We start from the raw sequence: 230686 nt of genomic DNA, 5'->3' as shown, positions 1-230686 counted from the left end.
GCCGATGGTAACGGTTGGGATTTCGAACTCGACCCGGTCTCATCCCCAGCCGGTAGCCGGTGGTGGGCATACACAGCCGATTCCTTCGGTGGTGTTCAAGAGATGTTTGGCTCTCATGAAGGCTCGAGCCGAATTAATCGTTCGCAGCAAAAAGTCCATGTGCATAATAACTGGATTTTTACCCACAGCGGCACCTATGTCATCAATATGCGCGCAATCCGTTACGACGGACACACCACCGACTGGGCACCGGTTACCTTCCGGGTATGTGAAGCGGTATCTGATGCCGGAGTCAGTGGTGTTGCTAATACCAATGTTCTAGGAGCCGCGACGAGTACTAGGCCAAGTGCTCCTAGTTCTGCTGCGCTACCAACACTAAATGCTCTGGGTGTTTCTGCATCAGGTGGTAGTGCTGGTGGTACCGGTGGGGTTCCTCCACTTGCGGCTTTTGGTAATGGGGATGCTTTAGCAGCTGCACCTACTTTACCGGTGATGCCGGCAGATTCTGGTGGTGCGGCATATGGAAATAATCAAGCTACCCCAGTACATTATGATGCCACTGCGGTACAAAGCGATCGTCGTCACTGGTTAATGCTTATTGCTGCTAATCTCTTTTTCCTTCTGGGATTAAGCTTTATGGTTTATTCAAAAGTTAGTTAGTTTTTCTTAGTAAATAAAAGACCATCCGTTAAGAACGTACTTGTTCAAACGGATGGTCTTTTAATCATTAGTATCCTACTTCTGGGGTAAGGATAGAAAAATACCGCATCTGCATCCTAAATGAGTGCAGATGCGGTTTTAGCCTTGCGGTTATGTACTTAACGTCCTAAGAGGGAGCGAAGCAGTGGCTGCGGAATAAATTTAGCCAGGATTGCCCCGATGGTAGTAAGTGCGCCAACACTAGCTACAATGCCAAAGAGTGCGCGAGCAAAGGTATCAAGATTAAACATAGAGCTACCGCCTGGCTTTGGTTTTTCCGTAGTTGGGGGAGCTGGGTTCGGCGGAGTTGGTTTATTATCCGGTATATAGTTTCCGGTAGCACACTTTTTTAGTGTTTCATCGCCGATAGCGAAAGTAAGCGTGCTGGGTGCAGAAGTAATGCGCTTACCCGCTTTTGTTTTAGCTGAATAAGATACTTTAAATGTGTATAAACCAGCAGAACTAAAAGCCCAGTTAGTATGTGCGTGCGAGGCAAGACCTACTTCAATGAGATGATCGTTGGTAGTGGAATCAAGCAGAATTTGGTTATCGCCACTTAATGATGCATCAAGGAACGCACCCCAGGAAGCACCACTAGGTATAGAGGCAGGTGTTATTGTTAGATACACTGACCCATCTAGCTGTGAATAGTCGATAGCCTGGGTGCTATACCCTGGCCAAATAATATCGTTGTGTTGGGTTTGTGGGAGTAGATAGTAGTTATCGTCAAGAAACTTTAACTTATCTTTGCGCTGCGTTTTTATCGCATTATCATGCACACCAAGCACAACTTGATCAAGTCTGCGATCAACTGATTTATTGTCCACAATCGCGGTGTCATCGTGGAGCGTGGTTTGTAGGGAATGCCTGGCCATGGATGCTGCAATATCGACATGCCCGCGATCTAATACAGGTTTATTATTACAGGTAGTGATATCTGTTTTTGGGTTGGGGGAAGGATTTGGTTGGGTATTATCTATAGTAAGCATGCCATCATAACGCGGGGTTTTATTATTCCCATAACGTCCACCGATAGGGGTGTCAAGGGAACCACCAGACATAAGTGGATGTGGGATAATTTTAAGCTGGATGCTGTCGTCATCATAGATGCCGTCATCGTCATTAAAGGTAAACTGACCACGGCCATTTCTGATTAAACCTTCAAAATTCATGGTGGCGTATTGCGAATTGTGTTTGCTATAGAACCCACCGTGGATAAAACCAATATAGGACGGGTCATCGGCTTCCACGATTAACCGGTTTACTGTCTCGTTGACGCGTTCAAAACGAGCATGGATGCCTGGGTTGCTGAGTTGAATGTCTTCTGTGGGCTGTACCTGGCGCTGCATGTTGGAGCTATCTGTCCATGTTGTTTTATTCGTTGCCGAGGTGGTCCCACTTGTTTGCTTGTACTTATAGGAAAGTTCTTCGGAAATCCACCGGCCATGCTGTTGATCGTTAGGTGTGAAAACGGCTTGGATCTTAGAATCAAATTCACCTAGCATCTCATCCCAGCTAGCTTGACCGTTGGTAACTGGTAGATCCGTCAGGAAGTAGCCGTCTATAAAAAGGGTAAGGGTTCCGCTTAGGCTGGTGTCTTTTGCGCTAAAGGAAAGCGTGCTGAGGTGCTCATCACCGCTTTTTTCTTGTTTCTCCTTTGGCGCGACCTTAAAAGTGTAATCATCAGCGGCAAGTTCCATGCTGGCGGCAGCATCGAAACGCTCTTGAGTGGATAGGGTCTTTTCTGCCTTTGGCTCTTGTCCGCCTACTTGAATACTCATTGTTGATGGTGGCGAGGCAATTAACGTGCCGTTTTTGTGGCGTGCGGTCGTGCGATAGGTAACCTGGTAGCGGCCTGGTTTGGTAAAAAGTGTGGAATTATGGGTGTGGGCACCTGCGGTTAATATTGATGAGTGGGGTGAGTTTTCACTCGTGCCCAAAAAGTGGCGTAATAGGTGCGGGTTTGTGTCATCGTAGACAAAGACTTCCATTTCCCCTGGTCCGGTAACAGAAATAATATCGAGTGAGGCTGCTTCATTGCGAAAGTCCTGAACCGGAAGAGCGCTATCGGCTCCGAAACCCCACCAAATAGGTTCATGGTTACCATTCATAAGATCCGGTGCGGTGTAAAAAGTTTGCCCAGGTTGGCCAATGAAATCCATGGTGTGGTCGGTGGGGAGGGAAAATTGATATTTGCTTTTTCCGTTTTCCTCCCATCCTTTTCCAATCCAGATCACGCTGTCGTCGATAAGCTCGCTGCCTTTGCTGCCGCGTTCGCTGCGAAGCACAAAATTATTATTTTCCCAGAAGGTTTTTGGTGCATCGACATGTCCCTTAGTGGCAACCGTTTTACCATCGTCGGGGCCAGCAAAAGCGGGGGGTGAATACATAACAGTGGCGCTACATAAGGCAATAATTGCTACTGACCTGCGAAATGAAGGATGCATAAGGAGCCTCTCTAGAAAATGAATGTGAATATCATTATATCTATTGATATAACTTTGCAATAAGAGAAGGGGGTATTTTTGAACTCTTTTTCTACATCACAAAAAGCGCAGTCATAACATAAAAGAAATGACTGCGCTTAACTTCGCTTTTCGACGGCGTGAAGCTATAAAAACTTAATCGGTTTGCAATTCTTCTTCAGCTCTTTGTGGCTTCTGCTGTGTCTGCGCACTCTTAGGAGGTGACGCTGATCCTGGAGCAGGAAGAACACCACCCGGTGCTGGCGGTATCGGTGGGGTAAGTGGTGGCGAAGCAATTGGTGTAGCTGCACCTGGCGCTGGAGGAACCGAAGGACCTGGGGTAGGAATACGTGGTACTGGAATGGAAGTACCCGGTGGGGTGGGCAGAGTAGCACCTGGTGGTGAAATTTTTGGTGCGGCAGCCCCTGGTGGTACCGGGATAGCCGCACCTGGAGCAGCCACAGGTGATCCTGAACCTTCTGGTGTTACTGGTGTCACTGGTGCAGCAGGAAGCGGGTTTATACCAGGCACTGCGGCACCTGGTGCTGGTACTGCAGGCTTAGCATGTGGGGTAACAGTACCCGGTGTTGGTACCCCCGGAGGCATTGGCGAGCCGGATTTAACTGATGCACTATCTTGAGCAGTTTTGTTATCTGGTGCCGGTTTTGGTTTGGATACTGTCGATACGCCGGTGGTGTCTGGTGTGCGTACCTTGGGATCAAGAAATAGTGGGTTGTTGCGGGTAGGCAGTTTGCCGTCAACCAAGACGGCATCGCGTAGCATCTGGGCAACATCTTTGACTTGAGGGGCATCTTTTTCTGCGACGGTTTTTAAACCACTACTCATCATCGTGTTACAAAACGGACAGCCCACGGCAACTTCTGCTGCACCAGTGGCAGCGGCTTCTGCAGCACGATTTTCATTAATTCGGGTGCCGATTTTTTCTTCCATAAACATTCGGGCACCACCGGCACCGCAACAAAAACCTTCATTACGGTTGCGATCCATCTCTACTAGCGTGGCACCGGTTGCCCCGATAAGCTCTCGTGGTGGATCAAAAATCTTATTGTGCCGGCCAAGGAAGCAGGGATCATGATAGGTTACTGGTTTTCTATTTTCTGGCCCACGTGGAATTGGAGTGAGTAGTTTTTCCCGCACCAAGCGGTTAAGCAATTGGGTGTGGTGGAAAACATCGTAGTGTCCATCAAAGTCGGGATACTCGTTGCGGATGGTATTAAAACAGTGCGGGCAGGTAGTGATAATTTTGCGCTGACCGCGCGGCACATTGGTAAATACCCCATCTAAAGTGGTGATATTTTCTTGAGCGAGCTGCTGGAATAAGAACTCATTACCTGCGCGCCGGGCAGGATCACCGGTGCAGGTTTCGCCTCGAGAAAGCACCGCAAATTTCACACCGGCAGTGTGTAGTAGTTCGACAACGGCGCGAGTGGTTTTTTTACCATCTTCATCGAAAGTTCCGGCGCAACCAACCCAGAAAAGGTATTCGGTGTCCTCGAAATCGGTGATATCTTCACCAAAGACCGGGACTTCAATGCCATCGCGGCGAGCTTGTTCAATCCAGCTGCTGCGCTCACTAGCATTGCGCCCCCAAGGGTTGCCCTTAGTTTCAAGGTTTTTAAACATTCCGGTGAGCTCGGAAGGGAAGTCTGATTCTGCTAGTACTTGGAACCGGCGTAGGTTAGCTATGTGGTCGATATGCTCAATATCAACCGGGCATTGTTCTACGCACGCACCGCAGTTAGTGCAGCTCCACAGAACATTGGGGTGGATAATATTGGATGTGCCGACCAGTTTAAGTACATCGACCCCTTCATGGGAAGTATCTGCTTGGAAGGTTTCTGGATTTAGAAGATATTCGGCGTTGGCAACGGCAGCGTCTCGAATATCGGTGACAAAAAGTTTAGGGCTGAGTGGTTTTTCGGTATGCCATGCGGGACACTGCTCCTGGCACCGTCCGCATTCGGTACAAGTGGTGGCGTCGAGAAGCATTTTCCAAGACGCATCAGTGAGCCTACCAGTACCAAAAGTATCGGTATCTTCGACATTGTCGATGGTGAGTACTTTATTGCCATCGGTCATTGATGCAAGTTGGCCTAGAGCTTTTGCCCCGGTGGGATTGCGACGGAAGAAGATATTAAAGAAGGCTAAGAAGCGGTGCCAGCCCACACCCCAGGTAATGTGATAGGCCATAACATAGAGCCAGATCATGCCCACCATGAGTTTGGTGAGGGCAAGTGCGCTGACCACGTTGGGCGATGCCGGTAGGAAAGTGGCGATATGGATGCTTAAAAAATCTGCCCATGGCGAACCATGCCCATATGTGGCAATCTTTGCGGCTTTAACCAACAGCATACTGATGCCCTCAGTGAGGATGATGGTTTCGACAAAGAATGCGGCGAGTGCATTAGAACCATAGAACCGTGAGAGCCGATCGCGGTGACCTTTGTTAAGCCGGAGCGTGGAGAGGAAAATAATGCCGGCGATTGTGCCAATAGCGAGGACTTCTTCAGCGAAGTGATACAGAGAAAGATTTTTTAGTAGTGGCCAACCGGAATCCGGTGCAAAAGTTTGGATATACGCCTCGAACCACACTACCGCGCCGATAAGAAAGCCCAGCATAACAAACCAGTGCGCAAGTGCTACCACGGGTTTTCGGATCATCTCAGTATGGAAGAATACTTCCTTGAGCATGGTAAATAGACGAGTGATGGGCTGATTAATTCGGTTTGGGCTGGGTTTTCCGGAAGCAATCAGCCGGTATATTTTTGCTGCTGCTCGGATAAAGAAAAACCATGCAGGTAGCGATAAAATGATGCCAAGAACACCCATAATGAGTGTTGCTGGGGCTTCGGACATAAGGAAATCCTTGGGCTGGAAGAGAGGTAAGTCTGTAGGCTCCCAGCTTAATCAACACCGGGTGCACCCCCAAATGTTCAAAACGCTATGTCAACAACACCATGTTAGCTAGTAAAAGCTAGCTAAACCTATCGCGAAGCCACTTCCAGCTACTAAAAGCAGACTGGTATTCCGCGTGCTTGGATAATTGTTTGTTGCCACTGGGCAAGCGTTCGTCCAGTGGGAAGATGCACTAGGTTATGCCACACAGTAACTGGAATACCCATGCTTTTTAGCTTTTCGACGCTCTCTGCATTGGTGTTTTGTGTTGTGCTGGTATTAAGCGCAGAGTTGTTGAATGCACTCTGTAGTGCTTGATGAGCAGCTAGTTCGGTGGTGTAGTCCGCGATAATTACTGCGTCATAGTGTTTTTCAAGCCAGGTGGCTAAGTTGATACTGGCAGTAGTGCTGCTATCAATGAATTCAAAGGGCACATTGCCAATAACGCGCAGACGCGTCGGGGTGTTTTTTAGCGGATGAATAGCGGTGCGACTATAGGTGGCAATGCTTGCTGGAGCAGGGGATTCGTCGAAAAGATCCAGTAGGTCGAACATGCCACAACGAGTAATCAAGTCTGCGGTATAAAGGCCGGCAGCGCCAGCACCAATAATGGCAATGCGACGAGATTGCGACATTGTTCTCCCTTTCTTAACTTATATATAGACCGAATTGTCTAATATTTTAGCACTAGTTTGTCTAAAAGTGATTTTTATTGTGACATGTTAGTTAAAAGCCCAGGTAGAACGTGAACGTATTATTAGACAGATTGGTGTATGAGACGGTGAGTCGATGCCATTGGTTATTGGCAGGTAATAAGACGTTGCACATATTCATATGTGGTTACTCAATTGTGAAAAAACCTTGACGCGTTGTGCTTTCTGTGGGATCTAGTTGAACCGTCGATAAGCTAAAAATAGGGTATTTATGCCGATTTAAAAGTGATGCAGGTAAAAATTTTCAATGAATTTTCTTTGGATCACAAGTCTGTGACCTGCGAAAAAAATTCCGTTTTTTCTCCATCATTGGATCTTCCCACCTTAATTAACCTTATGTTTACTTTGATGGTGCACTATAGAAACGCTTGATGCTCTAGATAATCTTTTAGGCAATTCCTAATACAGAAAGACGCACAGTTATGTCGGATACAGTGGCAGTAGCCCCACTTGCGAATGATTCGAAAACTGATAAGTGGTGGCACCTGACATTTGGTGGCTTATTGGCTGTTACTTTGATCTCTTTTACCCTCTGGTCTTTTGACTACGTTGGCGAGGGAGCAAACAAGGCAATTCTGATAACCAATATTTTCTTTGGCATTTTTATGGCCTTCAATATTGGTGGCAATGACGTGGCCAATTCTTTTGGCACCTCAGTGGGAGCAAAAACGCTCACTATCAAACAAGCACTGATCATTGCCGCTATTTTCGAAGTTTCCGGTGCAGTGCTCGCTGGTGGTGAGGTCACTGAAACCGTAAAATCTGGCATCGTCGATTTAGCTGCGATTGATCTCGTTCCACTGCAATTCGCCTTTATTATGATGGCTTCTTTGCTCGGAGCTGCGGTATGGCTGCTTTTTGCCACCCGGGCAGGCATGCCAGTATCTACTACGCATTCTATTGTGGGCGGTATCGTCGGTGCCGCGCTGACCCTTGGTTTTACCGAGGATCTGGGCGGCTGGGAAATGGTGCAGTGGTCAGAAATCGGACAAATTGCTAGTAGCTGGGTGCTTTCTCCAGTACTAGGCGGAGTCACCGCGTGGGTGCTTTACTCTGCAATTAAGCGGTATATTTTAGACTTCAACGATAAAGCTGCTCACGAGCTTAGCGAGATCAAAGAAGCGCGTACCCAATTACACCGTGATTTCAAGAGCTCTTTTGAACGGATGAGTCCTGAGCAACAAGTGGCCTATACCAATGCGATGACTCGCGATGCGGCTCTTATCGCAGAACGCGATTTCGATCCAGCAGATTTAGAATCCGATTATTACCGCAGCTTGCACGAAATTAATTCACGACGAGATAACCTGAATACTCACCGTGCTTTAGAAAGCTGGGTGCCACTTTTAGCGGCCATTGGCGCTGCCATTATTGGCGCAATGATGCTGTTTAAAGGACTAAAGAATCTCAATCTGCATCTGACCACATTAGGCAATTACCTCATTCTAGGCATGATTGCCGCACTAGTGTGGATGGCGGTATTTATTTTCTCACGCACACTCAAGCAACAAGAACTTTCCCGAGCAACATTTGTTATTTTCTCCTGGATGCAGGTGTTTACTGCTTCTGCTTTTGCCTTCTCACATGGCTCTAATGATATTGCCAACGCTATCGGTCCATTTTCTGCCGTGATTGATGTGCTACGCACCGACAGCATTGATGGTAAGGCCAGTGTTCCGACCTTTGCCATGGTAACTTGCGGTGTAGCACTCATTTCTGGCTTGTGGTTTATTGGTCGCTATGTGATCCAAACCGTAGGTTCTGGACTAACAAAAATGCACCCTGCCTCGGGTTTTGCTGCGGAATTAGCAGCTGCAACCGTGGTCATGGCAGCTTCCTTACTTGGCTTGCCGGTATCTTCTACCCACATTCTTATTGGTGCAGTTCTTGGTGTTGGCATGGTTAATAAGGCTGCAAATTGGTCATTGATGAAGCCGATTGGATTAGCGTGGGTGATTACGCTACCTGCTGCTGCTACTGTTTCTTCGATTGCCGTGTACGTACTGAATGCGCTGTGGGGCTAATCGGCATTGTTAAATAGTTATTGCTAGTTAGATAGAGGTTAAGTTTTAAACTGACTTAAAAGTTTCTCAACTTTTCTGCCCAAAAAATACGGGCAGCTTCACCGCCGGGATGTGGCTACTGACATCCCGGCGGTGAAGTATAAGTAGGGTGGTTAACTAGTGGGGGCAATAGTGATATTAAACAAAGTTTAACCTGGTATATGCAGGAAATATAGCGAATAGTCTACCGGTTGGGTCAGGGTTGTAGTGTAGGGTAAATGGGGTCGCAAAGCTGCATTATGGATGAAATTTTTTGGTGTAAGTAATGGATTTCGCCCATAGAGAAACTGCAAAAAGGGGACACATGAATGTAACGTCAGTCGCACGCGGCGATTGCCACCAGATGCCCGCCCACGGCCAGCCTAATAAGCGTATTCGCCGGGTCGCAGAAATTGATGGCATGCGTGGACTGGCAGTGCTTAGTGTTGTGATATATCACTTCTGGCCACAGATTGCACCAGGTGGTTTCCTCGGCGTAGACGTATTCTTTGTTCTTTCTGGTTTTCTGATTACGAGCTTATTAATTCGTGAACGTGTGGCTACCGGCGGTATCGGTTTAAAAAACTTCTGGGTTAGACGCGCGCGCCGCATCCTGCCAGTGGCAGTAACCGTATTACTAGTAGGAACCTGTCTTACCGCAGCTATTGGTGGCGATATGGCAGTTGGGCTTAAATTACAATTCTTTTCAACACTGTTATTCGTTAATAACTGGGCACAAATTGCTAGTTCGCATAGTTATTTTGCAGATACAGATGTGCAGATTTTTGCCCACTATTGGTCATTATCAGTTGAAGAACAGTTCTACGTGTTCTGGCCACTGATCGTAGTGGCTATTTGTTTATTCGCCCATCGACTCTGGCCACAAACATTATTAATTTTCGCGGTCGTCGCTGCGGTACTTTCTGCTGTGGCGATGGCAGTGCTTTATGTCCCAGAAACTGACCCCACTCGCGTTTATTATGGTACCGATACCCATGCATTTGGTTTGCTTATTGGTGCGGCGTTAGCACTGACTATTACCAGCCGTGATCCCTATGCACGCGATAGCTTTCCTATAACCACGAGCTTGCGTTATCTCAGTATTCCTTTTGGCATTGTTGTACTTACCGGTCTACTTGCAGCCTTTTTCTTGATTGAGGATACCAGTGCAGTTGCCTACCGTGGGGGTATTGTTGTCTCCTCACTGTTAACAGCAGTAACCCTTTATTGTGTTCTTTGTGAAGTCGGCCCATTGAATTGGTTATTCCGAATGCCGGTGATGCGTTGGCTAGGTGATCATTCCTTTAGTTTGTATCTATGGCACTGGCCAGTCATTGTTTTTATTCGCAGCCTGCTTAGTGGTGTTCACCCATTGGTACAAGGGATACTTGCCACAATTATTTCTTTAGCGCTCTCAATGTTGAGCTATCGATATATTGAGAATCCTTTCCGTCGGCAGGGCTATCAAAAAATGGCACAGAAACCCGTGGTGTGGCTGATTTTTCTTGCCTTGTTAAGTGGTTCTTTAATAGGGCTGCGCCATGTTCCTGCTCAGACACAATTAGAAGCAGACTTAACTGCACTACGCGAACGCTTCAACATGGGTATGCCTGAGTTGATTAAGTCCCATGGGCAAGAAACATCTGCAGAGTCTTCTCTTAGCGTTGAACCAACTCCTACCGTAGAACCACGGGTATTCCCAGTGGGTGAAGAGATCACTGCCTTGGGTGATTCTGTAATGCTAGCTAGTATTGCCGCTTTACATGAGCGTTTTCCTGGTATTTATGTCAATGCAGAAGTCTCTCGCCAGTACGCCACTGCGGTTGAGCTCCTTCAAGAATTGTCGGCGCAGAATGCCCTACGGCAATTCGTTGTGCTGGGATTCGGTACCAATGGGCATGCCAGCGCAGAGCAGATCGAAGAAATTTTCCGCATTATTGGCCCCGATAGAACAGTCATCCTGGTGCTTCCTTATGGTGATCGTCCCTGGATACCACAAGCACGTCAGGAGCTTATCGACGCTGCAACCCAGCACCCGAATGTTTATCTCGCACCATGGTGTGCGGCTGCCGGTATGCAGCCATTTTTGCTGCGAGAGGATGCCATTCACCCTTCGGATGAGGGAACAGTAGCTTATGCGGAATCAGTAGCGATGGCTATCCAACAGTGGGTGGAAAATGAAAAAGCCATGGTTCCTATCTGTATCTGAGGTGTGAGAAAGCACGTCCATAGTTGTCCGTTATGGGAGTGCAATAATGATGTAAATACATCAGAGATGAATATAATTCACATAAATTTATTGAAGTAGAAATAAGTGAATTTCAACCGATTTACCAGTGTTAATAAATCCCACTTATACTATTTTCAGCTATTATTAACATTTGCAATGAGATATATATCAAAATGTTTAGCCTTTTTATTCTTATTTGATTAGCATTCATGATGAAACCCTGCGCTAGGGCTGTGCTTGGTGTTTTTAGTTTTTGGTTAGCAGGTAGAGGCCAAAAATGACGTTTTACGTTAAATAATGTGTTTGATTGGGTAGTGGACTCATAGCGGTCTTTATGAAGATATTGAGTTCATGCTCAATTTTTTGCTGTGTGTCTTGCAAACGATAGCACTTATTTAAGGATAGCCTCAGCGAATTTCAGTGTATGGTAAGGAGACTATTTCCGTGGATAATGTAGGTTCCGCTACTGTGTTGGCGGCGAGGGAACAGAGATGGCGATCAAGCTTCATCGCTGTGTTGGTAGTCATTGGCATGATTTTTGCCTTGATTCCTTTTGCACCACCAACTCAGGCAGCAGAGCGCGCTGCTGATTACATTACTGAGGCACAGATTAGCCGGGAGCAGTCAAAAGAAAGCCCTCTTTATGCCGGATCGGCAGTTTATTTTGCTTTCAAATGGGATGCTTCTGAATATTATAGTACTGAAAAGGCGCCGCAAGCAGGCGATACTATGACGGTATCTCTTCCTAGCTGGGCGAAATTTGCAGATGCAATAGTAGATATGAAGGATGATGAGGGAAACATCCTTGCTACATGCGTGCAAACTCCAACCATTATCGTCTGTACTTTCACTGATTTTGTTGAAGGTAAGATTGATCTTCACGGTGACTATAAAACAGCAGTTTATTTGCAGGAAACACAAACTATTACGCCTACGCAGTTTCCAGTAGGGTCGGCAGATGTGATCGTCGATATTACTTCGATTGCTACTCCGGATGTTATTGATAAAGGCATTATTAAGCACGTAACCCCACAACCTAAATTTGAGATTCTTAGCGGTAAAGCTTCGAAGCATGGCCATTTTTTTGGTGTTCGTTCCAAATCTGATGGACAAAATGTTCTTCGTTGGAGCATTGTGGTTCCTGGTACCGGTGGAAATATGGTTGTTACCGATACTTTTACCAATAACCAGCAGCGCGCTAAGCATTTTGATCGCGAAAATATTCGCGAAAGTGTTGAGGTGCGATACCGTGATAGAGAAGCAGAAGGCAACCAAGGCGGTTATTGGAACTTAGATACTGATATACCAGCAGGTACCGCTAAGCTTCTTGATCATAGTTTATACACGACCACCTGGACCGAAGTTGATGGTCAGGCACGGCTAGAAGTAAGCATTCCAGATACAAATAAGGATTATGTTTACGATGTTATCGTTTTTACCACCATTGCTGCTGATGGAGTCAAGAATGGCGATAAAGTATCAAATACTGCCTATATCGATGGCAAATTGGTAAATTCGGTTGTTACTGCGCGCAACACAGTCAATGCATATGGTGAAGGTCGTGAGGGTTTTGGCAATATCTATATTTATAAGACTGTGGTCGGTATGGATAAGGCACCAGCTGATTATGTAGCTAAGATTAAGGCTGAGCTTACTTATCTGGATAGTAAGACTGAAACCAGAATTATTGAAGTCAAACCGGGCACAACCATTGAACAAGCCGGAAAAATTTTGGATCTGCCTGCAGGAACTGAAGTAACTCTATCGGAAGCAGATGCAACTGACATTCCAGGTTACACAAAAGTAGGTGTGGAGTTTGGCGAAGGCAAAGACGGAACCACCACTGGTAGTGCGGATGTAAAAATTTCTGAGGATAAAACTTCTATCAGCGTCATTGTGCGTGATGCGGGGAATACCGATGTTGGTGTTTCGAACATTTACCTTCCAGTCAAAGCTCAAATTGGTTTGACAAAGGTCATTCAAGGTGAAGCAAAAACTTTGGTAGCAGACGATCATGAATTTGATGTTCAAGCTTCATGGACTGACGAAGCTGGAGTGCCACAAGAACGCACATTAAAAATTGTTCAGGATGAAGTCACCTTATTAGAGGAGCTTCCATTGGGTACCGTTGTGACCTTGAAAGAACTTCTACCAACTGGTACTACTCCGCTTGTCTGGGCAACACCACGTTACTCAACTGATAGAGCTGGGGTTAACCTTAAAGACAATGGTGATGGCACGGCGACAGTCGTGGTATCAGAAACACCAGACAATAAAGTTGCTCTGGTTTCGGTAGAAAATAGTGCCAGTAGGCAAGAAGGCCAGATAGGTCTGACCAAAGTTGTAGGCGGCCTTGCTGCAGGGAGTTCTCAAGGGTCATCACAAAACCCACGTGAGTTTGATATTCAGGCCTCTTGGGTAGATACAGCCGGGGCGAAACAAGAACGCACGCTAAAGATTACTGAAGGTAAAACCACCCTATTAGAGAAGCTGCCAGTTGGCACAGTTGTTACCTTGAAGGAAATTATGCCTGAGAATACGGCAATTACTTCGTGGTCTACACCTGGTTATTCTTCCGATAACACTACTTTGAAGCTAACCGATAACGGCGATGGAACAGCGACTGTGGTTATCCCTGCAACTGATGATAAACCAGTCGTCGTTACCGTGAATAACACTGCCAATATTCCATGGTGGTGGTTGCTGCTACCACTAGCGCCGCTGTTTATCCCACCGATTCTTTCGGGATCTTCCGATGGTTCCAGTGGATCTTCACAGGGTTCTTCGGCTACAACTACGGTGGTTCCACCTACTAGCTCTACGCCAATAACTTCAGTACCACCGAAGACAACAGTTCCATCAGAGAAGCCAACCACACAGCAGTCGTTGCAGAAACGATTGGCAGAAACTGGTGCCAGTGTGCTGGGTATGTTGGGTTTCGCAGTAGCATTATTGCTAGCTGGTTTGGGCTTTGTTGTCTTAAGCCGCAAGCGTAATAAATAATCGACGCTACGGGACATAATTACGAAAAGGGCTGAGGTGAAGCGTGATGCTTTACCTCAGCCCTTTTTAGTTAAGTGTTAGGTGGCAGATATTAGCGCCAAGGAAGCGCAATATGTCCCAGCATGGGGGAAACAAAATGCCATATAGTAGCCAGTAGGCCTGCTAGGCCTAGAGCGCCAAAAAGATAGACCAACCAGGAATTACTTGGTTCGCTAGGCTCTGGTGTTTCTGAGTTGTCTGGGTTCTTTGGATCAGGTGCTTGCGAAGAGCTAGAGCTTGTCGACGGTGAGGTGGTAGTTGTGTGAGGGTTCTTTTCCTCAGGTTTTGCTATTTCACCGAAACGGGTGGTGAGCATGGTTAGATTTTTCTCGCCAGCTTCCTCAACCTTGTTTTTGTCGAAAGAATCCTTGGCGGCTGCGATACGCTCTAGTTTTTTATCCTCATCGCTTGTCTTATGATGGGTCAAGCTATCGGTGAGATATTTTTCAGTAACCACCCAGTTGACGATGCTATAGGCATTAACCTCATGGTTAGTTGGTGGGTTAGCTCCACTTTGCTCGTCGATAAAGTCTTTGAGGCGACTATAGCCTTCGCTAGCAATTTTCGAGGTGACATTGAGAGCCTCATGGGAAGTACTAGGCCCCGGTGCCTCGAGTGCTTCTTTGTATAGCTGTGTTTTCCTTTCTAAGAGCACCGGTAAAGCTTTTTTCGACTCTTCCAGATCAATGCCCACCTTAGCTAGATCGAGTGCTCGGGCATCATCATTGCCTTCCATTTTTAAGATGGACAGCGAAACTCGTGCTTTTGCCATGAAACACGCTTTTTCAGCCTCCGCATGGGCAAAACGTTGCTGTTCAGTTGCGGTGTAGTACTTATCGAATTTTTCTTTGCCACTGGCACTGTGGATAACATGACGCACCCGAGCAACCGAGACTAAAGCATTAAGTTCTGGCTCGTACTTAGCGGAATCAGCTGCTTTATTGATGCGGTAGCCATGTACCATCGAATCGCTTGTTTGTGCTTGAGCAATTGCTGGATAAGCAGTACCTACCGCAGTGGTAGCAATGGCGGTGCCGCTGAGAATAAGGGAAGCACTAAGGGGCAGTGCTAGCAGATGAGAGATTTTCTTCATGAGGGGAATTCCTTGTTGAACGTTAGGATTTAACGGAAGAAGTGACGAAGATGATTATTAACGGCTACGGCGATAAAACTTAAGCCGCCGAGAACCGCAAAGAGGACAGGTAAGACGGTGCGCAGATTGAACCATCCTTTTTCCGAAGAGCCAGTGTTGGAAGAACTAGAGTTGGTGGAACCTTCAGAACTTGGTTTGTTGTGCTGGCGTTCTCGCTCTAGTCGCTCTCTTTCCAACCGCTCTTGTTCTCTGCGAGCTAGATCTTTAAGTTTTTCTAGTTCCTCATCGGATTCTGGTTGCGGTATGGGATTGTGCAACCGAATATAGCTGAGATGCTCGAGATGGTCTTTGCGGGATTCATCGAGGGTTTGTACATAGATGGTGCCGTTTTTAGCAATGAGGAAATCATCATGTGCTCGGTTGGAGGTTTCTCGACCATTAGGTAGCACGATCGAGCGATGAACCTTAAAGGTTGCTGGATCCATCCAATTGAGGGTGCCGGTTTTACCATTAAGCTGTATCATTTCGCCATCGAGAAAAGCGGCACCTGCCCAGTCTTTTGTTGCCTCAGTATCGGTAATGGAGTTAACTGCGGTGACATTACGGTTGGCGTATGTGAGTGTTTGAGCACCACCATGAGGAATACTGCGCACAATAGTGGTTCCATCAGTGTTAATGGTGGTGAGCTTTTTAGTATACGAGTAGGTAGAACCTGGCATCAGCTTGAAAAGCTCGCTATCAGCAGTGGCGTTAAGGTCGATGGAAAACATAAAGCCCTTGGTGGAACGGCTATTTTCACCAGTACTTATTTCTGTGCCTGGGGCATAAAGGAAGGTGCCGTCGTTCATTTGTGCCATCTCGACGAGTTCATTGTAAAAATCGTAGAGTCGTACATAAGGGTTACCACTTGTTGCTGCGCTTAGTCCGGGCAGGGTATTTACCGCAGGAAGTTTTACTTCGCGGGTGTTATTGCCGTCGTAAACAGTGAAGTAGGTATCGTCGTTTTCGCTACTTCCGGCAAGAGAAACGCTAAAAACTTTCTGGGTAGTTGGTTCTACCCCAAGGGCATAGATGGTTTTGGAAGTTTTTTTAAAAATCTCTGGGGTGCCAAAACCGGTATCATTAACTGATACTCGCCAAATAGCGGTGCGGTTTTCCACGGTGCTAGTACCGTCTTCTGCTGCGGCGTAGTAGAGGTAGCCGTTTTCTGGGTCGAGAGCAACAATATTGAGTTTGCTTACTGGTGCTTCTTGTTGCGCAATGTGGTTAAGTTTTTTATCTAGGAGGGTAAAACCAAATTCGGCGGTGCTCATAAGGATGCGGTTGCCGATAAAGAAGGGGCGATTGAGATGGTCATAGTCTCTAGGAGAATCCCAGGTTTTCTCAGCAACGCGTAGTGCCGAGGCATCATTGCTGGGACGCTCACCTTCGCCGGTGTAGGTGAGCGCAACCGGATCAAGCCCTTCGTTAAGGTTATAGAAATTGGAGAACATTTTTAGCCCCTCTTCGGTAAGTGAGGTGGCAATGTTTGACCAATTAATGGTGCCGTCTTTTTTGCTAAACCGAGCACTAGCAGTATGTAGCTGTACAATTTTTACTGGGTTTTTAGGTGCGTAGGTTTCACCAGAAAGATACTGTCTCGAGCTGACCATTGCTTCGATATATGACCCGTCATCATCAATAACAACTTTAGGGTTACTGAATTTGAGGTCGAGGTGGCAAAAACCTTCTAAAGGCTTTGTTGGGTCGGTGCAATATTTCCGATAGTGCACTCCACCACTAAATTGTGCTTCCATGCGTTCTTGGGAAGCATCGTAGCTTTGCGATTCTAGCGGAAATTTAAATCCGTTCGCAGTTGCGGTGGCACCGTCGAGAAATGCAGAGGGGCCGCCGGTGTAGTTATTGAAACTAGCGCGGATTCCCCAGAATAAGTTGCCTTCGGCTGGGTTGGCATGAACAGGAGCAATAGGTAATAGGGCAAGGCTAATGAGAGGGATAAGAATACGGCGGGCAACCGTAGACATAAGCCTGATCCTTTCTTGAGGGATAAAATTTATCGCCATATAAAGCTATCTGCTTAGGTTTGCCTTTGTTTAGTTTCTTTTTCTTTGGGGGTGGCCTGGCTATGGTTGTGGTGTGGAGTGAATTGTGCAAAATTGCATGTCATTAGTGCGGGTTATCTGATTGTTTGTTAAATGTGATCTGTTCGATAGCTGAAAGTATGACCCCAGAAATGACGTCTAATGCCTGATTCTTTAAGAGTTTCTTACTTAACGACGCTTGCCTGCAGTGTTTAATGGGTGTTGCCCACGCAAGGAAATGATGTGCCTTAATTGTCCTTGTAGCTATAAAAATAGTTTTCATTACCGCTGTTTGCGCTAACACCCATATATTTTCTAGGTAAAAGTAATTTCGACGGTCGTGTGCTATTTGCCAAGGTAATACCGTTGATTAAGTGAAAAAATCGGTGAAAGAAATAGGAAAGCAGGTTTTTGATTAGTTTTTCTTCTTAGCTTTGGTTAAGAATTATAGCTATGACTTTTCGAGCATGGGCACGCAGTATGGTGAGTATTCTTGGTACAACCGCGATGGTAATGGCATCGGCAGCCTACTTGCCAGCAGGAGCTATTCCAGCTGTTGATGAGGCGTATGAGACTTTTGTCGGCGTCGATGAGCCCAGTGCTATGGTAGTGCAGCAGCTTTCAACAACGCTATCGGCAGAAGGAATAACGCTGGGAGCGCCTTCTTTGTTTGGTAGTTCTGATCGTACTCAACCAGCAGTAACCCCTGAGCTAGCTGGGGCACCATCGCAACGTTGGGTAGAGATGCCGCATGCTGAGTTGGATATGAACCCACAGGTTCTTGATCGATTAGTTGAATTTGCACAGGTAGATGGCAAACGGGTACGTCAGATTAATGCCTATTCGCCGAGTATGGATCGTACTATTCCATTGGTGTGGATTCGTCCCGAAGATACTTCTAAACCACATCCGGTAGCTTATTTTCTTAATGGTATTGACGGTGGTACCGGGGATGGGCATTGGCTGGGTAAAACCGACATTGTCAATTTCTATGCCAATAAAAATGTACATGTGATTGTGCCCATGCAGGGTGCGGTGAGCTACTACGCTGACTGGTTAGAGCCGAATCCATTTTATGGCGGCAAAAAAGAAATGTGGGAAACCTTCCTAGTCCATGAGCTGGTGGAGCCTTTAGAAAAAGCCATTGGTGGTAATGGAATGCGCAGCCTGGCTGGCAATTCAATGGGAGCAGCAGCAGTTTATAATATTGCCGCACATCATCCAGGGTTTTATAACTCCATTGGTGCTTTTTCTGGTTGTGCTGAAAGCAATTCTTTGTGGGGGCGTATGGTTATGTCAGCTACTTTGTCTGCACATGGTATTGCGCCGCAAACGGTTTTTGGCCCGGTAGATAGCGCCTACGCGCGGTACAATGACGCCTTGTTGAATGCAGAAAAATACCGTCAACAGCCCAACATATGGATTGGAACTGCTAGTGGTTTACCAAGCCAGAATGATCTAGAGTGGATGCGCACTGGGGAAATTTCTAGTAATCCAGTAGAAGTTCTTTCCGGAGGAAGTATTGAGATGGCCACGAATTATTGCACTCATCGGATGAAAGCGAAGTTGGAGGCGCTGAATATTCCGGCCACCTATGATGTGCACAATACCGGTATTCATGAGTGGTCCTTATGGGCGCAGCAACTTGATTCATATTGGCAAGTGCAGCGAAAAGGATTTGGTCTTTAAATAACTCCATCGCTTGTGCTGTTTTCTATATAAAAAGTCTCGGCCACTGAATAATGGTGGCCGAGACTTTGCGGTATGTGGACGTTTTATGTGTAGCTATTTTTCGTCGCTAGGCTCTTGAGTATTTTTGCGACGTCCGGCCAATTTGGCTAGGTGGCTATACACGGCACTAAAGGCTTCTGCGCCTGATGTGGTGTTTTTGGTTTCTTTGGCGGTGGCGATCTCAATATCGTCGATAGTGATTTCTCCAGCACGCAGACTTACCAACTCGGAATGATAACGCAACACGACGGCGATAGTTGCTGCAATAGGTACTGCTAAGAAAGCTCCGATGATGCCGAAAAGAGTGCTACCTAAGGTTACAGAAAGCAAGATAACTGCGGCGTGCAGGTTCATAGCTTTGGATTGCAGAACTGGTTGCAATAAGTTGCCTTCGATCTGCTGGACAATAAGAACTAGTAGTAAAACAAGAATGGCGTTGGTAAGACCATTGGATACTAGGGCAATAATTACTGCGAGTGCACCGGCGGTAAAAGCACCGATAATTGGGATGAAACCACCGAAGAAAGTGATAACTGCTAGGGCAAGAGCTAGAGGCACCTTTAAAATAATTAGGCCAATACCAATCAGTACTGCATCGACGGCAGACACGATTGCTTGGGTGCGTAGGAAGCCGCCCAAAGTATTCCAAATGCGAATACATAGTTCAGAGATGTGCCAACCAGCATTATTGCCAGCGTAGCGACGTACCATTGGCAGGAAGCGGTCGCCATCTTTGAGGAAGAAGAAGGTGAGCACCAAAACGAGTATGAGGGTGACCAGAATCGAGCTGGCGGTGGATACACCGGTAAATACGCCGGAAGCAATATTGGAAGATTGCTGTTGGATATAGGAAACAATGCGGTCGCTTACTTCATTGATTTGTTCGGAATCAATATTTAGCGGTGGACCTTGAATCCACTTCTGAATTTGGGTAATTCCATCGGTGGCTTGGGTAGCGAGAGCACGTGATTGGCTAGAAATTGAGGGAGCAATAGCAACAAAGACCGTGCCAACAATAGCAAAAGCGCCAATAATTGTCGTAAGCGCAGCTAGTGCTGGTGGGAATTTATAAGAACGTAGCCGTTGTACTGGTGGATAGAGCACGGTAGCGACCATGAGTGCAAGCAGCAGTGGTAGTACGCCTGCCCAAATAGTTCCCAGTGCCCGCCAGAGCAAGTAGCCGGCGCCAGAGAGAATGATCAGACGTAGTGCCCAGCTTGATAGCCAACGTCCGTCGGCACCAAGAATGATTGAACGGTCAATGGTCGGGTTGTTGGTATTGACGGTAGTAGGGTCGAGATTAGCTTCAAGTGCAATCGGATCGGAGAGTCCGAGGCTCTCGTCGATACGGTCGCTGAGATCATCGTGTGGCAAAGAGTTTGGGTTATTCGTATCCATTGAGCACCATTTTTGCATAAAGCCAAAGAAAAAATAAACAATTTTGTGCTCTGAAGTGAAAAATAAAATAATGATAACCAGCTATTTATGGGTTTAGATGGGTCTTGATCCGGGGATGCTTTTGTTTTTGTTGCATTGGGATAAATAGATCTGGGTGTGGGTAGTTACTCTATAATTTTTAATGGCTGATGCCGATATTTACTAGTGCTGCAACGGTTAAGCGTAGACATTATTTAAAAACTTGAGTCTTACTGACTTAACTTTTTGTCGACATTGGGCCATTGGTATGAAATGAATAAATAGCCTTTTAACTGCAAATATGAAAAAAGTTGAGTGGGTTGGGAACAACTTTTGATATTTATGCGTTGGAGAAAGTGTCAGGTTGAGTGACATTGACGCAAGGAAGTGTTAGAGTATCTCTTAAAGTTGAGTCAGATACAATCAACTTGATAAAAATTGCATTATTTAAACGATAAAACATTATTAATTATGGAGGAATTTTCATGTCTCGTGCAGTAGGTATCGATCTTGGTACAACCAACTCTGTTGTCGCTGTCCTAGAAGGCGGCGAGCCAGTTGTTATCGCTAACTCTGAGGGCTCTCGTACCACGCCATCGGTGGTCGCTTTCGCTAAAAACGGTGAGGTGCTTGTTGGCCAGTCTGCTAAGAACCAGGCAGTAACCAACATTGACCGCACTATTCGTTCCGTAAAGCGCCACGTTGGTACCGATTGGAACATCGGCATTGATGAGAAGAACTACACCCCACAGGAAATCTCGGCACGTACCTTGATGAAACTTAAGCGTGATGCTGAGTCCTACTTAGGTGAGGACGTTACCGACGCTGTTATTACTGTTCCGGCTTACTTCTCTGACGCACAGCGCCAGGCAACCAAAGAAGCAGGTCAGATTGCTGGCCTGAACGTGCTACGTATTGTTAATGAGCCAACTGCTGCTGCTTTGGCTTATGGCCTAGAAAAGGGCGAGAAAGAGCAGACCATTTTGGTCTTTGACCTTGGTGGCGGTACTTTCGATGTTTCTCTTCTTGAGATCGGCGATGGTGTTGTTGAGGTTCGTGCAACCGCTGGTGACAATGAGCTAGGTGGCGATGACTGGGATCAGCGCATTGTTGATTGGCTCGTCGAAAAGTTTAAGAGCGCTCAAGGTGTTGATCTTTCCAAAGATAAGATGGCTATGCAGCGTCTGCGCGAAGCTGCGGAGAAGGCAAAGATTGAATTGTCTTCTTCTCAGTCCGCTTCGATCAACTTGCCATACATCACCGTAGACGCAGACAAGAACCCATTGTTCTTGGATGAAACTCTATCGCGTACCGAGTTCCAGCGTATCACCCAGGATCTTCTCGATCGCACCAAGGCTCCATTTAATCAGGTAGTCAAGGACGCTGGTATTCCAATTTCCGATATTGACCACGTGGTTCTTGTTGGTGGCTCCACCCGTATGCCTGCGGTATCCGATCTTGTGAAGGAACTGACCGGTGGCCGTGAGCCAAACAAGGGTGTTAACCCAGATGAGGTTGTTGCTGTTGGCGCTGCTTTGCAAGCTGGTGTGCTACGCGGTGAAGTAAAGGACGTTTTGCTTCTCGACGTAACCCCACTTTCGCTAGGTATTGAGACCAAGGGTGGTGTGATGACCAAGCTCATCGAGCGCAACACTACTATTCCAACCAAGCGTTCCGAGACCTTCACCACCGCTGAGGACAATCAGCCTTCGGTACAGATTCAGGTATTCCAGGGCGAGCGTGAAATTGCTTCGGCTAATAAGCTACTTGGCTCTTTCGAGCTTGGCGGTATTGCTCCTGCTCCACGCGGTGTGCCACAGATCGAGGTAACCTTCGATATCGATGCTAACGGTATTGTGAGCGTATCGGCTAAAGACAAGGGCACCGGTAAAGAAAACACCATTAAGATCCAAGATGGTTCCGGTTTGTCTCAGGAAGAAATTGATCGCATGGTCAAGGATGCTGAGGCACATGCTGAAGAGGACAAGAAGCGCCGCGAAGAGCAAGAGACCCGTAACTCTGCTGAGAATATGGCCTACCAGACCCGTAAGTTCTTAGAGGATAACGGCGAGAAGATTTCTGAATCCACCAAGACTCAGGTGACCGAGGCTGCCGATGCAGTTGATGAAGCACTCAAGGGCGAGGATCTCGAGGCTATTAAGCAGGCCGTCGAAAAGCTTTCCACCGTAAGCCAAGAAATGGGCAAGGAGATCTACGAGGCAGAAGCTGCTAACGCCGCCGCTGGCGAAGCCGGTGAAGCTGATCCTAACGTTGTCGATGCTGAAATCGTCGACGAGGACGAGGAGAAGAAGTAAATTGTCTACCGACGATTTTGCTCATGATCCAGAGGATATAAGCCCTCAAGCTGATCAAACCGATGGTGAAGATCTTGCTGCTGAGCTTGATCCTGAGCTCGTTGCCGAGATGAAGGAAGCGCTCGGTGAACTTGGTGAAACTGAGCTTATTGAGGAAGTAACTGATACTGAGGAAACCGAAAGCTCTGTTGAAGTTCAACTTGCTGAGCGCACCGAGGATTTGCAGCGGCTTAGTGCGGAATACGCTAACTACCGACGCCGTACCGAGCGTGAGCGCTTAAATGCAATCGAAACGGCAAAAGCACAAGTGTTAAGCCAGTTGCTGCCGATTCTTGACGATCTCGATCTTGCTGACCAGCATGGCGATCTTGAAGAAGGACCGTTGAAGGCTTTTCGGGATAAGTTTGTCTCTACTTTAGAAACCCAAGGAGTTCATTCCTTTGGTGAGGTAGGCGATAGCTTTGATCCGGAGCGCTATGAGGCTGTGCAAGATTTATCCGAGGGTGAAGAAAAACTAGTGGGCACTGTGTTACGTAAAGGCTACGTCTTTGGTGAACGACTTATCCGTAACGCTATGGTGATTATTTCCGATCCCAGCTAAGTTATTTTGCTAAACCAAAATTAAAAGACCGCTTTCTTAAACTTTAAGAAAGCGGTCTTTATTGTGTATAAGGCAAGCGTTAAAAAACCTAGTGAAGGTTGCCAATAATGGACTCAATTAAAGTTAGTGCTGTAGACTCAACTTTAGTGTGAAAACCGCGCTCACGGGGAATATTGCTCCGAAAATGCTGGTTGCACAAAGTAGTGAAATAAACAATAAAATTTTAGAAATTTACTAGTTAAAAGGACAAATATTATTATGGCACCAAAAAATGAATGGGCAGATAAAGATTATTATGCTGACCTAGGAGTTTCCAAAACTGCTTCGGAAGCAGAGATTAAAAAGGCTTATCGTAAATTAGCGCGGGAAAATCATCCTGATTCTAACCCAAATAATAAGGTTGCTGAAGAAAAGTTTAAGCAAGTCGCTGAGGCTTATGATGTTATCGGTGATGAAATAAAGCGTAAAGAGTACGACGATTTTCGCACCATGATAAGCCGTGGCGGGTTTGGCGGCTTTAGCCAGAATGGAGGTTCAGGTTTTCCTGGTGGGTTTCGTAGCGCCCAAGACTTCGACCTCTCAGATATTTTCGGAAATCGATCTGGATCGCCTGGAGGCTTTGCTGAAGAAGGCGGTCTTGGGGATATCTTCGGTAGCTTGTTCAACCGTGGTTCTTCTTCTAGCAACACAGCGCGGAAAACGCGCGGGGCGGACGTCGAAACGCAAATAACGCTTTCCTTTGTTGAAGCAGCCAAAGGAATAACCATTCCGGTTCAATTAACTGGTGATGCACCCTGCCAGGTATGTCATGGTTCTGGCAGTAAGAGTGGCGCAACGAGCACATGCCAGGTATGTCATGGTTCTGGTTTTACTTCAGAAAATCGTGGTGCTTTTGGCTTTAGTGCTCCGTGTACCAATTGTGATGGCACAGGGAAAGAAGTCACCGATCCATGTGATAACTGCCATGGAATGGGTACGACCAAACGCACTCGCTCTATTATGGTACGTATTCCAGTCGGTGTGATTGACGGACAAAAAGTTCGGTTAGCTGGCCAAGGTGAAGCCGGACCTCATGGAATGCCAGCAGGTGATCTTTTTGTTACCGTCAATGTGAGAAAACATGAGGTTTTCACCCGCTCTGGCGACGATCTCGAAGTGAGTGTGCCGGTTAGTTATGCCGAGCTTGCTTTAGGCGACACTATCGAGGTACCCACCTTGGATAAACCGGTGCGGCTTAAAATTCCCGCTGGTACGCCTCATGGACGAGTACTACGTGTTCGTGGTCGTGGGATTGAAAAGCGCGGTGGTAGTGCCGGAGATCTTTTGGTTAAAGTTGAACTAGTTGTGCCAAAGGATCTCGACGCGGCTGCAATAAGTGCGCTACGCAACTATACCCAGCTGGAAAAAGAATCCGGGTTTGATCCACGTTCTGGATGGGCTGGTTTGATTTAAAAAATTACTGAACAGTTACCTGGGTAAGGAAGGAGGAACTGATGGCTGAGAAAAAAGAGAGCGAAAGCCGGGAAGTATTTGTTATTTCGGTTGCCGCTGAACTAGCCGGAATGCATGCACAGACTTTGCGTACCTATGATCGCATGGGTTTGGTAACGCCTGAGCGTACTCGTGGTGGGGGACGTCGTTATTCGCGTACCGACGTGGAGCTTTTGCGTGCCGTGCAAAAATTAAGCCAAGAAGATGGAGTTAATCTTGCTGGTATTAAGGCAATTATTGAGTTAAAAAAAGAAAACGAACGTTTGTGTGAGGAAAATAAAAAACTTCGTGAAGAAAACTATTCTTTATCCCGAAGGCGTTCGCGTGGCGAGGTTGTCCATGTTCCCCGTTCTACTGCGGTAGTGATGTGGGATCCACGGCGGGGAAGAAAAAATCGCGGATAAAAACCACTAGCGTTAAGCGTCTATGCGGGCACTGTTTTACAGTGTCCGCATTAGCTTTTTTATTTTCTTTTAGCGAAAGAATGTGTAGTAAAGTCGATACTTTTGTTAATGATAGCTATTGTCAATTTCATTTAAAGGATCCGGTTAAAGTGGTGTGGTAGCACTAATGCTGGGCATGAAAGGATTTTTAAATATCTAATTAAACTGGCCTTATGAGGTTTTTGTGAGGTATTTTCCTGCCTAGGTTTTTAGGTTTACCTAGGCTTATTAAATTGCATTTTATTTTCTTTATTGGAAATAGAGGGTAGCTTGCGGGGGTGATGTACGGGTGAGTCGAAGGTGACAAATTTTTGTTTTAAATGACTTACATATCAATTAATGGTTATTCTGGTTGCATGTAAAAAATTGTGGTATGTTCCACTTTTTTTAAAAAATGTGAACAATTCTTTGTTCCCTTCCAGAAAGGAACCATTATGACTGTTTACGCACCTCCCGGAACCGAAGGCTCGATTGTTCAGTTCCGTGCTCGCTATGAGAACTACATTGGTGGCCAGTGGGTAGCACCAATTGATGGCCGGTATATGGATAACATCACGCCTATTACTGGTGAAGTTTTCTGCCAGGTACCGCAATCTTCAGCGGCAGATATTGAATTAGCTCTCGATGCAGCACACAAGGCAAAAGATGCGTGGGGCAAAACTTCTCCGGCAGAACGTGCTCGTATTTTGCACCATATCGGTGATCGCATTGAAGAAAACTTGGAAAAGATTGCCGTTGCGGAGACCTGGGAAAATGGTAAGGCAGTACGTGAAACGCTCGCAGCCGATATTCCACTAGCTGCTGATCATTTCCGTTATTTTTCTGGTGCTATCCGTGCTCAAGAGTCACGTACTTCGCAGATTGACGAAAACACCGTGGCTTACCATTTCTATGAGCCAATTGGTGTTGTTGGCCAAATCATTCCATGGAACTTCCCATTGCTTATGGCAGCGTGGAAGCTTGCCCCAGCTCTTGCTGCTGGTAACTGCGTGGTACTCAAGCCTGCCGAGCAAACCCCAGCTTCGATCTTGTTATTGATGGATCTTATTGGGGATCTACTTCCACCAGGTGTAGTAAATGTGGTCAACGGTTTAGGTCATGAAGTCGGTAGTGCACTGAGTACCTCACACCGTATTGGCAAGATTGCTTTCACTGGTTCTACCGAGGTAGGTAAGATTATCAATCGGGCTGCTGCGGATACAATCATTCCAGTTACTCTAGAGCTTGGCGGTAAGTCCCCCTCGATCTTCTTTGCTGACATCATGGATTATGATGATGCTTTCCAAGAAAAATGTGTTGAGGGCATGGCTATGTTTGCGCTTAACCAGGGTGAAGTATGTACGTGTCCATCGCGAGCTTTGGTTCATGAGTCTATCGCTGACGAATTCCTGGCTATGGGCGTGGAGCGGGTTAAAAAGATTAAGCTTGGTAATCCATTAGACACCTCAGTCATGATGGGTGCTCAGGCTTCTCAGGAGCAGATGGACAAGATTAGTTCTTATCTCAAACTTGGTCCAGAAGAAGGCGCTGAAGTTCTTACCGGTGGCAAGATTAATAAGATTGAGGGTTTCGATAACGGCTTCTATATTGAACCAACAATCTTTAAAGGCACCAACGACATGCGCATTTTCCAAGAGGAAATCTTTGGCCCAGTGATGTCGGTAGCCACCTTCAAAGATTTTGATGAGGCCATTAAGATCGCCAACGATACCAACTATGGTCTTGGCGCGGGTGTCTGGACACGTCACCAGAACACTGCCTATAAGGCAGGTCGTGCTATCCAAGCTGGACGTGTGTGGGTCAACCAATGGCACAGCTATCCAGCTCATGCAGCTTTCGGTGGGTATAAAGAATCCGGTATTGGCCGTGAAACTCACTTGATGATGCTTGATCACTATCAGCAAACCAAGAACTTGCTTGTCTCCTATGATGAGCACCCAACAGGTCTTTTCTAAGCAGTACTGAAAGATCAAGACACCTAATAAAAGACGTATCGACGTGTTACGAGATTTCACGACATAGGGAAATAAAAATGTGTGATTACCTACAGGTCACAGAAACTGTAGGTATTGGCAAAAAACAATAGTTGACTATGCCGAAATCCATTGATGAGTCAATAAAAGGTGTCATATCCTTGTTATTTTTTCACTAAGAATTAGAAGGGAAGAACCCATGTCAGATTTTCCAGAGCGTTTTAGCGGTGCTGTTGTCGAGAAGTTCGGTGAAAAACTAGTTATCAACGAAGTTGAGCTGCCAGTACCCGGACCAAACGAGGCACTAGTGAAAGTTATTGCTTCTGGTGTATGCCACACCGACCTTCACGCAGCAGAAGGCGATTGGCCAGTACAGCCAAAGCCACCTTTTATTCCTGGTCATGAAGGTGTTGGTGAAGTTGTTCAACTCGGCCCAGGCGAGCACAGTGTTGCACTTGGCGATATGGTCGGCAATGTATGGCTTTGGTCAGCATGTGGTGAGTGCGAGCATTGTCGTACCGGTTGGGAGACATTCTGCGATAAGGCCGAGTACGGCGGATACACCGTAGATGGCTCCTTCGGCCAGTATATGTTGGTAGACACTCGCTATTGTGCTCGCATCCCAGCAGGTGCAGATCCAGTTGAGGTTGCCCCAGTTCTGTGCGCTGGCGTAACTGTTTATAAAGGACTCAAAGTAACTGATTGTCGTCTAGGACAGTTCATGGTTATTTCTGGTGTTGGCGGGTTAGGCCATATTGCAGTGCAGTATGCAGTAGCTATGGGTATGCGAGTTATCGCAGTAGATATTGCTGATGACAAGCTCGAATTGGCTAAGAAGCATGGTGCTGAGTTCACCATTAATGCTAAGAAAGTTGACCCAGCACAGGCTGTTATGGAGTTCACTGGTACCGGAGCCCATGGCGTATTGGTTACTGCTGTGCACCCACAGGCATTTGGCCAAGCTATTAATATGGCACGCAAGGGTGGCACAATTGTATTCAATGGTCTTCCTCCAGGAGAATTCCCAGCATCAATTTTCGATATCGTTTTCAAGGGCTTGACTATTCGTGGCTCGCTGGTAGGAACACGTCAAGATCTCGAAGAAGCCCTTGATTTCTATGCTCGTGGTTTGATTAAGCCAACAGTTAAGGAGTGCGAACTAGACGATATTAACCAGGTCTTTGATGATATGCGTCATGGACTTATTGACGGACGTATGGCTATCCGCTACTAAAAATAGCGCTTTAAGAAGCTAGTTATCTGTTTTCGTTAATACACATAAGCGTATGAGGTAGTGCTTAACAGCAACTACCTCATACGTTTTTATAGTGCATTATTGTGTATCGCTACTGCGAACCCGTTTAATAAGATCTAAGAATTTTTGATTATCAAAATAAGAGCTATGTCCACCATCGAAGCGTAATTTCTCAGAATCAAAGGTTGATGCATGAGGATCAACACCATGGATAGCAACAGAATTAGCCCCAGTAAGTCCGATATAGTCTTGATTTGCTAACACGGAGTACACCTCGGAGGCATTTGGACGTGCGGGAACACCAGGGCTACCAGCTAAAATTACTGCATCGGCAATTGAATTTTGCGTATTGGTTAGACCAGCGTAACCGACTACTGTGCTGCCATAACTATGCCCGATAAGTACTCGACGAGCCGTTGGATTACGTTGGGTAAGTATGTGCTGAAATTCTTGGAGATCTTTAGCTGCTGCTTGAGCTGGTGCCCCAGAAAACGCTTTCGATATATTTTTAGGTGCGCGATAACCCAACCATAAAACAGTTGCACTAGAGGATGAAGCAGTGTGATTATGAATAAGATCGGTGCGTTGAAGATAGCTAGCTACATTATTATGTGAATTAACTCCGGCAACCAGAGTGACAATGTTGGTTGCAGTATCAATATCACCAAAACTCACTACGGTATGCCCATCGCCGGTTTCTAATAAGCGAGCATTTGGGTATTTGTGTAGTAGCTCGCGGATTTCATTTTCGGCCACAATCATATTGAGATCGTGAATAGAGTCGCTATCTAAAAGGTCAAGGTCTTTGAGCCGAAAAGCTACCGGATCGATATCTGTTGGCAGGTCATTTTCTTTTAGTAACGTGTGCGCACTTGTTTTATCCAATAAAAGACTAGCCTGGCGCAGAAACTGCAACACAGCATTTGCTGGGGTAGCAATATCCCATTGGTCTTGTACATTGTGAAAAGAATTGTTTTCGTAGACTGCACCATATTGGGTGGCAGTATTAATTAACCAGCGTGCCTGAACTTCTAATTCTTTCTGCGCACCAGCAGCCAAGTGAAGAATAGTAGCTGTACGCTGATAACTACTCGCAGTGGTATCCCAGGTGCGATGAAGTGTGTACAGACGGCCTTTTAGTGCGTTAATAGCTTGCCCATGATGTGGATTAAGATTGTAGGCATATAGTGTTTGGTGCGCAGTGATTTGTTCGTAAATATAGCGACTAGCTTGGGCAAAATGTGTACTTTGCTGATAAAGCTCATCGGAATAAAGCGGAAAAAGTGTTGAGATGCTCATTAGTTAGGCCTCTTTAGGGTTTTAAACTACTAAGGCTGTGGGCTAAGCGAGTATCACTGTCGCACACACTGCGAGCAAAATGGTGCACATCGTTAAGGGTTGCTTTTTCTTCGGTTAAACAATCAGAAAAGATGTGATGCCATCGCTGAGCAATCTGTTGACTTGCAGTAGAAAGCATAGAGGGGCTTAATACTGTGCTTACCGTAGGTGCCTCTGCAGTAACTTGTAGTGCTTGTAGTGCGGTGGGATAAAGAATCATATTCATTCTTCTAGCCTGGCTCAGTTCCAAGAAAAGGGGAAGGTTCTGTGAAAAATGGTTGTAATCTGTGGAAAATGTGGTGAGAAAAATGGTGGAAATAGAGCAGTTTTCCACATACCCTAGACTCTATGAAAGTATGTTTAGCGCAGGTCAGAACAACCGCAGATAAAAATAAGAACTATGAAATTTTAAAAAATAAAATATGGACTGCCGTAAAGCAGCAAGCACGCTTGATTGTTTTTCCTGAGGCAAGTATGCAAGCTTTTGGTACTGGGCGGTTAGATATTCAGGCTGAACCTAGCGATGGCAACTTCGTCCAACAATTGCACGCATGTGCTCGTGAGCATAATATCGGGGTTATTTTTGGCATGTTTAGCCCGGCAGATTCGGTTAACCGGGACGGAAAAACAGTGAATCGAGTAACGAACACCCTAGCGGTTTTACTTCCCGATGGTAGACAGTTTTTTTATGACAAAATCCATACCTACGATTCTTTTAATTATCGGGAATCCGATACGGTAAAACCGGGCAAAGAGCTAGTGACCTTTGAATATGAAGATATTAATTTTGGTCTAGCTACCTGTTATGATGTGCGCTTTCCGGGACAATTTCGTAGCTTAGCGCACAAGGGAGCCGAGGTTATTGTGCTGCCAGCATCCTGGGCCGGAGGCGCCGGAAAATATCAGCAATGGCAAACGCTGACTAGTGCCAGGGCATTAGACTCCACATGTTTTATTATTGCCGTAGATCAGGCGGCAAGTGGTGAAGAAGACACTAGTGCTCCCACAGGTATTGGCTATTCTGCGCTTATTGATCCAACTGGGGTTCGATTAAGAGAAGCCGGTGCGGGAGAAGAAAACTTATTTGTTGAGATTGATCCGACAGTAGTGGAGAAGACACGTAAAACTTTAACGGTGTTGTTAGCTAGTGATCATTATGCCAGCTAGTAGGTTCAGTTAGTAGAACCAGCTAGTAGACAATAATCGTACCCACCGTAGGCGCAGTTGAGGTTAATCTGTCATCCATGCGGGGATATGGTTAAAGTGCAGTGAGGAAATATTTTTGATTGGGGTACCAGCACGGATTAAAGTGCGGCTGCTGTAGTCAACACGTTGTTTGGATCCAGAAATTAAAATATCGCGGTCTTCCCAAGTACCATAGCTAGCCACTACATCCGCAGGATCGCCAAGTTGGGTAAGGTGTAAACCCCGTGGCGCAACACATGCCTGGGTGGGTCGCACCCACCAAGGATCGAGAATAGTTCCTACAACTGGGGTAACTGAAAGCCACGGGGCGCTAGCAGCAATTCCCCAGAGACTTTGTAGTTCGTACAGTTCTCCTGGAGAATCTGCGCCAACAAAAAGATGTACCCGGGGAGCATTAGTGCGCATAAGATAATCGATAATAATGCAGCGCAGTGGAGCCAACCCGGTGTTATGGCTAATCATAACTAGATCATTGCCACTGAGTGAGAGTTTCCCATAGCCGTTGGCTAGCAGCCATTTTTCGCCAATCCGTGCAGAGGCAAGCAAACCAATAGGCGTGGTTAAGTTGGTATGGAAAAGATGAAATTCTACTTGACCGTGTTCGTTGGCCGGTACTGATGGATATAAGCAACGCCATATCCCGGTAAAGTAATCGGTAGTGACTTGGAGATATTCACCAGGTTTATAGGATAGTGGAGCTTCGGCAATAAGACGTACCACAGTAATCCGGGAACTGCGCCGTTCTATTTCTACAACTTCAGCTGGTATTGGTGCAGAAAGCGTATCGACGTTCACCGCAAGCAACTGTTTCATAATTTGATCAATGCGATGCTCTACAGCAAGTACGTCGACAAGAGGAAGCGCAGAACAAATATGACAGACAGCATGTTGTAGGGCAGCTGAAAGCGGCACATAAAAAGATCTATCCACTCCGCGGTGGGCAAGATCATGTGCCCATGCCGTGATATTAAGTGGATGGCTTAGCCCTGCGATAAGAGTATCGACGAGCGATGGCTGGAGTCGAAAACTGAGCCGGGCAAGCGGAACATCAGCATAAAAATGGCTAGCAACCATCGCAAAGAACTCCTCCCGGCGGGAGGAGATTTCTGCGATGACTCTAGCGTGATTAAACACAAATTTATTATGCCAGTTTTATCCGATGGGGTACCCACTGGCGAGGCCGTTTTGAGCAGGTTCCCATCCTAATGCTGGTGCGACATGTTCGGCGAAGTTACGCAAAATATCGACATTGATTTTTACCCCAACTTGGTTAGGGATAGTTAGTAGCAAAGTGTCGGCTGCTTGCACGGCTTCGTCGGCAAGCAGTTGTTCCACAAGCTTATCGGGAGTATCAACATAAACACGGCCAAAGGTTGCCTCGTTATTGTCGATGATGCCTACTTCATCATGGGTTTGTCCGCCGCTAAAAAGTTCGCGTTCTCGCTCATTGGTTACTGGGAAAATAGAACGCGATACGCTCACTCGTGGGTTCCACTTATGTCCAGCTTCTTTCCATGCATCGCGATAGGCATGAATATGTTCAGCTTGTAATACGTTTAATGGTTTCCCAGAGCCGAATACCAAGGTTGAACTCATAAGGTTGACCCCATCATAAGCTGCTTGGATAGCACTTTTCTCGCTGGCTGCACCCCACCATATACGACGATCCAGACCTGGAGAATGCGGCATAATTGGCAGAGTAGAACCTGGCTGATAAATCTGTGGATATTGTTCTTCCAAGGGGGCTGCAGTACCTAGCCCTTCGCCACGAATAGCTGAGATAAGCTGGAGGAATTTCTCACGTGCCATACTCGCACCTTGTTCGTCGCCAGGCTGGGGAATGTAACCGAAGGTTTCATAGCTGCGTAGCGACGGTTCTGGTGAACCCCGCGAGACCCCAATTGCAAGACGCTGATCGGCAAGTAGATCGAGTGCGGCAAGTTCTTCGGCTAAGTAGAGTGGGTTTTCGTAGCGTATGTCTGAGTTATGGCGTTGGACGGAACACCTATTGCTTGCGGGCACGCGCAGCCCGCAGTCCGTTGGCGATGACGACGACTTCGGCGACCTCGTGCACGAGGACGACCGCTGCCAGGCCGAGCACGCCGGTGATCGCCAGCGGCAGCAGCACAGTGATGATCGCCAAGGACAGCACGATGTTCTGGTTGATGATCCTGCCGCCGCGGCGGGCGTGGCGCAGAGCCTGCGGGATGAGGCCAAGGTCGTGGCCGGTGAAGGCGACGTCGGCGGACTCGATCGCGGCGTCGGAGCCGGTCGCGCCCATCGCGATGCCCACGGTCGCCCCGGCCAGGGCGGGCGCGTCGTTGATGCCGTCGCCGATCATCGCGGTCGGCGACGTCTCCGAGAACCCGGCGACGATGCGAGCCTTGTCCTCGGGACGCAGCTCGGCGTGCACGTCGCCGATCCCGGCCAGCTTCGCCAGCGCAGCAGCGGTGCGGGAGTTGTCGCCAGTGAGCATGCTCACCTCGACGCCCTGGTCGCGCAGGGTCCGCACGACCTCGGGGATCTCGGGGCGCAGCTCGTCGCGGACGCCGATCGCCCCGGCCAGGAAGCCGTCGACGGTGACGAGCACGCAGGTCTGCCCCTCGGCCTCCAGGTCCTCGACCCGGGCCTTGAGCGGACCGGCGTCGATCCAGCGCGGACTGCCCACCGCCACCCTGCGGCCGTCGACCAGGCCACCGATGCCGTGCCCGGCCTCCTCGGCCACGTCCTGCGCGGCGGGGGTTCCCCGGCCCGCGGCGGCGATGGCGGCGGCGAGTGGGTGCGTCGAGTGCTGCTCCACGGCGGCAGCCCAAGCAAGCACCTGCGCATCGTCGAACCCATGGGCGGCGACGATGGCGGTTACCTCGGGCCGGTTGCGGGTCAGAGTGCCGGTCTTGTCCACGGCCAGGTGCCGGATGCCGCCGAGGCGCTCGAAGGCGGCCCCGCTCTTGATGACGACGCCGAACTTGGTCGCCGCGCCGATCGCGGAGACCACGGTGACGGGCACCGCGATCGCCAGCGCGCAGGGGCTGGCCGCGACGAGGACGACCAGGGCGCGGGTGATCCAGGTCTCCGGGTCGCCGAGCAGGGACCCGAGCACGCCGACGAGGACGGCGAGGACCATCACGCCGGGCACCAGCGGGCGGGCGATCCGGTCAGCGATCCGGGCTCGGTCGCCCTTCTCGGCCTGGGCCTGCTCTACCAGCTCCACGATCGTGGTCAGCGAGTTGTCGGTGCCCGTGGCGGTCGCCTCGACCTCCAGCACGCCGGCGCTGTTGATCGCGCCCGCCGACACCGCTTCTCCGGGCGCGACCTCGACCGGGATCGATTCACCGGTGATCGCCGAAGTGTCCAGGCTCGACCGGCCCGAGCGGACCAGCCCATCGGTCGCGACCCGCTCGCCAGGGCGGACCAGCAGCACGTCGCCGACGGCGATCTCCCTGGCCGGGACCGAGGCGGAGATCCCGTCGCGCAGCACGGTCGCGGTCTCCGGCACGAGCTTCAGCAGCGCGCGCAGCCCGCCGCGGGCGCGGTCCATCGCCTTGTCCTCCAGGGCCTCGGCGATCGAGTAGAGGAACGCCAGCGCGGCCGCCTCCTCGATGTAGCCGAGGATCACCGCGCCCACGGCGCTGATCGTCATCAGCAGCGCGATCCCGAGCTTGCGCTTCACAACGAGATTCCGGATCGCACCGGGCACGAACGTGTACGCGCCCAGCAGCAGGCCCGCCCAGAACGCGACCAGCGCCGCGATGTGCAGCCCCGACCACTCCAGCGCCAGGCCGGTGCCGAACGCGACGCCGGAGAGGATCGGCACGACCAGGCCGGGATCACGCCACCACGGGCGCTCTGCCTCCTCTGCCTCGTCCGCGGGGCTGGTCGTCGGCTCGTCGCAGCCGCAGGCGGCGCTCACGAGGCGTCCCCCGAACTGCTCGCGGCGCAGCAGCCCGGCACCGAGCAAGCCGGGTCGATGCACGGCGCGCTCTCGTCCACGGCGAGGGTCACATCGACCAGTGCCGTCAGCGCCGCGGCCAGGTGCGGGTCGGCGATCTCGTAGCGAGTCTGGCGGCCCTCGGGCTCGGCGACCACGATCCCGCAGTCGCGCAGGCAGGTCAGGTGGTTGGACACGTTCGAGCGGGTCAGCCCCAGCTCGCGCGAGAGCACCGCGGGGTGGCTCGGGCTGTCGAGCAGGGACATCAGGATGCGGGAGCGCGTCGGGTCGGCCATGGCCCGGCCGAGCCGGTTCATGATGTCAAGACGCGAAGCAATGGTCAGCATGCACTGAACTATACAGTAGCCGCTGACCTAATGTCCAGTTGTCGCGGCTGCCGCACGCGCTGCGCGCGCTTGCCCTCGTGAGGCGTGATCACCTCTTGCGCCAGCGGGGCCACTTCGGCATCCCGCGGCCCTTCCAGGTCTCCACGAGACCCGCAACCCAGCTGACGGACGCGAAGAGCCCGTAGCCGGCCCCGGCGAGGCCAGCGCCGACCACGAGCCACCGGCCGATGCCGAGCCACACGCTCCCGTCCACGTCCAGCGCCATAACTCAGACATGCGCTAGCGTAAATCAATAACTCCGGTACCTACTTCAATGTGTTGCGTACGCGCAGCGATTGCCGAAAGTAGTGGAATAGGTGCGGCACCTTGTGGAGCGAAGTGGTGGATACGAAAATATGCGCCATTGACACCAATCTCATCGGCGGCTACGGAAATTTCTACGGCTTGTTGGAGCACATCTTTTGCGGATAACCCAGGCTGACCTGGAAGCGAATAATGGCCAAAACTGAGGAAACCAAAATATTTCATACACCTACCCTAGCGAAAAATGCCCAGGTAGTAGATGTAATATCGGATGATGAGTGAATAAAAAAGAATTATCTAGGCTTTATTATTAACTTGACCGATGTGAGACAAAAAGTGTGCAGTATGAATATTGTTGCTGCTTTGTTGACGGTATGGGCTAATGGATGGGTTTGAGTAGGTAAAAACCCGCGCACATATCCGAACGTAGAAGTTTTATGCACGGGTTTACTGCCTTTCGGTATGTACCGGCAGTTGTAGAAGTCTGTTATTTCTTGCTAATTACACCGCAGGCGATACGTGCGCCGGCATCACCAGTTTTGAGAGTTTCTTCATCTGGACCATCAGGGGCGTAACGCTTTGGGATATTGGCGTAGTTGTCGCGTCCTTCATGAACGATCAGGGCTGTGCCTTCGGTACCAAAAAGTAGTTGCTCATCAACGGCATCGGTGATTACCTCAAGATGTCCGGTTCCATCTGCATTAATGAGTAGGGAAGGAAGATCGCCTGCGTGTGGATGATAGCCATCACCATGCGGCTGGTTCATGCCATGGAGGTGTCCGCCAGCAGATTTAAAATCGCCTTCGCAGACTGCCTTGCTATGGATATGGAATCCGTGGAAACCCGGAGTAAGCCCTTTTGCTGCTACAGTAATTTTGGTGCCTGCATCGGTTTCGGTGAACTCAACTGTTCCTACGCCTTCACCGGATTGGTTTTTTAGTTCGGCGGTGGCAAAAGCGTGCGAGTTGGTTGCCGTGGGGGTCATTGCTTTGTCCTCGGCAACCTCTGTTGTGGTTGAGTTTGAGCAAGCACTGAGTACTGCAATGCTTGAAACTCCTACTAGTGCCACTGCAGTGCGGAGCGTCAATGTGAGGGACATGTGTTCCTTTCGTGGAAATTACCTAGTAAAGGCCTAACCATGATTGTGGTTGGCGAGACAGTATGCGCGTGTGCGGTAACTGCGGGATATATTGTAGCGAAAACTGAGAATTGTATGTATTTTTCATTATTCACTGTTTTAATATTGAAAAATATCTTCCCCTGAACTGCATGTTTATTGTTGGCAATTTTTATCTACTGAGAAAAAGGTTAAAAATATAGGCAAAAACGTTATAACAGGGGGATATTGATTGGTGTTTCATTGTCTTGGTTGAACAAGTTTCGTTTCGCTGTTTGAACGGGCTGTAGTGTGCTGGCGGCGATACTTGTTGGGTGGTTGAATATTTATGTTTGTAGAAGGAAGCCCATTTTTTATTTTGTAAATGGTGGGTAACTTGTGCCCGTTATCTACTTAAGGTCCGGTCTGTAGAGGTAAAAGTAAAATGTAAAGAGTAAATGGAAAGAGGGTAGGATTGCTAAGTCTTTTAGTTAATATCCCTGAACTGTAGCTTTGCTATTTTAGGCTAGGGTGAAACTTTCAGCCGTGGTTAATAACCTGTGGGGGAAATGTCTGAAAGTGGTGGGTTATTGAGGTTTGTACAAATGTATTATTGATGCCCCTTAAGTGTTTGTAGATAACAGTGGACTAAATAGGGGTGGAAAGCAAAAAGTTCTATCATGATATCCTGATTTCATATACCTTAAGTCTTATATTGGCGGGTCAGTAGCTATATGAAGTAGCACATTTACGATTTTATGCACTGCGATACCGAAGACAATATAAGCAAAAGAGGTGTATTCCATGACGCCGACACCAATGTCGCGCATCGTCATTGTAAAGCGGGATATGTGGGAAAACGATGCCTACACCGGTGAACAAAGCCTATATAGTTATGAAGAACTTTTTAGTGGGCTAGGCCATGAGTGTGTCGATAGATGGGCATGGATTATCCATGATGGTTTTGGGGTGGAATCGCATGTCCATATCGCAGTTAAGGCTAAAGATAAACCACGCAGTGTAAGCGAATGGGAAGAGATTTTTCACGGGGCACAGGTTCAGTTAGATAATACGGGTTCTTTTGCGCGAGTTATTGAGCATATGCTGCACGAGGATGCAGTCTCGATATTGGCGAAACGACGAATTTATCCACGGACACGCATTCATACCAATGAAGGATGGGATTGGCAGCAGGAGTACGATGAGTTTCTACTTCATCGTGGTACTGATGATCCACAGACTATGTTGGCGCGATGGGAAGCGGAATTACGAGAAGACACCGAGCCGGTTGGGGAGTTTCATCAGGTATGGGATGATTTTTTTGATTCAGATGAAGCACCGGCGGCTATCCGGATGAATTACTTCATCCAGGCGGATATGCGGTGTGTTCATCAGCTGGCATTTTTAATTAGTGTTATTGAATCCCTTTACGGAAATAAAGGCGTTTTTTGGGTTGGTGGGCGCATTGATAGCCGTAAGCAGCGTCCATTTATTTCGGAGCCAGTATCGGATTTTCGTCGTCGCTTGAATCAATATCGGGGTGAGGCAACGGTGGTCTGGTTGAATATGAAATCTGAGCATGCTGGTACCTGTGGTAAGGAAAATTGCTGTAGTGATAACCATGACTACCAATCGGTTGAATATGCCCATGAGTATTCGCCGGCAGATATTGCGCGGCAATTGGGTGAAGAATCGGTTGTTTCTCTTTTTTCTATGCAACCTTGTCTGGGGCATCCGATCGTAGAACGTTTATCACAGCGGATGAATATTGTGGTTTCGTGTAATCCGATTGAGCGTTTTATTGAAGATTTGGCACAGGTATATACCCGAGCTGGTATTGACCCAGAACTTGCCTATGAGCAATTTCAGATTGCTATGCGTTCGGATCAAGATGAATTTGTGCTAGAAACTGTCCAGCCGGCTATTGATGATCCGGTAGATAACACTGGTATGAATGTTAAGCGTCATTATGAAGTGGTAGCGAGATTACCCTTGGTGCAACGTCCGTTTGAGGAGACTGGAAATTTTCATGCGCACAGTTCTAAGAGCCTAGAGATTATTAACCTTAAACTTTTGTTGCCGCTTTTTAAGCTAGCGAATGCTTTGCGCTCTAAATATTTTGGTGATGATGGAGATCTGCGCAAGATTGATTAAGAGTATTAGGTTCGCCAAGGACACCCTAATGAAGGGGTGCCTTGGCAAGTAATGCCTACCCTTTTTCCGTATCGGTTTACTCTGGGGGTATGGGAAAGAAAAAGCGCGCAAAGTATGCACAGCAATTGGTGGGAAAAAATTCTGCCCGAGCTGGCAAAGTGCGACTTGATTCTTGGGAAGGCGGCAAACCTTATATTGTTTTCGAAGGTCGACGTGCCAGTGAGGAGCGTCCGATTAATCCCTTAGGTATGAAGATTAAAAAGAAGTGCTGCCGTAGGAATCCACGGTGTATTAATTGTCCGGTGGTGTATTCTCGCATGTCCAAGCAGGGTGCGTGGGCTGCAGATAAAATTATCGGCGCCGCACACATTGAAGATATGCGACACCGATAGGCTTATGGCTAGTTAGCTAGCAGTAACAGGTGGTTGATCAGACCATGGGAAAACAATCCACTCATCGGTGTGTTTCCATACATAGTCGGGCGATACTACTGAACGGCTCTTGGCATAGATCACCGCGGAGCGAACCTCGGAGCTGTGCTTGCTGAGAAGTTTAAGAACCAAATCAAGGGTGCGGCCAGAATCGGCGACATCATCGACGACAAGTACTTTACGATTAGTGAGCGAATTAATATCTAATAGTGGCTCAAGCAGAACTGGATCTGGCAGAGTCTCATTAACGTCGGTGTAGAACTCGACATTGATAGCGTCAGAAAGCTTTATGCCCATGGAATAGGACAGGGCGCCAGCTGGCACGAGACCGCCGCGTGCGACGGCGACAATAATGTCTGGAATAAAGCCAGAATCAACAACAGCCTGGGCTAACTCGCGGTTTGCTTTGCCAAAACCATCCCAGGTGAGAATTTCCTTATTTTCAAGATCAAGTGAATCTGCGTGATAAGCCATGTTCCTACTCTAGTCCTTTGCAGTACCCTCTAAGCAACCTCTTGAACTATGGATGCTTGTCGACGGAAAAACTATGCTAAAAAACTTTTTTAAAGTTGAGTGGAACAAACTCAACTTGCTGTGCGTTATAACTGATAGCTGAACAACAAAAGTACAGCATATGAAAGGAAAAATTATGAACTCTTTTAACCCCACAACAAAGACCCAAGAAGTAGTGCAGCAGGCTTTACAGAGTGCTTCTGCAAAAGGGAATCCGGATATTCGTCCGGAACATTTATTAGTAGCCTTGCTTAGTCAAGAAGATGGCATTGCTATCCCAGTTTTACGTGCTACTGGTGTTGATCCAGATGTAGTGCGTGGGGAGGCAGTAGCACTCGTCGATAAGTTACCTAAAGCACAGGGAGCTAATTTAACAAACCCTACATTTAACCGTGATGCATTAAACGCCTTAACCGCAGCGCAAGAATTAGCGGGCGAATTAGGCGATGAATATGTTTCTACTGAGGTACTGCTTGCCGCCATTGCGCGTGGTACCAATGAAGCTGCTGAGCTTTTGACCAAGCGCGGTGCTACCTATGATGCGATTAAGGCAGTTTTTCCATCGGTGCGTGGGAATAAGAAGGTAACTAGCCAAGATCCAGAAGCGCAGTTTCAAGCATTAGAGAAATATTCCACTGATCTCACCGCGCGAGCACGCGAAGGAAAGATTGATCCGGTAATTGGGCGTGATCAAGAAATTCGGCGTGTGGTACAAGTGCTGAGCCGTCGTACCAAGAACAACCCAGTTCTTATTGGCGAGCCGGGTGTGGGTAAAACCGCCATTGTAGAAGGCCTTGCGCGGCGTATTGTGGCAGGAGATGTGCCAGAATCCTTGCAGGGAAAAACACTTATTTCTCTCGATTTAGGCTCGATGGTTGCCGGTGCGAAATATCGTGGTGAGTTTGAGGAGCGACTTAAAGCTGTTTTAGATGAGATTAAACAAGCCGATGGCGAAGTGATTACGTTTATCGACGAGCTGCACACCATTGTTGGTGCCGGTGCTACCGGTGAGTCAGCCATGGATGCGGGCAATATGATTAAACCTTTGCTTGCTAGGGGTGAATTGCGCTTAGTCGGTGCTACTACCTTGGATGAGTACCGTAAATACATCGAAAAAGATGCTGCGTTGGAGCGTCGTTTTCAGCAAGTATTTGTCGGGGAACCTTCGTTAGAAGATGCGATTGGTATTTTGCGTGGTCTCAAAGAACGCTATGAGGTACACCATGGTGTGCGCATTCAAGATTCCGCCCTGGTAGCTGCTGCTACCTTGTCGGATCGTTATATCACCTCTCGGTTCTTACCAGATAAAGCTATTGACTTAGTTGATGAAGCAGCTTCCCGTTTGCGCATGGAGATTGATTCTTCACCGCAGGAAATTGACGAACTAGAACGCATTGTGCGGCGTTTAGAAATTGAGGAGATGGCATTAGAAAAAGAAACTGATGCTGCTTCTCAAGATCGGTTGGTGAAGCTTCGCCAAGAGCTTGCTGATGAACGGGAAACCCTTGGCGAATTGATTGCTAGGTGGAATAACGAGAAATCGGCCATCGAAAAGGTTCGAGAGATCAAAGAAGAATTAGAGAATCTACGCTCTGAATCTGAGATCGCCGAACGTGAGGGCGATTATGGTCGTGTGGCTGAGCTTCGTTATGGACGTATCCCAGAGCTGGAAAAACAGGTGGCAGAAGCAGAAGAACATTCTGTAGAAACCACCATGCTCAGTGAGGAAGTCACCCCAGATACTATTGCTGAGGTTGTTTCCGCATGGACAGGTATTCCAGCGGGAAAGATGCTCCAAGGCGAAACCGAGAAGCTGCTGAATATGGAGCAGGTTTTAGGTCATCGCGTGGTTGGTCAGCATCAGGCTGTGCAAGCAGTATCGGATGCGGTCCGTCGAGCACGCGCAGGTGTTGCCGATCCACATCGTCCTACCGGTTCCTTCCTCTTTTTAGGGCCAACCGGAGTAGGTAAAACAGAGCTGGCTAAATCTTTGGCTGAGTTTATGTTTGATGATGAACGCGCCATGGTTCGCATTGATATGTCTGAGTTTGGCGAAAAGCACTCTGTGGCACGCCTAGTTGGTGCCCCTCCAGGATATGTGGGTTACGACCAAGGCGGTCAGCTTACCGAGGCCGTTCGCCGTCGCCCATATACGGTAGTGCTTTTTGACGAAGTAGAAAAAGCGCATCCGGATGTTTTTGATATTCTCTTGCAGGTTTTGGACGAGGGTCGGCTTACCGATGGGCAGGGCAGGACAGTAGATTTCCGAAATACGGTGCTGATCTTGACCTCGAATCTCGGTGCTGGTGGTACTGAAGAACAGATGATGGAAGCAGTACGCCACGCCTTTAAACCAGAGTTTATTAACCGACTCGACGATGTTGTTATCTTTGATCCGCTTTCTGCAGAACAACTAACAAGCATTGTAGATATTCAGGTGCGTGATCTTGCTCGGCGTCTAGAATCACGACGACTTGGATTACGGGTCTCTGATGCAGCGAAACTATGGTTAGGTGAGCGCGGTTATGAACCTGCCTATGGGGCTCGTCCATTGCGTCGTTTGATTCAAAAAGAAATTGGCGACCAACTAGCTAAGCAACTACTGGGCGGGCAGATCCATGATGGCGATACCGTTCATGTTGATGTAGCTGATGGTGGGCACAAGCTTGATATCAGTGCACAGCGTTAATCATAAATAACGTATTAGTTTGTCAAAGGCACTGTGACCAATTGGGCACAGTGCCTTTTTGCTGCTTATAAAACCAGGATTAACTGAGAAAATTAAGAAAATGAGTTCTTTCGCGGCAACCTCATCGGATTAAAACGATAGAATCGATACTATGACTAACCACACCATTACGGCTCAGGAACTATCCGAACGCATTAAAGCAGGTAAGAAGCAGGTTATTCTGGCCTGCTTATGGTCTGGGGAAGAACATGGCGGCTATGACCAATACAATTCGGGGCATATTCCAACCGCTTTGTTCTGTGACCCAGCAAATGCACTAGCGGGAACTCCAAGTTCAACTACAGGGCGTAATCCACTACCAGATAGGGATTACCTAAATAGGTGGATTAATCGTTGGGGGCTTAGCGGAGATCGTCAGATTGTGGTGTATGACAATCATCGTGGATATTTCGCCGCACGAGCATGGTGGATTTTAAAATGGGCCGGCATTGAAGACGTTGTTATTCTCGACGGCGGGCAGCGCGCCTGGCAGAAACTCGATGAGGAAATCGTCGGCGGACCAGGAAATATCACCGGTAACTCCACCATTCGCGCTAATCTAGGGATGCTGCCTACCGCAACTATCGAAGATGTTAAGCAACATAAGGGCATTTTGCTTGACACCCGCGAATCCAATCGTTTCTCCGGGCGTAAAGAAAACCTAGATTTAAAAGCCGGACATATCCCAGGCGCAATTAACGTTCCTACCCGCGAACTTGTCGACGAAGAAGGACTATTTAAAACTGCCGAAGAACTGCGTGAAATTTTTGCGCAGAAGGGCATTACCGCTGACACTATCGACGATGTGATTATTTATTCTGGCTCCGGAAACCACTCGGCATTATCCATTATCGCAATGAACATTGCCGGTATCGGTACTCCGCGCCATTATATTGGTGGCTGGTCGCAGTGGTGCGCCAATCCAAAGAACCCAGTAGAAACTGGTTTCTAAGAAAATCAGGAAGATAAGTAACTAAAAGCCAGCTATTTTTGCGTATGCGAGTAGCTGGTTTTGCGTTTTTATCGCCGTAGCAAGCGATGGCTAAACAGCTACACTAGAGAGCATGCTTTTTGTTCTTGCAGCTTTCATTGGCATTTTTGGCATGGCACTGTGGCTTGTCGATGCTGCCCAGCGCCGTCGCCAGCGTGAACATATCCAAGTGGAAGAAACGGGATCTTTCAAACAACACCCAATAGATTCTACGATCCCAGAAAAACCACTGGGTGGATACCACAATGATGAGTCAATTGATGCAGAATTAGAAGAACAACGTGACCAGCTACCAGAAACCACCCTCGATAAAGCAGGGGAAGGCTCGGTAATCCCGCTCAACAATCGTGATCTTAGCGATAGCGCAGAACGAGAAGATACAGTTATTACTGCTGATCCCACAGTAAATAACACCGAATCTGAGCCAGTGCTAATCGATCACCCGCGGGCAGGAACTGCTCGGCTAAGCATTCCTGGAGTTGCCAGACGATCGCGCAAACACTGGGCACAAACACACGGTTTCGAATACGTAAAAAACGATCCCTACCTCACTGATGAATGGTCGCGTGGTGCAGCAGCACATGGCGCCATTGCGCGAGATGTAGTCAGTGGTATTGCAGCCGGTCATGAAATGTATGTCTGTGATCTTAACGGGGTCACTGTTATGGCAATGCGACGCAGTACCGCTAGCGAAATAGTTATTGATGCGCGTCGGGAAACAATTGTCGATGCAACCGCTGAAGAATCTGAGGATCTTATCGCAGTGGCTACCCAGGCCGGATTTAAAATCTTTGGCAGTGAGCATGGACCAGCGCAACGCATGGTAGATATCCGCACCGGGATTGCCCTAGGGCAGTTTCCAATATCAACTAGTGCAATCTGGTTGGAATCCGAATGGGCATTAGCACAGTTTGTTAAGGGGACTGATCCTACGGATTGGGATACTGCCATGGTGCCACTTGCAGCAATAGCAGAAATTGCGCGGGTTCTTCCGCCGAACGATAAACAAGATCAGGCAGTGGATTTTGGTGAAAACGATCCCACTCGTCCACTTCCGATAGCCCCAGTAGCAGAAGAAGAAATAACTGAAGAACCGCTGCCGGTAATGCCCAAGATTGAACGAAAAGAACAAACACTTGAATTTCCTTCTCGGGCAGCTGGAATCAGTAAAGGGGTTGTAGAACCGCGTAGTATTGGCGGCGATGATGTGGCAGCTATTGCCGAGGGAACAGCGTCGATAAGCGATAGTTTTTATGGCACCCGTATGGTACGCAACTTAAGTGGAAATTCGTCAATTTTTGAGGACCTTTCCGAGGAATTGGGTACAGATCCACTGATCGAATCACGAGCTGGGAAAGGTAATGCGGCAGAGACACCTACTTTAAAAATCGTCTCTGATAATGCCGATGATCAATCTTAGTGCTCGTACCGGGTAACTTTTAGCGCAATAGGTAGCAGCAGATAATATGTGAGCAGACATAAGCAAGAAATCGGGAAAGGGCAGCAATGAGCGCTATTAATGAAGCCAAGAAAGTAGAGCTAGCTAAGTTGGTTAAAGAGCTAGCCGTGGTACATGGTGCGGTAACGCTTAGTTCTGGAAAACACGCCGATTATTATGTCGATCTTCGCCGCGCTACCTTACATGCGCAGGCATCACGACTTATTGGTGAGCTTTTGCGTGAGCTTACTAGTGATTGGGATTATGTTGCTGTGGGTGGGCTAACCTTAGGTGCTGATCCAGTAGCAACGGCCATTATGCATGCAGATGGTCCAGAAATTAATAGTTTTGTGGTACGCAAAGAAGCTAAGAAGCACGGTATGCAGCGCCGTATTGAAGGCCCTGATGTAGTGGGTAAAAAAGTTTTGGTAGTAGAAGACACTACGACGACCGGTAATTCGCCACTGACCGCCGTTGCTGCTTTAAGGGAAGCCGGGGCAGAAGTAGTAGGTGTGGCTACTGTAGTTGATCGGGCAACCGGAGCAGATACAGTTATTGCAGAAGCTGGCCTGGAATACCGCTTTGTGCTTGGTTTAAAGGATCTAGGTCTTGAGTGAAAACATAGTAAATGAACCTGTCGGCCCTACCGAATGGGGCGAAGGTCTTCATGGGGTAAAACCCTGGGCAGAAGAATACCCGACTACCCCATTGCCTACCGATGAGCGTTTCGACGCTGAACTTCTCGCTGCCGGGGATCGTCGTAACGTAGTTGATGCTTACCGCTATTGGACTCGTGCGGCGATTGTCAAGGACATTGATAGTCGCCGGCATGCGCTTCATATAGCGATTGAGAATTTTGAAAATGATGCCAATATTGGCACCGTTGTGCGCACGGCGAATGCCTTTGCGGTCAATACTGTGCATATTGTTGGCCGACGGCGTTGGAATCGCCGGGGAGCAATGGTCACTGATCGTTATCAGCATTTGCAACACCATGAGACCACCGAAGAACTGGTTACTTGGGCATTGGCGCAGGGGCTAACCGTGGTTGCTATTGATAACACGCCGGGTTCGGTGCCGTTAGAAACTGCTGAATTACCACGGGAATGCCTATTGCTTTTTGGTCAAGAAGGCCCTGGGGTAACTTTAGCTGCACGAGAAAATGCGCTTATGACTTGTTCCATTGCACAATTTGGTTCAACCCGTTCCATTAATGCGGGAGTTGCTGCTGGTATTGCCATGCATACCTGGATTCGTCAGCATGCGGATCTCGACGCAGCTTGGTAATGAGACTAGTTGCTGGAGTGTTCAGTACGGCTTAGTATCCGAGAACTTGGTACGGAAAGCCGGGCATTACCGGCTACTATGGAAGATTAAGTTCCGTGCGTGAGGGTGCGGAGAAAATACGAAGGAAACTTGGTTTTCGTGTCAGAAATTTGGATGCATCGCGCTGATCTGTCTGAACAAGCGATTAATGAACGCCATAGCTCGCGGTTATGGGGAATTCCTAAAACTAATCTTGCCGTGGTGGCCTGGCCGCCGAGTACGAAGGAAAAGCTTTTCTATCGTTGGCATTATTGGTGGCAGGCACATTATTTGGACTGTCTAGTCGATGCCACCTTGCGTCGTTCATCTAAGACTCGCAAGGCAATGATTCGCCACACCATTGCTGGTATTCGTCTGCGTAATCTAGGCAAGCTGACCAGTAATAATTATTATGACGATAAAACGTGGTTAGCCTTAGCTTTAGAACGTGCCCGTGAGGTGCAAAAAGGCCCACGGAAGTTTATTCGCACCTTAGAAGCTAATATTGGCGAAGGCGTGGATGAGTTTGCTGGTGTGTTGCCGTGGCGAACAGGAGAAAACTTTTTCAATGTTCCCACCAATGGCCCAGCGGCGATAATGTTGGCTCGTCGTGGGTTAGTCGATGAAGCCCGGCAGTTAATTGATTGGGTTTTTGAAACGCTTATCGATGAACGCGGTCTGGTCATGGATGGCGTACGTATGTCTATGCATGGCCCACAAACAGTGAAATATATTTTTCCCTATAACCAGGGAACTGTTATAGGAGCATGTGTTGAGATCGCGCTAGCGTTGCAGCAACGTGGTCAAGCAGATGAAGCGGTAGAGTACCTTTCTCACGCGAGAGCGCTTATCCATGTGGTGGCCAAGGAAATGGCTAACGATAAAGGAGTTATTGATTGGGATACCGGTGATGGTGATGGCGGGTTATTCAAAGGAATTTTGGTGCGCTATCTTGCCGATGCCGCAGTACGGTTACCCAGTGATAATGAGGCCGGTCGGGCAGCGAAAAAAATTGCGCAACGCTTGGTGATGGCTTCTGCCGAAAGCGTATGGAATCACCGCCTGGAGGTAGACGGTCTGCCGGTTTTTGCTACCGCATGGATAGAGGATGCACGTTTGCCACACAATTATGGGGTAGGAGCTTCGACAATTAGTGATCTCGTTCGGGTTGTACGTATCGACGAACGAGATTTATCTGTGCAGCTTTCCGGGTGGATGCTTATGGAAGCCGCCGCACGGTTATCGCAAGTCGAAGATGAAGCTCATAACACTAGCGAATAGTCTAGTTGGTTGTGGTGGGGTGAGTAGGTCAAGCGTCGAAAAGCGTAGCGGAGATACCAACAATTTGTTGGCTTAAGCTGACCAGTTATGCCGTTTTAGTTTCGATTATGTCTGAATCTGTGGGAAGTGTCTCTAATTTTTCGCACTTTCGACCTGTCATTTGGTCGGTGATACTGGCATAATAGAAAAGTGGGTCACATGGAAGACCATGTGCATAAAGTACACACAGTGATCTAAATCGGAGGATTAACTACATGCCTATCGCAACCCCTGAGGTCTATAACGAGATGCTTGATCGCGCTAAGGAAGGCGGTTTTGCTTTCCCTGCTATCAACTGCACCTCCTCTGAAACCATTAACGCTGCACTGAAGGGTTTTGCTGAGGCTGAGTCCGATGGCATCATTCAGTTCTCTACCGGTGGCGCAGAGTTTGGCTCCGGCTTGGCAGTAAAGAACAAGGTTAAGGGCGCGTTGGCTTTGGCTGCTTTTGCTCATGAGGCAGCAAAGAGCTACGGCATTAACGTTGCCTTGCATACCGATCACTGCCAGAAGGAAGTTCTAGACGAGTACGTTCGTCCCCTGATTGCTATTTCTCAGGAGCGCGTTGACCGCGGTGAGCTGCCTTTGTTCCAGTCTCACATGTGGGATGGTTCTGCAGTACCTATCGACGAAAACCTGGTTATCGCTCAGGAGCTACTAGAAAAGGCTCGCAAGGCTAATATCATCCTTGAGGTTGAGATTGGTGTTGTCGGCGGCGAAGAAGACGGCGTTGAGGCTAAGCACGATGCTAACCTTTACACCTCCCCAGAGGATTTCGAGAAGACTATCGACGCAATCGGCACCGGTGAAAAAGGTCGCTACCTGCTCGCTGCTACCTTCGGTAACGTACACGGCGTGTATAAGCCAGGTAACGTCCAGCTTCGTCCTGAGGTGCTACTTGAAGGCCAGAAGGTTGCTCGCAAGAAGCTTGGTCTTGATGATGCAGCTCTACCGTTCGACTTCGTTTTCCACGGTGGCTCCGGTTCCGAGAAGGAGAAGATCGAAGAAGCATTACGCTACGGTGTTATCAAGATGAATGTTGATACCGATACCCAGTACGCATTCTCTCGCCCAATCGTTGGCCACATGTTCACCAACTATGACGGTGTGCTGAAGGTTGACGGTGAAGTTGGCAACAAGAAGGCATATGATCCTCGTTCTTATATGAAGAAGGCTGAGCAGGGCATGTCTGAGCGCATTATTGAGGCTTGCCAGGATCTGCACTCTGTAGGAACCACGGTTTCTAAGTAACACAGTAACTTTTATCCAAACTAAACTCCGCCGCTTATTCATAGCGGCGGAGTTTTTTCTACCTTTTGCTTAAACGGAGCGCAGAGTCTGGTTCCTAAGAAAACTAGTTGGGAGAAGATTGTGCCACCGTGATAGTGGTAGTTAATAGCTCTTCAGTAAAAGATAGATCTTCACCATCAAGAATATCCTGAGCGGCTGCTACAGCGTTCCAGAATACTGTGCCGGTGACAACACCGACGCCGAATTTGAGATATAGCGGCGATTGTGGGGTGGTCATGGGAATATAATTCCACCACCGTGAGAACAATCTAAAAACCACACCCCGATAAGACAGGTAATTGCCATCAAGCATTCGTCGATAGGCAAAGATGAATCCCGCAGGCGGATCAATGATTCTTTGGGAAAACTAGTATTACTGAGGTCATTGACAGGAATATCTGGGTCAATAAAAGCACTGTTTCCTGTTTGATAGCGTTGAATAGTAGCGCGGGCATGCTGGTCAAACTCAACTAGTTTATCCTCGTAGCCGGTAATACTGCTTGATACGTGTTTCATGAAAACCTATTTTCAGTAGATGTACCACATTCCCTGTGGGCCAAGTTCAGGATGCCAGTTGCATCGTGCCTGCTGTGCCCAGCTGACTAATCCAGGATATCGGACATTTGAATGAAATTCTTTTTTGATAACCATTCCTACACGGACTGAAGCTGGTTAGTTCTGTAGCAATTTCTCGTTGCAGAGTACCGTTAGCTGTCCCAATTCCAATAGCTTCGTCAATGTCCAAATAGGTAGTTGTCCTTACCTGTTCTTTTAGAGGGAGCCAATGCTTATATGCTGAATGTGAGCGAGCTATTTTAAGGTTGGCAGAGGTATTTCAATTAGTTTTTTGCCCTCTGTGAGAAAACCATGGCTTTTCAATAAGCATTAATTAGAGCACTTGTTGTTTTATAAGGTTAAACTCCGTCGCTATGATAAGCGGCGGAGTTTTTGTTTGCTCACTAGCTTAGGATGCTAAAAAAGGGGGATATATGGCATTGTCATGGGAAGAAATAAAAAAGATGAACCGCTTCCGGGCGGGTTTGATGAGGCTGCGGGCAAATGCAATGTATATCGTGCAGGTTGGTATTGCAGCTGGTTTAAGCTACTGGGTGGGGTTACATATTTTTGGCCACGCTCAGCCATTTTTTGCTCCCATGTCTACTGTCATTGTTTTAAGCACGACCGGTGGTGAACGCATTCGTCGTTCCATTGAGCTGGTTCTTGGGGTAAGCATTGGTGTTGGCCTTGGCGATCTTATTATTGCCGGGGTAGGCAGTGGTGTGTGGCAGATTGCGGTAGCAGTATCTGTCTCAATCGCTTTGGCAACTGTAGTAGACAAAGGAGTATTAGTAGCTAACCAGGCGGCGTTTGCTTCAGTGCTTATTGCCACGATCTTGCCACCGGGTACTTCAGGTGGCACTGATCGAATGCTTGATGCCTTTATTGGTGGCGTGGTGGGGCTTATTGTTATTGCTATTGTTCCGGAATCGCCGTTGCGTTCTGGTCGGAGAGAAATAGCAAAAATTCTTGGTATTTCTGCTGGCGTACAGCGATCGGTAGCGAAGGCCTTGGCCAGTCAAAACGCCGATGCGATTGCTGATGCACTTACCGAGGCACGTGGAACCCAAGGACAGATTAATGCCATGATCTCGGCGGCAAATATGGGCAAAGAAAGCATTAGCACTTCACCATTATTATGGACGCAACGTCGTAGTCTGCGGTCACTGATTCGTATTTTAAATCCGGTGGATAATGTCATGCGTAATACCCGCGTATTGGCCAGACATGCCCTGATTTTAAGCGAAGATCGCGATGAAGTTAGTCCTCAACAAATTGAGTTAATTAGCCGTACCGCTGAGGCCACCGAAGCCTTAAGTCGGATGTTTTATGGAACAACGGATGTATCAGCTGCAGTTGAAACGCCGAGAATTATGCGTTTGCTGAGTGAAACTGGCAGAAATGCTTCTATAGAGCTTGTCGACGGCCGGGTGCTCAGCGCTTACGCACTTCTTGCTCAAACGCGAGCACTGATTGTTGATCTCCAACAAATCTGTGGCATGTCACGCGCATCGGCAGTATCAGGTTTGGCACCGTGCTCGGCGCACCCAGCCTCGCCGGATAAGCTATGGCGCGGAGAAAATGGTGCTTTTTAAGATTGCGATAACTCCAGGATAACAGCGTCTGATTGTCATATTATGCTCGGGTGTTGTTGTGCTTTTTACTGCATCTTTTGGTGGATATGGCTACACTATGAACGCATATGTTTTACTGCAAGGATAAAAGCATAGGGGTTACATAGGCTGAGGTTATGTATGGAGCATAAGGATAAAAATACCGAGCGTACCTTCGAGTATTTCAAAGAAGTAGAAAACTCATTAACTCAGCGGTTACAGCGGGTGCGCAATAACCTTTTATCCATTGTGCAAGGTGCTATTGCTGCTGGAATCGCCCTATGGATTGCTGCTGAAGTAGTAGGGCACCCGCGCCCTTTTTTTGCTCCTATGGCCGCACTGATTATTTTAGGGCTTTCTAGTGGTACCCGGTTAAATCGTGCCTTAGAGCTTAGTTTGGGATGTGCGCTTGGAGTAGCCTTAGGCGATTTGTTGATTATGGTTATCGGAACTGGATATTGGCAGTTATCGGTAGCGGTTTTTCTTTCTGTTCTATTGGCTAACTTTTTATCACCGAGTCAATTGTTGGTTAATCAGGTAGCAATTGGTTCGATCCTTATTTCAACAATTATTCCGCCAGGATCTGAAGATGGCTTAAACCGAGTAATTGATGCGATTGTTGGCTGCTCGGTGGGAATAGTCGTAATGGCATTACTACCGCATTCACCGCTTGCTGGAGGTCGTAGGGAAGTAGCCAAGGTACTCAGTATTGCCTCTAGTGTGCTAGCCGATGTTGCTGCGTCGTTAAGCACTGGTGATTCTGATGCAATTAATGAGGCTTTAGTTACTGTGCGCGGATCTCAATCAACTATTAATTCCATGTTGGAAGCGGCAAAATCAGGGGAAGAAGACACCCGTATTTCGCCGTTTTTGTGGGCATCACGGCGCAGAGTGCGCTCATTAGTGCGAATCTTAGCACCAGTGGACAATTCGATTCGCAATACCCGGGTGCTTGCCCGACGCGCCCAGGTGCTTATTGATGACTCTGATGTTGTTAGCGAAGACCAAATCGACATCATTGTGGAGCTATCGGATGTATCTGCAAAACTTACTAAGATTTATTTACGTCCCTGGGAAAACTCCGAGGCAGTAGAAATCCCGGAGCTAGTGCGCCGACTACGCTATTTAGGAGCACGGGCAAACCAAGATATCGCCGAAGGCGGGGTACTAAGCGCACAGGTTATTTTGGCACAGTCACGTTCCCTGATTGTGGATTTCTTACAAATTTGTGGGCTTTCTAGAGAATCAGCTTTAGCTGTGCTTGCTCCTACTTCACGTTCGCCAAAGTACCCGCCAGAAATTTGGGAAGAATAGTTTTTTAGTGTTGTTAGCGCACAATTTGTAGATCGCGCAGATGGCGGTAAAAAGTGACCCGTTCTACCGGGCGTTTTCTAGGAACTCCGTCGATGGTTATTTTTAATTCCTCGCCACCTGCTTGTAGTGCTCGTCCAGTGGCGATAGTCTGCGGATCGCTTAGCAGTGCTGGGGTGGTGTGGAAAAGTCTTTTTTTAGGGTTTTCCCCGGTTATTAAGGTGGCAGCCACGAGCCCTGGAGCATCCAGCATAGGCACGAGTCGGGCACCGAAAATACCGGTGGTTGGGGTTCGTTTACGAGATTGGTGGCGCAACAAAATATAGTCGTCGACAATTATCTCCGCGGTGATTTCACGATCCTGCCAATCACTAATATAGGCGCTACCGGCAATAGCAACCCCAGTATCATCGCGGATAAGTGGTACCGGATCAACATCGGCCTGCCGAGCGCGGGTAGCTGCACTACTTAAATCAATACCCCAATTGGTTGCAGCCACACTTTTTTTAGTAGGGATATAGCCGATATGCACCCACATCTGATCGGAGCGCATAAGTCGGGTTATCACTGCAGAAAGTGCTGCGTCGGTACCAATGACTATACAACGTAGCGTGGTATCTGGCTGTTGGGGTGCGCGCTGAGGTGTGCCAAGGTGGTCAACATGGGTAGAAGCTGCAATCTCTGCCAAACTCGGGGTGGGATCAACTGGTAATATTTCAGTTGCGATACGGTCAAGAACTTTTAATTCCCCCCGGCGAGGGATAGCGGAAAGATCATAGACCTCTTCATCAGAAAAACAAGAGAAATCGGGTTGTCCGCAGCGAAGAAAAACAGTGCGCATGAGAAGAAACTTTAGCAATTTCTCTGTTGAAGATGCGTGAGCTTTTTCATCTGGCGTGGGTGTTTTTGCGGTACCAGTTGTAAGATAGGTACTCGGCTTTTATTGGGTTGTGACTTTGGCTAATAGTGACCATGATTATGAACTAGCTAAAGTTAGAACACAGAAGAAAATGTAAGGAACGTGTTTCTGTTATGGCGGCAATCGTCATTGTTGGTGCCCAGTGGGGCGACGAAGGAAAAGGTAAGGCTACAGATATTCTTGGTGGCCTGGTCGATTATGTAGTCAAACCCAATGGCGGCAACAACGCCGGACATACTGTTGTCGTTGGCGGAGAGAAATACGAACTCAAATTATTACCCGCTGGTGTGCTGAGCGAAAATGCTGTCCCGATTCTAGGTAATGGCGTTGTTATTAACCTGGAAGCACTTTTTGAGGAAATAGATGGCCTAGAAGCGCGCGGTGCGGATGCATCGCGGTTGCGTATTTCAGCAAATGCCCATTTCGTTGCTCCCTATCATCAGGTGCTTGACCGGGTTCAGGAACGTTTTCTAGGCAAGCGTGCTATTGGTACTACTGGTCGTGGAATTGGCCCAACCTATGCCGATAAAGTATCTCGCGTTGGTATTCGGGTACAAGATATTTTCGATGAATCTATTTTGCGTCAAAAAATCTCCAGCGCACTGGATGTGAAAAATCAGATTCTGGTGAAGATGTACAACCGCCAGGCCATTGAGGTCGAAGAAATGGTGCAGTACTTCCTTTCCTATGCGGATCGTCTTCGCCCTATGGTTGTTGATGCCGAGCTCATGTTAAATAAAGCTCTCGACGAGGGAAAACATGTGCTGATGGAAGGTGGCCAGGCCACCATGCTCGATGTCGATCACGGCACCTATCCTTTTGTTACCTCCTCAAATCCCACTGCTGGTGGCGCATGCGTAGGTTCTGGTATTGGACCAACAAAAATCACTAGTTCTTTGGGTATTATCAAGGCCTACACTACCCGGGTGGGAGCAGGACCATTCCCAACCGAACTTTTCGATAAATGGGGCGAGTACCTCCAGGTTACTGGTGGCGAAATTGGTGTAAATACTGGCCGCAAGCGCCGCTGCGGTTGGTACGATTCCGTGATTGCTCGCTATGCTTCCCGAGTTAATGGTTTTACCGATCTTTTCTTAACCAAACTTGATGTGCTTACTGGTATTGGTGAGATTCCTATTTGCGTGGCCTATGACGTTGATGGCGTACGCCATGAGGAAATGCCACTAACCCAGTCTGAGTTCCACCACGCGGTACCGATCTATGAGACCATGCCAGCGTGGGAGGAAGATATTACCGAGTGCACAACTTTTGCCGAACTGCCAGAAAAAGCACAAGCCTATGTGCGTCGTTTAGAAGAGCTTTCTGGTTGCCGAATCTCTTATATCGGCGTAGGACCAGGACGGGATCAAACCATTGTTATGCACGATGTCATGGATAGCTAATGCAACTTGAGGTTTTACGTACGGCAAGCAGTAACCGACCTACTCGAGTACTTATTTTAGGCGCTGGGGAACTAGCTAAAGAAGTCGCTATTGCCTTTCATAATTTGGGAGTAGAAGTTCATATCGCAGATGAATCGGCTGCGGGGTTAGCTGCTCATGTGGCAAAACATAGCTACGCTATTGATTTGTTAGCTCCGCAGGAAGTAGTAGCTGTGGTCAAACAGGTGCAACCTGATGTGGTGGTGCCGATGACAGAACGGATTAGCAGTGCTGCTTTAACCGAGATCGGTACCTATATTTCTGTGGTACCGCATTCTGCAACCGCTGCGGCAGCACTCAATCGGGAAGTTGTACGCGCCATGGCTAGCGATCTAGGCCTGCCTATGAGCAAATGGCGAGTGGTTGGCAGCCGGGAAGAATACCTGAGTGCGGTAGAAGAGATGGGCTATCCTTGTGTGACCAAGCCGGTTAATTCTACTACTGGGCGAGGCAATGCGATTATTTCTTCTGCTGCTGATAGGGAGCTAGGTTGGGCGTATGCCGGTGATGATCGTGTAATCGTAGAGCGCTTTGTGGATTTCGATGTAGAGATTACTTTGCTGGTTGCGCGTTCAATTAACCCAGAAACTGGCGAGCTAGCTACCTGGTTCTGTGAGCCAATTGGGCATCGCAATGTTGCCGGACAGCTTGTTGAGGCCTGGCAGCCGCTCGATATTTCTTCGACAGCGCTAGACAACGCTCGCTCGGTGGCCGCCCGGATTAGCAATGCTATTGGCGGTCAAGGCCTTTTTGGGGTGGAGATCTTTGTCTCCGGAGATGATGTTTATTTCTCTGGGATTTCTTCGCGTCCACACCACACGGGACTAGTTACCTTGGCTACCCAGAGGTTTAACCAATTTGAATTGCATGCGCGCGCCATTTTAGGCCTACCTTTGGATGTTACTGTTACCTCTCCTGGGGCATGCGCGGTAGTAACCTCCCAGATTGATACCGATAATGCAGGTATTGCTGGACTTGGTTTTGCCCTTGCCGTACCAGAATCAGATGTGCGCATTTTTGCTAAAGATTCTGCCTTTATCGGCCGCCGCATGGCTATTGCCTTAACCACTGCGGAGACCGTCTCCCAGGCGCGTCACCGTGCCTCGGAAGCAGCTTCGTATCTCAAAGTCGTTGAAGCTTAAAATTTGAGGTTTCACTTATTGCTTAACGACGATTACCTTGCTAGGAACCAGCGCAGTAGCTTCGGCTAGCTGCGCTGTTCAATAATGCTGGCGAGCTTAGTACTAGCAAGCGCCATGGGCAGGTGGCTAATGCCTTCGTCGTCGAAAGGCTCTCCGGCTGGTACAAAACCGTAGGCTTCATAATATTCCTGAAGTGGTAGTTGCGCGTTGAGCATGATGTCGCTTTCTGGGTGTTGCTCATGTGCCCAGCGTAGAGCTTGGAACATGAGCTCAGCGGCCAAGCCAGTGCCGCGATGAGCGGGGCTAACTACTAGTCGACCCAGTTGTAGGCCATGTTCAGTGGGATACATGCGTGCGTAACCAATAAGTTCGCTTGGTTCAGTAGTAGAGCATGCCTGGAAATGCACGGTGGTGTTGGCCGCATCAATATCATCGATTTCTGCATAGGCGCAGTGCTGTTCCTGGACAAAGACATCAACGCGCAGTTTATAAATTCGGTGTAGCTCCAATGAGCTTAAGTCGGCAAGACGCGCGACAGAAAAGATTGCGTTCATCCGGACGAGTGTAATACGCAAAGAAAAAATCTCCGCCTTGACAAGCGGAGATTTTGCTTAAAACACCGGTATTAGGTTTGCTAGATCACAGTATGTGTGGTGTTTGAGCAAACCACCGATAGGTTTTCTCAAGTCTAGCGTTCATCTTTAGACTCGGCTGCCGCATGGGAAACCATTTCATCCCATTCAACAATCTTCTTTCGCTCGCGGCCTTCGGCTTCACCTAAAGCACGCTCGGCAGCATCGAGCTGGTACCAACCATCCCAGGTGGTAATGGCAACACCTTTGCTCTTGAGCAAATCTACAATCTGCTGAGGGTCGCGATGTATTGCTGGGGTAAGACGACCTTCTTGCCAGTCTTTAATGAGCATCTCGGTGGTTTCTTTAGCATCGGACTTAGTATTGCCAATAAGACCCACCGGGCCACGCTTAATCCAACCGGTAGCATAAAGGCCTTCGATGATCTGGCCATCGTTGAGTACATGCCCGCCGTCATTAGGAATCACAGCGCGTTCGTCGTCGAAAGGCACCCCATTGACCTCATCAGAGCGGTAACCAACTGCTCGGTACACAGCTTGAACTGGCCAATCGGTGTATGTGCCGGTGCCACGTACATTGCCATTGCCAGTAAGCTCAGTACGTTCGGTGCGTAGACCAACTACCTTGCCGTCTTCGCCTAAGATTTCTACCGGTGATTCAAACAGGTGAATAAATAGTTTATGTGGTGCACCTTTGGGCTCCCGAATGGCGTAGCCTTCCAGAGTTTGGCACACCAAATCTTGAGACTTCGACTCGCGGCGTGCTTGCTCAGAAGCTTCGTCGTAGTCAATATCTTCGGGGTTAACAATGACCTCGATAGTAGGAGAGTGGTCAAGCTCTTTTAGCTCAAGTGGAGTGAATTTAGCTTGAGCAGGGCCACGGCGGCCAAAAACATGGACTTCCTCGGCCTGATTATTTTTTAAAGCTTCATAGACATTGTCTGGAATTTCGGTGACATGGAGCTCATCGCCGGTTTTGGCTAGAATACGTGCCACATCGAGACCAACATTGCCGACACCGATGACCGCAACTTGCTTAGCAGAAAGATCCCAGGTGCGCTCGAAATCCGGGTTACCATCGTAAAAACCAACAAATTCGCCTGCGCCGAAGGAACCATCAAGATCATGGCCTGGAATTGTTAGATCACGGTCCCCGGTGGCACCAGTAGAGAAGATAATAGCGTCGTAATAGTCGCGTAGTTCGTCAACGCTAATATCAGTACCAATATTGATATTGCCTAGTAGGCGCAGTTCTGGTTTATCGAGCACTGCATGTAAAGATTTAATGATGCCTTTAATACGTGGATGATCCGGGGCAACGCCATAGCGGATTAAGCCAAAGGGTGCGGGCATGCGCTCGAAGAGGTCCACGCTGACCTCAAGATCAGATTTAATCAAGAGATCAGAGGCATAAATTCCAGCAGGTCCAGCGCCAATGACGGCGACTCGCACGGGGGTAGTCATTAAAGACACAGTTCCTTTTCACGTTAAAGAGTTGGTAGTTCAGGTCTGGTTTACAAATACCACATTGGATACCTGTACCAGGTTTCTTGCACACTACAGCTTATAAGGTATCGACGGTATGGATGATACCGGGTACATGATAATAAGCACTGGTGCACTACATTACTTGGTGTAACTTTACGCGACATCTCAGGAGTAAGTGTAGTGCTGTATCTGCCCCCTGAGGATATGCCTTAAGCTTTGTAAACCGGTAATAGGGGTGTAATTCATAGTTGCCCGAATCGGCGTATTTCCTAGGTAACCTGTATGGTTATGGGGTGTATCACAATTATGTTGCTGCATGGAACTAAGTGTGAAAAAGCGCTTATTGTGCTGGTAGCTGATACTTCCTCCTCGCGGCTGTGCAGCCGCATATTTAACGAAAGGACTTTATACTCGTGACTGCACCCGTAGCTCGCAGTGTCCTCCTTGCCCGTGCTGGCCGCAATTTCGATGGGTTTGACCTTGATGGCCTGGCGCAACGCCTCGGGCTTCAGGCCCGAAATCTAGTCACCGATACCTGTGACTTGGCCGGGATTTTGGAGCAAAAACCTACTGCCGATGGCTCAATTCTGCTCATTGGCAGCGGCAATGTTAATTTCGATGCGAAGGCAGCTTCAGCATTGGGTATTCCGGTGCTATTGCTTATCGACGCGGAAGGCCTGCACATTGAGCTAGCCAAGCAAGAGTTCGAAGAGCTAGAAGTTGCTTTGGCGGCTACTTTTACCGCAGAGGAAGCTGATACCGAGGAAGGTATTCAGCGGCTGAAAAAAACGATCGACATTGATGTTGATGTGACTATGAGTGAGCCAGTCTTTGAAACCTGGCTTATCGAAAAAGCACGCGAGAATCGGGTACATATCGTTCTTCCTGAGGGTGAGGATGACCGTATTCTGGAGGCAGCGAGCCAGCTTTTGGCACGTAATGTTTGCGATTTAACCATTTTGGGTAATCCAGAAGAGGTAAGCGCACGTGCCCAAGAACTCGGCTTTGATATTTCTCAGGCTACGTTAAAAGACCCAGCTACTGATCCACAGTTGGAAGAATTTGCGTTGCAGTTTGCAGAGTTGCGTAAATCTAAAGGCGTGACCTTGGATCAGGCGCGCGAAACCATGAAGGATATTTCCTATTACGCAACCATGATGATCCACAATGGGCTTGCCGACGGCATGGTTTCCGGCGCGGCTCATACTACGGCTCATACGATTAAGCCAAGCTTCCAGATCATTAAGACAAAGCCTGGTACCTCTGTTGTGTCTTCGATCTTCTTAATGGTGCTGCGTGGCAAGTTGTGGGCATTTGGCGACTGTGCGGTAAATCCGAATCCTACCGCTGAACAACTTGCTGAGATTGCCGTGGTATCTGCTGAAACTGCTTCCCAGTTCGGTATTGATCCATGTGTGGCATTGTTAAGCTATTCCACCGGAACCTCTGGTAGTGGCCCAGATGTGGATCGTTGTATGCAAGCTGTAGCACATGCCAAAGCATTGGCACCAGAGCTGAAACTTGATGGTCCATTGCAATTCGATGCCGCTGTTGATCCAGTAGTCGCTGCTAAGAAGATGCCTGACTCTGAGGTCGCAGGTGTAGCCAATGTATTAATTTTCCCAGATTTGGAAGCTGGCAACATTGGTTATAAGACTGCTCAGCGTACCGGTCACGCACTAGCTGTTGGTCCGATTTTGCAGGGCTTAAATAAGCCGGTCAATGACCTTTCTCGTGGCGCTACTGTCGCCGATATTGTTAATACTGTCGCTATTACCGCTATCCAAGCTGGAGGAAGCAAGTGAGCCTCGTACTGGTTTTAAATTCCGGTTCTTCGTCTATTAAATTCCAATTGGTTGATCCTAAACAGTCGGCTACCGATGATCCTTTCGTCTCGGGTTTGGTTGAACAAATCGGAGAGCCGTTAGGGCATATCACGCTAAAATATGCTGGACAAAAGCATGTTCTGGAAGTCGCTATTCCAGATCATTCTGCTGGGCTCGAGCTAGCCTTTAACTTTATGGGCGAGCACGGTCGCGGTCCGAAAGATGTTGATATTCTTGCCGTGGGCCACCGCGTTGTCCACGGTGGTGTGCTCTTTAGTAAGCCACAGATCATTAACGATGAGATCATGGCTATGGTGCGTCAGCTTGTGCCATTGGCGCCACTGCACAACCCAGCGAATATCGACGGCATTGAGGTAGCACGAGAACTTCTTCCTGAGGTACCACACGTGGCTGTCTTTGATACCGGTTTCTTTAGCAGCATCCCACAAGAAGCTGCTTTGTATGCCATTGATTCGGCAACTGCGTCAGAACACGGTGTTCGTCGTTACGGATTCCATGGCACCAGCCATGAATATGTATCGTCTAAAGTTGCTGAACTTTTGGATAAACCAGCTGAATCGGTGAACCAGATCACCTTGCACTTAGGCAATGGTGCATCCTGTGCCGCTATTCGCGGTGGCAAGCCTATTGATACTTCTATGGGTATGACCCCATTGGCTGGTTTAGTAATGGGTACCCGTAGTGGTGATATTGATCCTGGCATTATTTTCCATTTGCATCGTAGCGCCGGCATGAGCGTGGATGAGATCGACAATCTTCTGAACAAGCGTTCAGGTGTGAAGGGAATTTCCGGTGTCAATGATTTCCGTGAGCTCCATGAACTGCGTGAAGCCGGCAATGAAGAGGCAGAACTTGCCTACCGAATCTATATTCATCAGCTACGGCGTTATATCGGTAGTTATATGATTGCTCTCGGTCATGTCGATGCTATTACCTTTACCGCTGGTGTCGGTGAGAATGATAACTTCGTGCGTGCTGATGCGTTAGCTAATCTGGAAGGTTTTGGCATCAAGATTGATCCTGAGGTCAATGATGTACGCAGTGGCGAGCCTCGTCTTATCTCTACCCCAGACTCCAAGGTTAAGGTATTTGTGGTACCGACTAATGAAGAGCTAGCTATTGCTCGCTATGCTCAGGCATTAGCCCTGGCGTAATTAGCCCGCTTTAAGTAGCGCGCAATCGCTTAAAACCAGGTGGTAGGTCGAACCTCATTGGCCATATCTACCAGCTGGTAGCGGTGGCGCGCATTTGTTGTTGAACGAGCAAGTATTCTCAGCGATGCAGAAAGATCTTCTCGTAACCCAGTTTGGGTAAATGGGGTATCAAAAAGTTCCGCTTCGCTGGCTGCAGCATCAAGATCAAAAGTACGCAGCCACGTCAATGCAGCATTGAGCACTGCGATTTTGATCTGAAGTACGCGTGGTTCGGTGGTAGGTATTTTGGCTAAGCGTTGCGCAGCGCGTCGAATCCGTGATTCAGTTAGATCATCGCCAATAAGATGTAAAATCGCGGTTAATTGTGCCATCTGGTAATAACGCGAGTTTTGTGGCACTTGATCGAGTGCTTGTACTGCTAAATCAACTTGTTTTTCTGCCATAAGTTGTCGGGCAAGACCAAAAGCAGAACTAACAGTGGTGGGGTTTGCTACCCACACTAGCGCGTACATATAGAGCACTTTAAAACGTACTGTGGCAGGATCCTCGCTTAAGGTGTTCCACACATGTGACATTTCTTCGACTTGTTTTCCCTGCAAGCTAGCTGCGGCGATAGTAGTTTCAGGATCAAGTAACTGGGTGTTGTGGAGCCCACGTTGCTGTAGGAGCATTTCTCCCACTGCAGCACGTGCTAATTTAGGTGCGGATTCTCCGGCAAACTGGGTAAAAACATCATTAAAGTCAGCCTGAGAACTGATAAAGTCATCCAATAAAAGATGCGTGATTCCAGAGTACCAACGGTGACGCCAATCATTTCCGAGTCGATTGTGTAAACTAGCCAGCCATGATTGCGCTTCTTTGGTAAAACCCAAATCCAGCAGACTGCGTACCACACCAAAAGGAATTTCTTTGGAGTTAGCAAACTCTTCTTGGCTCATTGCCTGACGCATAGTTTCTAGTGCTTCTGAAGGTTCAGAATAAGAGGAACCAGAAATTAACACTGCGCCGGGATCATTACGATCAAGCAGCGGCACTGGTAGTGCAGCCACAATTTCTGGTGCAGTGATTTCTACATTGCGTTCAATGCCGTCGAGAAGCTGATCGGTGCGAAACACCATATGTTTAGTGCCAAAGGTGGAACGCTGCGGGGAAAAAAGTGAGTTTTGGGCAGGGAATTGTCGGTGGTCATGAACCGCTAAATATTCTCGTAATACCCCATAGAGCTGGGTTTCTAGCTCATGCATGGTGCTAAATCGCTGTGCGGGGTCACTGGCAGTCGCGTGTTTAAGCAGCCGATAAAAACTTAAATAACGTGCAAAAAGTGGTTCCTGATCCGGATTAGGAAGCGTGGGAGCATAGGCACCGTCTATGATGGGAAGCTTTACTGTTAGGGCAGCTAAGGTGCGACCAATAGTGTAAATGTCACTAGCAATCGATGGGCCAACACTAGCTACTTCCGGAGCTTGAAAACCTTTGGTGCCATAAATATAACCAAAAGCACCGATACCAGATACAGCACCCAAATCAATTAATTTAACTTGATCTTCGGTGGCAATAATATTATCTGGTTTGAGGTCGTTATAGACTACCCCGCGTGCATGCAAATAATTTAGCGCCGGGAGTACTTCTAGGATATAACCGATAGCAATATCAATAGGAAAAACGCCTTGTGGTTGCTGTTTTTTTAAGCTGCGTAACGACGGTCCCGGAACATATTCCATGACAATAAACCCGCCAGGCACTCGGGGATCATCAATAAAGTTATAAGGTTTAACAATACCTGGGTGGGTAATATCAGCGAGGAATTCTCGTTCAGCGACAGCCGCACCATAATCATGGGGGTTGTCTTTGTTTATAATTCCTTTGAGTACTACCATGCGTCCGGAAACATTATGATCTTCAGCGAGATAAATCCACCCCATACCACCATGGGCGATAACGCCTTGGATTTGGTATTGATCGCCAACCATATCACCAGCGGTTAATGCTGGCGCTGCTAAATGAGGGTCAGGTTTTTTCAACGCTGAGTTTTCGACAATGATGGGGATAAAAGGCAGGTGAACCATGCCATTAGCCACAGTGCGCCCTAGGCGTTTGGTGCCGCGTTTAGATCGGAAAGTAGAAAGAGCTTCCTGTCTAGAGCGAGTATCTACTACTTCTTGTTCACTATGTGCTGTGGTGTGTTGGTCGTCGTCAGCAAAAGGATCAAAAGCTACTGCAGCAGTATGAATATCGGATTCTTGTGGTAAATCGACTGCCGAGTGCACATTGAGTTTATCGAGATTTCGGATCAAGTTGTGGATTTCTTGGTCCGCAAGGGATGCTTCTTCGTTTTCGTCAGCAAAAGGGTCAAAGGCTACTGCCGCAGTATCTATAGTTACGCTATGTTCTTTGGCTAGGTTATCTTGAGTAGTGTGATCAGGAAGCTCATGAAAGGCAATTGCTTCCGTGGTATTACGGGGCTGTTGTGTGGTCATGGCATTCCTGTTTAGTGGTAATAGATTATGCGGTTATGCGTTCGGGTGAGACGTTATCGCCGGCGCTGTTTCGAGACGGTAGCGAAGTGGTGGTGGATCAGTAAGAGGTAAGTAATCGCCAAACCAGGTGTAGTAATAGGATACCCATTGATGGTTAGCAAAAATACGCTCAAAAGTAGCATTGACCTGGCGAATTAATCCAGTAGCGGTGGGATTGTTTATTGGTTTAGCAAAGGCAATACCATAGTCTTCTTGGCCTAAGCTATCACCGACAATTCGCGTTGTGGGATCTTGAGCAATCATGCCGGAAAGAATAGTGGCATCGGAAACCACCACGTCTGTGTGGTTTTGTTGTAAAGCAACCAAACAATCGGCACTGGCTCTGGTAATTAACAAATTAGTATCAGGTGCACTCTCACGTAACCGCTGTAAACCGGTAGATTCACTAGTTACACAGGCAGTTTTCCCACTCAGATCAGCTAGAGAAGAAATATCAGAATTTTTCTTTGCCAGCATTCGTGTTTCTACTGTCATGTAAGGGGTGGAAAAAAAGACGGCATCTTGGCGCTCTCTAGTAATAGAAATACCTCGAATAACGAAATCAACGGTATTTTTATTTAAGGCTTGGATCCAGGTAGAAGCATCGGTATAGCGAAATTCAACCTTGGTGGGATCGCCAAAAATATCGCGGGCAATTTCGCGAGCAATATCGATTTCAAACCCGGAAATAGTACCGGTTGCAGGATCACGGAAAGATAAGAGATTTTGGGCTTGATCTACCCCAACAATAAGCCGGCCTCGAGCAAGGATTTCTGGAACATGTTGTTCTACGCTGAGATCATCTGGGGCATAAGAACCAAGCAGACCTGTGGTGACAAGATGAGTAGCCTGGTTAGTGCCGGCTTCTTCGAGAATAGCTCCTTCAGGCAACGGCATAATTGCATGATGAACGTCGGTATCAATAGGTGAATAAATACTTGCCTGGGCAGTACATGCGCTCAGAGTGAGTACACCGAGACAGCCAATAAGTTTAAGCAGACTGTGCATTAGAGATACTCCTGGAGTCGCGGTCGGATTCCCAACCAGATACTTAAGACGGCAATAATACCGAAAACTAGTGAGATAATGTTGAGAAACCGGCTGGCGCGAATACTGAGGTAAATATGCTCGCGCATGGTAGCTCGGGTTTCGTCGATAAGCGTGCCTAAGGCCTGATCTAAAGTGCCATAGGCAGTGGTGGTGTGCTCATTGATGGGGGTTAGCGTGGTTGCTAAAGCATCCTCAAAATTCCCCTCAGATAATTGAGCAGTGAGTTGTTCGTGGGTATGTTGCCACTCAACTAGTGCACGTCGGGCAGTTGCGATAGTCGGAGAAGTGGATTGATAGGCATTTTCCTGTTGATCAAGAGCATTGGTTACTTGTTTTGTGGCAGCGGTAAAAGTAATTCCTGAACTATCTAAAGCTTGTCGACGAATTAACGCAAGGGTTTCATTTGCTCGTGCTTGCTGGGCAATAATACGAGCATCGGTTAGCTGCCCTAAGGGAAGCGCTGCGCGGTTATATGCAACCGTGCCATGCGACCAGGTTAATCCAGCCGCAATGCCGATCCATAAATGCAGCACAATAAGAATTATAGTTGCCGCAACAAAGCCACGATTAAGTCGTCGATGAGTAAGTCGTGCCAGCCAAAATTGGGTGATAATAAGGAGTACCAAAGCGAAAAAGAGTCCACCGATAGGCAACCATATTGGATAAGTAAGCTCGCGTTGTTCAGCAGCAACCTTATGAGCGATAAGCGAGTGGAGCTCACGTGCAGCTGGCAATATCTCAGAGCGCATTAATGAAGAGGCCTCAGACATATAGGCCACACCTACGGGGTTACCTTGTTGAGAATTAACCCATGCTGATTCTACTAGTCCGGTGTAAGTAGGAAGTAGCTGGTTAATGGTACTTAATAGGGTAATTTCTTCGGTGTCATCGGTTGCTAATCCAGCGGAGGCTAAAGCTGCCGCGCGAGAAGCCTGCTGATAAGAGATGATGTAGTGCTGGCGTTGATCTTCATCAACACGCACTAGTGCAATAGTGGCCGCTGTATCGGCTTGGGATAAAGACTGATAAAGGTTCTGGGTGAGATGGCTAACTGGTTCATCAGAATAAACGAGGGTTTTTAATTGGGCACGTCGATCTGCTGAGTCCTGTGACATCATGACACTACTTACCGCAATAACTAGTGATAGTACTGCCACGACGGAGCTCATTTTCCCTGGAGTAGTGAGTAAAAAATTTCGTATCCTTCGTGACCACAATGTTGGAATGGTAATGAACTCATGCCATAGATCATGAAGGAAATTTTTGCGTTGGGAACGAATTTCTGTGACCCGATCAAGCCAAGAATCTTCGTCGTTAGTGTTTATTTTGAGAAGATCTGGATCTATTGCGCTGGTGTGGGCACTACCTTCAGGGGGGATGTTTTTTAAAGTAGTTGGTGTGGTACTTTTCGATTTCCGTTCGCCATGGAAAGAGGGCTGTTCTGCTCCGAATGATGGTGGCATAAGCACTCCTTGGGGTTAACAGGTAATAGTTTATGGTGTGAGGTTGGTAGAGCAACAGAAAATCGAAAACTTAAGTAACTCTAGTAACACATTAACCGTAGTTTGCCACTTTTTGAACCGAATTTGAATGAAGCTTTTATGCTAAAGACTATGTCTGCGAATTATCGAGCTGAAGAAAATCACTCCACGCCGGCATCAGGTTTTGCTGCTGGACCTCATGGGTTGGCCTTGTGGGGGCGTTTTGGTGCAGCGGGTCTTGCACTTGTCGCCGAGACAGAGGGCACTATTTTGATGCAACATCGTGCCGCGTGGACAGCCCAAGGAAATACCTGGGCGCTTCCAGGAGGAGCACGCGAGCTAGGCGAAACAGCTGTTGAGACTGCAGTACGAGAAACCTATGAGGAAGCTGGTATTGACCCAGGGGTCTATCAGGTTATGGATACTTATATAACTGCAGGACCTTATCCTGCTGATCCCCATCGCCCAGAATTAGCTGGTAACTGGACATATTCTACGGTGATTGCTATCGCACATCATCAGGTGCCTACTATTGCAAATGAGGAATCCTTAGAATTGAAATGGGTGGAACTTGCCGAGGTAGAAAAGCTTCCTTTACTGGGAGCTTTCGCCCAGAGTTGGCCGGTGGTATACGAGAAAATTTTAGCCACTAGGCAGAGTTTTTAAGAATATGACAGACTGGTAGCCATGATTGAAGTGCAGAGTCTGAGCAAACAGTATGGCAATGTCCGTGCTGTGGATGACTTAACCTTTACGGTTAAACCTGGTTTGGTTACCGGTTTTCTCGGTCCTAATGGATCCGGAAAATCAACAACTATGCGTATGATTTTAGGTCTTGATAATCCTACCTCAGGTACGGCAACAATCGACGGTCGAGAGTACCGATCGATAAAAAAACCACTCCATGAGGTCGGTTCGCTTATCGACGCTAAGGCTGTGCACCCTAACCGCAGTGCCTACAACCACCTGAAGTGGATGGCACAAGCAAATAGCATCCCAGTGTCTCGAGTGAAAGAAGTTCTTGAACTCGTTGGCCTTGATTCGGTGGCCAAGAAAAAAGCCGGTGGTTTTTCTTTAGGCATGGGGCAACGTCTCGGTTTGGCTGGGGCAATCTTAGGGGATCCGAAAGTGGTCATTCTTGATGAACCAGTCAACGGCCTTGACCCAGAAGGTATTCGCTGGGTACGTGACTTTATGCGTCGATTGGCAGATCAAGGACGCACTGTTTTAGTCAGCTCGCACTTGCTTTCCGAAATGTCTAATACTGCTGATGAACTGATCGTGATTGGGCGCGGCAAACTCATTACTGCATCCAGTACCTATGACTTCATTAAAAACTATGCTGCCACTTCAGTTGTGGTGCGTACAGAGCATATCGATGCTTTTGAGCAAGCATTACTAGATAACAACCTAAAGGTTCGCCGCGAATATGATGAAGAAAACCGAGATCAGCTGATTATCCCAGACAAGGACACCGACGAAATCGGTGCTTTGGCCTTTACCTACAATATTCCGCTGTCACTATTAAGCCAGCGACGTGCCTCACTAGAAGATGCCTTTATGGAAATTACCGGCGATACTGTGCAGTATCACGCGAAGGGAGAATAATTGATGTTTCTAGGTACTATTCTCTCGGAATGGACAAAACTTATCAGTACTAAAGCGGTGTATTGGACCACCGGTGTCATGCTGGCGTTGTGTCTTGGATATGCGGCGCTAGTCGGTGCTAATACCGTTGATTATGCCGATATTGGTATTGCGATTTTATATCCGCAAGAAGTCGCCTCCGGTATCGCGGCATTCGGTTTTATGATTATTGCTATTCAAGCAATAATGATTGTTACCAGCGAATACCGCCATAATTATCAATCGGCTACTTTTACTGCTACCCCTAATCGTACTTTGGTAGTACTAGCGAAATGGCTCATCTATGCGCTTTTTGCTGCTGTGCTTGTTTTTCTTATTGTGGTGGCTAGTTTTTATCTTGCAAAGATAGTCGCCCCAGGCGAAGCTGGAGCAACGCTACGTCCATTTCATGATGAGAATGCGCTTAAAATTATGTGGCAGTACCCATTGGTCTGCGTGCTATTGGTAACTTTTAGCCAAGGTTTGGGCTATATCATTCGCCAAACGGCCGGCACAGTAACCATTGTGGTGGCTCTTCTAGTGGGCTTAGAAGCCATTATTGGTTTTATCCCCCGAGTTGGAAAATATGTCACCGAGTGGGGACCATTTAGCCACTTAAATAACTGGTTGGGCACCAGTGCTATATTTGGTGAGGAACAAAAATTCACCGAAACGCAATCTGCCTTTTATTTTGCCGCCTGGTGTGTGGCGATATTTATTATTGGATTGGTTTTAGTTAATCGTCGAGACGCATAAAATTTTGCAGCATTTTAGCTGTGCATAGCTAAACCGATATCTGTGCTTTATTGCCAGTATTCTTACTCAATTGTGTGAGTTAAGACTACCGGCAGTTTTTATAGTGTCTTATTTATCGTGCCACAAGAGTATAGTGTTGCCAGACTTAGTAGCACACTATGTGGCTGCATAAGCAAAAATATGCTTGAGGGTGAAAGTAGGCACAAGAAGTGAGCACACATTCGGTACAAAAATTAACCGTGCCCGTACTAATGGGGTTGGCACTTTTAGCCGCATCTGGGCCATTTGCCATTGATATGTATCTGCCTACCCTGCCAGAGCTTGCTACTGACCTACATTCGACTACGAGTACTGCACAGCTGACTTTAAGTGGTTTTATGGTTGGTATGGCACTTGGCCAGCTGGTTATCGGTTCGCTTTCTGATGGCTGGGGTAGGAAGAAATTTCTAGTCGGTGGTGCAGTGATGACACTTGGTGCTGTGATTATTTGCGCCCTTGCCCCCACTATGACTGTGTTAATTATTGCTCGTATTTTTCAAGGCTTAGGCAGTGGTGCTTGTGCAGTTATCGCGCGTTCAGTAATTCCAGATTTAGCTACCGGAAAAGAAGCTGCTCGGTCTTTTACCCTCATGATGATTATCCAAGGTATTGCTCCGGTTATTGCCCCGGTAATTGGCGGGTTACTCGCTGAACCTATTGGTTGGCGCGGCATATTTTGGGTTTTAGCTGTCATTGCTAGTACACAAACAGTGGTAGCAATTTTTGTTATTCACGAATCTCGTCCGCCGGCGGCTCGCACTGCAACCAGTGTGAAAGCCATTATGGCGAACTATTCTTATGTAGTAAAAAACCGCACTTTTCTCGGCTATGCAATAACCTTCGCCTTTGGGTTTGCCGCTATGTTTTGTTATATTTCAGCCTCGCCCTTTGTAATCCAAAATCAGTTAGGCTATTCCACCACGGCGTATTCACTCTTTTTTGCACTGAACGCACTAGGCATGATGGTAGGCGGAGTGATAAATAATCGCTTAATTAGTCGAGTTGAATCTACTATTCTTCTGCGCAATGCTTTGGTAATTATGCTGGTTGCCACCTGTTTATTGGTTGTAGCCGCCTATCTTGGGCTGCCGCAGTGGCTCTTTTTCCCGGCACTGTTTTTCGCTATTGCTCCTACCTCTATTTTGATGGGTAATGCTACTGCTTTGGCTACCGGGGCAGTGCGTACGCGTGCCGGGAGTGCCGCAGCAGTTATGGGTTGTGCACAATTTAGTTTGGCTGGGGTGCTCTCGCCATTGGTTGGTAACGCGATGTCTATGTCAATAGGCATGGTACTAGCAATTGGCTGCGCACTTGGCGGGTTATTCTTGGCACGTCGATAAGCGGTGATGAGTGCTTTTCGACGCACTTTTTGCCTGCGAGAAACCTCTTAGAGGTGTTCTTATTGCAGAGCAGAGGTTAACCGCATGACATTATCAATATAACGGCGAGTTTTACTGCGTTTATTCCATGCCGTGAGGGTTAGTTCGATAGCTTCGCTTTGATATTGCTCGGTAAGATCATTGAGATCATCAATAATATCGCCACTAGTGCACATAAGTGATACTTCGTAGTTCAACCCAAAACTGCGCATATCCATATTGGCACTGCCAACAATTGCGACCGCCTCATTACCGAGGGCATCGGGATCGGCAAGCATGTACTTGGTGTGTAGCACATAAGGTGCTTTGTATTGGTAAATGCGTACTCCGGCTTCAAGTAAAGCTTGGTAATAGGAAGATTGAGCGTGCTCAACCATAAACTGATCGCCTTGTTCACTGACATAGAGTTCAACTGTAACCCCACGGTAGCAGGCAGTGGTTACCGCTTCGATCATGGATTCATCGGGGATGAAATACGGTGAACACATAATCAGGCGATTTTTGGCATGATGAATGACCGAGTTAAAAATACGCAAGCTTGGCTCGGTAGAATAGCCTGGCCCCGAGGGAACAAGCTGGGTGATATTGGTATTAGGCTGGTCTTGGTTAAATACCCAGTCAGCGAGATCAAGTTCGATATTTTCATCGGATTCGAGATACCAGTCCACTGCAAACACTTTATTCATTGAGTTTACAATTGGTCCGGTTAGCTCAAACATAGTATCTACCCAGTGCCGGCCTGCTTTAATGTTTTTCTTAGATAGGTAACTAGAGTCGATCATATTTTGGCTACCCATAAAACCAATTTCGCCGTCAATAATCACCATTTTTCGATGATTACGGAGATCAGGACGACGGAACCGCCATCTTAGGGGTTGGATAGGTAGCATAAGGTACCAGTCGATACCAATAGCATCGAGTCGTTTACCGAGCTTGGAATAGCCGGGGTATTTCCAGGAACCCACGTGATCGAATAGGAGACGTACTTTGACTCCACGGTCAACAGCACGTTTTAAAGCTTGGAAAAATACATCGGTGGTTTTATCCCAGGCAACAATATAGATCTCGACATTGATATATTCTTTTGCCTGATCCACCGCATCGGTCATGCGTTGAATGGTTTCCCTATAGTCTGTGTGCATGCCCAGATTGACACTTTGTACCGCAGGGAAACCAGTAAGCTTGCGATTGAGACGTACTAATGATTGTAGTTCTTTATCCGTGAGCAGATCGCTGGGAAAATCTGGCACATCTTTTTGAATATCGCCAATATATTTATTGGCTTCTTCTTGTACCCGGTGGCGTCGTCGATTGATCTGTGGACTACCCATCAGGAAAAACAGAGGTAAGCCAACAACCGGGATAAGTAGAATAACTAGCAGCCAAGCCGTAGAAGAGCTAGGCCGGCGTCCTTCGGGAATAGTGCCGACAGCGATAATACGGATGCCATAGTCGATAATTAAACCGATGGTTTGCCAACCAGATACATCAACAAAGCTCCAATTAAGCATTGTAATCTACCACTACTGGTGCATGATCGGAAGCACCTTTACCGCGACGCTCATCAACGTCGATAAACGTATGTGTGGAACTTAAACCACGAGCAAGCTGGAAATCAATGAGCATTCCTTGGCCGCGTTCAAAACGATTTTGAAAATAGTCCCAATAACTAAAACCTGTTTGGAGACTATGAATTTCTAATCCGGCTTCTAGCAGACTATCGAAGGCTTGTCGTTCTGGTTCCGTAACATGTGTTTTTCCCTCAAACGCACGCAGTGACCACACATGTTCATCTTTAGGGGCGATGTTATAATCGCCAAGCAACACCATTTTTTCTTCTGGGCTGCTCAGCACATAGGCCTGCAAGCTATATAACCACCGCAGCTTATAATCGTAGTGAGCATCGGCTATTTCGCGACCATTAGGAACATAAAGGCTCCACACCCGAACACCAGCACACAATGCACCAATAGCGCGCGCTTCAATAGTTTGTTCTTTGGTGGCATCTTTGTTAAAACCTGGTTGGCCAGGGAAATGATTCTGTACATCGTCGATACCAACCCGAGAAATGATTGCTACACCATTCCACTGGTTAAATCCACAGTGAGCAACCTGATATCCCATCTGTTCAAAAGGAGCATAGGGGAATTGCTCATCTTTACATTTGGTCTCTTGGACAGCTAAGACATCAATATTGTGGCGGTGGAGAAACTCAGTCATCCGATCTACCCTGGTGCGAGCAGAATTGACATTCCAATTGGCAATGCGCATGACCTCCAGCGTAGCTTATTGCACGACGGCATACCTACGTCTATGGTGCTCGATGAAACCTAAGCGTTGATAAAAAGCAATACTTTCTTTGTTATTGGCAATGACATGCAAATATGCATCGGTGGCTCCCTTAGCTACACCCCAATGCAACAGATACTGGTTAAAGGCAGTAAGCATTTTTTCTTGCTCGCGTACTAGCACCGGAGAAACAATCTGATAACCGAGTAAACCGCGGGTAATAGTAACCCTGGCTAACGCAATACGTCGATGATCACTGACTAGTTCGGCAAAGCCTAGCTCACCGTCAATGGGAGCCGATAATAAGTGCAGAGTGGTTTCTGGCAGCAGGTCGGTAGAGTTATTACTGTGCAAATTACGAAGTGCTAACCCTTGGTGATAATCATGCAGCCACGTAGTATCTGGGTGCTCACTTATTTGAAAAGTCCACTGAGTATCAGGTGGCGCAAGGGGATAAAGATCAGTCGCCATAGATAAACCAGGTTGGAGCGGCATACTCGGTGCATCAGGGATATGCGTGCGCGGTGAGGCAGCAGCGGTGTGTACTGTAGTAAGTCGTCGCGTTAAGACAAGCATTTCCGAGCCAATACGCCATCCTTGTTCGCGCACTAATGTTTCAGCTTGTTTACCAATCCGCTCTGGGATAAGAATACGCGGGGTAAGCTGGCGTTGTTGGTAAAAATCGACGATTTCGTCGATAGGAATTGGTTGGAAAAGTGCACTAGCACCTAATGGTGCGCCGTAGTGCGATTGTGTACCAGAACCAAAACCGGTACTTAACAGCCATTGATCTTGCCATTGTTGTTCTTGACCAGGGAAAGCAAGTGCGTGTGCTAGTTCTAGATGACGAATATCGGAGTTACGTACTGTTCGCGGGGAGAGCTTTTTAATAATGTGGATTTCTTCCCGCGCAATGGTGATTTCTTCTTCCGCAGAAGGCATACCACCTTGTGCTTGGGGGCGTATGCGTAGCTCATCTGCACCAAGGTAGGTGATATGGCCAATAACATCGTGAAATTCACCAAATATTTTACTGCGTACTACTACGCGCTCGCCTACTTTTACCTTATCGGAACGAAAAATATACGACATGATTGCCTTGGCCTTTCGATTCTGCGCACATAGATAAGCTATCAAGCGGGTATAGAGATAAATAGGCGAGACGTAAAAATAGCGGTGCTAGCTATGATATGAAGCGCTAGTCTTTATCATGGCCAAAAGGATCGGGATCTACTCCAGGTAGCCAGGTTAACCCACCTTCAGTCCATCCATTGCGCTTAATATTCTTTTTGGCAATGCGCTTCCATCGACCAATGAGCGTATCGGTATACAAGAAACCATCAAGGTGGCCAACCTCATGCTGTAAGCAACGGGCAAAAAAACCATAGCCTTCAATGCTGATTTCAGTGCCATTTTCATCTAAGCCAGTTACTCGCGCCCAATCGGCACGCCCAGTGGGAAAACCAAGACCTGGTACTGAAAGACAGCCTTCTTCATCACTGCCGTCGGTACGCGGCATGGTCTCTGGAATTTCTGAGGTTTCAAGTATTGGATTAATTACACAGCCACGACGCATTTTTTGTTCTGCTTCTGGTTTGAGTTGGCCATCAGCATCGTGAACGTCAGGGCAGTTATAAACGAAGAGCCTTTTATTCACACCAATTTGGTTGGCAGCTAGCCCAACACCATGGGCAATATCCATGGTTTCATACATATCAGCGATTAACTCGGCTAGGTCTTCAACCGGTTCGGTGACATTAACAGTAGGGTTATGCAGTACGGGATCGCCATGGATTACGATAGGTCGAACAGTCATGCATTACAGTGTAAGCATGAGCGAGGAAAAACAACGAAGCACAGAGCTTTTCGACGCTGTGACCACCGAAAACTCGCATCGTGCACAAATGTTAGCCGTGCTCGATTTTGAAGCAACAGCAGATAAAAATCTGGTGCGAAAAGAAGAAGCGATCCGTGAAGAATTAGCAATCAGTCCCATACGTTATTACCAATTGCTCAACTACGCCCTTGAACTTCCGGAAGCGAATGAAAAATATCCGATGCTGGTTGCTCAGTTGAGAAGACGGCGAGATATTCGAGATAATCAGCGTCGAGAATCACATAAGTATTAAGATAGCTGGGGTGACTGAACAAATGCCTCAAACGCAGGAAACGCAACAGCGGATGCCCTTGCGCGGTATCGCGATGATTCTTATCGCAGTAGCCATACTGATTGCAGCATGGGGAGTATTTTCGCTTAATAAAAACACGGATACTACGACACCTGCTGCAAAAACAACGAGTGCTCAACCAGTGGTAGAAACACCAACGAGCACAACAGCTCAAGAAGCGGTAGGACATAGCGAAGAGGCTGCACCAGTAGCACCACAGGCGATGGCAGTATCAGCTGTGCATGTGCTTAATAATTCCACTATTTCTGGGTTAGCAGCACAAGTAGCAGATCAACTTCGTGCCCAAGGAACCCAGATCGGCGAGGTCGGTAACTACCCAGATTCGGTAGTACCAGAAAATACGGTGTACTACTCACCGCAGCTTCCTGGTGCTGAGCGTGCTGCACAAGAACTCGCTGCGCGAGTAAACGCAGTTGCATTACCTCGTGATCCAGCACTTCCGAGCGAAACTGCTGATCCTGCCACCTTGGTACTTGTGCTTGCTGGCCAGACGACGGTTGGTTAGCCTATGACACAAGATTTTCATGCCTCCCCGGAAGCCACTTTAGGTGTCGAGTGGGAAATAGCACTCATTGACCCGCACACCCGCGACCTTGTCCCCAAAGCAGAAGAGGTCGTTAAACTCGTTGCTGCTGCACATCCAGAAGTACATTTAGAGCGAGAATTCCTTGCTAATACTGTCGAGCTGGTAACTGGTGTATGCGAAAATACTGCGGAGGCAGTTGCAGAATTAGGCATTGGGCTTGATGCAGTACTCGCTGCAGCCGAGCAGCTGGGGGTAAAAGTATGGGCCTCTGGATCGCACCCATTTTCTGATTTTCGTACCCAGCCGGTAAGCCCTAAAGGGCATTACAACGAGATTATTGCGCGTACGCAATATTGGGGTAATCAGATGCTTATTTGGGGTGTACATGTGCATGTGGGTATTAGTCACAAAGAACGAGTGTGGCCAATCATTCATGCGCTTTTAACTATGTACCCACATTTGCTTTCGCTGACTGCTTCCTCACCAGGATGGGATGGCATTGATACTGGCTATGCCTCAAATCGCACTATGTTATATCAGCAGTTGCCGACTGCTGGTTTGCCCTATCAGTTTCAGAGTTGGACTGAGTGGGAAGAATACATGCGTGATCAAGATATTGCCGGAGTAATTAACCACACGGGTTCGATGCATTTTGATATTCGCCCGGCAGGTAAGTGGGGCACGATTGAAGTACGCGTTGCCGATGCCACGAGTAATTTACGTGAGCTTGCCGCGGTCGTGGCATTGACACATTGCTTGGTGGTGTACTTTGACCGCATGATTGATCGGGGTGAGGAATTGCCGATCTTGCAGCCCTGGCATGTGGCAGAGAATAAGTGGCGAGCAGCTCGTTATGGTCTGGATGCACTCATTATTATTAACCGAGATACTGAGGAAGCTCTGGTTACCGATGAGCTGCGACGCTGGCTAGATATTTTGGCTCCCATTGCTCAAGAATTCGAATGTGCGGCGGAATTGCAGCTAGTAGAAGAGATCATTGAGCGTGGGGCTGGTTATCAGCGCCAGCGCGAAGTATTTGCCCAGACTGGTACGTGGAATGCTGCTGTGGATCAAGCGTGCACGGAACTTTATACGTTGCGTCCTTAACTAAAAATAAAACTGGCCAGTAGGTTTTCCTGCTGGCCAGTTTTATATGCTTATCGACGCTTAACCCCGCGCGAAGCCGGTGCCTCATTCCGACTCATTGTCTCTGGGCTACCATAAAGTCCCTCACGACGAGCGATTCTTCCTAGGCGTTGGCCGGTAACTGGCGAGGTAATAAGGGCAAAAACTACCAGCAGGATAAGAATTCCTAGATCGCCACGCTCTGCAACGGAGAAACTCTCGGAACCAGTAACTCGAATAATTGCGCCGAGCACCGTCAAAATAAGTCCTACGGTTTGTGGCTTAGTAATAGAGTGGATGCGGCTCATGGTGTCGTTAAACCGTACCAGTCCTACTGCAGCGCTAAAGACGAAGAAGGAGCCGATGAAGATCAGCACGAGCGAAATAATATCGGTTATCATGATCGGCTTGCGTCCTTCTTCCGGTAGCGAGCAATAGCAATGGTGGAGATAAACCCAAGTAGGGCAACCACGATCATGGCATTAGTAACGGTGGTATCTAATGTCCAACAAATATAAATAGCAAGTGCGCATTGCACCATGGCAGCTACCGCATCCATACTTACCACTCGATCAACAGAGTTCGGTCCTACTAAAATCCGGTAGCAGGTCAGAATGAAAGAAGTAGCAAAGATAATGGCAATAACTAGCAGGAAGCCATTATAGAGATCGGGGTTCATACGATGCTCCTTTCAAAGCTACGGATCATGCGGCGTTCGAGGTCAGCAACGGCAGCAATTTCTCGGGCGATGGCCTGGTCGCTGCCACCATTAATAATGTGAATAGTCCAGGTGCGATTAGCTACATCAATATCAGTGACCGTACCACCAGGTTGTAGGTTATACATGCCGGTGGCAAGGGCTAAAATAAGCTCGTTTTCAACTCGCATAGGCATTTTAAGGATTGCTGTTTTCGGTAAGTCTTGTGGGGAAAGGGTGAGCCAGGCTACTCGAACAGCGCCAGTGAAAAGTGAAATAAACCAGGTGCTAAACAAGGTGATAGTGGGCCAGATCCGGATGGTAATTCCCTCGGTAGGAATAGCTGGAAGCGGCAGTACTGCAACGATAATTAGACTTACCGCCATACCGGCAAGCGCATTGGCAAGAGAAAATTCACCCATGAGCACACTCCACAAAAGTATGACCCAGAGAATAAAACCCGGTCGGAAGCGACGACGAAAACCTTGGATCATTGTGAAATCTCCTCGCTAGGGATAACAGAGTGTTCTAGGTGAAGCTCTTCAGGTTCTTGCGTAGCAGAAGGATGCGGTGAAGACGGCTGTATGGCTGCTCTGGTGGTGGAATAGTGGGTGGGGGTAATAGAAGTGAGTTCGGAAATTCGGTTGTCGAGGGAGTCCTGGCCGTCATCAAGCCGTGATTGTTCCAGGCTACGGCCAGGGTTTGAGTAGTCTTCGCCGAGCACAGCACGTCGATAACCAGAAGGATCCTGTGCTGATTCTGCAGCGCGCGTGGTTACATTAGATAATGGGCCAGCAATGAAGGTAACTCCGACAGAAAGGATGACTAACATTGCAGTAGCGGCAACCATGCCCACTGGCATGCGGCCAACATCATCACGATCATCGAGTTCGACTTCTTCGGTAACGTCACCAAATAGAGCCGGGCGGGCAATAGCGGTACTGCCTTCGGGGGCATCTTTACGATCACGCCAAAACGCCTTTGCCCACACCAAGACCATTGTGTACAAGGTTAATAAGCTAGTGATAATTGCACCAGCAATAAGCAGCCAGCTCAGCACGCCACCTTTTTCGGCACCGGCTTCAAGCAGCATAATCTTTCCCAAAAAGCCACTAAATGGTGGGATACCGCCGAGGTTGAGTGCCGGAATGAGATAAAGCAGAGCAATAAGGGGGTAGCCCTTGGCTAGCGAACCGAGCCGTCGCAAAGAAGAAGAACCCGCTTGGCGTTCAATTAACCCAACGACGAGAAAGAGTGCGGTCTGAACCAAAATATGGTGCACAGCATAGAAGATTGCTCCGGAAAGCCCTTGGGCAGTACCTAAAGCAACACCGAAAATCATATAGCCGATATGGCTGACCAAGGTAAAAGAAAGCAGACGCTTGATATCGCTTTGCGCCATTGCGCCTAAAATACCTACCAGCATTGTTGCTATTGCGACGAACATAAGCAAGGTATCTAGGGCGCCGTCGGTAAATACCGTCGAACGCATTCGAATAATGGAATACACACCTACTTTGGTAAGCAAACCAGCAAACACTGCGGTAACTAGTGCGGGGGCAGTGGGGTAGGAGTCAGGCAACCAACTATCAAGTGGGAAGACCGCGGCCTTAATACCAAAGGCAACTAATAAAACCGCAAAGATTGCACTTTGAGTACCAGAAGGAATGTCTGCGATTCGCTCGGAAATATGTGCCATATTCACTGTTCCAACCGCGGCATAGACTAAGGCAATACCGATAAGAAACACTACGGAGCTGGCCATAGACACCATGACATAGCCAACGCCGGCACGCACACGAGCCGGTGAGGCACTTAAGGTGAGCAGGACATAGCTAGCCACCAGGAATATTTCGAAGCCAACGTACAGGTTAAAAAGATCCCCGGCAAGGAAAGACACATTAATTCCCATGGTCAGCAGCAAATAAGAAGATAAGAATACCGTAATGGGTTCATTATCTAAACCATCGCGTAAGCCTTGGCCAATGGCATAAAGCATCACTGCAAAAAGCACGAGTGAGCTAACCGTAAGCATCAAAGTAGATAAGCGATCAGCTACCAGCGTGATGCCTACTGGAGCATCCCAACCACCAATTTGAATAGTTTGAATACCTTCTAGATCAACGAGGAACACCATGGTGAGGTTAAGCACAATGAGTGCAAAGAACACACTAATAGCGATAACACGTTGAATAGAAGGTCGTCGTCCGACAAGTAGGGCAGCGGCAGCGCCGAGTGCCGGCAGAATAACCGGTAGTGGGATCATATAGGGGAGCCAGGAGATAAGGGTGGCGTGAAGATCAGTCATTCTTGGTCTCCTTAGCGCTTGCATCATAATTAACCGGTGCTTCGAAAGACTGCGGGCCAAAATTATCGCCGTCTTTAGTTACCTTTCCGGTAGCCGGGTCGGCAGACGCATCGTGATCTGGGGCAGCTGAGGCGGTACTGGGGCGAGCCGCAATAGCGGTGTCTTCGGTGTCGTCTTCCACAACGTCTTGGGTGCGGTAGCGATATTGACGATAAGCAAGCGTTAAAATAAACGCGGTCATGGCCATGGAAATGACAATTGCGGTCAAGATCATGGCTTGAGCAAGAGGATCGGAGATTTTATCGCCGTATAGCAAAGAATTACGTCCCACAATAGGTGGCGATCCGGTACTTCCGCCCGAGAGCAAAATCAGTAAATTAACGCCATTGCCCATAAGCAATAACCCCAGCATCATTTTGGTCATGGCTCGGTCAAGCACCAAGTACACTCCGGCAGCAATAAGTGCGCCAGCGGCAAGAAGCAAAGAAAGATTAGCGATCATTGTTTCTTCTAGACCTGCTTTCCGCTCATGAGTGACTCCCGTTCGGCTTTGCGACGTAGCCTGCGTGCCCTATCTCTAGCGCGTTGCTTACGCATTTCTTCGTCTTTATCTAATTGCCCACCTAAAGAATCAAGAATGTGGATGGTGAGTCCAATCACGATCAGGTAGACACCCGCATCAAAGACAAGGGCAGAAGGTAGTGAAACATACCCGATAACTGGTAAGTGGAATGCCTCGTAGAAGGAGGTTAGGGGTGGGTAGCCAAAAAACATGGGGACGATAACTGCCAGTCCCGAAAGGAAAAAACCAGTACCCATTAATCGGGAAGGATCAATCGGTAAGGCCTCTTCAAGTTCATCCCGACCACCAGCAAGATAGCGCAAGGTCAGTGCGAGTGCCGCAACGAGGCCACCGGCAAAGCCACCACCTGGTGCATTATGCCCAACAAAGAAGAAATAGAAACTTAACACAATCATCGTTGGGAAAAGCAAGCGGGTAACAACGTCGACAAGCAAACTACGGTTGCGGCGACGCTCAGAGTTTTCGGCTGAGGCTAACCACCTGCGACCGGCGACGCGCAGTACTGGGCGTCGTGAAGCACGACGGAAACTACGGGTGCGATAAATCAGGGAGCTTACACCAATGGCGGCAATAATGAGCATACTGATTTCGCCAAAGGTGTCCCAGGCACGAATATCGACTAATAAAACATTGACCGTATTGCGGCCATGGCCAATATCTTCAGCCAGATCAGTCATATATTCCGAGATAGATTCGCTCGTGCGGGCATTCATAGCAAAGACTGCTAGTACCACCACGCCTAAACCAACCAAGATGGATAACCAAGCCCGGATGCGATTTGCTTGTGCAGTGGCACGCCATTCGGCATCAACAGGCAAACGACGAAGCACAAGCATGAAAATCACTACGGTGATGGTTTCTACCAGTAACTGGGTAAGGGCAAGATCAGGTGCCCCGTGGATAGCAAATAACATGGCCATTGCATAGCCAGTTACCCCAACCATAAGTAGTGCTGATAATCGATTATGAGTGATAGTCGCCGCAATAGCCATGACGATTATGATTACGGCAATAACGCCTTGAATTGGGGTATCCCAGAGTTCCATGCGCACATCGTTTTTCTCCCCCATAAGTAAAACGGTGATCGGCAAAATAACCAATACTGCAAAAATGATGCCGAGGTTAATCGCGAGTGAACCACGCTGGGTTGAGGCAGTTAAACGCAATGACCAAGTGCGTAGTAGTTCAATGATTTTGTCATAAGCATGGTTGGCATCGCCAAGAGCTGGGGTATCGGTATATAAGCGGGCAATGTTTCCCCGCTGCCAAAATATGAGTGCACCGCAGACAATAATAGTGACCGATAATGCCAAAGGCAGCGTAAAACCATGCCATAAAGCAAGGTGTTCGGCATGTTCACTATGGCCAAAAATAGAATCCAGATGGATAGTAATAAGCGAATCCAAGAACTTTGGAGCCACACCAAAAATCACACTGAGCGTGGTTAAAATAAGTGGCGGAATTAAAAGTGGCACGCTAAGAGAATGCATTTTTTCTACCGCCGGGGAAGTTCCCTGACCTGGTTTGGTAGCAAAGGTTCCATAGACGAAAAAGCACGAATAAGCCATGGTCATAATAGAGCCTAAGATAATACCAACTAGCGTTACTTGCCCTGGTAATCCAGTCAGTAGTTCTTCACCTAGTACTGCAGTCAGTGCTGCTTCTTTTGCCACAAAGCCCACCATGACCGGAATGCCAGCCATAGATGCCGCTGAGATAATTGCCAAGCTCATAAGCAATGGTTGTTTAGCACCTAAGCCAGATAATTCACGGTGGTCACGAGTACCGGTGGCATGATCGACTGCGCCCACAATCATAAATAGGGTGGCTTTAAAAAGTGAGTGAGCAAAGGTTAATGCTAATCCTGCCTGCATGGCTTCTCTAGAACCGATACCGACAATAGTCATAATGAACCCTAATTGGCTGACGGTGCCATAGGCTAATACCAATTTCAGGTCTTTTTGTTTTAGCGACATCCAACCCGCCATGATCATAGTCAGTAGACCAAGCGGGATAATTACTAAATACCATGCGTCGGCAAAGTTAAAACTTGGCGATAAGCGCGCTGCTAAATAAATGCCGGCTTTCACCATGGCTGCCGAGTGCAAATATGCCGATACTGGTGTAGGGGCAGCCATAGCTCCGGGAAGCCAGAAGTGCATGGGAGCAATAGCAGATTTACTGAGCACACCAGCCAAAATGAGCACCATCGCATAAGAGATATGCTGGATGCCTTCCAGTTCTAGACCAATAAGCCCGCTAAAAGTCCATACCTGAGTACGTGTGCCTAATAGGATGAGCCCAACTAGCATGGATAAACCACCCAGCGTGGTCACCATCAGTGCTTGGGTAGCTGCGCGTCGGGAGGTAGCGCGTTCACCGTAGTAGCCAACCAGGAGGAAACTTAAGATGCTGGTAATTTCCCAGAACACATACATGATGAGGAAATTGTCTGAGATTACTAGGCCAAACATTGCCATAGCGAAAGCCATCATTTGTCCGGCAAAGGTGCGTAGTCGCTTAGGAGTGGAATCGAAATAGCCCCAACAATAGATCATTACCAGCGAGCCGATACCAAGGATAATCAGGCTAAAGAGTGCGGATAAAGAATCAAGTTGGAATGTGAGATCCAAATGGGCGCTACTCATCCAGCCATAGTGGGTGACGAGGGCTCCGCCACCAGAGAACGTTCCTTGATTAAAGAGTTTGAGTATCCAGATGAAACCAGCGGCAGGTACAAGTGCGAGTATGCCGAAAGCTGGACGGTGGAGAACTTTAATGAGGAACGGGGCAAGGACCGAAGCGCCGGCGAGTGCGAAAAGAAGCAGGAGCACGGTGTCGGTGTTTTCCTTCTAATTGTTATCGGATAATGCATTGTGGCCAGCACAACGCAGAGCTGAAGAATAAGCCAGAAAACCGTACAAATTTGTTGTACAGGTGGTGTCGCACAGTTATAAAAGATGATCTTTTGAGCTCGTACAAGAATCACGATGTACAGCGAGTCAAATGCCAGCAAGTGGAGGAACTGAGCAAATGCCCTATCGTATGGTGTGACTTACTTCAAATCACTATACCTGAGATAGGGGAGTAAGGTTGGGCTAAATTGGCTATATCTTATTCATATTCACTGCTGGCAAAATGAATGCCATTTTTGTTGACGTTTATTACCTAGCGTATGGGGAGTCGCTGAATGCACTTATTCACAGTTAGGTTTAGGGTGCAACGCTTCGATAGGGATTAAACGTAAAAGCGACTATCATACGATAGTTGTAAAAAATATCAATCTATTGATCTATGGGAGTGTTGGGTATGTCTGAAGCAGTATCGTCGAGCAAGCAACGTTTGGATTCTTCTGCGGCGAACCGTTCACCGCGCCCAAGTACCCGTGCAGGCGCTAAAAAAGTGCGGAAACGCCGCTTGCCGGGTTGGCTGCCTAACCAACATGGTGCCTGGTTTATGCTGTTTGTTCCATCTCTTATTGGGTTACTTATTGCGCCTTCGTGGGCAGCGGTATTACTGTTGTTGACCTGGTGGTTTGGCTACTTTACCTATTTTGCAATCACGATATGGGTCAAGGGGAGGCTACGCTCTAAGCACCTTCCACCGGTGTTTACCTATGGGGTGATTACTGCACTTGTTGGCATTGCAACACTAGTGGTGAGGTGGCAATTACTTGCTTGGCTGCCAATTTTTGCCCCTATTATTTCGATTGCTATTTATGAAACTATCCAGCGTCGAGAGCGTTCCATACTATCTGGGTGGTCAACAGTATTGGCTGCGTCACTTATGTTGCCGACTGCGGTATCTGCGGCCACGACTGGAACACCTACTGTAGTAAGTGGTGATATCTGGTTGTTGGCAATCTGGTTTGCAACTTATTTTGGTGGCTCTATTTACTATGTAAAGACACTGATTCGTGATTTTGGTAAGCCTGCACGTTTTTACCAATCGCTTCTTGTTCACGCGGTGGTATTTATTGGTGCCGGAGTGCTTACGATTATGCGCCCGGGTACGTGGCCAGTAACAGTAGTTAGTGCCTGCTTGCTTATCCGTAGTTATGTTATGCCTCGTTATGCGGTAAAGCGCGGTAAACGGATTGCTCCTAAGTATATTGGCATGATTGATACCATTATCTCCCTATTTGTAGTGTTAGCGGGGTTGATTGCCTTTGGCGGTTAACGAATAGTTGCGCTGCTTTTGCTGGGAGTGGAATGTATTAGGTGGCAAGATAATGCTACGGATGGATAAAAAATCTCCATGTATTCCTTAACTGTAAATACATGGAGAAAACTATTGTGGGGCCAGTGGGGCTCGAACCCACGACCAGCGGATTATGAGTCCGCGGCTCTAACCGACTGAGCTATAGCCCCAGCGTGTTTTATTAACAAGATATAAAAAGCACCCTGTCTGTAAAAACAACATTTTAAGAATACATGTGTGCTTCCAAGTTGAAAAGTGCGCTTGTAAAAGTGGTGAAAGTAGTGGATTTGTTAGGTCGGGAAGGGGTTATTGTGTTAGTAAGAACTACCTTAAGTATGTATCAATATTTACTCTTTACCGGCTAGTTTGTGTTCATTGGGGAAGGGATATATAGTTAGTTCACGTTGCACGGAGCAACTAATCCGCCATAGCTCAGTTGGCAGAGCATTCGACTGTTAATCGAAGGGTCACTGGTTCGAGCCCAGTTGGCGGAGCGCAAGGATTTTATTTATCGCCGCTAGTTTTACTTAAAGCTAGCGGCGATATTTTTTATTGCCGATAAGGTCTGTGTGGGAGTTTACTTGGAACTCTTATCAAACAGCTAATAGTAATTGTTTGTTACTGTTTCTTTGCTTATGTGGTCTCTTGTGGTCTCTGCCTTGGGTGCGGCTATTTTTTATAGCGTCAGCAGTTGGTTTGTGCGCGCACTCCTGGAGGGGAAAAATCTACTAATCTATAGCCATGGCTAAGGGACGTATTCCAGAATCAGATATCCAGGCGATCCGTGAACGCACCCCTATTGAGGATATCGTTGGCGAATATGTACAGCTTAAACCAGCCGGTGTGGATTCTTTAAAAGGATTGAGCCCGTTTAAAGATGAGAAGACTCCGAGTTTCCATGTGCGGCCTAACCATGGTTATTTCCATTGCTTTTCTACCGGGAAAGGTGGTGATGTGTTCACTTTCCTGATGGAAATGGAGCATGTTAGCTTTCCGGAAGCAGTAGAAATATGTGCGGAAAAAATTAATTATCACATTAACTATCAAGGAGTGAGTACTCAGCGCGAGATTACTCCACCAGGCACACGTAAGCGTCTTATTGAGGCCAACCGAGCTGCTCACAAGTATTATCGGGAGCAGTTGGAAACTCCACAGGCACAGGTTGCTCGTGATTTTTTATTGCAGCGTGGGTTTAGCCGCGAGGTCATTTATCATTTTGAGTGCGGTTATGCTCCCGATGGGTGGGATTCAATGACGAAACACTTGCTGCGCCTGGGTTTTGAATACAAAGAACTCGAAGCAGCAGGCTTATCGACGATGGGTCGACGTGGGCCAGTCGATCGGTTTCGTCGTCGATTGCTATGGCCAATTAAAAATCTTTCTGGTGATGTTATTGGCTTCGGTGCTCGTAAGTTATTTGATGACGATAACCTGGGTAAATACATGAATACTCCAGAGACCTTGTTATATAAAAAGTCCAAGGTACTTTTTGGTTTGGATATGGCTAAGCGTGATATTGCTGATCGCCATCAAGCGGTAATAGTAGAAGGTTATACCGATGTGATGGCGATGCATGCTGCTGGGGTTACTACTGCTGTTGCGTCGTGTGGTACGGCTTTTGGTGAGGAACATTTGCAGATGATTCGTCGGCTTATGCTTGATGATAGCCGCTTTAGAGGCGAGATTATTTATACCTTTGATGGTGACGAAGCGGGACAAAAAGCTGCTTTGCGAGCTTTTGAAGGGGATCAAAAATTTGCTGGCCAATCTTATGTTTCGGTAGCACCGGATGGGATGGATCCATGTGATCTACGCTTATATAAAGGTGATGTGGCAGTTCGTGATCTGGTGGCAAGCCGGGTGCCAATGTTTGAGTTTGTGATTCGCTCGGTTATTGCTAAGTATCCGCAGACTTCTCCAGAAGAGCGTTTGCAGGCGATTAATCATGCAGTACCTATTGTAGCCGGTATTTATGATGCACCAACCAGGGATGCTTATGCTCGTCGGCTAGCAGGTTGGGTTGGTTGGTTACAGGCTGATGAAGTAGTTGATTTAGTACGCAAAGAAGCACGTCGACCACGTCGTCAACAACAGCCGCGTAGGGCAAAAACTGCTGAGGAATTTGCTGCCGCACAGACTCCCCAGATGAGCGTATTGGAGTTGTCGAAGGATCGTAAATCACCATTGTGGGCTGAACGTGAGACATTAAAGATTGCGTTGCAATACCCACTAGAAATCGCACCTATTTTTGATTCGTTGACTGCGGAAACCTTCAGCAATGAGGTTTATCGCGCGGTATTTAATGCGATTATGCAAGCCGGTGGGTGCGCGGCCGGAAGTAATTTACGTGAGTTTCTTAATACAGTTGTACATGCCTTGCCAATAGGTGTGGGTGGTAGTTTTGTTTCGGAACTAGCTACCGAACATCTTGATATTGATACCCGGAATTTGGCTTCATATGTGGTGCAAACCCCAGCGAAGTTGAAGCTGGTGCAGGTAGATAATCAGATTGCTATCTTGCGCTCTACACTAGAGCGCCAGCGTCCGGATCAAGATTTGCGTAGTTATCAAGATGCTTTTGGTGATCTGATTGCTTTAGAGCGGGAACGTAAAAAGTTACTCGAAGTGGCTTTTACTAATAAATAATGAAAAGATCCACACTAAATAAAATTCTGGTGTGGATCTTTTAGTTGAGTAAGCTAGCTACTTCAGCTTAGGAAAAAGAAACCGGCAATTCGGTTACGTCTTGGAAGCCATTGCGGTGATCACCGAAAATCTTCAGCACACAGGATTCGGTGGTGCAGTCGATACCTTCGCCGGTAGCAGTGGCTACGAGATCAACGCTGGCGGTGCCGTTTTGACTAATGGCAACAGTGCCGCCGTTATTAGATAGCCAAGCTTGGGCTTGGGTATCACCTTGCAAACCGGTACATAGCGGTACCTGGCCGGTATAGTCAGCAGAGCAAATAGCTGCGTAGTAACCAGCGGTGGGGTCAAGGCCGGCAACATTGAAGGAAAGAACTTGTCCGTCGCTTAAGTTTTCAGTGGTGCTTAGGGCGATGGTGACTTCATCTCCCGTTGAGGTGGTAGTGGTTGCTGTACTAGAAGCAGTAGTCGAGCTGTGCGCGCTGTTAGTTGGTGCAGCTGCGGAAGCAGCAGTATCGACTTTTTGGGTGGAATCAACTTCATGCGGTGGGCTACATGCTGCGATAACCAGGCTGATTGAAGCTGTAGCTGCGAGAGCAAGAACACGAGAAGAAGTCATGGAAAGTAGTACCTTTCATGGCGGGCGATCAGTGCGCCCAAAAGTCTAGTTGATCCAATTATGTAGGTCACCCATTAGGGTGGTAAGTGTCACGTGGTACTAGAGCTTAAGGTTAATCGTTATCTGGTTCGAGGATTTCTATATTTTTATTCTGCTTATTGCGTGCGAGGTTTTTCACTTCTTTCATACGCGGTTGCGGGTCTAATTTATTAGCAATAGCTGTGCGGGTACTAGCAACTATTTGCTTTGCGACGGGAGAGTTAACTGCAGCCTGGTAGCCTTTTTTGATTTGCTCATAGCGCTTGCGGCCTGCTTTAGTGCCAAAAACATAGCCTGCGGCTGCGCCGACAACGAATTGAATCATGAAAGTGTCGTGCTCCCTTAAGTATGTGTTGATATGTGGCAGTGGTGGATTTTTAAGAAAATTCACCACCAAGATTTGACGTGTTCCACAGTAGCGCAATGTATGTGTTCATGCGCTAGCCGAGAGTTGATTTTTATGTGGATAAGGTTAACCGTGGTCTTTTTACGTCGATAGATGCATGATCTGCTGGCCGAGTTTTAAGATATGTTTTCGTGTCCGAAGTAGATCCGTTTATCTTGACCTTATATCGTTGTTTCGATCTCATTGGGGTAGTGCTTAATGGGGTGATCGGCGGTACCATTGCGCGTCAACGTAATTTTGATTTCGTAGGCTTTATGTTTTTAGCATTGTTTTCAGCCTTAGGCGGTGGCATGCTTCGAGATGTTCTTATCCAAGCTGGACCAGCTGCGGCAATTGCAGTGCCTTGGTATCTGCCTCTGGCGGTCGGTGGGGCTTTTATTGCACTTATAACCCACTTAAGTGGCAGGACATGGGAATATTTTCGGGTGCATGCCGATGCGATTATTTTGGGAGTGTGGTCGGTAACTGGTTGTGTTAAAGCTCTAGCTAATGATCTTCCTATTGCGTCGGCCATTCTTATGGGGGTACTTACCGCTGTTGGCGGTGGCATGATAAGGGATGTGGTTATCGGACAAATCCCGATGATTTTTGGTGGTAGTCCGTTATATACGGTGCCAGCATTAGTTAGTTCTATCGCAATGGTTTCTTTTCATGCTGTTGGCTACGATGCACTGGGCATGATAGTTTCGCCAATTTTAGGAGCGGGGCTAGTAATTATTAGTTATTGGCGTAATTGGCAGTTATTCCGCAATAGTGAGTGGGCGCCGGTGAATATGACCGCTGCGCAATTAAAAATCTTGGCTAAAAAATCCGAGACTGTAAGTAGGGGCATGGTACGCGGTAGAGGAATAAAAATCTGGAAATCGAAAGATCCCGAGTAATTCTTCGTACTATATCAGTAGCGCATGAGGTGACTCTGCGGTGTTTGCATCACAATTATAAGGAGCTTGATTTAATGACCACGCTGCCTGATTTTGCTACCTGGCCAGTTGATAATGTTTCTGCTGCCATTATTAATGGTGAGACGATTAATTACTCTGGTGATGCACAGCGCATCTTTGAACTAGCAAGTGTTACCAAACTATTAGCTGGTTATGTTTTCTTGATCGCTATTGAAGAAGGCGTTTTTGAGTTAGATACACCTGTTCACGGTGCAAGTGTTCGCCAATTATTAAGTCATGCTGGAGGAGTAGGGTTTAAAAAGGGCGACGAGGTTAAAGCACCTGGTAAGCGTCGTATTTATTCTTCCTATGGGTTTGAGCTTCTTGCTGAGGCATTAGAAGTAGAAACTGGTATGAGCTACACCGAGTATTTCAATGAGGCGTTGTGTGTGCCTTTGGGCATGACTGCGACAACTTTGTGGGGTTCACCAGGACATGAGGCACGCTCAAATGTGCAGGATTTAACGAAGTTTGCGGTTGAGGTATTACGACCAACGCTTATCGACGAGACTACGCTGAGCGAAGCTTTGACTGTGCAATATCCTGAGCTTGCTGGGATTGTTCCTGGTTATGGGATGCAGAAGCCGTGTTCGTGGGGGCTTGCTTTTGAGATAAAGGGGGGGAAAGCGCCGCATTGGACAGGAACTCAGATGCCTGTAGATGTTGTTGGTCATTTTGGGCAGTCGGGTACTTATTTGTGGGTGCATCGTATGACACAACGTGCCATGGTGGTGCTTACTGATCGTGCATTTGGTCAGTGGGCTAAACCATTATGGCAGGAGTTAAACGATGCGGTGTGGGGCAGGAGGCCATAATGTTTCCCCTAGCCACTATCACATAACTTAAACTTAAGTGATAGTATATTAAGAATAATGTAAGATTGTGTCGAGTGTAATGACATTCAATTTTCTTTGAATGGTTGTCAGGTATTTATTTTTTAATTATTTACAGTGACTAATATTACTTTTATTCTTTAAAACCGGAATTTATGCAGGTTATTCAAGGTGAAATTTATCAAGCACTCTTGCTAGGGTGAATATTAGGCAACGCTTTGATAACGCGCTTGTCTTTGAGATGTGTTATCGTGATCTTTGCATTTACTCAGAAAAAAGTAAGTTTTTATTTATTAGAAGCTCAGTTCTGCATAATGCAAACGATATAAACCTTTATATCGTTGATGGGTTTGTAGTGTTCTATGAACCCAGGCGGGCATTGCATAACAAGATCGTTCCTTTTATTAAGCATAGTTTTTCTATGTGGTCTTTGAAGTGCATGCATGCTTAGTCTCATGAAGGCCGGAAAAAATAAGGAAAACTATGAATCAAGTAGAATTTTCTGCTGCTCAAAAGCGAGTAGGCAAAAGGCTCGTTGTATTAACCTCTGCGGTAAGCCTTTCAGCATCTCTTCTTACTGTTGCTGGCGCTCAGCAGGCAGCGTATGCAGATGAGTCCGCTTCAATTTCTCAAGGTGGAATTACTTCTATTACTGAGAAAACTACTGTTGATCCAGTAGGAAAAGTAAAGGATTCTCTTCCCAACGGAACCACCCCACTTCCTGAGGTACCACTGAATACCCCAGGGAAGTCTATGGATAATTCACTTGATAACGGTGGCCACACGGAAATCATTAGTCGTTTCGATGCTATGAAGGATAGTGGAAAAAAGACTCCAGAAAAGGATGCAGAGGAATTTACCACTTCTTTCAAGCTGAAGAATGCTGTCTATGGTGGTGGCGATGAAGCTTGGAATAAGGAACATACTTTTAAGTGGCAGTGTGGTGAGAACGGGGCCAAAAAAGAAGGCACTGTGAAGCTTAAAGGTGATGAAGAAAAAGAGATCACCGGTCTTAGCGAAGGTGTTTCTTGTCTTGTTAAACATGAAACCGCAGATACTAAGCAAAAAGACTTTGAATATAACTTGAACTGGGATTTGATTGCGGTAGATGGTGATCACTCTTCTGGTGAGAATCGTGCCGATGAGTTCCGTCCTGGTGATGGAGTTGTTCTTACTGCACAGCATCTTTATGTAAAGCCTGGTCAAAAAGAGAAGCTTTCTGGTTTCCGGGTAAAGAAGCTTGTTTCCACTGATCATGATGCAGCAAACAAGTTGCATGGAAAAATGTATAGCTTTGATTGGCAGTGCCAAGATGGTGATAATAAGTACAAAGGATCATTTAAACTTCTTGACCAAAAGGAAATAGAAATTCCTCATATTTCTCCTACAGCGGTGTGCTCTGTTGTAGAAAAAGATGCTCCTAAGATCGACGGATATGTTTCCAGTGTTAACTGGTCTGTGTCCACAATTAAGGGCGAGGAAGAAAAAGAAGAGAAGAAGGAAGGCCCGAAGGTTGCCGACGAGTTCCTGATTGGTGAAAAAGATAAGCCACTGACCACAGTGATTGCTACTAACACCTACACCAAGGGCAGCAAGCCAGTTCCACCAACTAAGGATCCAAAGCCGAATCCAGGTAACGGTTCTTCATTTGGTTCTTCTGCCCTGGGAATTTTAGGTATTATCCTGGCAGCAATTACTGCTGGCGGTCTTGGTTATCTGTTTACTATGTTTAAGCACCACTTCCGTTGGTAATCGGTAAAAATTGGTGGTCATATGTGATTGCTTAGCTGATTCTTTAATGAAAATAGGCCACAGATAAAAGTGGTGTGACTTCAAAAATGAAGTCACACCACTTTTTGTGTTAGAATATAGTATTGTTTCGCGGTAGAGCGTTTTGGTATTTTTCAGCATGCTTTTTAAACCATGCTGGGGCGTTAAAAAGATGATGAGGTTAAATTATCTGATAAACGTCGTATTTATTCTTCCTAGGGGTTTGAGCTGTTTGCTGGGGCGGCAGAAGTAAAAGATTGTTACAACTTACTTACTAAGCCATGGTGGAGCTTATTGATTGTGTATTTGTTTAGTGCGTTGAGCCTTTATGGCCGGGTTTATTAGTCTTCAGAATCAATCGGGTGCACCAAATCTGAAATTCAATTAAGAAAAGTTAAGATTTGTAAGAATTTATCTATTTTATGTAATAGATTCTTGTCTTTATTTTAATAATCAATTGATATTTTTGGGTAAGCCTATCCAAGGAAGTGATGCATAATTAGTGTAATTAGTATCACTTTCATTTTTTTATTATCGAATTTTTAACGTTTATGCAGGGGAAATCCGATTGAGCAATATTGCTATCGTGGAAGTTGAATGATTTTCCGGTAGAGGTCTTACCTCTAGTGTATGTTACTGTAATTTTTGCATTTACTTAGAAAAATTTAAGTTTTATTTATTGAAAGCTTATTTTTTCCGAAAATAGATGCGCATATACAAACCTTTATATCGTCGATGGGTTTGTGGTGTCATATGAACTCAGGCGGGCATTGCATAATAAAATCATCCCTTTATTAAGCATAGTTTTTATATGGATTGTGGGGTGTGTGCAGGCTTAGTCTCATAAGAACCGGAAGAAGAAGGAAAACTATGAATCAAGTAGGATTTTCCGCTGCTCAGAAGCGAGTAGGGAAAAGGCTCGTTGTATTAACCTCTGCGGTAAGTCTCTCAGCATCTCTTCTTACCGCTGTTGGCACGCAGCAGGCAGCATACGCTGAAGAGACGGCTTTGATTTCTCAAGGTGGAGTTACTGAGATTCTTGAAGCGGATGATATCGCACAATATCAGGCAAATAGTGCCGATGGTGTTATCTCTACGAATGAGTCTTTCACTCTGAAGAAGGTTGTTGTTGGTGCTCCAAGGCAAGACTTAGAGTTTAGGTTTGATATTGAGTGTGGAGCTGATAATCAAGCTCGTAAGACACAGTCTGTAGCTATTAAGAATGGAGAAGAAAAGAAGGTTGATAACCTGCCTGCGGGACTTGCGTGCAGTCTTACTGAGCGATCGGATAGCGCAAAGGTTGCAGATTATAACCGTAAGCTAGAGTGGGAAATTACCTACCAGGATGCTAAGACTCCGTCTCGCAAAGGTGATAGCTCTGTTGTTGCTGAGTTCCGTCCCGACATGATTACCTCTATTACTGCTACCAGTACCTACACCAAGATAGGTGAAAAAGCCCCTGCACCTCAACCGGATAAGAATAATTCTGGTTTCCGGGTAAAGAAAGTACTTGCTGGCGATAAAGAAGCCACAGTTAAACTGAAAGATGAGAAATTTAAGTTCGACTGGACATGCGCCCCTAAGGCTGATGCTTCAGGAAAGAAGCTCAGCGGTTCAGTGGAACTGAAGGGTAATGAAGTAAAAGAGGTTATGAATATCCCTGAGGGTTCTACCTGCACTATTGAAGAGAAGAACCCCAAGAAACTTGATGGTTATACCCATACTCTTGACTGGGAAGTCAGGACGCTTAATGCAAAGGGACATATTGACGTTAAGAGCGGTCCAAAGATTGCTGACGAGTTCGTCGTCGGTGCTGCTGATAAGACACGTGCAGAAATTACTGCTACCAATAGATACACCAAGGACAATAATAAAGGTTCTTCTGGCTTCGGAATTCTAGGCATTATCTTGGCCATAATTGCTGCCGGTGGTCTTGGATACCTCTTTACTATGATTAAGCAGTACTTCCGCTGGTAATGCACACATTAATTGTTTACATATAGATGTAATCGATGATCTTAGCCTGTAGGGATATACACTATAGGAAGATAAAAGTGGTGTACCTTCGCAAGGAAACGAAGGTACACCACTTTTTACTATTTACATATTAATCTCGTTCGCAAGCAACTCCATCGCCATCGCGGTCAAGACCGGGTCGATAACCTGGTTGTCCCCGATACAGTGGAGCTTTTCCGGCTGAACGTACCGCAGCGCAATCACGATAGTACGAATTGGTATTTGTGGTGTGGTTTTGCACTGGTGCTGGACGTGGCGCTGGCTGAGGAGCTGGGGTAGGCGCTGGATGTGGCGCTGGCTGGGGAGCTGGGGCTGGTTTGGCCTCGGGTACTGGAATTGGTGCTGGTGGGGTAGGTGGGTGGCAGGGAATGAGCTGTGGAAGTGGGTTGGGCAGTAGGCTATTTTGCATCGCTGAGCATACTTGGTTGCCAACAAAGTGAGCAGTAGCGCCAATGAATCCGACGCTAGAACCTGCGATGAGAATATTTCCCACAATCTCCGTAGGATCGGCTTCGGTACTGGTTTCCGTGGTGTTATAGCTATTGGTGTCTAGGGATATGTTGCCAGGTTGAGTGATTTCTTGATTCTTATCAGAGCTGTCAATTTCAATTGAATGGGCAGCTGGCGTTAAAAGGCTACAGCTAAGGGTAGCGGCAAGTATTACATTGAGGGGCTTTATATGCATGAAGGAGATAATGGCATAGAGACCCAATAAGTGCAATCTAAATCACTTTAACTGGGTAAAAGAGTGATAAGTCATAGCTGCTTTATAGTGGGATAACGTCGATAAGCAAATCCTGAGTATTGACACAAGTGGGGGGTTAAGTAGTTATTGAGGGTTGCTAGGAATTGATTCGGTACAGAAGAATTTCTGGTGGAACATTCCTGACTGAGTTTTAAGTAACCAAGAGATGCGTAGGGGAAGACGAATCTCGTCTTAAAACACATGACAAGGAATGAGGGTTTGACGTGTTCAATGCTGATGTGTGGTCGCGCGATAGTAAAGCGCAGCGCATTGCGGTGATGCGGGTTATTGGCCTGCCCAAAAAACTTCGTCACGTGGTCGAGAAAATCATGGTCGAAGAATTATTATCGCCACCGTTATGGGCGCTACCTGGCAGTGATGAATTTGATATTGCCCCATGCACACCCTGGCGGCGTATGGCCGATGGCACCTTAGAAACGCACCAACTTGTCAATGGCACAGCTGAGGAACTAAATCGTTTTTACCAGCGGCTTAATGCTTTGGTGGATTCCTCTCATACTTGCGAGCTTACTCAGCCAATTCAGGTGGAACTAGAACACGTAGAGGTGCGGTTAGCCAGCGTCGATAAGCTGGATAAGTTGCTCGATTGTGTCGATGTTTAGGTAATTTTCTGGCTCGGCAGGAACCTGGAAAATTTGCTCGATGCGTATTGCTAGTTCGATTTTTTCTAAAGATTCTATCCCGGCATCGCTTAACGACATTTCTGGGATGATTTTTTCGGCATCGGTGTGGGTGATTTCGGCAAGCAAGCGGATAACACGCTGAGCGGTTGATTCTTCCTTATCGGTTGTATCGGTTTGTAGCGCGGCTAGCTGGTCGGAAAGAGAACGCATATATTGTCCTTTTGTTTGCATACGGTAGAAACACCTAAAATTATATGCATGGCTAAGCCGCAGATAATCGAGACTATCCAACGTAAGCGTCGTCATCGGGCATTAGATAAAATACAAGATAAGCGTACCGTTTATTTTAGTTCTACTGCTCAAGTTGGTGGGATTCGTTATTATCTTGCCGGTGATGAGGACGCCCCGGTTACGGTGGTTTTTGTGCATGGGTTTGGCTTAGCCGCTAAATCCTGGCATTTTCAAACTGCGGAAATTGGGTTGCATGCGCGCTGTTTACTCATGGATCTTAGTGGCCATGGGCGAAGCCAAGAACGCGTATCGACGGATAATTTTATCGACGCTGCCGCTGATGATGTGTTTCATGTTCTCGATGATTCTGAAATAACTGGCTCGCTTATCTTAGTTGGCCATTGCCTAGGTGGTATGACCATCTTGAATCTGATGCGCCGCTACCCGCAACTACGAGCGCGAGTAAAAGGAATGGTTTTGGTAGCTACCGCCGCAGAAGCTTTTTCTGGAGAAAACTTCACCCAACTTATGGCTCAGCCTATTTTCGTAAATAATGAAGAAACTGTGCCAGAAACCAATAATTTATCTAAACTTATTGCTAGTGTTTTCCTTCCCGAACACGCTTCTCAAGAGGTAGTCACCTTTTACACTGAAGCTTTAAACCGGCTTCCGCGAGCAACAGTGCTTGGTTTTAGCCAAGCGTTACATACTCATGATGAGAATATAGCTGAAACGTCAATCAGTGGAATTCCCGGAACAATTTTTGTAGGCGATCAGGATATGGTTACCCCACCTGCGCAAGCACAGCATTTACAACAGTTATGGCCTGAAGCTACATTAAACATTATCCCCGGTGTAGGCCATATTCTGCCACTAGAAAAACCGCGGACATTAAGTATGGCAATTACCGAACTTATTACTGCAACAGGTGAGTAGTTTTAGCTAAGCCGTCGAAAAGCACTTGGAGTGGTGGTTTAGTTTTGCTGAGCAACAACTTCGAGTAATAAATTTGTGCTTTGCCCAGTTGGTCCGGTTAACGAAACTTGAGTAGTGCCAGGTGAAACTGGTACAAAACCCAGATTAAATTCAGCACTGCCAATGGTGCCGCCAGGAAAAACCGTAGCCACTGACTCATCAGCAACTGTTCCTGTCCATTGGGTGGGTGATTCGCCTTCGCCTAATAAAACAACTAACGAAGAATTCATCGGAATAGTGATTTCTTCGGCAGTAATAAGTTCTTCTAAGGTGGCAAAAACAGGTGGTAGGGCCTGGGAATGATGATTCATAGTGGTATCTGTAAGAGATGGGTATGCCGATGGATTAACTGATGGTAATGGATCTGGGGTATCAATGCCACAAGCACTCAGCGCGATGCAAGATAGCATGAGGGTAACGAGCTGTTTCATAAAAACCTTTCTGATTAGGTTTTATTTTACTGATATTGTTCGTTATCTTTCCAGTTGCACGGTGAAATGGAAGAATTTATTCTCAGGACCGGCGTGAGAAAGTTTTTCCGAAGGAGTAAGCAGTTTTTGGCTGTACCTGATCCTGTGGAGAGTGCCTTATCGACGACGAACTATGGGCATTATATGCGATTAAGTGAAAGTATTGTGTTCACTGGTTATTAAGTGAGAGCTATTCTGCATAAAGCAGATGGCGATCAGAGTAAATGTGGTCGACAACTGTGCTAGAGAGTGAACTTTTTCTAGTGGCTTCTTATTGTTTGAGTTGGCGGCAGCAGAAATGATGAGGAAGCATTTTGAATGAAAACGTACGAGCAGTGTATGTTTCATCTCACTAGAAAAATTTTGCGAAATTCAACACGCTACTGTTGTCTGCGTGTAGCCTCCTGCTGTGAGAGGTAGAGTTGGGCACTTTTGTTTTTGCCCTAGGTTCTTTTATCTTTCGACGAATATCCCATTTTATAAGGAGCCTCTTTGGGTATTGATACAGTTTTTTATAGTGCAATGATGCAGTGTGGTGGTAGTGCTGAGCTTTGCAGTAAATAAACTAACGAGAAAGGCAGGCACGTTTAACTGGTTTTCCCAATTCGTAGCTGTGAATCCTATCCACGGCATGCGTGCCATTAGGTTTGCATTTAAAAGTGCTCCGATTATGCTTATCTGTGCCCTGGTGAGCACAATTTTTGCTTATGCAGTGCAGTTTTATTTGATGTACCAAGTAGCTCACGTTGCCCAAGCAGTAGACCAAGAAAAAGATCTTTTCCTTAGTTCTTTAAAAACCCTTATTCCACTATTGATTCTTACTCCGTTGCTTGGCGCAGTTGCAGATCACTGTATCTATTTAGTGGAATCATCCGTGCAGCGAGTTGTGCAACCAGAAGCATTAGCCTACGAGCTTGATAATCCTGGGGAAACATTAACCGAACAAACACAGTCGTGGGTAGGGCAAGAAGGCATTTCTTTAGTCTTTTATGTGATTCAACAACGGCTCTCCGGGTTGGTTGCATTGTGTCTTTTAGCGACGTGGAATCTTTTTCTTGCGCTCCTATTAGGAATGGCTATGTGGTACTCGGGGGTTGTTGTTGCTCGGTATCACTTGGTTATGCAGCAAGAACTTTCCGGAACCTCGGATGAAGCCGCTCTAAGATCAAAATTTTATTGGCGAACTCTGATCGATCCAGAGTTTGCAGAAGAAACCAGATTATATGGGCTAGGAGAGGTACTCGTTGGTCGGTTTATAAAAACCTCTGAGCTGAAATTTTCTTCAGCAAAACTTCGTGCTCGTCAATTTTGGAAGCTGAATATTCGGGCACAGACACCTTTTATCGCATGTCTAGTTCTTTATATTGCTTGGCATCTTTTTCACTCAGAGATAAACTATGCCGGTTTTTTCAGTGCACTAGTTATTGCACTTCCCGGATTAGCTGGTTTGGGAAGTTTAGGCTCAATACAAGTTAGGGCACATGAATTTGAAGAAATGTTGCGCGTTATTGAAACTAAAAAACCTAGTGCCTTAGATGACCGTGACACAGAAACCAATGCGGTTACTCCTACTGAGCCCATTGGGTTAGAACCCGAACCGTTGAGTGCTTCATCAATTATTGAGTTACGTAATGTCTCTTTTAGCTATGGGACCCGGCACATACTAGCTGGCATTGATCTTAACGTAGGTCGCGGAGAGAAAATTGCGATTGTGGGCGAAAATGGCGCCGGAAAATCAACGTTAATGAAACTCCTGGTTGGACAATTAACTCCAGATACCGGAACTATTTCTATTGCTGGTCAAACACCAACTACTCGTAGTACACAAGGTTTAGGAATCGGTCTAGTCCCACAAGACTATATGCAACCGCCACTATTGGTATCGGAGTGCGTTCACCTGGGACGAGAACAGTTACATCCTCATGCTGCAAAAGTACAAGAACAACTAGGTATTGCACATATCGCTCAAGCACAGCGGAAGGGAAGCAACAATTTTTCCCAGGGGCAATGGCAAAAATTAGCTATCGCGCGTTGTTTGGTTACCCCACAAGCAGACTGGGGACGCTTACTTATCCTTGACGAACCTACTGCTTCTCTTGATATCCAATCGGAAAAAGCTCTTTATACGGAAGTGATAAACAATTCTACTGCTCAGGATAGTTTGATAATCGTTACTCATCGTCTTTCTTCTATTGCCACTGTGGATCGGATTGTGGTTCTTGGACAGGGGAAAATTCTTGAGCAGGGAACCCACGCGGAACTCATAGCTAGTGATGGTCTTTATGCACGCATGTTTAGTGCACAAGAAAAAAGCTATGCAGTATCTAATGAGCGGAGTTGTGTTGACCACGAAAATAAGTGAAGCAGTAGCTTTTGATAGTGGACTTAAAAAGTACTATTCGATGCTGCGTTTAAGAATGGATATGGTTTCCTTTTTCTTCCGGTATTTGCCTAAACGAGAAGGATTCATTTTAACCATAGCTAATCTGATGAATCTTTCCACAGCATTTTTCCCGAGCATGGTTGCTATTGCGGTAACTGGAAAAATAGGAAATAGTGACGTTCCCAGGTGGAGCGGATTACTTTTCTTTTTCCTGGTTACAACCATCAATCAGTTTTTAAGACCAACAGCAGGAAGCGCTCAGCTAAGCGTTGCTACTCACTTAGCTTTTATCGCGAATAAGAAAATTGCTCGAGCATTAAGCAACATTGAGACTTTAGAGGGCTTAGAAGACTCCGAATTTAAAGAAAACCTGTCGGTACTACGCTCCCGAGACACTGTTTTGGGAGAAAGTTTGCTAAGAACCTATCAAGCTATTTTTAACCTTTGCCTTCCTCTATTTTTAATGATTGTGGCTATCCTAACTGCTCCGGTCATTTTATGGATGTTTCCGGTTTGTATTCTTGTTATTTGGGTAGGTGTACTAGCTGAAAAAATCCGTGCCGGCGCAGATAAAATTACTGCTGCCCACCAGTTGGAAATGCATAATTTTTGCAGTGCTGCACGAGGAAACTCGATGAGCACTGAGTTGCAGATATATGGTGCTAGCCGGTGGTATATCAATAAATTCTCTAACGTAGAACGTCAAAGAACCCAGCCAGCTATACAAGCAAATCTTCACGTAACCTGGCTCTATGCTGCCTCAAGTGCAGTATATTTTACTGTCGGCGCGCTGGTGGTGTGGAAGTGTAGCTATGAAGGCGACGTGCACGTTGTGCTCGTGGCACTTTTAACCATCATGCAGCTGAGCACATTATTATCTGGAATCAGGTTTGCCTTCTCGGATCTAGCTAAAGCACAGCGAGAATATAGTAGATTCCGTAAAATTTTAGCGATAAAGGATTACAGAAACCAGACAACCAATTACCTACCGCGCGCAGACACTCATAAGCATTGGGCAGTGCTAACGAATGTGTCATATAAATACCCAGGTGCTGATACCTTTGCGCTACAAGATGTTTCAATAGTTTTGCCACAAAATTCTTTAATTAGTATTGTCGGCGGAAATGGATCTGGAAAAACAACTCTTGCCATGCTGTTGCGCGGAGTTCGTTCACCAACAACTGGGGAAATACAAAGAAAAGATAGCTCTGTGCGAACAAATGCGGCAGGTAAGACAACTATAAATGTTACGGGTGTTCCACAACGACCCGCACACTGGGAATTAATAGCTATCGAAGCTGCTACTTTTCCTCAAAAAGGTAGCTATGGTCGCTTTAACAATGAAGCTTTTTCCTTATCCGCTAGTGGAGCAGAAGAAGTTTTCGATAATCTGGATCACGGTGAGCACACACCACTTGGTCAGAGTTGGCAGCACCCTACTCAATTATCGGGTGGACAGTGGCAGCGGATAGGAAATGCCCGAGGACTATTAGGGGCAGATCAATCAACACTGATTATTATTGATGAACCAACTTCCTCCTTAGACGCACTAGCAGAAGCAAAAATGGTGGCAACCTGTCGTCGTATGGTCGAGGAATCAAGCATTGGTGCCTCGGTAGTTTTGGTTACCCATCGTATTTCATCTGCGCTGGCCTCAGATTTTGTCATAATGCTGGATAAAGCTCAGGTGGTAGCGCAAGGCTCACCAGAAACCTTATTGAAAGAATCCAATGCATTGAGTGCATTGGTTAATGAGCATAAGAAAGCAAGATAAAAATCCCCTTGTTGCCACCTGGAGAGGATAAGAAAACCTCAACTGCCAACAAGGGGATACCTTTATCTAGTAGTTAATTCACCTGTTTAACCTTGTGGATACACTCCATCTTCACCGAGACGAACATCGTCGTTAAGCACAAGATTAACCTCAGCTAAATGAGCATCCTTGACCGGTAAACGACGATCCTTCGGTGCAACGTATAGCTCACCGCGGGCAATCATGCCCCGCTCTAATGCCTGGACACCTGCACGCAAGCGCTTGGAGGCACGTTCGCGCCACTGCTCACCAGCAAGAGTGGCAAAAATACCAGGATGAGCAAGAACTACTACCGCAGCCACATGGCCAAAGCCAAGAGAGGTAAGTACCCCGGCTTTGACTTCACCGATGTCAAGCGGCGAGCGCAACCATACCAGTGGGTCTGCTTTGTCTTTTATCTCCTTATCCACACAATCCAAGGAAGCATTTTGAGGCAGACGACCATGAGTGAAAACGTCGATAAGACCACCGATTTGGAAAAGTGCTGCACCACCTTTGGCATGACCGGTCAAGCTCTTCTGGGAAATCACAAACAGTGGATTATGCTTATCGCGACCAATCGCCGGCCATAACCGGGTATGCAACTCAGATTCATTAGGATCATTGGCATTAGTAGAAGTGTCATGCTTAGATACCACGCGCACATCATCCGGGGTTAAGCCCAGGCGACGCAGACTAGCAGCCAAACGGGAATCCTTACCGCCACGGGCAGCACCCAAAGCACCAATACCTGGTGCCGGGATCGAGGTGTGTGCACCATCGGCGTAGCTTTGTGCATGAGCTATGACCGCATAGACGGGCAGACCCAATTCTTTAGCCACCGTGCCCCGGGCGAGAATAACGGTACCGCCACCCTCAGCCTCCAAGAAACCAGCTCGACGACGATCATTTGCTCGCGAAATAAACCGAGGATCAATGCCTTTAGCCAACATAGCGGCAGTTTCCGCGGTGGCATTCATATCACCGAAACCAGTTAATGATTCCACCTGCACATCATCAATACCGCCGGCGATAACCACATCCGCCTTACCCAAAGCGATCTTATCGACGCCTTCTTCTACTGAGACCGCAGCAGTTGCGCAGGCTCCTACCGGATGAATCATTTGCCCATAGCCACCGATATAACTTTGCATTACATGTGCAGCCACCACATTAGGCAGTGCCTCTTGCAAAATATCAGAAGGACGTTCCTCACCGAGGAAGCGGGAAACAAACATCTTATGTAGTGATTCCATACCACCCACGCCGGTGCCTTGGGTAGAGGAAATATTACCAGGATGTACCGCTTGTAGCAGCTCAGCAGGGCTAAAACCGGCGGTAAGGAAAGCATCAACAGCAGTCACTAAATTCCATACAGCGATTCGATCCAAGCCTTCGATCATATGCGCTGGAATACCCCATTTAGCTGGGTCGAAATTATCCGGCATCTGCCCTGCGACGCTACGAGTTAGGGTAGCGCGCTTGGGAATACGTGCAATAGAGCCTTGTGCCTTGCGTACCAGCCATTCGCCGTCGTCAGTAGCAGCAATGGTGGTTCCCTCTGGATCAGCAGCAAGAAAATCACGTGCTTCGGCTTCGCTGGTAACTGTGAACTCAATATCTTGATTGAGATACACACTTGCTACGTCGATAGAACCAGCATCGGTGAGGAAGTATTTATCGCTCAAGCGACGTACGCCACAACGGGCAACAACTTCATCGCGGTAACGATCAAAGATATCTTCTTCGGCAATCGCAACCCCATCAGCGTCATACCAACCTGGCGTAGGATCTTCGAGCCAATTAATAAGTCCAGTCATCCAAGCCAGCTCTAGTACTCCGGCAGCAGTGAGATCGACGCTGCCATCGCGCTGAATTCCGTACTCGGCTTCAAAACGAGTACGCCCCGAACCCCATGAGCTTACTTCACCAATACCTACGATAACCACTAAATCATCCAAGGTAGCGCTTATCGGATCAGTAGCAATAGCTGGTGCCTGAGTAGGCCAGGAAGGAGTTGGCAAGGCCTTAATACTGATAGGTTCTGCAACCGGGCTCGTAGCTGTTGGAGCTGCTGCGGCAGCTTGCGCGGCAAGATCGCTGAGTGAGACCGTAGTGGTGGCAAGACCTCCGGTAAAATCAGCCAAAAGTGGTGCCTGGGCAGCCTGGGCACGTGCGGTTGGACTAATAAGTCCCAGTAATTCTTCAGTAATTTCCGCAGGAGTATAAATCTGAATCCCCGCCTCTTTGGCAAGCGGTACTAATGCATCATTAGCTCCCATGAGGTTTGTCCCGGCAACCCACCCAATATGAGCATGAGCAAAACTGACTTTTTCTGGCCAGCCAGACTCAGCACTCCACTTATTAACCAAAGCATCAAGGCCAGCTTTGACCTCACCATAGGCACCGTCGCCACCAAAGCGACCCCGGTTTGGCGAACCTGGCAACACCACATGCACTCGATCCATATCTTGTAGCGCAGCAGCCTTGCCCACCATGCGCTCTACACTCCACAACAGCAAACGCGCCTGGTTTTCTGCCTCCGGGCCAGCATCAGTAGCTAAACCATGCACCGGTGGGGCAGCAAAGGGGAACAATAAAGTAGGAATGAGTGCTGGCTTGGTCACTGTGGTGGTGCCACCGACGGAAACTTTTTGCTCAGCACCAATCCAGTCCATGAGTGCATCGACATCACGGAAGCTATTGAGATTTGCTGACACGATCCACAAGGCGGCATCACCAGCAGCATTTTCACTAAAGAGCTGGCGGGCAAACTCTTTGCGCTTTTGATCCACCCGGGAGGCGGTCATAATAACGGTTGCGCCACCGGCTAATAGCTTTTCGACGATTGCAGTAGCAATTGATCCTGGTGCTGCGCCAGTAACTACTGCAATATCTTCTGCATAAGGTAGTTCTGCTTGTGTCTTAGCGGCGTGGGCAATCTCTGTGAGTACCGGCTTATTGGTGGTGGCATACCACCACTGCGCCTGACCTGCGATAACCTCACCAAGACCAATAAAGCGTTGCGGATCCATGTCGATTTCCCCTAGGGCAATTCGAGCAAGATCTTCTTTAGCGCTAGCCCAGCGATCATCAAATAAGATGGCGCGCTCAGCATCAAATGCCGGGGTAACTAGCTGGAGCCAGCCAGTTCCTAGTTCGGCATCCATGGCGGCGAACAGGGCTGAATAGTCTTCCTTATCGGATGTATCTACCACCGTGGTATGGCCAAGTTCGTGCAAAATAGTTCGGGCAGTTTTTGCTAACACACCATCAGCACCGGTGATCTTATCGGCAAATTCACCGAGTGCTGCGGAATCAACAACTGCGCCACTGCTTCCTGCACCACTGCTACCGCGGCTCACACTGACCCCAACTCGATCGGCAACCAATTGGATGGCAGCGTCGATAAGCTCGTTGAATTGGGCTTTATTGCTTATTGATTGCGGCAGGCTACCAAGTGCTCCGCCACGCACAGAATCACCTTCGCGGGTAGCGAGTAGGATTTCGGCTTCTACATGAGGTACCCATGATTGTGGTAAACACCAAATGTTGGTGACGTATTCGCCAACGGCATTGGGCTTGAGCCCAGCAGCTCCGGCAAGTTGACGCAGGCGGGCATTAATTGCTTCGCCAAGTACCGGACCAAAAGCCTGGTAGGTTGGTGCGGCGGTATTAACGCGTCCACGCAGAACCTGTACCTCGGCATCGGCAGCACCATCAATAGCTGCGACCCCAATTTCTGCGGACATATCCATAAGCAGCTGGTTGCGTCTAGAACTTACTCCGCCGGTAAGAATTTCGGTGGTATCAACTGGGGTGATTTGCTCGATACGGATCTTATTTTGGAAAGCAAAGAGCACGTCAATAGCCGCTGCTGCATCGAAGCTCAGCTCAGTGGTATTGCCACTACCAGCATGAGCCTGTGGCTTTTCGGCTGCTGCAGGTAGAGGCTCTGCTGGTGCAGCGCTGACTTCGGCGACGTCACTATCTGGTGGAGTAACCTCAGCGCTTTCTGAGTCAGGTTCGTCATCGTCTACTACTGGTGCGGTGGTTACATCTTCTAGCACCACACGCTGCATATCGCGCTCAACATTAAGCACAGGTATTTCAGTGCCTAGAACATCCATGCTGCGTAGAGCCAAGTTGGTCAAAGTTGGCGAGGACGCCAAACCAACCTCAACAATTTGATCCACCTGAGTGATAATGAGTTCCTGGGTTTCAATCCAGCGCACTGGGGAAGCAAACTGCCAGCTTAAAAGCTCAATAAGTAAAATACGAGCTAATTCTTTTTCGCTGAAGTCAGCAATATTTAGCTGTTCTAGGTTTGTAGCTGGAACAACCTGACAGATTGCTTGAATAAAGGCGTCACTGAGCTCGAAGGGGCGTGCCACTAGGTTAGGAATATAGCGACCAACGAGAGCAGAAGTGTCGATGTCATGAGGCAGCAGCTCATCAAGTTTGGCAGCAAAAGCAGGAACACCAGGGCGCAGCACACTGGAATGGAACGGCACATCAATGCCGGGGATCATAACAAATGCTTTGGGATGGTTTGTTGCTGCTTGTAGTGCAGCAAGACCAGCTAGTGTACCGGCAACGGAATACTGTTGGCCAGCGATATTGTAATTAACAATTTCGAGGTATTCATTACTATCGTGGGCAACTTTGGCTACGTATTCTTCTACTTGATCTGCTGGGATGCCAATCATATTTGGTCGCAGTGCGCCTAGACCATAATTAGAGCGGCCTTGTTCATCACGTGGAACTAGGGTGTGCATGGCTGAGCCGCGGCTAAACACAATGTCGATAACAGCCTCTAAGCCAAAGATATTGCCTAATGAAGCCAATGCGGTGTACTCGCCTAGGGAGTGGCCAGCATACATAGAGTTTTCAGTTAATGCATCAGCTGCGCGCAGACGCTCAGTTTGCCCGTACGCAACTACTGCTAGTGCTACCTGAGTGAATTGGGTGAGGTTGAGCACGCCTGCTGGATGCCGGAAGGTTGTGGCAGTGTAATCGTTGCCTGCTGCTGCACGAACCTGCAATGTGGTGGGGTTGAGATCTACTACGTCGATAATGCTAAAGCCCAAATGTGTGCGGGTATGGTTATCGGCACGCTGCCACACAGCTCGTGCTCTTGGGCAAGATTGGCGATCGCCTTGTCCCATGCCTGCGGTTTGAATGCCCTGACCAGGATAAACATAGGCAGTATATGGTGTGGCAATAAGTGCCTGACCTCGAGAAACCACCTCGCCACCAATACGACAGGTCACCTCAAGAGCAGCATTGAGACCAGCACGCCCAACACGTTCGACAGTAATTTCTACTTCGTCGTTAAGCTGAACCATGCCGTACATGGAATATGTCCAACTTTCGACGTTGCCATACCGGCCAGCGACTTGCTGGCTGGTTGCAGAGAGCCACATACCATGGACAAGCGGTGCCGGAAGATCAACTAACTGAGCGGCGTTATAGGAAGTGTGAATAGGGTTATAGTCGCCAGTAACGGTGGCAAAGGGGGTCATATCAGCAGGAGCATGAACAACGACCCGGTCAATAAAACTACGTGGGGTAGCGGTTATTTTTGCAGTGCTACCGCCATATTCTGGTGCGAGTTCGGGTAGGTCAGCAGTAGTTGCGCGACCACGAATAGCAAAGCGTTCCGTTAGGGTAGCTACCTGTTGACCATCGCGGGTTAATTTCAGCACTACGGTAACAATGCGACCGGAAACAGATTCTTTAATTGACTCGCACTGACTCGTTACCTCGATACGTTCACCGGTGGCAAGATCGGCCAGTGGTATCTCAAGAGAGACTAAATGATCCAGGTGTACGGCATTTAATAGACCCTCGATGACCGGGTAACCGTCGTGAAGTCGGCCAGTGCCTAAGGCAGTGTAGATAGCTGGCCAGCATGGTCCGACCAAAACATCTGGGGTGATCTCGCAGGTATTACCACTGGATACACCGGCATGAGTATGAAGAAGTTGTTGTGGTAAATGGAAACTATCGTGAACCAGACCTGTGTCATCAACGTGAGGCAGGGCATTAATAACATCGCCTGCTGCCGAGGTTGAACCAACTCCGGCCACGCCAGCAAGTAGTGCAAAAACAGCATCGGATAGTTTGGTTTCACTGACTACTGGGCTAGCACCTGTGGCAACTGATGGTGGTAGTTCCAGTGGGATATCTACGTGCTTAACATAATAGGGACGTTGTTGTTCGGGGAGATTTTCCCAGAAGGTATCGGCAAGAATACGCAGAATGTAAGTATTATCTTCATCGCTAGGAAGAAGTTCATAGGCTTCTGGGGCGAGATCATGTGCTGGGTTCGCAATAAGATGCCCATGCCAGGAAATCGTGCGTGCATTACGGATAGTTTCTTCAGCGCTAGCACCAATGCGAGAATAAACTGCTACTGATTGAGTAGTTTCATCATTGGAAAGTGCAGCGACACAGGCAGCTTCAAAACGTCCTAGTAATTCAGCGATCGGCTCATTGATTTTGGTAATACCGCCGACTGATACTGGTCCGGGAATAATTCGCACGGCATTGGCTGGATAGCGTTCATCGTGGGCTTGCCACAGAGAGTCTAAACCAAACCACCGTTTGAGATCTCCGTCGATAATAGGAACCCAAGGCATTGGTTTATGGTGCTTGCGATTGAGCTGGATAAACCAGGCGGCATCGCGTGGGCTTACCGTGATCTCAGTGGCTAAAGGATATGCAGCAAGCAGCTTTTCGACGGCCTGTGGGGCATTTGCAACTGCATCAACATCGGCAAAAAGGGTGGGGATGTGCCCATGATCGTGTTTATGCAAGCGGGCTTCTACTCGGCGTAGCAGATCAAGGAAACGATCGTCCCAGGTAGGATCGGTAAAAGGATAGGCCAATTCCACAAAGCGCTGTACCCACTCGGCGTAGGTCATGGTGTCTACATCACCAAAATATGGTTTGGCAGTAGTACTGAGTGCTTCGATAATTTCCTCGCGGTGCTCGATGTAGGTATCGGGGTCAAGAGAGGTAATTAAGCGGGAAGCCTTGGCGAAATCAGTGTCGATTTCATAAAGGTCAGCAAGGAGATGTGACTGGCCAGAGGTCATTCCGCCTTTGGTTTTTAGTCGACCCACCCAGCCGCCTTCATCATCAGCTGCTACGCCGGGGGTGTTCACAAGTATTTGTTTTACCGCTGGGGTGGTTTTGGCTTCTTTACATGCCATGGCTGCAGTACCTACGAGAATGCCGTCGACAGGCATATTTTTGTGCCCATAGGAACGTGCCCAAGAACCAGTGATATATGCGGCGGCTTTCTCTGGGGTACCGATACCACCACCTACCACCAGTACTACATTGCGGTGGTGGCGAATATCTTTATAGGTGCTAAGAAGTAGTTGATCAAGATCAACCCAGGAGTGATGTCCACCGGCGTGGCCATCTTCAACTTGCATAATTATTTCTTGTTCTGGATTAGCCTGCGCAATATCAAGCACCGAGTAAATTTGTGCCACCGTGCCAGGCTTAAAGGCAATAAACGGATAACCATCACGACGTAAATCTTTGATGAGCTGGGAGGCTTCCTCTAATTCCGGGATACCAGCAGAAATAGTGACACCATTGATTGCCGATCCGGCGGCGCGGGCCTTAGACACAATACGCTGCTGGCCAAATTGGAGATTCCACATGTAGCGGTCGAAGAACATGGAGTTAAATTGAGCACTTCGGCCAGGTTCGAGCTGTTTTTGCAGATTAGTATTGTTGAAATTGAATACTTCTTCTGAGTATTGGCCACCGCCAGCCATTTCAGCCCAATAACCGGCATTTGCAGCGGCCGCAACAATATCAGCATCAACGGTGGTTGGGGTCATTCCGGCTAGCAAAATCGGTGAATTACCGGTTAGCTTGGAAAATGCAGTCTGAACCTTGGTTTCACCATCAGGCAAGGTAATCAATTGGGGTGCAAAAGCGGAATAATCTACCGGGGAGCCAATTTCATGGCCTGGGGTACCCAAATCATCGCGTAGCGCAGGAGTATAAGCAGGCACAATAACTGCATCGGTGATTTTCTCAGTGATTCGAGCAAGAGATGGATCAAGCGCAAGAAGATAATCATGATTGCCGACTTCCCAAAGGAAAGAATTAAGCAAAATATTTTCTGCTAAAGTACGTGCAGCGACGGCCAAACCTAGTTGCTCAGACCAGTAAATTGCCTGTTCAGCAGCCTCTTTTTGGGCCTTGTGGTGAAAGGCTGCATTAACGCCTAAATCCTCAAAATGTGCTTCGAGCTCAACACCGCCAATATCGTGGTTAGTAATGCGCGCATTATGCGTAGCGACGATTTCTTCAATACGTCGTCGGTACTGGTTTAGTTCATCGGTGCTTCCGGAAAGAACGACTCGATCGGGACCATTGATCACTGCGAGGGGAACGTCGATAAGCGAGGTGGGAACCCCACGTACTGCAAGCATTCGACCAAAACCGTGCTGACTGGTGGCCGCACCGAGTAAAAAGGCGAAGGCTAGATGATCGACTAAAACGGTGTCATTAGCCCACGTTCCGGTAAGTTCGCGCCGGGACGAACCATAAGGAAGTGCGTCAAGAGTGATTGCTGCTTGCGAGTGTCCATAGAAGTCGGTGTTGACGGTGTCTAGGCCTAGTTGAGCAAGTTGGGCGATGCTAGCGATATGGCTGAGCAGAATGCCTGGCACGCTGATTGCTGGCTCATTGTCAATGCCATCAGTGATTGTTTCGCTACCGGCGATAAGTGCGCGCAGTCGAGGTAGAGCACCAGGAACGATCTGACTTAGTTCACGTGCAAAGGGTGCAGTGCGGGTGTAGGCGGCGTCGATAAGCTTGGTCAGTTCGGTGGTGATATAGGTGTCGTGGGTGTAATCGGCAAGATTTTTTTGCCAAGCGGAGGCTTGTCCGCCGAGCACGAGTCCGATATTTTTCATGTGGCTGATGGGGGTGAGGTTCATGATCACCTTCCGTGAAATCAAGGAATCCTTATGGACACCAAAATATTTTCTTTACAAAAACGTAGGTTACGCGAGCGTAGGTTGACTGACAAAGATAGTGTTGTAAATCACTTTTTTGGTGTACTGGTTGAATGTCGCGCATCATGGTAGATGCGAGACTCATTATTAAAAACAAGGACACCTATGACCCCTAATCTGTATGAGATCTATTATCTCGATCCTTCCGCTGATAGTGAGACCTTAAAAGCGGAGATGCTGATCCAATCGGCGCGCTTTAGCTATGGAAGTAAAGAAGCGCGTCGGGCTGCTTGGGCCTCTGATATTTTTTCTGATGAAAAAAAGCGCGTTGTCTACGATTCCCTCATTGGCGCCCAGGCGACGTGGGCAGATATTGAGCACCTTGCTATTTTTGGTACTTTGGCCATCGGTAGACAAGAACAAGTCCGACAGCGCCCGCCGGAGGCGAACGTCTTCAATGATCCCGGTATGCACAGCAATTCGGGTATGCACTGGACAAAAACCCAAACCTCTGCCGGAGCTAACCCGATGAACCCATTCGCGGCTCAGCCGGTAGGTGGAGCTATTCAAAACCAGCCGCCGTTACATATGGCTAGCCAGCCTGTGTTTTCGCCGGGGGTGGAAAAGAATGGGGGAAAGCGTATCAGTGCTTCGATAATTGATTTGTTTATTTTTAGTGCTGCTGCCGGATTATTAGGTTTTTCCTTCGAGATCGAGGGAGTTATTAGTGCCCTTGTGGCAACTATTCTTGCCACACTTTATATTGTGGGCTTCGAGGTCTATGCCGGAGCGACGCCAGGAAAAATGCTGCTAGGTTTGCGGGTTACCGGCGATGGCGAAAAGCCAACTGCCAAGGAGTCGGTCATGCGCAATTGGTGGAAGTTGTTTTTTTATACGCTGCCACCAGTTACGGTTATTGCCGGGTTGATCTATGCAAGAAAGCTTGATGATCCTCAAGGAGCTTGGCAAGACAATTTTGCGGGTACTCAGGTCATTCGCAAATAATAAGGTATAAAAAATCAGCTCGCACAGTATGTGTGCGAGCCGATATTTTTTTAGTTAAGCGTTTGGACGACGGCCGTGATTAGCCTTCTTCTTGCGACGATCCTTGCGCTTACGGCCACGCTGGCTCATAAGGCCTCCTTATATACTAGGGATAATGTTCATACCTACTCTAATGCCAGAGTGTAATGGCAGAGAAATCGCAACCTTATATCTGTATATGGCCTACTGGTTCTAGGGGTCAGTGATGCGCGCTGTATTTAGTTAGCGCTGTTTTAAGATTGTGGCAGCTTTCCCGTGTAGTAGGAGACTAGACGGTTGCGCGAGCGCGGCCACGGCCACGATTCTTGCGACGTTTTAATGCCCGACGCTCGTCTTCACTCATGCCTCCCCATACGCCAGCGTCCTGGCCGGTTTCTAGCGCCCAGGCTAGGCACTGAGAGGTTACTGGGCAGCGGTTGCAGACAACTTTAGCGGCAGCAATTTGGGCAAGCGCGGGCCCGGAATTCCCGACTGGGAAGAAAAGTTCGGGATCTTCATCGCGACAAACTGCTTCGTGGCGCCAATCCATAATGAAAACTCCTCAAATAAAAACGGTGAACTCGCAGGCATAGGCAACACGGATAAGTACTAAGGGTTTCTTAGTTATGCGGTCAGCTTCCAGTGGGCCTGGATCATAAGCCCAGGGCTGAGTGGTGTGCGCAGTGTGCTAACAGTATGCCATTGAAAGAATTAGTGGACACACAGCGAACTACAGTTGGTGTTCGCTTGGTTGCTTAGAAATAATGACATGTCTTCTTACGCTTGGCTAGAGGTATAGCCAAAAATGTATCCAAGCTCACAGTAATTTATTGTTGTGGAGTAATGATTTTTCCAAAAATATGCTCGAGTGTGACAATGTTTTGCCATTAGTTTCGGATGTGAACAGGCATTTTGCGGGAAAAGGTCTAGGCAGGTTAAGGCTATATTAGTCAAATCGGAATGGGGGTAGAGATAAGGTAAACCTTAGAATACTCTGAGTGTAACAAAGAGTCAGTAAACTGCTGAGAGTGAGCACGCTACAACAAACTCCAGCGGCAGTAAAAATAGCCGGATTAATTGCAATTGTTCAGTCTGTTATTGGCCTTGGGTATGCGGCACTTTTGCTTATCCGCGGTATCCGCGGCGTTGCTGACGAGTCCATCGTCTACGAAACTACTGACGCGCATACTAATGTCGCCTATGGCACCGCGATTTTCTTCCTTATTGTTTTCGGCTTTGTCATCTTTGGCGCACTATGGATGATGCGCGGACATCGTTTTGGACGTGGGCCAGTTATCATGCTGGAAATTCTCTTGTTGCTGATTAGCTGGTACATGTTCCAAGGCGGCCAAATTTTCTTGGCCGCCGCAACCACGTTATCCAGTGCCTTTGGACTAGTGATGCTTTTTAGCCCGACATCGCTTGCTTGGGTGCAACGGATCTACCGTCGATAAGTTTTAGAGCTGCCAGGTAGGTTTATTGGCGAAGGCATATTCGTAATACTCTCGGTTTTTTAGTAGCTCAGCTGCTTGCCTATCGACGACCACCGTCGCCTTTTCATGCCATTGCAGTATAGATGCTGGGCAATGTGCGCTTAAGGGGCCTTCGACTAAGTCTCGAACTGCCTGTGCTTTTGCAGAGCCCGTCGCAAGTAAAAGGAGGTGGCCGGCACGCATAATTGTGCCTAATCCTTGGGTGAGGACATGGCGCGGAACCTCATTGGCGCTGTCAAAAAATCGCGCATTATCGGCGACTGTTTGCGGATGCAGGGTTTTGACCCGCGTGCGTGAAGACAATGAACTCGACGGCTCATTAAAGCCAATATGTCCATTTGTGCCGATGCCAAGTATCTGGATATCCACCCCGGTATGCAAAGCTTTTTCATAGCGCTGTGCGGCTTCTTCTGGGTTGGGATCATAGCCTTCGGGACTGTGCACATGGTCGTCGGCAATATCGACATGATTGGTTAATTCGCGTCGGATCGTCGCATAGTAACTCTGCTCGTGATCCTTCGGCAGGCCGACATACTCATCCAGCAAAAATGCCTGGCAATCCGCAAAACTTAAATCCTGCTCCCGATGCCGGCGAATGAGCTCCTGATAGGTAGCAACCGGGGTAGAACCCGTCGCCAAGCCTAAGGTTGCTCCACGGCGAATATAATGCTCCAAAATATCCGCAGCTTGCTTTGCGACGTCTGCCAGCGTGTCGCGAATAATAATTTCCATAATGCTCTTTTTACTTCTTCTACTAGTTGGTGCTGGGCGGGCAAATAGTGCGCACCAGCTGATTGTGGGAATCAAGTTCTACAATGTGGCCAAGCTTGCCGACGGCAATATCGCCCGCGGGAATACCTAGAACACGGGCGGCATTTGTCGAGGTCAGCCGTACTGCCTCATTCATGCCTAGCCGGCTAGCTGCCCGACGAAATTGGTCGTAAAGGGTGCTTGTACCACCAGCAATCGCCCCGTTTTCTATCCGAGCAATTTTGTCTTTAACCTCTACTTTTAATGATCCTAGGAGATAATTGCCATCGGGCATACCGGCTGCTTCCATAGCATCGGTGACTGCTACTGCTGCATGATTTGTATTGCGTGCAATCATATCTACGGTGCCGTCATGAAGATGAACCCCATCGGCGACCAATTCAACAAAAGCTTTGTTCGCGCCAGCAGCGGCAATGAATGCGCCAGCAGCCCCTGGCTTGCGGTGATGAATCGGTGGCATAGCATTAAACAGATGCGTTGCAGTAACAGTTGCGCCGGCATCGACTGCACAATCGATTAGTTGCATGGTTTCTTCGTAGCTGGCATCGGTATGACCTAAACTAACAATCACATTATTAGTTGCGCACAATGAAACTAATTCTTGTGCATAGGGGGTTTCGGGGGCGAAAGTCATTGATTTAATCGCGCCCCCACCGCAAGCAAGCAACCGAGAAAACATATCTGGATCACCAGGTACGATCCGGCTGGGATCTTGGGCACCACACCGACAGGCGTTAACAAACGGACCTTCCAAGTGAATGCCAAAAATATGCCCCTGTGATACTAAGGGCACTAGGGTCGCTAATTGCTTGGTGATCTCAGCCTCAGAGGCAGAAACCAAACTAGCCAATAAAGTGGTTGTGCCATGATCGCGGTGGAACTGTGCGGCCGCAATACATTCGGCAGCATTTCCCGTGGGAAAAGCACCCCCCATCCCACCATGATTATGAATATCAATGAACCCTGGGATAAAAGTTGAACCGTTTTTGGGGGAGTCAGCTAGTGGAGTGATTTCAGTTATAATCCCGTCTTCAATTCGGAATTCTGCATGGTCAATGGTGGTGTCAGCAGTAACGACACGGCCGCGAAAAACCTCACTCATATGCATAACTCTAACGCAAAATGAATGCAGGACATAAGATGTCTGATGTGAGTATTTTCAAAGGAGCCCCCTATGCATAATTTTTTGTCTGGAGTTGTCCCACCCGTCGTAACGCCTATGACTGCGCAAGGCGTTATTGATGGGCCAAGTTTGTGTCGCCTTGTTGACCACATTATTACTGGTGGCGCGCATGGTTTATTTGCGCTTGGATCCTCATCTGAGACTGTGTTTCTTACTCGAGAGCAGCGCAAAGAAGTGTTGAGTATCATTATGGACCACAATGCTGGACGCGTACCGGTGATTGCTGGTGTTATTGACACCACCTTCCCAAAGGTGCGCGAGCTGGTTGAAGATGCTGTGGCGCTCGGTGTCGATGGGTTAGTTGCAACCGCGCCATTTTATGTGCGCACCCATCGTAAAGAAATCGAGGAGCATTTCCGTCGCATTCATGAGCTTGCCCCACACATCCCACTTTATGCATACAACATTCCTATCTGCGTTAACGGTGTAGTACTGGATGTCGATATGCTCATTGAGTTGGCTGGCGAAGGCGTGCTTGCTGGGGTGAAAGATTCCGGTGGTGTTGATTCCTATACTCGCAGCCTTGTTGAGGCGCGTAACGACGCCGGCATTACCGCCTTTAGCGTGCTTACCGGTAGTGAAACCACCGTGGATATGGCGTATCTTGCCGGGGTGGACGGGGTGGTTCCAGGTTTGGGAAACGTTGATCCCGCTGCCTATGCAAAACTTCATGAGCTACTTGTGGCCAAAAACTTTGCATTGGCTGCAGAGTTGCAGACTCGAATTAACCACCTTTTCCGCATCGTGTTTGTTGGTGACGGTACCCGCATGGGTGGTTCTTCGGCTGGTCTTGGCGCGTTTAAAGCCGCGCTTAAACATTTAGGGATCATTGATTCTGCTGCGATGGCACCGACTCATCAACCCCTTAATGCAGAAGAAATTGCCGCGATTGCTCAGCTCGTCGATAAGTATGGAACCCCTCGATGAGTACTACCCTTGCTTTGGACATTGGTGGTACCAAAATCGCCTATGGGCTTGTCGACGATGATCGTCCAGCACACGTCTACGACGCTGGTTGTATCCCCAGTCAGCCGCCAGGGGGTAGCATAGCTGAACAAATCAAGTCCGCCCTCCTATGTAAAACTTTGCCGACGCGCGTGGCAATTGCCGCCCCCGGCATCATTGATCCTATCCAAGGAAAAGTTATGCATAGTGGGCCGACTGTTCCTGGTTGGCAGGGCACCGATCTCATTTCCCTGGTGCGCAGCGTGATCGATGTGCCTGTTTATTGTCACAACGACGTGCGCGTCTGGGCTTTCGGTGAGCACATGCTTGGCTCCGGCCGTGATTACTCTGGTCGCGTTCTTTATCTTGCATTGGGCACCGGGGTCGGAGGAGCAATCGTCGATAAGCATATGCTTATCGACGGACCTACCGGCAGTGCTGGCGAAATCTCGGAGCTGATCACGGCGGATTTCCGAGGGCTTGCTGATCGCGCCGAAAATATTGCATCGGGGCCATCATTAGCTAGATATTACGAATACCTATGCAAAGAAATGGGATCACCGACCGACAAGATCGAGTGGTCAGATCCGCAAGGGGTAACAATTAGCCTTAAAGATGTGCTAGAGAAAATGGCCGATGGTGATGAGTTAGCCGCTCGGATTATTAATGGCAATCTGGAAGGCTTTGGGCGTACGATCGGCGCGCTTGCCACCGCCTTCGATCTCTCATGCATAGTTTTAGGCGGCGGCGTGGTCGGCATCGGTGAGATGATTACCGATCCGCTTCGCCGTGGAATTATGCATGGGGCGTTAGCACCTAATCGTGAAATACCCGTATTAGTCAGTAAATTCGGCGGGGATGCAGCACTAGTTGCTGCCGCTGCTTATGCAAGGGAAAAAGAGAAAGTTTCGCATAATTATGGATAAGAATACGCTTTTTAATGCCCTGCGTGGTCGGGTTATTGTTTCGGTGCAGGCTCCTGATGGTCATGCTATGCGTGATACACATACTTTGGTTCATGTTGCCCAAGCATGTGTTTTTGCTGGTACACCTGCTATTCGTTGTGGTGGCTATGGTGGTCTTGCCGACATTGAAGCAATTGCGCAGGCTGTGGATGTACCTGTATTTGGTCTGACTAAGGAGGGTACGGAGGGGGTTTATATTACGCCGTCGGTAAAGTCTGTGGAAGCGGTTTTGGATGCTGGAGCTACGGTTGTATGTGCCGATGCTACGCATAGGTCGCGTCCGGATGGTTCGGAGTTTCGTGATTTGGTTGTTGCTGCCCATGCAAAGAATGGGCTTATCATGGCAGATTGTGCTACACCAGAGGAAATGCTTTCTGCATATGAGGCTGGAGCTGATATCGTTTCGACGACTTTAGCCGGGTATACAGAGCATCGTGTAAAAACTGCAGGTCCGGATTTCGAGTGTTTGCGGTTAGGACGCGAGCTTGTAGGCCCTGACGCCTTTGTTGTTGGCGAGGGCCGATTTTCTTCACGAGAAGAAGTTATGCATGGGGTTGGTGGCGGTGCCGACGCAATCATTGTCGGTACCGCTATTACTGATCCTAGTTGGATCTATCAGCAACTTGATCCTACATTGTAGTTATTCTCGTTGGGGTGGGCTGTTTCTAATGAGTGCGCCTGCTGCGTAGGCTCTACCTGGCATAATGTTTGTGCGGCGAGTATCGAGGTCGATATCATGGTACTCATATTCGCCGTCTTTACGGATTAGTATTTCGGCATGTCCGTGTTCGACGTCTCGGTGGTGCTGTCTGCATAGCATTACTGCGTTGTCGAGAGTTGTTGGTCCACCTTTTGCATAGGCGGTGATGTGGTGGCCGTCGGCATAGTGCGCCAGTTTGGTGCAATCGGGATGCGCGCAATAGATTTGGTGTGCGATAAGCATGGCGCGTTGGTCGTCGTTAAAGTAGCGGATGCGTTCTGTCCAAATGGGGCGGGTGCCGGTGCTGTTGTAGACGGTGAACCAACCGGTGCCATCGAGTAGTTCTCGGATGGCTCCGCTGAGTACATTGCCGTCGGTGAGCGTGATATTGGTGCGATTGATAATGCCGATGCCGGGTAATTCATCGGCACGGATGACGGCGTGTACACCGAGACCGCGATTTACTCGTGGGGTGGCAATGATAGTGGATGTGTTTTGCGTGTGGGTGTCGATTTCACCGCTAAGCATTTTTTCCAACGCTTCGGCACGAGCATGACCGCGTGCGTAGTCTTCACGCATAAGTGTGTCGGTGAGTTCTTCTAGTCGTCGTAAAGCAGGACCAAAGGTGTCGCGGTTAAGAAATGCTGATAGATACATCATGTTGTGCGCGGTAGGTTTGGTCGAGATTTCGACGCGACTGCGCGGCTGGTCAGGGCAGGTGGCATTAAGTGCACGGACTCGATCTTTCGCCTCTATGCAGAACTCTTCATGCGTGCGTGCGTGTGCCTGGGTGAGTAACTCCAATTCGACCGTGCGTTTGTCAGACTTGTCGACATGAGCATTTAACTGCGCGGACTGCTTGTGAGCCATGACTACGTCGGCCATCGATAATCCCTTGGCGCTGGCTAACAATTCCGGATCATCGAGGTAGCGCTTGGCGATGCGCCGCCAGAGTTTAATCTCTCGCATTTCCATGCGTAACTTTTCGGCAAGTTGATCATGGGTTTCATGCGTTTCGACGAGCTCCGCCATAAGTGCAGTGGCGCCGTGGGCGAGTTGTTGGAGTGCGTCGAGCATGGAAGTCATGCCCTAAGGCTAAAAGTTTTGTATAGGGGAGGGGAAGACCTTTTGGCTGAAAACGCCAAATCTGTGGAAAACTCATTTTTTCCGGTGATTGGGCGCACGTTTTGTGTGGGGGTTATCCACAGTTAAAAATTTTTCCCTCTATGCATAGTTTTTCATGCTAGACTGTCTTGCCTTTGTCGTCATTTTTATAGATGCGCAGATTGCGCGTTCAGCTGATTTTTATGCAGTATCGTTCGGATTATTCTGCTCAAGTTTTGCATACCGGGCGATGCTGTTTCTTAGCGGCGCATAGTGCTTATCGACAAGTTTGTTGAATTTCTTTGCATTGCCGGCGTGTAGTGCTTCGACCATGGCTTGGTGGGCGTCGATGGTGTGTTTGACGTCTTCGGGTAGTTCGATGTTGAGCGGTGGTAGTACGGTCATGTGGACTTGCCAGAAGGCGTCGGAAAGTTCTTTTGTGAGAGGATTTTTGATGGGGGCGAGCAGGGTTTTGTGGAAGGCGCGGTCGTCGAGTGCGAAGCTTTCTTCGCGTTTGTGGTGTTCGCGCATGTTGTTGACCAGGTTAAGGAGGGGGGTGATGTCGCGTGATTTCCAGGCTTCGGCGAGTTCTTCGGCAAGGGAGTGGTCGATTGCGGCGCGTAGGTCGACAATGTCGAGTAGTGCTGTTAGTGAGGAGTCGGTGCTGAGTAGGACGCGCAGGATTAGTCCTTGGATTAGTGGATCAAGTGACATTTTGGAGACGTAGGTGCCGTGCCCGTGGCGGACTTCAACGATGTCGAGGGAGGCGAGTGTGCGCATGGCTTCGCGGATGGAGGAGCGGGAGCAGCCGATGATTTCGCATAGTTCTTGTTCGGCGGGTAGTAGATCGCCGGGGTTGAGGCGTTTGACTCGGATGTAGTCGACGATTCCGTCAAATGCTTTGGCGGCGGCGGTGGCTTTGCGGGGTGCCATCTGGCCTCCTTTGGGGAAAGAGATGTGGGTATCGGGGGTAGTTGTGATAAATGGGGGTAAGGCTGTTTATAGCCTATTACATGCAATAATCTTTGTTTAGGTTTAGTGTGACATTTCTTTTTCTAAAACTCTAGTTAAGGTCAGATGTCTGATGTACCCTTAAGGACAAGCTGATACATAATATGTCTCACAAGTTTTTAGAAATGTGATGCATCCTGAATCGGCGAGTTAAAAACAGACATGATCTAGACAAAGCAATACCCATTTTGCGTGGTTTCGGTCAATACACAAGCTAAGCATGGTTCGCCTATGCTTTACGACGAACGCCCACATCAGTGTTTGCCTTAGAAATATATTAGGGCAACATGTGGGCACTCGTTGCAATGCATAAGTCAATCGTGACTGTCGAAAGCCTGACGGAAAGCACGCGCAGTAAAAAGAAAGAAAAGGAAACACTGCTATGGCTAACGTTAGTCGTCGAAATTTTCTGCGTATGACTGGTGTCATTGGTGCAGCAGCAGGTTTATCCGCCACTGTTGCAGCGTGTGCCCCGGATAATCAATCTGGTTCTTCAGCTGGTAGCACCGGTGGTTCTGCGGGGACAGTCAATGAGGATGGCACAATTACTGCTGCTATTTCTTATGAGTTGGGCACTAATGGCTACGATCCGATGACCACCACTGCGGCGTTAACTGTTGCTGTTAACTGGCACATTTTTGAAGGACTGACCGAGATCGATCCAGTTACCGGTAAGGCTTATGCCGGGTTGGCTAAAACTTTGCCGCAGCCAGAAGGCACCACCTTTGATGTTAGCCTGCGTGATGGTGCGAAATTCCATGACGGCAGTGAGGTTACCGCCGAAGATGTTGTTTACTCTTTTGAGCGGGTGCTTGATCCAGAGAATAAGTCGCTTTATGCTTCCTTTATTCCATTTATCGAGAAGGTCGAAGCTAAAGATGACACCACGGTTACTTTCACCCTTGCATATCCGGTAGGCGTAGTAGCTGATCGCTTGAGTGTGGTAAAGATTGTGCCTAAGGCGATCGTCGAAAAGGATCTGGATGCTTTTGATGCCCTGCCAACCGGTACCGGCCCATATCGCTTGACCGATAATGGTGGTACGTCTAAGACCATCGCTTTTGAGCGTTTCGACGATTATTCCGGTGAGCGCCCGGCACGTGCAAAGAAGATGCAGTGGCAGATTATTCCGGATGCTTCTACTCGTATTAATTCTTTGCAATCGGGGCTTAGCCAGGCTGTTGATTCGGTGCCATATTTAAGCATTGACCAGTTAAAGACCACTTCTATGGTGGAGTCGGTACAAGGTTTTGGTTTGCTATTTGCAATGTTTAATAACCGTACGAGTAACCCGATGGGCAATGTACTTGCGCGCCAGGCATTCTTGTATGCAGTAGATATTGATACCGTCGTTAAGACTGCAATGAGCGATCAAGCCACCCCGGCTACTAGCTTCTTGCCCGAATCACACCCGAATTACTCGCGCGCAACCACGGTATATAGCTTTGATGTTGATAAAGCACGTGAGATGTTCAGCGAAGCGGGCGTTACCAAGATTCGCATGATGTGCACGGATCACGATTGGGTGAAAGCATGTACGCCATTAATCCATGAGTCGGTGCAAAAAGCGGGTGTCGAAGTGGAGTTCACTGAGCGTAAGAGTGCAGACCTTTATAATTTTGTTGATTCCAACCCTGGAGAATGGGATGTTGCTATCGCGCCGGGTGATCCAAGTGTCTTTGGTCAGGATCCAAACCTACTTATGAGCTGGTGGTATGCCGGTGATACCTGGACTGATACCCGGATGGGCTGGAAGGGACAGGAGTCCTATCAAAAGATGCAAGAGTTGTTATCGAAGGGACTTGAATCAACTGACACCAGTGCACAGCAGGATGCTTGGGATGAAGCATTTGACCTGATTAGTGAGACTGTCCCACTGTACCCGCTGTTCCATCGTAAGACCCCTACCGGTTGGAATGCGGATACACTTGTTGACTTCAAACCAATTTCGGTCACTGGTTTAAGTTTCGTGGGTGTAGGTACTACCGAAGGCTAAAAATATGCTTATCGACGTGCGGTTTTCCCGCGCGTCGAAATGCTTTCAGGAGTAAAAATGTCCAATCTTTTACGCTTGATCGGTCGTCGTTTGGTGGCTTTGCCGATCATGATTCTCGGCGTGACCTTCCTGGTTTTCTTTGTCATGTCTTTCTCCCCGGCAGATCCCGCTCGGCTTGCTCTGGGTGAGACCGCTTCACCGGAAGCGCTTGAAGCCTATCGGCAGTCGCATGGGCTTAATGATCCCTTGCTGGTGCGTTATGTTGATTTTCTCATGGGTATGTTGCGTGGTGATCTAGGTACAACCTCAGGTAATGCATCGGTGACTGATGTTATTGCGCGTGCTTTTCCGATTACCTTACAGCTGACTTTTTGGGGGCTGCTGATTGCCGTAATTTTGGCTTTGATTTTTGGTGTTGTCGCCGCATTATATCGAGATACTTGGGTGGATCAGCTTATCCGCGTGCTTTCTATTGCTGCACTAGCGACCCCAAGTTTTTGGTTGGCCATTCTATTAATTCAGTGGCTCGGGACGATCCCTGGTGGTTGGGGTATTTTTCCCGCTTTGGTTGCGCAATGGGTTAAGTTCAGCGAAAATCCGCAGGTTTATTTCAATAATATTTTCTTACCCGCACTTGCTTTATCTGTGCCGGTAGCTGGTTCGCTATCGCGGGTGGTTCGTACCGCAATGGTGGAAGAACTGGATAAGGATTATGTACGAACAGCCATTGGCGCAGGTATTCCTAAAACTGAGGTTGTGGCTAGAAATGTCCTGCGAAATGCATTGATTACTCCGATCACCGTGTTGGGCTTGCGCGTGGGTTATCTCATGGGTGGCGCGGTGATTATCGAGATTATCTTTAATATTCAGGCCATGGGACAGTTAATTTTGGATGGGGTGCAACGTAACGACGTTTTCCTCGTCCAAGGTGTCACCCTCACTGTGGCGATCGCGTTCATTATCGTCAATATTGCAGTCGACATGTTGTATGTACTGGTTAATCCGCGAATTAGGAGTATCTGATGCGCCGGAAGATAACAGAAAAACTTGAATCCCGTGCTGGTGGGCGCTTTGGTGGTATCGCGCAGTTGCCAGTGGCCTCAAAAATCGCTCTTGGCGTGCTCATTATTGTGGTCTTCGCTGCGGTTTTTGCCCCGTTGATTACCAGTTATCCACCGCAACAATCTGGTGTTCCAGTACAACCCCCAAGTGCGGATCATTGGTTTGGTACTGATGCTATCGGGCGAGATATTTTTTCTCGGGTGGTCTACGGTGCACGTAGCTCACTTATTATTGGTCTTTGTGCCACCGCGGCTGCCTTAGCCGTAGCAGCGGTACTTGGTTCAATTGCTGCCACTAGCGGCAAGGTTGTTTCGGAAGTCCTCATGCGTATCTTGGATATTATTATGAGCTTTCCTGGCATTGCCTTGGCCGCAGTGTTTGTTGCAGTGTTTGGAAATTCACTTGGTGTCTTGGTTTTTGCTATTGGTTTCCTCTATGTTCCGCAGTTATCGCGTATTGTGCGAGCTAATGTCCTGGGGCAATTTGGTGAGGATTACGTTTCTGCCTCAAAGGTAATGGGTGCAAGTATCCCACATATCTTGATCAAACAAGTAGCACGCAACTGCATTGCCCCGATTGCAGTTTTTGCTACCGTATTGGTTGCCGATGCAATTGTTTTTGAGGCATCGCTGAGCTTTATTTCCGCAGGTGTGAAACCGCCAGAGCCAAGTTGGGGCAATATTCTAGCCGATGGAAAACAGCTTCTGTTGTCGGGAATCTGGTGGCCAACCTTCTTTCCTGGTCTGATGATCCTTATTACGGTGCTCTGTTTAAATATTCTTTCCGAAGGCCTTACTGATGCTCTGGCGGCTCCGTCGCAACGCGGGGTCTCGGTAGAAGACAAGCCAGAACGTGCTGAGGAAGACACTGTAGCACTTGGCCAGACTACCTCTGCTGAAGCGGCTTTGAGTTTGCAAGAATCGTTAACTGCCTTACGTGATCATGAACGTGAAACGCATGGCCGTCAGGTTTTCACTGGTGATCCAACACCGCTTTTAGAGGTAAAGAATCTTTCTATTTCTTTCCCGGAAGCCCATGGTGATGTTCGTATCGTCGATGATGTCAGTTTTAGTGTGGCACCGGGAGAAACCCTGGGGCTAGTTGGTGAGTCAGGTTGTGGTAAGTCCATTTCTGCGATGAGCATTATGGGATTGCTACCTAAAACCGCCAAAATTGAAGGTGAGATTCTTTACGACGGAAAAAATCTTCTCGATCTTACCCCCGAACAACATAATGCGCTGCGCGGGCATGATATTGCGATGATTTATCAGGATGCATTAAGTGCGTTGAACCCGTCGATGCTTATTCGTACTCAGATGAAGCAGTTGACTCGCCGCGGTGGAAAGCGTAGCGCGGAGGAACTTCTTGAGTTGGTTGGTCTTGATCCCGAGCGAACCTTGAAGTCTTATCCACATGAGCTTTCTGGTGGCCAGCGCCAACGTGTGCTTATTGCTATGGCTTTAACGCGTAACCCGAGGTTGCTTATCGCTGATGAGCCAACCACAGCTTTAGATGTCACAGTACAAGCACAGGTTATTGATCTATTGACTGAGCTGCGCGATAAATTAGGTTTTGCCATGATTTTTGTATCGCATGATCTTGCTCTAGTAGCTCGGCTAGTACACAAGATTTCGGTTATGTATGCCGGGCAAATGGTTGAACAAGGTCTTACCAGTGAAATATTAGAAGACCCACGGCATGAATATACCTGTGGTCTACTTGGTTCGGTGCTATCTATCGAAGCTGGTGTGGATCGTCTTTATCAGGTACCGGGTACAGTTCCTAGCCCCCGGGAGTTTGTTGCCGGTGATCGTTTTGCACCGCGTAGTTCTCGTCCGACAGTGGGGTTGCATACTAAGCCAAAGATGCAGTTAATACCGGGCACGACGCACTCATATGCTGTCGCTGTTGAAGGAGAAAAGCCATGACAATTCCGGTGGTGGAGTTAAAAGATATCAATGTTATCCATAAAACTCGTACTGGAAAGCTGTTTCGTCCGGATACGGTGCATGCGAATAAGAATGTGAATTTCACAGCTTTCCGCGATGACGTTCATGGCATTGTTGGTGAATCTGGTTGTGGCAAATCAACACTGGCTAAAGTCATGGTGGGTTTGCAAAAACCCACCAGTGGACAGGTACTTTTTAAAGGCGAACCGCTGAAGGTACATGGTCGAGGCCGCAAGATAGTGGGGCAATCGGTATCGGTGGTGTTCCAAGATCCAGCCACTTCCTTGAATCCGCGCATGAGCGTGCGCGAACAACTACTTGATCCACTGCGTGTGCATCAGGTAGGAGATGATGCATCACGAGAAAAACGGGTAAAAGAACTATTGAGTTTGGTAGGGCTACCGCAGTCGGCTTTGGAGGTTTTACCTCGGCAAATTTCTGGTGGGCAGCGCCAGCGCGTAGCCATTGCTCGTGCCCTTGCTCTTGATCCAGATTTAATTATTGCCGATGAACCAACTAGTGCTTTGGATGTGTCGGTACGCGCACAAGTGCTTAATTTGTTGCTGGATCTCAAGCGGGAATTTGGGCTGGGTCTGGTGTTTATTTCACATGATATTAATACAGTGCGTTATGTTTCAGATCGTATTTCGGTCATGCTACGCGGTGAGATTATTGAATCGCAGGAAACTGAAGCACTGTTTAACCAACCAGAAACGGAATATACCCGTGAATTGCTCAGTGCAACCCCAAGTTTATTAGACACCTAAAGGTGTGTGGTAGATCACTTCGTCTGCGAAATATCTTAGTGATAGGTAAAAGGATTGGCTTGCTTAATTAAGCTTGCCCAATCCTTTTTTATTTAGTGAAAGGTTGCTTCATGTTTCTCGCGAACTTTCTCATCGCTCTTCGAGAAGGGGTGGAAGCCAGCCTTATTGTCGGCATATTAGTGGCCTATGTAGTTAACGTGGGCCGTCGTGAAGTACTGCCTAAACTGTGGCTCGGGGTAGTAATTGCTGCTTTAATTCCACTAGTTGCTGGTGCAGCAATGACCTTTGGTCCTTATACCTTGACCTCCAGGCACAAGAAATTGTTGGTGGGGTGCTTTCGCTTATCGCAGCTGCCATGCTGACGTGGATGATCGTGTGGATGAGTAGCCATGCTCGCCAGTTAGCTGTTAATTTACGTACCCAATCGGAAAAAGCCTTGGCACAGTCACGTAGCGGATGGCCAATTATTTGGATTGCAATTATCTCTGTTGGGCGAGAAGGGCTTGAAACCGCTATTTTTGTTTGGGCAACTGTTAAAGCGACCTCATCATCGGGTCTTTGGTTGCCTACACTAGGAGTCATCAGTGGTCTTCTGGTCGCCATTATTATTGGCTGGTTAGTTTATCGTGGTGGGGCGGGTATCAACCTGCGGATATTTTTTAATGTCACGGGTTTCTTGCTTATCTTTGTTGCCGCCGGCATTGTTTCTTATGGTATTGGCGATCTTCAAGAAGCAGCAGTTCTTCCCGGCTGGGGGATAACCGCATATGATTATTCCGCATTTTTTGACGGCACTATTGCCGGACTGCACCCTGATGCCTGGTGGTTCGTTTTATTAGAGGCAATGTTCAATTTCAATCTCAGCCCAACTTATTTACAGGTTCTCGGCTGGGTGCTTTATATCGGCATTATGGTGCCGGTATTTCTTTATCAGTTGCGAAAGAAAGAATCTTAAATGAACAAGTATGCTGTTATTTCTCTTGTTAGCATTACCGGTCTTGCATTAAGCGCTTGTGTGGCTAATGAACCAACAACGAGTACTGACTCAACTACTCATGAAGCTATTGCAGTAGAAATCAAAGATGATTCCTGTGATGTTGAGCTAAGTGAAGTAGCTTCCGGACAGCTTAAATTCCGCCTTAGTAATGCCGGCACTGTGCGCAACGAGTTTGAGATACTCGCTGAAGACCAGTTACGCATTGTCGGTGAGCGCGAAAATCTAGGACCAGGAACCACCACGGACTACACCTTGGTGCTTCAACCTGGAACCTATTACACCGCATGCAAAAAGAATATGGTTGGTCAATTGGTAGATGTCCGTGAATTTACTGTTACCCAAGGAGAAGAAATCCAGGTTAGCTCAGACACCCAAGAACTTATCGACGCTGCCATTACCAATTACACTGCCTATGTTCGGGATCAAGCTGGCCAACTTTTAGCGGCTACACAGGATTTTGCTGCGGTATACAAAGCCGGTGATGCCACAGCTGCTCGGCAAAGCTATGCTCCGGCACGGATGTTCTATGAGCGTATTGAACCAACTGCTGAAGCCTTTGGTGATATTGACCCGGCTTTGGATGAACGTGAGGCAGATTTCCAGGATTCAGCGGAAACCGATCAACGTGAGTGGACAGGGTGGCATGTCATTGAAAAAGATCTATGGGAAGGTGAAAAGTTTACCGAGCAAGAGCGAACCCATTATGCCGATCTCTTGGTGAAAGATACCCAGCAACTTTATGATCTGGTCTATTCCACGGACTTCGAGATCACCATTGCCGATATTTCTAATGGTGCTATTGGGTTATTAGAAGAGGTAGCTACCTCGAAGATCACTGGCGAGGAAGAAGTTTTTAGCCATACTGATCTTTATGATTTCCAGGCAAATGTCGAAGGTGCACAGGTTGCCTATGGCAATGTTGCTGAGCTGGCTCGGCTTACCGACGCGTAACTAGCTGATACGATCGAAGCTCGGTTTAAGTCTTTGGAAAACGAGCTAGATAAGTATCGTGAAGGTGACGGCTTTGTTAGCTATGAGACGCTCAACGATACCCAGCGTCGGCAGTTATCTGATCATGTTGATGCCTTGCGGGTACCGCTAGCAAAACTCACCGAGGCAGTGCTGACGGTATGAGAAACGTTTCGCGACGACACTTTCTCCTTGGTGGAGCAGGTGCACTAAGTACTGGCATGTCGGGTGCCTGCACTCAGGGCACTGAGGATGGCCCAACCGGTGAGGTAATTGCTTTTCGTGGTGAGCACCAGTCGGGGATTCTTAGTCCAGCTCAGCAACAAATTATTATGGTGGCCTTTGATATGGTTGCCGATCGTCGAAAAGATCTTATTGATTTGTTGAGCAAATGGACGATCGCTGCCGAAAGAATGCAAGCCGGGCAACCGGTGAATGATCCCAAGGTAAATGATAATGTTCCCCCAGATGATACCGGGGAGGCAATGGGGTTAACTGCCTCGAATTTAACTATTACTTTTGGTTTCGGACGCACTCTTTTCCAACACGATACCTATGGCGATCGTTTTGGTATTGCCCAGCGTATGCCTACGGTATTGGCGAACGGAATTCCGCGCATGGCGGCCGAATATTTAGATAAGGATAAAAGCGACGGGGATTTGGTTATTCAGATTTGCGCCGAAGATCCTATGGTAGTGCTGCATGCCATGCACCAGTTCAAACGCATTGCTTTTGGCACAGTAAGCGTGAAATGGATGCAACTTGGTTATGGGCGCACCTCTTCTACCTCAACAGAACAAGAAACTCCGCGTAATCTCTTTGGTTTTAAAGACGGCACCGCCAATATTAAAGCAGAAGATAATACGCAGGAATTAGCCAAACATTTGTGGATTCAACCTACTGATGATGCTCACTGGGCAGCAGGGGCACCTATTTATGCGTGCGTAAAATCCGCATGATGATGGAGGTGTGGGATGAGCTTATTTTGCGCGAACAAGAAGATATTATTGGCCGCGATAAACTCAACGGAGCACCGCTTTTTGGTGGCGATGAATTTAGTGCTTCCGATTTCCATATTCAGGCCGCTAGTGGTGAGTTAAAAATCCCGCTTGATTCTCATGTAGCTATTGTGCATCCGGATAATAACAATGGGGCGCGGATGCTGCGTCGTGGTTATAACTGCACTGAGGGACTTACTGAGTTGGGTCGGCTAGAAGCAGGACTGTTTTTTATTGCTTTTGTGCGAAACCCAGAAACAAATTTCATTCCGGTGTTAGCAAAAATGAGCGGTGATGCGCTGACCGAGTATCTTCAGCACATTGCCACCGGGTTATATATTGTTCCCGGTGGCATAGGTGAGCAGGATAGTTTCGTTGGCGAACGGCTTTTTAGTTAGCTAAGGTTTGCTGGGATCGTTGGTTTTAGGTTTTTAAAACCACGATCTCACTGCCTCGCTTTTCGACGATATACCCATTGTTCACACTTAATGAGATCGGACCGGTATAGCCGTGGCGATCAACAGCAATAGTGGATTCAATTTCTCCGGTCGTCCAATTCGCTACCGCAATACCCTGTGAAATTGGGATAAGTAGACGATCATTAGTAGCAGCACCTGCCCCCAAAACATTCTCAAAAATTTGACTGAGATTCAGCTTTGAGGGAGCAAAAAGATACAGACGCTGACCGTCAAACCAGGTCATATGATGAGGTAGATCGCCAGTTTGGGGAGTAAATAACCCACTAGTGGTATCAGCAAGTGGAGCCGGGGAAACTAGGCTACGCGCAGTTTGCTCATTGAGTTCGTTATAAGCAATGATCTCTGGGGTAGCACCGGATATATAAACTGCGGCCCCAGTTTGATTCACCGCAACTACTCGCGCTGGGTTGGTGCCAAGATCAAAATCTTGAATTATTGATGGTTCACGGGAGTCATGTGGGGTAGTTTTTTGCAGCCGTAACCAATAATGGTCGTCACACTGTTCAACTACGGCCAAGATTTCCGTGCGGGTAAGCGCAGAAGAAATAGTGCATTCTTCATGTGGTTGTTGCTCTGCTTCTTGTTTTATTGGTACATCGCCATATTCGACGGTACGTACGAGATCTGAGCGCCATAGTTCTACCCGTTCGGGGCTGACAATTCCTACTCGATCATTAGAGCTAATTGGCGCAACTTCATTGCTTGCACTTGCTGAACGTGTCGTAACATATTCGCCGGTAGCGCCGTGCACACTGACTACATCGCCGCAGCCGCGTCCACTGTGGAAATCCATAATGACGTTATCCCAGGCTTGTGAAAGGGAACAAAGTTGCCGATCCCTAGAGTAGTGCCATACTTCTTCACCATTTTCTGGGTTAATAGCGCGTATAGTCGAGGAATCCTCGGTGATCTCGGTTGAGATAATTAATCCATTAGAAATAATGGCACGCTGATTAAAAGGATCACCAGCAACCTGGAACACTTCGGTAGCAGCAGGTGCTGCAAAATTTACCTCGGTAGCATTAACCGTGATTGCCTCACCAGGTAGATGATCAACATTTCTACTAGGCGCGGTTGCCCACACTCCGGCAATACCGATCAGCGTGAGCGCACTTAAACCAGCAGTAATAGCTAGGTCGATTTTTGTTCGACGTAAAATGGGGGCTTTCATGATCGGCGTGGTCTTCTTCCTTTACGGCTATTGTGAGGGCTATTTTCCCGGCTGTCTTGGCTGCGTCGCGGTGCATTATCTTTTTTAGCACCAAAGCCACGTGCACCACCAAGAGCTGGTTTTTCTGCGCCGATACTTTCACCGGCGTCGTGTGGAATATCAAGAGCCTCAAAAAGCTCTGGTGACGTGGAAAACCATTGGGGTGGAACCGGAATCTCTAAGTTGTGCTCATCATTAATGAGCCCCCATTTATTCAGCTCATCGTAGCCCACCAAAGTTACCGCAACGCCTTTATTACCAGCGCGCCCAGTACGACCAATGCGGTGGACATAGGTTAGTGGATCATCTGGGGTCTGATAGTTAATAACATGAGTAACATCGTCGATGTCGATACCCCGAGCAGCAACATCGGTGGCAACCACAATATCTACTGCGGATTTCTTAAAAGCGGTAAGAGATCGCTCCCGTGCTTTTTGATCCATATCACCATGCAAAGCAGCAACAGAGAAGCCACGGGTGCCAAGATCAGTGGCTAATTCTGCTGCGCTGCGCTTAGTTCGGGTAAAGATAATAGTTTTTCCGCGCCCATGAGCTTGTAATATGCGAGCAGTTACCGCGGTTTTATCCATTCTGTGGGCTTGGAACACAATTTGTTCAATATCGGCATTGGTTTGTGAATCACCTATATTTTCGGCGCGAATATGCACTGGATGCTGCATAAATGCGCGCGCTAGAGTCAAAATTGGACCAGGCATGGTTGCAGAAAAGAGCATGGTTTGATGCTCATGGGTAAGTGCTTCCAATAGGCGTTCAATATCAGGTAAGAAGCCTAGATCAAGCATTTCATCGGCTTCATCGAGCACTAAAATAGCAACCTGATCGAGTAGCAGTGCCTTACGTTTATACAGATCTAGTAGTCGGCCAGGAGTTCCTACTACTACGTCAGTGCCTTTTTCTAAGGCTGTAAGTTGGTCGTCGAAACGCGTGCCACCATAAATTGTGGTGACCTTAACCGGGGTGTGTTTGGCTGCGGTAGTAAGGTCTTCGCCAACTTGTTGGGCAAGTTCTCGGGTAGGAACCACAATGAGTGCGCGGGGAGTGCCATCTAACTCGGCAATAGCAGCATCGTCGAAAACGCGATCAAGCAAGGGCACCCCAAAGCCGAAAGTTTTGCCCATGCCAGTGCGTGCTTGACCGATAAGATCGCGACCAGCAAGCGCAATAGGCAAAGTTAGCTCTTGGATTGCGAAGGTACGGTGGATGCCCTGCTCGGCTAACGCCTGGCAAATCTCGATGGCAACACCTAATTCGCGGAAGGTAGGTAATGCTTTTTTAGCGTCTTTTGTAGGCACAGCTACATACATTACCTTTCGGGAAAGGGAACACGATTTAGCGTTGGTTCGTTGTGTGTACAGCCCGTGTTTTCCACACGGGGAAAAGAAATTAAGATAAGTAAAGCTTTTAAAAAAGCTGCCATATTTTCAAGGAGCACCCATGGACATCAAAATTGGTTTCACCGACAACCCTCGTGAGTTGGTTATTTCTACCTCAGCAGCACAAGACGAGGTTGTTGCTCAGGTTAGTAAGGCGTTAAAAAATGATTTCGAGCTCTTTGATTTCACTGATGATCAGGGACGTCGTTATCTTATTCGCAATACTCAGATTGCCTATGTCGAGGTTGGTACCACTAATGCTCGTACAGTTGGTTTCTCGGGAGTATAAACAGTGAGATCAGCACCCAACGACAGTTTTTTTGTGCGCTTTGCACGTGATTATGGCTGGCGTGCCTACGCTATTCCAGTTTTAGCAGTGATTACTGTGTGGGTGCTTTTCGACGTTTTTTCCACCCCCACGGGTTCTCGCCAGGAATCTTCGGCAGCTCAGGCCTCGGTAGCACTGTCTGAATCAGCGGATTCATTGTTACGTGGACCAGATCCCGCGAATGGCCAGCCGCGGGTGATTCCGGCAACTGAGTTGCCAGCCGGTGGAGACTATACCGAAGCCGGTGAGGGCACCTACCGGGTGGTGGGAACACCTGGGGCACAAGGTGGTGATGGTAGCGAGCGTACTTTTACCTATGTGGTGGAAGTAGAAAATGGCATTGATACTGCAGGCTATGGTGGTGATGATGCCTTTGCCACCATGGTTGATGCCACCTTATTAAATCCAAAAGGGTGGACTGCTGATCGTCGGTATCGTTTTGAACATGTGGCTGCTGATCAAAACCCAGATCTACGTATTCAATTAAGCAGCGTGGAAACCACTCACAAGGCTTGTGGTAATGATATCGATATGGAAACCAGTTGTTTTTATCCCACCGAGGGGCGCGTAGTAGTCAATGAGTCGCGGTGGGTGCGCGGTGCTGCTCCATTCCAGGGCGATATTGGCTCCTATCGTCAATACTTGCTCAACCACGAGGTTGGTCATGGGATTGGCTATGCTGCGCATGTTCCTTGCGGCGGTAATGGGGAATTAGCACCAATTATGATGCAGCAAACACTGAGTCTTTCCAATGCAGAACTTTATGCGATTGACCCTGAAGAAGTATATGACGATGATGGTGCGGTGTGCGTAGCAAATCCATGGCCATATCCTTTTGCTTAGGATTTCTCGTGGTATTAAAAAGAGATAAGCGGTTAAGCTAAGTGTTATGAAACATTCGGAGTTGCCTCATCACGTGCGTGATAGTTTTCATGCACCCGATACTCCGGCACAACAATTAGGCGCAGCCTGGGATTATGGCTGGCGAGTTGGCGATATTGTTTTTTCGCAGGTGCCTTATCCTGATCGAGCCGGCTGGTCAGCTCGAATTAGAGAAAATCTGCAACCACATGGGTTGCGTATTGTTCGGCCAATACGCAGTACTGATGGTCGATTTGTTAATGACGGTTGGCGCGCTAATACCTATGTAGTAGGGGTATTAACTAAACGAGTAGATGAGACAGTTGTTGCCGCGCTTCGTCTTGATGAAGCTTTAGCCAAGGTTGAGGTTCCAGAATCTTTTGCACAGGTAGACCGTAACAATGTTTTCTCCATTGCTGATGCTTTAGCCTGGTCTAGTGATCCACTAGCGCAAATAGATAATTTGGATCCTATGGTGCCGGCTCATGAAACAGCGATTGCTTTAGTACCCAAGATTGTCAGTCATGTGCATCCTATTTCTGCATCACGTCAGGTAACTCATGCTGATATGTTTGCCACTACCATTTATGCGGGAAATAATGCTCCTACGGTAACCGATATTATTGGTGTGGCTCATCCACAGGGTTATACTGCTGCCCAAACAATTGTTGATGGGCTTTTATTTGAAGCCGTCGATCAGCAGATTATTCACCGTTTTGAGCACATACCGCATATCCGCCAGCTTTTATTGCGTAGCGTGCTTTATCGAATTTTTGTTCATGCTCTGCATCCGGAGGCTAAGTCGAACTCAGGAACGAATCTAGAATGGGTGGCAAATATCATCATGTCCACCTGACATGACACACTAGGAATATGACTTCACCCATTCCTACTGTTCGGCTAGTAACAAAAAACGCACAAGTACCACTGCGTGAGTGGGATAGTCAGTTATTTCTTAACCCTAAGGGCATCTGGCGGTTGCGCGGAGTAGCTGGTAGTGGGGTATCTACCCTGCTAATGGATACCGTAGCTCATCAGCTGCGTCAGGGGCGAAGCCCAGATGAAATACTTGTGATTGCTGCTAGTAAAGAAGCCGCTTCCCGCTTGCGCGAGGGGATTATTCACCGAGTTATTGGCCTGGATTATTCTGCGGCAGCGACCATGGTGCGCTCAATTCACTCTTTAGCTTTTGCATTGGTGCGCAGTAGTTGTGAAGAACAATTACGCCTTATTACTGGTGCCGAACAAGATGCGGTGATTCGTGAATTATTAGCGGGTCATGCTGATAGTGGAGCTAGTATGTGGCCACAAGAGGTACGCGAAGCAGTCAATTTATTAGGTTTTGCTCGCGGGATTCGCGACTTTTTATTGCGTGCTACCGAACGTGGACTAAGCCCGGAAACCTTAGAGCAATTAGGTAAGAAATATAACCGCGATATGTGGTACTCGGCAGGTGCATTTATGCGCGAGTATGAGCAGGTTATTTCACTTCGTGGCCAAAATTCGTTGAGCGCGGCAGAGCTAGTAACCAAAGCATTAGAAAAGCCAATCGAGGATCAAGGCTGGAAAATGGTGCTTATCGACGATGCCCAGCACCTTGACCCCCAGTCGGCACGATTAATCACCGAGTTATTAGCTTTTGCTGAATTCGGTGTGATTGCTGGCGATAGTCATCAGCTAATTCATCGTTTCCGGGGCGCTAGCGCAGAATTTTTAGACACCTATCCCGTCGATCACACTGTAGAACTTACCTCTTCGTGGCGCACCCCTATTAGCGAGGTAGAGATTTTTCCTACTGCTGCTGCCGAGTCGACGTTTGTTGCTGATACCGTGCGTCGGGCGCATTTATTAAATGAGGTGCCGTGGTCTCAGATTGCTGTGGTGGTGCGCTCGACGAGTCAGATTGGCCAGGTGCGACGTCATTTATTATCAGCCGGGGTGCCGGTGCATGTTGATCCCACGGCGATTGTGCTCAGCGAGCAAAGAATCGTCGCAAATTTATTAATTGCCGCGCGGGCATTAACCCAAAGGATTACCAATGCTGAGCTAGAGGAGTTAATTACGGGCCCAATTGGTGGCGCTGATCCAGTAACCATGCGTCGGCTTTTCCGTAGTTTCAGACAAGTTGAGCTACGGCGAGTGCTGGCCGATCCTGATGCCGATTCTTCTTCGTATGGGCGTCGAGCAATTGATCTGATGCGTTTGCTGGTACTTCCTGGTCAAGATGAATTACAGCGTACTGAATTTCTGTTGGATGCAGCGACAATATTAACCCCTATAGAAACAGAAGTATTAGAGCGGATTCGTGCTGTTTTTTCTGCTGGAGAACAAGCCCTGCATCAGCAGGCTTCGGTAGAGGAGATTCTTTGGGAATTATGGAATGCTACCGGACTTGATCAGCATTTACTTGCTATGAGCTTGCGCGGTGGTGCTATTGGTTCCCAAGCTGATCGTGATCTGGATTCCGTTATGGCGCTTTTCGACGCTGCTGGTGACTGGGTAGAACGCTACCCGCAGGCAAAAATAGCGTCGTTTGTCACCCATATTGAAGAACAAATATTGCCTACTGGTGTGCGTGATCGTCGCTTAGCTACCCCAGATGCAGTACATATTATGACTGCACACGCTACCACTGGATTACAATGGCATACTGTTATTGTTACCGGTGTACAGGAGGGAACCTGGCCGGCTTTGGGGGAAACTGGAACGCTTTTTGCCCAAGAAGAGTTAGTCGATCTTATTGATGCTGATATAGATCCAGATTTACCTATTAGTCGCAGTAGCGACCGGCTTAATGACGAACGAAACCTCTTTTATGTCGCCACTACTCGTGCTACTAAGCAGTTGGTGATTACCGCTGTTGATGCCCCAGATGCAGACGAGGTATTGGAAGTATCACGGTTTATCACTGAGCTGTCCACAATGAAAGAACACCCCGAGGCATCTAGTGAAGCAGAGCCACTAACGCTTTTTGATGTTTCAACAACTGTTCAGGCACCTACTGAAGATAATGCCTTAGGCTACCAACGTCTGCTTTCAATTCCAGCAATGGTTGCTGAGTTACGTCGGGCACTGATCGATCCAGCGGCAACAACCCGACAGCGAGAGCAAGCAGCGAGGCAACTTGCTCGTCTAGCCCAGGCAAAGATACCTGGTGCACATCCGGATCAATGGTGGGGATCTGGGGGCGTAAGTGATATGAGTAATCGAGTAGTTATGGCATTATCACCGTCTAAAATTGATAGTGGCTTGCATTGCCCATTGCGTGCGGCATTGTCTTCAGTGGTGAATGAAAATGAAGAGAAATCGGTCCACAGATTAAAAGGCACTCTGGTACATGCGTTTGCCGAAGCTTTAGGTAATGGGGTGGATGCAGAAGAAGCAGAGGCTATGGTTAGTGCTGCTTATCGACGTCTTCTCCAGGAACCTTCCTGGAAAATTGAATCCACCATGGAAGAATTCCAACAATTGTTGGTTAAGCTAAAAGCATGGATTGAGGCAGCTGCAGGTGGTTTTGACTTGGTAGGTACTGAAGTCAAGGTCAATGTTGATGTGTTACCAGCAGTAGCAGAATCTGATCGGCAGGGCTTAGACAAGCTTATTATCCGAGGACGTATTGACCGCCTGGATAAGGTTAAGGATTCAGACAGCTACCGCATTGTTGATTTTAAAACGGGTACCCCAAAAACCAAGGAGCAAGCCCAAGAAGACGCACAGCTTATGAGCTATCAATTAGCGCTGCGCAATGGGCAGATACATAACGCTGAGGTATTAAGTAACACTGATATATCCGGTGGGCTAGCTATTGATTCTGCGCAATTGGTTTACCCGGCAAGTGGTTCACAGAAAATTGCTATCAGAGATCAAGCGTCGAAAGATAAAGAACAGTTAAGCGAGTTTGCCCGGTTATTGCCATCATTATTAATCCAGCTACGTAGTCCACAAATTATTGCACGTTTGAATAACACATGTAGCCATTGTCCCTTAACTACTTTGTGCCCAGTCCATGAGGACGGAAAGGTAGTCATTTCATGAAGATAAATAACCAGGAACTTATTGGGGCAGTTGAATTATCCCAGTTAGTAGGCATGAAATTTCCGCCTACCCAACAACAAAGCCAGATTATTGAACATGGACTAGCACCACTATTGGTTGTTGCCGGTGCCGGGGCTGGAAAAACTGAAACCATGGCTTCGCGGGTGGTGTGGTTGGTTGCTAACCGCCTGGTTGATCCAGAACAAGTTTTGGGCTTGACCTTTACCAATAAAGCTGCGCGGCAATTGGATCAACGTATTCGTTCACGATTACACCAGCTTGCATTAAGCCCAGATATTGCGCGCATTGATCCGGATCATAGTTTGCGGGATAAAATTGCGACTACATCACCGACGGTGAAAACCTACGACTCTTATGCCGGTAGTTTGGTTAGTGAATACGGTTTATTATTGCCAGTAGAGCCAAGTTCTCGGTTGATTACCCAGACTGAACTATTTCAAATCGCCTACCACGTGGTTGAGTCTTATCAAGGGCAGCTACCAACTTCTAATAGTGTGGCTACAGTTACTCGCCGGCTACTTCATCTTGTCTCGGAGATGGATAATCATATGGTTGATGCCGCAGAGATTATTGAAGAAACCAAACCAGTATTATCCCTGGTAGAAGAACTTAGCGAAGAGGCTAAACGACCACCAAAGTATTTAGCTGATTTAGCCGCCGTACAAAAGTTACGCTTAGCGCTCTTGCCTTTGGTAGAAAAACTTAAAGCTACGTTGGCCGAAAAAAGGCTTATTACCTTTGGCGAACAAATGAGTTTAGCTGCTCGATTAGCTAGCCAACGAGAAGCAGTAGCGACAAGCCAGCGTCAGCGCTTCAAAGTCATTATGTTGGATGAGTATCAAGATACCGGCCATGCGCAACGCATATTATTAAAATCCTTATTTGCTGGTCAAGCAGTTACTGCTGTGGGAGATCCCATGCAGTCGATTTATGGTTGGCGCGGTGCAACAGCTGCTAATCTGGAACGATTTGTAGTTGATTTTGCCGATGGTAAAACTTTGGCTGATAAAAAAGAACTCACTACTAGCTGGCGTAATCCAGATATTGTGTTAGAACTAGCTAATAGTGTTAGCGCTAGTTTATTAGAACGTGGGAATGCCCCACGTACAGTATCGCCGTTATCTTCGCGTGCTGGTGCACCAGTTGGTGAAGTACAGCTAGGGTTTTTTGATACTCGGTTTACTGAGCGGGCATTTGTTGCTGATTATTTACAAAAACAATACGAAAATCGCCAACAGCGGTTTTATGATCGAGGCGAACAATTTACTGCCGCAGTGTTGGTGCGTAAAAATGAGCATACTGCGTTAATTGCTCAAGAACTTGCTGATCGAGGGGTACCTTTCGAGGTGGTCGGTCTTTCGGGGTTGCTCAATATTGCCGAAGTCGCAGACCTCATTGCACTAGCGACGATATTGCTTCGCCCACAAGATAATACGGCAGCAATGCGAATTATTTCTGGGCCACTAGTTGGTCTTGGGATAGGTGATATTGAGGCATTAGCTGCTCGAGCACGTAATCTTGCTGCTCATGCACAGGTAAATAAAAGTAGTGATTATTCTGAGGATCCAAAAGAAAAACTTCAGCAGATTATCGACGAAATTTCTCCTACCATCCCAGAAGCTGTAGTCGGTTTAGGCGATGCTATTGCTGATCTTGGGGAAGCAGATCGCTTTAGCGTTGAGGGGTATCGACGACTAACTCAGTTATCGGCACAATTGCGTATGCTGCGTAATCGTAGTTTGCGTCACTCTTTGCCGGATCTTTTTGCTGATATTGAAAAAACTTTTAATATTCGCACAGAGGTACTAGTTCGCCAAGATCCACATGCAGATGGGGCAGCAGGTACCGCGCATTTGGATCGTTTTGCCCAAGAGGTTGCTAATTTTGCCAAACTTCCTGGTGCTCACCTAGGTGCATTCTTGGATTATTGTGCATTGGCTAAGGATGAAGAAAGTGGTTTAGAGCCAGGCGAAGTACATGTTAGTGCCGATCGAGTACAGATTTTAACTGCCCATAAAGCTAAAGGTTTGGAATGGAAAATAGTTGCATTATTGCATACCGATACGCAAACCTATAAGGCAAAAGCAGAAACCTGGCTTACTAAAGAACAGCATGTTCCTTCCACCTTGCGCGGTGATGTGGCAGAACAAGACAATGTTACTGGTGCTCCTATTCTAGATCTCAGTGATATAGAAAAACCGGTTGATCTTAAAAAGGCGATGGATGCGCATAAGGCAGAGTTTCGTCAGGGGCAAGAAGAAGAAAATGCGCGTCTATTTTATGTGGCCATGACCAGATCAGAGCATGATTTGCTTATTACTGGTGCTTTAGCAAGCGGTACGGGTAAGGCGAGTTTGGATAACCCTTATCCGTATTTTCAGCAGTTAGTCGATATTCGAGGTGACTTGGTTGTTCAGTGGTGTAAACAACCAGAGCTCACCGGTGATACTGAGTTTGAACTACCACAACCACCGGCAGAGTATTTTCCCCGGCACTTTGAGGTGCTAGGCCAAGAAGCAGTTTATCAAGCATTGGATTCTTTGCCGGAGTTAAATACCGATGGTGATTTATTTGAATTGTGGGAACAAGAAACCACAGCTCTTATTGAAGAATACAAAGCATTAGCAGCACCGGTGGTAGAGGTAACACTAACTACTGAGCTTACGGCTACGGATATTGTGGCGTTAAGCCGCGATCCGGAACAATTTGCCCGTCGGTTGCGTAGACCTATTCCTTTTAAACCTAATTCCTATGCTAAACGTGGTACCGAGTTCCACCAGTGGCTTGAAGATCGCTTTGGCCGAGCCAGCCTGCTTGATGAATCAGAGCTACCAGGTAGCGGCGAAGAAAAAGTAGCAAATGTAGAAGCTCTAAAAGAAGCCTTTTTATCCTCAGAATGGGCGCACCGGACACCTATGTATGTGGAACAGCCGTTTGAAGTTTCCGTTGGCAGCCATATTATTCGTGGTCGGATGGATGCTATTTTCCAGCAACCCGATGGGTCGTGGTTCATTGTGGATTGGAAGACAGGGCATCGACCAACAGCACAAGAGTTGCGATCAAATCGCGTTCAATTAGCGGTATATCGGGTGGCTTGGGCTAAGTTGCAAGGAATAGACCCAGACTTGGTAGGGGCGGCTTTTTATTATGTTGGTGATAAGTACCTGCTAGCACCGCAGGATCTTCCTGATGAAAAGGAACTAGCTAGGCTAGTAGAAAGTGCCTCAGAAAATGTCGATAGTTAAGCAGTTTTTAACTGGTGAGTAAATATGTTTGACGAGGTTTGCTAAAATCATACGGTTATCATCGTGGGTTGTTTGCGCTGAATATTGGATAAAAACAACGGAAATAGTCTTAGTTAAGGGTGTAGGTTATGCCGAATAGGTATCGCGATCGTTTTCATGATGATGAAGACGTACAAAATCTACCCGAATTTACTTTATTAGGTACGATTCGCATTCCTGATGGGCATGCGATTCATCCGCTACGGCTTATCGCTCGGCGGTTGCTCTATGCCTTGATATTGACACTGTTTTTGTCGATGTCGGTATATTTCGATCGTGGCGGATATTCGGAACCACTTACTTTTATCGATGCCTTATATTATTCAGCGGTATCGCTTTCTACCACAGGTTATGGCGATATTACTCCGGTAACGCAACAGGCACGATTATTTAACATTATTGTTGTTACTCCGTTGCGGGTGGCATTCCTGATCCTTTTGGTCGGCACTACCTTGTCCGTACTTACAGAACGCTCGCGTAAAGCGTGGCAAATTCAGCGTTGGAGGAAGAAAATGCGCAATCACACGGTGGTCATTGGTTTTGGTACCAAGGGTCGTTCTGCTGTGACCGCGATGCTAGCCGACGGGGTGTCGCCTAAAGATATTGTTGTTGTTGACACCGAAGTTGAAGCACTCGATCATGCTGAGCATCTAGGTATTGTTACGGTGAAAGGTAACGCTACTAAAGGCGATATCCTTAAACTTGCTGGTGTTCCCCGGGCTAAGGCAGTAGTTGTGGCACCAAGCAGTGACGATACCGCAGTATTAGTTACTTTGAATGTTCGTGAGCTTGCCCCTAGCGCCTGGGTGGTTGCTAGTGTTCGTGAGTCTGAAAATCATCATTTATTGGAACAATCCGGTGCTGACTCAGTGGTTATTTCTTCGGAAACCGCTGGCCGAATGCTTGGTCTTGCCACCGTGACCCCATCCGTGGTGGAAATGATGGAAGACCTTTTATCCCCGGATGAAGGCTTCTCTGTTGCCGAGCGGTTGGTTATGGAAGACGAGGTGGGTGCAAACCCACGGCATTTGGCCGATATCGTATTGGGTGTGGTGCGCTCGGGTGAGCTCTACCGTATTGATTCACCGGAAGCCGAAACCGTTGAACCAGGTGATCGCCTTTTGTATGTGCGCCGTGTGTTTGGCACCGGAGCATAATATCGCCATGCAGCTATGCATGCTTTTCGACGAGCACGGAAATACGCTGTATACCCCGGGTGGTCACAGTATCCAATATCTGCCTCCGATTCCGGGATATACAGTTATTGAGGTTGCTCCTGGGTGTTATGCGCAGCGCATTACTGCAGAGCATAAGCCCGCTGGATTATGGCAACGACCTCATACCCCTAAAGCTTTGCGCGCATTAGCTATTGTGCATAATCAGGAGCGGCAACAATTTAGTGCTACCAGCGGCTTGGCACTTCAGTATCACGACCCGGTGGTGGCTACTACCGATACCGGTGAGATTATTTTTCCACGTATTGATCCAGCCGTTATTGGTCTTATCCGCGATCCGGATAATCAGCGCATTATGTTAGCGAAGAATCGACTGCGCAATTCTTACTATTCTTTGATCGCTGGTTATGTGGAGCTAGGCGAGACTTTTGAAGAAGCAATGGCACGAGAAGCCTGGGAAGAAACCGGGCGTAGGTTAGACAATATTACTTATATTGCTAGCCAACCCTGGCCATTTTCTGGTTCAGTTATGGTGGGCATGGCTGCAACGACTACTGACGAATACGCTCAAACTGAAACCGATGATGAACTCGAAGAAATAATCTGGGTTGATCGGGGACAGCTGGCGAATATTGCTTTGCCACCTCGGTTTTCTATTGCGTATCGGTTGATAAAAAGCTGGGTGAAAGGAGAGATTATATGAGTGTCAACCTTGACCACCTCGACTCCGATCAGCGCATTGCTGCCACTGCACCGCGCGGTCCAGTAGCTATTTTGGCTGGTGCCGGAACGGGTAAAACCCGCACCATTACTTATCGTATTGGCCATCTTATTGATCGTGGACAAGCCAGTCCGAATCGAATTATGGCGGTTACTTTTACTACGCGTGCGGCAGTAGAAATGCGTCATCGCCTACAGATAATGGGCATTGGTGGTGTGCAGGCACGTACTTTTCACTCGGCGGCGTTGCGGCAAGTGCGTTATTTCTGGCCACAGATTGCAGGCAATCTACAATGGCAGGTTTTAGATCAAAAATTCCCTTTGGTTGCTCGGGCAACACGGAGTGTAGGGGTAGAATCCACTACGGAAAACGTACGCGATATTTTAAGTGAGATTGAGTGGGCAAAAGCACGTTTGATTAGTCCAGAGGGGTATGAAGCTTCGATAGGAAGTCGGATAACCCCACAATCACCGTCGAAAATTGCTGAGATTTATCGGCGATATGAGCAGTCTAAAACCACTTCTAACGGTATGTTATTGGATTTCGATGATTTATTACTGCATACAGCTGGTGCGATAGAAAATTCACCGGCGATTGCAGAGGAATTTCGGGAACAGTATCGTAGCTTTGTTGTTGATGAGTACCAGGACGTTACCCCATTACAGCAGCGGGTGTTAAATGCGTGGTTAGGCCAGCGAGATGATCTCACCGTAGTTGGTGATGCAAATCAGACAATCTATTCTTTTACCGGGGCAACACCTGATTATCTATTGGGTTTTTCGCGTACGTATCCACATGCCACTGTGGTGAAACTGCAACGCGATTACCGCTCAACACCACAAATTGCACAACTAGCCAATACCGTTATTGATAAGGCAAAAGGTCGTGCTGCTGGCACCCGGTTAGAATTACAAGGCATGCGCCCAGCTGGTCATACCCCAGAGTTTCGAGTCTATGATGACGAACCAGCAGAAGCGCGTGGAGTAGCTGAAAAGATCCAACAATTGGTTGCCGAGGGGCATCAGCTCCATGATATAGCGGTGCTTTTCCGGATTAATGCCCAATCTGCATTGTTCGAACAAGCACTTGCCGATAAAGGCATTACCTACCAGGTGCGCGGTGGAGAAGAGTTTTTTAATCGCCCAGAGATCAAACAAGCGATAAGCGAGCTTATCCGGGTAGCACAACGCGATGATCTCCCGGAAGACGCTGTGGGTAAAAATTTACCTCGGCTAGTGCGTGCCGCATTGGCTAGCTTGGGACTGAGTAATCAAGAACCTGAAGGTGAGCAAGCTAGAGCTCGGTGGCAGTCATTGAATGCTCTTGCTGAGCTGAGCGAGGAACTAGGTTTAGCCATTCCTGATCTAGATATAAAAGGCCTGATAACTCAGCTTAATGAGCGGGCTCAAAGTAAACACCCGCCTAGATCATATGGAGTTACTTTAGCCTCTTTGCATGCTGCCAAAGGCTTGGAATGGAAAATTGTATTTTTGGTGGGACTAGTTGATGGTACTCTGCCTATTTCTCATGCTATCCGTTCTGGGGATGAAAGTATTGAAGAGGAACGCCGTCTGTATTATGTCGGTATCACCCGGGCGAAAGAATATCTTTTCCAATCGTATGCGCTATCTAGACAAGAAGGCGGGCGTAGCGGACGCAAACGCACTCGTTTTCTTGATGGCGTACTAGCAGATGCGCCAAGCAAACCAGTAGCAAAAACAAAGCACTATAAAACGTGTCGGGTATGCGGCAGTGTATTGCTAAGTTCTAGCGAAAAGGTCATGGGGCGCTGCGTGGATTGCGCAAGTGAACACGATAGTGATCTTTTTGATGCCTTACGTGCCTGGCGGTTGGCACAAGCTCGAGAACACAATGCTGCGGCCTTTACAATTTTTTCCGATGCTACCTTGCATGCCATCGCTGAAGCACGGCCAACCAATACTGGCGAATTATTAGCTCTGAGCGGGATTGGACAGGTCAAGGCCGAGAAATACGGCGCGCAGGTATTAGCGATTGTGGCTGAGTTTGTTGCTGGCGAAAATTAAAGCATTCCACGCATAGCGGATGGGTAGACATTATCCGCCAGGAGCTACCATGCCCATAAGCACCAAAGTGGATTAACCGATGCGGTTTAATTGTCCGCGTCGGTAGTCCAGGAGCTGGGGTAGGCAAATAAAGATTGGCTACTAGCGCGCAAACTTGGCTGGCAAGTGCGATATGAGTAAGCGGATCGGCATTAATATGGCTAGTCTTTTGGGACATAATTTCGTGCCAATAAGGGTCTTGGTCATGCAACCGGAGCACTAAACAGTACGGACACGGCCCGGTTCCATGAATCCGGGTTGGACCGATAAGGATCCGGCCGTCAATAATATTGGCCGGAATAATCGTCGTAAATTTTCCAACAATATTAGCTAACTCAGCCATGTGGATAAGTTCATTAATAAGTACAAGTGGGGTATCAGGATCAATATTTGCCAATACCAGAGCGGTGTTTTCCTGGGCATTGAGTCGAATAATTGGAAAACCAAGATCGTTGAGTAATCGAATGGTGGCAGTGGTTGCCACGCCACGACCAATTACTGCAATATGTGGCAGTTGGGTACAGCTATGAAGAACCCCTAGGGTAAGTAGTTCATTGAGGAGAACTTTGGCACTATAACGATCCATCCCAATCGCGCCTAGTTGATCGAGTAAATAATCTTTTCGCATGGGTTGGCGCAGCCGATGAAAAATGTGCACTAGTGGTTGGCAAAGATAGTCAGGCAATTCCACAATTCCTGATCGAGTGGCATCCATACCAAATTGGAGTGCATGTGGACGCAGGAAAATATGCGCGCCGGGATTAAGAATAACTGTGTCGGTGATGGGGGAGGGCAGTCGGATTTTCTTGTGAGTTGTAGTCATGAGCAGGTGGGCTGCTTTCTTTAGGATCTCCCCAGACCCATGTGGGTTTATATTAACTTAGAATTATTTACGATGGCTACACCTACCAATATTCAAGTGATTCGTTCCTCGAAACGCACGAAGAGCGCTCAAGCGCGTATCGACGGCGATACTCTCGTGGTACGCATACCGGCATTTTTTACTCAACAACAAGAAGAAGAAATGGTGGCCACTTTTTTAGCACGGCTGGAGAAGCGAGCAGCGAAAAAACCCACGACAGATGAAAAACTTTATCAGCGAGCCAGAGAATTAAATAAGCGTTTTTTAAAAGACCAAGGCCGCATTGGTTCTATTCGCTGGGCAGAACAAAAAACGTTGTGGGGTTCGTGTAGCAGTATCAGCGCAGATATTAGGATTTCGAATCGGCTACAAGATGTGCCAGACTATGTGCTTGATTCGGTGATTATTCACGAGCTTGTGCACACTTTTGTCACTAGTGGGCATAATGAGGAGTTTTGGCGGTGGGCACGTACCGCACCAAAATTTGAGCGTGCCGAAGGTTTTTTAGAGGCCTGGGGCAAAATAACAAAAGCTCATAGTTAGTGAAGGTTGCATAAAAATAGAGCTGCTTTTTGTGGTTACAATAAGCAGCTCTAGGTGAGAAGTCTTAACGATTAATCTGTTGATTCGTCATTATTTTCTGAGTTCTTTTTATTTTCCAGCTCATCTTCAGCACTATAACCATCGGATTCTTGACCATTTTTCAATAGCTCTTCTAAAGCTTCGATCTCAGCGATTGGATCATAGTTACTATCCGCAGTATCAAGGAGCGAGTCAATAAACTCGGCACTATTGGTGATGTCTTCTGCTGTTGGTAAGAAATCAGGATGATCCCACACCTGGTCACGGCGTTGGGTACCTACCGCATTAGTTACTCGCGACCACAGCTCACTGGCTTCGTCGATACGCGGTGCTTGGAATTCGATCCCAACTACCTTAGAAAAAGCCTGCTCTGTAGAACCACCACTAGCACGGCGGCGCTTAAATGCTTCGTGGAGTTTTTCCGTGGTAGGTACATAGGCAGCCAAAGCTTTCGGCACCACATAGTGAACCCAGCCTTCGATGAGCGCAAATAATGTTTCCAAGCGAGAACTTGCTGCTGCATTACGTGAGCTGATTTTAGGGCTAAGATCAATGCCTTGTAGCCGCTGCATAGCATCTTGGATCTGGTTGGGATCACCAGATTCAAGGTTCATATCGCGCATAGCTTCTTCAATATGAGAGGTATCAATAACTAGACCAGCAGCATATTCTTCGACACTTGCTACCAGTTGTTCAGCTAACCAGGGCACATGGTTAAAAAGTCGCTGTCGGGCGGCTTCGCAGGCTGCTAGATAGATCAGCACATCTTGTTGTGGCAGGGAAAGATCGGCAGTAAGTCGGTCTAAATTTTTTACTAATAGGGCGCTTACACCAGCAGGGGCGAGCGGAAGCGCAAAATCAGTGCCAGAAAGTGCCTGCTCGGAAAGATCACCAAGAGCATTACCTAATTGCATGCCAAAATTCATGCCCGACATCTGATTCATCATATTAAGCATCGGGCCCACCATTTCGCGTGCCTCTTCTGGTAAGGCATCTAACTGGGCGTTATTCATATTTTCGGCTACCGGAGTAACCAAACGTTTCCACATCGGCAAGGTATGAGTAAGCCACTGTTCCTCATTCCAGGTTTCTACTTTGTTATTAGAGGCAGGCAAAATAGTTGTGTCATCTAACCACAGTTCAACCAGGCGAATTGCCTCAGCAACACGCTCGCTATCGCTATCACTAATTACAGCTGGAGTGCCGATCTGCTGGCGGGCAATACGTTGGGCTAAAGAATAATTAACCGGTCCTTGCCCATCCGGGGAGTTCATAGAAGAACCCATACCAGAAAGCATTTGCCCGAATTGGTTAAGCATATCGCCTAAACCACCAGCACCAAAGGGATTATTATTGTCGCGGTCATCATCGCCACCGCCGAAATTAAAGGAAAAACCAAAACCGTTAGAATTCATAACTACCACGCTACCGCGTTTTCCATGATTAATGCCATGAACCATGCGACGCTGTGAGCGAACTTTATTGAAAAATACAACAGATAGCCTAGGATGCTCGTCGATAAGTAGTTAATAGGCTAATCGGTGTTTAACTTCTTGGGTATGCATAAGAATTGGTAGCCTAAACACTTGTGAAACGACGTTTGCTGACCATGACCTTAGGCGCTATCCCGCTTCTTGCTTTAACCGGGCTGGTCACTTTTGATCGCATTCCTGGCACGAGTATTAGCTTGACCGTGCCTTATGCGGCGGAAGGACCAGGGCCAATTTTTAATGCGCTTGGTCAGATAAACGGTACCGATGTAGTAGAAATTAACGGCATTCCACTTGATAAAACCACCGGTGAGCTGAATATGACCACAGTTTCGGTGCGTACCGGAATGACTCTGGCGCAGGTTATCAGCAGATGGCTTATCGACGGCGATACCATTGTTCCTATCGAGCACATCTTCCCGCAAGGAAGCAGCGAAGAAGAAGTTCAAGAAGCGAACCAATTAGCTTTTAGTAGTTCAGAAGCAGCAGCAACAATTGCTGCCCTGACATATTTAGGTATTGATGTTGGCACTGAGGTGGTTGCGCTTTCGCAAGGCTCAGCAGCTGAGGAAGTCCTTGAAATAGGCGATAAAATTGTTGCTATTGATGGTTCTACCGAGGTAAGTCCAGAAAAAATTAAAAATCATGTGGGTGGTAAAAAACCACAGGAAAAAATAACCTTAAGCATTGAACGAAAAAATCAAACCCGCGATGTGACCTTAGTGCTAGGGGAAAATCCACAGGACAAAACCAAAGCATTTTTGGGGATTTCTATGACTGCGGTTCCTAAAGATGGTATCTCGGTGGATTATCACTTAGAAGATATTGGTGGACCATCTGCCGGAATGATTTTCTCTTTGACCGTTATTGATAAGTTAAGCCCCGGCGAGCTTACTCAAGGAAAGAAAATTGCTGGTACCGGTACAATTTCCGAAGATGGTACGGTAGGGCCTATTGGTGGTATTAACCATAAAATCGAGGCAGCAGTTAATGCCGGTGTTGAAGTATTTTTAGCCCCCCAAAGCAATTGCGCTAGCGTGAAAAAACGTGATGACATCACCATTGTTAGTGTTGACAATTTAGGTGATGCCATTAATAAGCTAAGCGATTATGCCCAAGGTAATAAGGTAGCTACTTGCTACTAGGTCAAGCCGTAGTGCTTGTGGTTATGTGCGTTGTTGCAGAAGTTTCGGTGGGTTCTAAAGTTTCCTCAGCATCCTGGTGGCTATCTTGGTTGATTAAGCCTAGCTCGTTGATTCGTTCTTCTGGATCAATATCATCGGTAGAAACCATTTGCTGCATGACTAAGCCGCGTTCTTTATCAACCACTGTAATTACTGCGGTGCTGCCAAGAATTGACCAGCCCACAATTCGACTATCGGTTTCTTCTAACACACGTGAACTATTTAACCCAGTTAATAGTTGAGCAGTAGATGCAGCCTTGACCTCAGAAACAAAGAATTGGAATTGTCCTACCTTTGGCCCAGAACATGCCATAGAATCACGCACCCCATTATCGTCGCAGGAGCTGAATTGATCGAATAGCTCATCGGGGACAAGCGTATGGAAGCTTTGTCGAGCCTTTTCAATTTGGGCATCAATTTTGGTTGTCGTGGTGGTCTGAGTCAGCGTAGCTGGTGCACTAGAAGAAGTAGTTGATGGAGCAACGTCTACTGCTGTGTTTTGCGTTGTTAATGACTGATCGGTGGCATCATTTGTGCTACAAGCACTTAAGGTTAAAAGAGCTGCGGCAGCACAGAGGCATAGACGCTTCAACATAAACTCCTTAGGGGTCTTTTCTTGGCTATTAGCGTAGCGCACTAGAGCTTTGAACACGCTACTTAGCGCCTAGGTGGTAAAAGTGGAGCTAATCAAAAGTTGCTCGCAAAGCAGCAATAACTCCTGGAGCGAGATGTACTCCACCGCGTAGTTCGACATTATCCTCAGCAAATGCCCCTTGGCTAGCTAATTCTTCTTCGCTGGGGCGTAATTGCAAGAGGGTTAATTCTGCTTCACCACGTAACACCCCGGAAAAAAGGCGCGCTGGGCGTGGGGTCGGATCAGCGGCGCTGGTATCGCGGAACATAATTTCTTGGGCAAGTACTGCCCCAAGAACCTGATCTGGCCAGGCGATACGCGATATGTAATCGCCGAGTTCTTCTGAACCAGGTTCAATATTATCGGGTAGTTCTTGCACGACAAGAGCAAGTGGGGCGCCATCTTCTTCGTCGAGAACGTCGTCAAGCAAACGTGCGTCGACAAGCCCAAAAAGGGTAGGAGGGGCATCCCATCCTTCGGCATGGATAAAATCGACCGCTTCTAGCATGGCCTTATTTAATGCCTGTGGAATAAGCGCAGGTGTACTCATTTACTTAGCCCTTCTCAACTTTTCTCAGAAAACTCCCGTAAGGTGGAACACTATCGTTGAAAGTGTAAAAGGTCAGTGTTGTTTTCTCGAATCACTCTTGATCCTGATGGACTGGGTGGGAAAACAAACTTGGTTTTAGAAAAGGAATGAGGAAAAGGCGTTGGCAAATAGATTTGCTTCATCGTCTCCAGAGCTTCGGCGTCCACCGAAGATGCTGTCATGGATTGTTACTGCAATTTTTGTTATCGGTGCGCTTCTGCCTACCTTCATTGGTGTATACACCGATTGGCTATGGTTTGGCGAAGTAAACTTCAGGGGAGTATTCAATAAGGTGATCCTGACCCGGATTGCTCTATTTTTCTTCTTTGCGCTGATTACTACTGTGATTACCTGGTTGGCTGGGTGGCTTACCTATCGTACTCGTCCTAAAACCATGGATCTTTTCGAGTCTGATAATCCGATTGTGCAATATCGGCGGATTGTTGAGCGGTCTTTACGGACATTTTTATATGGGTTGCCCATAGTAATTGGTGTTATCGCTGGTTTCTTAGGTCAGCGTTCCTGGCAGACCGTACAGTTATTTTTAAACCGCCAAGATTTCGGCATGAATGATCCACAGTTTGGTATGGATTATGGGTTTTATGCGTTTAGCTTGCCGATGATTCAAATCATGATCGGGATGCTTTCTACCGCGGTAACGATTGGCTTTTTTATCACCCTAATTGGGCATTATCTATTAGGAAGTATCCGTATTGGTAACCGTACCGCAGGGGTAACCGGCGGTATTGCTGCTCCGGCGCGTATTCAGTTGGCGTTGTGGGCTGGAGCTTGGATGTTACTCCGAGCGTTGAATTATTGGTTTGAACGTTACGATTTGCTCAACAATCGCCACGATACTTTCACCGGCGGTAGCTATACCGATATTAATGCGGTATTGCCGGCACGGATTATTTTGCTCGTTATTTCAGTCGTTGTGGCTGTGTGTTTCTTTGCGACGGTTGTACTCAAAGACTTACGCATTCCCGCTGCTGCTACTGTGTTGATGCTATTAAGTTCGGTAACTATTGGCGCAGTGTGGCCAATGATGATGGAACGTTTCTCCGTTTCACCAAACCGTGCCGAAAAAGAATCCGAATATATTGCGCGCAATATTGAAGCTACCCGATACGGTTATGGCATTACCGATAGCACCGTGACCTACCTAGACAATTGGGGTGCCGAAGGTGCTTCCAATAGTGCAGTTGCAGCAGATGTTGCCACTATTAACAACATCCGTCTGCTTGACCCAGAGGTCTTGAGCAAAACCTTTACCCAGCAACAACAGCTGAAAAACTTCTATGGATTCCCCGATTCTTTGGCTATGGATCGCTATGAAATCGACGGCGAACTACGTGACTTCGTTGTTGCTGCGCGCGAGATTAATCCCAATGCATTGCGCGATAACCAGCGCGACTGGATTAACCGCCACACTGTTTATACGCACGGCAACGGTTTTGTTGCTGCCCAAGCGAATCAGGTGGATGAGGTTGCCCGTGATGTAGGCTCGGCGCGCGGTGGATATCCTGTATACACCGTCAGCGACTTAGAAACCTTGCGTAATGCACAAACCAATGAAGATGTAGAAAAACTCGGCATTGAAGCTACTGAGCCACGCATTTACTATGGGCCACTTATTGCTAGTACCACCGATGGCCGCGATTATGCGGTGGTAGGCGCCAACGATGGCAACTCCGTGGAGTACGACACCGATACGTCAACCTACACCTATCAAGGCCAAGGCGGAGTCAATATTGGTAACCTCTTTAACCAGGCTGCTTTTGCCGCCAAATATGGCGAAATGAACCTCATCTTGAGTGAGCGGGTTAACTCTGAATCCAAGATTCTTTTTGATCGTGACCCCCGCCAGCGCGTACACAAGGTTGCTCCTTGGCTAACTACCGACGGCACAACCTACCCGGCAGTTATCGACGGCCACATTAAGTGGATCGTCGATGGGTACACCACGTTAGATTCTTTACCATATTCCACTCGCGTTTCCCTTTCGCAGGTCACCAACGATACTTCAGCACAGGTGGGTGCTGGTGCCCAATTTGCTCTCGACGAAGTAGGCTATATCCGTAACTCAGTGAAGGCAGTTGTGGATGCCTATGATGGCACAGTAGAACTTTATGAGTTCGACGAAAATGATCCCGTCTTAAAGGCTTGGCAAGGAGTATTCCCTAACACGGTAAAGCCAAAGTCAGAGATCGCTGAAGAACTGATGAACCATATCCGCTACCCAGAGGATATTTTCAAGGTGCAGCGTCAGATGCTGACCCGCTACCACGTAGAAGATCCACGCGAGTTCTTCACCAACGACCGTTTCTGGTCAGTTCCAGCTGATCCATCTGCGCCAGAAGGAACCTTAAGGGAAGCATCCCAGCCTCCGTTTTATGTAGTAGCTGCTAGCCCAGAAACTGGCGAAGCTAGCTTCCAGTTGATTACTCCATTCCGTGGCTTAAGCCGTGACTACTTAGCCGCGCATATGTCTACTAGCTCGGATCCGGATAAGTATGGCCACATTACCGTGCGCGTCCTACCGACGAATACCACCACCCAAGGTCCACGTCAGGCACAAGATGCCATGATGAGCTCGGATACCATTGCTGCGGATATTACTTTGTGGCAAAACACCAATAAGCTCACCAACGGTAACCTGCTTACTTTGCCAGTTGGTGGCGGCGAGATTCTCTACGTGGAACCGTTATACTCGCAGCGTAAAGATCAAGAATCCGCCTTCCCGAAGCTGTTGCGCGTGCTGGTCTCTTATAAAGGACAGGTTGGTTATGCACCAACAATCTCTGAGGCACTTAGCCAGGTAGGTATTGATCCATCAGCAGCCCAAGATCTCAAAGATGCCGTTGATCTTGACACCACACCAAAGGATAACAATGCGCCAGCACAGCCTTCTGCACCAGCATCCGGCTCGGGCACTGAAGGTGAAGCTATCAAGCGAATTAACGACGCTCTTACCGGTTTAGAAAAGGCACGTAGTGGTTCCCATGAGGAATATGGTCGTGCACTTGATGCCTTAGATAAGGCCGTTGCTGATTATCAATCACTTAACTCGCAGGCTAATAGCTAAAAAGTTTAACGGCTATGGTTACGGTTATGGCGGCCATAGTGTAGTGATTTAGCTAGTTGGTAGTAAAACACTAGCTGTGATCCCCAGGGCAATATGCGATTGCTCTGGGGATTTGTCATTTATAACTTAGAACGGTAGAGTTATCACTCGTTGTAAGGAACAATTTGTTTCTTCTTCTCCGTCGCGGGGTGGAGCAGCTCGGTAGCTCGCTGGGCTCATAACCCAGAGGTCGTAGGTTCGAATCCTGCCCCCGCTACTAATTTGGAACCCTCGGTTCGTGAAAACGAATCGGGGGTTTCTTGCATTTCGACTCAAACAGGGTAGAGCCCTTTGCCGTACCAGTGTTCTGGGAGTGTGCCGGTAGTCATTTGTATTCTTTCCGAGTTGTTGTTGATGGCTTTATATCGCGTCGCTTTTAGTGATAGCGAAACTTAGCTCAGCACCGGAGATTAGTCACCTTTACTGGCCGCATTCGGTGTTATAGCACTGACTCATGATAACGATATTGACTTCAATTTCATACCGCTTTTGTTTCGATTCTTATTTATCAGTAGGTAAATCGCAGAATCTATCCGTGGAGCTAGAGTAGAATGGTCTGCACTTTTTCAAGATGTGAGCTGCTCTTTACAATCAGATTTTTGATTTCTCAGTTTGGATAATGGGGAGTAGCTCATAGTGATACCGCGTGTTACCTATTTTAGGTAAATATGGAGACCAGACCGTCGTCTAACACCGGTGTCTGCGGATAGGCTTTGAGTGCTACTGGTCAGAGCTTTTTAGGGATCGATTATCCCGAACTCGATTGCATTCTCTTGCCCTGTTATGGTTTTCCGCAACCCGAAAACCAATCTTGTGCCGAATCGGGCAGCTCAATATGGACTGCTCGCAGTATGTAATCTAGCTGTTCTAGGTGCTCCTCTTGGTTCTCTTTAAAAATTGGTTCATGATGCGCGAACGATCTAGTAGTTTCTTTAGTTTGGAGGCCTTGTCGCAGAGCGCACCACGGTTGATAGACTCTGTGAGAGCATCATGAGTGATTTGTTTAACCCGACGTCGCTGCAATGTCATGTTCGCAATATTGAAGAAAAAGGAGCTTTTTGCGAAATACCCGCCCGACCCTTCGTGGTATGAAGTAAAGCTACAGGACAACGAATTCACACCCACTGGCTACTTAGTAGTGCTGCAAAGCACCCCACAGTTTTCGTTCCAAAGGTTGAAGCCTCTTCTCGCCAAAGCATGAAGACACCTCAGGAGACTATCTCCCTTTTAGATTCCCCCTAGTAACATCGCAACGCACAGTAGGATCGGCCAGGCTAGAAACGTCAAAATTGACGCTACACCTAGGATTAAACTTTGCCAACGAAAAGCAAATACGAGCCCAACAGTAGGAATAAAGGCAACGCAAACCCAGTAAGCCATTTCCCAGTAGCCGGAACGATCATTAATAAATGGAGTAGCAATCCACACAGTGATCAACGCTATTAGTAGAAAAGCGACCTTGACGGGATGAGCTGTTTTCGATTCCACCATTTGACCTATCCCTTGTTTAACGTATTTTACAGCCATGGAAACGGGGAACAACCTTTGTCGACGCCTCAATGCAAGTGCGATCAATCCCTCCATACTTACTCTTAATCGCCCGCATTCCATCAACGAATGCCCGATCGCAAGCACATACATTCGCATTCGGTTTACCTAAACAAAGATCATGGTTCATACATACGTGATCCGCAGAGTTTTGCGGTGCGCTGCCATTCGTTCGGTCACGGCCACACCAATTCCAGCGCTCCATAATGCCCAAGCCACCCCAGTCTATGAATGGGATCGGATCGTTATCTGGACTAGAAACATCTACCTCAACTCAAGAAGTTGATTTTTTCCTATTAGGGATGAATAAGATAACGATAGCTAACACTGCGAAAGCAACACTGATTCCGTATGGCCATTTAGCAAATTCGGAAATTGCCATTAAAGCAACCAAAATTGTAACTAGAACCTTGTTCCACATGGTCATGCTCCAAACTATTTTTAATCTTTCTCGAAGAGAGATTTACTTTAGTTGCACTCTACTATCCATATAGTGGCATTTTCACGTGACATTGGACGCCTTCTTTCAGTGGAAAGTTTGTTGGAACTCAACTTGTTGCGAAACGGCAGTGTGAGTTCATACTAAAGATTTGCTGTACAAATGTTATTGCACCCTCGAAGGTAGCTTTTCAGACAGATAGTTTCTTTTCGCCATTTACTTCACAAGCTTTGAGATCAGGTCACCGAAGGGAATTAGACAACTTCGAAACCTATTTCAACCGCGCCTGCTTGGTCATGCTTCTGTCAGGGTGCAAAGAATCCCGTATATAAAACGACACGGACCGCTTGTCGGTCCGTGTGTAAATAACACCGATCTAGGGTGTACCTGGCCGTTATGGACCCAAAAACCTACATGTAGATTTAGGAGCAGCCTTTATCAGCCAGCCATGCAATGGCATCCTGCTCTGCGGAGTCGCTTCGTACATCGGGTTCGATGGGATCCTCGGAGAATTCCTCACCGGTACGTGCCTTATCTTTCGAAAATGTGATCATTAAGGTTGCACCGTCATAGAGGTCGATAACCACATTTCCGGAGGCGTAACCTGCCGTGGGTTGACCGAAGCTACGCGAATTTTCCAATCCACGGAAGGCTAGCATGGTGGCTTCACCTGACGACGCTGTCTGATCGTCGACAAGCACCGCTACAGGAATATCGAGCTTTCCACCCTGAGTGCTTAGTGCGGTGCCACCACCTGTGACTGAATTACCCTCCACAATCACCGGCGATGTTGACTGACGTGAGACGAACGACAAAACCTCCCCGTCAGGCAGAAGTGGGGAAAGACCCGCCACCATAGGGCCCATGTCCCCACCACCGTTGCCCCGCAGATCTACAATCGCCCCACATCGGGCGTGTTTGATAAGTCCCTGGGTGAGCGTGTCAGCATAAGACTGGATATCTTCTTCACGTGAGATATCCGGCACGGTGGCTATTGCAATTCCCTTGTTTGCGTGAACCGATGGGCTCCTAGATTCATTTGGTGCATCTGTTGAGTTATCTGGGGCTAAGATATTCGAGTGCTTTCCTCCGGCGACCTTGACTAACTCCCTAAGAGGCTCGTATGTTTCTTCGTAGCTATTGGCGTTTTTGATCTGTTCCAGCGCGTGGGTTTTCGCCTCCGAGAACTCAGGGGAGTCTGCGTACAACCCCAGTGCCTCGACAATAGATATAACATCTTTGCCATATTTCGTGGGACTAGGTTTGATCAGGTAGAACGGTTTACCGGTAAAGACAGCCACGGTTGCCGGCCCGTAAATGTAGCTGACTGTCGTCAGAGCCACTGCGATTACTGCGAATACGGCTCCGCAGCCTAACTTCCATTTGCTCTTTCTTGTTTTCATGAATTCCTTTCCAAGGCAGTTCGATCCGCTAGAGTACGTATCAAATATCGACATTATATGTCGATATTCAATAATGCGCCCGAGGTGGAACTGCACCCGCGATGTGCGGATTGCCTGCGTTAACCCGACGCTTACCTTCATCGCTTGATGAAAGCAATCGCTACTTTAAGGGGTCTACCCCTCACAAGGGGGTCTCCCGCAGCGCAAGGGTTTGTGGCGAAGAAGCCCGTGGCAATCTTTATTTTCTATCGCGTCTAGACCATTGGTTGGTTTGTCCAACAGAAGTAGATCTGGGTTCCTGATCAACACGGTGCTATCCCCAGATGCTGCGTCGCACCCTCAAGGAAGTTTGGCCGTACCGGAGGTTTTTCTGCAGTAAAGCTCCACTAGGGACAACAGATCGGGTAGTTCATCGTGAGCGGAGTTTTGGAAGTCCGCATACATTGTCAGGTTGCACGAAAGACTTAACTGGAAGTAAAGGGCTGGATACTTGATGAGGTTGCTGATGTGCAGATTTCCGGGGCGATATCTGATTATCCCGGTCTGTGCTAGAGAAAATATTTTCGGTTCATAATCTGGCTTAGAATCCCATGTAGACCATAACTGATCGTGTCCTACTTCGTTGTTTACCTTCGGTAGAGAAACTGGTTATACCTACCTTTATTCCTGCGGAGCCTTGTTCTTATGGTTGACAATGAGCGAAACAAGGCGTCAACAATTTTTTAAAAGAATGATATTGGTTGTATGTAGAGGCTGATTATTGTGAGAATTTGAAAAGCTAGTTTTATAGCTTGCTAGGATTCCACTATTTATTGAATGAAATGAACAGCCATATGTGTGTGGCTGTGTAGTAGGTGTGTTTAGGTTGATGCGAGCTTATTGTTGACAAGCGTGTTGAGTGAGACACCCTGTGTTTGTGCAGTGATAGCGAGTTGACGATGCAGGGAAGGGGGAATACGCACGTTGAACTTTCCTGAATACTCACGTTCGCCAAGAGGCTTGGGGATTTTTTCTCCGGATGATTCCATGTCGGAAACAACTTCGGCAACGAGATTAAATAGACCGGCTTGAGCCTTCTGAAATTCGGTATCTAGCCACGATAACGAAGGAAATTCGGCGACAGTGGCAACATATTCTTGGTCAGTTTCTGACCAAGACACTTGGTAGGTGTACTTACTGATATCCATTTGGCTACTCCTGGTTTTCGATACCTGAGGCGTTGATAGTGGTTAGTTTGTCGATAGCTTGTAGTACTTGGCTTACTTGGTATGGTTTGGCTTTTCCTTTGTCATTTTGAATATTGACGCGTGGGTCACCTGGCTATGGTGTTTTGTAGGTTCGGTGAGAAGTTTTTTGCGAGTTGCGGTTCTCAAAGTAGTAGTCACATACCTTTTCAAGGTCGGAAAAGCGAATGTTTTTCGACGATTTTCTCATGCGCGCTACTATGTCTTCCACTCCACGACCCATAACGGGGTAGTACCATATGTAGTACTATATATGGTGAGGTCGGGGCTGGTTTCAATTGAATGTCATGATTGCCGATGGAAGACATCTTGGACAGAAGTAACTGGTTGTTTTGCACGCTCGTCGCATCATGGCATTGTTCATCGTACGCATTCCTCTTCAGGGGCAATGATGGACTTGGTTATTTCTTCGCCGCCGTGAAAACTTTTGAGAGTAGTATCTCAGTGCGTTTGAGATCTATGAGTTGAGGCATTAGATGAGAAGTACAACGGGTTTTTGATGTTTTTCAATATGTTCTTGAAATCTTTAAGTGCGTTGGTACCAAGCTGCACATTGGTAAGTAGCACGGCATACGTGAGGTGGCAGCTTTTGTGGGTTCAATGGCAACCTCAATAGCCGAAGTGCAGGTGGGGATGACGACGAGTTTTGCAACCTCAATGGTTGTGATGGCGATGTTGCCTTCACTAGATGGACAGTCGACGATGACAACTTTTTCACTGCGAGGCCGTACGATGACTTGGGCGTTGGCTGGTTCTGCTGCAAAAGCTGTGGCTATGCGGTCACTGATCTTTGCAGATCGTCGTCAAGCATTACGACGATAACCTGCGTGCTGCTAGCACACTGGTGTTTTTAGGGGTACTAGTAATTTCAAACAGATAAAGTTGTTGCGTTGTTTTATGCAGAATAGAAGTAGGGTAACTATCTTTTGATTTTTAGTGCAGCTATGCATTGATAGTTGCCGATTAAAAATAAGGGGTTAACGAGGACCCATTGCTCGTTAACCCCTTATATTAGGTATGCGCTCTATTTACACCTTTACTATCGCAAGAACTGTCCCTTTTGGTTCAGTACTGCCTTTGAGTGGCTCTTCGGTGATCATCACTTTTGAAGTTTCTCCTGGTAAAGGCATCCATACTCCATCATGATCTTCGGGTCCAATAACACCAGCAGATTTTGTGGAGCCGTCTTCCATTACTGCCCATACCTGCGCGCCCATGCCTTCGTTGAGTTTGGGGGCACCATCAACAAGCGCACCGCCCTCATTCATTGATGAAGAAACAACGATATTCAAAGATGCGCCCATGGCGTCCGTGTTGGCCTGACGAACATCGGAAGCTGCGAGGATGCTGTGCATTTCTGCATGTGGATCTGCTTGCGGCCAAAGTGTAAAGCCGCCAGCGATTATGGCAACTGAGGCTGCAGCGGCAAGAAATCCACGCATAAATTTATGGCGTGCAGGTAGTTGAATAACATCTGCAATAGGTTCAGCGGGAGTGTTATCCAATGGCTCATATGTGGCTTCTGGTTCCTCTTGGGAAGTAGCTGCAATGGCATCGAGGATGTTGTCTCGTAATTGAGCTGAAGGGGTTATTGGTGCAGGTGCCTGCGCCAATAGATCTTCGACATCGGGGGGGAAGTCGTCGAAAGGCTCGCTATGTCCTGTGGGGGACATTATGCACCTCCTTGCATGAGGCTCATCGCTGAGCGAAGTTTTTTAAGTCCATCTCTGACCCGGGTTTTGGCGGTTCCAAGAGGAACGCCGGTGACCTGGGCAATCTCGGGGTGAGTGAGACCAGAGAAATAAGCCAGCATGACGGCGGTGCGGTGTGGCTCGCCGATATCATCGACAAGTTGGCGAATTCGCTGTGATTCCAGCGATTCCACTGCTTCTTCCTCAGCTGCATGCCACGTTGTGGCCTGTTCTAGGAAATCCTTGTTGTCACGCTGTTTGATGGCTACGTCGGTACGCAAGCGATCGATTGCACGCAAGCGGGTAAGCCGTAGCGCCCAGGAGCGAGCACTGCCCTTGGCTGGGTCGTAACTTTTAGCACTGCGCCACAGCTCAATAAATACCTCTTGTATGACTTCCTCAGCTTGTGCACGATCGTGAATAATCTGCACTGCTAAACCCAACATTTGCGGGGCTAGTAGGTCATAGAGAGCGGCGAATGACCGCTGGTCGCCGTGGGCGCTGGCAACAAGCAGGTTATCGGGGTCCATGACCGGTAACTCTACAACGGAAAGGGCGGAAATCATGAATTATTGGTGAGGTGTCAAGGCTGTGGTTGCAAGGCTTACATAAGAAAAGGCAAGTTTTTAGTGCTTCATTGCATCGCTAGGATTGGTGTGCTCCATGCGATCCATGTGATCTTTGCCGTCCATGCCTTCCTTGTGTTCCATGGCGTCTTTTTCCATAGCATCTTTAGACATTGCGTCCTTGGACATAGCATCCTTCTCCATTGCATCCTTAGACATTGCGTCTTTCTCCATGGCGTCCTTTTCCATCTTTTCCATAGCATCAGATGGCTGGGAAGACTCGGTGACCGAGGTTGGGTTAACAGCTGGATCGTCACCGCATGCTGCGAGTCCAAGAGCTGCTACAGAGAATGCGCCGATGATAAGTGCATTGCGGATGGAGATCTTTTTCATGGTTGTCAGTGCTCCTTATATAAGACTGAGTTCTGGTGTATTACGCGGCTTACTTTCCGCGCTCATTGAGTACTTCGGAGGCATCGTGTGTAGCGGATTGGAAAAAATAAAAATAATTATTTGACTCATTGTTTCAGTATTGATTTCAGTGTATTTACCTGGGTAATTGAGGTTATCCAATCTAAATGTTTTGGATGTTCCGTATTGCTTAGTGACGGCTCGCGCACCGCGTTATCGTTGTTGCGTCGTGAGTGTGTAGGGAGCCGCCGCGCATGGTTACCGCCAGAAGGCGCCGTGCTCCCAAAAGATCGTTAAAGCCGAAACAGAAAGCACATAAAGGAACGCACATGTTTGAACTTATTTTAATCGGGCTTATTGGTGGCATTGTCACCGGTATATCCCCGTGTATCCTTCCAGTCCTTCCGATCGTTTTGGCGGTTTCTGTAGACCGCAAACCCACTCATGTGATCTCAGGCCTGGCACTAAGCTTTGCCACTATTACTTTGGTGGGAACTCTGATTCTTGGTGCGCTGGGACTACCTAAGGACGTACTGCGTTGGGGCGGTATCGCATTGCTGGTTTTGGTGGGCATAGGCATGATTGTGCCTAAGCTTGGTGAATGGATTGAAGCACCATTTAGCCGGATTCCACGGCCAACATCACTGCAGCTGAAAGCACGTAATAAAGGTGGTTTTGCCATCGGCTTGGCGCTGGGTGCAGTGTATGTTCCATGCGCAGGACCAATCCTTGCCGCTATTACGGTCGCCGGCGCAACTGGTGATATTGGACTATCCACAGTGATCTTGACCGTAGCGTTCGCTGTTGGTGCTAGCCTTCCATTACTTGTTTTCGCTTTTGCTGGTAACAAGATGGGTGAGCGCATTGCGGCTGTCCAAAAGCATCGGGGTATTGTTGGTGGAATTATTCTGGCATTGGCATTGGCACTCGCTTTGAATGTTCCTGAGAAACTACAGCGTAGCCTTCCAGACTGGACTGCCGGAGTACAAGAACAAATCAGTGGCAATGAGGTAGTTCAAAATGCGCTTAACAGCGGAGGAAATGGCAACCTTGATTCCTGCCGTAACGCTGATAAAGGTACCCTTCATGACTGTGGCGAGGCTCCAGAATTTGAAGGTCTAACTGGATGGTTCAACACAGATCAGCCGGTGGGCACCCATGATGGAAACGTAACATTGGTTGATTTCTGGGCTTATGCATGCATTAACTGCCAGCGTGCCGGTGAGCACATCACCAAGTTGTATGACACGTATAAAGACGCTGGATTGCAGGTAGTTGGTGTACACGCCCCTGAGTACAGCTTTGAGCATGAGGCCAGCAACGTGCGTGCAGCAGCCGAGCGCGAGGGTATCAACTATCCAGTGGCACAGGATAATGACTTTATTACCTGGAAGAAGTTCAACAACCGCTTCTGGCCAGCACGGTATTTGATTGATGCGCAAGGTAATGTACGCCATATTCATGAGGGTGAAGGTGCTTATGCTGAGACCGAGCAACTCGTGCGTCAATTGCTCAAGCAAGCTAACCCAAATGTTGAGCTACCTGATCCGATTGAAACTGATGGCGACGCTGATGCCAATCTTACTGAGCAGCGTAACCCAGAGACCTATCTAGGTGCTGAACGTGCTCGCTACTTCAACAACGATAATTATGGTTCCGGCGAACGTGAATTCACTTACAAAGAGCCTAGCGTTGGACAATACTCGCTCAGTGGTAAGTGGAATGTGAAGAGCGACCACATTATTCCTGTTGAGGATGCGAAGCTGTCGATCAACGTGCATGCGGCTAAAGTTCAGCTTGTGGTATCGGGACAAGGAAAAGTAAAAGCTACCTTCCCTGATGGCAGCAGCAAGACTTTCGACGTTGCTGATGGTTCAATAGATGTTTATGAAGCTGATGAGCCTCTTGATGGCATCATCACTTTAGAGCCTGAGTCAAGTGTTACTGCGTACTCGCTAACCTTTGGTTAAAATAAAGAGCTGAAAACCGGGAGAGCATGTTCAAAAATGAACGCTCTCCCGGTTTTTAACTTTGTAGGTATTGCAGAGGCGTCGAATTTAGCTTGCTGGATTATTAGCAAACTGACTTATTTTTAGCATTGACCTTGTTTTGAGGGCGGATACCAGTTAGATAAGTAGTTAACAGCCAATCTTGGTAGTCGGGTGCAAGCTCTTGGACGAATAAGGCGAGTGGTCGGGTGACAGTGACTAAGCCAAGGTGGAAGTGAATATGGTCAATTGATGTATCAATAAGGTTTGTTTCGTGTGCCTTATCGACGATTTTTTTTAGGGGAGTATAGATCGAGTTGATAATTTCTTTACCTTGAGCAGTGGGATAGAGTTCAGCGACAATATCGCTATCGCCCATAGCAACTGCCATGGCAGAAATGCGAAATTTTGCCAATGTGGAACAGAATTCATACAGCGCGGTTTGTGGGTTATCGTCCCAGTTTTCAAGGGTTTTTTCGACAAGATCATTAAGGATGGCAGCATTTTCGGCGCCAATGGCGATAATGAGGTCTGTTTTGCTTGGGAAATGACGCAGTAGGGTAGCAATGCCTACTCCTGCTGCGGCGGCAAGGGAACGCATAGAAAAATGGGGGCCTTTTTCAATGATCATTGTCCGAGCTGTAGCTAGAATTTCTTGACGATTTTCTTGGGCATCTGCGCGCATTTTTCATCCTTATTTTTATTTATGTGTGTTCATCATAACTATCTGAATCGCTTTGTTCTACTTGCTTTCAGATTAAACGGAGCGATATGATCCATATATGGATCAAAGCGTTTCATTTATTTGGAGGTTTTCAATGGAAAAACAAGTAAAGCGTCCTCAGTATTATGGTCAGCTATTAGGAGCTAGCGTAGGTATTGCAGCAGTTATTGTATTGATGTTGCTGGCTTTTATGGCACCAATGATGAATTCTGGGCCAAAGGATCTTCCGCTTGCTATTGTCGGCCCTGATCCTATGGTGGAGACAATAAGCGCACAGTTAACACAAAGTTCTCCTGGTGCATTTGATATTGAGCAAGTAGCTGATGCAGAGACTGCGCGTGAGATGATTATGGATCGGGAAGCTATTGGCGCCATTATTGCTAGCCCTGAAGGAACGCGGATACTTGTTGCCGGCGCGGCGGGAACACCATATAAACAGTTGCTATCAACAATGGCATAGGCTATGCAAGCTCAGGCACAGGGCGTGCCAGCAAATATTGTGGTAGAAGATATCGCTCCGCTTAATGAGGGTGACCCCCAAGGTTTAGGTTTATCGTTGTTGGCATTGCCACTAGCTTTTGGTGGTATGGCTTCTGGAGTGATGTTTTCGAGGCTTACTAAACGACGCTTGCTCGATCAGCTTTTATCAGTAACCGCCGTAGCAATTATGGGTGGGTTGTGCGTAGCCGGAATCCTTAACGCATATGGCACTATTACTGGTGAATATTTAGCGGTTACTGTTGCTGTGGCAGTAGGTATTGCTGCAATTTCTTTGACTGTGCAGGCTTTGGAATCTCTATGGGGTTATGCAGGTATTGGTTTAGCCGCGGTATTAATGATTTTTATCGCAAATCCGCTATCAGGTATTGCTACTGGTGCGCAGTGGTTGCCTAGCCCATGGGGTGCTATTGGACAGGCAATGCCAATTGGTGCTACGGGAACATTAATTCGTAATATTTCCTTTTTTGACGGCAATGCCATAGCCACACCTTTGATAGTTCTATCCTGCTGGATTATTGCTGCAGTAGCAATTTTGTGGGCATCAAATTTTAAACGCTCGCGTGTGATTGCTTAATTGAGAATAAAGCTCTTTCTATCTTTGAACTAGCCTCTGAAAGTTGGACTGGTTTGGTTCTAAGTGGTTAAGCGGTCAAGGGCCTGATTCCGATAGTGCATCGGAGTTAGGCCCTTGAATCGTTGTTGGATTCGTTCATTGTTGTATCAGAATTATGTAATTGTCTACGCCCTGCCAGAAATCTTCCACACTGGTGAAATTTTTATAATTGAGTTCCCCTGTGATGTTTAGGGATTTATTGTTAAAGATTTAGAAGTAAAGAGTTTTAAAACCATTCGTATGTCCTTATTGGAGGAATTTAAAATCAATCCATATGGTTTTGTTGCTCTAATGGTGTGAAACTTGTGGGGTAAATATATAGGTAAGTATATAAAAGAAAATCCTGGAAAATACGCAAAAACATATGCGCATTTTCCAGGAGAAATGAAGTTATTTAGTTCTGTTTTAGAACTTAAAAATAGAGCTAAAAAAGTTGAAGATACTTTTAATGAGCTTAAGAATCGTATCAAATATGCTCATTGGGGCAGGCTCTGGCATGGGAGCTGGTTCCGGGTTAGGTTTTGGCGCTGGAGCGGGCTTTGATTCCGATGTTGAGGTAGATGTTTGTGTGGATGTCTTGCTGGAGCTTGGCACAGGCTTTGGTGCTGCTGAAGCTGAAGGAGTTGGGGTATTTTTTGGTTTATTTGGTTTGCTGGTTTCTGGAAGGAATCCGAATGAGTGTTCACTCTCTGCAACAAGAGAGCATGAAGGGCTTGCTATGGGACTTTCACCGCTAGGGAATTCGAAATGTTTGGTTATTTTCTGGTTTTTGGCTTCGTCTTCGGTAAGTTTATGTATGTAGGAACCTGTTGCTATTTCGCCTTTTTTGAGAACTAGCTCCTCCCCCGGCCAGGTGAAGTTAATAACGTTACCCTTAATGTCTTTGCGAATTTCTTTACCATCGATAAGTGGATTGATATATCCTAGTGGGTAGAGGGTCTCGCCGTTGTCAAAATTATTGTTTTTGAGGGTGAAATGATAAGTGACCGTATCGCCTGTTTTTAGCTCGCTGATGGGTTTTGTACTCGTTAGTGAGTCGATGGTGGCTTCTGCACCTACGCAGTCGTTTGGGAATCGGCGTTGTATCTTTGTTTCGGTGGCAACATCAGATCTAGCTGCGTCGGTAGACGCAATAGAAACAGTTGAGATAGCGGTGGCGCAGATGCACGCAAATGTAAGTGCACGCTTGCGGATTGATGCATTGTCGGAAGAATGACGCATTTGTTTGGTGGCTTTCTTGTAGAAGTGGAAGTAGCTGAATCGTAGAGATGAAAATACTGCCGCTTGTAATTTCTTATATTTCTCTTAGGTATCTATAGGTTATACATTTTTATCTCTGTATAGACAAGTTTTTACTAGCCCCATGGCCTGGTTTTGATGCCAAGAATTAAGCATTTAATCGGCGAGGAGTGTAAAAATTCCTTGTCACGGGTTTATATCGATCCAAGTTGAGTCGCAGGTAATTAAAAATTTTTAAGAAAATATTTGTTGAAAAGCTCAAGTTTTACTGGCGAAGAATGTGTGACTGTTGTTCCTACATTCTGAGGGTATAACTTTTAGTAACGGAAACACGCATATTCATTGGGTGGTTTTCATTATTGGAGAATTGGGAAATGGCGTGTAGGGTGAACAAAAACCTGAGAAAATTCTTGCTTTTTCTCAAGTTTGATCGTCTTAGTTATTAGCGCATTGTTGTAAAAGTAATGCGTTCTTAAAAAGAGGGAATGTTGTGCGAAAAACTTTAGCGGCTATTGGGGCAACCCTTATGTGTTTAGTTACCCCAGCTACCTCGCAGGCATTAGTTAATGGTAGCGAAGTCCAAGATGGTGATAGTAACGCTGCGGCAGTGGTGCAAATTTCTGCGTGTACTGGAGCTGTTGTGGCTCCGCAATGGGTTCTTACTGCCCGCCACTGTGTGGAAGTTCAGAATTTACGACGTTCTGTTTATACCGGCATTGATCGCGCACAACGTAAAGATCCATCGCTTAAATACATTTCAGATTATGCATTACTAGCGCCTACCGGTGATGTGGCACTAGCTCATGTGACTACACCGTTGAATGTTGCTAATATTCCGGCAATCCGGCGTCGAAAAGCAGATTTTGGTACTGAGGGAACCGTTTATGGTTGGGGTAATGGTACTGGGTTGAAATTGGCGTCTGCTCAAGTGGATATTGGCAAGTATGCGTGGGGTCTGGGTGGTCCTCGGGAGCAAGAGGGTTCATTTTTTGGCTATCACCGTAGCGGTACCCGTAATGGTCGTGGTGATTCCGGTGGTCCACTTTTTGTTGATGGTGAGATAGCAGGTGTTACCTCAGCTTCCTATCTTCGCGGAAATGGTGCCGTATCTTTTGCGTCCTTGCATGGTTTATATGAGTGGATCGAAAACACTATTGGTGAAGATTCTGTGTGGAATCCTCCGCTATATCCACAACCTAGAGAAGATGGAGCGCAAGAACCTAGGCAAGAAGCTGGTGGGGATAATCGCCTACAGGAACCTCAGGTTTCTCGTCCAGCATATTCTGGTGGCTTGGGTTCTCTTTCTTCCTAGCGTATTTTCGTTGAAGAATGATTGGGTAGCCGCTGCTGTTAGTAGACGCGTAGGTAGCGTGTGTCGGGATATACCTGCCCGGGCGTGTATTTAAAAATATCGTATCTAAAAATATGGGGTAATCAAGAAGTTTTTCTTGGTTGCCCCCAGGGCTGTTTAACCTTCCGTTTTAAAGCCAAGTGCTTTCGCAATGGGCAGAGGAGGTATGGGTGTGGAACCTAATGTTGTTGGTGGATCGTCGGTATGTTCTTTTTCCGCATTGGCCTTTTCTATTTCTTCAAGGTCACCGATGAATTGGCCAACATTTTTATCATTTTCTTCGATATCTTCTGCGCATGAGACAAGAGAAACCCCTGCCGCGAGGAGAATCGTAATGGTTGTCATAGTTGCACGCATACTCACACAGGATAGTTCTAGAGTCTGAGTTTTTCCTGTGGTTATTTTAGGAAGTCATTAAAAGAGTTCTCGCGTATCGACGTTTAGGTCAAGTATGTAGTTAGGTGGGTTGGAAATAGCCCCGTTTCGTATGACTTTTAGTAAGTGCTATTGGAATTTTGACTAAAGCAGCGCCTGTCCCTTACTTGTTCTTTATTTGTTTTGCACCTGGGGGAGGGGAATTTACCGGTTACCTGATATCGGATGTCATATATTACGGGGGTGGGTGCGGAATCTTTGGTTAATGTGATTATGTGTGTGTTTATGTCTACGAATGCGTGATAGATGCCCGTTCGGATCTTAAAAACTACACCCGTTTTAATGATTTGAGAGATACTTCACAACCTGCATGTATTTGGTGTTTAAATGTGGGATTTTTTCGATGAGCTGCGGATTTTTGCTTGAGATAACTGTTTTGTTTATGTTGGTTTCTGTTTGTTTTGGCGGGTGTGATTTTAAACGAGATAAAAATGGGGTAAAGGTTCTGCATTAGGGGGAAAATACGCATACATTGTGAACTATGAGTCCGAGAACAATTGGAGTGACCGAAGTCGCTCTGCGCGATGCGCACCAGAGCCTATTTGCCACTCGCATGGCCATGGAAGACATGGTCGATGCTTGCGAGGATATTGATAAGGCGGGATTCTGGTCCGTGGAGTGCTGGGGTGGCGCTACATTTGATGCCTGCATCCGCTTTTTAAATGAAGATCCGTGGAAGAGGCTGCGTACCTTCCGTGAATTGATGCCTAATTCTCGTTTGCAAATGTTGCTGCGAGGCCAGAACCTGCTAGGTTACCGCCACTATGAAGATATGGTGGTTGATAAGTTCGTCGAAAAGAGCAAGGAAAACGGTATGGATGTTTTCCGCGTTTTCGATGCTTTGAACGATCCTCGCAACCTTGAACACGCTATGGCAGCGGTGAAGAAAGTTGATGGACACGCGCAGGGCACTATCTGCTATACCGTAAGCCCACTGCACACGGTGGAAGGATATATCGAACAAGCTGGTCGTTTGCTTGATATGGGTGCAGATTCTATTGCCTTGAAGGATATGGCAGCCCTATTAAAGCCACAGCCAGCCTATGACATTATTCGCGGTATTAAGGATACCTATGGTGATGTGCAGATTAACGTGCACTGCCACTCCACCACTGGCGTTACCTTAGTTACTTTGATGAAGGCTATCGAAGCGGGCGCAGATGTGGTCGATACTGCAATTTCTTCGCTCAGCTTAGGTCCAGGACACAACCCAACCGAGTCCTTGGTGGAAATGCTGGAGGGCACCGACTATAACACCGATCTAGATATGGATCGCTTGGTTAAAATTCGTGACCATTTCAAAGCAATTCGTCCGAAGTATAAGGAATTCGAGTCAAAGACTTTAGTTGATACCGGCATTTTCCTTTCCCAGATTCCAGGCGGCATGCTTTCCAACATGGAAAGTCAGCTCACTGCCCAAGGTGCTGGGGATCGTATCGACGAAGTGATGGCTGAAGTTCCTCGCGTACGTAAAGACGCTGGCTATCCACCGTTGGTAACCCCAAGTTCTCAGATTGTTGGCACCCAGGCTGTGTTCAACGTACTAATGGGTCGCTATAAGGTAATGACCGCCGAGTTCGCTGATCTTATGCTCGGCTACTACGGTGAGTGCATTGGTGAGCGCGACCCAGAGCTGATCCAGCAGGCTGCGGCTCAAACAAAGAAGGATCCGATTACCACCCGTCCTGCGGATCTGCTTGATCCTGAGTGGGATAACCTGGTTGAAGAAGCAAGCAAATTGGAAGGCTTCGACGGCACTGACGAGGATGTGCTCACCAACGCACTGTTCCCAGGTGTTGCCCCAGGCTTCTTTAAGACCCGCGATGAAGGTCCAAAGAACGTGGGCAAGGATCCATCGAAGATGAAGAAGCGCGACAATGAAGCCGTGCTGGAACCAATTACTTATAAGGTCACTGTTGGCGGTCGTTCCCAGACTGTCATGGTAGAGCCAGCTGAATAAGGAGAAAACCCTAATGGCTAAAGAACTTTCTATGGCCGAGCGCCTTGAGCAGCTGGCTAAAGCCCGCGAAGAGGTCATGCTCGGTGGCGGACAGTCGAAGATCGACAAGCAGCACGAAAAAGGCAAACTAACCGCTCGTGAGCGTATCGACGCATTGGTCGATAAGAACACCTTCCGTGAAACCGGTATGTTCGCTAAACACCGCACCACCCATTTTGGCATGGATAAGGCGGTAGCACCTGCTGATGGCGTGGTTACCGGCTCGGGTACTGTTTATGGACGTCCAGTACATATTGCCTCGCAAGATTTCACCGTTATGGGTGGTTCTGCTGGTGAGACACAGTCGAATAAAGTTGCTGCAATGATGGAGGCATCGGCAACCACTGGTACTCCATTTATCTTTATCAACGATTCTGGTGGAGCTCGCGTACAGGAAGGCATTGACTCCCTGTCTGGCTATGGCAAGGTGTTCTACCAAAACGTTTTGCTTTCCGGTTTAGTACCACAGATTTCTATTATCGCTGGACCATGTGCTGGTGGTGCTGCGTATTCGCCAGCTTTGACCGATTTCATTATCCAGACCCGCCAGGCAAATATGTTCATTACTGGCCCTGGTGTGATCAAGTCTGTTACCGGCGAAGATGTGACTTCCGAGCAACTTGGTGGTGCCGATGCACATATGACTAAAGCCGGCAATATCCACTTCATCGCAGACAATGATGAGCAAGCTGTGCTTATCACCCAGAAGCTACTTAGCTTCCTGCCACAGAACAACACTGAGGAACCACCAATCGTGGATCCTGATCCAGTGGTAGAACCCGATGAAGAACTGCGTGATATTGTGCCCGTCGACGGCAAGAAAGGCTATGACGTCCGTGAGGTTATTACTCGCGTCGTCGATCATGGCGACTTCCTTGAAGTCCAGGCCGGTTATGCAATGAACTTGGTTGTTGGCTTTGCTCGTATTGTCGGTCGTACCGTCGGTATTATCGCTAACCAACCAAATGTTATGTCCGGTGTATTGGACATCAACTCCTCCGATAAGGGCAGCCAGTTCATCCGTTTCTGTAACGCCTTTAATATCCCATTGGTTACCTTTGTTGATGTACCTGGCTTTATGCCTGGTGTGGCTCAGGAACATGGCGGTATTATTCGCCACGGTGCGAAGATGCTTTATGCTTACTCTGCTGCTTCCGTGCCAAAGGTAACTATTGAGCTACGCAAGTCCTATGGCGGCGCGCACTTGGCTATGTGCTCTAAGGATCTTGGTGCCGATCGAGTATTCGCCTGGCCTACCGCAGAGATTGCTGTGATGGGTGCCGATGGTGCTGTGAATGTGGTCTTCCGCAAAGAAATTGAAAATGCTGAGGATCCCGCTACTAAGCGTGAAGAGCTTATCCAGATGTACAAGGATACGTTCTCTACTCCATTTATGGCTGCATCCCGTGGTTTGGTTGATGACATTATTGATCCTGCTGAGACGCGTCTGCATATTGCCGATGCACTTGGCATCCTTGCTGATAAGCGCGTTACCCGTCCTGCCAAGAAGCACGGCCTAGGCCCGGTATAAGGAGAAACGTTCATGAGTGAGCTTTCTAATGCTGAGCTTGTCAAGCTGGTCAATACCTTGACCGAACGCCTCGATAAAGCTGAGGCGGAAATCCTAGAGCTGCGACGGCGCTCAGATGCGTCTATCCCAGAAGACATAGTTATTGCTATCTCGGCAGCAGTATCTGCGTTTTTGGGTAATCGCGGCAAGATCAAGGCTGTGCATTATGCAACACGCCATCACACCTGGGCTGCGCAAGGACGTCAAAACGTCCAGCGCCGCACTATCGCACAAACCAAGATGTAGGGACACAAATGAAACTCAATGTGACTGTAAACGGCATTGCCTACCAGGTCGATGTCGAAGTTGAAGAGGAGCAGCGCCAGCTTGGTTCCATCGTCTTCGGTGGCCCTGGTGCAGGCGGAAGCAATTCCGCAGAACCTTCTAACGCTAGCGTTCAAGGCGTAGCTGCTAATGCAGTAGTTGCACCGCTCGCCGGTAGCGTATTTAAGATTCTCGTCGAAGTAGGCGAGGAAATTGAAGCAGGTCAGGTTCTTCTGATCCTTGAGGCTATGAAGATGGAAACCGAGATCACTGCTCCTAATGCGGGTGTCGTTTCGGCAATTAATGTTGCCGTCGGCGATCCTGTTCAAGGTGGTCAGGGACTTATTGAAATCGACTAAGTCTTTTTCCGTGCGGGATATGTGAAAAACTTGTTTTTCATGACAAGATAGATAAACATATTAATCCGTTGGAATATCTCATCAGAGAGGCTTAAAAAGGCCATGGGCTCGTCGCTTCGTCGTAACACAGTAATTGCATTGGTTTGTACTACTTTGTATGCGGGAGTGATACCACCAGTTCATGCGCTAGATCTTCCTAAGGTCGCGGATGCTGCTACGCAGCTGTCTGCGGCCTTTGGCATACCGCTTTCAGAAGAAGACACTGCTGCTCTCGATCAGATCCAATACGATATGGAGCAGCACGTTTCTCAAGTAATCGATGAGATTGAGCGGAATGCTTTTAATGTCGATGCCCACTTGCAACCTGCACCGCAAACTCAGTTTGACCCAACTGCCCAACAAGCAACACCAACCAAAGAAGAATTTCGTCCTATTGTTGATGGGCCAAACTACCACTGGCACTATGACATTGGTTCACGCGTTGCTGCACAAAGCCTAGACCCAGTATTGCAGCGTGTTGCAGGTTCTTATTTTAACCAGCCGGATGTACCACCAGAGTCGCTTCGCTTTGAAGCCGAAGGTATCTCGCTCTATGGGCCAGGAACCCCGGTATATGTTGGTGATAGTCATTTGTGTACTATCGCCGCCACTGGTACTGATGAACAAGGACGCAAAGTTGCTATTACCGCCGGACACTGCGGTCAAGTAGGCGATACGGTGACTTCTGCTGATTCTTGGCGAATCGGTGCTAGCGGCACAGTGGTTTCTCGTGGCGAAACCTTGGACTATTCCGTTATTGAACTGGGCTCCAATGCTGCAATTACCACAAGCTACAGTGGTATATCCATTGATGGTTTAGGTGGAAATCAAGCTGAGGGAACAGAAATTACCTGCAAACAAGGTATCGCAACCGGTACTACCTGTGGCCTAACATGGTTAGCTAACCAACGTACAACCGTTACCCAAATATGTGCTGGACCTGGTGATTCCGGTGCACCAGTATTAAGAGACGGCAAGGTAGTTGGCGTTGTCTCTGGCGGGTTGTTCCCACACACTGATTTCGCTTGCCGTACTCCGTGGCAAGGAGCGCTTCATGCTCCAACGGTGCATACAAATATGGATGCCATTTTGGCTGATATTAATACTGGTAACGGAGTAGGTAAGAATTTCCGCTTAACTCCAATTACTCAGTGAAATAGTTTAGTCCTCCTGGAAAAGTGCCCACAAGGATAATTCTTGTGGGCACTTTCTATAGTTTCTATATCGCCGCTGTAGTTCTCGGTAGTAAATAGACTCTTAAGGTTGGAGTAGCGTGCGGACTTCTTCATGCAGATAACCATTAGTTGCTAAGGCACTACCACCATGCGGGCCAGCTGCTCCGGCTAATGAGGTAAAGGTACCGCCGGCTTCTTCTACCAAAATAGTAAGTGCGGCGAGATCCCATAGAGATACTTCTGGTTCGGCAGTAATATCGACAGCTCCTTCAGCAACAAGACAATAAGAGAAGAAATCGCCAAATCCGCGTAGTCGCCAGGTTTTATCCGATAGCGCGTAGAAGTTATCCCGAAGGTTGCGCTGATCCCAGCCGCTGAGAGAAGAAAAAGAAACAGAAGCGTCGCTGAGTTTTTCTACTTTAGACACCGCTAACTTTTTAGGATTGCCACCACATACACTGCGCCAGGCACCAGCGTTATGGGCGGCCCACCACCGACGGCCAAGCGCAGGGGCAGAAACTACGCCGACCACTGGGCGACCGTCGACAAGCAAAGCAATAAGTGTTGCCCACACTGGTACACCACGAACAAAATTTTTGGTGCCGTCGATAGGGTCGATAATCCATTGGCGCCCGGTGAAACTAACGTCACCACCGAATTCTTCTCCGAGGATGGCATCGTGTGGTCGGTGAGTAGTGATTTGTTCGCGCAAGATGCGCTCGCATTCAAGATCGGCATCGGAGACCGGGGTCATATCTGGTTTGGCTTTGATATTAAGATCAGCGGCTTCAAAGCGGGAAAGTGTGAGCTGATCGGCACGTTCGGCCAGTTGACAGGCAAACTCTAAATCAGCAGTGAATTCGGAGTTATCGGAAACAGAGTTGTGCGTGGTGGTCATGAATTTTCCTTTATCAATGCTGCGATAGTGTCTACGGTTTTTTTATTTCCGGCTAAACTCCAGGTTACTCCGGCAGCATCTAATTGGATGGCCTTACCACCTGCTCCAAGGACGAGGGCTTTCCCGGGCAGCCAATCCCAGCTAGGGCAGGAGTGTTGTAAATAAGCACCTAAGCTACCATCGGCGACACTAGCTAGATCAACACTTCCAGAGCCAAGCATCCGCCAGGATAAAAATTGGCTAGCAATAAAAAGCCACAGATCACGGGGGGTATGCGTATTTAGTAATGGGGGATGAAGGTAGGTGGAAAGGGCGATTTTTTCTGGGGGTGTAGGAGTAAGCGCGGGTAGTTTTTTCCCATCACGAGTAGTAGGAATATCTGGTCCACCAAACCAGGTATATCCCATGGCTGGTCGGTGAACCGCACCAAAATGAAGCTTCTCAGGGTTGTCGGGGGAACCAGATATTAAGGCAATGGCACTACACCAATAGTCAGAGCCAGAAACAAAATTGTAGGTGCCATCTACTGGATCAATCACCCAGGTTTTTCCGCTGCGTGAATGACGTTGGGTGCCTTCTTCGCCATAGACTCCATCTTCTGGGCGGACAATCTCTAATACGGTAGCAATAAATTTTTCTGCTGCTCGGTCTGCTTCGGTGACTACATCGGCAGCGTTTTTCTTTGTGTCTACTGATATTCCTTGTTCACGCATGCGCCAAGCAAGTCGACCAGCATTAAAAACTAAGGCTTGGGCGAGGTGTTCATCGCTATCGCGTTCATGAGCAACTGCGAAAGTCTTGGCAATAGTTGCAATCATCTCTTCGAAATTATGTGCTTGTGCTAATGGGCTTGGATTTTCTGGGGTAGCAGTCATGTCCAATATCATAGGGGTTTAGCGCTACAGGAACAGGCGTTAGGTGGCTTAGTAGGCAAGTGGGTAGAATCATTGCTTATGCGACTGGATATTTCTCACGCTTTGCAGGAACTTGACACTACTTTGACCACTATTGAAAAGGTTATGGATCCAGAGGAAATGTCGATACGCGTGCGTGAGCTCGAAGCCCAGGCAGCGGATCCTTCTCTATGGGATAGCCCAGAACATGCACAACAGGTAACCACTGAACTATCAGGGGTGCAAGCGCAGTTGAAAAAGATTACTTCTTTAAGGCAGCGTTTAGACGATATGCCAGTGATGTATGAACTTGCCGAAGAAGAAGGTGAGGGCACAGAGCTTGCCGACGAAGAACTTGCGGATCTACGCGAGGAAATCGAAGCATTAGAAGTAAAAACCATGCTTTCGGGTGATTATGATGCCCGTGAAGCAATGATCAATATCCGCTCCGGAGCCGGTGGTACAGAAGCTGCCGACTGGGCAAATATGCTCATGCGCATGTATATCCGGTGGGCAGAAAAAAATGGGCACAAGGTCGACATTTATGATGTCTCCTATGCTGAAGAAGCCGGAATTAAATCGGCAACTTTCGTGGTGCATGGTGAGTATATGTATGGCCAGCTTTCAGTAGAACAAGGTGCCCACCGGCTGGTTCGCACGAGCCCATTTGATTCCCAGGCTCGCCGGCACACCTCTTTTGCAGAGGTCGAAGTGCTTCCCGTCGTGGAGCAAACTGACCATATTGATATCCCTGATTCCGAGGTACGCGTTGATGTGTATCGTTCCTCTGGCCCTGGTGGGCAATCGGTAAATACCACCGACTCGGCGGTGCGATTAACCCATATTCCGACTGGAATTGTGGTGACCTGCCAGAATGAGAAGTCTCAGATTCAGAATAAAGCTTCGGCCATGCGGGTATTGCAAGCTAAGTTGCTAGAGCGTAAGCGTCAAGAAGAGCAGGCAGAACTTGATGCATTAGGTGCCGGTGGCAATGCTAGCTGGGGTAATCAAATGCGGTCATATGTATTGCATCCGTATCAGATGGTTAAGGATCTGCGTACTAATTATGAGGTCAATGATCCTTCCAAGGTGCTCGATGGCGATATCGATAAGTTCTTGGAAGAAGGTATTCGCTGGCGAATGGCACAGCAACGTGGGTTGTCATAGCTAAAGGTAAGGCGCACGATACTTGTCGACGTAATAACCGTCGAAGTATGTGTGTCTAAACTTTTACCCATAAACCCATTAGTCACATGAATCACTTATATATACTTACGTTTCATTTATCTGGGGTTTTCGCTACACTTTCTTAGGTGATCACTTTTGATAATGTCACCAAGTTGTACAAGACATCGACCCGGCCAGCACTCGATGATGTGTCACTGACCATTGAAAAAGGTGATTTTGCCTTTCTTATCGGCCCATCCGGATCGGGCAAATCGACTTTTCTCCAGTTGATGATTAGGGAGACTAATCTCAGCAGTGGTGATGTATATATCGAGGATTTCCATGTTAATAAGTTGCGTGGCCGCCAGATTAATAAACTGCGTCAACGCATTGGTTATGTGTTCCAGGATTTTCGGTTATTGCAGCAAAAAAACGTGTATGACAATGTTGCTTTTGCCCTAGAGGTAATTGGTACCAAGAAAGATAAGATTGCCAAAATGGTGCCGGAGACCTTAGAGATGGTTGGTCTTTCAGCAAAAATGGATCGCATGCCTCAAGAACTTTCTGGTGGTGAGCAGCAACGAGTAGCAATTGCTCGTGCCACAGTGAATAGACCACTGTTGTTATTAGCTGATGAACCAACCGGCAACCTTGATCCAGATACTTCAGATGAGATCATGGTTTTGCTGAACCGGATTAATCGAGCGGGCACCACCGTTGTTATGTCCACGCACAATGCTCGTGCTGTTAACGATATGCGTCGTCGAGTAATTGAATTGCGGCTAGGTAAATTGATCCGTGATGATGCGCATGGTGTATACGGCGAAGCGCAATAGATGCGGAAAACTGATAAGGATAGTGACAACAAGACGATGAGCTTTTTTTATGTTATCCGTCAAGCCATTGCTGGACTTGGCCGCAATATTACCATGACTATTGCGTTAATCATCACCACGGCTATTTCTTTAGCTCTATTAGCAGCAGGTTTTTTGGTTACCCATATGACCGAAAAAACCAAGGAGATCTATCTTGATCGTGTGGAGGTAATGGTTCAATTAGATGAGGAGATCTCGACAACAGATCAGGATTGCTCTTCGCAAAACTGTAAGCAGGTGCGGGAGTTATTAGAAGGTCAAGATGGGATCGAAGCGATTACTTATCGTTCGCGAGAGCAGTCGTATCAGCGTTTTGTGGAAGTTTTCCAAGATACTGATCCTCTATTGGTTGCAGAGACTTCTCCGGATGCATTGCCAGCTGCTTTGCATGTGCGCTTAGAAGATCCTTTGAATACCGCTCCGCTTGATCCGGTGCGTGATTTAATGCAGGTGAGCTCGATTGTTGATCAGGTTGATGACCTTCGTGGGGCGACAGATAACCTTGATGCGCTGCGTAATGCAACATTTCTTTTTGCCGGTGTGCAGGCAATCGCAGCTATTTTCTTGATCGCTAATATGGTGCAGATTGCTGCGTTTAATCGTCGAGAAGAAATCTCGATTATGCGTATGGTGGGTGCATCACGGTGGTACACGCAGGCACCTTTTGTTTTAGAGGCAATTATCGCGGTGCTTTTTGGCTCCGTGCTTGCTGGTGTGGCACTTTTTGCGGGGAATAAGTGGGTCATTGATGGTGCGTTGCGTAACCTTTATGATTCACAGCTGATCGCACGTATTACTAGCGTAGATATTTGGACAGTGCTGCCCATTGTCGGTCTTGTTGGCATTATTTTTGCGGCTTTGACCGCGCAAGCAACCCTGCGGTGGTACGTGCGTAAATAGCATATGCATGCTTTACGACGGTAGGAAAAGCCAGAAGTAAAAAGAAGCGCTAGACTAGGAATATTATGGCGAAAAAGACTAAGAAAGAAAAAAACGCCAACCGGGTGGTTGCGACCAACCGTAAAGTCCGTCACGAGTTTAATATTCTGACTACTTATGAGGCAGGCGTGCAACTTGTTGGCACCGAAGTGAAGTCACTGCGTGAGGGAAAGTGCTCAATTGTTGATGCCTTTGCCACTATCGACGAGGGTGAGGTGTGGTTGCGCAACCTGCATATTCCAGAGTATTCGATGGGGCATTGGACTAACCACAAGCCGATGCGAAATCGAAAGTTACTGTTACATCGCTATGAGATTGATAGTCTTTTGGGTAAGGTGCGCGAAGGAAATAAAACTCTCATTCCATTGTCTTTATATTTTAAGGACGGCCGTTTGAAATGCGAGTTGGGTCTTGCCCAGGGTAAACAGAACTATGATAAACGGCAAGATATTAAACGGCGTACCGAAGAGCGAGAAGTTATTCGTGAAGTTGGCCGACGGATAAAAGGGATCAATGCCTAACCTGATATAAGGTTCTTCGTTAAGTGGGTTTCAACGCTTTAAAGAGCGTTAAAACCCACTTTTTTGTTGGCTATTTTTCTAGGCTGTACCGGAGAGGGTAGCTTTCTGCTAGCGATAGCACCGATAGAAAAGCTGTATCTGGTGGCTCGAGAAGGTCATTTTCTAGATAGATTTTCCTTAATAATTCGGGAGAAGGTGTGGGGGAATAGGTAGAAAAGATAAAGCAATTATTGCGGTATCAAACGTTTGTGATGGAAGAAAATATTTTTTTATTTAAAAACTTTTTTACTTTCGGTATTGGTTGGGTTCGAGTTGAACCGGATTTAAACCGGGTTTTTGAGCGTAATTCATAATCTACAGCTATTTATTTTGTGTGCAGAAATTAAAAAATTTCCCCGATATTCGAGAAAATTTTAATCGATTTCCCTACTCAAATTGGTAATTAAAAGCAATCGTTTGAAGTATTTATATTTACTGGCGAAAACCTTTTCATTATTATCTAATGAATAAGTACGGCATACCCTGACCAGGGGCAATAATATTTTCTTGTACCAATTTCCATTAGGAAATTCGCAGATTTGATATTAATCTGCGTCCAACCCCAATTTAGTTTTTCTCTAGGTAAGACTTTTTGAGAAACTTTTTCCTCGGATATTGCGTGGGGTGAATCCAATTCCAGATCAACGCGTCTTACATTTTGTGTGGCGCTATTCAAAGGTTAATCTTATGAATCTTTTCAAAAAGACTCTCTGTGTTGCTATCACAAGCGGCATACTGTGGGGCAGTTGTAGCATTGGTATGCCGACTGCTCTGGCTCAAGACGCAGCGGCAACCGTTGGTGTGGCCGTAGGGAGTTTGGAGAAACTTCCCAAAGAAAATCTTTCTTTGGTTATCCACAAATATGCAAACAATAACCCTGGTACTGCTGGTAACGGTACAAAGCTTGAAGATGTAAGTAGTTTAGGTGCTTCTTTGCCGGGTGCTGAGTTTAAAATTGAGCGGGTCAAAGATGTTGACCTAACTACCCAGGTGGGGTGGTTGAGAGCGGAAGAGCTTCAAAAGGTGCCATAGTTTTGACTGATACCAGTTTTGAAAATGCAATAACTGGTACGACAGATGATAACGGTGAGTACACATTTAGTGGTTTTTTCTATTGGCTTGTACCGGGTTACTGAGACCAAGGCTCCAGCAGGACACCGTGTTACTGCGCAACCCTTTTATGTAGCGCTTCCTCTGACGGATCCGACAAAGCTCAATGAGTGGCTGTCAACGGTTCATGTCTATCCAAAGAACAATAAAGCTGCTGATGATGGTAAGAAGACGGTCAATGATACCAAATCACTTATCGATGGAAAGGTAATTAAATATCAGATTAATCAGCCGCTTGAGCAGCGTGCTGAAGGATCTCAGCCACGGTCTCGCTAGATCATTTCCGATTTCTATCCAAATGATCGACTTACCTACCAGTCATTGACTGTTGATGGGTTTGAAGAAAATACTGATTACACTATTGACACTAATACTGAGGGGGTTGTACAGGTTGTTTTCACTCCAGCTGGTTTGAAGAAGATTGATGACAAATCTCGACAAGCTGATCAGAAGATTCAAGTAGATCTGCAATTTAAAGTCGTTAATGCTGAAAACAAGAACGATAAGGTTGTTAACCGTTTCAAGGTAGTTGAGAAGTTCAGGCAAACACCGGTTGATCCGGATAATCCTTATGCACCGGAAGATCCAGATTCTAATGATCCGGATCCAACCGATCCGCCGGCAGAACCAGACCCAGGTTCAGACAATCCGTGGCCGAAGTCTTATTTCGGTGCTGTTGACATCGTGAAGGCAGATTCCAGTCAGAAGCGGCTTGAGGGCGCAGTATTTGATTTGTACACCTGTGATGCTCAAGGAGATCTTAAAGGTAAGGCTCTGCGTACCGGAATCGTTAGTGATAACACAGCTAAGCCTGAGATCAACCAGCTACGTGTGAACGACTGGGAAAATAATGCACTTGTTCTTGAAGATCAGCGTTCCTACTACTGCTTGGTAGAAAACAAAGCACCAGAGGGCTACGAGTTGAGTTCACAGCCGATCCGCTTCCAGGTTTTGCGTGGTCAGCAGACTGAGACCATTGCTTTGACTAGTGTCAATGTGGTTGATGTGCCAAGTAATGCTGGTTTCAAGTTGTCACTTACTGGTGGTACCGGCATCTTTGTCATGCTGCTTGCCGGTGGTGCCATTCTTATTGTAGGTCGTGGTTTCGCACTTTATAGCCGTCGTAAAGCTTAAAAGTAGCTAGCTCGCCGAGTCTTATCTATCGGCAAAGAAAAGCTAGTTTAACCACAGCTTTCTTTGCCAGATGTGGCTCGTATCTTTCGAAATATTTCATCCAGGTGAGTAATGCACTGGATACTCGCTAGCAAGGACACCCTCGTTTTATGTCTACTGCGCTTGAAAATTCTCGGCCTTGTCATAGGGCGGAATTAGGAAAAAACAAGGCACAAAAGCAAGCCAGATTATCACTGGTCGTTACTATCATTGGGATTATAGTTTTGCTTTACCCAGTTGTTGCCACACTGGTAGAAAACTATCGTCAATCTGGTGCAGTTGAGGTGTACACCGATAGTATTCAGGAATTTAGTCCTGAGGAACTTACTACATCGGTGGATAATGCTCGACAATGGAACCAAATAAACCAAGGTGGGCCCCTTTTAGATCCCTGGCTAGCGCGTGTTTCGGAAGATAATGAGGCATATCAAAATTATCGTGCACAATTGAATCTTATTGAGATCATGGGTCGGGTATCCATTCCCTCGATTAATTCAGATTTACCGATTTATCATGGCACTACCGAAGAGGTACTCAAAAAAGGCATTGGCCATATGTTTGGCAGTGGGCTTCCAGTGGGCGGAACCAGTACCCATTCGGTACTGACCGGACATACTGGTCTCACCACCTCAACGTTGTGGGACAATCTTACCCGCGTGCAAATTGGGGATGCCGTGTATCTCGATGTGCATGGTGAACGCATGAAATATGAAGTGCACAGTATTGATATTGTGCTGCCCGAAGAAACAAGCTCCTTAGGAATCCAACCAGGCAAAGACCTTATTACTTTGATCACGTGTACTCCTTATAGCGTGAATTCACACCGGTTATTAGTACATGCCGAACGTGTTGCATTGGAAGAAACTGAAGATAAGCAAATCTTTTCTACAATTCGCACGCCATGGCAACCCTGGATGACCTGGATTCTTGTGGTCGTCGGCGTAGTTATCTTTTGGATGGTTATGGAGTGGTGGTTTAAAAAACGTAAAACAACACTGGGTGCAGTGGAAAGGCAAGAATCATGATGAAAAAACGTATAATACAAAAGTTATTTGCCATGATTATTGGGACGATAATGTTAGCTTTTACAGTGCCACAGACTGCTTACGCAACACCATTATCGCTTATCGACGCTACCCGCAGTGCTACCTTACGTATTCTTAAGTCCGCTGGGGATCCTTTAAGCCAATATGGAGATCCCAATAATCCTGACGCAGATCTTTCTTGCGAACCTATTAGCGGTATTGAGTTTCAGGTTGCCCGGGTAAAAGATGTTGATCTAAGTACTAATGAAGGCGGGCAAGCAGCAGAAAAAACTGCAGGAATGGCAATTTTATTCTGGTGGTGAACACGCCGATAAGTTGGTTGATCAACAGATAGCAACCACTGGTCAAGATGGGGTAGCGGTTTTCGAAAACCTACCATTAGGGCTGTACTACGTTACTGAGAACTACGCATCAGCACAGCGGCAGAATCTTTCTTTGGTGGCACCTTTTCTGGTTACTTTACCAACGACAAATGCTACCCGTGACGGGTGGGATTACGATATAACAGTAGCAGCAAAAGACCAGCTTATCGCAGCAACCAAGCAAGCTAATCGAACCTGTGTCACAGTAGGAGATACCGTTACTTATGGTATTTCTGGTAGTCTTCCTGCCCCAGATAAGGACGGCGTAATTACTCGCTACAGTATTGCTGATCCTTTGGCTGCCAATCATGTTTTAGTTCCAGATTCTTCGCAAGCATTTTTTAGCGATACACATAAGCAGAATTCCACACAAGAATTAGTAGCTGACGATTTTGAAGTAACCGTTGCTGCGGATAATGTGGCTCGTTTGAACCTTACCAATCTGGACTGGCTAAATTAGCCGCAGCACGTATGGGGAATCCTGGAATCCAATTAACCTGGACTTTTAAGGTAGTTTTGGAACATAAAATAGATAAAGTAGCCAATCAGGGCTGTATTATCCCGCCAGGTTATCCGGATTTTTCCCCAGAAAAAATTCAGGCGTGCCGACAAATAAAACCACAATTATTATGCCGTGCACCAAACCTATTATCCCGATTCCAATTCCTATCCCTATCCCAGATCCGCATAATCCAACACCATCACCAAATGCGATGTCTATGGTGGTAGTGCCACCGACTGAAACTAATAAACCTGAATCATCAGCTTTGCAGGCACGACTGGCGAATACCGGTATGTCACTTGAAGGGCTACTTATTAGTGCTATGGTGCTCAGCATCATAGGCCTGGTATCCGTGTTACGCAGCATAAAAAAGGATATATAAGCCATGAAACAAAATGTGTTTAAAAATTTTTCGACATTCATTCGCTTTATCGCTGTGTGCCTTATTCTTTTTATGTTGGCGATGATGATTCCATCAGTTGGAGCCCAAGATTATGAGGATAGTACCGAAGACATTGAAACGCTTTTCGACGATGATTCGGTTATCGCAGAGGATGAAGATGTAAGAACTACAGAAGAAAAACTAGTATCCCAAGAACTTATTGTGACGGATACTATAGAGTTTTCTTCACAACAAACTGATGACGGAAAATTCTTGCAGAAGTTAACACTGCAGGTTAATCCTAGTCTAGAACAAGAACGTGCATTAGGTATTGTGTCTTTGCTGCGTACTGGTTCTGATATTGCGATTGAAAATAGTATTGAAGCAGAAACTGAAGATGGTGAGCATGGCTTCGTTGCTGTTCGCTTGCCATATGGTGAAGAAAAGCAGTTGCTTTCCTTTGATGGTCTTTCCTTTAATGTTTCTGGTGGCGAAACTATTGTTATTACTTATATTACTGATATTGACGATAGTTCTGCACAGTGGAAGCTATATTCTGGATTAGATTCGGCGTTTGACGTCCAAGAAAAAGAAAAAGATCTTGCCTTTGGTTTCCGTTCTGTGACAAACACTAAAGCAGGCGAGCATCCCAATACACCAGGTCAGCCTAATACGCCAGAGATTTCGGATACTTATGTACCACTTCGCAATGGTAATGTTTTACAAAGTACCGACCGTAAACCGAGCTTGCCGCATCGTGGTGAGTTAACTGATCCTTCTTTTGGTGAAGATAGGAATGAGTCCAACGACTATTTGCATAAAGATAAGCCAACCTATCCGATCCGGAACCGAAACTGGGGTTTAGACTATTACAACGGCGGTGGTAATAAGGTTGATCGTCCAATTCGTGGGCCGCAGTGTTTGCATGATGAGACTAATTCTGGCCGCGCCTATGTATATAAAAATGGTGAACAAGGCCTATTTTATAGTCGCGATAATGTCCAATATGCATGGCGAGAAAATGGGAAAGACTCTAAGCCAGCCAGTGACCTTACCATGTGTGCCAGTGAGTTTCTCATGGGCGGTGGTTTTAATGATGGAGTCTTCTATGGTGCGGAATTCCATGCCACTGATGCCAGCTCCACCAGTATTGCTCATACTGCGAACTATAAAAATAGTGGTAAACCTTCTTTTAGCTTTTTATCGATGACATTCTTAATACCGAAGACCCTGGCTGGACAGTAACCCAAGGTAGAGTTACAAGTCGTACTGCACTTTATTTCGTTTCACCAGACGGAAAAATTGGTTTGATGGTAGAACAGAGTGCAAAAAATACCCTTATGCTGCGTTTTTATGATAACGCTCGGCTAGAAAACCTGAAGAGGGCTAATCAGAGTGCTTTTGACTATATCAATCAGATAGGTGTTCCTTATGAAATGCCTTTGATAGGTATTCGGGTACCTGGCTGGAAGCGCACAGTAATATCTTTTGGTACCACTGGCGAAGCTGCTAAGGGAGATAAATCCGATAAAACAGTCCAAATGACTGATACACAAGGATTTAATGCCTACCGGTCAGCGTATTTGACCCCAGTATGGGATCGGCAACCTGGCACAGAACCTGCAGATTTAACGGTAAAAAACTGTAGCAGCGCACGCAACTGCTACCGTACGTTTTATTGATTACACCATCGTGGTAGCAAATAACGATATTAATGATAAAAAAGCGCAGCAGCGTGAGTATAAGATCGTCGATAATCCGAAATTTACTACTGCAGCTCTCATCACCAAAGTGGTACGAGTAGATGGATCTGGCGCCGAGACCGAACTTGCAAAAACTGCAACCGGTTATCTGGTTGATCAGGGAACTATTGAGCCTAATACCTCTCAAACAGTTAAAGTACGCGTGTATTTTAACCTTGATGGTGACAATACGCAGTTACAGTGTAATTCCGAAGGTGCTGGGTATGGTGGCTTTAACCAAGTAGATGTTTCCTATAAAGAAAACAATGATGTGGTTGTAACTGATACTGCATGTGCACCAATCCCAGAAGCAGCACAGCTTAATTTTGCTAAAACAAATGCAAAAGTAGAAGAAGTAGATCACAATGAAGATCAACTTTTAGTCACTTATGATCTAGTAGTTACTAACCCAGAACAAGGTATTGCTCGTAATTATTATGAGCTTGTAGATACACCAGAATTTGTTTCTGGGGCAAAAATTACCGAGGTCAAATTAGCCTCTGCTCAATCAAGTACCGGCCAAGCACTAACTACTGTGCTTACTACTCCACTTGCACGTGGTGCAGGATGGCTGCTTACCCCAGCAAACACTATGATCGCGATTGCACCAGGGGAAACTCATACTTATAAGCTGCAGATTTTAGTAGATAAATTGCCGCCAACAGCTCCTGAGGAAACTATGACTTGTAATGAAGGACAAGCTCATCGTGGTTTGTACAACCGTGCCCACATAACAGTTCCTAGTGTTGAGGGGAAAAAAGAACTAAGTGATATTGATTGTGTTGATGCACAGAGTCAACCTGGAAAACTGAGCATTGATAAACAAGTTGTTCAAGTCTTGAATCAACATGGTAATGGTAATGCCCAGGTTGAATACAAGATCGTGGTAAGTAATGATGCCCCTGGTGCAATTGATCACCAGGTAAGTGTTACTGATATTCCACAATTTGGTGTTGCTGTTGGTGATCCTATTTCTTTTGAAAAGTGTAAGTCAGAAGATACAGACTATGAGAAGATTACTGGTACCAATGGCGTCTATATTCTAGATAATAAAGTACTAGCAGCTGGCCAACGCCTAGAATACTTTGTTCGAGTTACTTTTAAGCTGCCAAAGGTAGGTACCCCAGAAGAAGAGTTGCGTTGTAAGGATACGGGTAATGCTGGTCTTTTTAACAAAGCAGTAGCAACATATGGAGTTAAGGTAAAACGTTCAATTGAAGCTACCGCGTGTGAAAATATTCCTACCAATTTTGCTGATCCAACGATCAAAAAAACTGTTGATCAGGTAGTACCAGTAGCAGATCGTACCGGCTATAGCCAGGTGTATTACACCGTGCGAGTAGCTGCATCGGCAGATGCTCGGCAGCAAAAAGTAACGGTTATTGATAAGCCAGATTTTGGTGGGGTAACCATTGAAAGCCTAGAAATTGACCGTCAAGGCACCTGGACAAAGGTAACAGCAGATGGCGATAGCTATCATCTTGTAGAAGATCTGAATCTATCGCCCGATACTTTTGTAGAACTGAAAATTCGGGTGACCGTGCGTAATGCAGTAGTGTCGGCTTCAGCAGATGTATTGCAGTGCGTTGATGCAACACCAGGTAAAGGTTTATATAACCAGGTGGTTCTCAACTGGCCAGGTGGTTCTGCACAAGATGATGCCTGCGCACCAAGCCCACAAGATACTGCATTAGCTGAATTAGAAATAGAAAAAGTAACGAGTGCAGGTGAACAACTAGACCGTGGCTTAGGCTGGCAATTTAGTTTGTATTACTACGGTGAAGACGGAAAACAGCAAGGTAGCTTGGTATCTACCCTGAATGAAGACTCCACCTCCGGGCAGCCAAATTCGGTGACCACCGGAAAGATTCTGCGAGCCGGACATTACCAATTGGTTGAAACTAAAGCTCCAGAAGGCTACGAACTCTTGCCACAACCGGTAGATATTCAGCTTACTTTCGACGGCGATACTCCAAAGATGAATGCGAGTAACCAAGCTAATTTTCCTGGGGTCGAGCTTATACAGCGCGAACAACCAAGCGTGGGGGAAAAGATTTGGGTTATCCAGGTTGCTGATGTTCGACGTGGTGAATTGCCTCAAGCCGGTGGACGAGGCGTCGGGCTATTTGTGCTGGGAGCAGCGATGATCTTCGGTTGCGCGATGTGGTTGCGGCGTCGTAATAAATAAATTACGCGCACATCACTAAATAGCTATTTGTAGGGGATAAGTGAAAGCGCCACTTGTAAAAGTGGCGCTTTCACTGCATTTTAGTTGCAGTTAAGTTGGTTGCTTTTCGACGGCTTAGTTTTGGCAATAGACATATGTTTGGATAAAGCAAACGCATTACGTACTATGACAAAATTTCTGTGGGTAAAGGAGTTGGTCGATTACGTTTATAATCAATCAGCTTTAGTTACTTTCTATACCTCATAAGAGGCGAGGGGGCAGTACCGATTTTGTAACCTTAGGCATCAGTTTCACCTTTTGTAGTAAGTTCGAAGAAGCGCTTAAAAAATGCGTTGAATTTCTGAATGACACGTTGCTTCTTCTCACTATGTCCTCCACTCGCAGCGAAGCGAGATACAGGCGGGAGCATCTTCGTGATTTCGGTGCCAGTAGTACGGAGAACACCATCGCGGAATGCGATCTTGATGAATTCTCGGGTCGCATCGGCGCAGAGATTCTCCTCTTCAATAATTAACGCTAATTCCTCTTCCCGTTTGGCTGCGATAAATGCTTGCCACTCATCATCGATTGCGCCGTCCGCTGAGACGGCATCAACAAAGGCTTCGATGAGGTCTTTCTTACTACGTAGCGTCGGACTTGCATCAATAGCGCGACTAATCTCGGAACGGATCTCTTTGTTCTGGCCGTCACCAAACTGCTCCCGGTGTTTGGCGACGAGCATAAGAATATAGTCAACGTTGATTTCAACTTGTTTAATCAGTTCGATCTCGAAGACCACATCGTCATTGATGAGCTCTTTCTCAGCTGTTTTCTCCTTGCGAAACTCTGCATAAAGATCGAGGTAGAGACTACGGTAGTCCTGCCCTTGACGCTCAGTTAGCATCTCGTGACCAGCAAAGTCATCGAAAGAAGTAAGAATGTTCTCCAGCCGTAGGATCGCCCCGAACAGCTGAATAAAGTCCTTCTGTGCACTTTCTCCGACAATCTGCTCGCCGAGAGGGAAAGACTTGAGTAGCTCGGTGACTTTCTCAGCGTATTCGTCGTAGTAGTCGCTATAGGGTTTGAGCAGAACAACACCACAGGAATCCTTGTTGCCAAATAACTCCAAAGCAGCGGTGGTTTCTTCTTCGAGGTCTCGGAAAGCGACAATGTTACCGTACGTTTTAACGGAATTGAGAATACGGTTCGTACGCGAGTATGCCTGGATGAGGCCGTGAGCACGCAGGTTCTTGTCAACGAAAAGAGTGTTCAGCGTTGTCGCATCGAATCCAGTAAGGAACATGTTGACTACGATTACCAGGTCGAGTTCCCGGTTCTTAAGTCGCTGCGAAAGATCTTTATAGTAGTTCTGGAATCGATCAGCACTGGTGTCATAACTCGTGCCGAACAGATCGTTGTAATCTTGGATTGCATCTTCAAGAAATCCGCGAGCATCTAGGCTCAGGGAGCCAGTGTCGAATGCTTCGTCATCGAGGATTCCGTCATCGGCTGCTTCATTCGCACCGTAGGAGTAGATAAGACCAATCTTCAGGCGTTTGTCGGGCGGCAGTTGCTCCTGTTGAGTTTGGAAGGCATTGTAATAACGGCGAGCCGCGTCAATTGATGCGGTCGCAAAAATTGCGTTGAAACCTCGCACACGCTTGCGTTCACGCAATGCTTCCGCTTGCCGCCGTGTGCGGGTCGCCTCCGTCACGTTCATCACAACAGAGTGCTCGTAGCTAGAGGAACGCTTCGTTTTTTGATCGAAATGTTCCAATGTGTATCGGACGATATCGTCAATACGCTTCGGATCCAAAAGCGCCTTCTCTGCGTCAATTGCCGAGACCTGTTTGTCGATGACCGTACCGACCTTGATGGTGCTGACATAATCAATACGGAAGGGCAATACATTCTTGTCCGTGATCGCGTCAACGATCGTGTACGTATGCAGTTTCTCCCCGAATGCTTGCTCAGTAGTCTTGAGCTGTGGGTTGCCACCGGAACCGCTGTTCGCCGTGAAGATCGGTGTGCCGGTGAAACCGAAGATGTTGTACCGTTGGAACGACTGGATAATGTCGGTGTGCATATCCCCGAATTGGGAGCGGTGGCATTCGTCGAAGATAATTACCACATGCTGGTCGTAGACTGCGTGCTTCTTATTTGCTTTGATGAATGTCGATAGTTTCTGGATCGTCGTGATGATGATCCGTGTCCCTGGGTCTTCCAACTGTCGCTTCAGCACCGCTGTAGAAGTATTTGAGTTCGCCGCACCTTTCTGGAAACGGTCGTATTCGCGTATCGTCTGGTAGTCGAGATCCTTACGGTCCACGACGAAGAGCACTTTGTCTACGCTCGGCAGTGCCGAGGAGAGTTGAGCTGTCTTAAAACTTGTCAGTGTTTTGCCGGAACCGGTCGTATGCCACACATAGCCGCCAGCATCGACTGTACCGAGACGCTCGTAGTTCGTAGCAGTATCAATTCGCTGAAGAATTCGCTCTGTTGCAATGATCTGGTACGGGCGCATCACCAGCAGCATACGGTCTGCGGTTAGTACACAATACTTCGTCAGAATGCTTAACAAAGTGTGCTTGGTAAAGAAGGTTTTGATGAACGACGTGAGATCCTGGATCGGCTTGTTTTGCGCGTCTGCCCACCATGACGTGAACTCAAAGCTGTTTGATGTTTTCTTACCCGTCCCTGATTTCTGGCTCTCTTTAAGGCATTGGCTACGAGTGGTATTCGAGTAGTACTTCGTCAACGTACCGTTCGAGATCACGAACAGCTGCACGTACTCGAATAAGCCCGAGTCTGCCCAGAAACTGTCACGCTGATAACGGTCAATCTGGTTGAACGCCTCACGTATGTCCACACCGCGACGCTTCAACTCAACGTGCACCATCGGCAAACCATTAACGAGAACGGTTACATCGTAGCGGTTTGCGTAGCGGCCACCCGAGTTGCCCTTATCCGTAGGATCAGCACGGTCAACCTCATACTGGTTGATAACTTGCAGCCGATTGTTGTGAATGTTCTGCTTGTCCAGCAAGGTGATGTTCTTCGTTGAACCGTCATCACGCTTGAGCAACTGCACATGATCCTCTTGGATACGCACGGTTTTTTCTATGATGCCGTCATTCTTCCCAGCAATCACATTCTCGAAGAAGTCCCGCCACTCTGTATCGGAGAACGTGATGTGGTTCAGTGCTTCCAGTTGAGCACGCAGGTTCGAGACCAACTGCGCCTCGGAAGTGAGCGGCAGGTACTCGTATGCCTGCGACTCAAGGAGACGAATCATCTCACGCTCTAATGCAGCCTCCGACTGATACGCCCCGTCCTTTTTCGCATCGGGGATGTACTCGGCAACAACCGTGCTCTCGGACGAGACGGCAATCGGGTCATACTTGCGTGGGGTTGCTTCATTCATGCTGTGGCCTCCTTGAAGGTTAGCAGCTTGTCGCGGTAGTACTCATATTGCTTGCGGCGTGCTGAGATCTCGGCGGGGAGGCCGACAGAGATATCCTCTATCAAGGTTTCAAATCTGTCCAGAATTGCAACGATTTTTTTCTGGATTTCCAGGGGAGGAACGGGAATTCGCAAGGAATTTAAAACAGCCTGAGTTTGACTCGGAACACCGGCGGCTTGGTTCATTTCATTGAGTCTCATTGTAAGCAGCAGATAATAGACAAACTTGGGTTCCACCTGGGATAAATCAATCTCTGTTCGGAAAATGGTGTCAACAATCCAGAACGGTCCTTCAACATAAAAGATATTGCCGAGAGAACCTTTACGGGGAATCAATACTGATGGACCTTCTGCTGCGGCAGTATTGACGTAACGCATGATTCCACCGCTACCATAGACAGGGATGCTGCCGTCTCCGAGCAACTTATGGTCTTTGCCGTTCTTGATTTGCAATACTTTGCCCAGCATCTTGAATTCGCCCCCCGTTTCAGGGAAAGTTAACAGTTGATTGCGGTAGTACTCGTACTGTTTCTTCCGAGCCTCCAGCTCCGCCTCCAGCTCCGCCTCCAGCTCCGCCTCCAGCTGGGTAAACTCATCTAATATTCTCACAATTTCTCGCTGAACCTCGAGAGGCGGCACGGGGATTCTTACTATTGCTAGTTGCTTCGCAGAAACGTCGATTACTTTTGTACCCGTCGCAAGCTTTCGCTTCTGCACGGAGAAGTCTTTTGATGCAAACCAATATGCAAGATACTTCGGCTCCTGATCGTGCTTGATGACTGTGGCGTGACCGCCGGTAACGATTGTTTCGACTCCGAGCCAGGCAAGCGCTTTCCCAACATCATCAATATTCTCGCTCGTGTTCGTGATGATAATGTCACCCGGAGCAACCTTAGCAAGCTTTACTGCTGTTTCTGCGGACACAAATGATAGCGTCTCGGTTGCCCACACTCCATAGTGCGTATAGATCTGACCATAGTGAATCGCACCGACACCTTTATCGGTTAGAACAGCCTTTGGCATACCGTTACCCCGCACAATTTGTGCGATATCTCCGAGCGCCTTGAACTCGACACCGTCGGGACATAGTTCCGTGATCAGTTCATCAATGCGACTCATTTGGTACCCTCCAGGTCAGCGACGATGACATCAATGGAGGTGCGCAGTTCGGCCTGGCGCGCGACGATACGCGCGATCTCAGTATTGAGTTCCGTAATATTGATGACCTCGCGGGTATCTTCTTGTTCAACGTATGACGATACGGCGATGTTGTAATCGTTGGCGGCAATGTCCTCGTTCGGCACAAGCTTTGCAATGTACTCAACGTCTTCTCGGGTAGCGAAGTGTTTCAGGATTTGCTTTTGATTATCCGGCAGCAGTTTATTCTTATTCCCAACCCGCGAGAACTCGGCAGAAGCGTCAATGAAGAGCACTGCATTGTCGGTCTTGGATTTCTTCAGCACGATAATGCACGTGGCGATGGTAGTGCCGAAGAACAAATCAGGCGGCAACTGGATCACGGTATCCACATAGTTGTTGTCGATCAGGTACTTGCGGATCTTCCGTTCAGCGCCACCTCGATACAACACACCCGGGAACTCAACAATAGCCGCAGTGCCATTCACGGCAAGCCAGGACAGAATGTGCATCGTGAATGCCAGATCAGCCTTTGATTTCGGCGCGAGCACACCAGCGGGAGCAAAACGCGAATCATTAATAAGCAACGGGTTTGCATCCCCCTCCCACTTAATCGAGTAGGGTGGGTTGGAGACGATCGCCTCGAACGGCTCGTCGTCCCAATGGTGTGGGTCTGTCAGAGTGTCACCGTGCGCGATGTCGAATTTCTCGTAATTCACATCGTGCAAGAACATGTTGATTCTGGCCAGGTTGTAGGTAGTTAGGTTAATTTCCTGACCGTAGAAACCTTGACGAACGTTATCTTTACCGAGAACTTTTGCAAATTTCAGCAGCAAGGATCCAGATCCGACAGCGGGATCGTAAACCTTATTTACCTGTGTTTTGCCATGAACGGTGATACGAGCCAACAGTTCGGAGACTTCCTGGGGAGTGTAGTATTCGCCACCGGATTTACCTGCTTGTGAGGCGTACATCTGCATGAGATATTCGTAGGCATCACCGAACAAGTCGATCGAGTTGTTCTCGAAATTCCCCAGTGGTAAATCACCAATTGCATCAAGCAGCTTCACGAGCTTCTCATTGCGCTTAGCAACCGTCGGACCCAACTTAGAACTGTTGACATCAAGATCATCAAACAATCCTTTGAGATCGTCTTCGGCGTCGGTACCGACGGCAGAACCTTCAATGTTTTTAAACGCTCGTTCCAAGGTCTCGTTCAGGTTCTCGTCGCGGGAAGCGCGTTTACGCACATTCTGGAACAATTCCGAAGGCAGGACGTAGAAACCTTTCTCCTCCACCGTTACAGCGCGACCGTACTCAGCATTTTCATCGGACAAGAGCGCGTAGTCGAAGTCTTCATCGCCTGCATTGTGTTCGCCTTTGTTGATATAGGCTGTCAGATTCTCAGAAATGAAACGATAGAACAGCATGCCGAGCACATACGCTTTGAAATCCCAACCATCCACCGATCCGCGTAGATCATTTGCGATTCGCCAGATTGTCTTGTGTAATTCAGCGCGTTGTCCTTCTTTGTCGGTTGGTGTCATATAGTCCATCTCCTGCGCCGAAGGCGCGTCTCAAGTTGTTCTCGAATGCAGATTTCACATTACCTATAGCCCTCAGACCTTACTAAAATGCCGCGCCGCTTGGGATGAGTTGTACAGTTGCCGGCGGAAAACCAGAAGGCTTGATCGGGACGCAGCCTTTTAAGCGAAACACATCAAACCCCCACTTTCCGAAGATGAGCAAACATCGGAGCCTTCTACAAAACACTTCATCGAGGTCACCATCGATAGCGCAGAGATTAGCACTCAACTCCTCGAATATTTCATCGACGAAATCTTTACAGGAATAAATAGGTTGCCATCATCTTCTACTACTACAACTTGGATAAACACGTTGAGTTTGAAGATCTTGAAAAAGGACACCCCAGTGGAAATAAAACGGGGAAGTACAAACACGCTTGAAAGCGAGAGCTTGTACTTCCCCTATAAGTGGAGCCGCCGGGAATTGAACCCGGGTCCTACGTCACCGTGCCAGGGCTTCTCCGTGCGCAGTTTGCGCGGAATCTTTACTCGACTCTCTAGATGGGGCAAACTCCTCTAGATGATGAGCCCAGTTAGTAGTAAAAGTCCCGTTCATCCCTACTAACCTAAATGAACAGCAAGTCCTTTAAATGATGTCAGACACTAAGCCAAGGACGGAACCTAGGCTGACAGACACGCAGGTCGCTGATTAAGCAGCGAGGGCGTAGTCGCGCTGAGAGTTATTCTCTGCGTTTATTGTTTTGCTACGACGCTTACGGTGGTCTCTAGCCTGCACCGGCACGCTTCCCCTGGCTAAGCAAACGCAGTCGAAACCAAAATCGACCCCAGTCACTTACTAAAAGTAGTCGTGTTCGATGCAGTTTACTCTTTATTTATAGTTGTAGCAAGTACTACTACCTGTGTTTTTGTTTTGCTATTTTGTTCTGCGTGCTTTGGTAACCTTCGTCGAAAAGCAAGCGCAATGTATGCTGGGGCGATGCCTGCAATTACTCCTACTGCCTGGTTGAATCGTACTGCTGATGAGGCTGCTGATTTCTATGTACACGCTTTTGGCTTAGTAGGAGTGGATGCTGAAATCGCTAAAACTTTCACCTACCCAGACCCTAATGATCACTATTTAGCTGAGTTTGCTGGTAAAACTCGGGTAAAATTGGTGCGTATTGAGGATTTCACCCTTGGCCTGATTAATGCCTCTGACGAACACACAACAACCCCAGCCTTTAATTTATATGTCAGCTTAGATAAAACTAAAGCACAGAGGTTGTGGGATATTTTGTCTGAAAACGGCGTGATATTGGTGGAATTTTCCGAATACACCCCAGGAATTGACCACGGATGGCTGACCGATAAGTTTGGGATCTCCTGGCAAATAACCACGCACCCCGATCTACCCACTATCGCACCCGCAATTCATTTCAATGGGCAAGCTCGGCAAGCGGGTGATTACTACCTAGAGATTTTTGGTGGTACGCGCAATGAAATACTGGTCGAAGGTGATGAACTTATTTTGAGCTCAATCATTATCGACGGGCAAACCCTTGTTCTTATGGATTCAGCCGTAGATGCCATACATAGTGCTGGTATGTCTTTGCATCTGCGTGCTCGAGGGGAGCAACAAGAAACCTTCCACCGCGCCTTATCATATAATCCAGAAAAAGACATGTACGGGTGGATGGAAGATAAATTTGGTATTACCTGGCAAATTTCCGACGAAGGCTAATTAGCTGGGGCTAGGCGTTTAATTGCTGCGATAAGTTTTTCAATGTCAGCATCCTCAGTTGCCCAGGAAGTACAGAACCGGGTAACTCGGAAATTACCGTGAGTCCCAAAAAATTGGCAGATAAACTCTGCGGAGAGTTGCTGTTCCTGCTGTTCGGTCAGTAAAGCAAATTGCTGGTTGGTAGGGCTTGGGAAAAGCAGACTAATCCCGGCATCATGAAACGCTTGGGCAATCCGTTGTGCTTGTTTATTAGCATGAGCATTAATTTCTACGTACAAATTATCACTCATGAGCGCTTGAAATTGAGCACCTAGTAGCCACCCTTTAGCTAATAAGCCAGAATTTTGCTTCATATTATTACGGAAATAGGTATCCGTTCCTGGTTTGGGAAAAACAATTGCCTCGTCAAAAGCTGCACCACATTTGGTACCGCCGATGGTAAACATATCGGCTAGTTGGGCAAGCTCTGCTAAGGAAATGTCGTTGGCTGGGGAGCCTAGTGCATAACCAAGCCGGGCTCCGTCGATAAGCAAGAAAAGATCGAAGGTGTTACAGACTTCTCGAATTTCTTTTAGCTCGGCCAAACTATATAATGTGTCATATTCGGTGGGTTGAGATAGGTACACCATTTTTGGTTCACTGGCATGTTCGCTAACCCCGGACGTGCGATAGTCGGTGACAAGGTCGGAAATCTGAGTGGCAGTAATTTTGCCCAAGGTATGAGCGAGGGTAAGAATCTTGTGTCCGGCATGTTCAACTGAACCAGTTTCATGAACATTGATATGCCCGCTATCTGCTGAAATAACTGCCTGCCACGGGCGCAAAGTAGCTGCAATAGCAGTGGTATTTACCTGAGTACCGCCAGTCATAAAATGAACCCCTGCTTGGGGTGCGTGGCAGAGATGCCGAATTAGATCTGCGGTTTGTTCACACCGATGATCAAGACCATAGCCGCTAAAAGTTTCTTTGGTGGTGGCTACTAATTCTTCCAATACTCGCGGATGGGCGGTGCGGTGGTAATCATTACCAAAATGTGGGCGAATATGTGAGGTGGTTGGTATGTGATCTGGTTGATGCATAAAAGAAATTCTACTGCGTCAGGTTGTTTTTAAAGAGAGTTTTACTAAGTAGCGACGGGGGTAGCGCGATAGCTATCAAACTATGAAGAAAATGCAATAGCCGGGCAAATCAATAAAAAGTTTGAAAATCTAAATAAAAATAGGGGTAAAGGTATTGATACTTATTTTTGAGGCAGTTAGAGTTTCCTATCGTATGGTTAGCCTAGCTTTTTGATGGCATGGCTTGCTTAATTTATCGTCCGATCTGACGAGGACGATAGAAAACAACCATTTGACTTCGTTTCCTCATATCGAAGCATGACCTTAATAAGGAAACTATGAATACTAAGTTGCCTAAAGTTGTTGCCCTTATCGTTGCGACATCTTTGACGCTTACTGCTTGCTCCAATTCCTCTAATTCTTCAAGCTCTAGTTCTGAATCTGCTGCAACCTCTAGTGCAGCAGCAAACGGTACTGTCACTGTTGAAGATAACTTTGGCACTGTCGAGATTGCTACTCCAGTGAACCGGGTCGCTAGTACCGATAACCGCACCTTTGAGGTTCTTGAACAGTGGGGTATTGATCTCGTTGCAGCACCACTGCCATTGATTCCATCGACTATTTCTTATAAGACTGATGAAAGCATCGTCGATTTGGGTTCTCACCGTGAGCCTAACTTGGAAGCTTTGGTAGCTGCAGAACCTGATCTTATTATTTCCGGCCAGCGTTTCAGCCAGCACTATGAAGCTATGAAGACCTTGAATCCAAATGTGCCGATCGTTGATTTCGAGCCACGTGATGGTGAGTCATTGGATGAAGAGTTAAAGCGTCAGGTGACCGAACTCGGTAAGATCTTCAATAAAGAATCTGAAGCAGATCAGCTGATTGCAGATTTCGATGCTGCTCTCAAGCGTGCAAAACAAGCTTATAATGGCAACGATACTGTCATGGCAGTAAATGTTTCCGGTGGCGAAATTGGTTATATTGCCCCTTCGGTTGGTCGTACCTTTGGTCCTGTTTTCGATCTGCTCGGCTTAAAGCCAGCTCTTGAGATTGAGAATGCTTCCTCTAACCACCGCGGCGATGATATTTCGGTAGAAGCAATCGCTGAATCCAACCCACAGTGGATTTTCGTGCTTGATCGTGATGGCGCCATTAACGCTGATAAAGAGGGCTACACTCCAGCGCTTGATGTAATTAAGAACAATGCTGCTTTAGCTAACCTTGCTGTTGTTTCTGATGGCAAGATTATTGTTGCACCTCAAGATACCTATACCAATGAGTCGATTATCACCTACACGGAGATCTTAAACTCTATTGCTGATGCTTTCGAAGCTCAGAAGAGCTAAAACGTGCACGTTAAAAGGGCTAGCGAGTAGGCGCTGGCCCTTTTGGTGCGTTTTAAGCGTGCCACATTGTTATCCACAACGAATCAGATCGACTTTTTATGATTGATACTTCGACGCGTGAGTCTACTTCTACGCACATTACTCGAGGCAAGCTTTTCGACGTCAAACTCATCATTGGTATTGCCGTTGTTATTGGCCTGCTTATTCTTTCACTCATGACCGGCGAATACGACATTTTGAATCATGCTGATGGCTGGGACATCTTCGGTATTGTTCGTATCCCACGCACTATTGCGCTTGTATTATCTGGCGCTGCAATGGCTATGAGTGGTCTAGTCATGCAATTGATTACCCAAAACCGTTTTGTCGAACCAACTACCACGGGTACGACTGAATGGGCAGGATTGGGATTACTTTTTTGCATGGTTGTTTTTCCTAGCACCTCAGTTTTAGGGCGCATGGTTTGTGCAGTTCTTTTTGCCTTTATCGGCACGATGGTATTTTTCCTTTTTCTACGTAAGGTCAGTTTAAGATCCTCTTTAGTCGTGCCGATTATTGGAATTATGCTGGGGGCGGTAGTTAGTGCGGTATCAACTTTTTTCGCACTCAAAACCGACACATTGCAGTCACTAGGAATTTGGTTCCAAGGAAGTTTTACCTCGGTATATAAAGGCCAATATGAGGTGCTATGGATTGTATTATTCGTAGTTCTTATGGTGTTCTTTTACGCCGATCGGCTTACTATTGCTGGATTGGGAGAAGATATCGCAACCAATGTGGGCGTGAACTATCAGCGCATGGTGATAATTGGTACTGGTCTTATCGCCGTGGCAACCGGTGTAGTAACCGTGGTGGTGGGGTCGCTACCATTTTTAGGTTTAATTGTGCCCAATTTAGTATCAATGTTTCGTGGCGATGATCTGCGCTCTAATCTTCCCTGGGTATGCCTAAGCGGTATTGCTTTGGTTACTGTGTGCGATCTTCTTGCCCGAACTCTTATTTCACCATTTGAAATTCCGGTATCAGTAATCTTAGGCATGGTCGGCGCCATTGTATTTGTTACTTTGATCGTAAGGCAGGCCAAAAATGGATAAGGCAGTAGTAACCGAAACCCCTGCTTTGGCCGGTTTCAAGAAAGAGGCGTCGAAAAACATACGTCGATCGGGTGCCTTTATTAATGCTCGAGCAAAGCTAACCTATTGGGTACTTTTTACGGTGATTACCACCTTAGCTTTACTTTTTGCCTTCGGTTTGCTGGCATATGGAAATCCAGTACCTTTTGGCACTCCGCAATTTTGGTTGATCGCACAACGACGTATGAATGCCGTAATCGCGATGGCAGTAGTAGCGTTATGCCAGTCCCTAGCGACGGTAGCTTTTCAAACAGTAACAAATAACCGCATCATCACCCCATCGATTATGGGATTTGAATCCCTATATCGAGCTTTACATACCTCAACTATTTTCTTTTTTGGCGTGGTTGGACTTAATAATGCCCGCACCTTAGAAATGTTTATTGTGCAGCTCGTGCTTATGGTGGGCATGTGCCTAGTGCTTTATTCGTGGTTATTGACCGGAAAAAACTCTAATATGCATGCAATGCTACTGGTGGGCATTGTTATTGGTGCTGGTTTAGGCTCAGTAGCTACATTTATGCAGCGGCTGCTAACCCCAAGTGAATTCGATGTACTGACCGCTCGGTTATTTGGATCAGTCAACAACGCTGATCCCTCGTATTATCCGGTAGCCATTCCACTATGCTTAACCGCCGGAATTCTAATTCTACTAAGTGCACGAAAACTTAATGTTCTTGCTTTGGGTAAAGAAGCTGCCGGCAATTTAGGACTTAATCACAAACGGCTCAGTATCTATATTTTGGTGCTTGTTTCTATTTTGATGGCTACTTCTACTGCACTGGTAGGGCCAATGACTTTTCTTGGTTTCTTGGTGGTTACTCTGACATATCAATTAGCCGGTACGTTTGACCACCGATACCTTTTCCCGATGTCTATCAGCCTTGGTTTCTTAGTGCTTACCAGTGCATATTTCATCATGAATCATGTCTTTTACGCTCAGGGCGTGGTTTCGATCATTATCGAATTTGTAGGCGGAAGTGCATTCTTGATTGTCCTACTAAGGAGGGGACGACTGTGATCACACTTGAAAAAGTCGCAAAAAATTATAATGGTGAGGTTCAGATTGGGCCGGTGAGTTTGGAAATTCCCGCTGGTGGTATTACTGCACTTGTGGGCCCGAATGGGGCGGGAAAATCTACTTTGCTTACGATGATTGGCCGTCTGCTTGATCTCGACGAAGGCGTTATTAATGTTGCTGGCTTTGACGTAAGCAGTACCAAAAGCGCTGACCTAGCTAAAGTACTTAGTATTTTGCGGCAGGAAAATCATTTTATTACTCGTCTTACTGTGCGGCAGCTGGTAGGTTTTGGCCGGTTTCCTTATTCGAAGGGGCGGCTAACGGCAAAAGATGAAGAGATTATTTCTCGTTATATCGACTTTTTAAATCTTAAAGAACTAGAGAATCGCTATCTTGACCAGTTATCTGGTGGTCAGCGTCAGCGTGCTTATGTGGCCATGGTGTTATGCCAAGAAACCGATTATGTCATGCTCGATGAACCACTGAATAACCTCGATATTGCGCATTCCGTAGAGATGATGAAACATCTTGCTCATGCTGCTGCAGAATTTGGCCGCACAATTATTGTGGTGCTGCATGATATTAATTTTGCAGCTCGGTATGCTCAACACATTTGTGCAGTCAAAGATGGTCAAATAGTCGCTTTCGGTTTAGTTGAAGAGATTATGAAAGACGAAATTTTAAGCGACATTTTTAATACTGACATTACAGTTATTGATGGCCCTGGCGGATTGCTAGCCTGCTACCATTAATGCGTTCTGCAATTTATTATTTACTTGCTTTAGTAGCCGGTGCATGTGCTAGTAAAATCAATGCACCGTGGCAGGTGTTTATTACTCCACTATTGATGGCATTGATGCTGGTAACTTTTGCTGAGTTACCAATTCGATTAGAAAAACAATCATTTCATTATCGGGTTATGGTGGGTAATTTTCTTGTGGTACCACTTATTGTGGCTGCGTTGTTGTGGAGCTTTCGTGCGCTTTTCGACGCCCCTGCACCGGTCTTACTAGCCGCAGGGGTGGTGCTGCTTAGTGCGTGGATTATGTGATTAGCTTTACCCGATTAGCCGGTGGAGCAGCGGATACATTACTTATGACAACGCCCTTATTGTTGGTAGGGCAGATGTTGCTTGTGCCAATATGATTGCGTCTAGCTGGATTTAGCTGGCAAGCGACCATGTTTTTACCACTTGCTGAGGCATTTTTCTTTGTGCTTGCGGAACATCCCCGCGCGAGCGGGGACAACAAAAGCACCCACCAAACACAAAAGCTTTTCACGGGAACATCCCCGCGCGAGCGGGGACAACGACACCTGTAGTTGCGTCAAACGTCATGGCGGAGGAACATCCCCGCGCGAGCGGGGACAACTGGGAAGAAATTGATGTTTCAGCGGGTACATACGGAACATCCCCGCGCGAGCGGGGACAACAGCTCACGGCTTGCAATAGTCATTGGCTAATCCGGAACATCCCCGCGCGAGCGGGGACAACCTCACCGGGTCGAGCGACACACAGAAGACGGGCGGAACATCCCCGCGCGAGCGGGGACAACCACACATCAGGAAGGACACTATTGAATCTAGAAGGAACATCCCCGCGCGAGCGGGGACAACAGCAGGATCAGTGCCATGGTGGGAGTAAGCGAAGGAACATCCCCGCGCGAGCGGGGACAACGCAAAAAGCCGATTCGCGCCAATGTTGACTCCGGGAACATCCCCGCGCGAGCGGGGACAACAATCACTGTCTCTAGGGCGCTAAGCATCTCACCGGAACATCCCCGCGCGAGCGGGGACAACACTTAATGACCAGCAGATATCTGTTCCATGTACCGATTATATCTTCACTTTTCGTTCACAGTGTGGTGTTTTATTACCTTTTCTCTAGAGCATTTTGGGGAAGATTGTGTGCGGCTTAGCGTAAGCACCTAGCATTGGAATTGATGGTCATCCAATGATGATGGTGTATTTGAACCTCAACTTCAGCTTTATTTTAGCTGAGTTTTAAGCTAGTTGGGTATGTCGTGAGTGTAACGAGTAATCGTGAAAAATCATTTTTCTAAAAAGTATTTGTTCCAGTTGGATTGATTTTCTAGCGGCCTATTTTTCATCGTGAAAGCCTAATGATCTTGTTATTTGATGAGCTATTAATAGTGTTTATTTTAAGGCTTAGAAGAAGAGAACTTTTTAAAGCCGTGATGATTTCGGGATAGTCGTCGAGTGGGTTTTAAGTATAAAGCTCTTCCTAGCGATGGCGTTGCGACGTTCTACCGTGGATTGATTTAACGCGCTTAGAAATCTGCTGTGGAGCTTGTTGTGTTGTTGTGTGGGGTGGTTGTTTATAAAAATTGGTGTGACCTGTGGATTTGTGTTGTTGGGAAGTCGTGTGTAACTTTGTTCCAGTCGCCGCGAGCACCACACAACACAAACAAGGTTGTGTGAAACAAACACGGTGGCAACAATAAAAATTTTTTCCCAAAGAAAAACGAAACTTGACAATAACAGGAAAAGTTTTGTAAGGTTTTTCTTCGCTGCAATTACTTAAACTTTTTTAAAGTGACTGTAGTACAGCATTTCACCTTATTACAGCAAGCATTGTTTGTTGTGTGGTGGGTGTGGGTTGTTTGAGAACTCAATAGTGTGCCAAATCATTTGTTACAACATGTAACACACAGAATCTAGTGATTAATGATGAATGCTGAATAAGTGTTTGTGTTTGGTCATTGTGTTGTGTGTTATTGTTTTTTGTTTTACACATATTTTCTTTTTCTTATCACGTATTCACATATGTGTTTATTGTGGTGGGGGATAATGGTTTTTGTTTTTACGCCTGATACTGTGGTGATCAGATGTCACTGATGGTGTTGTGGTGTGACCGGCAAGTGACCATGATTTGTTTTCTTGTTTCTTATCTTTTTTCTTCAATATAGTTTTTAGGATTTTATTGTGTTGAGGGTAAGGGGCTGGGGGATGGTTGTGGGTGCTTGTTAAATACTAAAAATTGTTTTTGTTTATTTTTTGCCAGTTGTTGGGCTTTCCCAATAATTTTTCTTATTTTTTGTGGAGAGTTTGATCCTGGCTCAGGACGAACGCTGGCGGCGTGCTTAACACATGCAAGTCGAACGGAAAGGCTTTCTTGCTTGCAAGAGAGTACTCGAGTGGCGAACGGGTGAGTAACACGTGGGTGATCTGCCCCTAACTTCGGGATAAGCTTGGGAAACTGGGTCTAATACCGGATAGGACCACATTTTAGTGTGTGTGGTGGAAAGTTTTTTCGGTTAGGGATGAGCCCGCGGCCTATCAGCTTGTTGGTGGGGTAATGGCCTACCAAGGCGTCGACGGGTAGCCGGCCTGAGAGGGTGGACGGCCACATTGGGACTGAGATACGGCCCAGACTCCTACGGGAGGCAGCAGTGGGGAATATTGCACAATGGGCGCAAGCCTGATGCAGCGACGCCGCGTGAGGGATTGAAGGCCTTCGGGTTGTAAACCTCTTTCGCTAGGGACGAAGCTTTTTTGTGACGGTACCTAGATAAGAAGCACCGGCTAACTACGTGCCAGCAGCCGCGGTAATACGTAGGGTGCGAGCGTTGTCCGGATTTACTGGGCGTAAAGAGCTCGTAGGTGGTTTGTCGCGTCGTCTGTGAAATTCCGGGGCTTAACTTCGGGCGTGCAGGCGATACGGGCATAACTTGAGTGCTGTAGGGGAGACTGGAATTCCTGGTGTAGCGGTGGAATGCGCAGATATCAGGAGGAACACCGATGGCGAAGGCAGGTCTCTGGGCAGTAACTGACGCTGAGGAGCGAAAGCATGGGGAGCGAACAGGATTAGATACCCTGGTAGTCCATGCCGTAAACGGTGGGCGCTAGGTGTGAGCCTCTTCCACGGGGTTCGTGCCGTAGCTAACGCATTAAGCGCCCCGCCTGGGGAGTACGGCCGCAAGGCTAAAACTCAAAGGAATTGACGGGGGCCCGCACAAGCGGCGGAGCATGTGGATTAATTCGATGCAACGCGAAGAACCTTACCTGGGCTTGACATGTACAGGATCGGGCTAGAGATAGTTTTTCCTTTTTAGGTCTGTATACAGGTGGTGCATGGTTGTCGTCAGCTCGTGTCGTGAGATGTTGGGTTAAGTCCCGCAACGAGCGCAACCCTTGTCTTATGTTGCCAGCACATTTTGGTGGGGACTCATGAGAGACTGCCGGGGTTAACTCGGAGGAAGGTGGGGATGACGTCAAATCATCATGCCCCTTATGTCCAGGGCTTCACACATGCTACAATGGTCGGTACAACGCGCTGCGAGCCTGTGAGGGTAAGCGAATCGCTGAAAGCCGGCCTCAGTTCGGATTGGGGTCTGCAACTCGAGCCCATGAAGTCGGAGTCGCTAGTAATCGCAGATCAGCAACGCTGCGGTGAATACGTTCCCGGGCCTTGTACACACCGCCCGTCACGTCATGAAAGTTGGTAACACCCGAAGCCCATGGCCTAACCACGTTTGTGGAGGGAGTGGTCGAAGGTGGGATTGGCGATTGGGACGAAGTCGTAACAAGGTAGCCGTACCGGAAGGTGCGGCTGGATCACCTCCTTTCTAAGGAGCTTATATTTTTTGTTTTGTTTTTGTTTATCCGGGTGGAGCACATCACCCACGCACATTGTGTGTGGTGGGGTGAAACAAAAGACTAGTGTGTGAAACATCCATGATGTCATCATGGGGTAGCTGGAGCATGACACAGGTTGTTTCATGTGTGGTTTGGTGTGCTGTTGGGTGTCTGGGGCAATCCTTGTGGGTTTGTTCTATATGTGGCTTCAACCAAAAAAGCAACAATGATACTTAAAGTGTGTGGTTGTTTTTTTGTTGGGGTTGTGTTGTGTGAGAACTGTATAGTGGACGCGAATTTTTTAGCAATATTTTTAGCAATTATTGTTTTTAACATGAATGCATTGTTTATGTGTGTTTGTGTTTTGTTTCTTTGTTCTTAGTGTTTTTTATTTGTTTTTTGTGTTGGTTTGTTTGTTTTGAAGGGCACACGGTGGATGCCTTGGTAATCTGAGCCGATGAAGGACGTGTAAGGCTGCGTTAAGCCTCGGGGAGTTGTCAATAAAGCGTTGATCCGAGGATGTCCGAATGGGGAAACCTTACTACAGTGATGTGTGGTAGCCCAATGGTGAATATATAGCTGTTGTGGAGGTAACGCGGGGAAGTGAAACATCTCAGTACCCGTAGGAAGAGAAAATAATAATGATTCCGTTAGTAGTGGCGAGCGAACGCGGATGAGGCTAAACCGTATGCGTGTGATACTTGTCAGGGGTTGCGTGTGCGGTGTTGTGGGGTGTATGTGTCATTGTTTCTGACAGGACAGTGGCTATGGTGTGTGTGTTAGTGGAATTAGGTTGGGATGCCTAACCGTAGAAGGTGAGAGTCCTGTACATGAAAACACGCATGGTGTGGTGATGTATGTCCCCGAGTAGCAGCGGGCTCGTGGAATCTGCTGTGAATCTGCCGGGACCACCCGGTAAGCCTAAATACTTGGATTAACCGATAGCGGATAGTACCGTGAGGGAATGGTGAAAAGTACCCCGGGAGGGGAGTGAAAGAGTACCTGAAACCGTGTGCTTACAATCCGTCAGAGCCTGTCTTTTGGGTGGGTGATGGCGTGCCTTTTGAAGAATGAGCCTGCGAGTCAGCGGCATGTCGCGAGGTTAACCCGTGTGGGGTAGTCGTAGCGAAAGCGAATCCTAATTGGGTGTGTTAGTGGCATGTTCTGGACCCGAAGCGGGGTGATCTACCCATGGCCAGTGTGAAGCAGCTGTAAGAGGTTGTGGAGGCGCGAACCCACTTAGGTTGAAAACTGAGGGGATGAGCTGTGGGTAGGGGTGAAAGGCCAATCAAACTCCGTGATAGCTGGTTCTCCCCGAAATGCATTTAGGTGCAGCGTTGTGTGTTTCTTGCCGGAGGTAGAGCTACTGGTTGGTTGAGCGGGACTACAATCTTAGCAATGTCAGCCAAACTCCGAATGCCGGTGAAGTGAGAGCATGGCAGTGAGACTGCGGGGGATAAGCTCCGTTGGTCGAGAGGGAAACAGCCCAGATCGCCGGTTAAGGCCCCTAAGGGTGTACTAAGTGGGAAAGGATGTGGGATCGCGAAGACAGCCAGGAGGTTGGCTTAGAAGCAGCCATCCTTGAAAGAGTGCGTAATAGCTCACTGGTCGAGTGGTTCTGCGCCGACAATGTAGTGGGGCTCAAGTACACCGCCGAAGCCGCGGCAAGGCAACAATTTTGGTTGTTGTTTTGGGTAGGGGAGCGTCGTGCATGGTGTGAAGCAGTGTGTGGAAACGATTGTGGACTGTGTGCGAGTGAGAATGCAGGCATGAGTAACGAATGAGAAGTGGAAAACTTTTCCGCCGGATGACTAAGGGTTCCTGGGTTAAGCTAATCTTCCCAGGGTGAGTCGGGGCCTAAGGCGAGGCCGACAGGCGTAGTCGATGGATAACCAGTTGATATTCTGGTACCCGTGTGTAAGCGACCATGGTGAATCAATGGTACTAACCATCCATGTGTCATGGTGTGTGCCTTTTGGGTGTGTGTCATGGTGTGTGCGTGGGATCTTCGTTGGTAGTAGCTAAGTGATGGGGTGACGCAGGAAGGTAGCTGAGCCACTTATTGGATTGTGGTGTAAGCGTGTGGCCCGTGGTATAGGTAAATCCGTACCACTTGTGGGTGAGGCGTGATGCGTACCCTTTTTTGGGGATGTTGGTGATCCTATGCTGTCGAGAAAAGCCTCTAGCGATGTTTATATACGGCCCGTACCCATAACCGACACAGGTGGTCAGGTAGAGAATACTAAGGCGTTCGGGTGAACTGTGGTTAAGGAACTCGGCAAAATGCCCCCGTAACTTCGGGAGAAGGGGGACCACTGCTGGTGACTAACTGTTTGAGCTGGTGGTGGTCGCAGAGAATAGAGGGAAGCGACTGTTTATTAAAAACACAGGTCCGTGCGAAAACGTGGAAGTTGATGTATACGGACTGACGCCTGCCCGGTGCTGGAAGGTTAAGAGGACCTGTTAGATGCTTTTGTGGTGTCGAAGCGGAGAATTTAAGCCCCAGTAAACGGCGGTGGTAACTATAACCATCCTAAGGTAGCGAAATTCCTTGTCGGGTAAGTTCCGACCTGCACGAATGGCGTAACGACTTCCCTGCTGTCTCAACCACAGGCCCGGTGAAATTGCAGTACGAGTAAAGATGCTCGTTTCGCGCGGCAGGACGAAAAGACCCCGGGACCTTCACTATAGCTTGGTATTGGTGTTTGGTTCGGTTTGTGTAGGATAGGTGGGAGATGTTGATGCATATGCGCTAGTGTGTGTGGAGTCGCAAGTTGAAATACCACTCTGATCGGATTGAGCACCTTAACCTTGGCCCATGATCTGGGTTGGGGACAGTGCCTGGTGGGTAGTTTAACTGGGGCGGTTGCCTCCTAAAGTGTAACGGAGGCGCCCAAAGGTTTCCTCAGCTTGGTTGGTAATCAGGTGGTGAGTGTAAGTGCACAAGGGAGCTTGACTGTGAGAGTGACAGCTCGAGCAGGGACGAAAGTCGGGACTAGTGATCCGGCACCTACGTGTGGAAGTGGTGTCGCTCAACGGATAAAAGGTACCCCGGGGATAACAGGCTGATCTTCCCCAAGAGTCCATATCGACGGGATGGTTTGGCACCTCGATGTCGGCTCGTCGCATCCTGGGGCTGGAGTAGGTCCCAAGGGTTGGGCTGTTCGCCCATTAAAGCGGCACGCGAGCTGGGTTTAGAACGTCGTGAGACAGTTCGGTCTCTATCCGCCGCGCGCGTTGAAACTTGAAGAAGGCTGTCCCTAGTACGAGAGGACCGGGACGGACGTACCTCTAGTGTGCCAGTTGTCACGCCAGTGGCATGGCTGGTTGGCTACGTACGGAAGGGATAACCGCTGAAAGCATCTAAGCGGGAAGCCTGTTTTGAGATGAGGTTTCGTTTGAGGTTCCCTAGAGATGATGGGGTTGATAGGCCAGGTCTGGAAGTGGGGTAACTCATGGAGGTGACTGGTACTAATATGCCGATACAAACAATCCTTTTTTTGACACATGAATAAGGCAAAATAGGGAAACATGTTAATGGGTTCAAAGAAACGTGAATAATTGTTGTTCTGCTGCTTTATGGTGGTGGTTGTTGTTGGGTTTGTGTTCACTGTGCAGTGTCTGACACAGCACACGCACGTTAACAAGCACATGTGTGTTTGTGGGGTGTGTACTGTGTTGTTTATAGTCGTGTTGGTGGTTATAGCGTTGGGGAAACGCCCGGTCCCTTTTCGAACCCGGAAGCTAAGCCTGATTGCGCTGATGGTACTGCACCTGGGAGGGTGTGGGAGAGTAGGTCACCGCCAACCTAAAACTTGATAAAGCAAAAAGAAGGGGAGAGGGAAACATCCGCACAATGTGTGTGGGATGTGTTTCCCTCTCCTTTCTTTTTGTGTGTGGTGGGTGTGCAGGGCGCGTGGGGGCGGCACATATTTGTAGAGAGAGACCACCTATTGTGGGTTATAGCAACCCACGTGTGGGTGATGTGGTGAGATTTTTCCTCTATGATGCGTCAATTTCGAGAAAAAGCGGATCAATTTAAAACTAGCCAGAAGCAGCTTGATGCGGCCGTCGTTGAACTTGTGCGTGGCATCCCTGTTATTAAGGTGTTTACTCCAGAGGGATACGACGAAAGTATTTTTCTTCACCGATCGAAGCATTTTGGGAAGTTTTATCGAGACTGGGTGAGCGCTACAGTGCATGCTACTGCTCTTATGAAGGTTTTTACTTCTACCACGTTTGGTTTGCTAGTTGTTGCGGCTGGGGCTCTTGGCTTAGTGTTTCTGCTGAAGTGTCAGTACTCGATGTACTTGCAGCATTTTTACTGATTAATAATATAGCCTCACCATTGCTTATGCTTTCTCGCGCCAATATTATGTTTGCTGAGGCTAAGGCTGCAGCTGCAGACCTAATTTATTTTTTCAATTTGGCAGAGTCACCGGTAGCTGGTGGTAAGGAAGATCCTGCAGATACCAGCATTGAACTTGATAATCTTGGTTTCTCCTACGTTGAGGGAATTCCAGTCCTCACCGATATTGATGCGATTTTTCAAGCTGGTAGCGTTACAGCTGTAGTCGGCCCATCTGGTTTTGGTAAATCTACGCTCGCATCGCTTATTCCGCGATTATTGGATCCAACCGTGGGCACTGTGCGTATTGGTGGTGTAGCTAGTACGGATCTAACTTATGACCAGCTTTATGATCGCGTAGGTTTTGTTTTTCAAAATTCCTATCTGATGCGGTTGAGCGTGCGCGATAATATTCGGTTAGCTTCTCCTGAAGCAACTGATGAGGATGTGATTCGGGCGGCTCGCGCGGCGCAGATTCATGAGCGTATTACTAAGTTGCCACGTGGATACGATTCCATTAGAGGTGAGGATGCGCAGTTTTCTGGAGGTGAGCAGCAGCGGCTAGCTATTGCGAGGTCTATTTTGCTTGATGCTCCTATTTTGGTTCTCGACGAGGCAACTGCCTTTGCAGATCCAGACTCAGAGGCCGCTATCCAGCAGGCGATTAGTCAGTTGGTAGTTGGACGTACTCTCGTGGTCATTGCTCATCGTTTGCACACGATTACGGATGCAGATCAGATATTGATGCTTGACGATGGAAAACTTACCGAAGTAGGCACTCACAAAGAATTGCTCGCAGCAGGAAACAAGTATGCCAAGATGTGGCAGCGTTACCAGAACACACAGACTAGTAGCTACGAGGAAACAATCGAATGATCCTTACACTTTATGCACTCGGTACTGATGCTAACCGTCGTCGACTTGTTTTTGTGCTCGGTCTTATTATGCTGTCTTCTTTAGCATTGGCAGTCGGTTTGATTTTAGTTGCTGTGTTTCTTGATGCGCTCTTTATACGAGGACCAGGTGCTGCGGCAACATGGTTGCCATGGATCTTTTTATCCGTCATTGGCTATGCTGTAGCTGATTGGCCAACTGAAATCATTGCTCAAGATTTGGGTCATGATTATGTGTTGCGTATCCACAAGCTTATTGCCGAGCGTACCGTCATGTTGCCATTGGTCTATTTCGACGAGGATCGTTCGGGTCAGATAGGAGTTACCGCGACTAGTGGCGTATTATTTGCTGCAAATGCTCTTGCCATGATGTTGCGGCCGATGTTACATGGAGCAGCATCTGCCGGTTTGGCTAGTGTTTTTCTGATTGTTATAGATTGGTGATTAGGCCTGGCGACGGTTGTCGTTGCTGTTGTTGTTTGGTACGCATACCACCGTCTAATGCAGCAGTATCGCATTGTTGAGCGTAACAAAGGAGTACACAATGAGCATAGTGCTGCACAGGTTCTAGAGTTTGCACAGGTTCAGCCGATGTTGCGTGTTGCAGGCTCAGATTCATTGGGGAAGCGATCAGTTCGTGCTGGCATACGTGAGCAATTCTTTGCGCAGCAGCAAACTCAAAAAACTGGCGAGATGGTTATGGGGCTCCTGGCTACGATCATCATGATAGTAGCGTTGCTATTGATGCATTAGCAACCGTGTTGCTGCTTAACGGTCGGTTAGCAGGAGGTACCTATATTGGTGTTATCGTACTAGTGTTTATCCTTGCTCGGGTGACAATGTCCGGTTTGCCCTATGGAGAAGGATTACAGGCTGCTCGTAATACGCTTGGCGAAATTCAGAAGATCCTCGATGCCCACACACTATGTGAACCCGAAAACTCGGCACAATTGACAAATTATGCTTTAGATTTTCATGAGGTTAGCTTTGGTTATGAGCCGAGTACCTCAGTGCTTAACAATATCAATTTCCATATTGAACCTGGTACGACTACTGCTTTGGTTGGGCCGAGCGGTTGCGGCAAGAGCACACTACTTAAGTTAATTGTACGGTTTTATGACGTGGACAAGGGAATGATTTGCATTGGTGGTATCGATGTACGTGAACTTGGCACCCGTACAGTATTGGATTCACTTGCAATGGTTTTCCAAGATGTTTATTTGTTTGAAGACACTTTATACGAGAATATTCGCTTAGGACGTCATGATGCGACGAAGGAAGAAGTGTTACACGCAGCGGAACTCGCTGGTGTAACCGCGATTGCTGAGAATCTTCCGGATGGGTTTGAGACTCTAATCAGTGAAGGTGGGCAGAATCTTTCTGGTGGTGAGCGACAACGTGTTTCCATTGCTCGTGCTTTGTGAAAGAATGCACCTATTGTATTGCTTGATGAGGCGACTAGCTCTCTTGATATTGAGAATGAACATTTAGTTATGCGCGGGTTAACAGAGCTATCCCGGAAACGTACCACTATTGTGATTGCTCATCGGCTCAATACTATTCGTGATGCAGACCAGATCGTAGTGTTTGGTTCTACTGGTTATGTGGAAGCTATTGGTACTCATGAAGAGCTTATTGAGGTATCACCACGGTATCGTAAGTTTTGGGATGAGAAAAGTTGATGCTAATAATTGGAAGCTTTAATGTGATAACAAGTATATGCTGGAAAAACTGCTAGTGATCCTTTTCTTCCAAAAAATCGCAACATGCGTTCTAAAGTTGCACTAGTGGGTTCGTCGAAAATAAAAATCTCCCGGTTGCTGATCAGTGCAGCGGAGATGGCAACGTGTTGTCGTTTAACATCGAATAGTTGATAATGCACATCATGCATTACTAGGTAGGAATATTGGTGCTGTCGTCGAGGTGTTCTCAGTTTATGGTTACCAATATTTACAGTGTTGTTGGCTTTAAACTCAATGCCGGTCAGCGTACACATGCTAAAAGGAATAAAAATATTGCCCTAAGGTAAAAACGCTGTTCTGACCTTGTGCTGGTATCTGTTCATTATGTTTTCATTGATTACAATCTAAATCGCACACAAAAACAACCCACACAAGCTTGAGCAAAAAGCTTATGCGGGTTGTAGCGGTGTAGACGGCAGTAGTGTTTATAAAACATTAAAGCAAAAGTAGATCAAAAGGTGTTTTTCGAACCTCATCATAGTGAGCTAGATGTTTTTCTAGTTTCTCCCATTGTGCTGGATCAATAGCATCGGTTGCGGCTTTGATAATTGCTGCTTCTGGGGTTCCCCAAGCGATTGGCACTGGAGAGATTTGATCCCAGGTTTGTTTGTTCGCGGCGCTGCGGTTTCCGGTGACCGCAACGCTGGGTACTTTTTCACCAACTGTACGACTATGACCTGCCAAGTTGCTAATAGTGCGTACGGCTAGAGCCGGCTGGGGGTTAGTGCCGGTGGAATCAGCGTCGACAAGCGCCATAATGGACATATCGCGAGGATTAATTTCAGTGATAATGGCCGGTACGAGCTCATAGGAATCATAGAGTGATTGTGCCGAGCCAACTAGGCGAGGAAATACTGGGATGAGGATAAAACTAATCAGTGCCACGATAGTGAAGCAAGCGAAGATAATTACGCCCACCATTGCGCCCAGCCAAGAATAAAAACCCGCACCAATAGCTAGCAGAATGAAGCTAAAAATTGCTGCCGAAAGCTGTAAGCGCTTTGTGTCTTTGAGCAACTCGTTGTTTCTTTGTGCATGAGCTTTATCGACTACAAAGTGAAAGTTCGCCATGATGATTAATTATGCCTTCTCCGCATCAGACTGGCCAGGATAACCGGTGACAATGGGCAAGAATGTAGTTAGGTCTTCTGCACTACAAATACGGTAGCCATAACCTTGCTCGGCAAGGAAACGTTGCCGGTGCGCTGCATAGTCAGCATCAATGCTGTCACGGCTAACCAAAGTATAAAAGTATGCTGCGCAACCATCTGCCTTGGGGCGTAATAACCTGCCTAAACGTTGGGCTTCTTCTTGTCGGGAGCCAAAAGTACCCGATACTTGAATAGCGACAGTTGCTTCGGGAAGATCAATAGAAAAATTAGCAACTTTGCTGACTACTAACGTAGTGATCTCACCGCGTCGGAAGCGATTAAAAGCTGATTCGCGCTTTTTGGTTGAGGATTTACCATCAATGACCTCTATACCTAGATGGGAACCGATTTCTTCGAGCTGATCCACATAAGCACCAATAATTAAAGTAGGTTGCCCATGGTGGTGCTGCAAGATCTTTTCCATAGCACGGATTTTGGTATGCGCACAGGCAGCAATGCGGTAGCGATCATTGGACTCAGCAGTAGCATAGAGCATTCGCTCGGTGTCGGTCATAGTAGTGCGTACTTCTACACACTCGGCAGTGGCAATAAACCCTTGGGCTTCTAGATCCTTCCACGCAGCGTCGAAACGCTTAGGTCCAATAAGGGAAAACACATCTCCTTCGCGACCATCTTCACGCACTAAAGTAGCAGTAAGGCCGAGTCGGCGGCGGGATTGTAGATCAGAGGTCATGCGAAACACCGGTGCAGGAAGCAGGTGTACTTCGTCGTAGATAATAAGACCCCAGTCGCGGGAATTAAAGAGCTCTAGGGCGCGGTATTCTCCCTTGGTTTTACGAGTAACTACCTGGTAGGTCGCAATAGTTACCGGGCGAATTTCTTTTTTCTCACCGGAATATTCGCCAATCTCTTCCGGGGTAAGGCTAGTACGTTTCAGCAGTTCATCGCGCCATTGCCGGCCAGCAACTGTATTAGTGACCAAAATTAGCGTGGTTACCTGTGCTTTAGCCATTGCTGCGGCACCCACCATAGTTTTACCAGCACCACAGGGAAGAACGACTACACCAGAGCCACCGGCCCAAAAAGATTCTGCAGCTAATTCTTGATAATCTCGTAACTGCCACTGTTCGTGTTCGGTGCTTAATGCGATTGGATGTGCTTCACCATCAACATAACCGGCTAAATCTTCGGCCGGCCAGCCTACTTTGAGTAACTCTTGTTTGAGTCGACCGCGCTCGGAAGGGTGCACCACAATATAGTTTTCGTCGATAACTTGTCCAAGCATGGGGACGATCTTTTTATGACGTTGAAGCTCCGCTAAAATCGCCGGCTCTTCTGATTCAATAACTAATCCATAAGCCGGGTGCATATGCAGACGTACTCGGCCATAACGGCTCATAATTTCTGCAATATCAATCAGCAGTGATTGGGCGACCGGAAAACGGGAAAAACGCTCTAGCGCATCAATTACATTTTCGGCATCGTAACCAGCGGCACGCGCGTTCCATAAGGCAAGCGGGGTAATACGATACGTATGCACATGTTCTGGGGCACGTTCTAACTCAGCAAAAGGTGCTAGTGCAGCTCGGGCGGCAGCAGCTTGTTCATGATCGGTTTCTAATAAAACAGTTTTATCCGACTGCACGATTAATGGACCCACAGCATCTCTTTCTTATTCTTCAACTTGTTGCAGTATAGATTTATGCGTAACGACGACTGCTATAGTCCACTAACGCCGGATTGACCTGGTATGTTCCCACTAGCTCGTAGTTACTTGTTCGATTTTATCGAGAGCAATACTGCGTCGTACGCCCGCAGTATCTATAGCGGTGAGCACACCAGCATGAATCATAATTGGCGACACTAATAGCTGTGTGCTTGAGTCATTTATGGTAGTTGAGTCTGCTTTTAAAACCACCTGTATCTGCTGGTTAGTAGCAATTGCCGCTTTGATTTTTTCTGTGGTACTGCTTATCTGTGGTTCTAATGAGGCATTACTAGTAGGCCGAAGCGTATGCACCATTCGAGCAATAACTTCTTGGGTTATAAGCGGTGGGTGAGTTTTTACCGGAGCACTGACCTGATAGCCAGCACCAAGAATGTCGATAAGCTCGCCGGTGTTATTTTCTGCAGCAATATGAAAGCCATGCTCACCTAGGGTGGTAATAAGCGTGCCTAAAGGAAGGGAAGAAATTAAAATTTCTGGGGCAATACGACGCAAGGACAAACTGCTACTTATTGCAGAGTTCATAATTGCGTCGATAAGCAAAGGATTATTTGCCCGGATATAACTGGTAGCTAGTCCGCCACGGATAGTGCCGTGTTCTGTGGCAGCATCGGTGATAAGAAATTCAATTGCTTGAGGCAGATCACCGTGATAGCGACGCAAGAAATTAATCATTTCTTCCGAGCTATGGCCATGATCGAGCCCGCGACGAACTGATTCATTGTTGAGCCGATAAATACTAGCTACGCCATAGGATTCGATGTCTGCGATACTACTCAGAAACTTATGCATCTCCCAGCTCAGTGGTCCAGGAGCCACAATGGTCATATCGGGTTGAATAATAAGTTGCTCAGTTATGGCTGGGGTATGTTGTGTCATAGTGGTAGCAAGTGCTTCAATTTGGTGGCAGATATCGCGGGCAAAGATAGTTCCTTGATTATCCACGAGTAAACCTAAGAACCTGGCCTCATGGAGAATATGATCTCGGATCTGTGGGTGTAATCTGGCCGCACGCAGCGGGCTATCTATAGCAGCTACACTTGCGAAATCTTCGATAATAAGTGGCTGCTCGGAAGTGGAAAATAGACAAAGTAGATTAGCTTTCGCCGCAGGAAGTGAACCAATAAATGTTTCATCTTCTAAGGCACGCAAAGGCTTATTAGTCGTACCAGGTGTACCAACCAACCAGGCAGCAAAGGTTGCTTGGTTAAGCCAAGCAATTGCTAGTAAATACCATTGTTGGGCAAGATCAGCCTGTTCCCAGGTTTCACTTAATTCAGTTACTCCTAAATAACTTGATAGGTCTTCTGGTTCAGGTGTTGGGCGAAGTGCACCACGTTCGATAAGACCTGCAGCTAGTGCGATCCCGATAAGCCTTAGCGTGGTGAGTTCATTACTGCGAAGCTCCTTGGCTAGGTGAGCTAACGGGCGAACTCCTAAAGCATTATTTTTAAGCAAGGGTAGTGGGGTTATGCGAAGAAAACTAAGCATCATTCGCATAAGTCGAACTACTTCTAGGCCTTGACCAGTAGCTTGGGTAGTTATATCGCTTGCTTTTCGACGTTCAAGCTCAACGTAGTTAATAACCCGAGGAGTTTCTTGGCGTAGTAATGCTCGAGTGACCTCAGAAAGGCGTACGGTGCGCGCATCAAGCTGAATGAGAATGCCATTTTTAATAAGATCATGGTAATTCTCCCGCATGATAGTGCTACCACCTTGGCGCAGGATATTACGCAATAAGAATAATTGTGGTTTGGTTAATGTGGAAAAACTAGCGCTAATATCTGCTGCAGTAGGTAGCCCTGGAAAATCAACATGAAAACGCCCAAATGCTGAAACCTCTGCTGCATGCGGAGCCAGCGCACTGGAATCGTCGATAGGAAAAGCAAGTGCAGCATCGTAGAGCCGCCCTAAACCAGCGCTAGTATGTTGCGATCCTAAAAGGGAACTGGTGAGCGCATAAAGTTCGGGGTGATCAATAGGATGAATTCCACCCCCGAGGACCCGTAATGCTTCTAGAACAATAAGGGCGGGAGCATTAAGAGATAGGGAAGCCTCATTTTGAGAATAGCCAATTTCTAATCGACCCATAAACGCACTGGTAGTTGGTGGAATTGGGTAGAGGACATCGCGGCGAGTATGGATGATTCGCGCGAGTTGTTGCGTATCAGTAGTTTCTAGCCAGGTGGAAAAAGCGGCGGTAGGTGAAAAAGAAGTCATTGTGAGCTTTAGTGTAGTAGGTCAATCAGGTGACATTTGCCGATAAAGAATGAAACAATAGTGCGTATGGCTAATGTTGAGAAAAAAGGATATGTTGATCCGGGCTGGCCTGAGCACGTGCCAGGAGACGGACACGTCGTTACTGAGTTGATTGCTAAGATTGCTGGTGCTAACAGTCCCTATGGTGATATCGAGTTTCCTGTGCCGGCTGAAGAACTTGGTTACGTGCACCCTTATACTCGTATTAATAAATAAATCGTTAATAAAAACACCCAAGGAGCAGGTTTTACCTTTCCTTGGGTGTTTTTAACACCTAGGGCAGTTTGAGCCCAGGCGGGTACTTATTTACCTAGTGGTAGCTAATAAGTAAAAGCCGCATCTAAAAAACAGATGCGGCGATTTTATTGCTTCAAGCTATAACGCTTGAAGTATTAAGCGGCAAGAATGCCATCAATGGTTTCTTTGTTTGCGTTGTAGAAAGTGTTGAAATCTTCGCGGTTAGTTTGGTAGAAGCTTTCTACTTCTGCAGGAACAGACATACCGAAGGTAGCGAGGCGACCCTTAAGTGCATCGTAGATGGCATCAGAAGCATTGGAAGAGTTCTGCTCGGCGCTGAGTACAATTTCTTGAACTGGTGCTGGAGCGTTCACAACAATATCGCGTGGAGTTGGAGCGGAGTTAAGACCAAGCTTCGAGGAGCAAGAAGGCCATGCTCGCCAGCCCTGGCCAGCAAGAACCTTTTCTGCAACAGCGATCTGCTGTTCACGAGTTGCCTGATAAGCATAGGTAGCGTACTGCTGGCCGCCATATGCATTCCAGGTGGAAGGGGAGAACTGGAGGCCACCGTGGTAGCCATTACCGGTGTTAATAGACCAGTTGCCGCCAGCCTCGCATTGTGCGAGACGATCCCAGTCAGAGTCTGGAGCTGCGTTTGCGATAGGGGCGAGCAAAGTAGTGGCGGTGCCGACTGCGACGGTTGATGCTGCAATCTTTTTGAACATAGATGCAGACTTGCGTGCATGACGTGCCATAAGTGAAAGTTTCCTCTCGTTGTGTCGCCGTAGTGTAAACAGGTAGTTTTTGTTATAAGAAAAACTATTCCTACCTGTTCCCTTGCTTGCTTATGAGTTTGTGTATGGGATGTGAAGCCGAGGCTTACATCTTAAACGGTCAAGTACTCTGTGTGCCGTTAATGTGAACCCATTTTTTGCTCAAGCAAGGGAAATGGCGAAAGCAAAAATGACGGTTGCACTGGCACCTGATCACATAGCCTAAACGTTTATAACGAATGTGTCACGTTTTTGGATATAAAAGACACCGTTTTTCTAAAAAATGTGCTCCTATAGTCAAGATAAAAGCAAAGCTCAGTGGGGGTATTGAAGAGTTTTCTGTGAATTTGTAACACAAGGTTATTTTTTGTCACACGCTGTGTACGTAACGCGGTTGTAGGTACCGAAAGATAGGATGTCGGACAGCTAAAGCGGAAAACAGCACGATCGAAGCGTCGATAAGCGTCGATAAGCTGAGAAAAATAGTGCAGCTAACCTTTGGTTAAGCTAGACCTGAATATGCTGTTTATAGTGCTACAATAATAGTTTCGCGTAAGTTAAAAACGATAAAGATAAAACAAGAGAAAGGACGAACAACATGCCAATTGGCAAAGTGAAATGGTATAACGCTGAACGCGGTTTTGGGTTCGTCTCTAATCCGGATGGCGAGGACTGTTATGTTAGCCAAAAGGTATTACCGCCTGGTGTAGAAGAACTTTATCCTGGGCAACGTATCGAGTTTGATTTTGTTAGTGGACGTAAAGGGCCACAGGCACTTCGGGTTCAATTAGTAGATAAGCCAAAACAGCGTAAGGTGCAGCACAAGTTCCCACCAGAGGAATTAGCTAGCATGATTGCTGATTTGGCAACAACCTTAGAAAGCAGTGTGCAGCCAGTGCTTGCGCAAGGTCGGTATCCTGATCGAAAAGAAGCTACCCAAATTGCTAAGATTTTGCGGGTAGTAGCTGATGAACTTGACGTTTAGGCATTAATCGCAGCGTTAAAACATATGCTGTTGCTGAGTGTTCAAAAATAGTGAGCCGTCTGCATACATTCATGCAGACGGCTTCTTTAATAGTCCTTTAATAGCAGTGTAGGTGTATGGGGCTTAGCTCAAGCATTGCGGATAAGTCTTGCTAGTTGGTGGCAGCAGAATCTGCACTTTGAGAATCTTCGCTGCCGGAGTCATCGAAAGTAATACTTTCAGCGTATTTAGTGCCAATAGACCAGGTAACCGTATAAGGCGCTTCTGCTCCATGAGCATCATGTCCGATAAGAACTGAGGTTACCTCGATTATTGCAAGGCGTGGGCGAGTATTTATATCGCTAGTAGGGTTAGCGGAACCAGCAATTTCGACGGTGGTTTGCTCGTGAGCGCGATAATATTTTTCATCATTGGCTGCTGGATCGTCGTAAATGCTTAGCAGCATCCAATCATGATCATAGATTTCTTCCGGTAGATCCAGCTTAACTGTGTCATTTTCACCAACAGATAAACTGGTTATTTCATATTCTTTGACTTCCATACCCAGCTCAGCGATGGTGTAAGGGGAAACCTCAACGACCTGATCACCTACAGTGGCGCGGATGGTGATATCAGCAGGTTCTAGTCCTGGTCGGTTATTCCACCAGTTTTGAAACACTACCGAGGCAACTACGATCACCACCACCGCAATAAGCAGGATGAGTATTTGCAGTAAATTCTTTTTCTTGGTCGTAGAGCTTGGCATGGTTATCTATCCTAATAAGTTGACTGAGTTCCGATACAGATGTGTTGGTAATATTCGGTATTTTCACTCAAAACGCACCTTATACATATCTGGCCACCGTTTACCAGTAATAAGGAAACGATCTTCTTCCGGCAAATAAGCAATGCCATTAAGCACATTATTGGCATCAGCAGCTGCATTATTTTCTAGGCTACTGGCATCAATAACTGCAGTAACCTCACCACTATTTGCGTCAATACGAATAATGTCGGTGGTTAAAAAGATATTCGCATATACCTGACGCCGACCATCTTTTTCTACACACTCCAGCTCATTAAGCTTGTCAACCGTTGTAGCAGTTGCGGATTGATCCGTAACTATTATCCGTCGTTTTTCAACGAAAGTGTCTGGGCCAAGTACTCGCAACTCATTTGTTCCATCAGACATAATGAGCTCATTAGCAAAAGAACATAATCCCCACCCTTGACCTGGGTAAGAAACTTTTTCTATTTCTGTTAAAGTGGCAGCATCACGTTTAAAAGCCACCCCAGATTTCCAGGTTAATTGCCATACAACATCACCAATTTTGGTAGCTCCTTCGCCAAAATACTGTGGTTCGAGCCAGTGGCGATGTTTTTCTTCGAGACCACCTAGCTGAGTATAAAAAATGCGGGACTCATTATATTGCCCAGTGCTAATAAGTAGTTGATTATCAACTACTTCGATTCCTTGCGTAAACCAGAACTCACTAGCTGGGTAGCGTTTTTCGACTACTGGTTGCAGCTTTTCGACGGTTGGTGAAACTCCAGGTAAGACTGTTAAGAAAGAACAGGCGCTTAAACTTAGTGCGGTGCATGCACTGAGCACGATAATTTTGGTAGGAGTTCTCCGAAATATCATGGGTATATCATGCCTGATGTGTATCAAAGGTGGGGATCAGGGGATAATAGGCGGGTGCACACTCTGAATAGACGAAGAGATAGAGATGAAAAACCGCATCTGCTTTTAGGACGAGTGGCTGTGAAAGTAGCTCGTCGCGCGTTGGTTGAACTTGATGAAGGCGAAGTTGGCCGACATATGGGTGCAAGCCTAGATAACGATCATGTAGCAACCCACCGTTTTCAGGCAATGGTAGCTGGCTATGACGGCTGGGAATGGAATGCAGTGCTTGCTTGTGCCAAAGGGACAAGATATATCACGGTCAATGAGGTGGCGTTAGTCCCCGGACGGTTTGCGTTACAAGCACCTCAGTGGGTTCCTTATGCCGATCGAGTACTACCCGGTGATTTAGGGCCCAAAGATCAACTACCCCCACGCGATGATGATCCTCGACTGACGGAATCTGAGGGAAAGAAGATATTAAGTGATTTTGGGGTACAAGACACTATTAACCGTTGGCAAGCAGGTATTTTTGGCGCAAGTTCTGCTTATGCCCAAAATGCTACGTTTCATTGTGAAAGTTGCGCATTCTTTTTACCGTTAGCACATCACGATAACGTGGGAGCCTGTGGAAATCAGTATGCTTTTGACGCCAAAGTAGTTACTGCTGATTATGGCTGTGGGGCACATTCTCAAACCCCGCCGGCGGAACCGCTTTCCACACCGGGTGCTGTGCCTTTCGATGATGAATTGCCGGTGGTTTTATAGCACCTGCGAACATAGGCTAGGGCAAAGAAATTTTTGTTGTTTCTTCTGCATAGTTAAGTTGCAGATATCAGAAATATAAAACATGATGCCCAGTGGATGTGAAATAGCTCTCTCCCATTTGGATTCTACCGAACGACCGTTGCACACTTAGAGCTGGAAAATAGATTTCCACCCTAGAAGAACTCTCATGGTGCGCGATGCATCCAAGTTCGCCACCCATTTTGCATGGAGAAACTATGACGAATACCTCGGCCACAGCCAATAAGGGCTTTATGGACCGATATTTTAAGATCTCTGAGCGTGGTTCTACCATCGGCACTGAAATTCGTGCCGGCGTAGTCACGTTCTTTGCGATGGCTTATATCATCATCCTTAACCCATTGATCCTAGGCACCGGAGCCGATATCAATGGGAAAGTACTTGGTATCCCACAAGTTGCTGCAGCTACTGCATTAGCTGCAGGTGTAATGACTATTGCTTTTGGCCTTATCGCTCGTTATCCCTTTGGTATTGCTGCCGGACTAGGAATTAACACCCTGGTCGCTGTGACCATGGTTTCCACTGAAGGATTGACCTGGGAAGAAGCCATGGGACTGGTAGTTCTCGACGGCGTGATTATTGTGCTGTTAGCGGTTTCTGGTTTCCGAACCATGGTTTTTTCCGCAATTCCACAAGATATCATTGCCGCAATGGGCGTAGGCATCGGCATGTTTATTGCCATGATTGGCTTGGTTGATTCCGGTTTTGTTCGTCGTATTCCCGATGCTGCCAACACCACGGTGCCAGTGGGTTTGGGAACTAATGGTTCTATTGCCTCCTGGCCTACTTTTGTTTTTGTTATCGGCTTATTAATTTGCGGTGTGCTGGTTATTCGTAAAGTACGTGGTGGATTGTTTATCGGTATTTTAGCTACCACCATTATTGCGATGATCGTGGAAGCCTTAACCGGGGCAAGCTCTTCAGCGACAAATCCCACTGGTGGTTGGAGCCTTGCGGTACCAGCAGTGCCAGATTCTTTTGGCGGTATCCCAGATTTAAGCATTGTTGGTGATATTTCTCTAGTAGGTGCTTTTAGTCGTGTGGGTGCTTTAAGCGCTACTTTGTTACTGTTTACCCTGGTACTGGCTAATTTCTTTGATGCCATGGGAACAATTACCGCATTAGGTAAACAGGCTGGTCTTGCTGATGAAAAAGGCATTGTGCCAGATCTGAAGAAAGCACTTGTTGTAGAAGGTGCTGGTGCGATTGTTGGTGGTGTTGCTTCAGCAAGCTCGAATACCGTGTACGTGGATTCTTCAGCAGGTATTGCCGATGGCGCCCGCACTGGTTTAGCTAACGTTGTGACCGGTGTTCTTTTCCTTTTAGCAATGTTTCTTACCCCGCTGTATGAGGTTGTGCCTATTGAAGCAGCCGCACCAGTGCTTGTTATCGTGGGTGCAATGATGATTACGCAGGTGCGCGAGATCAACTTCACCAAGTTTGAAATTGCACTGCCAGCATTCTTGACCATCGTGGTTATGCCATTTACCTACTCCATTGCTAATGGTATTGGTGTTGGTTTTATTACGTATGTGATTATGGCTGCCGCTGCTGGTAAAGCCAAGAATGTACATTGGGTTATGTGGCTAGTTGCTGGCTTGTTTGTACTCTTCTTTGCTGTTGATCCACTACTGAATGCAGTGTCTTAAAAAATTTATTGCATAGTTAAAATCGACGCAGGCTAACAATGCGTGGTCGATGAGTATGCTCTTGAACAACCCCAAGGTTCTTTGGTTCCTTGGGGTTGTCGCGTTTATGCTCATAGCTTGTGATCCATATCCAGCAGGCAACCGATAACCGTGTCGATGATTTCCGAGACCTGAAACATTCAGATAACCGCCCCGATCTTCCCGGTGGTAAAGGATTAATCATTGCCGAAGGCCCACTAGTGGTGGGGCGTTTATTGCGATCACGTTGTAGCGTGCGTTCCATTGTGGGATTTCCGGCTAAATTGGAGAAGTTCCTTGCTGATTCCGAAACTGCTCAACTAGTCGCCGAGGCCAATATCCCGGTGTATAGCATTGATCGGGAAACACTAGCTCACGTCGCTGGTTATGATATGCACCGTGGTTTATTGGCAGCTGCGGATCGTCCTGCAGCGCTTGATATTGATGAGGCAATTAAAAACGCACGCACCATCGCGATTCTGGAAGGAGTCGGTGATCATGAGAATATCGGCGCCATGTTTAGAAACGCAGCTGGTATGGGAGTTGATGCCATTCTTTTTGGAAACGGTTGTGCTGATCCGCTTTATCGTCGCGTCGTTCGGGTATCGATGGGGCACGTATTGCGGTTACCTTTTGCCCATTTCGGCGGAAAATCTACCACCTGGCATCGCGAATTACAGCAGCTTGTCGACGCTGGCTTCCACTTAGTGTCGCTTACCCCAGATTCTCAGGCAGATCACCTTGCTGATGCGCTTATTGACGATGAAGGCAACGCATATAAGAAGGTGGCGCTATTAGTGGGTGCAGAAGGACCAGGGCTGAGCGAACACGCTATGCGAGCAACCCATGTGCGTGCTCGGATTCCCATGGCACCGGAAACTGATTCTTTGAATCTGGCTACCGCAGCGGCAATTGCATTTTATGAACGCGACCGTAGTATTCGTTAACGGCCTAGTTTTTTACGTAATGCGTTAGAAAACTCGCTCACCCTTGTTTTGGCGTGCAGTGCATTACGGTGTACGTGCTGCCAACTGCTTTGGGCAAGAGTAGTTAGTTTTTCACTGGTGGGTTGTCTATCTGGGTTATCAAGATCGGGGTAGTCGTCTGGAAAATCTTCATAGTCGTCATAATCACTATGAATACCGAGGCCTAATTTTGTGGAAGCCTCGGTAGCAAGTTCTGCCATTGATGGTTGGGGTAGCGCAGTATAGTTGTGCTGTTTAGGTTCGGGACGACCGTCGATAGCGTAGGCAACGACATTAATATCCGGGGCAGTTTTTATATCAATGCCTAACCAGCGTTGCTGTGCTTCTTCGGCAAGTTCGATAGGGATAAAAGGAAGATCGATCCCACCAGTAGCACTGGCTTTTTCCCCAGCCCAAAATGGTGCTTCAAAAGGTTCTGGAACCCCGATGTCTTCATAAACACGTTGTCGACGCGCAGAAAAACTACGCAGTACTTTTCCGCCACGGAAATGGGCAAAACCACCTAGGCCAGTGTGGGTATTGGTGGTAAAAGCATAGACATCTGCTGCTGGTATTGAGGTTAAAATTGCCGGGTCGATTTTTGATAACCAGGCAGCATCAGAAAGCACGGTGTGTACGATAGCTACCCCAGGTAAACCGGCGATATAAAATTCCCCGGGTGATGCCTGTGCAGAACGATTCAAAGCAAATTGACCTATGGGGGTAATGGGCCAGCGTGGGTTAAGCTGCGCTAAATATTTCCGCCCAAATCCACGATCTGCACGTGGGCGACTTTCAATCACTGCGCGTGGATCCGCAGCATTAATAAACCATATGGTTACGGCAGCTTCATGATAAGACTGGGCATCTAGATCATAGGCTGTCATTATTAGCTCCGCGGGCGTTTAGTGTTGGTGCGTACCCCAAGCAACACATCTTCCCAATGTGGGGTGATCGCTTTGCGTCGTCGTTTTGATTGCGTAGTGGTGTTATCTGGGTGTTGTAAAAAATCTTCCCCTTCAGCTTCTACTACTGATTCTGTTGGTTGTTCAGCCGGGGTGGCAGCAATAGTAGGTGTTGGCGAGTCTTGGGCAGCATCTTGTACTACTGGCAGGTCATCGCGGGTATGTTTTATTGAGTACGGCCGAGTGCCAATGAGGGCATCAATACCAGCAACCTGATCTTGATGGCTTAACGATGATAATTTGCGCACCGGCTGAATAAAGTCGGGATCAATAAGATCTGCAGCAGCGCCATTGCGCGCTACCGCTGTGGTTGCACCGGTGCCATGGCGGTGATAAGAATACTCGGCTTCATTTTCGCTCAGCCCGGCTTTCCAACTTATCTTTACAATCCATTGTTGAGAAGGATCCCGGTAGGCATCCCAGGTGGTTTGGCTTAAATCAATATCGCGCGCGGCAAAGGCCGTGGCAAGTATTTCCCATAGGGTGAGTTTTGCTGGACCATCATCGCGTACCGGATGAGATTTTTTAGCAAGCTCAGCAATGCGAGCACGCTCTAATAAAATAGGGTGTGCATAGGTCTCGATACGCGAGGGAACTACATCGTTAAGCTCGGCAACTTCTTCAATAGAAGCGCCGCCTCGGATACGCTCTTGAATCTCACGGGGACGCATTTTTAGTGGGTTGGATTGCCGTGGATCAAATTGAGTCGCTGGCGTAACAGTTTTTTCTACCTCAGTTACCGATGATTCTGGTGTATCTGTGTGTTTCTTTTCGGCAGCGGTGTCGGTAGTGGTGGTATCCGTTGCGACTGGGTGGGTGTGGGTAGTGGTTTCTTCACCGAGCAAAGTTGACCGTAAAGAATCATCGACAGCAAGGAAAAACTGCTTATTGACGTCGTCACGCTCATGAAATACCAGCGAAGTGCGGGTGGATTCACCCGGAACCAAGATTAATTCCCGCATGACGTCTCCTTGGAATAATTAGAACTGACGGTGTATCAGCACTACTGTAACGCAAAAGTCGTAACTATCTGCGTGCGCCGTTAATAAATACTGGTTTAGGCTTGTGCTGCACCCTGATCAAGCAAGAAGTCAATTGCTTGGGTGAGCTTGATAATGTCAGCCGTGTCGATCACAGGGAACATACCTATTCGAAGCTGATTACGGCCAAGCTTACGATAAGGCTCAATGTCTAAGATGCCCTGCATGCGCAATAACGCAGCCAATTGAGCTGCATCAATGGAATCAGCAAAGTCGATTGTGCCCACCACCAAGGAACGATGTGCTGGATCGCTGACAAATGGAGTTGTTTCTACCCGTTGTTCGGCCCAACTATAAAGTGCCTCGGCATTTGCTGTTGTGCGCTGAACCATTTTATCAAGACCGCCATTATCATTCATCCACTGCACCTGGTTTTCGAGCATTAATAAGGTGCTCACAGCTGGGGTGTTATAGGTTTGGTTTTTGCGCGAATTTTCGACGGCTGTATGCAAGCTAAGAAACTCTGGAATGAAACGATTACTTGCGTTGATTTGCTCAATGCGCTCTAGTGCAGCTGGACTCATGGCAGCTATCCACAATCCGCCATCAGAAGCGAAGCATTTTTGCGGTGAGAAATAATAAATATCTGCTTGGCTTATATCAACAGGTAAACCACCAGCACCAGAGGTGGCATCAATAACGATAAGCGAACCTTGGGAACCTATCGGGCGAACTACCGGCACCATAGCGCCAGTAGAGGTTTCATTATGTGCCCAGGCCAATACATCGCAATTATCTATGGCTACTGGATCGGGCGCATGACCAGGGGTGGTTTCAATAATGGTTGGATCATCTAACCAAGGAGCTTTTTTCGCAGCTGCGGCAAACTTGGCAGAGAACTCGCCAAAACTTAAATGTCCAGATTTCTTTTGAATGACCCCAAAAGTAGCCGCATCCCAAAAGGCAGTTGCCCCGCCTAAGCCAAGCACTATTTCATAGCCGTCGGGGAGTGCAAATAGTTCTGTTAATCCTGTTCGGATATTGCCCACAACATTTTTTACCGCTGGTTGTCGGTGTGAGGTACCAATAATTGTGTGTGCACCATCGACAATAGCTTGAATTTGTGCTGGGCGAACTTTTGAGGGACCGCAGCCAAAGCGAGGATCTCTGGGGATAAGATCGCGCGGAATATTAAGAGATTGGTTACTCATGTGACAAGGCTTTCTATTTACTTAGCTAGGTTTTTAGGGAAATAATTCTGCATCGGCTACCCCTGCAGTTATAAACCAAAACGAAAAATACAGTGGTCTGGCAGGAATAGGAAAATTTCGAATGATTTATAGAAATACTATCGTGAATTTGATTGATTTTCTATAGCCCTATTGGTAATTGGTGGGCTGTAGTGCGTTTTTCTGCACCGTGTTGTGGGGTGAAGGGCGCTGAAGATGGCACCTATAAGTGTGATATGTGGGCAATAAAGCACATTTATAGATAGAAAAAAATGTTAATCGGGTGTAGAAAAGGGGAGTAGTGGGGGTGATTTGGGTCAATATGAGCTGCGTATTTGCATTACCTTGGTTTGGCTTGTCGAATGGATCACAGATTTTGTTACACTGTGCACTATCCCACGTTATGTGCGGTGGATACTTGGTGCAGCCTGCAAGTTGGTGCCGAGATAAAAATAAACATCGAGCATAAGTTCTCTTACCCGGTGCTAGGCGTACCGTGGTAGGTGATAGTGGACAGATAATAAATGATGTGCACCCACTGTGGTGGACGTCGATAAGCGATATCAGAGTTACTGGTGGTAGCAATGGATTTTTCGGTACACTTCTGAAACCTTGGTGTCCGTTAATTGCCCTTGCTGATTATTGGTGCTCGTCGAGGCAAAAATATGATGACAGAAAGGGACGCTGTGGCTACTGAAAACATTGACAAAGCCGTACTGCACTACCCAGGCGGCGAATTTGAAATGGATGTTGTCAAGGCCTCTGAGGGTAATGATGGCATCGTACTAGGTAATATGCTGGCTCAGACTGGGTTAGTTACCTTTGATCCTGGATATGTGAGCACTGGTTCTACGGAATCCAAAATTACCTATATCGACGGTGACGAAGGAATTTTACGCCATCGCGGTTATGACATCGCTGATCTAGCGGAAAATGCCACCTTCAATGAGGTGTCTTATCTACTTATTAAAGGACATCTGCCTAACCAGCAAGAATTGCGATCTTTTAATAATGAAATCCGACATCACACCTTGTTGCATGAAGATTTTAAGTCGCAATTTAGTATCTTTCCTCGCGATGCTCATCCCATGGCAGTGCTGGCGTCCTCAGTAAATATTTTGTCGACGTACTACCAAGATCAACTTGACCCGCTTGACGAAGAGCAGCTGGATAAAGCTACCGTGCGGCTACTAGCGAAGATACCGATGCTGGCTGCTTATGCTTATCGAGCATCAAAAGGTGCGCCGTATATGTATCCAGATAACTCGCTGAATGCACGAGAAAACTTCCTTCGCATGATGTTTGGCTACCCGACCGAGCCTTATGAGGTAGATCCAATTGTTTCTAAGGCTCTTGATCGTCTGCTTATTTTGCATGCAGATCATGAACAAAACTGTTCTACCTCAACGGTTCGTATGATCGGTTCCGCACAGGCAAATATGTTTGTCGCTATTGCCGGTGGTATTAATGCGTTGTCCGGCCCGTTGCATGGTGGAGCTAATCAAGCCGTGCTAGAGATGCTAGAAGATATCGACAAGCATCACAACGGAGATGCGACAGAGTTTATGAACCGGGTCAAGAACAAAGAAAAAGGCGTTCGTCTTATGGGATTCGGGCACCGAGTATATAAGAATTATGATCCGCGAGCAGCCATTGTTAAAGAGACCGCACATGAGATTCTAGAACACCTTGGTGGGGATCCCTTGCTAGATCTGGCCATGAAACTAGAAGATATTGCGCTAAACGACGATTATTTTGTCTCTCGCAAGCTATATCCCAATGTAGATTTTTATACCGGTTTAATCTACCGAGCAATGGGCTTTCCGACGGAGTTCTTTACCGTATTGTTTGCTATTGGCCGCTTACCAGGTTGGATCGCCCAGTATCGTGAGCAGCTGGCGACAATGACAAAGATTAACCGTCCTCGTCAGATTTATACTGGTGAAAAGCTACGTAAAGTAACTCCACGCGCATCGCGTTGATAGAATTAATGGAACAATATTGATACTTACTAGCTGGTGGGAAGGTCCATACAATCAAGCTATATCTTTGTCAGTTAGTAAGTTAATGGGATTAAGTAGACATATCAATAAGAAAAGCTAAAGAGAATATAAGAATGTAGTTTCATTAGCGTTTCTGAGCTGCTTTTTGAGGTCGAGCACGTAATTACCCAGTACAATGGGTTTGCGGTGCTCGACTTTAGCATTGGCATAGTAAAAAAATATGCCAGATATGTGTTTTCACTAATGAGTTGAGCAAGATTTGTTAAACGATCCCAGGAGTTTCAACCCATGGAAAAACCCCATATTGAGGTCCCTACCGACCCGGCACCAGAAGACATTGTTATTACTGACATCATTGAAGGTACCGGCGAGCAAGCACAGCCAGGCGGTTTGGTCGAAGTCCACTATGTTGGTGTTGAGTATGAGTCCGGCCAGGAATTTGACTCTTCCTGGGATCGAGGCGAGTCCATCACCTTCCCACTATCTGGTTTGATTGCCGGCTGGCAAGAAGGCATTCCGGGGATGAAGGTTGGCGGTCGCCGTCAACTTGTTATCCCACCGGAGGCTGCATACGGCCCAGCAGGTGGCGGACATCCATTATCTGGTCGTACCTTGGTTTTTGTCATCGATCTCATTAGCCTCGGCGACTAATACTGCTTTTGCTTTTACTGCACCTAGTAGCATTGAATATGCTGGTAGGTGCGGTTTTTGTTTTTTAGTTTATGGATATTCGTCGAAAAGCTGTGAAAGATAATAAAGCGTGGCACAGACCGATCCGATAATTTTTTCTGCTGAGATGGGATAAATGAAGACAACGTTATTAGTTGAAGATCGAGAAAAAATTCGAATTCTTAAACTTAACCGCCCAGAAAAACGCAATGCGCTTTCCATTGATTTATGTAATCAAATTAAGCACGCTGTTGTTGATGCTGAGCAGAAGGCAAAAAATGAGGATCTTATTCGGGCAATTATTATTCGCGGCGAAGGACGAGCTTTTTGTTCTGGTGCAGATTTAAGCCAACCTGTGGATACTACGGCAGACAAAAGCAATGCGGGAGTGTATAGCGATGGCTTTCGCGAAAGTCTCGCAGCAATGTTGCGTGCTCTGTGCGAAGTAGAACTACCAGTTATTGCTGATATTGATGGTCCCGCAGTTGGTGCAGGGATGCAGTTGAGCTTAGCCTGTGATTTCCGATTAGTCGGGGAGCGAGCATGGTTTAGTATACCGGCAACCAAACTTGGTTTTGCCCTTGATTCTTGGACTATCCAGCGTGCCCATAATCTACTTGGTGGTGGTTATGCACGCAGGATATTGATGGCTGCTTATCGGTTATCTGCTGTTCAAGCAATAGAATCAGGGTTTGCATTAGAAAAACAAACCGCTGAAAGTAGCTGGTATTTTGCTCAAGAAATATCTTCTTTGGCACCACTTGCCATTGCCCATCATAAGAAAATGCTCAATAACTATGAGGATATTTCATACAATACATCGATCTTTGAACCACAAAACTCTTTTACTCAATGCTGGCAAAGTGATGATGTGCTAGAAGCGCGCCGGGCACGACAAGAAGGTCGGTCGCCGGTGTTCCGGCGTCGCTAAGCAAAAAGGTGGGGGACTAGGTCTTCACTTTCTTTCTGGTCCTGGTTATCTAACACGTATGATAAATGAAATCTTTTTATCTTATGGAGGGTGAGTGGAAAATTCTGCTTTCGTAGTGCCTATGGCCAAAGTAATGAGTACTTTTACTTGTGGCGCACTACTTGTTGCTACGGCTTTTTGGGCACTTGATAGTAGCGAAAAAACGCCTATTCCAACCCAGAAAATAGCAGTTACGCATCCATCGGAGCTCTACGTTGCCCCTATTGCTGAACCTATTTTTGATGAAGAACGGTCACAATTTACTGCTATTTCGCTTGGCGACGGAACCTGGCAGGGAACTAGCTCGCAGCGTTTAGCTCGTTCAGCGTTGAGCCTGTCCAAGCTGTATATTGCTGATTATGTGCTTTCTCATGGCACCCTAATTGAGCGTGGCATGGTAGAACCGATGATTCGGGAATCTAATGATGATATGGCGACTATTCTTTTTCAACGCTATCCGGAAAGTATTGCCGAAATCGCTAAAAAGTATCATTTATACTCTACAAAACCCGCTGAGCACTGGGGATATTCGCAAACCTCGAGTTTTGATGTGGCATATTTTCTCTATCAGCTTATTCGCAATAATCCGCAATCGCCGATTTTAGAGTGGATGCGTACCATAGCCCCTGCGGCAGCCGATGGCACGGAACAAAATTTTGGTACTGCTCTTCTTAACGGTGTTGAAGGAAGCAAACTAGCTTGGAGCAACGACCATACTTTATTTTCTTCGGCTAGTTTCGGCGATGGTTATGTTGTAGTTGCTATGGTGCAAGGCGATGCCGACGATCTTAATCACTATGTTCAAGCACAAAGAGGTTCTGCAATCGCAGAACCTCCACAGCGCAACTAGCAGTTAACTTGGTTAGCTATTAGCTAGATGACTGAATGATTTTTAATGCCTGATTAATCTGATCTTGGGTAGGCATGGGCAGGTTTTTTAATTCCGGTGGAATTGGCAGTTGTGAAGAAAGCTGGTTGAGATCGGGAATCGCAATATTGCCTGATGGGATATTCGGGATATGTGGCGCTGCTTGCCCCGGTGTCCATTGACCCCAGTCAGCAGTGTAAACATGGTTAATATCAACCTCGATACCGTCAATAACACCTCGTTTACCAGCAACCTGGTGAATATTGATGCGATTATTAATTCTTCCTTGTGAACCCCAATCGTGTTGCCAGAAGAATTCCCCTAGCCCATCAGCGGCTGCCCAATCGATAGTGGCGTAGTTGGCATAGACACCCATCTGGTATCCCGAAGCCTTGAGGGCAGTTTGGAACGCCTGCAAATATGGTCGAATAAGCGAGGTATATTCTGTGTGGGTCGGGTTATCATCGATAGCCACGTAAATAGGGCGATTCGTTGGTCCGCCAGCAGCTATATGCAAAGCAATGGCCTGAGGTGCATGAATCGCAGCGCCAGCTGCGCCTTGTTTCCAATCGGCGGTTTCGGCACGGCCAAATTGATAAATCGAAGCAGTAGCCATACCTACCGACGCCATTGCTTGAGTTTCAGCAAGCGTAACAGGCTTACCCTTCATCCACTCAGCTCCTGGACGACGCTGGGATACATACCGAATCGCGCCGATATGGCCTGCGTTTTTAATAGCCTGTGCGCTAGGTACCCCAGCGGAGAAATCAATGATAGTGCCACGCACCGCACCAAGTGCGTGTGCTTGCGGTGCCTGCGCGATACTTAGACCAGCTCCACCGGCAAGGGTAAGCATAGCTGCCTGGAGAAAACGACGGCGGCTCAAGGTAGACATGGAACTCCTTAATATAGGTGGCAGTTTAGCTGTTTAACTGTAACTAAAACACATAGGCCACTTTATTCACATTAGTTCCAAACTGTAACAAATTGTAGTGGGTTTTGACGAGTGGTGAGTGTGGAAAACCACGCTTAGCAAACTTAGAGACAATTGTCTTCATGCTGGAAGATGGAACGTGCTTTAGCTTTGTCTACGATTACTTTCGATCTTTACTGGTTTGATCAACGCTGCGCTAAGTGGGAAGACTAAAACAGTAACTGCACCAGCAGCAACTAACATAGAGGCATTGGTTGTAGACATAATCTCAGAGCTGGTAGCTACTTCAGTGACCGCAACAATAATGGGTAGTGCAGTTGCTGAATAGAGGCTGAGTTTTATTTGATCGCGCGTATTGTTTATGCCAGAACCGGTGTTGGAATATTTTTCCCGCAAAAAGACAGGCAGTCCGCGAGTAATATAGATGAGCGGGATTAGAGTAAGCAGCAACCAGGGTTTTTCTGCTACTGCATGAGGATCGATATTCATGCCCGAGCAGACGAAGAATACAGGGATAAAAAGCCCGTAACCAATAATATCTAGCCGATCTGCTACTGTATGGCGATGTTGTATTGGGACTAGCTGGCGCAGAATAAAGCCTGCTGCGAAGGCGCCAAGAACCACATCGAGTTCAAAGACTGCTGCGACTGCCATTAAGATAGCAAGTATTAAAATAACCAGGCGCATCACTGATTGGTTAGTTGAACTGGCACTATCAAGCAGTGCTTTGCTTACCCAAGGAGCAAGGCGATGAACGGTGCGTGGTACCAGCGCTACCACAATGGCGATAAGGGTAAAAAGCAGCAATATTATTGCCGTGAGCCAGGTTGCTCGTGCAGATAAGAGAAGTGCCATTGCTAGAATCGGGCAGACTTCGCCGATAGCACCATGAATCAAGGTGGATTTTCCAACTGGTTGTTCCAGGATGTCTTGTTGTTTAAGAATGGGTAATAGGGTGCCAATGGCAGTAGAGGTCATAGCTAGGGCGAGCACTATGGCTAAAAGAATATTTCTACCGGCAATAAGATATGCGCCGATAAAACTAAAAATGGCACAAAGTAGCCAGGTTTTAGCGGCATTTTTACCTTCCTTACTCCGAAGGCTATCGGGATCTATCTCATAACCAGCTAAAAGAAAGAGCATGCCAAGGCCTAGTTCTTTAAGTAGGCTAACCCCTCCTGTTTCGCTGGCTAGCCCTAAGCCATGGGGGCCGATAATAACGCCGAAGGCGATAACAAGTACTACTGCTGGAATGCGTTTACCAGTTGCATATGAGATTAACGGCGCTAGAAAAGCGGCGCTCATAATCCAGGCAAAAGAAACAAGTGCGGTAGAGA

General features: G+C 47.3%; 189 protein-coding genes, 3 tRNA genes, 3 rRNA genes, 1 other RNA gene, 3 pseudogenes and 1 CRISPR repeat array (1 of these 200 cut by a window edge). Of the genes and pseudogenes, 120 read left to right on the top strand and 79 right to left on the bottom strand.

All coding sequences use genetic code 11. The features are described from left to right. On the top strand, positions 1-660 hold the 3' end of the coding sequence (locus UL82_RS09355; RefSeq protein WP_083966466.1) for a choice-of-anchor M domain-containing protein. 1140 nt of this gene lie to the left of the window's left edge; only the last 660 of its 1800 coding nucleotides appear in the window; the start codon falls outside the window, past its left edge; the stop codon is at positions 658-660. A gap of 158 nt (positions 661-818) precedes the next feature. Here the strand turns inward: UL82_RS09355 and UL82_RS09350 are convergent, their stop codons facing one another. The 3 genes from UL82_RS09350 to UL82_RS09340 all read right to left on the bottom strand — a co-directional run bounded on the left by UL82_RS09350 (position 819) and on the right by UL82_RS09340 (position 6715). After that, positions 819-3146: a choice-of-anchor M domain-containing protein gene (locus UL82_RS09350; RefSeq protein WP_046440627.1), complete on the bottom strand. Its 2328-nt coding sequence runs from the start codon at positions 3144-3146 to the stop codon at positions 819-821. Between the two features lie 174 nt (positions 3147-3320). After that, a complete protein-coding gene (locus UL82_RS09345; protein WP_046440625.1) occupies positions 3321-6041 on the bottom strand; it encodes a 4Fe-4S dicluster domain-containing protein in 2721 nt (906 codons plus the stop codon). A gap of 152 nt (positions 6042-6193) precedes the next feature. Continuing rightward, entirely contained in the window at positions 6194-6715 is a 522-nt protein-coding gene (locus tag UL82_RS09340) for a hypothetical protein (protein ID WP_046440624.1), read from the bottom strand. Positions 6716-7215: 500 nt separating this feature from the next. On the opposite strand from UL82_RS09340, the gene UL82_RS09335 reads away from it, so the two are divergent. The 3 genes from UL82_RS09335 to UL82_RS10700 all read left to right on the top strand — a co-directional run bounded on the left by UL82_RS09335 (position 7216) and on the right by UL82_RS10700 (position 14068). After that, positions 7216-8817, top strand: coding sequence for an inorganic phosphate transporter (locus tag UL82_RS09335; RefSeq protein WP_046440623.1), 1602 nt, complete (start codon positions 7216-7218; stop codon positions 8815-8817). A 343-nt stretch (positions 8818-9160) separates the two neighbouring features. Further along, a complete protein-coding gene (locus UL82_RS09330; RefSeq protein ID WP_083966465.1) occupies positions 9161-11044 on the top strand; it encodes an acyltransferase family protein in 1884 nt (627 codons plus the stop codon). Positions 11045-11509: 465 nt separating this feature from the next. Then, positions 11510-14068 (top strand): DUF5979 domain-containing protein, encoded by a 2559-nt coding sequence (locus UL82_RS10700; protein ID WP_052735946.1) that lies wholly within the window; start codon positions 11510-11512, stop codon positions 14066-14068. A 91-nt stretch (positions 14069-14159) separates the two neighbouring features. On the opposite strand, the gene UL82_RS09320 is transcribed toward UL82_RS10700, so the two are convergent. Both UL82_RS09320 and UL82_RS09315 read right to left on the bottom strand, forming a co-directional pair. After that, on the bottom strand, positions 14160-15200 hold the full coding sequence (locus UL82_RS09320) for a hypothetical protein (protein ID WP_052735945.1): 1041 nt from the start codon (positions 15198-15200) through the stop codon (positions 14160-14162). Positions 15201-15229: 29 nt separating this feature from the next. After that, on the bottom strand, positions 15230-17224 hold the full coding sequence (locus tag UL82_RS09315; protein ID WP_052735944.1) for an HtaA domain-containing protein: 1995 nt from the start codon (positions 17222-17224) through the stop codon (positions 15230-15232). A gap of 510 nt (positions 17225-17734) precedes the next feature. On the opposite strand from UL82_RS09315, the gene UL82_RS09305 reads away from it, so the two are divergent. Next, positions 17735-18970, top strand: coding sequence for an alpha/beta hydrolase (locus tag UL82_RS09305; RefSeq protein ID WP_052735943.1), 1236 nt, complete (start codon positions 17735-17737; stop codon positions 18968-18970). A 96-nt stretch (positions 18971-19066) separates the two neighbouring features. On the opposite strand, the gene UL82_RS09300 is transcribed toward UL82_RS09305, so the two are convergent. Beyond that, a complete protein-coding gene (locus tag UL82_RS09300; protein ID WP_046440617.1) occupies positions 19067-20410 on the bottom strand; it encodes an AI-2E family transporter in 1344 nt (447 codons plus the stop codon). 503 nt (positions 20411-20913) lie between these two features. Between UL82_RS09300 and dnaK the strand changes: the two genes are divergently transcribed. The 6 genes from dnaK (at position 20914) to adhP (ending at position 28485) form a co-directional block, all read left to right on the top strand. Beyond that, entirely contained in the window at positions 20914-22743 is a 1830-nt protein-coding gene (dnaK, locus tag UL82_RS09295) for a molecular chaperone DnaK (RefSeq protein WP_046440615.1), read from the top strand. Position 22744: 1 nt separating this feature from the next. Next, a complete protein-coding gene (gene grpE, locus UL82_RS09290; protein WP_046440613.1) occupies positions 22745-23344 on the top strand; it encodes a nucleotide exchange factor GrpE in 600 nt (199 codons plus the stop codon). Between the two features lie 258 nt (positions 23345-23602). Then, on the top strand, positions 23603-24796 hold the full coding sequence (gene dnaJ / locus UL82_RS09285) for a molecular chaperone DnaJ (RefSeq protein WP_046440612.1): 1194 nt from the start codon (positions 23603-23605) through the stop codon (positions 24794-24796). Positions 24797-24837: 41 nt separating this feature from the next. Next, positions 24838-25239: a heat shock protein transcriptional repressor HspR gene (locus UL82_RS09280; RefSeq protein WP_046440610.1), complete on the top strand. Its 402-nt coding sequence runs from the start codon at positions 24838-24840 to the stop codon at positions 25237-25239. A gap of 473 nt (positions 25240-25712) precedes the next feature. Further along, complete coding sequence (gene exaC / locus UL82_RS09275) at positions 25713-27233, top strand: acetaldehyde dehydrogenase ExaC (RefSeq protein ID WP_046440609.1); 1521 nt, start codon at positions 25713-25715, stop codon at positions 27231-27233. Positions 27234-27450: 217 nt separating this feature from the next. Then, a complete protein-coding gene (adhP, locus tag UL82_RS09270; RefSeq protein WP_046440607.1) occupies positions 27451-28485 on the top strand; it encodes an alcohol dehydrogenase AdhP in 1035 nt (344 codons plus the stop codon). Positions 28486-28584: 99 nt separating this feature from the next. On the opposite strand, the gene UL82_RS10695 is transcribed toward adhP, so the two are convergent. Together UL82_RS10695 and UL82_RS09260 are read right to left on the bottom strand one after the other, a co-directional pair. Continuing rightward, positions 28585-29805, bottom strand: a complete 1221-nt coding sequence (locus UL82_RS10695) for an alpha/beta hydrolase (protein WP_052735942.1) — start codon at positions 29803-29805, stop codon at positions 28585-28587. A 13-nt stretch (positions 29806-29818) separates the two neighbouring features. Beyond that, a complete protein-coding gene (locus UL82_RS09260; protein WP_126316645.1) occupies positions 29819-30070 on the bottom strand; it encodes a hypothetical protein in 252 nt (83 codons plus the stop codon). A gap of 122 nt (positions 30071-30192) precedes the next feature. Between UL82_RS09260 and UL82_RS09255 the strand changes: the two genes are divergently transcribed. Then, the gene (locus tag UL82_RS09255) at positions 30193-31011 is read left to right on the top strand and encodes a carbon-nitrogen hydrolase family protein (protein WP_046440603.1); all 819 of its coding nucleotides are present in this window, start codon (positions 30193-30195) and stop codon (positions 31009-31011) included. A 63-nt stretch (positions 31012-31074) separates the two neighbouring features. Here the strand turns inward: UL82_RS09255 and UL82_RS09250 are convergent, their stop codons facing one another. From UL82_RS09250 to UL82_RS09225, 6 genes and pseudogenes are all read right to left on the bottom strand, one after another. After that, entirely contained in the window at positions 31075-32184 is a 1110-nt protein-coding gene (locus UL82_RS09250; protein WP_046440601.1) for a ferredoxin reductase domain-containing protein, read from the bottom strand. Positions 32185-32202: 18 nt separating this feature from the next. Next, positions 32203-33072, bottom strand: coding sequence for an LLM class flavin-dependent oxidoreductase (locus tag UL82_RS09245; RefSeq protein ID WP_232009481.1), 870 nt, complete (start codon positions 33070-33072; stop codon positions 32203-32205). Then, positions 33056-34960, bottom strand: coding sequence for a heavy metal translocating P-type ATPase (locus UL82_RS09240; RefSeq protein ID WP_046441467.1), 1905 nt, complete (start codon positions 34958-34960; stop codon positions 33056-33058). Before UL82_RS09240 ends, UL82_RS09245 begins: the two co-directional genes overlap by 17 nt. After that, positions 34957-35325 (bottom strand): Cd(II)/Pb(II)-sensing metalloregulatory transcriptional regulator CmtR, encoded by a 369-nt coding sequence (cmtR, locus tag UL82_RS10955; RefSeq protein ID WP_083966463.1) that lies wholly within the window; start codon positions 35323-35325, stop codon positions 34957-34959. The genes UL82_RS09240 and cmtR overlap by 4 nt, the downstream gene beginning before the upstream one ends. Positions 35326-35607: 282 nt before the next feature. After that, positions 35608-35853 (bottom strand): annotated as a pseudogene (locus tag UL82_RS09230) (LLM class flavin-dependent oxidoreductase); the annotation flags it as partial. A 262-nt stretch (positions 35854-36115) separates the two neighbouring features. Further along, positions 36116-36727, bottom strand: a complete 612-nt coding sequence (locus UL82_RS09225; RefSeq protein WP_046440597.1) for a superoxide dismutase family protein — start codon at positions 36725-36727, stop codon at positions 36116-36118. Between the two features lie 801 nt (positions 36728-37528). Between UL82_RS09225 and UL82_RS09220 the strand changes: the two genes are divergently transcribed. Both UL82_RS09220 and UL82_RS09215 read left to right on the top strand, forming a co-directional pair. Then, positions 37529-38878 (top strand): hypothetical protein, encoded by a 1350-nt coding sequence (locus UL82_RS09220; RefSeq protein ID WP_126363906.1) that lies wholly within the window; start codon positions 37529-37531, stop codon positions 38876-38878. A gap of 89 nt (positions 38879-38967) precedes the next feature. After that, positions 38968-39270 carry a hypothetical protein gene (locus UL82_RS09215; RefSeq protein ID WP_126316653.1) on the top strand — a complete coding sequence of 101 codons (303 nt, stop codon included), beginning with the start codon at positions 38968-38970 and terminating at the stop codon, positions 39268-39270. 12 nt (positions 39271-39282) lie between these two features. Here UL82_RS09215 and UL82_RS09210 read toward each other — a convergent pair whose 3' ends face one another. Then, positions 39283-39783 (bottom strand): phosphoribosyltransferase, encoded by a 501-nt coding sequence (locus tag UL82_RS09210; RefSeq protein ID WP_046440591.1) that lies wholly within the window; start codon positions 39781-39783, stop codon positions 39283-39285. A 175-nt stretch (positions 39784-39958) separates the two neighbouring features. Here UL82_RS09210 and clpB point away from each other — a divergent pair, with 175 nt between their 5' ends. The 7 genes from clpB (at position 39959) to fbaA (ending at position 48854) form a co-directional block, all read left to right on the top strand. Then, complete coding sequence (gene clpB / locus UL82_RS09205; protein WP_046440588.1) at positions 39959-42511, top strand: ATP-dependent chaperone ClpB; 2553 nt, start codon at positions 39959-39961, stop codon at positions 42509-42511. Positions 42512-42662: 151 nt separating this feature from the next. Then, the gene (locus UL82_RS09200) at positions 42663-43502 is read left to right on the top strand and encodes a sulfurtransferase (protein WP_046440586.1); all 840 of its coding nucleotides are present in this window, start codon (positions 42663-42665) and stop codon (positions 43500-43502) included. A gap of 112 nt (positions 43503-43614) precedes the next feature. Further along, positions 43615-44961 carry a type III secretion system chaperone family protein gene (locus UL82_RS09195; protein WP_052735941.1) on the top strand — a complete coding sequence of 449 codons (1347 nt, stop codon included), beginning with the start codon at positions 43615-43617 and terminating at the stop codon, positions 44959-44961. 86 nt (positions 44962-45047) lie between these two features. Further along, positions 45048-45596 (top strand): orotate phosphoribosyltransferase, encoded by a 549-nt coding sequence (gene pyrE, locus UL82_RS09190; RefSeq protein ID WP_046440584.1) that lies wholly within the window; start codon positions 45048-45050, stop codon positions 45594-45596. After that, entirely contained in the window at positions 45589-46266 is a 678-nt protein-coding gene (locus UL82_RS09185) for a TrmH family RNA methyltransferase (protein ID WP_395922971.1), read from the top strand. Before pyrE ends, UL82_RS09185 begins: the two co-directional genes overlap by 8 nt. Before the next feature lie 138 nt (positions 46267-46404). Further along, on the top strand, positions 46405-47565 hold the full coding sequence (locus UL82_RS09180; RefSeq protein WP_046440582.1) for a glycoside hydrolase family 76 protein: 1161 nt from the start codon (positions 46405-46407) through the stop codon (positions 47563-47565). Positions 47566-47819: 254 nt separating this feature from the next. Beyond that, the gene (gene fbaA / locus UL82_RS09175; protein WP_046440581.1) at positions 47820-48854 is read left to right on the top strand and encodes a class II fructose-bisphosphate aldolase; all 1035 of its coding nucleotides are present in this window, start codon (positions 47820-47822) and stop codon (positions 48852-48854) included. Between the two features lie 103 nt (positions 48855-48957). Here fbaA and UL82_RS11190 read toward each other — a convergent pair whose 3' ends face one another. Both UL82_RS11190 and UL82_RS09170 read right to left on the bottom strand, forming a co-directional pair. Then, positions 48958-49131, bottom strand: coding sequence for a hypothetical protein (locus UL82_RS11190; protein WP_158407834.1), 174 nt, complete (start codon positions 49129-49131; stop codon positions 48958-48960). Further along, the gene (locus UL82_RS09170; RefSeq protein ID WP_046440579.1) at positions 49128-49409 is read right to left on the bottom strand and encodes a hypothetical protein; all 282 of its coding nucleotides are present in this window, start codon (positions 49407-49409) and stop codon (positions 49128-49130) included. The genes UL82_RS11190 and UL82_RS09170 overlap by 4 nt, the downstream gene beginning before the upstream one ends. 473 nt (positions 49410-49882) lie before the next feature. Here UL82_RS09170 and UL82_RS09165 point away from each other — a divergent pair, with 473 nt between their 5' ends. Both UL82_RS09165 and UL82_RS09160 read left to right on the top strand, forming a co-directional pair. After that, entirely contained in the window at positions 49883-51046 is a 1164-nt protein-coding gene (locus UL82_RS09165; RefSeq protein ID WP_232009480.1) for an FUSC family protein, read from the top strand. A 159-nt stretch (positions 51047-51205) separates the two neighbouring features. Then, the gene (locus tag UL82_RS09160; RefSeq protein ID WP_046440577.1) at positions 51206-52378 is read left to right on the top strand and encodes an FUSC family protein; all 1173 of its coding nucleotides are present in this window, start codon (positions 51206-51208) and stop codon (positions 52376-52378) included. Positions 52379-52391: 13 nt separating this feature from the next. Here UL82_RS09160 and UL82_RS09155 read toward each other — a convergent pair whose 3' ends face one another. Beyond that, positions 52392-53216, bottom strand: a complete 825-nt coding sequence (locus UL82_RS09155; RefSeq protein WP_046440575.1) for a hypothetical protein — start codon at positions 53214-53216, stop codon at positions 52392-52394. Positions 53217-53407: 191 nt separating this feature from the next. On the opposite strand from UL82_RS09155, the gene UL82_RS09150 reads away from it, so the two are divergent. Beyond that, positions 53408-54697, top strand: coding sequence for an adenylosuccinate synthase (locus tag UL82_RS09150; protein ID WP_046440573.1), 1290 nt, complete (start codon positions 53408-53410; stop codon positions 54695-54697). Further along, entirely contained in the window at positions 54697-55878 is a 1182-nt protein-coding gene (gene purT / locus UL82_RS09145; protein WP_046440571.1) for a formate-dependent phosphoribosylglycinamide formyltransferase, read from the top strand. The genes UL82_RS09150 and purT overlap by 1 nt, the downstream gene beginning before the upstream one ends. A 65-nt stretch (positions 55879-55943) precedes the next feature. On the opposite strand, the gene UL82_RS09140 is transcribed toward purT, so the two are convergent. Continuing rightward, positions 55944-56432, bottom strand: coding sequence for a GNAT family N-acetyltransferase (locus UL82_RS09140; RefSeq protein WP_046440569.1), 489 nt, complete (start codon positions 56430-56432; stop codon positions 55944-55946). 134 nt (positions 56433-56566) lie between these two features. After that, a complete protein-coding gene (locus UL82_RS09135) occupies positions 56567-57934 on the bottom strand; it encodes an FAD-dependent oxidoreductase (RefSeq protein ID WP_046440567.1) in 1368 nt (455 codons plus the stop codon). A 437-nt stretch (positions 57935-58371) separates the two neighbouring features. On the opposite strand from UL82_RS09135, the gene pta reads away from it, so the two are divergent. Then, on the top strand, positions 58372-59763 hold the full coding sequence (gene pta / locus UL82_RS09130; RefSeq protein ID WP_046440565.1) for a phosphate acetyltransferase: 1392 nt from the start codon (positions 58372-58374) through the stop codon (positions 59761-59763). Next, positions 59760-60959, top strand: coding sequence for an acetate kinase (locus UL82_RS09125; protein WP_046440564.1), 1200 nt, complete (start codon positions 59760-59762; stop codon positions 60957-60959). The genes pta and UL82_RS09125 overlap by 4 nt, the downstream gene beginning before the upstream one ends. 29 nt (positions 60960-60988) lie before the next feature. Here the strand turns inward: UL82_RS09125 and UL82_RS09120 are convergent, their stop codons facing one another. From UL82_RS09120 to UL82_RS09110, 3 genes are read right to left on the bottom strand one after another with little or no spacing between them, the layout of a single operon-like run. Continuing rightward, positions 60989-63436: a serine/threonine protein kinase gene (locus UL82_RS09120; protein WP_083966462.1), complete on the bottom strand. Its 2448-nt coding sequence runs from the start codon at positions 63434-63436 to the stop codon at positions 60989-60991. Positions 63437-63469: 33 nt separating this feature from the next. Next, on the bottom strand, positions 63470-64483 hold the full coding sequence (locus UL82_RS09115; protein ID WP_046440563.1) for a transporter substrate-binding domain-containing protein: 1014 nt from the start codon (positions 64481-64483) through the stop codon (positions 63470-63472). Continuing rightward, positions 64483-65988 (bottom strand): hypothetical protein, encoded by a 1506-nt coding sequence (locus UL82_RS09110; protein ID WP_052735940.1) that lies wholly within the window; start codon positions 65986-65988, stop codon positions 64483-64485. The genes UL82_RS09115 and UL82_RS09110 overlap by 1 nt, the downstream gene beginning before the upstream one ends. Before the next feature lie 150 nt (positions 65989-66138). Here UL82_RS09110 and UL82_RS09105 point away from each other — a divergent pair, with 150 nt between their 5' ends. The 4 genes from UL82_RS09105 (at position 66139) to UL82_RS09090 (ending at position 69767) form a co-directional block, all read left to right on the top strand. After that, positions 66139-66672: an NUDIX domain-containing protein gene (locus UL82_RS09105; protein WP_046440562.1), complete on the top strand. Its 534-nt coding sequence runs from the start codon at positions 66139-66141 to the stop codon at positions 66670-66672. A gap of 21 nt (positions 66673-66693) precedes the next feature. After that, positions 66694-67614 (top strand): ABC transporter ATP-binding protein, encoded by a 921-nt coding sequence (locus UL82_RS09100; RefSeq protein ID WP_046440560.1) that lies wholly within the window; start codon positions 66694-66696, stop codon positions 67612-67614. A gap of 3 nt (positions 67615-67617) precedes the next feature. Further along, positions 67618-68388 (top strand): multidrug ABC transporter permease, encoded by a 771-nt coding sequence (locus tag UL82_RS09095; RefSeq protein ID WP_046440558.1) that lies wholly within the window; start codon positions 67618-67620, stop codon positions 68386-68388. Between the two features lie 209 nt (positions 68389-68597). Then, positions 68598-69767 carry a multidrug effflux MFS transporter gene (locus tag UL82_RS09090; protein WP_232009479.1) on the top strand — a complete coding sequence of 390 codons (1170 nt, stop codon included), beginning with the start codon at positions 68598-68600 and terminating at the stop codon, positions 69765-69767. A gap of 59 nt (positions 69768-69826) precedes the next feature. Here UL82_RS09090 and cls read toward each other — a convergent pair whose 3' ends face one another. The 4 genes from cls to UL82_RS09070 form a co-directional block, all read right to left on the bottom strand. After that, positions 69827-71317 carry a cardiolipin synthase gene (gene cls / locus UL82_RS09085; protein ID WP_046440557.1) on the bottom strand — a complete coding sequence of 497 codons (1491 nt, stop codon included), beginning with the start codon at positions 71315-71317 and terminating at the stop codon, positions 69827-69829. Further along, a complete protein-coding gene (locus UL82_RS09080; protein ID WP_046440556.1) occupies positions 71310-72077 on the bottom strand; it encodes an exodeoxyribonuclease III in 768 nt (255 codons plus the stop codon). Before UL82_RS09080 ends, cls begins: the two co-directional genes overlap by 8 nt. A 15-nt stretch (positions 72078-72092) precedes the next feature. Next, entirely contained in the window at positions 72093-73187 is a 1095-nt protein-coding gene (locus tag UL82_RS09075; RefSeq protein ID WP_046440555.1) for a GNAT family N-acetyltransferase, read from the bottom strand. Positions 73188-73293: 106 nt separating this feature from the next. Beyond that, entirely contained in the window at positions 73294-73911 is a 618-nt protein-coding gene (locus tag UL82_RS09070) for a peptide deformylase (RefSeq protein ID WP_046440553.1), read from the bottom strand. A gap of 16 nt (positions 73912-73927) precedes the next feature. On the opposite strand from UL82_RS09070, the gene UL82_RS09065 reads away from it, so the two are divergent. The 3 genes from UL82_RS09065 to UL82_RS09055 are packed head-to-tail and all read left to right on the top strand — an operon-like array spanning position 73928 to position 75917. Further along, positions 73928-74224, top strand: coding sequence for a DUF3263 domain-containing protein (locus UL82_RS09065; RefSeq protein ID WP_083966526.1), 297 nt, complete (start codon positions 73928-73930; stop codon positions 74222-74224). 10 nt (positions 74225-74234) lie between these two features. Next, the gene (locus UL82_RS09060) at positions 74235-74789 is read left to right on the top strand and encodes a LytR C-terminal domain-containing protein (RefSeq protein WP_232009478.1); all 555 of its coding nucleotides are present in this window, start codon (positions 74235-74237) and stop codon (positions 74787-74789) included. A gap of 3 nt (positions 74790-74792) precedes the next feature. Next, complete coding sequence (locus UL82_RS09055) at positions 74793-75917, top strand: glutamate--cysteine ligase (RefSeq protein WP_046440551.1); 1125 nt, start codon at positions 74793-74795, stop codon at positions 75915-75917. A 50-nt stretch (positions 75918-75967) separates the two neighbouring features. On the opposite strand, the gene UL82_RS09050 is transcribed toward UL82_RS09055, so the two are convergent. From UL82_RS09050 to UL82_RS09025, 6 genes are read right to left on the bottom strand one after another with little or no spacing between them, the layout of a single operon-like run. Then, positions 75968-76336, bottom strand: coding sequence for a monovalent cation/H(+) antiporter subunit G (locus tag UL82_RS09050; protein WP_046440549.1), 369 nt, complete (start codon positions 76334-76336; stop codon positions 75968-75970). Further along, positions 76333-76614, bottom strand: coding sequence for a monovalent cation/H+ antiporter complex subunit F (locus tag UL82_RS09045; RefSeq protein ID WP_046440547.1), 282 nt, complete (start codon positions 76612-76614; stop codon positions 76333-76335). Before UL82_RS09045 ends, UL82_RS09050 begins: the two co-directional genes overlap by 4 nt. Continuing rightward, on the bottom strand, positions 76611-77126 hold the full coding sequence (locus UL82_RS09040) for a Na+/H+ antiporter subunit E (RefSeq protein ID WP_046440546.1): 516 nt from the start codon (positions 77124-77126) through the stop codon (positions 76611-76613). Before UL82_RS09040 ends, UL82_RS09045 begins: the two co-directional genes overlap by 4 nt. Beyond that, positions 77123-78940, bottom strand: a complete 1818-nt coding sequence (locus UL82_RS09035; RefSeq protein WP_083966461.1) for a Na+/H+ antiporter subunit D — start codon at positions 78938-78940, stop codon at positions 77123-77125. The genes UL82_RS09040 and UL82_RS09035 overlap by 4 nt, the downstream gene beginning before the upstream one ends. Continuing rightward, positions 78933-79442, bottom strand: a complete 510-nt coding sequence (locus UL82_RS09030; protein ID WP_046440543.1) for a Na(+)/H(+) antiporter subunit C — start codon at positions 79440-79442, stop codon at positions 78933-78935. Before UL82_RS09030 ends, UL82_RS09035 begins: the two co-directional genes overlap by 8 nt. An 8-nt stretch (positions 79443-79450) precedes the next feature. Then, entirely contained in the window at positions 79451-82357 is a 2907-nt protein-coding gene (locus tag UL82_RS09025; protein ID WP_046440541.1) for a Na+/H+ antiporter subunit A, read from the bottom strand. Between the two features lie 475 nt (positions 82358-82832). Here UL82_RS09025 and UL82_RS09020 point away from each other — a divergent pair, with 475 nt between their 5' ends. Beyond that, a complete protein-coding gene (locus UL82_RS09020; RefSeq protein WP_052735939.1) occupies positions 82833-83702 on the top strand; it encodes a YwiC-like family protein in 870 nt (289 codons plus the stop codon). Positions 83703-83819: 117 nt separating this feature from the next. On the opposite strand, the gene UL82_RS09015 is transcribed toward UL82_RS09020, so the two are convergent. Continuing rightward, a tRNA-Ile gene (locus tag UL82_RS09015) sits at positions 83820-83893 on the bottom strand. A 251-nt stretch (positions 83894-84144) separates the two neighbouring features. Between UL82_RS09015 and UL82_RS09010 the strand changes: the two genes are divergently transcribed. Further along, positions 84145-84217 (top strand) — tRNA-Asn (locus UL82_RS09010). A gap of 247 nt (positions 84218-84464) precedes the next feature. Further along, positions 84465-86369, top strand: coding sequence for a DNA primase (dnaG, locus tag UL82_RS09005; RefSeq protein WP_046440539.1), 1905 nt, complete (start codon positions 84465-84467; stop codon positions 86367-86369). Positions 86370-86436: 67 nt separating this feature from the next. Here dnaG and UL82_RS09000 read toward each other — a convergent pair whose 3' ends face one another. Together UL82_RS09000 and UL82_RS08995 are read right to left on the bottom strand one after the other, a co-directional pair. Then, positions 86437-86988 carry a hypothetical protein gene (locus UL82_RS09000; RefSeq protein WP_046440538.1) on the bottom strand — a complete coding sequence of 184 codons (552 nt, stop codon included), beginning with the start codon at positions 86986-86988 and terminating at the stop codon, positions 86437-86439. A gap of 112 nt (positions 86989-87100) precedes the next feature. Beyond that, complete coding sequence (locus UL82_RS08995) at positions 87101-87352, bottom strand: hypothetical protein (RefSeq protein WP_046440536.1); 252 nt, start codon at positions 87350-87352, stop codon at positions 87101-87103. Between the two features lie 212 nt (positions 87353-87564). Between UL82_RS08995 and UL82_RS08990 the strand changes: the two genes are divergently transcribed. From UL82_RS08990 to UL82_RS08975, 4 genes are all read left to right on the top strand, one after another. Continuing rightward, the gene (locus tag UL82_RS08990) at positions 87565-88314 is read left to right on the top strand and encodes a trimeric intracellular cation channel family protein (RefSeq protein WP_046440534.1); all 750 of its coding nucleotides are present in this window, start codon (positions 87565-87567) and stop codon (positions 88312-88314) included. A 74-nt stretch (positions 88315-88388) separates the two neighbouring features. Further along, a complete protein-coding gene (locus UL82_RS08985; RefSeq protein WP_046440532.1) occupies positions 88389-89189 on the top strand; it encodes a serine hydrolase domain-containing protein in 801 nt (266 codons plus the stop codon). Between the two features lie 501 nt (positions 89190-89690). Further along, entirely contained in the window at positions 89691-90959 is a 1269-nt protein-coding gene (locus UL82_RS08980) for a DUF5979 domain-containing protein (RefSeq protein WP_046440529.1), read from the top strand. Between the two features lie 888 nt (positions 90960-91847). Next, positions 91848-92954 carry a DUF5979 domain-containing protein gene (locus UL82_RS08975; RefSeq protein ID WP_046440527.1) on the top strand — a complete coding sequence of 369 codons (1107 nt, stop codon included), beginning with the start codon at positions 91848-91850 and terminating at the stop codon, positions 92952-92954. Between the two features lie 130 nt (positions 92955-93084). Here the strand turns inward: UL82_RS08975 and UL82_RS11560 are convergent, their stop codons facing one another. Next, positions 93085-93678: an excalibur calcium-binding domain-containing protein gene (locus UL82_RS11560; RefSeq protein WP_083966525.1), complete on the bottom strand. Its 594-nt coding sequence runs from the start codon at positions 93676-93678 to the stop codon at positions 93085-93087. Between the two features lie 284 nt (positions 93679-93962). Between UL82_RS11560 and UL82_RS10685 the strand changes: the two genes are divergently transcribed. Continuing rightward, positions 93963-94361, top strand: coding sequence for a hypothetical protein (locus UL82_RS10685; protein ID WP_052735937.1), 399 nt, complete (start codon positions 93963-93965; stop codon positions 94359-94361). Here UL82_RS10685 and UL82_RS08960 read toward each other — a convergent pair. Further along, positions 94311-94592, bottom strand: a complete 282-nt coding sequence (locus UL82_RS08960; RefSeq protein ID WP_052735936.1) for an acyl carrier protein — start codon at positions 94590-94592, stop codon at positions 94311-94313. The two genes, UL82_RS10685 and UL82_RS08960, sit on opposite strands and share 51 nt — an antisense overlap. Positions 94593-94640: 48 nt before the next feature. Between UL82_RS08960 and UL82_RS08955 the strand changes: the two genes are divergently transcribed. Continuing rightward, positions 94641-95549, top strand: coding sequence for an alpha/beta fold hydrolase (locus UL82_RS08955; protein WP_052735935.1), 909 nt, complete (start codon positions 94641-94643; stop codon positions 95547-95549). 38 nt (positions 95550-95587) lie between these two features. Here the strand turns inward: UL82_RS08955 and UL82_RS08950 are convergent, their stop codons facing one another. Then, complete coding sequence (locus UL82_RS08950; RefSeq protein WP_046440525.1) at positions 95588-96019, bottom strand: hypothetical protein; 432 nt, start codon at positions 96017-96019, stop codon at positions 95588-95590. A gap of 652 nt (positions 96020-96671) precedes the next feature. Between UL82_RS08950 and UL82_RS08945 the strand changes: the two genes are divergently transcribed. Together UL82_RS08945 and UL82_RS08940 are read left to right on the top strand one after the other, a co-directional pair. Then, positions 96672-98420 (top strand): ATP-binding cassette domain-containing protein, encoded by a 1749-nt coding sequence (locus UL82_RS08945; protein ID WP_046440523.1) that lies wholly within the window; start codon positions 96672-96674, stop codon positions 98418-98420. Beyond that, positions 98386-100215, top strand: coding sequence for an ATP-binding cassette domain-containing protein (locus UL82_RS08940; RefSeq protein WP_158407833.1), 1830 nt, complete (start codon positions 98386-98388; stop codon positions 100213-100215). Before UL82_RS08945 ends, UL82_RS08940 begins: the two co-directional genes overlap by 35 nt. Positions 100216-100301: 86 nt before the next feature. Here the strand turns inward: UL82_RS08940 and UL82_RS08935 are convergent, their stop codons facing one another. Beyond that, on the bottom strand, positions 100302-109208 hold the full coding sequence (locus tag UL82_RS08935) for a type I polyketide synthase (protein WP_046440519.1): 8907 nt from the start codon (positions 109206-109208) through the stop codon (positions 100302-100304). 183 nt (positions 109209-109391) lie between these two features. Between UL82_RS08935 and UL82_RS10680 the strand changes: the two genes are divergently transcribed. Next, entirely contained in the window at positions 109392-110231 is an 840-nt protein-coding gene (locus UL82_RS10680) for an RDD family protein (RefSeq protein ID WP_052735934.1), read from the top strand. 54 nt (positions 110232-110285) lie between these two features. Here UL82_RS10680 and UL82_RS11660 read toward each other — a convergent pair whose 3' ends face one another. Then, positions 110286-110360, bottom strand: a complete 75-nt coding sequence (locus UL82_RS11660) for a 50S ribosomal protein bL37 (RefSeq protein ID WP_395923098.1) — start codon at positions 110358-110360, stop codon at positions 110286-110288. 178 nt (positions 110361-110538) lie between these two features. Further along, a complete protein-coding gene (locus UL82_RS08925) occupies positions 110539-110799 on the bottom strand; it encodes a WhiB family transcriptional regulator (RefSeq protein WP_046440518.1) in 261 nt (86 codons plus the stop codon). A gap of 478 nt (positions 110800-111277) precedes the next feature. On the opposite strand from UL82_RS08925, the gene UL82_RS08920 reads away from it, so the two are divergent. Further along, the gene (locus UL82_RS08920; protein ID WP_046440516.1) at positions 111278-111703 is read left to right on the top strand and encodes a hypothetical protein; all 426 of its coding nucleotides are present in this window, start codon (positions 111278-111280) and stop codon (positions 111701-111703) included. 3 nt (positions 111704-111706) lie between these two features. Here the strand turns inward: UL82_RS08920 and nagB are convergent, their stop codons facing one another. Then, on the bottom strand, positions 111707-112474 hold the full coding sequence (nagB, locus tag UL82_RS08915; protein ID WP_046440514.1) for a glucosamine-6-phosphate deaminase: 768 nt from the start codon (positions 112472-112474) through the stop codon (positions 111707-111709). Between the two features lie 22 nt (positions 112475-112496). Continuing rightward, positions 112497-113615 carry an N-acetylglucosamine-6-phosphate deacetylase gene (nagA, locus tag UL82_RS08910; RefSeq protein ID WP_046440512.1) on the bottom strand — a complete coding sequence of 373 codons (1119 nt, stop codon included), beginning with the start codon at positions 113613-113615 and terminating at the stop codon, positions 112497-112499. A 72-nt stretch (positions 113616-113687) separates the two neighbouring features. Between nagA and UL82_RS08905 the strand changes: the two genes are divergently transcribed. Genes UL82_RS08905 through UL82_RS08895 form a run of 3 tightly spaced genes read left to right on the top strand, consistent with a single transcriptional unit; the run spans position 113688 to position 116246 of the window. Further along, a complete protein-coding gene (locus tag UL82_RS08905; protein ID WP_046440510.1) occupies positions 113688-114623 on the top strand; it encodes a dihydrodipicolinate synthase family protein in 936 nt (311 codons plus the stop codon). After that, positions 114620-115567, top strand: coding sequence for an ROK family protein (locus UL82_RS08900; protein WP_046440508.1), 948 nt, complete (start codon positions 114620-114622; stop codon positions 115565-115567). The genes UL82_RS08905 and UL82_RS08900 overlap by 4 nt, the downstream gene beginning before the upstream one ends. After that, on the top strand, positions 115560-116246 hold the full coding sequence (locus tag UL82_RS08895) for an N-acetylmannosamine-6-phosphate 2-epimerase (protein ID WP_046440507.1): 687 nt from the start codon (positions 115560-115562) through the stop codon (positions 116244-116246). Before UL82_RS08900 ends, UL82_RS08895 begins: the two co-directional genes overlap by 8 nt. On the opposite strand, the gene UL82_RS08890 is transcribed toward UL82_RS08895, so the two are convergent. Next, entirely contained in the window at positions 116247-117392 is a 1146-nt protein-coding gene (locus UL82_RS08890; RefSeq protein WP_126363897.1) for an HNH endonuclease signature motif containing protein, read from the bottom strand. It lies immediately after the preceding gene. A 219-nt stretch (positions 117393-117611) separates the two neighbouring features. After that, positions 117612-118343 carry a FadR/GntR family transcriptional regulator gene (locus UL82_RS08885; RefSeq protein ID WP_046440504.1) on the bottom strand — a complete coding sequence of 244 codons (732 nt, stop codon included), beginning with the start codon at positions 118341-118343 and terminating at the stop codon, positions 117612-117614. Between the two features lie 460 nt (positions 118344-118803). On the opposite strand from UL82_RS08885, the gene UL82_RS08880 reads away from it, so the two are divergent. The 8 genes and pseudogenes from UL82_RS08880 (at position 118804) to UL82_RS08850 (ending at position 127557) form a co-directional block, all read left to right on the top strand. Next, positions 118804-120417 (top strand): ABC transporter substrate-binding protein, encoded by a 1614-nt coding sequence (locus tag UL82_RS08880; protein ID WP_046440502.1) that lies wholly within the window; start codon positions 118804-118806, stop codon positions 120415-120417. Positions 120418-120474: 57 nt separating this feature from the next. Then, positions 120475-121440, top strand: coding sequence for an ABC transporter permease (locus UL82_RS08875; RefSeq protein ID WP_046440500.1), 966 nt, complete (start codon positions 120475-120477; stop codon positions 121438-121440). Continuing rightward, the gene (locus UL82_RS08870) at positions 121440-123407 is read left to right on the top strand and encodes a dipeptide/oligopeptide/nickel ABC transporter permease/ATP-binding protein (RefSeq protein ID WP_046440498.1); all 1968 of its coding nucleotides are present in this window, start codon (positions 121440-121442) and stop codon (positions 123405-123407) included. Before UL82_RS08875 ends, UL82_RS08870 begins: the two co-directional genes overlap by 1 nt. Continuing rightward, complete coding sequence (locus tag UL82_RS08865; RefSeq protein ID WP_046440496.1) at positions 123404-124195, top strand: ABC transporter ATP-binding protein; 792 nt, start codon at positions 123404-123406, stop codon at positions 124193-124195. The genes UL82_RS08870 and UL82_RS08865 overlap by 4 nt, the downstream gene beginning before the upstream one ends. 110 nt (positions 124196-124305) lie before the next feature. Then, positions 124306-125150: pseudogene (gene efeU, locus UL82_RS08860) on the top strand (iron uptake transporter permease EfeU). Further along, a complete protein-coding gene (efeO, locus tag UL82_RS08855; RefSeq protein WP_232009475.1) occupies positions 125151-126143 on the top strand; it encodes an iron uptake system protein EfeO in 993 nt (330 codons plus the stop codon). It begins immediately after the preceding pseudogene. Between the two features lie 33 nt (positions 126144-126176). Then, positions 126177-126326: a hypothetical protein gene (locus tag UL82_RS11485; RefSeq protein ID WP_232009474.1), complete on the top strand. Its 150-nt coding sequence runs from the start codon at positions 126177-126179 to the stop codon at positions 126324-126326. Next, positions 126323-127557 (top strand): annotated as a pseudogene (locus UL82_RS08850) (Dyp-type peroxidase). The gene UL82_RS11485 and the pseudogene UL82_RS08850 overlap by 4 nt, the downstream one beginning before the upstream one ends. Before the next feature lie 25 nt (positions 127558-127582). Here UL82_RS08850 and UL82_RS08845 read toward each other — a convergent pair. Together UL82_RS08845 and UL82_RS08840 are read right to left on the bottom strand one after the other, a co-directional pair. Beyond that, a complete protein-coding gene (locus UL82_RS08845; RefSeq protein WP_046440494.1) occupies positions 127583-128809 on the bottom strand; it encodes an Rv3212 family protein in 1227 nt (408 codons plus the stop codon). Further along, positions 128806-130173 (bottom strand): DEAD/DEAH box helicase, encoded by a 1368-nt coding sequence (locus tag UL82_RS08840; RefSeq protein WP_046440492.1) that lies wholly within the window; start codon positions 130171-130173, stop codon positions 128806-128808. Before UL82_RS08840 ends, UL82_RS08845 begins: the two co-directional genes overlap by 4 nt. 130 nt (positions 130174-130303) lie before the next feature. Here UL82_RS08840 and UL82_RS08835 point away from each other — a divergent pair, with 130 nt between their 5' ends. From UL82_RS08835 to UL82_RS08800, 8 genes are all read left to right on the top strand, one after another. Further along, entirely contained in the window at positions 130304-130531 is a 228-nt protein-coding gene (locus tag UL82_RS08835; protein ID WP_046440490.1) for a DUF3107 domain-containing protein, read from the top strand. A 3-nt stretch (positions 130532-130534) separates the two neighbouring features. Beyond that, entirely contained in the window at positions 130535-131413 is an 879-nt protein-coding gene (locus tag UL82_RS08830) for a DUF3152 domain-containing protein (protein ID WP_046440488.1), read from the top strand. A gap of 46 nt (positions 131414-131459) precedes the next feature. Then, a complete protein-coding gene (locus tag UL82_RS08825) occupies positions 131460-132287 on the top strand; it encodes a TIGR02569 family protein (protein WP_046440485.1) in 828 nt (275 codons plus the stop codon). Positions 132288-132304: 17 nt separating this feature from the next. Next, a complete protein-coding gene (locus tag UL82_RS08820; RefSeq protein WP_046440484.1) occupies positions 132305-135466 on the top strand; it encodes an ATP-dependent DNA helicase in 3162 nt (1053 codons plus the stop codon). Next, the gene (locus tag UL82_RS08815; protein ID WP_046440482.1) at positions 135463-138732 is read left to right on the top strand and encodes an ATP-dependent helicase; all 3270 of its coding nucleotides are present in this window, start codon (positions 135463-135465) and stop codon (positions 138730-138732) included. Before UL82_RS08820 ends, UL82_RS08815 begins: the two co-directional genes overlap by 4 nt. A 128-nt stretch (positions 138733-138860) precedes the next feature. Next, positions 138861-139928 (top strand): potassium channel family protein, encoded by a 1068-nt coding sequence (locus UL82_RS08810; RefSeq protein ID WP_046440480.1) that lies wholly within the window; start codon positions 138861-138863, stop codon positions 139926-139928. 7 nt (positions 139929-139935) lie between these two features. After that, positions 139936-140649 (top strand): NAD(+) diphosphatase, encoded by a 714-nt coding sequence (locus UL82_RS08805; RefSeq protein ID WP_046440478.1) that lies wholly within the window; start codon positions 139936-139938, stop codon positions 140647-140649. Then, complete coding sequence (locus tag UL82_RS08800) at positions 140646-142712, top strand: ATP-dependent DNA helicase UvrD2 (protein ID WP_046440476.1); 2067 nt, start codon at positions 140646-140648, stop codon at positions 142710-142712. Before UL82_RS08805 ends, UL82_RS08800 begins: the two co-directional genes overlap by 4 nt. Here UL82_RS08800 and UL82_RS08795 read toward each other — a convergent pair. After that, on the bottom strand, positions 142645-143574 hold the full coding sequence (locus UL82_RS08795; RefSeq protein WP_046440474.1) for a hypothetical protein: 930 nt from the start codon (positions 143572-143574) through the stop codon (positions 142645-142647). The two genes, UL82_RS08800 and UL82_RS08795, sit on opposite strands and share 68 nt — an antisense overlap. A 72-nt stretch (positions 143575-143646) precedes the next feature. Between UL82_RS08795 and UL82_RS08790 the strand changes: the two genes are divergently transcribed. Beyond that, positions 143647-144156, top strand: coding sequence for a M48 metallopeptidase family protein (locus tag UL82_RS08790; RefSeq protein ID WP_046441436.1), 510 nt, complete (start codon positions 143647-143649; stop codon positions 144154-144156). A gap of 71 nt (positions 144157-144227) precedes the next feature. Here the strand turns inward: UL82_RS08790 and UL82_RS08785 are convergent, their stop codons facing one another. Continuing rightward, positions 144228-145610: a zinc-dependent metalloprotease gene (locus UL82_RS08785; RefSeq protein ID WP_046441434.1), complete on the bottom strand. Its 1383-nt coding sequence runs from the start codon at positions 145608-145610 to the stop codon at positions 144228-144230. A 173-nt stretch (positions 145611-145783) separates the two neighbouring features. Here UL82_RS08785 and UL82_RS08780 point away from each other — a divergent pair, with 173 nt between their 5' ends. Next, entirely contained in the window at positions 145784-146830 is a 1047-nt protein-coding gene (locus tag UL82_RS08780) for a YlbL family protein (protein ID WP_046440472.1), read from the top strand. Position 146831: 1 nt separating this feature from the next. Here the strand turns inward: UL82_RS08780 and UL82_RS08775 are convergent, their stop codons facing one another. Continuing rightward, positions 146832-147464 (bottom strand): hypothetical protein, encoded by a 633-nt coding sequence (locus UL82_RS08775; RefSeq protein WP_046440470.1) that lies wholly within the window; start codon positions 147462-147464, stop codon positions 146832-146834. Positions 147465-147552: 88 nt separating this feature from the next. Then, positions 147553-148053 carry a PPA1309 family protein gene (locus tag UL82_RS08770; RefSeq protein WP_046440469.1) on the bottom strand — a complete coding sequence of 167 codons (501 nt, stop codon included), beginning with the start codon at positions 148051-148053 and terminating at the stop codon, positions 147553-147555. 160 nt (positions 148054-148213) lie between these two features. On the opposite strand from UL82_RS08770, the gene UL82_RS08765 reads away from it, so the two are divergent. Then, a complete protein-coding gene (locus UL82_RS08765) occupies positions 148214-151177 on the top strand; it encodes a UPF0182 family protein (RefSeq protein WP_197719642.1) in 2964 nt (987 codons plus the stop codon). A gap of 182 nt (positions 151178-151359) precedes the next feature. Then, a tRNA-Met gene (locus tag UL82_RS08760) sits at positions 151360-151433 on the top strand. Positions 151434-152443: 1010 nt separating this feature from the next. On the opposite strand, the gene UL82_RS08755 is transcribed toward UL82_RS08760, so the two are convergent. From UL82_RS08755 to UL82_RS08745, 3 genes are all read right to left on the bottom strand, one after another. Then, complete coding sequence (locus tag UL82_RS08755; protein ID WP_126363894.1) at positions 152444-152743, bottom strand: hypothetical protein; 300 nt, start codon at positions 152741-152743, stop codon at positions 152444-152446. An 882-nt stretch (positions 152744-153625) separates the two neighbouring features. Further along, positions 153626-154189, bottom strand: coding sequence for a S41 family peptidase (locus UL82_RS11480; RefSeq protein WP_232009472.1), 564 nt, complete (start codon positions 154187-154189; stop codon positions 153626-153628). Between the two features lie 1277 nt (positions 154190-155466). After that, the gene (locus UL82_RS08745) at positions 155467-155793 is read right to left on the bottom strand and encodes a type II toxin-antitoxin system HicB family antitoxin (protein WP_046440462.1); all 327 of its coding nucleotides are present in this window, start codon (positions 155791-155793) and stop codon (positions 155467-155469) included. A gap of 636 nt (positions 155794-156429) precedes the next feature. On the opposite strand from UL82_RS08745, the gene UL82_RS08740 reads away from it, so the two are divergent. Beyond that, positions 156430-156672, top strand: coding sequence for a hypothetical protein (locus UL82_RS08740; RefSeq protein ID WP_046440460.1), 243 nt, complete (start codon positions 156430-156432; stop codon positions 156670-156672). Positions 156673-156878: 206 nt separating this feature from the next. On the opposite strand, the gene UL82_RS08735 is transcribed toward UL82_RS08740, so the two are convergent. From UL82_RS08735 to UL82_RS08725, 3 genes are read right to left on the bottom strand one after another with little or no spacing between them, the layout of a single operon-like run. Continuing rightward, entirely contained in the window at positions 156879-157523 is a 645-nt protein-coding gene (locus tag UL82_RS08735) for an anti-sigma factor (RefSeq protein WP_046440458.1), read from the bottom strand. Next, entirely contained in the window at positions 157523-158107 is a 585-nt protein-coding gene (locus UL82_RS08730; protein ID WP_083966456.1) for a sigma-70 family RNA polymerase sigma factor, read from the bottom strand. Before UL82_RS08730 ends, UL82_RS08735 begins: the two co-directional genes overlap by 1 nt. A 60-nt stretch (positions 158108-158167) precedes the next feature. After that, positions 158168-158500: a hypothetical protein gene (locus UL82_RS08725; protein WP_046440454.1), complete on the bottom strand. Its 333-nt coding sequence runs from the start codon at positions 158498-158500 to the stop codon at positions 158168-158170. 347 nt (positions 158501-158847) lie between these two features. On the opposite strand from UL82_RS08725, the gene UL82_RS08720 reads away from it, so the two are divergent. After that, positions 158848-160488 carry a cytochrome c biogenesis protein DipZ gene (locus UL82_RS08720; protein ID WP_046440452.1) on the top strand — a complete coding sequence of 547 codons (1641 nt, stop codon included), beginning with the start codon at positions 158848-158850 and terminating at the stop codon, positions 160486-160488. Between the two features lie 103 nt (positions 160489-160591). On the opposite strand, the gene UL82_RS10675 is transcribed toward UL82_RS08720, so the two are convergent. Continuing rightward, positions 160592-161191, bottom strand: a complete 600-nt coding sequence (locus UL82_RS10675) for a TetR/AcrR family transcriptional regulator (RefSeq protein ID WP_052735931.1) — start codon at positions 161189-161191, stop codon at positions 160592-160594. Between the two features lie 133 nt (positions 161192-161324). Here UL82_RS10675 and UL82_RS10670 point away from each other — a divergent pair, with 133 nt between their 5' ends. Continuing rightward, a complete protein-coding gene (locus UL82_RS10670) occupies positions 161325-161690 on the top strand; it encodes a hypothetical protein (protein WP_052735930.1) in 366 nt (121 codons plus the stop codon). Positions 161691-161693: 3 nt separating this feature from the next. Beyond that, positions 161694-162305, top strand: a complete 612-nt coding sequence (locus UL82_RS10665; RefSeq protein WP_052735929.1) for a hypothetical protein — start codon at positions 161694-161696, stop codon at positions 162303-162305. 59 nt (positions 162306-162364) lie between these two features. On the opposite strand, the gene UL82_RS11095 is transcribed toward UL82_RS10665, so the two are convergent. Beyond that, complete coding sequence (locus tag UL82_RS11095) at positions 162365-162436, bottom strand: hypothetical protein (RefSeq protein WP_126363984.1); 72 nt, start codon at positions 162434-162436, stop codon at positions 162365-162367. A 356-nt stretch (positions 162437-162792) separates the two neighbouring features. Between UL82_RS11095 and UL82_RS11555 the strand changes: the two genes are divergently transcribed. The 3 genes from UL82_RS11555 to UL82_RS08700 all read left to right on the top strand — a co-directional run bounded on the left by UL82_RS11555 (position 162793) and on the right by UL82_RS08700 (position 164895). After that, positions 162793-163146 (top strand): hypothetical protein, encoded by a 354-nt coding sequence (locus UL82_RS11555; RefSeq protein ID WP_126316766.1) that lies wholly within the window; start codon positions 162793-162795, stop codon positions 163144-163146. Positions 163147-163326: 180 nt separating this feature from the next. Next, positions 163327-163560, top strand: a complete 234-nt coding sequence (locus UL82_RS11085) for a hypothetical protein (RefSeq protein WP_126316767.1) — start codon at positions 163327-163329, stop codon at positions 163558-163560. Between the two features lie 513 nt (positions 163561-164073). After that, complete coding sequence (locus UL82_RS08700; protein WP_052735928.1) at positions 164074-164895, top strand: S1 family peptidase; 822 nt, start codon at positions 164074-164076, stop codon at positions 164893-164895. Between the two features lie 156 nt (positions 164896-165051). Here the strand turns inward: UL82_RS08700 and UL82_RS08695 are convergent, their stop codons facing one another. Continuing rightward, entirely contained in the window at positions 165052-165291 is a 240-nt protein-coding gene (locus UL82_RS08695) for a hypothetical protein (RefSeq protein ID WP_046440448.1), read from the bottom strand. A 559-nt stretch (positions 165292-165850) separates the two neighbouring features. Between UL82_RS08695 and UL82_RS08690 the strand changes: the two genes are divergently transcribed. The 5 genes from UL82_RS08690 to UL82_RS08670 all read left to right on the top strand — a co-directional run bounded on the left by UL82_RS08690 (position 165851) and on the right by UL82_RS08670 (position 170755). Beyond that, entirely contained in the window at positions 165851-167329 is a 1479-nt protein-coding gene (locus UL82_RS08690) for a methylmalonyl-CoA carboxytransferase subunit 5S (RefSeq protein WP_046440446.1), read from the top strand. A gap of 13 nt (positions 167330-167342) precedes the next feature. Continuing rightward, a complete protein-coding gene (locus UL82_RS08685; RefSeq protein WP_046440444.1) occupies positions 167343-168899 on the top strand; it encodes an acyl-CoA carboxylase subunit beta in 1557 nt (518 codons plus the stop codon). A gap of 12 nt (positions 168900-168911) precedes the next feature. Further along, positions 168912-169184: a hypothetical protein gene (locus UL82_RS08680; RefSeq protein WP_046440442.1), complete on the top strand. Its 273-nt coding sequence runs from the start codon at positions 168912-168914 to the stop codon at positions 169182-169184. 8 nt (positions 169185-169192) lie between these two features. Continuing rightward, a complete protein-coding gene (locus UL82_RS08675) occupies positions 169193-169561 on the top strand; it encodes a biotin/lipoyl-containing protein (protein WP_046440440.1) in 369 nt (122 codons plus the stop codon). A gap of 102 nt (positions 169562-169663) precedes the next feature. After that, complete coding sequence (locus tag UL82_RS08670; RefSeq protein WP_052735927.1) at positions 169664-170755, top strand: S1 family peptidase; 1092 nt, start codon at positions 169664-169666, stop codon at positions 170753-170755. A 102-nt stretch (positions 170756-170857) separates the two neighbouring features. Here the strand turns inward: UL82_RS08670 and hisN are convergent, their stop codons facing one another. Then, entirely contained in the window at positions 170858-171673 is an 816-nt protein-coding gene (gene hisN / locus UL82_RS08665) for a histidinol-phosphatase (protein ID WP_046440439.1), read from the bottom strand. After that, on the bottom strand, positions 171670-172491 hold the full coding sequence (locus tag UL82_RS08660; RefSeq protein ID WP_046441426.1) for an inositol monophosphatase family protein: 822 nt from the start codon (positions 172489-172491) through the stop codon (positions 171670-171672). Before UL82_RS08660 ends, hisN begins: the two co-directional genes overlap by 4 nt. 135 nt (positions 172492-172626) lie before the next feature. Between UL82_RS08660 and prfB the strand changes: the two genes are divergently transcribed. The 14 genes from prfB (at position 172627) to UL82_RS08590 (ending at position 184612) form a co-directional block, all read left to right on the top strand. Further along, positions 172627-173733 (top strand): peptide chain release factor 2, encoded by a 1107-nt coding sequence (prfB, locus tag UL82_RS08655; RefSeq protein WP_046440436.1) that lies wholly within the window; start codon positions 172627-172629, stop codon positions 173731-173733. A gap of 146 nt (positions 173734-173879) precedes the next feature. Then, entirely contained in the window at positions 173880-174569 is a 690-nt protein-coding gene (gene ftsE, locus UL82_RS08650; RefSeq protein ID WP_046440434.1) for a cell division ATP-binding protein FtsE, read from the top strand. 36 nt (positions 174570-174605) lie between these two features. Continuing rightward, a complete protein-coding gene (gene ftsX / locus UL82_RS08645; protein ID WP_046440433.1) occupies positions 174606-175508 on the top strand; it encodes a permease-like cell division protein FtsX in 903 nt (300 codons plus the stop codon). A gap of 65 nt (positions 175509-175573) precedes the next feature. After that, positions 175574-176068 carry an SsrA-binding protein SmpB gene (gene smpB / locus UL82_RS08640; protein WP_046440432.1) on the top strand — a complete coding sequence of 165 codons (495 nt, stop codon included), beginning with the start codon at positions 175574-175576 and terminating at the stop codon, positions 176066-176068. A gap of 726 nt (positions 176069-176794) precedes the next feature. After that, complete coding sequence (locus UL82_RS08635; protein WP_046440431.1) at positions 176795-177139, top strand: isopeptide-forming domain-containing protein; 345 nt, start codon at positions 176795-176797, stop codon at positions 177137-177139. A 54-nt stretch (positions 177140-177193) separates the two neighbouring features. After that, complete coding sequence (locus UL82_RS08630) at positions 177194-177493, top strand: pilin N-terminal domain-containing protein (RefSeq protein WP_126363889.1); 300 nt, start codon at positions 177194-177196, stop codon at positions 177491-177493. 45 nt (positions 177494-177538) lie between these two features. Next, positions 177539-178351: a SpaH/EbpB family LPXTG-anchored major pilin gene (locus UL82_RS08625; RefSeq protein ID WP_046440429.1), complete on the top strand. Its 813-nt coding sequence runs from the start codon at positions 177539-177541 to the stop codon at positions 178349-178351. Positions 178352-178500: 149 nt separating this feature from the next. Next, a complete protein-coding gene (locus UL82_RS08620; protein WP_046440427.1) occupies positions 178501-179415 on the top strand; it encodes a class C sortase in 915 nt (304 codons plus the stop codon). After that, complete coding sequence (locus tag UL82_RS08615) at positions 179412-179738, top strand: hypothetical protein (protein WP_046440425.1); 327 nt, start codon at positions 179412-179414, stop codon at positions 179736-179738. The genes UL82_RS08620 and UL82_RS08615 overlap by 4 nt, the downstream gene beginning before the upstream one ends. Further along, positions 179680-180258, top strand: coding sequence for a pilin N-terminal domain-containing protein (locus UL82_RS08610; protein ID WP_046440423.1), 579 nt, complete (start codon positions 179680-179682; stop codon positions 180256-180258). Before UL82_RS08615 ends, UL82_RS08610 begins: the two co-directional genes overlap by 59 nt. 142 nt (positions 180259-180400) lie before the next feature. After that, positions 180401-180682, top strand: coding sequence for a hypothetical protein (locus UL82_RS11080; RefSeq protein WP_126363883.1), 282 nt, complete (start codon positions 180401-180403; stop codon positions 180680-180682). Between the two features lie 3 nt (positions 180683-180685). Then, positions 180686-181927 (top strand): hypothetical protein, encoded by a 1242-nt coding sequence (locus UL82_RS08600; protein ID WP_046440419.1) that lies wholly within the window; start codon positions 180686-180688, stop codon positions 181925-181927. Between the two features lie 95 nt (positions 181928-182022). Further along, complete coding sequence (locus UL82_RS08595) at positions 182023-182364, top strand: hypothetical protein (RefSeq protein ID WP_126363880.1); 342 nt, start codon at positions 182023-182025, stop codon at positions 182362-182364. Between the two features lie 10 nt (positions 182365-182374). Next, the gene (locus UL82_RS08590; protein WP_046440415.1) at positions 182375-184612 is read left to right on the top strand and encodes a prealbumin-like fold domain-containing protein; all 2238 of its coding nucleotides are present in this window, start codon (positions 182375-182377) and stop codon (positions 184610-184612) included. Positions 184613-184889: 277 nt separating this feature from the next. Here UL82_RS08590 and UL82_RS08585 read toward each other — a convergent pair whose 3' ends face one another. The 4 genes from UL82_RS08585 to ssrA form a co-directional block, all read right to left on the bottom strand. Next, on the bottom strand, positions 184890-188015 hold the full coding sequence (locus UL82_RS08585; RefSeq protein ID WP_046440413.1) for a type I restriction endonuclease subunit R: 3126 nt from the start codon (positions 188013-188015) through the stop codon (positions 184890-184892). After that, positions 188012-189172, bottom strand: a complete 1161-nt coding sequence (locus tag UL82_RS08580) for a restriction endonuclease subunit S (protein WP_046440411.1) — start codon at positions 189170-189172, stop codon at positions 188012-188014. Before UL82_RS08580 ends, UL82_RS08585 begins: the two co-directional genes overlap by 4 nt. Continuing rightward, positions 189169-190737: a type I restriction-modification system subunit M gene (locus UL82_RS08575; RefSeq protein WP_046440410.1), complete on the bottom strand. Its 1569-nt coding sequence runs from the start codon at positions 190735-190737 to the stop codon at positions 189169-189171. The genes UL82_RS08580 and UL82_RS08575 overlap by 4 nt, the downstream gene beginning before the upstream one ends. Before the next feature lie 445 nt (positions 190738-191182). After that, positions 191183-191563: a transfer-messenger RNA gene (gene ssrA, locus UL82_RS10935) on the bottom strand. A gap of 150 nt (positions 191564-191713) precedes the next feature. On the opposite strand from ssrA, the gene UL82_RS08570 reads away from it, so the two are divergent. Continuing rightward, complete coding sequence (locus UL82_RS08570; protein WP_158407832.1) at positions 191714-192457, top strand: VOC family protein; 744 nt, start codon at positions 191714-191716, stop codon at positions 192455-192457. Here the strand turns inward: UL82_RS08570 and UL82_RS08565 are convergent. Further along, entirely contained in the window at positions 192454-193536 is a 1083-nt protein-coding gene (locus UL82_RS08565; RefSeq protein ID WP_046440405.1) for a threonine aldolase family protein, read from the bottom strand. The genes UL82_RS08570 and UL82_RS08565 overlap by 4 nt on opposite strands. A gap of 317 nt (positions 193537-193853) precedes the next feature. Here UL82_RS08565 and UL82_RS08560 point away from each other — a divergent pair, with 317 nt between their 5' ends. The 14 genes from UL82_RS08560 (at position 193854) to UL82_RS11445 (ending at position 208537) form a co-directional block, all read left to right on the top strand. Continuing rightward, positions 193854-194864, top strand: a complete 1011-nt coding sequence (locus UL82_RS08560) for a siderophore ABC transporter substrate-binding protein (protein WP_046440403.1) — start codon at positions 193854-193856, stop codon at positions 194862-194864. 98 nt (positions 194865-194962) lie between these two features. Beyond that, the gene (locus tag UL82_RS08555) at positions 194963-195958 is read left to right on the top strand and encodes an ABC transporter permease (RefSeq protein WP_046440401.1); all 996 of its coding nucleotides are present in this window, start codon (positions 194963-194965) and stop codon (positions 195956-195958) included. Then, entirely contained in the window at positions 195951-197018 is a 1068-nt protein-coding gene (locus UL82_RS08550) for an iron chelate uptake ABC transporter family permease subunit (RefSeq protein WP_083966455.1), read from the top strand. Before UL82_RS08555 ends, UL82_RS08550 begins: the two co-directional genes overlap by 8 nt. Beyond that, a complete protein-coding gene (locus tag UL82_RS08545; RefSeq protein WP_046440400.1) occupies positions 197015-197770 on the top strand; it encodes an iron ABC transporter ATP-binding protein in 756 nt (251 codons plus the stop codon). The genes UL82_RS08550 and UL82_RS08545 overlap by 4 nt, the downstream gene beginning before the upstream one ends. After that, on the top strand, positions 197770-198069 hold the full coding sequence (locus tag UL82_RS08540) for a hypothetical protein (RefSeq protein ID WP_046440398.1): 300 nt from the start codon (positions 197770-197772) through the stop codon (positions 198067-198069). The genes UL82_RS08545 and UL82_RS08540 overlap by 1 nt, the downstream gene beginning before the upstream one ends. A gap of 169 nt (positions 198070-198238) precedes the next feature. Continuing rightward, positions 198239-198815: a CRISPR direct-repeat array (repeat unit 28 nt; unit sequence GGAACATCCCCGCGCGAGCGGGGACAAC). Between the two features lie 1257 nt (positions 198816-200072). Next, a 16S ribosomal RNA gene (locus UL82_RS08535) occupies positions 200073-201604 on the top strand. Between the two features lie 419 nt (positions 201605-202023). Next, positions 202024-205108, top strand: a 23S ribosomal RNA gene (locus UL82_RS08530). 198 nt (positions 205109-205306) lie between these two features. Then, a 5S ribosomal RNA gene (gene rrf / locus UL82_RS08525) occupies positions 205307-205423 on the top strand. The 16S, 23S and 5S rRNA genes sit together here, the layout of an rRNA operon. A gap of 195 nt (positions 205424-205618) precedes the next feature. Continuing rightward, on the top strand, positions 205619-205942 hold the full coding sequence (locus UL82_RS11465; protein WP_046440396.1) for an ABC transporter ATP-binding protein: 324 nt from the start codon (positions 205619-205621) through the stop codon (positions 205940-205942). Then, positions 205906-206838, top strand: a complete 933-nt coding sequence (locus tag UL82_RS10660; protein WP_232009471.1) for an ABC transporter ATP-binding protein — start codon at positions 205906-205908, stop codon at positions 206836-206838. Before UL82_RS11465 ends, UL82_RS10660 begins: the two co-directional genes overlap by 37 nt. Then, a complete protein-coding gene (locus UL82_RS11460) occupies positions 206835-207299 on the top strand; it encodes an ABC transporter ATP-binding protein (RefSeq protein WP_046440394.1) in 465 nt (154 codons plus the stop codon). The genes UL82_RS10660 and UL82_RS11460 overlap by 4 nt, the downstream gene beginning before the upstream one ends. 57 nt (positions 207300-207356) lie before the next feature. Continuing rightward, positions 207357-207608 (top strand): hypothetical protein, encoded by a 252-nt coding sequence (locus UL82_RS11455; protein WP_232009470.1) that lies wholly within the window; start codon positions 207357-207359, stop codon positions 207606-207608. Between the two features lie 5 nt (positions 207609-207613). Continuing rightward, on the top strand, positions 207614-208279 hold the full coding sequence (locus UL82_RS11450; RefSeq protein WP_232009469.1) for an ATP-binding cassette domain-containing protein: 666 nt from the start codon (positions 207614-207616) through the stop codon (positions 208277-208279). An 18-nt stretch (positions 208280-208297) separates the two neighbouring features. Then, positions 208298-208537 (top strand): hypothetical protein, encoded by a 240-nt coding sequence (locus UL82_RS11445; RefSeq protein WP_232009468.1) that lies wholly within the window; start codon positions 208298-208300, stop codon positions 208535-208537. Between the two features lie 495 nt (positions 208538-209032). Here UL82_RS11445 and UL82_RS08495 read toward each other — a convergent pair whose 3' ends face one another. From UL82_RS08495 to UL82_RS08485, 3 genes are all read right to left on the bottom strand, one after another. Then, the gene (locus UL82_RS08495) at positions 209033-209668 is read right to left on the bottom strand and encodes a DUF3239 domain-containing protein (protein WP_046440389.1); all 636 of its coding nucleotides are present in this window, start codon (positions 209666-209668) and stop codon (positions 209033-209035) included. Between the two features lie 9 nt (positions 209669-209677). After that, complete coding sequence (locus tag UL82_RS08490; RefSeq protein WP_046440388.1) at positions 209678-211369, bottom strand: DNA repair helicase XPB; 1692 nt, start codon at positions 211367-211369, stop codon at positions 209678-209680. A 99-nt stretch (positions 211370-211468) separates the two neighbouring features. Further along, positions 211469-213655 carry a helicase-associated domain-containing protein gene (locus UL82_RS08485; protein ID WP_046440386.1) on the bottom strand — a complete coding sequence of 729 codons (2187 nt, stop codon included), beginning with the start codon at positions 213653-213655 and terminating at the stop codon, positions 211469-211471. 66 nt (positions 213656-213721) lie between these two features. On the opposite strand from UL82_RS08485, the gene UL82_RS08480 reads away from it, so the two are divergent. Then, positions 213722-213910: a hypothetical protein gene (locus UL82_RS08480; RefSeq protein WP_046441420.1), complete on the top strand. Its 189-nt coding sequence runs from the start codon at positions 213722-213724 to the stop codon at positions 213908-213910. A gap of 176 nt (positions 213911-214086) precedes the next feature. Here UL82_RS08480 and UL82_RS08475 read toward each other — a convergent pair whose 3' ends face one another. Continuing rightward, positions 214087-214686, bottom strand: coding sequence for a resuscitation-promoting factor Rpf1 domain-containing protein (locus UL82_RS08475; RefSeq protein WP_046440384.1), 600 nt, complete (start codon positions 214684-214686; stop codon positions 214087-214089). Positions 214687-215302: 616 nt separating this feature from the next. Here UL82_RS08475 and UL82_RS08470 point away from each other — a divergent pair. Beyond that, positions 215303-215689 (top strand): cold-shock protein, encoded by a 387-nt coding sequence (locus tag UL82_RS08470; protein WP_046440382.1) that lies wholly within the window; start codon positions 215303-215305, stop codon positions 215687-215689. Between the two features lie 151 nt (positions 215690-215840). Here UL82_RS08470 and UL82_RS08465 read toward each other — a convergent pair whose 3' ends face one another. Both UL82_RS08465 and UL82_RS08460 read right to left on the bottom strand, forming a co-directional pair. Beyond that, complete coding sequence (locus tag UL82_RS08465; protein WP_046440381.1) at positions 215841-216434, bottom strand: DUF2771 domain-containing protein; 594 nt, start codon at positions 216432-216434, stop codon at positions 215841-215843. Positions 216435-216497: 63 nt separating this feature from the next. Continuing rightward, positions 216498-217313 carry a glutaminyl-peptide cyclotransferase gene (locus UL82_RS08460; RefSeq protein ID WP_046440379.1) on the bottom strand — a complete coding sequence of 272 codons (816 nt, stop codon included), beginning with the start codon at positions 217311-217313 and terminating at the stop codon, positions 216498-216500. Between the two features lie 9 nt (positions 217314-217322). Here UL82_RS08460 and UL82_RS08455 point away from each other — a divergent pair, with 9 nt between their 5' ends. From UL82_RS08455 to UL82_RS08445, 3 genes are all read left to right on the top strand, one after another. Continuing rightward, complete coding sequence (locus tag UL82_RS08455) at positions 217323-218060, top strand: DUF3027 domain-containing protein (RefSeq protein WP_046440376.1); 738 nt, start codon at positions 217323-217325, stop codon at positions 218058-218060. Between the two features lie 236 nt (positions 218061-218296). Next, entirely contained in the window at positions 218297-219748 is a 1452-nt protein-coding gene (locus UL82_RS08450; protein ID WP_046440375.1) for an NCS2 family permease, read from the top strand. A 119-nt stretch (positions 219749-219867) separates the two neighbouring features. After that, on the top strand, positions 219868-220713 hold the full coding sequence (locus UL82_RS08445; RefSeq protein WP_046440373.1) for a TrmH family RNA methyltransferase: 846 nt from the start codon (positions 219868-219870) through the stop codon (positions 220711-220713). Here the strand turns inward: UL82_RS08445 and UL82_RS08440 are convergent. The 3 genes from UL82_RS08440 to serC form a co-directional block, all read right to left on the bottom strand. Further along, the gene (locus tag UL82_RS08440; RefSeq protein WP_052735926.1) at positions 220710-221618 is read right to left on the bottom strand and encodes a DUF6928 family protein; all 909 of its coding nucleotides are present in this window, start codon (positions 221616-221618) and stop codon (positions 220710-220712) included. The two genes, UL82_RS08445 and UL82_RS08440, sit on opposite strands and share 4 nt — an antisense overlap. Before the next feature lie 2 nt (positions 221619-221620). Next, the gene (gene sepH / locus UL82_RS08435) at positions 221621-222658 is read right to left on the bottom strand and encodes a septation protein SepH (protein WP_046440371.1); all 1038 of its coding nucleotides are present in this window, start codon (positions 222656-222658) and stop codon (positions 221621-221623) included. Between the two features lie 95 nt (positions 222659-222753). Further along, positions 222754-223887, bottom strand: a complete 1134-nt coding sequence (gene serC / locus UL82_RS08430) for a phosphoserine transaminase (protein WP_046440369.1) — start codon at positions 223885-223887, stop codon at positions 222754-222756. A 686-nt stretch (positions 223888-224573) separates the two neighbouring features. Between serC and UL82_RS08425 the strand changes: the two genes are divergently transcribed. From UL82_RS08425 to UL82_RS08410, 4 genes are all read left to right on the top strand, one after another. After that, positions 224574-225887 (top strand): citrate synthase, encoded by a 1314-nt coding sequence (locus UL82_RS08425; protein WP_046440368.1) that lies wholly within the window; start codon positions 224574-224576, stop codon positions 225885-225887. Positions 225888-226196: 309 nt separating this feature from the next. Further along, complete coding sequence (locus UL82_RS08420) at positions 226197-226559, top strand: FKBP-type peptidyl-prolyl cis-trans isomerase (RefSeq protein WP_046440366.1); 363 nt, start codon at positions 226197-226199, stop codon at positions 226557-226559. 154 nt (positions 226560-226713) lie between these two features. Next, positions 226714-227508: an enoyl-CoA hydratase gene (locus UL82_RS08415; protein ID WP_046440364.1), complete on the top strand. Its 795-nt coding sequence runs from the start codon at positions 226714-226716 to the stop codon at positions 227506-227508. 94 nt (positions 227509-227602) lie between these two features. After that, positions 227603-228397: a hypothetical protein gene (locus tag UL82_RS08410; RefSeq protein WP_052735925.1), complete on the top strand. Its 795-nt coding sequence runs from the start codon at positions 227603-227605 to the stop codon at positions 228395-228397. 19 nt (positions 228398-228416) lie between these two features. Here UL82_RS08410 and UL82_RS08405 read toward each other — a convergent pair whose 3' ends face one another. Beyond that, a complete protein-coding gene (locus UL82_RS08405; RefSeq protein ID WP_046440362.1) occupies positions 228417-229310 on the bottom strand; it encodes a DUF1906 domain-containing protein in 894 nt (297 codons plus the stop codon). A 183-nt stretch (positions 229311-229493) separates the two neighbouring features. Next, entirely contained in the window at positions 229494-230654 is a 1161-nt protein-coding gene (locus UL82_RS08400) for a cation:proton antiporter (protein WP_232009558.1), read from the bottom strand. Positions 230655-230686 lie beyond the last annotated feature (32 nt).

Source organism: Corynebacterium kutscheri, from assembly GCF_000980835.1.
In the GTDB taxonomy this organism is placed as follows: Bacteria; Actinomycetota; Actinomycetes; order Mycobacteriales; family Mycobacteriaceae; genus Corynebacterium; species Corynebacterium kutscheri.
The sequence above is the reverse complement of the archived record's forward strand: the minus strand, read 5'-3'. Positions and strand labels throughout refer to the sequence as shown.

Excerpts from the sequence above, each read along its gene's own strand:
- UL82_RS09330 (WP_083966465.1), top strand. The coding sequence starts at position 9,161 with ATGAATGTAACGTCAGTCGCACGCGGCGATTGCCACCAGATGCCCGCC.
- UL82_RS08670 (WP_052735927.1), top strand. The coding sequence starts at position 169,664 with ATGGGCTCGTCGCTTCGTCGTAACACAGTAATTGCATTGGTTTGTACT.
- UL82_RS08460 (WP_046440379.1), bottom strand. The coding sequence starts at position 217,313 with ATGATATTTCGGAGAACTCCTACCAAAATTATCGTGCTCAGTGCATGC.
- UL82_RS08470 (WP_046440382.1), top strand. The coding sequence starts at position 215,303 with ATGCCAATTGGCAAAGTGAAATGGTATAACGCTGAACGCGGTTTTGGG.
- UL82_RS09305 (WP_052735943.1), top strand. The coding sequence starts at position 17,735 with ATGACTTTTCGAGCATGGGCACGCAGTATGGTGAGTATTCTTGGTACA.
- UL82_RS09165 (WP_232009480.1), top strand. The coding sequence starts at position 49,883 with ATGGCATTGTCATGGGAAGAAATAAAAAAGATGAACCGCTTCCGGGCG.
- UL82_RS08845 (WP_046440494.1), bottom strand. The coding sequence starts at position 128,809 with ATGAAAGCCCCCATTTTACGTCGAACAAAAATCGACCTAGCTATTACT.
- UL82_RS09095 (WP_046440558.1), top strand. The coding sequence starts at position 67,618 with ATGTTTCTAGGTACTATTCTCTCGGAATGGACAAAACTTATCAGTACT.
- dnaJ (WP_046440612.1), top strand. The coding sequence starts at position 23,603 with ATGGCACCAAAAAATGAATGGGCAGATAAAGATTATTATGCTGACCTA.
- UL82_RS11560 (WP_083966525.1), bottom strand. The coding sequence starts at position 93,678 with ATGCATATAAAGCCCCTCAATGTAATACTTGCCGCTACCCTTAGCTGT.
- UL82_RS10665 (WP_052735929.1), top strand. The coding sequence starts at position 161,694 with ATGCAAGCTCAGGCACAGGGCGTGCCAGCAAATATTGTGGTAGAAGAT.
- UL82_RS08840 (WP_046440492.1), bottom strand. The coding sequence starts at position 130,173 with ATGTATGTAGCTGTGCCTACAAAAGACGCTAAAAAAGCATTACCTACC.
- UL82_RS08575 (WP_046440410.1), bottom strand. The coding sequence starts at position 190,737 with ATGACACCAACCGACAAAGAAGGACAACGCGCTGAATTACACAAGACA.
- UL82_RS09035 (WP_083966461.1), bottom strand. The coding sequence starts at position 78,940 with ATGACTGATCTTCACGCCACCCTTATCTCCTGGCTCCCCTATATGATC.
- UL82_RS09030 (WP_046440543.1), bottom strand. The coding sequence starts at position 79,442 with ATGATCGCTAATCTTTCTTTGCTTCTTGCCGCTGGCGCACTTATTGCT.
- UL82_RS09050 (WP_046440549.1), bottom strand. The coding sequence starts at position 76,336 with ATGATAACCGATATTATTTCGCTCGTGCTGATCTTCATCGGCTCCTTC.
- UL82_RS08900 (WP_046440508.1), top strand. The coding sequence starts at position 114,620 with ATGAGTACTACCCTTGCTTTGGACATTGGTGGTACCAAAATCGCCTAT.
- UL82_RS08985 (WP_046440532.1), top strand. The coding sequence starts at position 88,389 with ATGACCACGCTGCCTGATTTTGCTACCTGGCCAGTTGATAATGTTTCT.
- fbaA (WP_046440581.1), top strand. The coding sequence starts at position 47,820 with ATGCCTATCGCAACCCCTGAGGTCTATAACGAGATGCTTGATCGCGCT.
- UL82_RS08400 (WP_232009558.1), bottom strand. The coding sequence starts at position 230,654 with ATGAGCGCCGCTTTTCTAGCGCCGTTAATCTCATATGCAACTGGTAAA.
- UL82_RS10675 (WP_052735931.1), bottom strand. The coding sequence starts at position 161,191 with ATGCGCGCAGATGCCCAAGAAAATCGTCAAGAAATTCTAGCTACAGCT.
- UL82_RS08695 (WP_046440448.1), bottom strand. The coding sequence starts at position 165,291 with ATGCGTGCAACTATGACAACCATTACGATTCTCCTCGCGGCAGGGGTT.
- UL82_RS09335 (WP_046440623.1), top strand. The coding sequence starts at position 7,216 with ATGTCGGATACAGTGGCAGTAGCCCCACTTGCGAATGATTCGAAAACT.
- nagB (WP_046440514.1), bottom strand. The coding sequence starts at position 112,474 with ATGGAAATTATTATTCGCGACACGCTGGCAGACGTCGCAAAGCAAGCT.
- UL82_RS08555 (WP_046440401.1), top strand. The coding sequence starts at position 194,963 with ATGATTGATACTTCGACGCGTGAGTCTACTTCTACGCACATTACTCGA.
- UL82_RS08785 (WP_046441434.1), bottom strand. The coding sequence starts at position 145,610 with ATGAATTCTAACGGTTTTGGTTTTTCCTTTAATTTCGGCGGTGGCGAT.
- UL82_RS09225 (WP_046440597.1), bottom strand. The coding sequence starts at position 36,727 with ATGTCCCTCACATTGACGCTCCGCACTGCAGTGGCACTAGTAGGAGTT.
- UL82_RS11555 (WP_126316766.1), top strand. The coding sequence starts at position 162,793 with ATGAGCTTAAGAATCGTATCAAATATGCTCATTGGGGCAGGCTCTGGC.
- UL82_RS08975 (WP_046440527.1), top strand. The coding sequence starts at position 91,848 with ATGAATCAAGTAGGATTTTCCGCTGCTCAGAAGCGAGTAGGGAAAAGG.
- UL82_RS09065 (WP_083966526.1), top strand. The coding sequence starts at position 73,928 with ATGAGCGAGGAAAAACAACGAAGCACAGAGCTTTTCGACGCTGTGACC.
- UL82_RS08685 (WP_046440444.1), top strand. The coding sequence starts at position 167,343 with ATGGCTAAAGAACTTTCTATGGCCGAGCGCCTTGAGCAGCTGGCTAAA.
- serC (WP_046440369.1), bottom strand. The coding sequence starts at position 223,887 with ATGAGTAACCAATCTCTTAATATTCCGCGCGATCTTATCCCCAGAGAT.
- dnaK (WP_046440615.1), top strand. The coding sequence starts at position 20,914 with ATGTCTCGTGCAGTAGGTATCGATCTTGGTACAACCAACTCTGTTGTC.
- UL82_RS10695 (WP_052735942.1), bottom strand. The coding sequence starts at position 29,805 with ATGAGCATCTCAACACTTTTTCCGCTTTATTCCGATGAGCTTTATCAG.
- UL82_RS09040 (WP_046440546.1), bottom strand. The coding sequence starts at position 77,126 with ATGATCCAAGGTTTTCGTCGTCGCTTCCGACCGGGTTTTATTCTCTGG.
- UL82_RS08480 (WP_046441420.1), top strand. The coding sequence starts at position 213,722 with ATGGCTAATGTTGAGAAAAAAGGATATGTTGATCCGGGCTGGCCTGAG.
- UL82_RS09155 (WP_046440575.1), bottom strand. The coding sequence starts at position 53,216 with ATGCGCACTGTTTTTCTTCGCTGCGGACAACCCGATTTCTCTTGTTTT.
- UL82_RS09110 (WP_052735940.1), bottom strand. The coding sequence starts at position 65,988 with ATGCCACCATCATTCGGAGCAGAACAGCCCTCTTTCCATGGCGAACGG.
- UL82_RS08425 (WP_046440368.1), top strand. The coding sequence starts at position 224,574 with ATGACAGAAAGGGACGCTGTGGCTACTGAAAACATTGACAAAGCCGTA.
- UL82_RS08925 (WP_046440518.1), bottom strand. The coding sequence starts at position 110,799 with ATGGATTGGCGCCACGAAGCAGTTTGTCGCGATGAAGATCCCGAACTT.
- sepH (WP_046440371.1), bottom strand. The coding sequence starts at position 222,658 with ATGCGGGAATTAATCTTGGTTCCGGGTGAATCCACCCGCACTTCGCTG.
- UL82_RS08620 (WP_046440427.1), top strand. The coding sequence starts at position 178,501 with ATGTCTACTGCGCTTGAAAATTCTCGGCCTTGTCATAGGGCGGAATTA.
- UL82_RS11460 (WP_046440394.1), top strand. The coding sequence starts at position 206,835 with ATGATCCTTACACTTTATGCACTCGGTACTGATGCTAACCGTCGTCGA.
- UL82_RS08725 (WP_046440454.1), bottom strand. The coding sequence starts at position 158,500 with ATGAAAAAGATCTCCATCCGCAATGCACTTATCATCGGCGCATTCTCT.
- cmtR (WP_083966463.1), bottom strand. The coding sequence starts at position 35,325 with ATGCTGACCATTGCTTCGCGTCTTGACATCATGAACCGGCTCGGCCGG.
- UL82_RS09170 (WP_046440579.1), bottom strand. The coding sequence starts at position 49,409 with ATGAAACACGTATCAAGCAGTATTACCGGCTACGAGGATAAACTAGTT.
- UL82_RS09135 (WP_046440567.1), bottom strand. The coding sequence starts at position 57,934 with ATGACTACCCCCGTGCGAGTCGCCGTCATTGGCGCTGGACCTGCTGGA.
- UL82_RS08810 (WP_046440480.1), top strand. The coding sequence starts at position 138,861 with ATGCCGAATAGGTATCGCGATCGTTTTCATGATGATGAAGACGTACAA.
- clpB (WP_046440588.1), top strand. The coding sequence starts at position 39,959 with ATGAACTCTTTTAACCCCACAACAAAGACCCAAGAAGTAGTGCAGCAG.
- UL82_RS08465 (WP_046440381.1), bottom strand. The coding sequence starts at position 216,434 with ATGCCAAGCTCTACGACCAAGAAAAAGAATTTACTGCAAATACTCATC.
- UL82_RS08680 (WP_046440442.1), top strand. The coding sequence starts at position 168,912 with ATGAGTGAGCTTTCTAATGCTGAGCTTGTCAAGCTGGTCAATACCTTG.
- UL82_RS08735 (WP_046440458.1), bottom strand. The coding sequence starts at position 157,523 with ATGTCCCCCACAGGACATAGCGAGCCTTTCGACGACTTCCCCCCCGAT.
- ftsX (WP_046440433.1), top strand. The coding sequence starts at position 174,606 with ATGAGCTTTTTTTATGTTATCCGTCAAGCCATTGCTGGACTTGGCCGC.
- UL82_RS08890 (WP_126363897.1), bottom strand. The coding sequence starts at position 117,392 with ATGACTTCCATGCTCGACGCACTCCAACAACTCGCCCACGGCGCCACT.
- UL82_RS08560 (WP_046440403.1), top strand. The coding sequence starts at position 193,854 with ATGAATACTAAGTTGCCTAAAGTTGTTGCCCTTATCGTTGCGACATCT.
- UL82_RS08550 (WP_083966455.1), top strand. The coding sequence starts at position 195,951 with ATGGATAAGGCAGTAGTAACCGAAACCCCTGCTTTGGCCGGTTTCAAG.
- UL82_RS08455 (WP_046440376.1), top strand. The coding sequence starts at position 217,323 with ATGCCTGATGTGTATCAAAGGTGGGGATCAGGGGATAATAGGCGGGTG.
- UL82_RS08795 (WP_046440474.1), bottom strand. The coding sequence starts at position 143,574 with ATGACTACAACTCACAAGAAAATCCGACTGCCCTCCCCCATCACCGAC.
- UL82_RS08440 (WP_052735926.1), bottom strand. The coding sequence starts at position 221,618 with ATGACAGCCTATGATCTAGATGCCCAGTCTTATCATGAAGCTGCCGTA.
- nagA (WP_046440512.1), bottom strand. The coding sequence starts at position 113,615 with ATGAGTGAGGTTTTTCGCGGCCGTGTCGTTACTGCTGACACCACCATT.
- UL82_RS08660 (WP_046441426.1), bottom strand. The coding sequence starts at position 172,491 with ATGATTGCAACTATTGCCAAGACTTTCGCAGTTGCTCATGAACGCGAT.
- UL82_RS08475 (WP_046440384.1), bottom strand. The coding sequence starts at position 214,686 with ATGGCACGTCATGCACGCAAGTCTGCATCTATGTTCAAAAAGATTGCA.
- UL82_RS09320 (WP_052735945.1), bottom strand. The coding sequence starts at position 15,200 with ATGAAGAAAATCTCTCATCTGCTAGCACTGCCCCTTAGTGCTTCCCTT.
- UL82_RS09070 (WP_046440553.1), bottom strand. The coding sequence starts at position 73,911 with ATGACTGTTCGACCTATCGTAATCCATGGCGATCCCGTACTGCATAAC.
- UL82_RS08615 (WP_046440425.1), top strand. The coding sequence starts at position 179,412 with ATGATGAAAAAACGTATAATACAAAAGTTATTTGCCATGATTATTGGG.
- UL82_RS08825 (WP_046440485.1), top strand. The coding sequence starts at position 131,460 with ATGAAACATTCGGAGTTGCCTCATCACGTGCGTGATAGTTTTCATGCA.
- UL82_RS08570 (WP_158407832.1), top strand. The coding sequence starts at position 191,714 with ATGCCTGCAATTACTCCTACTGCCTGGTTGAATCGTACTGCTGATGAG.
- UL82_RS09280 (WP_046440610.1), top strand. The coding sequence starts at position 24,838 with ATGGCTGAGAAAAAAGAGAGCGAAAGCCGGGAAGTATTTGTTATTTCG.
- UL82_RS08745 (WP_046440462.1), bottom strand. The coding sequence starts at position 155,793 with ATGGATATCAGTAAGTACACCTACCAAGTGTCTTGGTCAGAAACTGAC.
- UL82_RS08540 (WP_046440398.1), top strand. The coding sequence starts at position 197,770 with ATGCGTTCTGCAATTTATTATTTACTTGCTTTAGTAGCCGGTGCATGT.
- UL82_RS08730 (WP_083966456.1), bottom strand. The coding sequence starts at position 158,107 with ATGATTTCCGCCCTTTCCGTTGTAGAGTTACCGGTCATGGACCCCGAT.
- UL82_RS08905 (WP_046440510.1), top strand. The coding sequence starts at position 113,688 with ATGCATAATTTTTTGTCTGGAGTTGTCCCACCCGTCGTAACGCCTATG.
- UL82_RS08865 (WP_046440496.1), top strand. The coding sequence starts at position 123,404 with ATGACAATTCCGGTGGTGGAGTTAAAAGATATCAATGTTATCCATAAA.
- UL82_RS08405 (WP_046440362.1), bottom strand. The coding sequence starts at position 229,310 with ATGTCTACCTTGAGCCGCCGTCGTTTTCTCCAGGCAGCTATGCTTACC.
- UL82_RS09120 (WP_083966462.1), bottom strand. The coding sequence starts at position 63,436 with ATGACCACACAACAGCCCCGTAATACCACGGAAGCAATTGCCTTTCAT.
- UL82_RS10680 (WP_052735934.1), top strand. The coding sequence starts at position 109,392 with ATGACCCCTAATCTGTATGAGATCTATTATCTCGATCCTTCCGCTGAT.
- UL82_RS09055 (WP_046440551.1), top strand. The coding sequence starts at position 74,793 with ATGACACAAGATTTTCATGCCTCCCCGGAAGCCACTTTAGGTGTCGAG.
- UL82_RS09300 (WP_046440617.1), bottom strand. The coding sequence starts at position 20,410 with ATGGATACGAATAACCCAAACTCTTTGCCACACGATGATCTCAGCGAC.
- UL82_RS09210 (WP_046440591.1), bottom strand. The coding sequence starts at position 39,783 with ATGGCTTATCACGCAGATTCACTTGATCTTGAAAATAAGGAAATTCTC.
- UL82_RS08995 (WP_046440536.1), bottom strand. The coding sequence starts at position 87,352 with ATGATTCAATTCGTTGTCGGCGCAGCCGCAGGCTATGTTTTTGGCACT.
- UL82_RS09105 (WP_046440562.1), top strand. The coding sequence starts at position 66,139 with ATGTCTGCGAATTATCGAGCTGAAGAAAATCACTCCACGCCGGCATCA.
- UL82_RS08820 (WP_046440484.1), top strand. The coding sequence starts at position 132,305 with ATGACTTCACCCATTCCTACTGTTCGGCTAGTAACAAAAAACGCACAA.
- UL82_RS09345 (WP_046440625.1), bottom strand. The coding sequence starts at position 6,041 with ATGTCCGAAGCCCCAGCAACACTCATTATGGGTGTTCTTGGCATCATT.
- UL82_RS09255 (WP_046440603.1), top strand. The coding sequence starts at position 30,193 with ATGAAAGTATGTTTAGCGCAGGTCAGAACAACCGCAGATAAAAATAAG.
- adhP (WP_046440607.1), top strand. The coding sequence starts at position 27,451 with ATGTCAGATTTTCCAGAGCGTTTTAGCGGTGCTGTTGTCGAGAAGTTC.
- cls (WP_046440557.1), bottom strand. The coding sequence starts at position 71,317 with ATGCTTAATTGGAGCTTTGTTGATGTATCTGGTTGGCAAACCATCGGT.
- UL82_RS11465 (WP_046440396.1), top strand. The coding sequence starts at position 205,619 with ATGATGCGTCAATTTCGAGAAAAAGCGGATCAATTTAAAACTAGCCAG.
- UL82_RS09200 (WP_046440586.1), top strand. The coding sequence starts at position 42,663 with ATGACTAACCACACCATTACGGCTCAGGAACTATCCGAACGCATTAAA.
- UL82_RS08595 (WP_126363880.1), top strand. The coding sequence starts at position 182,023 with ATGCTGCGTTTTTATGATAACGCTCGGCTAGAAAACCTGAAGAGGGCT.
- efeO (WP_232009475.1), top strand. The coding sequence starts at position 125,151 with ATGAACAAGTATGCTGTTATTTCTCTTGTTAGCATTACCGGTCTTGCA.
- UL82_RS08635 (WP_046440431.1), top strand. The coding sequence starts at position 176,795 with ATGAATCTTTTCAAAAAGACTCTCTGTGTTGCTATCACAAGCGGCATA.
- UL82_RS08415 (WP_046440364.1), top strand. The coding sequence starts at position 226,714 with ATGAAGACAACGTTATTAGTTGAAGATCGAGAAAAAATTCGAATTCTT.
- UL82_RS08600 (WP_046440419.1), top strand. The coding sequence starts at position 180,686 with ATGAAACAAAATGTGTTTAAAAATTTTTCGACATTCATTCGCTTTATC.
- hisN (WP_046440439.1), bottom strand. The coding sequence starts at position 171,673 with ATGACCACCACGCACAACTCTGTTTCCGATAACTCCGAATTCACTGCT.
- UL82_RS09260 (WP_126316645.1), bottom strand. The coding sequence starts at position 30,070 with ATGAATATGATTCTTTATCCCACCGCACTACAAGCACTACAAGTTACT.
- UL82_RS09160 (WP_046440577.1), top strand. The coding sequence starts at position 51,206 with ATGGAGCATAAGGATAAAAATACCGAGCGTACCTTCGAGTATTTCAAA.
- UL82_RS08755 (WP_126363894.1), bottom strand. The coding sequence starts at position 152,743 with ATGGCTGTAAAATACGTTAAACAAGGGATAGGTCAAATGGTGGAATCG.
- UL82_RS09140 (WP_046440569.1), bottom strand. The coding sequence starts at position 56,432 with ATGAACGCAATCTTTTCTGTCGCGCGTCTTGCCGACTTAAGCTCATTG.
- UL82_RS09045 (WP_046440547.1), bottom strand. The coding sequence starts at position 76,614 with ATGAACCCCGATCTCTATAATGGCTTCCTGCTAGTTATTGCCATTATC.
- purT (WP_046440571.1), top strand. The coding sequence starts at position 54,697 with ATGCAACTTGAGGTTTTACGTACGGCAAGCAGTAACCGACCTACTCGA.
- UL82_RS11190 (WP_158407834.1), bottom strand. The coding sequence starts at position 49,131 with ATGACCACCCCACAATCGCCGCTATATCTCAAATTCGGCGTCGGTGTT.
- UL82_RS09020 (WP_052735939.1), top strand. The coding sequence starts at position 82,833 with ATGTCTGAAGCAGTATCGTCGAGCAAGCAACGTTTGGATTCTTCTGCG.
- UL82_RS08790 (WP_046441436.1), top strand. The coding sequence starts at position 143,647 with ATGGCTACACCTACCAATATTCAAGTGATTCGTTCCTCGAAACGCACG.
- UL82_RS09000 (WP_046440538.1), bottom strand. The coding sequence starts at position 86,988 with ATGACTTCTTCTCGTGTTCTTGCTCTCGCAGCTACAGCTTCAATCAGC.
- UL82_RS08960 (WP_052735936.1), bottom strand. The coding sequence starts at position 94,592 with ATGCGTTCTCTTTCCGACCAGCTAGCCGCGCTACAAACCGATACAACC.
- UL82_RS08420 (WP_046440366.1), top strand. The coding sequence starts at position 226,197 with ATGGAAAAACCCCATATTGAGGTCCCTACCGACCCGGCACCAGAAGAC.
- UL82_RS09100 (WP_046440560.1), top strand. The coding sequence starts at position 66,694 with ATGATTGAAGTGCAGAGTCTGAGCAAACAGTATGGCAATGTCCGTGCT.
- UL82_RS08585 (WP_046440413.1), bottom strand. The coding sequence starts at position 188,015 with ATGAATGAAGCAACCCCACGCAAGTATGACCCGATTGCCGTCTCGTCC.
- dnaG (WP_046440539.1), top strand. The coding sequence starts at position 84,465 with ATGGCTAAGGGACGTATTCCAGAATCAGATATCCAGGCGATCCGTGAA.
- UL82_RS08690 (WP_046440446.1), top strand. The coding sequence starts at position 165,851 with ATGAGTCCGAGAACAATTGGAGTGACCGAAGTCGCTCTGCGCGATGCG.
- UL82_RS09350 (WP_046440627.1), bottom strand. The coding sequence starts at position 3,146 with ATGCATCCTTCATTTCGCAGGTCAGTAGCAATTATTGCCTTATGTAGC.
- UL82_RS08565 (WP_046440405.1), bottom strand. The coding sequence starts at position 193,536 with ATGCATCAACCAGATCACATACCAACCACCTCACATATTCGCCCACAT.
- UL82_RS08800 (WP_046440476.1), top strand. The coding sequence starts at position 140,646 with ATGAGTGTCAACCTTGACCACCTCGACTCCGATCAGCGCATTGCTGCC.
- UL82_RS08580 (WP_046440411.1), bottom strand. The coding sequence starts at position 189,172 with ATGAGTCGCATTGATGAACTGATCACGGAACTATGTCCCGACGGTGTC.
- UL82_RS08895 (WP_046440507.1), top strand. The coding sequence starts at position 115,560 with ATGGATAAGAATACGCTTTTTAATGCCCTGCGTGGTCGGGTTATTGTT.
- UL82_RS08675 (WP_046440440.1), top strand. The coding sequence starts at position 169,193 with ATGAAACTCAATGTGACTGTAAACGGCATTGCCTACCAGGTCGATGTC.
- UL82_RS10670 (WP_052735930.1), top strand. The coding sequence starts at position 161,325 with ATGGAAAAACAAGTAAAGCGTCCTCAGTATTATGGTCAGCTATTAGGA.
- UL82_RS09315 (WP_052735944.1), bottom strand. The coding sequence starts at position 17,224 with ATGTCTACGGTTGCCCGCCGTATTCTTATCCCTCTCATTAGCCTTGCC.
- UL82_RS08610 (WP_046440423.1), top strand. The coding sequence starts at position 179,680 with ATGAAGGCGGGCAAGCAGCAGAAAAAACTGCAGGAATGGCAATTTTAT.
- UL82_RS08870 (WP_046440498.1), top strand. The coding sequence starts at position 121,440 with ATGCGCCGGAAGATAACAGAAAAACTTGAATCCCGTGCTGGTGGGCGC.
- UL82_RS08775 (WP_046440470.1), bottom strand. The coding sequence starts at position 147,464 with ATGTTGAAGCGTCTATGCCTCTGTGCTGCCGCAGCTCTTTTAACCTTA.
- UL82_RS09115 (WP_046440563.1), bottom strand. The coding sequence starts at position 64,483 with ATGCACAGTCTGCTTAAACTTATTGGCTGTCTCGGTGTACTCACTCTG.
- UL82_RS09220 (WP_126363906.1), top strand. The coding sequence starts at position 37,529 with ATGACGCCGACACCAATGTCGCGCATCGTCATTGTAAAGCGGGATATG.
- UL82_RS08940 (WP_158407833.1), top strand. The coding sequence starts at position 98,386 with ATGAGCGGAGTTGTGTTGACCACGAAAATAAGTGAAGCAGTAGCTTTT.
- exaC (WP_046440609.1), top strand. The coding sequence starts at position 25,713 with ATGACTGTTTACGCACCTCCCGGAACCGAAGGCTCGATTGTTCAGTTC.
- UL82_RS11455 (WP_232009470.1), top strand. The coding sequence starts at position 207,357 with ATGCAGCAGTATCGCATTGTTGAGCGTAACAAAGGAGTACACAATGAG.
- pyrE (WP_046440584.1), top strand. The coding sequence starts at position 45,048 with ATGAGCGCTATTAATGAAGCCAAGAAAGTAGAGCTAGCTAAGTTGGTT.
- UL82_RS08805 (WP_046440478.1), top strand. The coding sequence starts at position 139,936 with ATGCAGCTATGCATGCTTTTCGACGAGCACGGAAATACGCTGTATACC.
- UL82_RS09215 (WP_126316653.1), top strand. The coding sequence starts at position 38,968 with ATGGGAAAGAAAAAGCGCGCAAAGTATGCACAGCAATTGGTGGGAAAA.
- UL82_RS09075 (WP_046440555.1), bottom strand. The coding sequence starts at position 73,187 with ATGTCGTATATTTTTCGTTCCGATAAGGTAAAAGTAGGCGAGCGCGTA.
- UL82_RS08450 (WP_046440375.1), top strand. The coding sequence starts at position 218,297 with ATGACGAATACCTCGGCCACAGCCAATAAGGGCTTTATGGACCGATAT.
- UL82_RS08495 (WP_046440389.1), bottom strand. The coding sequence starts at position 209,668 with ATGGCGAACTTTCACTTTGTAGTCGATAAAGCTCATGCACAAAGAAAC.
- UL82_RS08950 (WP_046440525.1), bottom strand. The coding sequence starts at position 96,019 with ATGAAACAGCTCGTTACCCTCATGCTATCTTGCATCGCGCTGAGTGCT.
- UL82_RS09150 (WP_046440573.1), top strand. The coding sequence starts at position 53,408 with ATGGCGGCAATCGTCATTGTTGGTGCCCAGTGGGGCGACGAAGGAAAA.
- UL82_RS08955 (WP_052735935.1), top strand. The coding sequence starts at position 94,641 with ATGGCTAAGCCGCAGATAATCGAGACTATCCAACGTAAGCGTCGTCAT.
- UL82_RS09340 (WP_046440624.1), bottom strand. The coding sequence starts at position 6,715 with ATGTCGCAATCTCGTCGCATTGCCATTATTGGTGCTGGCGCTGCCGGC.
- UL82_RS09195 (WP_052735941.1), top strand. The coding sequence starts at position 43,615 with ATGCTTTTTGTTCTTGCAGCTTTCATTGGCATTTTTGGCATGGCACTG.
- UL82_RS08815 (WP_046440482.1), top strand. The coding sequence starts at position 135,463 with ATGAAGATAAATAACCAGGAACTTATTGGGGCAGTTGAATTATCCCAG.
- UL82_RS08885 (WP_046440504.1), bottom strand. The coding sequence starts at position 118,343 with ATGGCACCCCGCAAAGCCACCGCCGCCGCCAAAGCATTTGACGGAATC.
- UL82_RS08835 (WP_046440490.1), top strand. The coding sequence starts at position 130,304 with ATGGACATCAAAATTGGTTTCACCGACAACCCTCGTGAGTTGGTTATT.
- UL82_RS08935 (WP_046440519.1), bottom strand. The coding sequence starts at position 109,208 with ATGAACCTCACCCCCATCAGCCACATGAAAAATATCGGACTCGTGCTC.
- UL82_RS09080 (WP_046440556.1), bottom strand. The coding sequence starts at position 72,077 with ATGCGCATTGCCAATTGGAATGTCAATTCTGCTCGCACCAGGGTAGAT.
- prfB (WP_046440436.1), top strand. The coding sequence starts at position 172,627 with ATGCGACTGGATATTTCTCACGCTTTGCAGGAACTTGACACTACTTTG.
- UL82_RS08485 (WP_046440386.1), bottom strand. The coding sequence starts at position 213,655 with ATGACTTCTTTTTCACCTACCGCCGCTTTTTCCACCTGGCTAGAAACT.
- UL82_RS08770 (WP_046440469.1), bottom strand. The coding sequence starts at position 148,053 with ATGAGTACACCTGCGCTTATTCCACAGGCATTAAATAAGGCCATGCTA.
- UL82_RS08875 (WP_046440500.1), top strand. The coding sequence starts at position 120,475 with ATGTCCAATCTTTTACGCTTGATCGGTCGTCGTTTGGTGGCTTTGCCG.
- UL82_RS08880 (WP_046440502.1), top strand. The coding sequence starts at position 118,804 with ATGGCTAACGTTAGTCGTCGAAATTTTCTGCGTATGACTGGTGTCATT.
- smpB (WP_046440432.1), top strand. The coding sequence starts at position 175,574 with ATGGCGAAAAAGACTAAGAAAGAAAAAAACGCCAACCGGGTGGTTGCG.
- UL82_RS08980 (WP_046440529.1), top strand. The coding sequence starts at position 89,691 with ATGAATCAAGTAGAATTTTCTGCTGCTCAAAAGCGAGTAGGCAAAAGG.
- UL82_RS08720 (WP_046440452.1), top strand. The coding sequence starts at position 158,848 with ATGTTTGAACTTATTTTAATCGGGCTTATTGGTGGCATTGTCACCGGT.